This is a genomic window from Lysobacter sp. Soil_N_23 (assembly GCF_057656135.1).
Window position 1 is genome coordinate 1 of sequence record NZ_JBDGKY010000004.1, and the last position, 229,189, is coordinate 229,189.

The window sequence follows — 229,189 nt, forward strand, 5'->3', positions numbered from 1 at the left end:
GACGCTTCGGTGTTTCGTTGCACGGTCTTCGGTGGCCCTCACCCCAACCCCTCTCCCGCAAGCGGGAGAGGGGCTAAAGAGAACCGTCATCCCCGCGAAGGCGGGGACCCAGCGACGTTGCTCTGGTGCCCGTCATCCCCGCGAAGGCGGGAACCCAGCGACGTTGCTCTGGTGCCCGTCATCCCCGCGAAGGCGGGAACCCATGGACGTTGCTCCCGCACCCGGCCTTGCAACCAGGCGGTGAACGGCGGAACCAACAGTCAGTCAGCGCTCCAGCAGATCCAGCTTGCCCGGCTTGCCTTCCCATTCCTTGGCATCGGCCAGGGCATCCTTGCGCGTGGTGATGACCGGCCAGGCCTTGGACAGCTCGGCATTGAGGGCGACGAACGCCTCCTGTCCGGCCGGCACGTCGTCCTCGGGGTAGATCGCGTTGATCGGGCACTCCGGCTCGCACAGCGTGCAGTCGATGCACTCGTCCGGATCGATCACCAGGAAATTCGGGCCCTCGTGGAAGCAGTCGACCGGGCACACCTCGACGCAGTCGGTGTACTTGCACTTGATGCAGTTCTCGGTGACGACGAAGGGCATGGCGATGGTTCCGTGAAATGAAGGGCCCTGGCGGGCATTGCGTATTGTAGCGATTTGGGCGGAAACACCGCAGCTGCTCCAAATACTCTCCCTGTCCCTATCCCCATACCTTGCTGCCCCGTCATCCCGGCGAACGCCGGGATCCAGTCCGAAGGGTCACGCGGGAAGGGATGCTGCCGGTGAAGGCCTGGCAGGACACGTAGGCTCTGATGGGCTGCCAGCCTGGATCCCGGCGTTCGCCGGGATGACGTGCACCACAAAGAAAAAGCCCACGCATCGCTGCGCGGGCTTCGGAATTGGTACACCCTACGGGATTCGAACCCGTGTTGATGCCTTGAGAGGGCACCGTCCTAGGCCTCTAGACGAAGGGTGCAGATGAAGCGGGTTGAACGGGCCGTGTATCAGTCTGCCCCCCGGCGCGAGGCTCTCAACCCAGCGCGGCTTGCTAGTATATGCGGCGCCGCTGCCCCGGGCAATGGCCTCCCACACCCAAAATGGACTGCGGCAACGCCCGCTCGATGGAATCCGACAACCAAATCCAACTCAGGCTGCAAACCATTCCACGCGACCAGCACAATGTGTCGCGCCGGGATATCAGCCCCAATGCCCTGCGAGTGCTGTATCGCCTGCGCGAGGGTGGCTTCGACGCCTTCCTGGTCGGCGGCGCGGTCCGTGACCTGCTGATCGGCGGCCACCCCAAGGATTTCGACGTGGCCACCAACGCCACGCCGGAGGAGGTCAAGGGCCTGTTTCGCAACTGCCGGCTGATCGGCCGTCGCTTCCGGCTTGCCCACGTGGTCTACGGCCGCGAGATCATCGAGGTGGCGACGTTCCGCGCCAACACCGACGACGGCAGCGGCGACCGTGAGCTGCACGAGGGCGGACGCCTGCTGCGCGACAACGTCTACGGCACCATCGAGGACGACGCGGTCCGCCGCGACTTCACCGCCAACGCGCTGTATTACGCGATCGAGGATTTCTCGGTGCGCGACTACGTCGGTGGCTTCGAGGATGTGAGCAACCGCCTGATGCGCCTGATCGGCGACCCGGAGACGCGCTACCGCGAGGATCCGGTGCGGATGCTGCGCGCGGTGCGCCTGGCGGCCAAGCTCGATTTCGAGATCGAACCGGCAACTGCGGCGCCCATCCCGGTGCTGGCACCGCTGCTGCGCGAGTCCGCGCCGGCGCGCCTGTTCGAGGAGTGCCTGAAGCTGTTCCTGTCGGGCAATGCGGTCAAGAGTTTCCTCGGCCTGGAGCGCCACGGACTGTTGCCGGCGCTGCTGCCGGAGACCGCCGCGGCTCTGAAATCCAACCGCAGCGGCGCGCTGCGCAAGATGGTGCTGGAAGGGCTGAAGAACACCGACGCGCGCGTCGCCAACGACGAACCGGTCTCGCCTGCGTTCCTGTTCGCGCTGCTGCTGTGGCCGGCGTACTGCCGCGCGCTGATGGCGTTGCAGGCGCAGGGCATGCACACGGCCGAGGCGCAGCGCCGCGCCGCCGATCGCGTCACCGTGCACCAGCTCGAGACTATCGCGCTGCCGCGCCGCTTCTCGTTGCCGATGCAGGAGATCTGGCTGCTGCAGTCGCGTTTCTCGCTGCGCCAGCGCAAGCGCGTGTTCCGCACGCTCGCCCATCCGCGCTTCCGCGCCGCGTTCGATTTCCTCGGCCTGCGCCTGACCGCGTCGGACGAGCATGCCGAGGACGTCGCGTTCTGGCGCGAGGCGCAGGCGAATCCCGGCGATGCCGTGGCCATCGCCGAGCTGGAAACCGAGCGCGCCGCGCAGGCCGATGACGCGGAAGAGCCGCGCAAGCGTCGCCGCCGTCGCCGCAAGCCTGCCACCAATCAGGAATGAGGCGGGCAGGGCGGAGCCTCCGGCAATGACAGTCACGGCGTTCGTCGGCCTGGGCAGCAACCTGGGCGACAGCATTGCCGCCCTGCGCGCGGCCTTCGTCGCGCTGGCGGCGATCGACGGCACGCGCCTGTTGCAGGCCTCGCGCCTGTACCGCACGCCGGCGTGGGGCGTCACCGAGCAACCCGATTTCGTCAACGCCGTGGCGATGCTGGAAACGCAGCGCACGCCGCAGCAGCTGCTCGCCGACCTGCTCGCCATCGAGCGCGTGGCCGGTCGCGACCGCCGGGCCGATGGCAGCGATCGCTGGGGCCCGCGCACGCTAGACCTCGATCTGCTCCTGTACGGCGACGCGGTGATCAGCGAACCGGGCCTGCATGTCCCGCACCCGCACCTGCACGAGCGCGCCTTCGTGCTGGTGCCGCTGCTCGAAATCGCACCCGGCGCGGTCATCCCCGGCATCGGCCCGGCGCAGCAGGCGCTGGCGAAGATGGAACCGGAGGAGGTCGAGGCGGTAACGTATGCGGATTCTCTGAACGATCGCCCGTAGCCGCCCACTGGCTGGCTGCAGCCATTGCACCCCTCCCGGGTCCAACCCCGTGCCTCGCTAACCCGCGCCGACAACTGGTACCCCACGCCATGTACAGCGGAACCCCCAACGACAAGCCCTGGACCGTGCCGGCCCTGGCCGACGCCAAGCGCGACGGTCGCCGTCTGGTGATGCTGACCTGCTACGACGCCGGATTCGCCCGCACCATGGACGCCGCCGGCGTCGACCTGGTGCTGGTCGGCGATTCGCTCGGCATGGTGGTGCAGGGCCACGACAGCACGCTGCCGGTGACCACCGCCGACGTCGTCTACCACACCGCCTGCGTCGCCCGCGGCCTGGCTAGGGCGCTGCTGATTTCCGACCTGCCGTTCCAGTCCGACGCCACGCCCGAACGCGCGCTCGACGCCTCGGTGCAGCTGCTGCAGGCCGGCGCGGCGATGGTCAAGCTCGAGGGAGCCGGGCACAAGCTCGATGTCATCCGCTTCCTGGTCGAGCGCGAGATCCCGGTCTGCGCGCACCTGGGGCTGACGCCGCAGTCGGTGCTGCGCCTGGGCAGTTACAAGGTCCAGGGCCGCGACGAGGCCGCCGCGGCCCGCCTGCGCGCCGACGCGCGCGCCGTGGCCGAGGCCGGCGCCAGCCTGCTGGTGCTCGAATGCGTGCCTACGCCGGTGGCCGCGTCGATCACCGCCGACCTGACCATTCCCACCATCGGCATCGGTGCCGGCCCGCAATGCGATGGCCAGGTGCTGGTGCTGCACGATCTGCTTGGCGTCAACTCCGGCCATCGCCGGCCGCGCTTCGTCAAGGATTTCCTCGCCGAGGGCGGCTCGGTAGCGGGCGCTGTCCAATCTTTCGCCCAGGCCGTTCGCGACGGCAGCTTCCCGGATGCCGAACACTCCTATGCCTGACCGCCGCACTCCCGTCACTTCCGGCGCGCACGTCGCAAATCTTCGCAACGCAAGCTCCCGTAATGCGACCTCCCGCAAAGGCGCCATGATCGAGACCATCACCGACCTTGCCGCGCTGCGCGCGCGGGTGGCGCAGTGGCGACGCGAAGGATTGCGCGTCGCCCTGGTGCCGACCATGGGCAACCTGCACGAAGGCCACTACTCGCTGGTGCGACTGGCCCGCCAGCATGCCGATCGCGTCGTCACCAGTGTGTTCGTCAACCCGACCCAGTTCGGCCCGAACGAAGACTTCTCCCGCTACCCGCGCACGCCTGAAGCCGACGCGCTTGGGCTGGGAGTCGCAGGTTGCGATGCCATGTGGTTGCCGACGGTCGAGACGATGTATCCCTATGGCGTGGAGGCGACGGTTCGCGTGCAGGTGCCGGGCGTCAGCTCGACTCTGGAAGGCGCTCATCGCCCGGGGCATTTCGACGGCGTCGCCACCGTGGTCTCGCGCCTGTTCAACCAGGTCCAGCCGGACGTGGCCGTGTTCGGGCGCAAGGACTACCAGCAGCTGGCGGTGATCCGCTACATGGTCCGCGACCTGGCGTTCGCCATCGAGCTGGTCGGCGCCGACATCGTCCGCGAGGACAATGGCCTGGCGATGAGTTCGCGCAACCAGTACCTGTCTGTGGACGAGCGCCGCACTGCGGCGGCGATCCACCGCTGCCTGCTGGCCATGCGCGACGCAGTCGAGGCCGGCACGCCGCGCGCGGTGGTCGAGGCCGAGGCGGTCAAACGGTTGGAGGCGGACGGTTTCGTTCCTGACTACGCCGTGATCCGCCGCCCGGACCTGACCGAGCCGGCGGACGGTGAGGGCGGCGCCCGGGTCGCCCTGATCGCGGCCCGGCTGGGCCGGACGCGGCTGATCGACAACCTGGAGTGGTGAGTCCCTCGGGCCCAACCGTCGCCGGAACACTCCGTTCCCCGTTCCCGCCCCATCACGCCCCGTTCCCGCTTTCCGCTCTATGTTGCACCGCGCCATGCGCTGCTAGACTTGCGGTCTGACGCGTCCGCATGCCCGCGGCCGGAGCCACACACATGCAACTGAACGTACTCAAGGCCAAGATCCACCGCGCCACCGTGACCCACGCCGAGCTTCACTACGAAGGCTCGTGCGCGATCGACGGGCGCCTGCTCGACATCTCGGGTATCCGCGAGTACGAGCAGATCCACATCTACAACGTCAACAACGGCCAGCGCTTCGTCACCTACGCCATCCGCGGCGAAGAGGGCAGCGGGGTGATCTCGGTCAACGGTGCTGCCGCCCACTGTGCGCAGCCCGGCGACCTGGTGATCATCTGCGCCTACGGCGTGTGCGACGAAGCCGAGGCGGCCAAGTACAAGCCGACCCTGGTCTACGTCGACCGCCACAATGCGTTGACGCATACCAACCGCTCGATGCCGGCACAGGCAGCCTGACCTGCCCATGGATGCCGATGCCCGTCTGAGCCGTCTTCGCGCCCAGGCAGGGCGCGTCATCCAAACCCCGCTGAAGGACCTGGTCGCCGCAGACCCGGCGCGCGCGCAGCAGTTCGCCGTGCGCGTCGGTCCGGTCTACGCCAACTTCGCCCGCCAACACTACGACCGTGACGCGCTGGCGTCGCTGTTCGAACTGGCCGAGCAGGCCGGCGTGCGGCAGAAGCTGCAGGCGCAGTTCGATGGCGAGAAGATCAATGTCACCGAAGGCCGCAGCGTGCTGCACACCGCGCTGCGCGGCGACGTGTCGGCCGCGCCGGTGGCGCGCGCTGCGCACACGCAGGCGCTGGAAGCGCGCGCACGCATGCGTGCGCTGGTCGATGCACTGGCGGCCAGCGATGTCACCGACATCGTCAGCGTCGGCATCGGCGGCTCCGACCTCGGTCCGCGCCTGGCGGTCGATGCGCTGAGCGGCGCCGCGCCGGGGCGCTTTCGCGTCCACTTCCTGTCCAACGTCGACGGCCACGCCGCGCAGCGCGTGCTGGCGGGTCTCGATCCGCGTCGTACCGCCGCGGTGCTGATATCCAAGACCTTCGGCACCCAGGAGACGCTGCTCAACGGCGCGATCCTTCGTGACTGGCTGGGTGGAACCGAACGGCTGTATGCCGTGTCGGCCAACGTCGAGCGCGCCGCCGAAGCCTTCGCCATTCCGCCCGAGCGCATCCTGCCGATGTGGGACTGGGTGGGGGGTCGCTATTCGCTGTGGTCGGCGGTGGGTTTCCCGATCGCGCTGGCGATCGGCATGGACGCGTTCGAGGCGATGCTCGATGGCGCCTCGCAGATGGACGCGCACGTCCTGAACACGCCACTGCCGCAGAACCTGGCCGCGTGGCACGCGCTGACCGCGATCTGGAATCGCAATGGCCTGGGTTACGCCACGCAGGCCGTGCTCGCCTACGACGAGCGCCTCAAGCTGCTTTCGAACTACCTGCAGCAACTGGTGATGGAAAGCCTGGGCAAGTCGGTGCGCACCGACGGTTCCGCGGTCATGGTCGACACCGTGCCGGTGTGGTGGGGCGGTGCCGGCACCGACACCCAGCACAGCTTCTTCCAGGCATTGCACCAGGGCACCTCGATCGTGCCTTCGGATTTCATCGGCGTCGTCCGCTCGGATGCGCCGTACCCGGACAACCACCGCGCGCTGCAGGCCAACCTGCTGGCGCAGACCGAAGCCTTTGCCAATGGCCAGGCCAGCGACGATCCGGCGCGTGCCTATGCCGGCGGCCGGCCTAGCACGATGATCCTGCTCGACGCACTGACGCCGCAGGCCTTCGGCGCGCTGCTGGCGCTGTACGAGCACAGCGTTTACCTGCAGTCGGTGATCTGGGGCATCAACGCCTTCGATCAGTTCGGTGTGGAGCTGGGCAAGCAGGTGGCGAGCCGGTTGCTGCCGGCGCTGGCCGGCGAAGCGCAGGCGGACGATCAGGTGACGCGGGAGTTGCTGGCGCAACTGCGCTGACGCAACCCGTCATCCGCGCCATCACGTCGTCCCGGCGAACGCCGGGACCCAGGCCCGCAGCCTCTCCGCCTCGTCACCGTCATCCCGGCGAACGCCGGGACCCAGGCCCGCAGCCTCTCCGCCTTGTCACCGTCATCCCGGCGAACGCCGGGATCCATTTGCTGTTGCTTCTTCGCGGGCAAAGGCAACGTCACTGGGTCCCCGCCTTCGCGGGGATGACGGTGTGGGCGCGGGGATGACGGTGACGGGGCGGGGATAACGATAAGGCCGTTGCGGGACGACGGATCAACCTGCCTGATGCCGCCGCAACGCCCATTCGATATGTTCCCGCACCATCGGGCTGGCCGAGTCGCGTCGCGCCTTCAGCGCCGAGATCACCTCCGCGCTGCCGCGCGCATTCCCCAACGCAACGGCGATATTGCGCAGCCAGCGCTCATGCCCGCTGCGTCGTATCGCGGTGCCTTCGGTGCGCTGCAGAAACTCGGCCTCATCCCAGGCGAACAACTGCACCAGCGTCGCGTTGTCCAGATCGTTGCGGGCGCGGAAATCGGCCTCGTCGGTCCGCTTGGCGAATTTGTTCCAGGGACAGATCAGCTGGCAGTCGTCGCAGCCGAAGATCCGGTTGCCGATCGGCGCACGCAACTCTTCCGGTATCGAGCCTTCGTGCTCGATGGTGAGGTAGGCGATGCAGCGGCGCGCGTCGAGCCGGTAGGGTGCAACGATCGCCTGGGTCGGGCAGATGTCGATGCACTTGCGGCAGGTGCCGCAGTGCGCGCTGGCCGGGGTGTCGATCGGAAACGGCAGGTCGACGTAGATCTCGCCGATGAAAAAGAACGAGCCGCCATCCTTGTCGATCAGGCAGGTGTGCTTGCCGATCCAGCCCAGCCCGGCATTGCGCGCGAGCGCGCGTTCGAGCACCGGCGCCGAGTCGACGAAGACGCGGTGACCGAACGGGCCGACCTCCTCGGCGATGCGGTCGGCCAGGCGCTGCAGGCGCTGGCGCATCAGTTTGTGGTAATCGCGGCCGAGGGCGTAGCGGGCGACGTAGGCGCGCTCGCTGTCGTCCAGCGTCGCCCACGCTTCATCGCTGTCGCGGCCGTAGTCCAGTCCGACCGAGATCACCCGCACGGTGCCGGGATGCAGCTCGCCCGGGCGCGCGCGCAGTTCGCCGTGGCGGGCCATCCAGTCCATCGAGCCGTACAGGCCCTGCGCCAGCCAGTCGCGCAGGTGCGCTTCGTCCTGGCCCAGCTCGATATCGGTGATGCCGCAGCGCTGGAAGCCGAATTCGCGTGCCAACGAACGCACGCGCTGCGCCAGCGCGGCGTAGTCGGGCGTCGCGACGGGTGGGACGGTCGGCAGGGCGGTGCGGGGCTTCACGATGCACAAGTATAGAATCCCGTGATGCCGCACGATGACGCGCTCTTGGATAACGTGCCCTTCGCCGACGCGCTTTACGATGCCGCCGCGCTGCGCGCGGTCGAGGCGCGTGCGGCGCAGGCGCTGGGCGATCCCTTCGAGCTGATGCAGCGGGCCGGTCGGGCCGCCTGGCGCGAGTTGCTGGCGCACTGGCCGCAGGCGCAGCGGATCGTGATCGCCTGCGGGCCGGGCAACAACGGCGGCGACGGCTACGTGCTGGCGCGGCACGCGCGCCAGTCCGGTCGCCAGGTGCGGGTGGTGCATCTGCCCGGCCAGTCGCCGGGCGGCGAGCTGGCGCGGCGCGCGGCGCAGGATTACTTCGCTGTCGGCGGCGCGGTCGAACTGTTCGAAGGCACGCTGCCGCCGGCCGACGTGGCGGTCGACGCACTGTTCGGCATCGGACTGTCGCGTGAACCCGATGAAGCCACCCAGGCGCTGATCGTCGCGATCAACGCACACTCGGCGCCGGTGCTGGCGCTGGATGTTCCCAGTGGCATCGATGGCGACCGCGGTTGCGTGGTCGGCAGCGCGGTCATGGCCGCGCGCACCGTCGAGTTCATGGCAGGCAAGGCCGGACTGCGCACCGGTGCCGCGCTCGACCACGTCGGTGCACTGTCGCTGGCGACGCTGGACATGCCGGCCGAGTGGTTCGACGGGGTGGTTGCGCACGCGCAGCGACTGACGCCGATTGCCCTCGCGCGCTGGCTCGCGCCGCGCCGCCGCGACAGCCACAAGGGCAGCAACGGTCGCGTGCTGTGCGTGGGTGGCGAGCTCGGCAGTGGCGGCGCGATCATGCTGTGCGCGCACGCTGCGTTGCGCACCGGTGCCGGACTGGTCGAAGTGGCGACGCGCGCGCAGCATGTCGCGCCGTTGCTGGCACGCCTGCCGGAAGCAATGGTGCACGAAGTCACCGACGCGCAGTCGCTACAGTCGGCGCTCGATCGGGCCGATTCCATTGCACTGGGGCCGGGCCTCGGGCAACACGAGTGGGGACGCGGTCTCTACGAGCGTGCGGTTGCCAGCGCCAGGCCGTTGCTGCTCGATGCAGATGCGTTGAACCTGCTGGCGACGCATCCGTTCGCGCTGCCTGCCGATGCGGTGCTGACGCCGCATCCGGGCGAAGCCGCGCGCCTGCTCGGGATCAGCACCGCCGAGGTGCAACGCGATCGTTTCGCTGCTGCCAGGGCGTTGTGCGAACGCTATGCGTGCGTGGTTGTGCTCAAGGGCGCAGGCAGCATCGTGGCCGCCGCGCATGAATCGCCTCGCGTGATTGCCGCGGGTAATCCCGGAATGGCGGTCGGCGGCATGGGCGATGTGCTCAGTGGTGTCATCGCGGCCTTGCGTGCGCAAGGGCTTTCCGCGTTCGATGCGGCAAGCACGGGTGCGTTGTTGCATGCGGCGGCGGGCGATGCGGCCGCGCACGAAGGTGGCGAACGCGGACTGTTGCCAAGCGACCTCATGCCGTGGCTTCGCCACTTCGTCAATCCGGAACGTTGATGCATGTTGCAGGGGAGCGTGGCTGCGATGAATGAATTCCTGTTGGCCGATGCCGATGCGACCGACGCACTCGGCGCGATGCTTGCACACACGCGGCCAGCCGATGCAGTCGTGCACCTGCATGGCGATCTTGGCGCGGGCAAGTCGACGCTTGCGCGCGCAATGCTGCGCGCGTTGGGCGTGCACGGTGCGATTCGCAGCCCGACGTACACGCTGGTCGAGCGCTATCCACTCGCAGAAGGTGGAGAAGCGTGGCATCTGGACCTGTATCGCATCGCCGATGCAGGCGAACTCGAGTTCCTCGGTCTCGATGGTGCCGAGGTGCGCTTGTGGCTGGTCGAATGGCCCGAGCGCGGCGCAGGGGCGCTGCCGGCGGCGGACCTCACCGTGGACCTGGCCATGCACGGCACGGGCCGCCAGGCCCGCCTGCTGCCGGGTTCGGCGGTCGGGGAGGCGTGGCTGGGGCGCGTGGCCGTGGGCCATGAGGTTGCGTCCGACTCCTGAACGGTTTCACAGGAAAGTCCGGCAGGTCTTGGATTCGTAAGGGAAAAGTGCTTGCAAATTCATCGGCTCGGTGGTTGACTACCGGCCATGCGCGTAAAGGCCGCCACCGTCCAGAAGTTTCTGCTCGGCCTAGCGCTGCTCGCTGCCCTCGCCTGGAATCTGGCGCATGCCAGCGAAATCAAAGGTTTGGAGCTGAGCGCCGGAGCCACCGGCACCCGCGCCGAGATCGCCCTCGATGGCGCCGGCGAATTCAAGGTGATCAGCCTCAAGGGGCCCGACCGTCTGGTCGTGGACCTGCCGGCATCGACCCTGGCCCGCAATTTCCGGCTCCCCGCCAGCGCCGGCGTCGTCAAGTCCGTGCGCACTGGCGAGCCGGCCCCGGGCACCTCGCGCATCGTCTTCGACCTCTCGCAACCGGTGACGGTGCTCAAGCCGCGCATCGAGCAGGGCGGCAATGGTCCACGCCTGGTGCTGGAGTGGCCGGGAGATGGCGCCGAGCCGATCGAAGGCATTGCCACGGTCGCCGCGCCGGTTGCACCGGCGCCGTCGCCTGCCTCCACGTCCCCGATGCCGACCTCGCCGTCGCTGCCGGCTCCCACGGTGAGTGCGCCGTCCGGCGCCGTGACCACCGCGTCGGCCGTAGCGACCACGGCCGCGCAGGCGCCGTCGCCGGGCGAGGTCAGCGCTGCATCGTCCGAAGCCACGACCCGGTTGATCACGGCCATCGTTGCCGGTCGCGGCGGTGCCGCCGATGCGCCGGCCGCTGCAACGACCACCGCACCAGCGACCGCCGGCGTCGCAAAGGACCCTGAGCCGGCTCCGGTCGCTGCCGCGCCGTCGACGCAGGCAACCACGGTTGCCACCGGCGTGCCCACCCGGATCGCCACCGGCCAACCGACCCTGATGCCCGGAGCGTCGGCTGCGGCCAGCAACGCCCCGTCGGTGTCGACGATCGCACCCGCGCCCGGCCAGGCACCGGTCAAGACCATGAAGGACGTGATGCGTGGCCGCGGCATGCGTCCGCTGGTCATCGCCATCGATGCCGGTCACGGCGGCCAGGACCCCGGCGCGCTCGGCCCCTCGGGCAAGCGCGAGAAGGACGTCACCCTGGCCATCGCCCGCGAACTGGCGCGGCAGATCAACGCCACTCCGGGCCTGAAGGCGCACCTGGTGCGCGACACCGACGTGTTCATCCCGCTGCCGCGACGCGCGCAGTTGGCGCGCCAGGCCAAGGCCGACATGTTCATCTCGATCCACGCCGACGCCGCCGAAAACCGCTCTGCCAAGGGTTCGTCGGTGTACGTGCTCTCGCTCAAGGGCGCGTCCTCGCAACGTGCGCGCTGGCTGGCCGACAAGGAAAATGCCTCCGACCTGATCGGTGGCGTGCGCCTGGAGCAGACCAGCAACACCCTGGCCTCGGTGCTGCTCGACCTGACCCAGAGTGGCCACATGAAGGCCTCCGAAGATGCCGCCGGGCACGTCCTGGACGGCCTCAAGCGCGTCGGCAGCAACCACAAGCCGCATATCGAGCGCGCCAACTTCGCCGTGCTGCGCACCTCGGACATGCCGGCGATGCTGGTCGAGACCGCCTTCATCTCCAACCCGGACGAAGAGCGCCGGCTGACCGACCCGGCCCACCAGCGCAACCTGGCCCGCGCGGTGCTCGATGGCGTCAATACCTATTTCACCCGCCAGCCGCCGCCGGGAACGCTGTACGCCGCGCGCGCCGATGCCACCTACGTGTCTGCCGACGCGGGTGCCGGTGGCGGCAGCCCGTAGGAGCGAGCTTGCTCGCGATAGGCTGCCGGCTACGGTGGTCGCGAGCAAGCTCGCTCCTACGACGATGCACCCCCGGAAGTGTCGCCGCGTCGGCTATCATCACACCCGACTATTCCGACGACGCAGGACTGCGTCGCCCACGCCGTGACGATCCGCCAACTCCCCGACACCCTCATCAACCAGATCGCGGCCGGCGAGGTCATCGAGCGCCCGGCGTCCGTGGTCAAGGAGCTGGTGGAGAATGCGCTCGATGCCGGCGCGCGCCGCATCGACATCGACCTGGAAGAGGGCGGCGTCCGCCTGATCCGCATCCGCGATGACGGCGGCGGCATCGCCGCCGACGAGCTGCCGCTGGCGATCCAGCGCCATGCCACCAGCAAGATCGCCTCGCTCGACGACCTCGAAGGCGTCGCCACGCTCGGTTTCCGTGGCGAGGCGTTGCCGTCGATCGCCTCGGTGAGTCGCTTCGCCCTGACCTCGCGCCGCATCGGCAACGACCACGCGGCAACGCTGGACGTCGAAGGCGGGCGCATCGGCGCGATCGTGCCCAAGCCGCATCCGCAAGGCACCACGGTCGAGGTCCGCGACCTGTTCTTCAACGTGCCAGCGCGTCGCAAGTTCCTCAAGGCCGAGCGCACCGAGCTGGGCCACATCGAGGAATGGCTGCGGCAGCTGGCACTGGCGCGCCCGGATGTCGAACTGCGCGTCTCACACAACGGCAAGCCGTCGCGGCGCTGGAAGGGCGAGGGCGATCTGCTCTCGGAAGTGCGCCTGCACGAAGCGCTGGGCGAGGAGTTCGCGCGCAACGCGCTGCGCGTCGACCACGCCGGCGGTGCACACACGGAGGGCTCGGGCCACGGCCTGCGCCTGCACGGTTGGATCGCCCAGCCGGCCTACAACCGCGCCAGCGCCGACCAGCAGTACCTGTACGTCAACGGCCGCGCCGTGCGCGACCGCAGCATCGCCCATGCGATCAAGCAGGCGTATGCCGACGTGCTGTTCCATGGCCGCCAGCCGGCGTACGTGCTGTTCCTCGAACTCGACCCGCGCCGCGTCGACGTCAACGTGCATCCGGCCAAACACGAGGTCCGCTTCCGCGACGCGCGCCTGATCCACGATTTCGTCTATCGCACGCTGCAAAGCGCATTGGCCGAGACCCGTGCCGGCACGACCGCGATCGGGTCCGGCGCTCCGATGGGAGGGGCTCCAGCCCCGAACTGGGCGACGGCAATGCCTGTCGGGGCTGAAGCCCTTCCCACAGGTGCTTCGCCCGCCTTCTGGCGCCAGGAGCAGTCGCCGCTGCCGATGCAGGTCGCCGAGGCGCGCTCTGGCTATGCCGCGCTGTACGGCTCGGCGCAACAGGCATTCACCCCTTCCGCATCGATGCCGATGCCGCACAGTGGCGACGCCACGCTGCCGCCGCTGGGCTATGCGATCGCGCAGTTGCACGGCATCTACGTGCTGGCCGAAACCGCCGAAGGCCTGATCGTCGTCGACATGCACGCCGCCCACGAGCGCATCGGTTACGAGAAGCTCAAGAGCGCGCACGACGGCGAAGGCCTGCGCACCCAGCCGCTGCTGGTGCCGGCGACGCTGGCGGTGTCCGAGCGCGAGGCCGAGGTGGCCGAGCGCGAGGGCGAGACGCTGGCTGCACTCGGTTTCGAAGTGACCCGCAGTGGCCCGCAGTCGCTGACGCTGCGCAGCGTTCCTGCCTTGCTGGCCCATGGCGATGTCGAAGCGCTGTTGCGCGACGTCCTGGCCGACCTGCGCGAGCACGGCGAATCCAGGCGCGTGGCCGCCGCCCGCGACGAACTGCTGGCGACGATGGCCTGCCATGGCGCGGTGCGCGCCAACCGGCGCCTGAGCCTGCCGGAAATGAATGCCCTGCTGCGCGAGATGGAAGCCACCGAGCGCTCGGGCCAGTGCAACCATGGCCGCCCGACCTGGGCGCGCTTCACCCTTCCCGAAATCGATCGCTGGTTCCTGCGAGGACGTTGAATGTCGGCATTTGCGAAAGGCGTGACTACGAAAGGCGTGACGATGAGAAGCTTGCTGATCCTGGCCGTGCTTGCGGCCGCCACCGCCTGCAGCAAGCCGGCCGAAGACACCGGCAAGGCGGCGCAGGAGCAGGCCACCGAAGTAGCGTTCGCGCGCGACCTGGAATTGTGGCGCGGCCAGCGCGTGGCCGACCTGACCCGGCCCGATGGCTGGACCAGCGTCGTCGGCCTGCACTGGATCGACCCGGGTCCACACTACGTCGGCTCCTCGGCCGGCAACGGCATCACGCTGTCGGTAGGGCCTTCGCACCTGGGCATGATCGACCTGGGCAAGGGCGGGCTGCGCTTCGTGCCGGAGAAGGGCCTGGCGATGACCCTCGACGGCCAGCCGCTGCAGGGCGCCACCGAGTTGCGCGCCGACGATTCGCCGACCGGGCCGAGCGTGCTCGCGTTCGACGAGGGCAAGGGCCTGGTCACGGTGATCAAGCGTGGCGACCGTTATGCATTGCGGGTCAAGCACGCCGATGCCCCTGGTCGCACCGGTTTCCGCGGCCTGGAGTACTGGCCGGCCAGCACCGGCTGGAAGGTCGACGCGCGCTTCGTGCCGCATCCGCCGGGGAAGACCCTGCCGATCGTCAACATCATCGGCACCACCGAAGAAGTGCCCAACCCTGGCGCGCTCGAGTTCGAGCGCGACGGCAAGCAGTACCGGCTGGAAGCGCTCGACGAAGGCGAGGACACGCTGTTCCTGGTGTTCGCCGACCGCACCAGCGGCCATGGCAGCTATCCGGCCGGCCGTTTCCTCGACGCACCCAAGCCGGGCGCCGATGCGCGCGTGATGCTCGACTTCAACCAGGCCTACAACCCGCCGTGCGCGTTCACCGCGTTCGCGACCTGTCCGCTGCCGCCGACGGAGAATCGACTCGACCTGCTGGTCGACGCCGGCGAGAAGACCTACGCGCACGCTGCACCCTGATCTCATCCTCAACCCCTCAACCTCGCGCCCGAAAGCCGAAGGACACCGTTCCGATGCGTCGCCTGAAGATGTTCTGCCTGACCCTGCTGGCTGCCGCCGGACTGGCTTCGGTAGCGCTCGCCGTCGAACGCGTGGCCGTGCCCGAGCGCGCGCCGCAGCCGCCGGCAGGGGCGGTCAAGGCGCCACCGCTGCCGCTGCTGTGGAAGATCTCCGACGCCGACAACTCGGTGTACCTGCTTGGTTCGTTCCATCTGCTCAAGGGCGACGACTACCCGCTGTCGCCCGACATCGACGCCGTCTTCGCCGCCTCCGACAAGGTCGTGTTCGAAGTTCCGCCCGAGCAGATGCTCGATCCGGCGATGCCGCAGAAGTTCCTGACCGCTGCCGGCTACAGCGATGGCCGCACGCTCACCCAGGTGCTGCCGGCGGCGCTGCGCGAGAAGTTCGCCCGCATCCTCGCCCAGCGCGGTGCTTCGATTGCCCAGTTCGATGCCTACGAGCCGTGGTTCATCAACCTGTCGCTGATGCTGGGGATGTCGCAGCAGCTCGGTTTCAGTCCCGAGAAGGGCATGGACCAGTACCTGATGCAGCGCGCGGCGGCCGCCAACAAGCCGACCTCGGGCCTGGAGTCGATCGATACCCAGTTGCAGGTGCTCGACGCCTCGCCGATGGACGAGCAGATCGTCTCGCTGAAGGAGTTCCTCGACAAGCCGCTGGAGATGCCGGGCATGCTCGGCGACGTGCATTCGGCCTGGCGCGACGGCGACGTCGCCCGTCTCGACAAGCTCACCCGCGAGGAGATGCGCGACAAGACCCCGCAGACCTACCGGATGGTGAATGTCGAGCGCAACCAGGCGTGGCTGCCGCAGATCCAGGGGATGCTCGACAACGCGAAGAAGGGCGACACCCTGGTCGTGGTCGGCGCGCTGCACCTGCTCGGCGACGACGGCATCGTCGGCAAGCTGCGCGAGAAGGGCTACAAGGTCGAGCGCGTGTGCTCGGCATGCAGCGAGCAGCAACTGCAGGCGCAATAAGCCTTTCGTAGGAGCGAGCTTGCTCGCGAACAGGCGTTGCAGTTGCTGACGCGGCATTCGCGAGCAAGCTCGCTCCTACAGCGTTGCCGACGCCACCAGCTCGATGCAGTCCACCGGGCAGGCCGGCACGCACAGCTCGCAGCCGGTGCACAGCGGCTCGATGACGGTATGCATGTGCTTGGACGCGCCGATGATCGCGTCCACGGGGCAGGCCTGGATGCACTTGGTGCAGCCGATGCAGTCGGCCTCCACGATCACCGCGACCTGCGCCGGCTTGTGTTCGCCGCGCGTGCGGTCGTAGGGCCTCGCCGCCACGCCCAGCAACCGTGCCAACGCGTGTGCGCCAGCGTCGCCCCCGGGCGGGCAGCGATCGACATCGGCTTCGCCCGCGGCCATCGCTTCGGCGTAGGGGCGGCAGCCGGCGAACCCGCACTGACCGCATTGGGTCTGCGGCAGGATGCGGTCGAGACGCTCGGTCAGGTCGACGTTCATGGCGTTGTGTAGGAGCGAGCTTGCTCGCGAATAGCGTGTCACTGACTGTAACGCCTGTTCGCGAGCAAGCTCGCTCCTACACGAGGGGGCTTAGCGGACCGGCATTCCCGGTTCGGCGCCGCCGTCGGTGTCGAGCAGGAACAGCGAGCCGCCGTCGAAGCCGGCCGACAGGATCATGCCCTCGCTGATGCCGAAGCGCATCTTGCGCGGGGCGAGGTTGGCGATGAACACCACGCTGCGGCCGACCAGCTTCTCCGGTTCGCCATAGGAACCGCGGATGCCAGAGAAGATCTGGCGCTTGCCCAGCTCGCCGGCATCGAGTTCGAAGCGCAGCAGCTTGTCGGAGCCGTCGACGAACTCGCACGCCAGCACCTTGCCGACGCGCAGGTCGAGCCTGGCGAAGTCGTCGATGCCGATGTGTTCGCTCCCTCTCCCGCTTGCGGGAGAGGGCTGGGGTGAGGGCGCGGCGGCTGCAGCCTTCACCGGAGCCACAGGAGCCTGGGCAGCGTTGGCGTTCTCGGGGCTCTGCGATTCTTTGTTCAGCGATTCTTTCGAGGCGTCGATCATGTGTTCGATGTGCTTGGGGTCGATTCGGGTGAACAGCGGCGTGTAGTTGCCGATGCGGTGCGCGAGCAGCGGCGATTCGAGATCGTTCCACTGCGCGACGGGCGCGGCCAGAAACACCTCGGCCTGCGCGGTCACGCGCGGCAACACCGGCTTGAGCGCGGCGTTGAGGACGCGGAACAGGTTCAGGCCCTGCGTGCACACCGACTGCAACTGCGCGTCGGCGCCTTCCTGCTTGGCCAGTACCCACGGCTTGTGCTCGTCGATGTACTTGTTGGCTTCGTCGGCCAGGGCCATGGTCAGGCGCACGGCGGTGGCGGCCTCGTTGCGCGCGTAGGCCTCGGCGATCGGCGCCAGCTGCGCGACAAAATGCGCGTACATCGCCGGATCGGGCAGGGCCTCGGCCAGCCGGCCTTCGAACCGCTTCTCGATGAATCCGGCGCAACGGCTGGCGAGGTTGACGAACTTGCCGACCACGTCGGCATTCACGCGCGCGGTGAAATCGGCCAGGTTGAGGTCGAGGTCGTCGACGCCGCCGCTGGTCTTGGTCGCGTAGTAGTAGCGCAACGCCTCCGGATCCAGGCCGGCATCGAGGTAGGTGCGCGCCATCACGAACGTGCCGCGCGACTTCGACATCTTGGCGCCGTCGACCATCAGGTAGCCATTGACGTGCAGGCGGGTCGGCGCGCGGAAGCCGGCGCCGTGCAGCACCGCCGGCCAGAACAGGCCGTGGAAGTTGACGATGTCCTTGCCGATGAAATGGTGCAGCTCGGCCTTGCTGTCGCGCGTGAGGTACGACCAGAAATCCAGGCCCTCGCGCTCGCACAGCGCCTGGAAGCTCGACAGGTAACCGATCGGCGCGTCGAGCCAGACATACAGGAACTTGCCCGGGTGGCCGGGGATCTGGAAGCCGAAGTAGGGCGCGTCGCGGGAGATGTCCCATGCGCGCAGGCCGCCCTCTGCGTCCAGCCATTCCTGCAGCTTGGCCTTGACGCCGGGCATGGCGACATCGCCGGACAGCCACTCGCGCAGGAACGCATCGAACTGGCCGACCTCGAAGAAGAAGTGCTCGGATTCGCGCAGTTCCGGCGTCGCGCCGCTGACCACCGAACGCGGCTCCTTCAGCTCGCTCGGCGAATAGGTCGCCCCGCAGTTCTCGCAGTTGTCGCCGTACTGGTCCGGCGTGCCGCAGTTGGGGCAGATGCCCTTGACGTAGCGGTCGGGCAGGAACATGCCCTTGACCGGGTCGTACAACTGCTCGACCGAACGCCGGCTGATGTGGCCGTTGTTGTCGAGCTTGGCGTAGATCGCCTCGGTCAACGCGCGGTTGCGCGGCGAGTTGGTCGAGTCGTAGTGATCGAAGGCCACGCCGAACTCGGCGAAGTCACGCTCGTGGCTGGCCTGCATGCCGGCGATGAAGGCTTCCGGCGACTGCCCGGCCTTTTCGGCGGCGAGCATGATCGGCGTGCCGTGGGTGTCGTCGGCGCAGACATACCAGGCCTTGTGGCCGGCCATGCGCTGCGCGCGGCACCAGATATCGGCCTGTGTGTAGCCGACCAGATGGCCCAGGTGCAGGTGCCCGTTGGCATAGGGCAGGGCGCAGGAAACGACGAACTCGCGGGACATGGGGGGCCGGGACGCGTAAAGAGCGGGGGATTATCGCATGCGTCCACCGCCACTCCCTTCTCCCGCTTGCGGGAGAAGGTGCCCGAAGGGCGGATGAGGGTGCTCTTAATGCTCTGCGCGAAGCCAACCGTCACCCCAACCCCTCTCCGCCTGCGGGAGAGGGGCTACAGCAATTACTTGCGCACCCAGGTCTGCGTACGACCCAGCAGCGAGAAGCCCATGAAGCCGCGGACTTCCAGCTTCTGGCCGCCGTCGGTCGGCGTGACCTTCACCGAATAGATCTTGCCGCTGGCCGGGTCGAGGATCTGGCCGCCTTCCCAGGTCTCGCCGTCCTGCTTGATGCCCCAAAGGATCACCATGCCCTTGACCGGCTTGTCCTTGCGATCGCCCGAACACTTGTCGCACACGGGGTTCGGGCCGCGGTCGGACTGCAGGATCTCGGTGACGCGACCGGCAAGGCTGCCGTCCTTGGCCTGGTAGATCTCGACAATGGACTTGGGCTTCTGGGTCTTGTCGTCGATGGTGGTCCAATGGCCGACCGGCACCGGCGTCTGTGCAGACGCGGCGGTCGACAGCAGGCTCAACGGCAGTGCAGTCAGGAACAGCAGGGCAAGCAACTTCGTACGCATGAGTCCCCTCCCAGGGATGTATTCGGCAAGGCCCGCACCGGAGCGCGGTTGCGGACCTTTATACCGCATCCGCAGGCGTACGGACCGGACGTCGAGGGCGCTTTGGCAATGACCCGATGTGGCGGCATCGCGGCCATCGTGGACGGGTTCCGGTGTCCCTGACGCTGTCATTCCGGGGCGAGCTCGCAATAGCACGTAACATGGCGGCCCCGGGCAATGCCGCATCGAAGAAAGATCAAGGTCGCTGTCGTGAGTGAGTCCCTGCAAGCCGTTGTTCCCGTTCTCGCCGCCCTCCGCCTGCCCGACACCGAGGTCACGCTGGGCGAAACCGGCGCCCGCATCCGCGCCGTCGAGGCCGAAGGTCGGGTCGTCGTCGAAATCGCCGCCGGATTCCCCTGCCTCGCGCTGCGGCCGTGGCTGGAAGGCGAGGTCGCCGCGGCCGTCACCGCGGCAGGCCGCCAGCTGGCACGGCTGGAACTGCACTCGCGCATCGTCTCGCATGCCGTGCAGCCCAACGTCACGCCGATGCCGAGCGTGCGCAACCTGATCGCCATAGGTTCCGGCAAGGGCGGTGTCGGCAAGTCGACCACCGCCGTCAACCTGGCCCTGGCCCTGGCTGCCGAAGGTGCCCGCGTGGGCGTGCTCGATGCCGACATCTACGGTCCCAGCATCCCGACCATGCTCGGCCTGTCCGGGCGCCCTGACAGCCCCGACGGCAAGTCCATCGAACCGATGCGCGCGCACGGGGTGGAAGCGATGTCGATCGGCCTGCTGGTCGAGCAGGACACGCCGATGATCTGGCGCGGCCCGATGGCGACCTCGGCGCTGACGCAACTGCTCAATGAAACCCGCTGGGGCGAGCTCGACTACCTGATCGTCGACCTGCCGCCGGGCACAGGCGACATCCAGCTGACCCTGGCGCAGAAGATTCCGGTCGCCGGCGCGGTCATCGTCACCACGCCGCAGGACGTGGCCACGCTGGACGCGCGCAAGGCGCTGAAGATGTTCGAGAAGGTGCAGGTGCCGGTGCTGGGCCTGGTCGAGAACATGGCGGTGCATGTGTGCTCCAACTGCGGCCACGCCGAGCACGTATTCGGCGAGGGCGGCGGCCAGCGCATGGCGGCCCAGTACGGCGTACCGCTGCTGGGCAGCCTGCCGCTGGAGATCGCGATCCGCGAACAGGGCGACGCCGGCGTGCCGGTGGTTGCCGCGGCCCCGGACAGTGCCGCGGCCCACGCTTATCGCATCACCGCCCGTCGCATTGCAGTGGAGCTGGCCAGGCGCCCGCAGGTGGCCACGCCGCTGTCGGTGTCGCTGCTCTAGATCGTCTTCCCGGCGAATGCCGGGACCCAGGCTGGCTGCCCCTCAGGCCCCTCGCAGTCGTCCCGGCGTTCGCCGGGATGGCGGGGCCGGGGTAAGGCGCAGGATCGCCGGCGCGGGTCCTCTACAATCCCCTTTCCCTACCCACAGGCCCGCCCTCCCGCATGAGCATCAAGTCCGACCGTTGGATCCGTCGCATGGCCGAGCAGCACGGCATGATCGAGCCGTTCGAGCCGGGCCAGGTCAAGACCGCCGCCGACGGCCACCGCATCGTCAGCTACGGCACGTCCAGCTACGGCTACGACGTGCGCTGCTCGCGCGAGTTCAAGGTCTTCACCAACATCAACTCGACGATCGTCGACCCGAAGCATTTCGACAGCGGCAGCTTCGTCGACATCGAAAGCGACGTGTGCATCATTCCGCCGAACTCCTTCGCACTGGCGCGCACGGTCGAGTACTTCCGCATCCCGCGCGACACGCTGGTGGTGTGCCTGGGCAAGAGCACGTACGCGCGCTGCGGCATCATCGTCAACGTCACGCCGCTGGAGCCGGAATGGGAAGGCCACGTGACCCTGGAATTCAGCAACACCACGCCGCTGCCGGCGCGCATCTATGCCAACGAAGGCGTGGCGCAGATGCTGTTCTTCCAGTCCGACGAAGTCTGCGAGACCTCGTACAAGGACCGTGGCGGCAAGTACCAGGGCCAGGTCGGCGTCACGCTGCCGCGCACCTGAGGCTTGCCCTCACCACAAAGGCTTGCCCTCACCCCAACCCCTCTCCCGCAAGCGGGAGAGGGGCTAACGCATTGCCTTGAGCCCCTCTCCCGCTTGCGGGAGAGGGGTTGGGGTGAGGGCAGCCGTGGCCCTCAGCGCCGCACGTAGGTGACGAAAAACCCCTGCAGGTCGCCGTTCTCGGTGTAACCCACCACGCTTTGCACCTGGTAACCATTGCTGTTGAACGCGCGATGGGCCTGGTTGAGCTCGCTGGCCGAGCCGTTCTTGCGCGCGCCCAGGTCGACATCGACGTACAGGCTCACGGTCTGCTGGCCGTTCTGGGCGAATTCGGCCGCCTTCTTGTCGTATTGGGACTGCGTGGCGGCCAGCGCCAGGGCAGGGGTGATCAGGCACGCGGCCAGCAGGGCAGCGACAACGGTCTTGCGCATCAGGGTGTCCTTCAGTGGGTGGTGCCCGCGGCCAGGCGGACATCGTGTTCGACAGTCAACGCGGTGGCGACCGCCAGGCGCAGGGCCTGGCTCACCACCGACGGCGGCAGACTCGGCGCGCCCGGGTGTCGCGCAGCCTGCGCGGGAGCATACGGAATGTGGATGAAACCGCCACGGACGCCGTGCACAGTTCGCAACGCGTGCATCAGCCCGTAGAACACGTGGTTGCAGACGTAGGTTCCGGCCGTCTGCGAAACCTCGGCCGGGATGCCGGCCGCGCGCAGCGTCGACAGCATCGCCTTGATCGGCAGGTCGCTGAAGTACGCGGCCGGGCCGCCGGCGACCACCGCCTCGTCGATCGGCTGCGCGCCGGCGTTGTCGGCAATGCGGGCATCGTCGACGTTGATGGCCACGCGCTCGAGCGCGATCTGCGCGCGGCCGCCGGCCTGGCCGACGCAGATCGCCAGCACCGGTGCGGTCTCGTCGAGCGCGCGGCGCAAGGATTGCAGCGAAGCACCGAACTCCACGGGCAGGCAGCGCGTGGCGATGCGGTGGCCGAGGATCTGCTCGCCATCGAGCGCGGACACGGCCTCCCAGCTTGGATTGCTGTCTTCGCCGCCGAACGGGGCGAAGCCGGTGAGCAGGACGGTGGGGATCGAGGCTGTCATGGGGATACCGTCATTCCCGCGCAGGCGGGAACCCAGTGTCTTTCGGTTTGCGCCAAACCCGCAACAGGCAACGACGCTGGGTTCCCGCCTGCGCGGGAATGACGGGAGCAAGGTTCACTTGAATGCCAACCAGTACATCAGCACCAGATTGACCAGCATCAACGGCACCGCCGTCGCAATCTGCACCCGGATCACCGCATTGGGATCATCGAGTTCCAGCAGCGCCGCCGGCACCAGGTTGAAGTTGGCCGCCATCGGCGTCATCAGCGTCCCGCAATAGCCGGTCAGCATGCCCAGCGCGCCGAGGATCGCCGGTTCCGCGCCATGCTGCTGGATGAGCAGCGGCAGGCCGATGCCGGCGGTCATCACCGGGAACGCGGCGAAGGCATTGCCCATGATCATCGTGAACACCACCATGCCCAGCCCATAGGCCAGCACGCAGGCCACTCGGCTGTCGGAGGGAATCACCGCCGACACGATCGACGCCACCGCCTCGCCGACGCCGCTGGCGGCGAACACGCCACCGAGCGTGGCCAGCACCAGCGGCAGCAGCGCCGCCCAGCCCATCGTGTCGAGCAGGCGGCGGCCTTCGCTGGCGGCGCGGATCGGCCGCTCGCGCGTCACCACGACAGCGGCCAAGGCCGACAGCACGCAGGCAAGCGCCAGCCCGATCAGGGTGATGCTGCCCTCGCCGAACAACGGCGTGCCGAATATGACGATGTACTTGCCGAACAGCACGATCAGCACCGTGATCACAGGGATCAGCAGCGCCGGCACGAACAGGCGATGGCCCAGGCGCAACGCCGAGGCTTGGCGCTGCGCTTCGGGCGCTTCGGCGATGTGTTCGCGGCGCATCCGCGTGGCCAGCAGCGCCAGCACGATGACGGCTGCGCCGGCCAGCTGCGAGGGCAGGGGATTGCCAGCCTTGCTGGCCGTCAGCACCAGCTTGCCGCTGGCGAACAACACGCCCAGCAATGACCAGAACGCGGCATGGGCATAGCGACCCTCACGCAGGTTGCTGCCGCCCGCGAAGAACAGGAACAGCGCCAGCAAGATGTAGAAATGTTCAATCGACAGCATGGTTGCTTTCCGCGCGGCCGGCCGTCGAACCCATCCGGCGTGCAAGGCCGCGCTGGAAGAAGACGATGCGCACGGCGTGGATCACGAACGCGGCGATCGCGGTCGGGATCGCCCACAGTGCGATCTGCAGCGGCTCCAGGGTGATGCCGTGCTCGGCGTAGAAGCCCTGGATCAGCAGCACCGCGCCGAAGGCGAGGAACACGTCCTCGCCGAAGAAGCGGCCGACGTTGTCGGTCGCGGCAGCCAGGGCATGCACGCGCTGGATTTCCTCGCGCGGCAGCGTGCCATGCTCCTGCAGGCCGGGGGTGCGGTTGGCCGCCGATTCCGACATCGGTGCCAGCAGCGGGCGCACGGTCTGGGCGTGGCCGGCGATGTCGATCAGGCCGAGCGTGCTCAGCCCCTGGCGCACGCCGAGGTAAACGATCAGCAGTCGCGCCAGGGTCAGTCCGCGCCAGCGCGCGATCCACTGCAGGGCGTGTTCGCGGAGCCCGGCGCGTTCGAGCAGGCCGATGGTCGGCAATGTCATCGCGAACATCAGCAGGGCGCGATTGGAGATGAAGCTGTCGCCAATCACGGCCAGCAGCTCGGGCATCGACTTGCCTGCCGCCAGGCCGCTGACCAGTCCGGCACTGACGACCACGATCACCGGGTTGGCACGCAGGACGAAGCCGACGACGACCCAGGCGACGCCGAGGAGGGGCCAGTAGTTCATCGCGATTCCTTCATTCCGATCCTCTCAACCCGATCCTCTCAACTCGATCCCCGCCAACCCGTTCCCGCACCCCGTCCCGCACCCCGTTCCCGCACTCCGTCATTCCCGCACTCCGTCATTCCCGCGAAGGCGGGAACCCAGTGTCTTCGTGCTTTCCCGGGAGAGGCAAAGTCGCTGGGTTCCCGCCTTCGCGGGAATGACGGGGTGGAAGTGATTTGCAGGTCCACGGCGGTATCGGCCTTCATTGGCTCAGGGCCGTGACAGGCGCGACGACAATCCCATCCGCCTCCAGCGCATCGCGCACCGCCCGCGCGAACAATGCCGCATCGCTGCGGTCACCATGCAGGCAAAGCGTATCCGCGCGCAGCGCCACGATGCTGCCGTCATCGGCGACCACTTCGCCGCGCATCGCCAGCCGCTGCACCTGCACGATCGCCGCATCGAGCGATTCGATCACCGCGCCCTTGCTGCCGCGCGGAAGCAGGCGGCCGCGGCGGTCGTAGCCGCGTTCTGCGAACACTTCGTGTGCGACGCGCAGCCCTAGCGCGCTGCCGGCATCGGTCAGCGCCGAGCCGGACAGGCCGAACAGCACCAGCGCGGGGTCGAACGCCTTGACGGTTTCGGCAATCGCATCGGCGACACCACGATCGTCGGCTGCGACGTTGTAGAGTGCGCCGTGCGGCTTGACGTGGGTCAGGCGCACGCCTTCCTCGCGGGCAATCGCTGCCAGGCGCCCGATCTGCGCACGCACCGCCTGCGCGATGTCGGCAGGCGGCAGCGTCAGGGCGCGCCGGCCGAAATGCTCGCGATCGTCGAACGAGGGATGCGCGCCTGCCGCCACGCCGTGCGTGCGGCACAGGCGCAGCGTCGCGCGCATCGTCGCCTCGTCGCCGGCATGGCCGCCGCAGGCGATGTTGGCCGAACTGACCAGCGGCAGGATCGCCGCGTCGTCGCCGCAGCCTTCGCCGAGATCGCAGTTGAAGTCGATATGCCTGCTGCTCACGTCATGGCCGGATGCGACCTCAGCCGCGCTTGAACAGCATTCCCAGGCCGACCACGATCAGGATCGCCGGCCACCAGGTCATCAGCATCCGACCCAGGCTCATGTCGGTGTAGCCAAGGTTGTTGAGCAGGAAGAGGGTACCGATCACGACCAGCACCAGCGCGCCGACGACATTGGATTTCATGGGATTCCGGAAGGTAAGGAGTTGGAGGGGTCAGACCGCGGGCACGCGCGCGTCGATCATCACGCCGATTCTGGCGACCCGCGCCCGCGTCGCGCAAGCCAGGCGGTAGGCGGTGGTGGCATCGACTGCGGCGAAGTGCAGGGTCTGTCCCGGAACGCACTGCGCCAGGCGCGGCAGGTCGGCGGCGATGACATGGCCCAGTCGCGGGTAGCCGCCGACGGTCTGGGCATCGGCCAGCAGGATGATCGGCTGGCCGTCGGGCGGCAGCTGGATCGTGCCCGGCGCGACCGGTTCGGAGATGCCGTCGGCCTTGGGTGTCGGCAGGGCATCGCCCTGCAGCCGCAAGCCCTGGCGGTTGCTGCTGGCGCTGACCTTCCAGGTACGTCGCGCCAGCGGCGCCGACCAGGCATGCGTCGAAGGCAGGTAGCGGATCGGCGCGCGCGGGTCTTCGTCGTGGCCGGGGTCGATCCACCAGCGCACGCTTTGCAGCCGCTTGCAGTTCAACGGCGGAGCAGCGCCCAGTGCCAATCTGTCGCCATTGCGCAGGGCGCGTCCGTCCAGCCCGCCGAAGCCGCCACGCAGGTCGGTGCTGCGGCTTCCGAGCACCTCGGGTACGTCGATGCCGCCGGCGATCGCCAGCCATGCGCGGGCACCGCCGCGGACCGCGCCAAGTTCGAGCGTGCCGGCCGGTAGCAGCACCGGTCGACCGCAGGGAACCGGCTCGCCGTCGAATCGCGCCGATACGGCGGCGCCAGTGAGGGCGATGCGCAGCGGCGCTTCCAGTTGCAGCGTAGGGCCGTGCAGGGTCAGTTCCAGCACTGCGGCATCGGCGCGGTTGCCGACCAGGCGATTGCCCAGTCGCGCCGCATCGGGGTCGAGTGCGCCGGCATGGGCGACGCCGAGGTGTCGCCAGCCCGTGCGGCCGAGGTCCTGTACGGTCGTGAGCAATCCTGGGCGCAACACGCGCAGGCCGTACCGGGGCGCGCTCATTGGCCGGCGTCCGCAAAACGGTCCGCCTCGATGGCGACGAATCGCACGCGATCACCCGGCAGCAACAGCGACGGTGTCGACCGCGCCGGGTCGAACAGCACTTTCGGCGTGCGCCCGAGCAGGCGCCAGCCGCCGGGACTCTCGCGCGGATAGATGCCGGTCTGGGCGCCGCCGATGGCGACGCTGCCGGCCGCCACGCGTGCACGCGGAGTCGCCAGCCGCGGCAGCGCCAGCGCCGGATCCAGCCCGGCCAGGTATGGAAAGCCCGGTGCGAAGCCGATCATCGCCACGGTGTACACGCCGCTGGCGTGGCGCGCGATCAGCTGCTGCGGCGACAGCTGCAGCTCCGTCGCCGCGGTCTCCAGGTCCGGACCGAACTCGCCGCCATAGACGACGGGAATCTCCACCGTTCGCGCTGCCTGCGCACTTGCGTCAACCACCGGTGCCTCGTCCTTCGCGAGCAATGCCAGCAGCTCCTCGTGGATTCGCGCCGGATCGGCAGCCGGATCGAAGAACACACCCAGGCTGGCGAACGCGGGCACCAGCCCGCGCAGCCAGTGCGGCTTGTGCTCGCCCAGCCGACGCGCAACCGCATGCACTTGAGCATTGAGCTGCGGGTCGAGCCGGTCTCCGAAGCGGAGCAGCCAGGCGTCGTCTGCGAGCGCTTCGATGTCGCAGACCAGCGAACGGTTCACTTCGGCAGGGCGCCCTGCAGTTGCTGGATCCGTGTCACCAGCGCTTCGGGCGTATAGGCCTGCGCGCTGGCGGTGCCCCAGACCGGTCGCGGCCAGGCGATGTCGTCGTGAAAACGCGCGATGACATGGACGTGCAGTTGCGGCACGACGTTGCCCAGCGCGGCGACGTTGATCTTCTGCGGCTTGAACTCGGCCTGCAGTGCACGGCTGGCCGCGCTGATCTCCCGCATCAGCGTGGCCTGCTGCGCCTCATCGAGGTCGATCAGCTCGACCGCATCGGCCACGCGCGGGATCAGGATCAGCCAGGGGTGGTTGGCGTCGTCCATCAGCCGCAGCTCGCTCAAGGCGAGATGGGCGACCGGATGCGTGTCCTCGGCCAGCTGTGCATGCAGTTGCCAGGTGCCTGCACTATCGGAGCGATTACCGGAGCGATTCATCGCAGGTTCTCCGCCAGGAAATCGATGGTGCGGTGCCAGGCCAGTTCGGCGCTGGCGGGATGGTAGACGTGGTTGTCGACATCGCGATTGAAGGCATGGCCGGCGCCGGCATAGACGTGCACGGCCGCGGCGGGGTGCTTGCTGCGGTGCTGTTCGATCACCTCGGCCGGAATGCTGCTGTCGTTTTCGCCGAAGTGGAACATCATCCGTGCACGCAACGGTTCGTCGAGGAAGGGCGCGGTGCGCGCACCGTAGTAGGACACGGCCGGCAGTCCCAGGCGCGTGTTGGCCAGGAATGCCAGGCTGCCGCCCCAGCAGAATCCGACCACGCCAACGCGCAGGCCCTCCCGATGCAGTTCGTCGGCCGCCTCGCTGATGATGTCGACCGCGCGGTCGAATCCCAGGTCGTTGCGCAGGGCAACACCGCGTTGCGTGCTGGCCTCGTCGTAGCCAAGCTCGGCGCCGGGCGCCACCGGGTCGTACAGCGACGGCGCCAGGGCGACGAAACCGGCCGCGGCGAAGCGCTCGGCGACGCTGCGGATGTGGGCGTTGGCGCCGAAAATCTCCTGCAACACGATCACGGCGCCCTTCGAGGGGCCGGTCGGCTCGGCGCGCCAGGCCCTGACCGGGCCATGCGGGGTGTCCAGATCGATCCAGTGGGCCATGGGGGAGAGGTCCATTCAGTTATCGGCGGGCGCTGGCTGCCGGAAGTGTTCAGCTTCGCGGCAGCATCGGCCCGGTTGATTCTAGCGCCGGCGCTATAATCCGCAGCCATCCTGTCGTCCCGAGCGCAGCGAGGGACCTGCTGTAGCCGCCGAGCGCGTGGCCAGCAGGTCGCTCGCTGCGCTTGGCGCGACTGCAACTCGACAAGCCCGGTTCTCTCAATGTCCCTAGCCAATCCCAAAGTCGGTTTCGTCAGCCTCGGTTGCCCTTGGGATACTGTAGGTAGATTCGCGTAAGTCGAATGGCAGGGGTTGATGCATGGCAGCGGATGCGGTCAGTGGGAAGGTCGAAGGCGTCCATGAGTCCGCCGACCCGGACTTCAACTCGATCAATCGGTTTAACCGAGCCCTTTCAGCACATGATGAACGTGGGCTCGCTCTAGCGCTGGCTGCTTTCGCTGAAGACACTTTAGGTCGCCTCCTTCTGACCTATCTGATTGATTGCAAGCAATCCAAGGACTTGGTCGAGGGCTTCAATGCTCCGCTGGGAACCCTTGCGGCGAGGATGAAGGCAGCCTATGCAATTGGCCTTCTTACGAAGGAGCAATACGAGGATCTCGAGGTAGCGCGGAAGATTCGGAACCTGTTCGCACACGACTGGGAGGGTGTCTCGTTGGATCAGCCTGACATCAGGGCCATGATCGGCCAGTTGCACGGCTACAACTTCGATCAAACGCCCATGACGCAGGAACCGCGCGCGCGGCTTCAGCGGTCCATATCGAACGTGCTCACGGAACTCCGCATTCAAATTGCGCAACACAGGAAGCGCGGGAGACGGGCTCCGTTCGTAGGTTTTCGCCTCACCACAATTCGCCCTGGTTCGGACGATGGAGCTAGTGAGTGACCCAGATTTGTCGCATGTAGATTGGACGAGGTTGTTCTCGTCACCAAAGAAAAACCCCGGAAGTTCCGGGGTTTTTCTTTGGTGCGATGAGCGCTAACCTTGCTCGGATGTTTCAGGGGCGGTTAGCACTCGTGAAATACTTACTCTCTTTCGCCGATACTTGCTCTGGCCTGCGAAAAGTGGGACCGAAGGCACGGGCAAAGAAGCTCTCTTGAGTGTGTCGAAAACATGCTGGCGCCAGAATGGCCACACGTTGTGCACGCAGTTGAAGTCTACAAACTCTTGAAATGCCTCTTCACTTGGCGGAGTCAAAACGAAGTAATCCGCGCAAAAGGCTGCTTCCAAGGTGTAGATGGGGTCAGGATTTTCCTGTTCCGTTGGGACTAAGCGAACTCCAAGTCTAACCAAGGCCCGTAGCATTATCTGCTTTTGTTCTTCGCCCTCGACGTCCACTTCGAGAATTTCGGGTTCTACTATTCTGAAAGTCTGAGTGTCGCACTTGTCTGAGGTGTGTTCACCCCAGCGAAATTCGCGGTCACGCCGCAGGGAAGTCTCCCAAAGCGAAATATCGTTCAAGTAGAAGTAACGAGTTACCTCGCTAGCGTCGACCTTCTTTGGCGCCTTCCTCGACGCGATAGATTTCTTAGTTGCCATGGGTGACTTCGCACGTTTCCCAATGCTCATTTGCAGCAAGGTGCTTCACCGCTCCATAGCTGCGCATGACCGCGGTTGCACTAGCGTGCCTCCTTGGCGCAGGCGCGGGCCTAATCGTTTCCCATGCGGGAACACTCGGAAGTGTGACACCGGCGAATTCCGTTAGAAGCGCTCTTGCTTCTTCGCTTTGGTCAAATACGCGCATCAGCAAGTCCATTGCCTTGGTGTGTATGACCTCGCCTCGCTCATACTTTGAGAAGGCGTTAGTTCCGCCGCCGAAGAGTTGGGACGCAACGCTTTGCGTCAACTCCCATTGCCTGCGGAAAGACTCAATTTTCCCGGAACTCCACAGTCCGAGATGCGCCTTCTTGGCGTCAGCGTAGGCAACCTCATTACGCTTGGCTTGTGCAGGCAGTACAACCTTTTCGCCGCACACCGGGCATTCGGAATAGTGCAGATTTGGGACACGAAGTTGGTGGCCTTCGAAACGAATCGTCCGATCACTCACTCGTGCGGCAAGTGTGCCGGTTTCGCAGGCTGGGCAGATATGCGTCATGTGAAGGCATCCACGTCTTAATACGTTGATTCGTGAAACGACGTTACGTACAGCTGCTCTACGCAGCGTGGCGAAGGGATGCGAAATTTGATGTAGAGGCGGACAGGTCTAGGTTCCGCAGGTGCTTTTTGCGGGGCAGTAACGTAGTCATCGAAGGGCTGTTGTCCGTCGTAGGAAAGCGACTTGCGGTACTCGCTTGGCAGGAGCGCGTCGATGCACGCAAGTGCTTCTTCCTTTGAGAGGCCAAGTTGTTGGTAGTCCGCTTCTGCATCGAAGGAGAACGTCACCTTGTCGTTGGCGACGATCTCCCGGACCCGGGCTAGCGGGTATAGTGGGCCTGCGTGTTCCACTAATCAACCACCATGGTTAGTTCTTTCGGCCCCGTAGTGCGGTCGATACGAAGGATCAAACACTTACGCGCCCCCTAGGCGACTCGCGGTTCAGTTTGTGGGCTGAACGGCTGCTACGCAAGGCCGAGGCGGGTAGGCCACGCAGCTCGGCTAACAGAGTCGGAGGGCCTATCGGAAGGTAGAATGCCGCCCCGGCCTTTTTGGTACCTGCGGGTATCCGAAACGCACGAATCGACCAGTGCCTTGGGGGCGAATCAACCAGTGCCTTGGGCACATCCCAAGCCGCCTGTTGCGATATTTTCAATTAAATCAACAAGATATCATCTTGTTAATCAGTTTCGTCGCCTTGGGCGTGCCCAAGGAAAGTAGATTCGGGTCTTGTAAAAAACCTTATGAAACAACTAGATACGGGAAATCGTCAACCTAGGATAGGCATCGTAAGCCTCGGATGCCCCAAGGCGCTGGTCGACTCCGAACGCATCCTCACCCAGTTGCGCGTGGAGGGCTACGACATCGTCCAGACCTACGACGATGCCGACGTGGTCGTGGTCAACACCTGCGGCTTCATCGACTCGGCCGTGACCGAGTCGCTGGACGCGATCGGCGAGGCGATTGCCGAGAACGGCAAGGTCATCGTCACCGGCTGCCTGGGCAAGAAGCCCGAGCAGATCCGCGAGGCGCATCCGGGCGTGCTGTCGATCAGCGGCCCGCAGGACTACGGCAGCGTGATGAGCGCCGTGCATGCGGCGCTGCCGCCCAGGCACGATCCGTTCCTGGACCTGGTGCCCGACACCGGTATCAAGCTGACGCCCAAGCACTACGCCTACCTGAAGATTTCCGAAGGCTGCAATCACCGCTGCAGCTTCTGCATCATCCCGTCGATGCGCGGCGATCTGGTCAGCCGTCCGGTCGACCAGGTGCTGCGCGAGGCCGAGAAGCTGGCCATGGGCGGCGTCAAGGAACTGCTGGTGATCTCGCAGGACACCTCGGCCTACGGCGTCGACGTCAAGTATGCGCAGCACGAATGGCGCGGCAAGTCCTACCAGACGCGGATGAAGGCGCTGTGCGAGGGGCTGGGCGAGCTGGGCATCTGGACCCGCCTGCACTACGTGTATCCGTATCCGCACGTCGACGACATCATCCCGTTGATGGCCGAAACCGGCGCCAACGGCATGCCCAAGCTGCTGCCGTACCTGGACATCCCGTTCCAGCACGCCAGCCCGCGCGTGCTCAAGCTGATGAAGCGCCCGGGCGCGGTCGACAAGACGCTCGAGCGGATCCAGCGCTGGCGCGCGATCGCACCGGACATCACCATCCGCTCGACCTTCATCGTCGGTTTCCCCGGCGAGACCGAGGCCGAGTTCGAAGAGTTGCTGGACTTCCTCGACGAGGCCCAGCTCGACCGCGTCGGCGCCTTCGCCTATTCGCCGGTCGAGGGTGCCAGCGCCAATGCGTTGCCCGATCCGGTGCCGGAAGAGGTCAAGGCCGAGCGCCTTGCGCGTTTCATGGAGCGGCAGGCGGAGATTTCCGCGGCCAAGCTCGAAGCCAAGGTCGGCACCATCCAGCGCTGCCTGGTCGACGCGCTCGACGGCGAGCTGGCGATCGCGCGCTCGATGGCCGATGCGCCGGAGATCGACGGCCTGGTGCAGATCCAGAACGGCTTCATGGCCGGCCTCAAGCCGGGCGAGTTCGTCGACGTCGAGATCATGGGCAGCGACGAGCACGACCTGTTCGGCGAAGTCGCGTTCGACGACTGAGACGCGCAACGACAATGGCCACCCGAAGGTGGCCATTGCCGGGTTTGCGAGCTGTTGCCGGCGATCCGTGCAGAACGATTGGATCAGAACAATCTGTTCAGAACCGGTATTCGCCGCCGACCGTGAGCGTGTCGACACGCTCGTCACCGAAGAAGAACGGCACCGTACGCGTGTCCCAGTAGCCGGTCACGGCGAAGTTCTTGTTGACGTTATAGCCCATGCCCAGGCCGGCGTACGGGTTCTCTTCCTCTTCGGTGAGATCGATGCCGAAACCTTCATCGGTGAACTGGCTTTCGATGCGCTCCATGCCGGCGCGTCCGGCGACGTAGTAAGCACCGCCCGCAAACTCATGCTTCAGGCGCAGGCCGATGCCGGTTGCGTTCATCTCGATCGTCGAACCCTGGTCGCTGTCCTTGCCGAGCGAGCCGTAATGGGCCTCGACGCCGATCAGCGAGTTGAAGCTGTATCCCAGCCAGCCGTTCATCGCGGTGTCTACGGCGGAGTCGCCATCGACATGCAGCGTGGAATTGCCGACTTCACCGCGCACATAGACTCCCGACCCCTCGGCAGCCGATGCGGCAGTGCTTACACCGGCCATGGCAAGCGCCAGGACCAGAACGTTGAACTTCCCCATTTTTGAAACTCCCCTTGAGAGATGACCCGACGGCACTCCTGTGCCGCAGGGCGAGAGGACGGTATGAGAAATGTTAAAACGGCGTCAACGCGAAATAGTCGTGCGTGACCCGGTGGTGATAGGCATCACACTTCGTCGCCGGGGCGCCACACCATCGGCGTGGACACGATGCCGTGCTCGCTGGCTTCCGCAGCGGTCGCCTCGAAGCCGAACTTGCGGTAGACCGCCAGCGCATGCCGGGAAGCGTTGACCGTGATCGGTGCGGAGTCGTCCACCCAGGTCCGCACGGTTCGCCACAGCCGCCGCGCCAATCCTTGTCGCTGCGCCGCGTCGGCGACGAACAGATGGAACAAATGAGCAGGCGGGCGCAATGCCGCGACGCCGACGAGGACGTGGCCGCGCTGCGCGACAAGGTAGCGAAAGCCCTCGTCCATGCGCCTGGCCGTGGGGTCGGGCGCCAGCATCTGCAGCAGTCGCGTCGCGCCGTCGGGCGTGCAGTCCGGTGCTATCCAGCGAGTGGTCAATTCGCAGACGAGCGCACTGATCGCGGCCGCGTCGGTAACCATCGCCTCGCGCAGCACGACATCTGTCATGCCAGGCTCAGGCGTCAGCATCATCGTAGCTGACGTCGACGATCACGAAGCGCGCGGCGCCGCCGGGCAGCATCGCTTCGAACTCGTCGTCCAGGCGCTTCTTGAGCATCGCCCGTGCCAGCGGCGAATCGATGCTGATCCAGCCCGCGCGCGCATCGGTCTCGTCCGGGCCAACGATGCGATAGCGCTGGCTTTCACCGCTGGCGATGTTCTCGACTTCCACGCGCGCACCGAAGAACACCGCTTCCGGGTCGGTCGGCACGGTATCGACGATGCGCAGGGACGGCAGGCGCTTGCTGAGGTAACGCACGCGCCGGTCGATCTCGCCGAGCTGCTTCTTGCGATAGGTGTACTCGGCGTTTTCGGAGCGGTCGCCCTCGGCGGCCGCCGCGGCCAGTGCCTTGACCACTTCCGGGCGCTTGATGCGCCACAGCTCGTCGAGCTCGGACTTGAGGCGATCGTGCCCGCCGCGGGTGATCAGGGCGGTGCTTTTCTCGGCAGGGGGGCGCCAGCGGGACATCGTCGGGGGAGCGGGAATGGGGCCATCGTTATCGCAGAGCCGTCGACGCTGCTCAAGTACGACCCGGCCGCGGCGTGCACGCGACCCGAAGCGATGAACCTCCCGGCGGCGGCACTCACCGCCGCCGGGCACGGCTTCATCAGGGCTTGCTGACGCGTTCGACCAGCTGTGCCGCCGTCATCGGGCCGGCGGCGAGGGTGTCGGTGTGCGCGGCGACCATCGAGCGGAACTCCAGTCCGCCCTGTGGTCCGACCTTGAGTCCCTTCTTGCTCGCCAGCTCATCGAGCTTGTCGGAGGTGGCGTCATCGACGTCGGGCGAGATCGCAACGTAGTCCCAGCTGTCGCCGTTGAGGTGGGCATACCACTGCGTGGCGCCGACGCCGGCCTCGCGGTCGATGGCTTCGCGCGCGGACATCCATTTGAGGAATTCGAGCTGCTTGCCGGGAGCGACATGGTAGATCGCGACAATGGCGCGGTTGGCCTGCTGGGCGCGGACGGGAAACGCCAGTGCCATGGCCGACGCGCAGGCCAGCGTGAGCAGCAACAAGGGGGTGCGGGACATGGACATCTCCAGGCGCCTCGGGGGCGCAGTGGCCGGAGCGGGGGCGTGTCGGCGCCTCCGGCCGTGATGTCGACACGCACGGCACAGTTCCCCCGAAGCTGGCGCGCGCAGGGGACAACGTGGCGCGGCGGGGCGGGCGGACAAGGGGGCAGTCATTCGCCCGAAAACCCGTCATTCCCGCGAAGGCGGGCTCCCCACACTCGTCATTCCCGCGAAGGCGGGAATCCAAGGACGTGGGCTTTTGCCTCGCGGTTCGCCCAATCCCGTCATTCCCCAAGAACCCGTCATTCCCTAGAAACCCGTCATTAGAAACCCGTCATTCCCGCGAAGGCGGGAACCCAGCGACTTTGGCTTTGTCGTGCTTCGGGTCCTGCTGGCCGGATCGATCAACGGCGAAGGCACTGGGTTCCCGCCTTCGCGGGAATGACGGGTCAGAGGCAACGTCCATGGGTTCCCGCCTACGCGGGAACGACGGGATCACATGCGAATCAGCGCCGACCCTTGCCGCCAAAGATCCCACCCAGCAGGCCGCGCAGGATCTGCTGGCCGATCTGGTTGCCGACCGTTCGCGCGGTCTGCTTGGCCATGGTCTCGACCATCCCCTGGCGGCGCTTGGTGCCGAACACGGCATCCTTCACCGACTGGCTGAAACCGCCTTCGTCGGCATCGTCCTGCTCGCGCGTGCGCGCCGGCGGCGCCTTGGCCTGCTCGGTCGCGGCGGTTGCCTTCTGCGCCAGCGCCTCGGCGGCCGAGTCGCGGTCGATGCGGGTGTCGTACTTGTGCCCGACCGGGCTGCTGGCGCGGACCTGCGCGCGTTCGGCGTCGGTGATCGCGCCCATGCGGCAACGCGGCGGCGCCACCAGGGTCTTTTCCACGGGCATCGGCACGCCTTTCTCCTGCAGCGTCGATACCAATGCCTCGCCGGTGCCGAGCTGGGAGATGGTCTGCGCCACGTCCAGCGCCGGGTTGGCGACGAAGGTCTGCGCCGCGGTCTTCACCGCCTTCTGGTCGCGCGGCGTGAACGCCCGCAATGCATGCTGCACGCGATTGCCGAGCTGGCCGAGGATGTTGTCGGGCACGTCGTCGGGAAACTGCGAACAGAAGTAAACGCCCACGCCCTTGGAGCGAATCAGGCGCACCACCTGTTCGACACGCTGCTGCAGTGCCGGCGGAGCGTCGTCGAACAGCAGGTGGGCCTCGTCGAAGACGAACACCAGCTTGGGCTTGTCGAGGTCGCCGACCTCGGGCAGGTTCTCGAACAGCTCCGACAGCAGCCACAGCAGGAAACTCGAATACAGTCGCGGCTTCAGCACCAGCTGGTCGGAGGCGAGGACGTTGACCACGCCGCGACCGTCGGTGTGGGTGCGCATCAGGTCGGTCAGTTCCAGCGCCGGCTCGCCGAAGAACATCTCGCCGCCTTCCTGCTCCAGGCGCAGCAGCGAGCGCTGGATCGCGCCGATCGACTGCGCGCTGACCAGGCCGTAACTGGTGGAGATGTCCTTGCGCTCGGCCGCGACCAGGCCGAGCAGGGCACGCAGGTCCTCCAGGTCGAGCAGCAGCAGGCCGCGGTCGTCGGCGAGCTTGAAGACGATGTCGAGCACGCCCGACTGGGTGTCGTTGAGTTCGAGCACGCGCGCCAGCAGGGTCGGGCCCATCTCGCTGACGGTGGTCCGCACCGGGTGGCCGAGCTTGCCGAACAGGTCCCAGAACACGACCGGGCTGGCCTGGCTGGCGTAGTCGCCGATGCCGATCTCGGCAACGCGGGCCTGCAGCTTGTCGTTGCTGGTGCCGGCCATCGCCAGGCCGGCGACGTCGCCCTTCACGTCGGCCAGGAACACCGGCACGCCCAGGCGCGAGAAGCCTTCGGCCAGTGTCATCAGGGTCACGGTCTTGCCGGTGCCGGTGGCGCCGGCGACCAGTCCATGGCGGTTGCCGAACTTGGGCAGCAGGTACACCTGGCCGTGGCTGTCGGGCAGGGAGGTCGGGGTGGTGACGGCCTTGCCGATGAGGATCGTGCCTGTGGTCGTGCCTGTGGTGGTGACCATGTCCGGGTCCGTGCTCTCGGGTCAGTGGGGAAGTGCGGACGATTCTATGCGGCGCCGCCGAATGCTGCTCGGGCGCGCACGGACACCGGGAAAGTTTCCCGGCGGGGCGATGCCGGAGCCGAGGCGGGCCGCATTTGCCACGCCTATCCCCATTCACGCACTCCGGCTGCAACAGTGCTTGCCGGCGTTCACAAGGCAACGCTACCCTCCCAGTCCCCCGCTTGCAGTTGTCGTCCATGCCCGCACTGGTTCGTCCTTCCGTCGCGCTGCTCGCGCTCGGTTTCGCCACACTTGCGCCGAGCGCGCATGCCCTCTCAAAGCGTGACCAGGCTGCCGTGGAGGCACTCGACCAGCGCATGCAGGCCGCCGAGGCCCGCTATCGCCAGGCCATCGTCAAGGTCGGCAATGCCGATCCGTCGGGACGCACCGAGGTCGATGCGGCGCTGGAGGACATGGAAGACGTGATGGCCGCCTGCGTGAAGCAGAAGGGCTGCTCGCCCACGACCATGCTGACCGCCTACAAGCGCCTGCTGAAGCAGAACGCCGACCTGGCATCGGGCGACGACCTGCCCGAGGACAACGACGACGAAGGCGCAGGCAGCATCACCGCCGATGTGCCCGAGGCCGCCCGCGCCGCGGCGCTGCTCAGTGCCGACGGCGAGCGCTTCGTCAAGATGGTGCAGTACAACCCGGCCGTGCAGGCCGGCATCCGCCGCTGGCTGACCGACATGCGCCCGGCGCTGATCGACACCCACGAGAACTACCAGTACCTGCGCCAGGCGATGTGGCCGCAGTTCGAGCGCGCCGGCCTGCCCGAGGCGCTACTGTTCGGCGTGATGGCCAAGGAATCCAACGGACGCGTCCATTCGACCTCGCGCGCCGGCGCCGCCGGGCCGATGCAGTTCATGTACGGCACCGGCCGCCGCTTCGGCCTGGGTGAAGACGGTACCGGCTTCGATACCCGCTACGACGCCCGCGCATCGGCGCAGGCGGCGGCGTCCTATTTCAACGAGCGCCTGGGCGAGCTCAACCGCAGCATCGAGCTGTCGCTGGCCGCCTACAACGGCGGCGAAGGCCGCGCGCTGCGCGTCTACAACAGCTCGGGCGGGCGCAACTTCTGGGACGAGTCGGTCTACAACCAGTTCCCGGCCGAAACCCGCGACTACGTGCCGATGGTGATCGCCGCGGCGTGGCTGTTCCTGCATCCCAAGGAATATGGCCTGAGCTTCCCGAAGGTCGACGCACGCGCGGCCGGGCTGCGCCTGAGCAAGCCCAGCTCGATCTACGAGCTGACGATCTGCCTGGGCAGCAATGGTTCGCGTGACGGCTACATGCGCGCGTTGCGCAACCTCAATCCGCGTTACGAGGCCGACCGCTACCTGCCTGCCGGCACCACGCTCAATGCCACCACCAGGATCGTCGGCCTGTACAACCGCTGGTGCGTGCAGGGCCAGCGCGCCGACCTGGCGCATACGCTGGTGATGAGCGATGCCAGCTCGGCGATCGTGCGGACCGGGCCGGTCACGCCGGTGGATTCGAGCGAGGCGGTGTATGAGGCCGAGAGTGCGGGCACCGGTTCGGCCGGCGCGGTGGCAGCGGCCAAGCCGGCATCGAAGAAGGCGTCCAAGCCGGCGTCCTATACCGTCAAGCGCGGTGAAACACTGACCGCGATCGCGCAGAAGTTCCAGTGCGATACCGGCGACCTGGCCAAGGTCAACAAGCTCAAGGCGCCGCGCTATGCGATCAGGCCGGGGCAGAAGATCAAGCTGGACGGCTGCGAGGGTTGAGGCGCATGCGGGCGAGGGGGAGCGCTCACAGCATTTTGCCGTCATCCCCGCGAAGGCGGGGACCCAGCGGCTTCCAGTCGCGTCAGAAGCAACGACACGGGGTTCCCGCCTTCGCGGGAATGACGGGATACGGGGTGCGGGAATGAAGGACGCTTGCTATGCCGCGTCCGTTCGACGCGCCAGCACTTCACCCAGCCGCACCGGCGATTCACCCTTCAGCGCCGGGTCAAGCGCCGCCACGCCCGGCGGCAGCAGCACGATCACGGTCGAGCCGTAGTTGAAGCGCGCCATCTCGGCGAACCGCTCCAGGGTGATGTCGGCGCCGCGGTAGTCCTTGACGGTCACCGTGTCGCCGTAGCGCGGAATCTCCACGCCGCTCCACACCGTCTCCACGCCCGAGACCAGCAGCGCACCGACCATCACCATCGCCATCGGTCCGAAATCGGTGTCGAAGTGGCAGACCAGGCGTTCGTTGCGGGCGAACAGGCGCGGCACGTTCCGCACCGCGGCCGGGCCGACGCTGAAGAGACGACCAGGCACGTGCACGGTCTCGCGCAGCTTGCCGCCCCACGGCATGTGCACGCGGTGGTAATCCTTGGGCGACAGGTACACGGTGGCGAACAGACCGTTGTCGAACGGCTCGGCGGCATCGTCGTCACCGAGCAGCTCGGCGGCGGTGAACGATTGGCCCTTTGCCTGGAAGATGCGGCCGTTTTCGATCGGGCCGCACTGGCTGATGCGGCCATCGGCGGGCATCAGCAGCGAGCGCGGATCGGCGTCGGCAACGCGGGCGCCGGGCTTGAGCGCGCGGGTGAAGAAGGCATTGAAGGTCGGATACGCCTGCGGATCCGGCTCGGCCGCTTCGGCCAGGTTGACGCCAAACTTGCGCGTGACCGTGTCGATCAGCCACTGCTTGATCCACGGCGTGTCCGAGTAGGCCAGCGAGCGCGCCATCGACGACAGCAGGCGATGCGGCAGCACATAGGTGAGGGCAGTGACCAGACTCATTCGGCGCGCGCTCCTGCAGCCGCCTGCGTCAGCGCGGTCATGTCGGCGGCGATCGCCTTCGGGTCGAACGGGGGCTGGACGATGCCGGCCATGCGGCCCTGCGGGTCGAGGACCGCCATCGAGGCACTGTGGTCGACGCTGTACTGGTCGGCCGGCGCGCCATCCGCCGCCGGCACCTTGGCGAAGACCATGCTCAGCGACTTGGCGAAGCCTTCCAGTGCCGGGATGTCGGCGGTGGCGGCCAGGGTGTCGCGGTGGAAGGCGTGGGCGTACTCGCCGACGAGGTCCGGCGTGTCGCGCTCGGGATCGACTGATACGAACAGCACGCGCGGGCGGGTGGCTTCCGGCAGGGCCGCCCACTGCTTCTGCGCGCGGGCCATTTCCGCCAGGGTGGTCGGGCATACGTCCGGGCAATGGGTGAAACCGAGGAACACCAGCGTCCAGTGGCCCTTGAGCTCACCGGGTACCAGCGCGGTGCCGTCGGACTGGCGCAGCGAGAACGAGGGCAGCTCGCGGGCCGGCTCGAACAGGCGCACGGCCTGGGTCTGCGGCCACTTGGAGGCGGTGACCGGACCGAAATGGCGTTGCGCGGCCCACAGCCCCAGGGCGGCGGCGAGGGCGGCGATCAGGATGAGCACGGTGGTGCGGTTGAACATGATGTCTCTTGAACGGCCGCCCCGGCTGGGCGCGCGGGCATGATACCGGTCGCCCGGTATAATCGCCGACCCCCAATGCAAGGCCTCGCCATGTCCGGCTCCGCCACCTTCCAGGCCGTTCAGTTCGAACAGGTCTCGATCATCGACCTGATCCGCTACGGCGGCAGCCGCTTCAACGAGTCGGGCCTCACCTTCGGACACAGCTACGACAACGCCCTGGACGAAGCCACCCAGCTGGTGCTGCATGCGCTGCACCTGCCGCACGACCTGAGCCCGGTGTACGGCACCTCGCGCGTGACCGCGGACGAGAAGGCGCGGGTGCTGGCGCTGTTCGAGCGCCGCATCATTGAGCGCGTTCCGGCCGCCTACCTGACCGGTGAGGCCTGGTTCGCCGGGCTGAGTTTCAAGAGCGACCGCCGCGCCCTCGTGCCGCGCTCGCCGATCGCTGAACTGATCACCGCCGGCTTCGAACCGTGGCTGGGCGGTCGCGAAGTCGAGCGCGTGCTCGACCTGTGCACCGGTTCGGGTTGCATTGCCATCGCCACCGGCCACTACCACCCGTACTGGCAGGTCGACGGCGCCGACATCAACGACGATGCGCTGTCGCTGGCGCACGAGAACAAGGCGCGGCTGCATGCCGACAACGTCACGCTGCGCAAGTCGGACCTGTTCAAGGGCCTGCAGGGCGAGGTCTACGACCTGATCGTGACCAACCCGCCGTACGTGACCAACGACGAGACCGATGCGCTGCCGAAGGAGTACTCGTACGAGCCCGACCTGGGCCTGCGCGCCGGCGACGACGGCCTCGACCTGGCGCTGAAGATCCTGCGCGACGCCCCCGACCACCTCAGCGAGCAGGGCCTTTTGATCTGCGAAGTCGGCGAAGCCGAGCAGGCGCTGGTGGCTCTGCTGCCGGAACTGCCGATGGCGTGGGTGGAGTTCAAGGTCGGCCAGATGGGCATCTTCGTGGTCGAGCGCAGCGATCTGGTCGAGCACCACGCCAGGATCAAGGCGCTGGCGGACGCGCGCGGCTGAGGAGTCCCTTCTCCCGCTAGCGGGAGAAGGGGCCCGGAGGGCGGATGAGGGCGCTCTTGATCTTCGTGGCTGCGGCCACTTCCCACCCTCACCCCAACCTCTCTCCCGCAAGCGGGAGAGGGGCTCGAGTGGCGCTTGTTCCGGCAGCAACCATTTCCGATTGCTAGAGTGCACCGGTCCCGACAACAGGATCCCCCGTGTCCAGCAACACCTTCGGCAAGCTGCTCTCGGTAACCACCTTCGGCGAAAGCCACGGCCCGGCGATCGGCTGCGTCGTCGATGGCTGCCCACCCGGCATCGCGATCGCGCCGGAGGACTTCCGCCGCGACCTCGAACGGCGCGCCACCGGCCGCACCCGCCACACCTCGCAGCGTCACGAGGCCGACGAGGTCGAGATCCTCAGCGGTGTCTACGAAGGCGTCACCACCGGTACTCCCATAGCGCTGCTGATCCGCAACACCGACCAGCGCAGCAAGGACTACGCGAAGATTTCCGAGCAGTTCCGCCCGGGTCACGCCGACTACACCTACTGGCAGAAGTACGGCATCCGCGACCCGCGCGGCGGTGGTCGCTCCTCGGCGCGCGAGACGACGATGCGCGTGGCCGCCGCGGTGATCGCCAAGAAGTGGCTGGCCGACCGTCATGGCGTCGAGGTCCGCGGCTACCTGTCGCAGATCGGCGAGATCGTGCCCGACGGTTTCGACCTGGCGGCGGTGGAGGACAATCCGTTCTTCTGGCCCGACACCCGCCAAGTCACCGAGCTGGAGCTGTACATGGACGCGCTGCGCAAGTCCGGCGATTCGGTCGGCGCGCGCGTCGACGTGATCGCCACCGGCGTGCCGCCTGGCTGGGGCGAGCCGATCTACGGCAAGCTCGACGGCGAACTGGCCAGCGCGCTGATGAGCATCAATGCGGTCAAGGGCGTGGAGATCGGCGACGGCTTCGGCGTGGTCGCGCAGAAGGGCAGCGAGCACCGCGACCACATGACGCCGGGGGGCTTCGCCTCCAACCACGCCGGCGGCATCCTCGGTGGCATCAGCAGCGGCCAGCCCCTGCGCTGCTCGGTCGCCTTCAAGCCGACCTCGAGCCTGCGCCTGCCGGTCGACAGCCTCGATGTCCACGGCAACGTCGTCGAGGTGGTCACCACCGGTCGCCATGACCCCTGCGTCGGCATCCGCGCCACGCCCATCTGCGAAGCGATGGTGGCGCTGGTGCTGATGGACCAGGCGCTGCGCCACCGTGCCCAGTGCGGCGATGTCGAACTGCCGACGCCGCGCATCGCAGGCTCGATCGATGGCTGAAGCGCGGCCGCGGGTGTGGGTGTCGCAACCTCTGTTCGCCGATATCGTCGAACGCCTGCGTGAGCACTTCGATGTCATCGACACCGCGCAGGTGACCCAGCACGGGTCGGCGGCCATTGCCGCTGCGCTGGCCGGTAGCGACGGTGCCCTGGTCACGCTCAACGATCCGATTGGCGCGGCCGAAGTCGCGGCCGCCAGTCGCCTGCGCGCGATCGCCAACGTCGGCGTCGGCTACAACAACCTCGACGTGCCGGCGCTGACCCGTGCCGGCATCCTCGTCACCAACACGCCCGACGTGCTCACCCAGACCACCGCCGACTTCGGCTTCGCCCTGATGATGGCCGCGGCGCGGCGGATCACCGAGGGCGAACGCTGGCTGCGCGAGGGACAGTGGCGGCAGTGGAGCTTCGAGACCCTGCTGGGCGGTGACCTGCACGGCTCGACGCTGGCCATCCTCGGGATGGGCCGGATAGGGCAGGGCATCGCCCGCCGTGCCGCCGGATTCGACATGCGCGTGCTGTACCACAACCGCAGCCGCCTGCCGGAAGACATTGAGCGTGATTGCCGCGCGCAGTACGTGGATTTCGACACGCTGCTGGCGCAGGCCGACCACCTGGTGCTGGTGCTGCCGTATTCGCCGCAGGTGCATCATCTGGTCGATGCTGCGGCGCTGGCGAAGATGAAGCCGACCGCGACGCTGACCAACATCGCCCGCGGCGGCCTGGTCGACGAGGATGCACTGGCCGAGGCGCTGTCCGCCGGGCGCCTGGCCGCCGCCGGCCTGGACGTGTTCGAAGGCGAGCCGGCGGTGAATCCGCGCCTGCTTGCACTGCGCAATGTCGTGCTGACCCCGCATATCGCCAGCGCCAGCCTCGCCACGCGTCGGGCGATGGTCAGTCTGGCCGTCGACAACCTGATCGCCGCGCTGGGCTTCGGCCCCGACGCAGGTCACCCGCCGACACCCGTCAACATTGAATCACTGAAAACCTGAGCCCCTCTCCCGCTCGCGGGAGAGGGGTTGGGGTGAGGGCAGGGCCGCGGCTATCGTGCCTCCCCTCATCCGGCCTGCCGGCCACCTTCTCCCGCAAGCGGGAGAAGGGAGCTCCGTTAGTCGATAATGCAATCACCCCACCCGCCGGAAACATCCCGGCTGCTCCCACCCACCAGGACCACAAGGAACCAATGAACGCCAAGAACTCCTGCAACGTTGCCATTGTCGGTGCCACCGGCGCGGTCGGCGAGACCATGCTCAAGATCCTCGCCGAGCGTCAGTTCCCCATCGGCAAATTGCACGTGCTGGCGAGCGAACGCTCGGCCGGCGAGAAGATCGAGTTCGGTGCGAAGAAACTGGTGGTCGAGGACCTGGCCAAATTCGATCCGAGCGGTGTCGACATCGCGCTGTTCTCGGCCGGTGGCAGCATCTCCAAGGAATATGCGCCCAAGTTCGCCGCCGCCGGTGCGGTGGTGATCGACAACTCCTCGGCGTTCCGCTACGACGACGACGTGCCGCTGGTGGTGTCGGAGGTCAATCCCGAGCAGGTGGCCAACCGCCCGCGCGGCATCATCGCCAACCCGAACTGCTCGACCATGCAGATGCTGGTCGCGCTGGCGCCGATCCACCGCAAGGTCGGCATCGAGCGGATCAACGTGGCGACCTACCAGTCGGTGTCCGGCGGTGGCCGCTCGGCGCTGGAGGAGCTCGGCCGCCAGACCGGCGCGCTGCTGAACTTCCAGGACCCGCAGCCGGATCGTTTCCCGGTGCAGATCGCCTTCAACCTGATCCCGCACATCGACGACTTCCAGGACAACGGCTACACCAAGGAAGAGATGAAGCTGGTCTGGGAGACGCGCAAGATCCTCGGCGACGACTCGATCCAGGTGAACCCGACCGCGGTGCGCGTGCCGGTGTTCTATGGCCACTCGGAGGCGGTCAACGTCGAGACCCGCGAGAAGATCACGGCCGCGCAGGTGCGCGAGATGCTGCTGACCGCGCCGGGCGTGGAAGTGGTCGACGAGCCCAGGGCCGGCGGTTACCCGACGCCGGTGACCCACGCCTCGGGCAACGATCCGGTCTATGTCGGCCGCATCCGCGACGACTTCTCGCACCCGCGGGCGGTCAACCTGTGGATCGTCTCCGACAACATCCGCAAGGGTGCGGCGCTCAACGCGGTCCAGCTGGCCGAGCTGGTCTGGGCCGAGCGCGGCTGAGCATGCGCGACTGAGCACGGCCGGGGGCGGCAAGGCCGCTCACGGACTGCCCGCGGCCCTCAATCCGTCGCCGCGATCGCATTCGGCGACGGTTTCAATTGCCCCTGACCCCGGCGAAGGCTAGAGTCGCCGCCGGGGGACGGCATCGGGATCCGAAGTGAAACAACGTCAAGTGAAACAGCCGGCCAGGCGCGGCTCGCGCACGGTGCTGGCATTGGCGCTGGCCCTTGCCAGCGGCGCCGCGTCGGCGTTGGGGCTGGGCCAGATCGAGGTCAAGTCGCGAATCGGGCAGCCATTCCTGGCTGAAATTCCGATCGTCTCCAACGATCCGTCCGAACTGGAGAACCTGCAGGCGGAGCTGGCTTCGCCGCTGGTGTTCGCCCGCATCGGCCTGCAACCGCCCAGCGGCGTCGTGGCCGAGCTGCGCTTCGCCTCGGCGCTCGACTCGGCCGGCCGGCCGGTGATTCGCGTCACCAGCGACCAGCCGGTGAACGACTCGCTGCTCACCTTCCTGGTCTCGGTCGACTGGGGCCAGGGCAGGCTGGTGCGCGAGTACTCGGCGCTGCTGGACACCCCGCGTACGGTCTCGGCGCCGCTGCAGCCGCAGATCGAGGAGACCGTGGTCTCCGCACCCAACATCGTCGAGCGCCCGCTCGAACCGGAAGTGGCCGCCGCCCCGGCGGACGCGCCTGCCGAGGCCGCCCCGGCTGAAGAATCCGTCGCCGCCGGTCCCGACGGCGACAACAACGACGACACCAACGCAATTGCGCCGACTCCGACGCCAGCGGCGGAACCGGCGACCGCGCCGATGCAGGTCGCCAGCGCGGCGCCGGCAGCCATGCCCGCGGGCGATCTCGCCGGCGAATACTCCGTGCGTCGCGGCGACACCCTTTCGCAGATTGCCGATCGCATGCAGGGCGAGGGCTTCACCCTCGACCAGGCGATGATCGCGCTGCTGCGCGCCAACCCCGAAGCGTTCATCGGCGGCAACATCAACCGGCTCAAGGCCGGTGCGGTGCTGGCACTGCCGGCCGGCGAGCAGATGGCCAGCGTCGATGCGACGCAGGCGCGCCAGCTGGTCAGCAGCCAGGTGCGGCAGTGGCGCGACGCGCGTCGCGCGGTGCCGCAGCCGGCGCTCGAAGCCGGCATCGCCGCCTCTGCGGCAACGTCGCCGGTGGCGGCAAACGCAACGACTGCGACGGCCAACCCGCGCAGCGCCGATGCGCGTCTGGAAATCGTTCCGCCTGGCGCCAGCAGCGCTACCCAGGCGGGTACACAATCCGGCATCAACGCCGGTGGTGAGGGCGACATGCTGCGTCAGGAACTGCAACAGAACACCGAAACCCTCGCCGCGCGCGAGGCCGAGCTGCAGGAGCTCAAGGGCCGCGTCGCCGAGCTGGAGCAACTGCAGAGCAAGCAGCAGCAGCTGATCGCAATGAAGGACAGCGAGCTGGCCGCCGCCCAGCAACGCCTGGCGCAGAGCAACCAGAAGGACCAGGCGATGCAGGCCGGTTCGGCAATGCCATGGCTGATCGGCGGTGGCGTGCTGCTGCTGGTCATGGTCGGTGGCTGGTTCCTGCGCCGTCGTCCGGTCAAGCCGGTGTTCCGCGCGCCGCTGCCGGGCGATGCCGCCGCGGTGACGTCGATCGCTGACTCGTTCGCCGAATCCTCGTTCCCCGAATCGTCCAACCGCGGGCAGCAGCACGCTCCGGTCCAGGCCGAAGCGGATCTGCGCGTCGAGGAAGCGCCGGTGCCGGCATTCGAACTGCAAAGGGCGGCAGCCCCGGCACCCGCCGCAGCACCGGCTCCCGGCACGTCTTCACCCAGCGCGACGGCGCCGGCATGGCACGTCTCATCGGCCGACACCAAGGGCCGCGTCGAGCCGTCGATGGCGACGCAGCCGGGCCAGGAGCGTCTCGAACTTGCCCGCGCCTACCTGGACCTGGGCGACCGCGAAAGCGCCCGCCAGCTGCTCGCCGAAGTGGTGATCAATGGTGACCTGGTCGCACGCCAGCACGCCTCGCGGATGCTGCAGGAACTCGACTGACCCTGCCGGACCCCTCTTGCCGGACTGATCAACTGGACTGAAGCGTGGTCGAAACCGCAACCGCCGTCGACGCCCCCCCGTCGCGGCGCCATGCCCTCGGCGTCGAATACGACGGCAGCGGGTTCTCGGGCTGGCAACGGCTGAGCAAGCATGGCGAGCCGGAGCGGGAGGGCGAGCAGACCCTGCAGGCCGCGCTCGAGCAGGCGCTGACGTTCGTCGCCGGGCATCCGGTCGAGGTGGTCTGCGCCGGTCGCACCGACGCCGGCGTGCACGCCGCATGCCAGGTCGTCCACTTCGACAGCGCCGCGGTACGTGATCCGCGCGGCTGGATGCTCGGCGTCACCAGCCGCCTGCCGCCGCAGCTGTGCGTGCGCTGGTGCCAGCCGGTGCCGGACGACTTCCATGCACGATTCTCGGCACGCGCGCGCCGGTATCGCTACCGCATCCTCAATCGCCCGGTGCGCCCGGCGCTGGGTCGCCAGTACCTGAGCTGGGAACGGCGTCCGCTCGATGCCGATGCGATGGATCGTGCCGCGCAGGCGCTGCTGGGCGAGAACGACTTTTCCGCGTTCCGCACCGTGCATTGCCAGGCGCCGCACGCGATGCGCGAGATGCAGGCGATCAGTGTTCGCCGCGATGGCGAGGTCGTCGAGGTCGAGGTGCAGGCCAATGCGTTCCTGCATCACATGGTTCGCAACATCGTCGGCAGCCTGTTGATGATCGGCAGCGGCGAGCAGCCCGAGGCGTGGATCGCGCAACTGCTTGCCGGTCGCGATCGCACGGTGGCCGGTCCGACCGCGCCGTCGGCGGGGCTGGTGTTCCTCGGCCCGCGCTATCCGGCGCAATGGGGCCTGCCGGCGGAGGTCACGCTGTCAGATGGCTTGCCGTCCGAGGCGGCGCTGTGAGCCTGCGCCACACCCGCATCAAGTTCTGCGGCATGACCCGCGCCGAAGACATCCGCCTGGCCTGCTACCTGGGCGTGGATGCGATCGGGATGGTGTTCGCACAGCGCAGTCCGCGGCGCCTCGAAATCGCGCAGACCGCGGCGTTGAGGAAGGAAGTGGCCGCCGGCATCGAGGCCGTCGCGTTGTTCATGGACAACGCGGCCGAGGAAGTGCGCGGCGTCATCGCGCAGGTGCGCCCGACGCTGCTGCAGTTCCATGGTGTCGAGGACGAAGCGTTCTGTCGCAGCTTCGGCCTGCCGTACATGAAGGCCATTGCCATGGGCGATCAAGCCGGGCAGGGCATCGACTGGTCCGCCCGCTATCCCGATGCGACGGCGCTGCTGCTCGACAGCCACGCCGTCGGCGGTGCCGGCGGCAGCGGCCGCACGTTCGACTGGTCACGCATTCCGGCGCAATTGGGAAAACCCTTCCTGCTGGCAGGTGGCATCGTCCCCGAAAACGTGTTCGAGGCCGTCAGTGTCGTGCGGCCGTGGGGCGTGGATGTATCGAGCGGTATCGAGAGCGCGCCGGGGATCAAGGATGCCGCGCGCATGCGTCGCTTCGTAGAAGAAGTGCGCCGCGCCGACACGCTGTCGTAGGAGCGAGCTTGCTCGCGATCGTGCGTCGGCAGTGTGTTGGTCGCCCGTTCGCGAGCAAGCTCGCTCCTACACAGGCGGGGTAGTGGCCAGTTCGGCGCGCAGCCACCTGGCCAGCCGCGGCACGCGCGGATCGCTGCTGCGCTTGGGCGCGCACAGCGCCCAGCATCCGTCCGTCGCCACGAAGCCCCATGGCGCAAGCAACCTTCCTGCAGCGAGATCCTCGGCCACCAGCGGCTCCGGGCTGATCGCCGCGCCCAGTCCCGCCTGCGCGGCTTCGAGCAGGTAGTACAAGTGCTCGAACCCGGTGCCCAGCCGAAGCGCTGCCGGGTCCAGTCCCATGCGGACGGCCCAGTCCTGCCACGCTTGCGGTCGCGAGGTGGTGTGCAGCAGCGGCTCGCCCAGCAGCGAAGTCGCAGGCGACGTCAGCAGGCGCTCGTGACCTTCCAGTCGCGGGCTCAGTACCGGCCCGATGCGCTCGGCGGCAAGCTCGTGCACCTGCCAATCCGCCGGCCACGGCGCCTGCGAGATCAGCAGCGCCGCATCGAGCCCGCTCAGTTGCGCATCCGGGGCCGTCTCGCTTGCCGACAGGTGCAGCTTGAGATCCGGCAAGTCGCGCGCGAGGCGCTCAATCCGTGGAATCATCCAGCGCGCCAGCACGCTGCCGGGGCAGCCGAGCACCAGCGGTGCCTGCTGGGGCCGGCGACGCAATTCCGCCCAGGCGCCGCGCAGCGGCTCGAATGCCGCTTCGGCGGCTTCGTGCAGGCGCCGGCCCGCCGGTGTCAGTGCCAGGCCGCGACCCTGGCGCACGAACAGCGCCGTCCCGAGCGTCTCCTCCAGCGCCCGCAGGTGCCGGCTGACCGCGCCATGGGTGACGTGAAGTTCGTCGGCCGCGCGGCTGACGCTGTCCAGCCGGGCGACCGCCTCGAACGCGCGCAGGGCATTGAGCGGGGGCAGGTCGCGGCTCATGAGATGTGAGATTTCCTGACAGGTCAGGCCAATTTTATAGGTTTTTGTGGCCAGCACCGTGCGATAAGGTGGGAACCGTAGTTGCAGGCCCAGCTTGCTGGTGGCGCCCCCTCCCCAGTCGCCAGCAAGCTGGACTCCTGCCTGCCTTGCCGCATTGGTTCAAAGGAAATGACATGAGCGTCGTGGACTTCCACGCTTACCCGGACGCCTCCGGTCACTTCGGTCGCTACGGCGGCCGCTTCGTCGCCGAGACCCTGATCGGCCCGCTCGAGGAACTGGCCGCGGCCTATGACGCCGCGCGGGTCGATCCGGCCTTTGTCGCCGAGTTCGACCGCGACCTGGCCCATTACGTCGGCCGTCCCAGCCCGATCTACCACGCCCAGCGGCTGAGCGAGGAGGTCGGGGGTGCGCGCATCCTGCTCAAGCGCGAGGACCTCAATCACACCGGCGCGCACAAGATCAACAACACCATCGGCCAGGCGCTGCTCGCCAGCCGCATGGGCAAGACCCGGATCATCGCGGAGACCGGCGCCGGCCAGCACGGCGTCGCCAGCGCCACGGTGGCCGCGCGCCTGGGCCTGGACTGCGTGGTCTACATGGGCGCCACCGACATCGAGCGGCAGAAGATCAACGTCTACCGGATGCGCCTGCTCGGCGCGACCGTGGTGCCGGTGACCAGCGGTTCGGCCACGCTCAAGGACGCGCTCAACGAGGCCATGCGCGACTGGGTCAGCAATGTGCGCGACACGTTCTACATCATCGGCACGGTCGCCGGCCCGGACCCGTATCCGCGCATGGTCCGCGACTTCAACGCGATTGTCGGCCGCGAAGCGCGCGCGCAGATGCTGGCCGAATACGGCCGCCTGCCCGATGCCGTCACCGCCTGCGTCGGCGGCGGCAGCAATGCGATCGGCATCTTCCACGCCTTCCTCAACGACCGCGACGTGCGCCTGGTGGGCGCCGAGGCAGCGGGCGAGGGCATCGCCACCGGGCATCACGCCGCGTCGCTGGCCGCCGGCCGTCCGGGCGTGCTGCATGGCAACCGCACCTACGTGCTGTGCGACGACGACGGCCAGATCATCGAGACGCATTCGGTGTCGGCCGGCCTGGACTATCCCGGCGTCGGCCCGGAGCACGCATTCCTCAAGGATGCCGGTCGCGCGCAATACGTCGGCGTGAGCGACGACGAAGCGCTGGCAGCATTCCACCAGCTCGCGCGCTGCGAGGGCATCCTGCCGGCGCTGGAATCCAGCCATGCGATCGCGCAGGCGACGAAGCTGGCGCGGGAGCTGCCAAAGGACGCGATCGTGCTGTGCAACCTGTCCGGCCGCGGCGACAAGGACGTGCACACGATCGCCGCGCGCGAAGGGATGTCGCTGTGATCCGGGCTTGCCCTCACCCCAACCCCTCTCCCGCAGGCGGGAGAGGGGCTTTCAACGGAAGAGTCGCGTCGATCCCTTCTCCCGCGAGCGGGAGAAGGTGGCGCGCAGCGCCGGATGAGGGCAGACGGAGCGGCTGCGTGACAGCTATCGCCCACATTTCCACTTGCCCTCACCCCAACCCCTCTCCCGCAAGCGGGAGAGGGGCTTTCAACGGGCTGCTCGCATGAACCGCATAGACATCCGATTCGCTGCATTGAAGGCACAGCACCGCAAGGCGCTGATCCCCTTCATCACCGCCGGCGATCCCTCCCTCGAAGCCACCGTGCCGGTGATGCACGCGCTGGTCGCGGCCGGCGCCGACGTGATCGAACTGGGCGTGCCGTTCTCCGACCCGATGGCCGACGGCCCGACCATCCAGCGCAGTTCCGAGCGCGCATTGGCGCGCGGGGCGGGGCGGTCGTTCGTGTTCGACTGCGTGCGCCGCTTCCGTGAGCGCGACGCCGACACGCCGGTGGTGCTGATGGGCTACCTCAACCCGGTCGAGATCCCCGGCGCCGAGCGCTTCGCCGCCGAGGCGGTTGCGGCCGGCGTCGACGGCGTGTTGCTGGTCGACCTGCCGCCGGAGGAGTCCGCCGAGTTCCGGGTGGCCTTCTCGGCGCACGGCCTGGCCCTGATCCTGCTGGCCTCACCAACCACCACCGACGCCCGCATGGCGGTGCTGTGCGAGCAGGCGCAGGGCTACCTGTACTACGTCAGCTTCGCCGGCGTCACCGGCGCCGACCGGCTCGACACCGGCGCCGCCAACGCGCGCCTGCATGAAATCCGCAGCCGCAGCCGTGTCCCGGTCGTGGCCGGTTTCGGCATCAAGGATGCCGCCAGCGCGGCAGCCATGGCCGCCGAGGCCGAGGGCGTCGTCGTCGGCAGCGCCCTGGTGGCGACGCTGGCCGAAGCAGTCGATCCGGCCGGACAAGCCAAGGCCTTTCTCGAACCGCTACGGGCTGCCCTCGACGCCCTGCCGGCCTGAGCACGCCACTGCGCTAAACTGGCCCGCTCGGCCGGACCCCACTCCGGCACTCACCAAGCCTGAACGGGGAACACCCAACGCATGTCCTGGCTCAAGAAACTCATGCCTTCGGGCATCCGCACCGAGACGGGCGCTTCCAAGCGCCGCAGCGTGCCGGAAGGTCTGTGGGAAAAGTGCGACCGCTGCGGCGCCGTGCTCTACCGTCCCGAACTCGAGGAAAACCTCGAGGTCTGCCCGAAGTGCGGCTTCCACATGGCGATCCGGGCCCGCGTGCGCCTGACCGCCCTGCTGGATGCCGGCAGCACCACCGAGATCGCCGCCGAGCTCGGCCCGGTCGACGTGCTCAAGTTCAAGGACCAGAAGAAGTACGCCGACCGCATCAAGGCCGCGCAGAAGTCCACCGGCGAGCGCGACGCCCTGGTCGCCATGAGCGGCACCCTGAAGCAGCGGCCGCTGGTCGCCTGCGCTTTCGATTTCGCCTTCATGGGCGGCTCGATGGGCTCGGTGGTTGGCGAGCGCTTTGCCCGCGCCGCCGAAACCGCGGTCGAGCTGGGCTGCCCGATGGTCTGCTTCACCGCCACTGGCGGCGCGCGCATGCAGGAAAGCCTGTTCTCGCTGATGCAGATGGCCAAGACCTCGGCCGCGCTCGGCCGCATGCGCGCCAAGGGCCTGCCCTTCATCTCGGTGATGACCCACCCGACCACTGGCGGCGTGTCGGCCTCGTTCGCGATGCTGGGCGACCTCAACCTCGCCGAACCCGAGGCCCTGATCGGCTTCGCCGGCCCGCGCGTGATCGAGCAGACCGTGCGCGAGACGCTGCCGGAAGGCTTCCAGCGCTCGGAGTTCCTGCTCGAGCACGGCGCCATCGACCAGATCTGCGATCGCCGCGAGATGCGCGACCGCCTCGCCACGCTGTTCGCGTTGATGATGAAGCAGCCGCAGCCGGTGGACGAAGAGGTGGGGGCTTGAGCCGCAAGTACTTCGGCACCGACGGCATCCGCGGACGCGTCGGTGAGGGCCCGATCTCGGCCGACTTCGTGATGCGCCTGGGCAACGCCTACGGCCATGCGCTGCCGCGCCGCGACTGGCGCAACCCGGTGGTCATCATCGGCAAGGACACGCGCATCTCGAACTACATGTTCGAGGCCGCGCTCGAAGCCGGCCTGGTCGCCGCCGGCGTCGACGTGCAGCTGATGGGCCCGATGCCGACCCCGGCCGTCGCCCACCTGACCCACTCGATGCGCGCCGACGGCGGCATCGTGATCTCGGCCTCGCACAACCCGCACCACGACAACGGCATCAAGTTCTTCTCCGCGCAAGGCGAGAAGCTCGACGATGCCACCGAGCTGGCGATCGAGGCCGCACTGGAACAGCCGTTCCGCACCGTGCCGTCGGAGCAGCTCGGCAAGGCCGTGCGCACCCGCGACGCGCTCGGTCGTTATATCGAGGCCTGCAAGGGTTCGGTGCCCAAGGGCTTCGACCTGGGCGGCATGCGCATCGCCATGGACTGCGCCAACGGTGCCACCTACCAGCTCGGACCGCTGGTGCTGCGCGAGCTGGGTGCGCGCGTCGATCCCATCGGCATCGACCCCAACGGCATCAACATCAACGACGGCGTCGGCTCGACCCACCCGGAAACGCTGGCTGCACACGTCAAGGCCACCAACGCCGACCTGGGCATCGCCTTCGACGGCGACGGCGACCGCGTGCTGTTCGTCGACGGCGACGGCGTCGTCCGCGACGGCGACGACCTGATCTACGTGCTGGCCTGCGACTGGCAGCAGACCGGGCGGCTGCAGGGCCCCGTGGTCGGCACGCTGATGACCAACTACGCGCTCGAGCGCGCGCTGGCCGAGCGCGGCATCGGCTTCGTCCGCGCCAAGGTCGGTGACCGCTACGTCCACCAGCAGCTGCACGCCAACAACGCCGTGCTCGGCGGCGAGGCTTCGGGCCACTTGCTGTGCCTGGATCGCGCCAGCACCGGCGACGGCATCGTCAGCGCGCTGCAGGTGCTGGAAGTGCTCAGGCGCCGCGGCATGAGCCTGGCCCAGGCACTCGACGGCTTCAGCAAGCTGCCGCAGAAGACGGTGAACGTGCGTTTCCAGGGCGGTTCAAAGCCGGTGGAAGCGCCGTCGGTGCAGGCGGCGCTGGCACAGGCGCAGGCGGCCGTGGCCGGTCGTGGCCGTGCCTTCCTGCGTCCGTCCGGCACCGAACCGGTCGTTCGCGTGACCGTGGAAGCGGACGACGCGACCCTGATGCAGGACACGCTCGACCGCCTCGCCGAGGCAGTGCGCGCCGCGGCCTGAACGCCGCCGCGTCGCCCCTGGTAGGAGCGAGCTTGCTCGCGATTGCGCGAGAAAGTCGCTCCTGCAGCCGCCATCCGGCGGGCCTATCATTTCCCCTTGAACATCGACCCGCACAGGCACGCCCCGTGAACCGCATTCCGACCCTCGACATCCGCCGTTTCAGCCAGCCTTCCAGTGCCGGCGACCGTGACGCCTTCGTGGCCGAACTGGGCGCGGCCTATCGCGAATGGGGCTTCGCCGGAATCCGCGGCCACGGCATTCCGACCGGGCAGATCGACGCGTCCTACGACGTGTTCCAGCGTTTCTTCGACCTGCCCGAGGCGGTGAAGATGCAGTACCACATCGCCGGCAGCGGTGGCGCCCGCGGCTACACGCCGTTCGGCGTGGAGACGGCGAAGGACTCCAGGCATTTCGACCTGAAGGAGTTCTGGCACGTCGGCCGCGAGATCCCGCGCGATTCGAAGTACGCCGACGTGATGCCGCCGAACCTGTGGCCGCAGGAAATCCCGGAGTTCCGTGAGCAGGCCTATGGCCTGTACGAGTCGCTCGACCAGCTCGGTTCGCGCGTGCTCAGCGCGCTGGCCCTGCACATCGGCCTGGACGAGTCGTACTTCGCCGACAAGACCAATTCCGGCAACTCGATCCTGCGTCCGATCCATTACCCGCCGATCACGTCCGACGACGTTCCCAACGAACGCGCCGGCGCGCACGAGGACATCAACCTGATCACGCTGCTGGTCGGTGCCAGCGCCGAGGGTCTGGAAGTTCGCTCGCGCAAGGGCGAGTGGGTACCCTTCACCGCCGAGGCCGACACGATCGTGGTCAACATCGGCGACATGCTGCAGCGCCTGACCAACCACGTGTACCCGTCGACCACGCACCGCGTGGTCAACCCGCCGGGCGAGAAGGCGCGCCAACCGCGCTACTCCACGCCGTTCTTCCTGCACCCGAACCCGGATTTCCTGATCGACGTGCTGCCGTCGTGCGTGAGCGCGGACAACCCGAATCGCTACCCGGAAGCGATCACGGCTCACGGCTACCTCGAAGAACGCCTGCGCGAAATCAAGCTGAAGTGACGTTCTGGCCCGCGCGCAAGTGCGCGGCTTTGCCAGAACGTCATCCCGGCGAAAGCCGGGATCCATGCCCGCACCCCATCAGCAACATCTCGTCATCCCGGCGAAAGCCGGGATCCAGGCCCGCACCCCATCAGCAACGACTCGTCATCCCGGCGAACGCCGGGACCCATCTTGATCTTGCTCCGCGCGCTTGACCGGCAACAGCAAAGTCAAAATGGATCCCGGCATTCGCCGGGATGACGTGAGGGCCTGGATCCCGGCGTTCGCCGGGATGACGGTCATGGTGCGGCGATCACATCGGAATTCCGGCCGCCTCGAGGGCCTCCCGCCACGCCGCCAGCTTCACCGCCGGCGCGATCGACGCATTCGCCGGACTCGTCGATGGCAACCGCACACACTGCAACCCCAGCGCATCCGGTTGCACCCCGGCCAGCCGACGAAATCCACTCTCGGCCTTCGCGCCGTTGAACAGCACCGTCCTGATCCCGCGATGCCCGTCGAAGAAGGCGATGAAATCATTGGCCTGCGCCGTATCGTCGCGGATCGCCGAATCCAGGCTGCCATCGCGCTCGCAGCGATCGAACACGTCCCAAAGCGCAATACCGGATTGCTGCAAACGCAACAATCGTTGCGCATAGGGCAGGGCAGGGACGGCGCCGACCAGCTCGCCCATGATCGACCAGAAGCGATTGTGCGGATGCGCGTAGTACTGGTGGGCCTGCAACGAGGCGGCCCCGGGCATGCTGCCGAGGATCAGCACGCGCGCATCCTTTGCACTGACCGGCGGAAAGCCTTTCAACAGTCGCGAACGGGCGGAGGAGGGTGCTGCCATGGATCGATTCTCGCCGACGTGAGGTAAACTTTGCGCCCTTCGTTCAGAGCGCCGATGGCGCCTGGACCCAGCCAGGAATCAAGGAGTGGCCATGCGCCGCAGAATCGTCGCCGGAAACTGGAAGCTGCATGGCGATCGCCATTTCGCACTGGAGCTGCTCGACGCGCTGGTCGCCACGCCGGCCCCCGCCGGGGTCGAGCAGCTGATCCTGCCGCCGCTGCCTTACCTGGCCGGCCTGATCGCCCGTTACGGCGAGCAGGGCCTGACCTTCGGTGCGCAGGATGTCAGCGTCAACCAGAAGGGTGCCTACACCGGCGAAGTGTCGGCCGAGATGCTCAAGGACGTCGGTGCCCGCTACGGTCTCGTTGGCCACTCCGAGCGTCGCCAGTACCACGGCGAAAACAGCGAGCTGGTCGCGCGCAAGTTCCTGGCCTGCAAGGCCGCCGGCCTGACCCCGATCCTGTGCGTGGGCGAGAGCCTGCGCGAGCGCGAGGACGGCCAGACCGAATGGCGCATCCAGGAGCAGCTCGAGCCGGTGTTCAAGCTCGGTGGCGCGCAGGCGCTGGACGGCGCGATCCTCGCCTACGAGCCGGTCTGGGCGATCGGTACCGGCAAGACCGCGACGCCGGAACAGGCACAGGCCGTCCACGCATTCATCCGTAGCGAAATCTCCGCACACGATGCTAGAATCGCTGGCTCGCTACCGATCCTGTACGGCGGTAGCGTCAAGGCCGACAATGCCGCCGCGCTGTTTTCGCAGCCGGACGTCGATGGCGGCCTGGTCGGCGGGGCCTCCCTGGTCGCGGCCGATTTCCACGCCATCGCGGTAGCGGCGGCACCCTGACGAGTCGCGGACCCGGTCCCATGGGCCAGTCCAGGTTCGTTCCACGAGCTTCAGTGAACTAGCAGAATCCAACGATGCTGTTGTTACTCAACGTCATCTACGTGCTGATCGCGATCGCGATGGTTGCGCTGATCCTGATGCAGCGCGGCGCAGGTGCGCAGGCCGGCTCCGGTTTCGGTGGCGGCGCCTCGGCGACCGTGTTCGGCTCGCGTGGCTCGGCCAACTTCCTGACCAAGGCCACCAAGTGGCTGGCGATCTCGTTCTTCGCGATCAGCCTGTTCATGGCCTGGCAGGCGATGCACCGTGCCACCGGCGACACCAGCGCGGCCCCGGCCGGCGGTGTGATGGCCGAGCAGGTTCCGGCGGCTCCGGCCACAGGCAGCAACAACACGGCAGTGCCGACGGCCCCCGTGGCCCAGCCGGCGCCCGCCAGCAGCGTTCCGCAGGCTCCGGCCGCGACCGACGCTGCTCCGGCACCGGCTCCGCAGGCCCCGGCCGCGACCCAATCGCCCGAGCCGGCAAAGCCGCAGCCCCCGGCTGGCGGCTGAGCGAAGGGGTACCATTGGTTTTCATCGGCCCGGCACGGATCGCCGGGTACGGTCAGCGATGACCGGCAACGACCAGGCCTGCATCGGCCCGGTCGCGTCAGGACGGCACAAGGTTTGATTGCCCAGGTGGCGGAATTGGTAGACGCACTACCTTGAGGTGGTAGCGACGTAAGTCGTGGGGGTTCGAGTCCCCCCTTGGGCACCACACCTAATACAGACACGCAAAAACGTACTGCAGCAAACAGCACCACCGACGCGGGTGCGGCGCGCACGGCGTGCCGAATCTCGCGCGGGGATGACCAGGCGGCAACACGCCGAGCCAAGGTCGCAATGGCGACCAAGCTAAACGAAGCGAGAGAACAACTAGTGCTGGCCGAATACCTGCCGACCCTGCTGTTCCTGATCGTCGCCGGAGGTATCGGCGTCGCCCTGCTGGTGGTGGGCCAACTGCTCGGCCCCCAGCGCCCGACCCCCGAAAAACTCTCGCCGTACGAGTGCGGATTCGAGGCGTTCGAAAGTGCGCGCATGCAGTTCGACGTGCGCTACTACCTGATCGCGATCCAGTTCATCATTTTTGACCTGGAAATCATCTTCATCGTGCCCTGGGCCACCGTGTTCCGCGAACTCGGTGTGATCGGCCTGATCGAGATGGGCATCTTCGCCGGCATGCTCTTGCTCGGCTTCGTCTACGTCTGGAAGAAGGGAGCACTCGAATGGGAGTGATCCAGAATGTTTCCGAGCTGATGCACAACCCGCTGCCCGAAGGGCGGCTGGACGACATCCTGCGCCCGGAAGGTGACAACCCGCTGCTGCAGAACGGCTTCGTCACCACCTCGTTCGATGCGCTGTGGAACTGGGCGCGCACCGGCTCGATGTGGCCGATGACCTTCGGCCTGGCCTGCTGCGCGGTCGAGATGATGCACGCCGGCGCTGCGCGCCTGGACCTGGACCGTTACGGCGTGGTGTTCCGCCCGTCGCCGCGCCAGTCCGACGTGATGATCGTCGCCGGTACCCTGGTCAACAAGATGGCCCCGGCGCTGCGCAAGGTCTATGACCAGATGCCCGGCCCGAAGTGGGTGATCTCGATGGGCAGCTGCGCCAACGGCGGTGGTTACTACCACTACTCGTACTCGGTCGTTCGCGGCTGCGACCGCATCGTGCCGGTCGACGTCTACGTGCCGGGCTGCCCGCCGACGGCCGAAGCGCTGATCTACGGCATCCTGCAGCTGCAGAAGAAGATCCGCCGTGGCACCAACTTCGGCGAAAACATCCAGGGCGTGCGTTGACATGACAGAGACTGTGCAAGCCTTTGTCGATCGCCTCGCTGCCCGTTTCGAAGGCGCGCTGGTCGTCGTCGCCGAACCGCGTGGCGAAGTGACCATCGACGTCGCCGCCGCGCAATGGCTGTCCACCGCATTCGCGCTGCGCGACGAGTTCGGTTTCGAGCAGCTCGTCGACGTCAGCGGCGTCGACTACCTCAGCTATGGCAGCGACGAGTGGGACACCGACGTGTCCTCCGAGGGCTTCTCGCGTGGCGTGGAAGGCAAGAGTGCCGGCCGCTTCGCCTGGGGCGAGCAGGTCAACGGTGCCGCCGCTTCGCCGGAGCGCCGCTTCGCCGCGGTCGCGCACCTGCTGTCGTACCAGCACAATCGTCGCGTGCGCCTGCGCACCTTCGCCGAGAACGATGATTTGCCGGTGGTCGACTCGCTGACCTCGGTATGGCCGGGCAGCAACTGGTTCGAGCGCGAGGCGTTCGACCTGTTCGGCATCATTTTCGAAGGCCATCCGGACCTGCGCCGCATCCTCACCGACTACGGTTTCGTCGGTCATCCGTTCCGCAAGGACTTCCCGCTGATCGGCAACGTCGAAGTGCGCTACGACGCCGACAAGAAGCGCGTGGTCTACGAGCCCGTGTCGATCGAGCCGCGTGTCGGCGTGCCGCGCGTGATCCGCGATGACGCGCGCTACCAGACCGCTGCCGGCGAAGCCGCGCAGGGCGCGGAGGTGAAGAAGTGAGCGCCATTGTGTCCAGCACGAATACCTCGGGCCTCAACAACGCCGAGATCCGCAACTACACGCTGAACTTCGGCCCGCAGCATCCGGCCGCGCACGGCGTGCTGCGCCTGATCCTGGAAATGGACGGCGAAGTGATCCAGCGCGCCGACCCGCACGTCGGCCTGCTGCATCGCGGCACCGAGAAGCTGGCCGAGTCCAAGCCGTTCAACCAGTCGATCGGCTACATGGACCGCCTCGACTACGTGTCGATGATGTGCAACGAGCACGCCTACGTGCGCGCGATCGAGACCCTGATGGGAATCGAGGCGCCCGAGCGTGCCCAGTACATCCGCACGATGTTCGACGAGATCACCCGCATCCTGAACCACCTGATGTGGATCGGATCCAACGCGCTCGACCTGGGCGCGATGGCGGTGTTCCTGTACGCGTTCCGCGAGCGCGAAGAGCTGATGGACTGCTACGAAGCAGTCTCCGGCGCGCGCATGCATGCGACCTACTACCGTCCGGGCGGCGTCTACCGCGACCTGCCGGACCGCATGCCCAAGTACAAGGAATCGCCGTGGCGCAAGGGCGCCAAGCTCAAGCGCTTCAACGAATGGCGTGAAGGTTCGCTGCTGGATTATCTGGAAGCGTTCACCAAGGATTTCCCGGCACGCGTCGACGAGTACGAGACGCTGCTGACCGAGAACCGCATCTGGAAGCAGCGCACCGTCGGCATCGGCGTGGTCTCGCCCGAACAGGCCCTGGCCTGGGGCATGACCGGTGCGATGATCCGCGGCTCGGGCGTCGCCTGGGACCTGCGCAAGAAGCAGCCGTACGCCAAGTACGACGCGGTGGATTTCGACATCCCGGTCGGCACCAACGGCGACTGCTACGACCGCTACCTGGTGCGCGTGGCCGAGATGCGCCAGTCCAACCGCATCATCCAGCAGTGCGTGAAGTGGCTCAAGGCCAACCCCGGCCCGGTGATCGTCGACAACTTCAAGGTCGCGCCTCCCTCCCGCGAGGAGATGAAGGACGACATGGAAGCGCTGATCCACCACTTCAAGCTGTTCTCCGAAGGCTATTGCGTGCCGGCTGGCGAGACCTACTGCGCGGTCGAAGCACCCAAGGGCGAGTTCGGCTGCTACCTGGTGTCGGACGGTGCCAACAAGCCGTTCCGCGTGAAGCTGCGTGCGCCGGGTTTCGCGCACCTGTCTTCGATGGACGAAATCGTGAAGGGCCACATGCTGGCCGACGTCGTGGCGATGATCGGTACCTACGATCTCGTGTTCGGCGAGGTGGATCGTTAATGAAGGCGGGAATGGACAAGCGGGAACCGGGAACCGGGAATGATGCGCGGCGATCGGCTGGTGCGCGATCGGCCGAAGTCTGCTTCCTGTTCCCTGTTCCCTGTTCCCCGTTCCCGCTTCTGGAACAAGACCGATGAAAGCAACCGGAAACTTCGAGGCCTGCCAGCACGTCGACCCGATGGTCGCGTTGTCGGACAAGACCCGTGCCCATATCGACCACTGGCTGGCCAAGTTCCCGCCGGACCGCAAGCGTTCGGCCGTGCTGCAGGGCCTGCACGCGGCGCAGGAACAGAACAACGGCTGGCTCAGCGATGAGCTGATCGCCGCCGTGGCCAAGTACCTCGACCTGCCGCCGGTGTGGGCCTACGAGGTCGCCAGCTTCTATTCGATGTTCGAGACGCAGAAGGTCGGCCACAACAACGTCGCCTTCTGCACCAACATCAGCTGCTGGCTCAACGGCGCCGAGGATCTCGTGCGCCATGCCGAGAAGAAGCTGGGCTGCAAGCTGGGCGAGTCGACCGCCGACGGCCGCATCTTCCTCAAGCGCGAGGAAGAGTGCCTGGCCGCGTGCTGCGGCGCGCCGGTGGTGGTCATCAACGGGCATTACCACGAGAAGCTGGACACCGCTCAGGTGGACGAGCTGCTCGACGGTCTGAAGTGAGGCTAGGACGACCCATGGCGCACTCGCACCACGACTACTCGCAGGGCTACGGTCCGGTCGGCCCGGTTCCGCAGGAGCACAACGTCGTCTACACGACGCTGCACTACGACACCCCGTGGTCGTATGAGAACTACCTCAAGACCGGTGGCTACGCCGCCCTGCGCAAGATCCTGACCGAGAAGATGGATCCGGCCGCGGTGATCGACATGGTCAAGGCCTCGGGCCTTCGCGGCCGTGGCGGCGCCGGCTTCCCGACCGGCCTGAAGTGGAGCTTCATGCCCAAGGGCAGCGGCACCCAGAAGTACATCCTTTGCAACTCGGACGAGTCCGAGCCGGGCACCGCGAAGGACCGCGACATCCTGCGCTACAACCCGCATTCGGTGGTCGAGGGCATGGCGATCGCCTGCTACGCGACCGGTTCGACGGTGGCCTACAACTACCTGCGTGGCGAGTTCCATCACGAGCCGTTCGAGCATTTCGAGCAGGCGCTGAAGGAAGCCTACGAGAACGGCTGGCTGGGCAAGAACGTGCTCGGCAGCGGCGTCGACATCGACATCCATGGCGCGCTCGGCGCCGGCGCGTACATCTGCGGCGAAGAAACCGCACTGATGGAGTCGCTGGAAGGCAAGAAGGGCCAGCCGCGCTACAAGCCGCCGTTCCCGGCCAACTTCGGCCTGTTCGGCAAGCCGACGACGATCAACAACACCGAGACCTACGCGTCGGTGCCGGCGATCATCCGCAACGGCGCCGACTGGTTCCTCAACCTGGGCAAGCCGAACAACGGCGGGCCGAAGGTGTTCTCGGTGTCGGGCCACGTCGCCCGCCCGGGCAATTACGAAATCCGGCTGGGCACGTCGTTCGCCGACCTGCTGCAGATGGCCGGTGGCATGCGCTGCGGCCGCCAATTGAAAGCAGTGATTCCGGGTGGTTCCTCGATGCCGGTGCTGCCGGGCGAGACCATGATGGGCCTGACGATGGACTACGACTCGATCCAGAAGGCCGGTTCCGGCCTGGGGTCGGGCGCGGTGATCGTGATGGACGAGACCACCTGCATGGTTCGCGCCTGCCAGCGCATCGCCCGTTTCTACTTCAAGGAAAGCTGCGGCCAGTGCACGCCGTGCCGCGAAGGCACCGGCTGGATGTACCGCATGCTGACCCGCATCGTCGACAAGCAGGCGACGCTGGAAGACCTGCAGATGCTGCGCGCCGCTGCCGGCCAGATCGAAGGCCACACCATCTGCGCCTTCGGCGAAGCCGCGGCGTGGCCGGTGCAGGGCTTCCTGCGCCACTACTGGAACGAGTTCGAGTACGCGATCGTGAACAAGCGTTTCCTGGTCGACGACCAGCTCGCAGGCACCGTGGTCGAGAAGGTGGCCGCATGAGCGCGCAACCCGTGAACCCGAACGTACCGCCGGACCACGTCTCGATCGAGATCGACGGCATCGCGATGGTCGCGCCGAAGGGCTCGATGATCATCCATGCCGCCGACAAGGCCGGCATTCCGATCCCGCGCTTCTGCTACCACGACAAGCTGGCCGTCGCGGCGAACTGCCGCATGTGCCTGGTCGAAGTCGAGAAGATGCCCAAGCCGGCGCCGGCCTGCGCCACGCCGGTGATGGAAGGCATGAAGGTCGTCACGCGCAGCGAGAAGGCCCTCAAGTCGCAGCGCAACGTGATGGAGTTCCTGCTGATCAACCATCCGCTCGACTGCCCGATCTGCGATCAGGGCGGCGAGTGCGAGTTGCAGGACCTGTCGCTGGGCTACGGCCGTTCGGTCAGCCGCTTCTCCGAGCGCAAGCGCGTGGTGCCCGACGAGGACATCGGTCCGCTGGTCGCCACCGAGATGACCCGCTGCATCCAGTGCACGCGCTGCGTGCGCTTCACCGCGGAAATCGCCGGCACTTACGAGCTGGGCGGCATGTATCGCGGCGAGAACCTGCAGATCGGCACCTTCGACGGCAAGCCGCTGACCACCGAGCTGTCGGGCAACGTCATCGACGTCTGCCCGGTCGGCGCGCTGACCAACAAGGTGTTCCAGTTCAAGGCACGTCCGTGGGAACTGACCGCGCGCGAGTCGCTGGGCTACCACGACGCGCTGGGCAGCAACCTCTTCCTGCACGTGCGCCGCGGCGAAGTGCTGCGCACCGTGCCGCGCGACAACGAAGCGGTCAACGAATGCTGGCTGTCGGACCGCGACCGTTACTCGCACCAGGGCCTGTATGCGCAGGATCGCGCGACCGCGCCGATGGTCAAGGAAAATGGTGAGTGGCGTGACGCCTCGTGGGAAGAAGCGCTGGCTCGCGCCGCAAAAATCCTGCGTGACAATGGTGCCGACAGCCTCGGCATCCTCGCCCATCCGTCGACCTCGAACGAAGAGGGCGTGCTGCTGGCCCGCCTGGCCGAAGCCCTGGGCACCGGCAACATCGACCACCGCATCGGCCAGCACGACCTGAGCGATGCCGCCGTCGCCACGCCGTTCGCCACGCCGGTCAACGACATCGACCACGCCGACCTGATCGTCATCGTCGGCTCCAACCTGCGCCACGAGCTGCCGCTGGTGCACCAGCGCGTGCGCAAGGCCTGGAACCGCGGCGCCAAGGTGCACGTGGTCAACCCGGTCGATTTCGACTTCACCTTCGATATCGCCGGCAAGCACATCGTGGCGCCGTCGCAGATCGCCGCGACGCTGTCGGACACCGCGTTGACCGACGTCGCCAAGAACGCCACGCGTGCCGTCGTGATCGTCGGCGCGCTGGCCGAGAACGGTGCCCACGCTGCCGCGATCCGCAAGGCAGCCGTCGCCTTCGCCGCCAGCACCGGTGCCGCGCTCAACCGCATCCCGCAGGGCGCCAATGCCGTCGGCCTGTCCGACTACGGCGTGCTGCCGATCGCGCGCGATGCGCAGGCGATGCTGGCCGCCCCGCGCACCGCCTACATCCTGTACGGCATCGAGCCGGGCCTGGATTTCGCCGACACCGCGACTGCGTTGAAGGCGCTCAACCCGGCGCAGGTCGTGGCGTTCAGCACCTTTGCGTGCCGTTCGACCCGTGCCGTCGCCGACGTGATCCTGCCGATCGGCCTGTTGCCGGAAATCGACGCCACTCTGACCAACCTCGACGGTCGCCAGCAGGTCGCCGTGTCCGGCGCCAAGCTGCCGGGCCAGGCCCGTCCGGGCTGGCGCGTGCTGCGCGCACTCGGCGGCGAACTCGAGGCCAGGGGCTTCGGTTTCACCGATCTGGTCGGACTGCGCGCGAGCATGAAGATGCGCGACACCCAGGTCGTCGCCGGCAAGGCGCCGTCCACCGCGGGCGAAGGCCTCGAAGTCGCCGCCAGCATCGGCATCTACCGCAGCGATGCGGTGGTGCGTCGCGCCCCGGCACTGCAGTCGCATCCGCTCAACGTCGAGCCCAAGGCCGTGCTCAATCCGCATGACGCCTCCGCCCTCGGCCTGGCCGAGGGCGTCGTCGCCAAGTTCAACACCGCCGCAGGTACCGCGACGCTGCCGGTCGCCGTCAGCGACAAGGTCGCGCGCGGCACGGTGTGGGTCGAAAGCGGACACGGCGCGACCGCGCCGATGTCCGGTCGCGTGCAGGCGGGGAGGGCATAAGCATGCTTTCGACACATGTGATCGATCCGTTCCGCGACTGGATGCTGTCGTTCGGCAACATCGGCGCGCTGCTCTGGATCGTGCTGAAGATCCTGCTGATCGCCATGCCGGTGATCATCACGGTGGCGTTCTACGTGGTCTGGGAGCGCAAGCTGATCGGCTGGATGCACGTCCGCCACGGACCGATGTACGTGGGCCGCGGCATCCTCCAGGCCTTCGCCGACGTCTTCAAGCTGCTGTTCAAGGAAGTGATCCAGCCGACCAAGGCCGAGCCCTTCCTGTTCAAGTTCGCGCCGCTGATCGCGCTGGCCCCGGCCTTCGCGGCGTGGGCGGTGGTGCCGTTCGACTACCAGGTGGTGCTGTCGAACGCCAACGCCGGCCTGCTGTACCTGCTGGCGATGACCTCGCTGGGCGTGTACGGCATCATCCTCGCCGGCTGGGCCTCGAACTCGAAGTACGCCTTCCTCGGTGCCATGCGCGCCGCGGCGCAGGTGGTCTCGTACGAAATCGCCATGGGCTTTGCCATGGTCGGCGTGATGGTCGGCGCCGGCAGCCTCAACCTCACCGACATCGTGATGGCGCAGGCCGGCAACGCCGGCGCGCTGGAATGGTTCTGGCTGCCGATGCTGCCGCTGTTCGTCATCTACTTCATCTCGGGCGTGGCTGAAACCAACCGCGCGCCGTTCGACGTGGTCGAAGGCGAGTCGGAAATCGTCGCTGGCCACATGGTCGAATACTCGGGCTCGGCGTTCGCGCTGTTCTTCCTGGCCGAGTACGCGAACATGATCCTGATCAGCTTCCTGGTCTCGATCTTCTTCGTCGGCGGCTGGCTGAGCCCGTTCCAGGGCCTGGGCATCCCGCTGCTGTCGGCCAACGGCTGGTGGTGGCTGCTGGCCAAGGTGTTCTTCTTCGCCAGCTGCTTCATCTGGTTCCGCGCCTCGTTCCCGCGCTACCGCTACGACCAGATCATGCGCCTGGGCTGGAAGGTGTTCATTCCGCTCACCATCGCCTGGATCTGCGTGGTCGCGTTGATGGCCTACTTCAAAATCTTCGAGCCAGGCGTGTAAGGGACGGGCATGAATCGCATCACTTCCTACTTCAAGAGCCTGCTGCTAATCGAGCTCGCGCAGGGACTTGCCCTCACCGGCAAGTACCTGTTCAAGCCGAAGTACACGCTGATGTACCCGATGGAGAAGACGCCGCAGTCGCCGCGCTTCCGCGGCGTGCATGCGCTGCGCCGTTACCCCAACGGTGAAGAGCGCTGCATCGCCTGCAAGCTGTGCGAGGCGGTGTGCCCGGCGCTGGCGATCACCATCGATTCGGAGAAGCGCGAGGACGGCACCCGCCGCACCACGCGTTACGACATCGACCTGTTCAAGTGCATCTTCTGCGGGTTCTGCGAGGAGTCCTGCCCGGTCGACTCGATCGTGGAGACGCACATCCACGAGTACCACTTCGACAAGCGCGGACAGAACATCGTCACCAAGCCGCAGCTGTTGGCCATCGGCGACCGTCTCGAAGCCGAGATCGCCGAGCGCCGCGCTGCCGACGCACCTTTCCGCTGAGGCCTGAAGCATGGATCTCGCCCAGATCTCGTTTTTCGTATTCGCCGCCGTAGCCACCGCTGCCGCGGTCGGCGTCATCAGCGTGCGCAACCCGGTGCACGCGGTGCTGCTGCTGGTGCTGACCTTCTTCTCGGTCGCCTGCACCTGGATCATCGCCGGAGCCGAGTTCCTCGGCGTGGCCCTGATCCTGGTCTACGTCGGCGCGGTGATGGTGCTGCTGCTGTTCGTGGTGATGATGCTCGACATCGACGTCGCCCCGCTGCGCGAGGGCTACGTGCGCTACCTGCCTGTCGGCCTGGTGGTCGCGGTGGTGATGCTGGTCGAGATGCTGACCCTGATCGGGGTCAAGGCCAAGGTCGCCACGGCATTCACCGCCGACGCCACGACCGGCGGCAACACCGCCTGGCTGGCGCGCGCCTTGTTCACGCAGTTCCTGCTGCCGTTCGAGCTGGCCGCGGTGATCCTGACCGTGGCGGTGATCGCGGCGGTCATGCTGACCCTGCGCCGTCGCCCGGGTGCCAAGCACCAGAGCCCGTCGGCCCAGGCCCGCGTCCGCGCCGGCGACCGCCTGCGCATGGTCAAGATGGATGCGGTGCGGCCGGTCGTGCCCACCGCCGTCGATGCGCCTGCAGAGGAGAGCAAGCCGTGAGCGAATTCTTCGGCGCCGGCCTCGCGCTCGGCCACTATCTCGCCCTCGGCGCGGTGCTGTTCTGCATCAGCGTTGCCGGCATTTTCCTCAACCGCAAGAACGTGATCATGTTGCTGATGTCGCTGGAGCTGCTGCTGCTGGCGGTGAACATCAACTTCGTCGCCTTCTCGCGCGAGCTGTCCGATCCGGCCGGCCAGGTGTTCGTGTTCTTCATCCTGACCGTGGCCGCGGCCGAGGCCGCCATCGGCCTGGCCATCCTGGTCACGCTGTTCCGCAACCGGCGCACGATCAACGTCGCCGAAATCGATTCGATGAAGGGCTGACGCGGTGGACAACGCAATCGTGGGTCACGCACTCGCAGAGCAGCACGCACTCTCCAGGACGGTCCTGCTGGCGATCGTCCTCGCGCCGCTGCTCGGCGCGATCATCGCCGGTCTGTTCCGCCGCCAGGTCGGCCGTGCCGGCGCCCACTGGGTGACGATCATCGGCGTGGCCGTGAGCTGCCTGCTGTCGATCCAGGTGCTGTGGCAGCTGGTCGGGCAGGGCGCCGCACCGTTCAACGAGAACGTCTACACCTGGTTCCAGGTCGGCGGTTTCGAGGCGCACGTCGGCTTCATGGTCGACAAGCTGACCGCGATGATGATGGTGGTGGTCACCTTCGTCTCGCTGCTGGTGCACATCTACACCATCGGCTACATGGCCGAGGACGACGGCTACCAGCGCTTCTTCAGCTACATCTCGCTGTTCACCTTCTCGATGTTGATGCTCGTGATGAGCAACAACTTCCTGCAGCTGTTCTTCGGCTGGGAAGCGGTGGGCCTGGTCTCGTACCTGCTGATCGGCTTCTGGTTCAAGCGTCCGACCGCGGTGTTCGCCAACCTCAAGGCGTTCCTGGTCAACCGTGTCGGCGACTTCGGCTTCCTGCTCGGCATCGCCGGCGTGCTGATGATGTTCGGCACCCTCGACTACTCGGAAGTGTTCGCCAATGCCCCGCGTTTCGTCGGCGCGCAGATGCAGCACTTCTGGCCGACCCTGACCGCCAGCGGCTGGACCGCAGGCATGGCCGGCTGGTCGATGTTCACGCTGATCTGCGTGTGCCTGTTCATCGGCGCCATGGGCAAGTCGGCGCAGGTGCCGCTGCACGTGTGGCTGCCCGACTCGATGGAAGGCCCGACCCCGATCTCCGCGCTGATCCATGCCGCGACGATGGTCACCGCCGGCATCTTCATGGTTGCGCGCATGTCGCCGCTGTTCGAGCACTCGCAAACGGCGCTGAACTTCGTGCTGTTCATCGGTGCCACGACGGCCTTCTGGACCGGCCTGATCGGCATCGTGCAGAACGACATCAAGCGCGTGGTCGCGTACTCGACGCTGTCGCAGCTGGGCTACATGACCGTCGCCCTGGGCGTGTCGGCCTACAGCGCCGGCGTCTACCACCTGATGACCCACGCCTTCTTCAAGGCGCTGCTGTTCCTCGGCGCCGGCTCGGTGATCATCGGCATGCACCACGAGCAGGACATGCGTCGCATGGGTGGCCTGAAGAAGTACATGCCGATCACCTACTGGACGATGCTGATCGGCACGCTGGCCCTGGTCGGTACGCCGTTCTTCAGCGGCTTCTACTCGAAGGACACGATCATCGAGGCCGCCGCGCACAACGCCCACGAAGCGCACAACTGGATCGCCACCTACGCCTACTGGGCGGTGTTGCTGGGTGCGTTCGTGACCGCGTTCTACAGCTTCCGCCTGCTGTACCTGACCTTCCACGGCAAGGAACGTTTCCACGATCCGATTCCCGACCATTACGTCGCGCCGGAAGCGGATTCGAGCGAGCACGAGACCGCCCTGGCCGAAGAGCATGGTCACGGCGGACACGCCAAGCACGACGCCCACGATGACCACGGCCATGGTCACGACGACCATGCCCATACCCCGCACGAATCGCCGTGGGTAGTAACGGTGCCGCTGATCCTGCTGGCGATCCCGTCGATCCTGATCGGGTTCTTCAGCGTCGGGCCGATGCTGTTCGGCACCGATGTCATGGGTCACGCCAAGCAGTTGCCGTTCTTCCTCGGCTCGATCGACGTGCCCGAAGCGCATGACGTGATCGGCAAGCTGGCCGAGGAATTCCACGGTCCGGTCAAGTTCGCGCTGCACGGCTTCACCGCGCCGGCGTTCTGGCTGGCCTTCGCCGGCTTCGCCCTGGCCACGATCATGTACTGGTGGAAGCCGGAACTGCCGGCCAAGGCCCGCAAGCTGTTTGCCTGGCCGGTGCGCGTGCTCGAGAACAAGTACGGCATGGACAACCTGTGGATCGACGGCTTCGCCGGTGGCGGCCTCGGCCTGGGCAAGGCTTTGCGCGCGATCGACACCTACGTCATTGACGGTGCCGCCGTGAACGGCAGCGCCCGCGTCGTCGACCTGGTTGCACGCCTGACCCGCCGGATGCAGTCCGGTTACCTCTACCACTACGCCTTCGCGATGATCATCGGCCTGATTGCACTCCTGGCCATTCTCATCCGTTACTGGCGCTAACCCGACAAGGACCCGACGTGAGCTCCGAGCCCTTGCAGAGCACCTCTTTCCTGCTCAGCCTGCTGATCTGGCTGCCGATCCTTGGCGGCTTCGCCACCCTCGCGTTCGGCAACGAGCGCGGCAGTGCCGCACGCTGGTTCGCCACCGCCGTGGCGCTGGTCACGATGGCGGTGAACATCCCGCTGTTCACCGCGTTCGACATGACCACGCCGGCCATGCAGTTCGTCGAGAACGCGGCCTGGATCCCGGCCTACGACATCCGCTACCACCTCGGCGTGGACGGCATCTCGGTCGCGCTGATCGGCCTGACCACGCTGACCACGCTGCTGGCGATGGTCGGTGCCTGGACCTCGGTCGACAAGCGCGTCAGCCAGTACTACGCCGCCTTCCTGATCCTGGAAGGCCTGATGATCGGCGTGTTCTCGGCGCTGGACTCGATGCTGTTCTATGTCTTCTTCGAAGGCATGCTGATCCCGATGTTCATCATCATCGGTGTCTGGGGCGGCCCGCGTCGCGTCTACGCCTCGATCAAGTTCTTCCTGTACACCTTCCTCGGCTCGCTGTTCATGCTGCTGGGCCTGATCTACCTGTACCTCAAGGGCGGTAGCTGGCAGCTGGCGGACATGTACTCGCTGTCGTTGACCGCAACCGAGCAGATGTGGCTGTTCTTCGGCTTCCTGATCGCCTTCGCGGTCAAGGTGCCGATGTTCCCGGTGCACACCTGGTTGCCGGATGCGCACGTCGAGGCGCCGACCGCCGGTTCGGTGATCCTGGCGGCGATCATGCTGAAGATCGGTGGCTACGGCTTCATCCGTTTCGTCCTGCCGATCGTTCCCGACGCCGGTGCCGAGTGGGCCTGGCTGGTGATCGCGCTGAGCCTGATCGCGGTTGTCTACGTCGGCCTGGTCGCCCTGGCGCAGGACGACATGAAGAAGCTGATCGCCTATTCGTCCGTCTCGCACATGGGCTTCGTCACCCTGGGCATCTTCATCGCCTTTGCCCTGGTCCGCGAAGCCGGCAATACCGAAGGCGCACGCCTGGGCCTGCAGGGCGCCATGGTGCAGATGATCAGCCACGGCTTCGTCTCGGGCGCGATGTTCAGCTGCGTCGGCGTGCTCTACGACCGCATGCACACCCGCATGATCAAGGACTACGGCGGCGTCGCCAACGTGATGCCGTGGTTCGCGGCGTTCATCGTGCTGTTCGCCATGGCCAACTCGGGCCTGCCGGGTACGTCGGGTTTCGTCGGCGAGTTCATGGTGATCCTGGCGTCGTTCCAGCAGCACCCGCTGATCGGTTTCGTCGCGGCCACCACGCTGATCATCGGCGCGGCTTACACGCTGTGGCTGATCAAACGCACCATCTGGGGCGAGGTCGGTAACGCCCACGTCGCCGAGCTGGAGGACATCAACGCGCGTGAAGCCTTCGTGCTGGGCGTGTTCGCTGCCGGCGTGCTGATCCTGGGCCTGTGGCCGAAGCCGCTGACGGACCTGATGGAACCCGCGATTGCGAATCTGGCGACGCAGATCGCCTCGTCGAAGCTTTGAGGTTGTAGCGCATGATCATGCCTGTACGCACCGCCGCCGACCTGATGCCGCTGCTCCCGGAGCTGGTGGTGATCCTGGGCGCGTTCGCGCTGCTGATGCTCGACCTGTTCATCGACGAGCGCCGCCGCGTCATCAGCCACGTCTTCGCCATCGCCGTGCTGGCGGTCGCGACGACGCTGATCGCCTGTGGTGTCGGCGAGCACGGCACTGTCCTGGGCGGCATGTTCGTGCGCGACACGGCAGCCGACGTGATGAAAATCACGATAGGCATCGTCTCGATCCTGGCGATGATCTACACCTGGCCGTACCTGCGCGCCCGCGAGTTGTACAAGGGCGAGGTCTCGGTGCTTATGCTGTTCGCCACCGCCGGCATGATGTTCCTGGTGTCGTCGGGCAGCCTGGTGATGGTCTACCTCGGCCTGGAAATGCTGGCGCTGTGCTCCTACGCACTGGTCGCGATCGACCGCGACAGCCCGCTGGCCTCGGAAGCGGCGATCAAGTACTTCGTCCTCGGCGCGCTCGCCTCGGGCCTGCTGCTGTACGGCCTGTCGCTGATCTACGGCGCCACCGGTTCGCTGCAGCTCGACCAGATCGCCACCGCGGCCCAGGCGAAGATCGCCGACGGCTCGTCGCTGATGCTGATCACCGGTGTGGTCTTCGTCGTCGCCGGCATCGCCTTCAAGTTCGGCGCCGCGCCGTTCCACATGTGGCTGCCGGACGTCTACCACGGCGCGCCGACCCCGATCACGCTGTTCATCGGTTCGGCGCCCAAGCTGGCCGCGTTCGGCATGACCTACCGACTGCTCGAAGTCGGCGCGGCCCCGTTCGAGGACCAGTGGCGCCTGCTGCTGGCCGGCATCGCGGTGCTGTCGCTGGCGATCGGCAACCTCAGCGCGATGGTGCAGAGCAACCTCAAGCGACTGCTGGCGTACTCGACCGTGTCGCACGTGGGTTTCCTGTTCGTCGGCCTGGCCGGCGGCGGTCGCGAAGGGTTTGCCGCCGCACTGTTCTATGCGATCAGCTACGCGATCATGTCGGCGGCAGCCTTCGGCGCGATCGTCGTGCTGTCGCGTCGCGGTTTCGAGGCCGATCGCATCGACGACTACAAGGGCCTCAATGCCCGCAGCCCGTGGATGGCCGGCCTGGTGCTGTGCGTGATGGCCTCGCTGGCCGGCGTGCCGCCGTTCCTCGGCTTCTGGTCCAAGCTCGCCGTGCTGCGCGCAGCGCTGCAGGGCGACATGCTGTGGCTGACCCTGGTCGGCGTGGTGTTCGCCGTGGTCGGCGCGTTCTACTACCTGCGCGTGATCAAGGTGATGTACTTCGACGAGCCGGAAGGCCCGCCGATGGAGCCGAGCAGCGACCGTCCGCTGCGCATCGTGTTCGGCGTGAATGCACTGGCGCTGCTGGCGCTGGGCCTGGCGTGGAGCCCGATCATGGCGTGGTGCCAGCGCGCATTCGCAGGCTGATCCGAAGTTGATTTCGCAGGCCCTGAACAGAAAACTCTGAATCGGGCTTGCGAAGATTCGCGTCACACGTTAACATTGTCGTTCTGGTGCGGGGTGGAGCAGTCTGGCAGCTCGTCGGGCTCATAACCCGAAGGTCGCAGGTTCAAATCCTGCCCCCGCTACCACTATTTGAAGTCCTGCCTGCTCCGCAGGATTTCGCGAAAAAAGCAAAACGGTGATCTCGGTAACGAGGTCGCCGTTTTTGTTTGCCACGAGTACGGCGAGGACTTCTCCGCCCATCAACTCCAGCAGCGCGTCGCGCGCTCTGGCGAGTCTTCCTCGTCCAGGCTGCCGGTGATCCGGTGACATGCCGAGGGCCGGTGCTGCTTGGCCACGGACACGCGCGGCCTCAAGCGGGCATACTGTTCGGGTTGGTGTGTATAATACACACCATGACGAGCGCGGAACTGATCAAGGAAATCGTGAAGGCGGGTTGGGTGCTGGATCGAGTGAATGGCTCCCACCATGTTTTCCGTCACCTGTCGCGCTCCGGAATCGTTGTGGTCCCGCACCCGAAAAAGGATCTCGGCAAGGCCTGATCGCGGCGATTCGCCGTCAAGCTGGACTGTAGGAGGTACCCATGCGCTATCCCATCGCAATTGAACTCGGCGACGACGAGCACGCATTTGGCGTCGTTGTTCCGGACCTGCCGGGTTGCTTCTCGGCCGGTGACACCTTGGACGAAGCCATGACCAACGCCGAGGAAGCCGTTGTGCTCTGGATCGAAGCAGCCTTGGACCAGAACCGCGAGATTCCCGCTCCCTCGCTGGTGGCGCGCTGGGCCGACGATCCTGACTACTCCGGGTGGACGTTCGCCGTGATCACGGTGGACCCTTCAGCGTTGGACGAGACCATCGAGCGGGTGAACATCACGCTCCCGCGCCGCGTACTGCATCGCCTGGACCGGCGCGCCCAGGCCGAAGGCGAGTCGCGGTCGGGATTCATCGCGCGCCTGGCAATCGGGAACGCGGCGTGACTGCCCCATGATCAGGGAGTGGAGCGGCGAAGCGCGGGTTGGTACGGGTGTGCGTAGCCAGGTTGTATCGATGAACCGCCCTAACCTTTGCTGAAGCAAACGAAGCGGTGATCTCGGCAACGAGGTCGCCGTTTTTGTTTTTCGGGCCCGCGGCTTTAGGACGGTTCTCATGGTTGGGGCATCTCGTCGCGTGTTTCCATCGCCTTGACTCGGCAGGCGTCATGGAAGGTCCTGCTTCATTGCAGTCGGAGCCAAAGCTGACGTGCAGGCATCAAGTCAGGACGACGCCCGCCGCGCGACCAGTGCTGCGTGGACTTCGCCAGGATGGTCGCGAGGTGGGAAGGGTGATGGCGGAATTGAAAGTTGCTGCGACAGGCGGCCTGGAGACCGGATGCTGGGAACGGTCTCGCATGTCCTGCTGATGGGAGTGGTGGCGCTTGCCTTGGTGCCCGCGCCATCGCGGGCCACTTGCACCGCCACACCTGGCTCGTTCGCAACCGCCAGCTACGCCTTTCCGTCGACGATCATGGTGCCAAGGGATTTGCCAAACGGCACCCAGGTCGCGTCGCTCGAACGTGCCAATCCGTCCATGGTCACGATCACCTGCAGCGGGGATCCGTTTGGCGTGGTCAACAGCGTGGGACCCACGCCGGGCCCTGGGCAGACCAGGATGCCGATTGGAACTACCGGGCTGTCCTGGGAGTGGAGCTATCAGTTCAGGAACGTCTTCGAGACGAGCTACGGCACCAGCACGCTCAACGGTTCGCACAGTTCGAGGATGAGCTCGGTGCAGCGCCTGGTGCTGGTCAAGACCGGGCCGGTCGCGGCAGGTACGGTCGTCCCCGCCGGCGAGCTGGGCAGGCGCCGATACGGATTGCTGGACATCTGGGCGGTACGGCTGAGCACTGCGATCACCGTGGTCTCCCCGTCGTGCACGACGTCCGACGTGTCGGTGCCGATGGGCTCGCACAGGGCCTCGGAACTGTCTGGCCCCGGCAGTTCCGGCCGCGGGGTTTCCTTCTCGATATCCCTGGCGTGTTCCTCAGGCCTCAGTCGCATCCGCTATCGGGTGGATCCGGTGACCACGGTGATCAACAGCTCGCAGTCGGTGGTCGCCCTCGCTGCCGGTTCGACCGCTTCGGGCGTGGGACTGCAGTTGCTCGACGCAGGCGGGAACGGCCCGCACCCGTTGTCCGTTTTCCAGTTGCTCACGGGGGGCGCCGGGGCAGGTGCCCGCGAGATCCCGCTGCGTGCCGGCTATTACCAGACAGCAGCGCAGGTGGTCGGGGGAACGGCCAATACCGCGCTTACATTCACGCTGGCGTATGAGTAGTGGCTCGGGAGCTGATCCAGGCGGGGTTGCGGCGGGGCTGCGGCCCGGTTGCCGGTCCCGGACCCAACAAGCCCGTTGGCGCGCGCCAGGGTTTGCACCATCCCGGGGCAACCCGGTATCACGTGCGGCCTGGCGGTTTGGTGACCGGTCCCTCGGGATGCTGGCCCAACCCCCGCTACCAGCTTCGGCCAGGGCCCCGTGCCCTCGGACCATCCGGAATCCGGGTGGTCCCAAGGCCAAAGGCCGGGCTTTGTGGCCGCGCCCAGCGCGACCACGCCGACATCCAGCTGTACGGACAAGGGGCCCGCAAGGGCCCTTTTTCGTTGTTCGTGGCTTGGTTCGTGGTCGCACGTGCTTGTCGCAAGACCGGGTCAAAGGTTGCATGTAATTCAGTCCCTGGATCGGCTGGCAGTCGTTTTGGCCGGTCCCTGGAGCGTTTATCGCGATTGTTTCTCGCGGGGTCGTACGCGTGTGCCGTCACCAAGGGAGCACTCGACCTCAGATGGGTGAGTCGCACTGCCGGCTGGTCTGTGAGGCCGCCATTGCCCCGGATGATCTCCAGCACGCGCACCGGCATCTCGACACCAGGTCGATTGACTAACGAAGCTACGGCGGTTTCGGGAATTGCTGACGCGTCGATAGGTAAGAACCCGACGCCGCTTGTCCCGGCCAGTTGCCTATTCTCTCCCGGCCAGAAATTGGATTGCTGGCGTTCCAAGTACCACGCAAAGGAGAAACGGAATGCGTTTGCTGAATTCGAATGAACTCTCGCTGGTATCGGGTGGTGGATCACACGTTTCGCAACAAGCACGGCGAGTCTGCCAGGGGCTTCCCAACAGTGCCACCGTAACCATTACACACACCTCCAACGGAAATTTCGGCCCGTCCTGGGGAGGAACTGGTGCTGGTATGACTCAGGTTGTCACAGTCAACTGTGGGGACTTGAGGGGCGGTAGAAGGAGCTCAGGCGCTTCGGGAAGTTGGGGAGGGGCATCCGGCGGTTGGGATCCAAAGAGGCAAGAACTTGAGTGGCGCAAGAAGAATCCGTAACCGCTGACCGCGCCATGGGAAGAGTCAATCCCATGTTACTAGTAGCCCGTCGCGCCCTCTGGGGCGGGCTACTTTTTGGCATGGTCTGCATACGATGCTCCGCGGAAGCCCGGGTAGACGTCCAAATTGATCGGGATGTTTGGTCGAAAGCGGAGCAGGTCCAGTGGCCAAGCGACAACAGAACAGTGAGTGTTTTGTTCAATAGTCGGAAAAGCAGCCGAATCTGTGAGAAGTCGTTGGCAGAAGGCGTGGCCGATACGCTGGAGAGCCGGGGAATCGTCATCGGAAGAGCTTGTGGTCGACTATGGGTGCTTATGCCACCACTTCGCGGCCCATTGTCAGAAGTGGACTTGCGCAGGATTGCTGCGCATGAGGCGTTTCACGCTGCGATGCTGGCAACGATTCGTCGAGTTGGATTGGAAACGGGATTGTCGGACGAAGTGGCCTCAGGAGCTTCTCCTCGTCACGCGGATGCATTCTTCTCCGAGGTGATCACGGCGATTTCCTTCGCTGATGGGAAGCGCCTAGAGGAGGACGCATGCCTTCAACTGGCATCGTCATACTTCGGTCTAGATGAAGTTGGTCGTGCCTTCGCGAATCATGCGATGCAAACCGAATGGCCGGCAGAGTTCTACATGCGGAAGACAGATCTCCGCGACTCGGACGATAGCTATGACGAATTCCGGAGTCGCGCCGGAGACCTGCCTTACCGCGCAGGGGGGCACGCAATGATCTATATCGACCGGTCCCTGGGGAGGCGTCGTTGGCAGGATCAGTTCTTGGAAGGCGTTGCGATCGTAAATATTCTGTTCGATGCCATGGGATGCAGAAGATTGGATTTGCGTGAGCCCATTGTGACCGTCAAGGGGCAGCTAATGGAGCTGACGGCGGACTGAAGTCTTGATCGACCAAGGCATTGATTCCGCTGGTCAAGAATCAACCAAGCATGTCATCCGAGGCGGATCTCTTGTGCAGGATTGCAGTTGACAAAAGGAAGGTCGTGATTGACGGATTGCGCGTGGATTTTCGCAAACGTAGGGACGTGGACGTCGTCCTCCAATCCGAAACCGCTGAGTGCGGATTGGCGTGTCTGGCCATGATTGCCAGGTGGCATGGTTGCCACATTGACCTGTCCTGTCTGCGACGGAAGTACTCGGTTTCCCTTCGCGGTATGGATCTGGAGAGGCTTGTAGGCCTGGCCGAACGAGTGGGGCTTCAGTGCCGGGCACTCAAGCTTGAGCCTGCGGACATCCCGAAACTTGACTTGCCCTGCGTGCTTCACTGGGATCTGAACCACTTCATAGTGCTGGTTCGGGTGCTTCGAGATGGCTATGTAGTGAACGATCCCGCGCATGGGCGGCGAAAGATTCGGCCCCGCGAGATGTCGGATCATTTTACAGGGGTAGCGCTGGAGTTCTCTCCAGCCATGGATTTCAAGCCTCAGAAGAGAAGCAAGGGGCAAGAGGTATCCCTGGCTGAGTTGATTGGGCCTGTGTCTGGCGTTAGGAGGGGGCTGTTGCAGTTGCTGATGCTATCGGTGGGCCTGCAGGTCATCTCGATCTTCTCGCCGCTGCTCATCCAGGGGGTGATGGATCATGTTCTCGTTACCGCGGATCACAGCCTCCTTGCGCTGATCATTCTGGCATTGTCTGTTTCCATGGCTCTGCAAGTTGCAATCAGCATGGCTCGATCCTGGGCACTACTTCGCCTGTCTTCGACTGTCGGGGTTCAGTGGCTTGGAAATGTCGTCGGACATTTGCTTCGCCTGCCGATGCAGTTCTTCGAGAGGCGGCATCTGGGCGACATTGTTTCTCGCCTGGATTCGATTGGCGCATTGCAGCACGCCTTGACCGCAGGTTTGGTTGGCGCGGCCCTCGATGGCCTGATGGCGATACTCACGTTCGGCGTGATGATCTTCTACAGTGTCCCGGCAGCATGTGTGACGCTGCTGGCGGTGGTGGCTTATGGAGCTGTCCGCATTGTTTTGCACAGACCGCTGCGACTTGCGAGTGAGGATCAACTCCTGAGGGATGCGAAAGAAAGCACATACCTGATCGAGTCCATTCGCGGGGTTCAGTCGCTCAAACTGGCCGGAAGGCTCGGGGCGCGACATTCCGCTTGGCTCGGCCTGGCAGTCGCTTCGCTTAACCAGAATGTAGTGGTCACAAGAATCGGCCTGCTATTTGATGCATCGAGTCAGATCATATTCGGTGTCGAGCGAATTGCCCTTGTTGGTCTTGGAGCATGGCTGGTGCTTGAGAGGCACTTTTCCGTAGGCATGCTGATCGCCTATCTAGCTTACAAGGATCAGTTCATCGAACGCGTCAGTGCCCTGATCGATGCCGCCGCCCAGTTGCGCATGATGCGCGTCCATGGCGACCGACTTGGCGATATCGTGCTCTCGGCACCCGAATGCAAGGACCGATCAGGACTCCCCGACGTGCGGATGGATGGGTTCGGAATTCAGGTAGACAGGCTCGGGTTTCGCTATGGGGACGGAGAATCTTGGGTGCTTCGGGATTGCAACTTCAATATTGACTCGGGTGAAGTCGTTGCAATTGTCGGAACTTCAGGTTGCGGGAAGTCAACGCTGGTCAAGTTGATACTTGGCCTGGTCGATCCGACCGAGGGGTCGATCAAGATTGGCGGAGTGGATATTCGGCGCCTGGATCTGGACTGCTATCGCGAGATGATCGGAGTGGTGATGCAGGATGACCACCTTTTCGCGGGATCCATCTATGACAATATTGTCTTCTTCGATTCGCACGGGAGTATTGACCTGGCAGAGCGAGCAGCGCGCCTTGCAGGAGTCCACGACGAGATCGAGTCCATGAGCATGGGCTATCAGACGCTGATAGGTGAGCTGGGAAATAGTCTATCTGGCGGGCAGAGGCAGCGGTTGATACTTGCAAGGGCGCTGTACCGGAACCCAAGAATCCTCATTCTGGATGAGGCGACAAGTCACCTGGATGTTTCGTCCGAGCGTGTGGTGAACGATTCGATTCGAGGCATGAGTTTGACCAGGATCATCATCGCCCACCGTCCTGAGACAATTGAAAGCGCTGATCGGGTTTTGGCGGTCGAGAATGGACGTGTCGTTTCCGATGTGCGGCGTTGTGGAATAACTGTCTAAGGGCAATCCTGCTTTTGATTATGAGCGATCTGTTTCGCCCTGAAGTTGTGGAAGCAAAGCGTGTAGGTTGGCTTGGCGGTATTGTGTTGGTGCAGCCTCTGCGAGCCTGGTTGCTTCCGGTGGCGGTGGTGATGGTGTCGCTGGCCGCAATCACGTTGCTTTTCGTGGGAGAGGTTTCTCGCAGGTCGAGAGTGAAGGGTCTGCTTGTGCCTGATCTTGGCCTTTCGACGGTCATCACTCAGATTCCCGGTGTCGTCGAAAGTGTAGTGCCGGCAGAGGGAGAGCGCGTCAAGGCGGGGCAGCCGTTGATTGGTATCGATATCTCGCGGTCGATGTCTTCGGGAGAGAATTCGGTTCGCCGCCTGCTCAACGAGTTGAGCAAGCGGGATGCGGTTGCCAAAGCGTTGGCTTCTTCCCAGATTGAACAGATCGAAACCAAGCGATCATCGATCGGGGCGCAGTTGCAACTTGGGCGCATTGAGTTGGCTCACTTGCAAGAGTCGGTGGGAAATCGGCGTCGTCAATTGCGCTTGCGGGAGGCTACTGTCGATCGTTTCCGCCGAGTTGCAGAGGACGGCTTCTTGAGCCAAGTCCAGCTGGCTCAGGAGGAGCAGGTGCTCTTGGAGTTGGTTGACGGGCTCCATTCGCTTGAGCGTCAAAGAGTCACGCTTGAGCGTAGCTTGGTTCAGATGGAGTTGGCTCGCGACGAGTTGCGTGCGCAGCGGGCTGAGATCGAGGCAAGGGCACTTGGCGAGCGGGCCTTGCTGAGCCAGGAACGGGTCCTGGGGGAAATCAATGGCCAGGTACTGCTCAAGGCACCGATCTCCGGCATCGTTGCGAGTCGGCTGGTCGAGCCAGGCCAATTCGTTCAGGCCGGGCAGGCGTTGTTGAGCCTTGTGCCCGCGGGGTCAACGTTGCAAGCGCAGTTGCTGGTGTCGAACGAGGCGGTCGGCCAGGTGCGTCTGGGTGGTTTGGTGCTGTTGCGGTACCAAGCGTTTCCTTATCAGAAGTTCGGCCACCACAGGGGGCGCATCATCAGAATCAGTCGTAATGCCGTTAATCCGGGTGAGTTGGCCTCCGCAGTCAGTCTGGATCAGCCTGGTCAGCCGTATTACCGCGTGGTCGTCGCATTGGACTCGCAAGGGATGAATGCCTTCGGCGGACCTGAACATCTGCGGCCAGGAATGCTTTTGGAGGCGGACATCGTGGGTGAGCGCCGAAGATTGTATGAGTGGCTCTTTGAGCCGGTGCTTTCTTTGCGCGGGAGGCTGGCTGAATAGGTCGAGCCGCCTCCTCGTCAGTATCCAGGGTGCTCCAGAAGTGAGCTGATGCGTCTCGGGAGGCAGCTCGCTGCGCCGAGGCGCGGCGCGGATCCCCCGTCAGCTGGGCCTGCCTACAAGGGTTTGCACCATCCCGGGGCAACCCGGTATCATGTGCGGCCTAGCGGTTTGGTGACCGGTCCCTCGGGACGCTGGCCCAACCCCCGCTACCAGCTTCGGCCAGGGCCCCGTGCCCTCGGACCATCCGGAATCCGGGCGGTCCCAAGGCCAAAGGCCGGGCTTTGTGGCCGCGCCCAGCGCGACCACGCCGACATCCAGCTGTACGGACAAGGGGCCCGCAAGGGCCCTTTTTCGTTGTTCGTGGCTTGGTTCGTGGTCGCACGTGCTTGTCGCAAGACCGGGTCAAAGGTTGCATGTAATTCAGTCCCTGGATCGGCTGGCAGTCGTTTTGGCCGGTCCTTGGAGCATTTATCGCGGGAGTCGTACGCGTGTCTGATAAAGCTGTCGAAATCGCCAGGCTGCTCACCCCGACCGTCCAGTCGCTGGGGGTCGAGCTGCTGGGCGCCGAATACCTGCCGGCTCCGGGCAGCGCGGTGCTGCGTCTGTACATCGACGTGCCCGCCGGTCAGGAGACGGACGCGGACGGGCAGCCGCGCTCGGTCACGATCGAGGATTGCGAGGCGGTCAGCCGCGAGGTGTCCGCGCAGCTCGACGTCGAGGATCCGATCAGCGGGATGTACACGCTGGAAGTGTCGTCACCGGGTATCGATCGGCCGCTGTTCACGCTCGAGCATTACCAGCGCTTCCTCGGCGAGACCGCGAAGGTCGGCCTGAAGTTGCCGCAGGATGGACGTCGCCGCCTGACCGGGAAGATCGCCCGCGTCGATGGCGACACCGTGGTGTTCCAGATCGACTCGGTCGACGCGAACGAGTTCGCTGTCGCGGTCGGCAACATCGACAAGGCGCGCCTGGTCCCGGATTGGGCCGCCTTGGGATTCGCTCCGGTCAAGCCCGGAAAAGACAAGCCTGCACAGGGCGCGCCTGCAAAGCGCCGTCCTTTGAAAGGCAAGAAGTAATCAACCTTGGTAACCACCCAATTGCCGACGGCGCACCAGCGCCAACGTGCGGAGTAACGAGATGAGCAAGGAACTGTTGCTGGTCGTGGATGCAGTCGCCAACGAGAAGGGCGTGCCGCGTGAAGTCATCTTCGAGGCCATCGAGGCTGCGTTGGCTTCGGCCGCGAAGAAGCGCTATCACGACGAAGACGTGCTCGTGCGCGTCGCCATCGACCAGAAGGACGGCAGCTACGAGACCTTCCGCCGCATGGAAGTGGTCGCCGACGACGTCGTCATGGAATCGCCGGACCGCCAGATCCGCATGATGGACGCGATCGACGAAGTCGAGGGCGTCGAGGTCGGCGACTACATCGAAGAACAGATCGAGAATCCGGAGTTCGGCCGCATCGCCGCCCAGGCCGCCAAGCAGGTCATCGTCCAGCGCGTGCGCGAGGCCGAGCGCCAGCAGGTCGTCGACGGCTGGAAGGATCGCGTCGGCGAGCTGGTCACCGGCGTGGTCAAGCGCGTGGAACGCGGCAACATCTATGTCGACCTCGGCGGCAATGCCGAAGCGATCATCCCCAAGGACAAGGGCATCCCGCGCGACGTCCTGCGCACCGGCGACCGCGTCCGCGGTTACCTGTTCGACGTGCGCAGCGAGCCGCGCGGCCCGCAGCTGTTCATCAGCCGCGCCGCACCGGAGTTCATGATCGAGCTGTTCAAGCTCGAGGTGCCGGAAGTCGGCCAGGGCCTGGTTTCGATCAAGGCCTGCGCACGCGATCCGGGCGACCGCGCCAAGATCGCCGTGCTCGCCCACGACAACCGCACCGATCCGATCGGCGCCTGCATCGGCATGCGCGGTTCGCGCGTGCAGGCCGTGAGCAACGAGCTCAACGGCGAGCGCGTCGACATCGTGCTGTGGTCCGACAACCCGGCCCAGTTCGTCATCAACGCGATGGCGCCGGCCGAAGTGCAGTCGATCATCGTCGATGAAGAAAAGCATTCGATGGACCTGGCCGTGGCCGAGGACCGTCTGGCCCAGGCGATCGGCAAGGGCGGGCAGAACGTGCGCCTGGCCAGCCGCCTGTCGGGCTGGCAGCTCAACGTGATGACCCAGGACCAGGTCACCGCCAAGTCCGAGGCCGAGCAGACCGCCGCCAAGTCGCTGTTCCAGGAAAAGCTCGAGGTCGACGAAGAGATCGCCGGCATCCTGGTCTCGGAAGGCTTCAGCACGGTCGAGGAAATCGCCTACGTCCCGGTCGGCGAGCTGCTCGCCGTCGAGGGTTTCGACGAGGACATCGTCGAGGAGCTGCGTTCGCGTGCCCGCGACGCGCTGCTCAACGAGGCCCTGGCCGCGGAAGAGGAGCTCGACGAGCACCAGCCGGCGGCCGACCTGCTCGAACTGGAAGGAATGGACGAAGCCACCGCCTACGCGCTTGCCGCGCGTGGCGTGGTGACCCGTGACGACCTGGCCGATATGGCGACGGACGAGCTGACCGATATCGAAGGTATCGACGAAGCCCGTGCTGCCGCCCTGATCATGGAAGCGCGCAAGCACTGGTTTGAATGAATACCGCTTAGTTCTGACCGGCCCAGTGCCGCAGGTCTAGAATGACGCCCACACGCGCGGGACTCGTCCCGCGCAACGAGGACACGGAATCCGAATGTCGCAGCAAACCACCATCCGCAAGCTGGCCGAACTGGTGAACACGCCGGTCGAGAAGTTGCTGGAGCAGCTGGCCGAGGCCGGCATGACTTTCAGCGGCCCCGACCAGGTCGTGACCAGTATCGAGAAAGTCAAGCTGCTCGGCTTCCTCAAGCGCGCCCATGGCAAGACCGAAAAGGTCGAAGCCAGCGACGACGCTGCGAAGAAGATCACCCTCAACCGCAGCCGCAAGCAGGAAATCACTGTCGGCGGCGGCAAGAACAAGACCACGGTCGACGTCGTCGTGCGAAAGAAGGTCACGCTGGTCAAGCCCAGCGAAGGCCAGTCGCCGGGTGACGAGCGCGCCGAGATCCTGCGCAAGCTGGAGGAATCCAAGCAGCGCAACCTTGCCGAGCAGGAAAAGCTGGCGGCCGACGACAAGCGTCGTGCCGACGCCATCGCGGCCACCCGCCGCGAGGCGGAGGAAGCCGCGCGCCTGAAGGCCGAGGAAGAGGAGAAGGCGAAGCTCGCCGACGCCAGCGTTCTCGTCGCCGACGAGGATGCGCCGGCTGCCGTGCGCAAGCCGCCGAGCACGCACGGTCACGGCCATCCGCCGGCCAAGCCGGCCGCACCGCGCGCCGCCGAACCGGCACGCGGCGCTCCGGCGCACAAGACCCGCGGTTCGCATGCGATGGTTGCCGGCGTCGAGGACGACGACCGCACCAACCGCTTCGCCGGCCAGATGCACCTGAGTGCTTCCGATCGCGCGCGCCGCACTACCACCACGCGCGGCAAATCCAGGCCGACGCGCCGTCAGGCCGAGCAGAGCCGTTCCGGTAGCGGCTTCACCCGCCCGACCGCTCCGATCGTGCGCGACGTCGCCATCGGCGAGACGATCACCGTGGCCGACCTCGCGCAGAAGATGGCGCTCAAGGGCGGCGACGTGGTCAAGGCGCTGTTCAAGATGGGCGTGATGGCGACGATCAACATGTCGATCGACCATGACACCGCCGCGCTGGTGACCGAGGAACTCGGCCACAACGTGGTCAAGGCCGATGCCGGTTCCGCCGAGGACGCACTGCTGGCCCACGTCGAAGAGTCGCAGGGCGACAAGATCGCGCGTCCGCCGGTGGTCACCATCATGGGTCACGTCGATCACGGCAAGACCTCGCTGCTGGATTACATCCGCCGCACCAAGGTCGCCTCCGGCGAAGCCGGTGGCATCACCCAGCACATCGGTGCCTACCACGTCGAAACCGACAAGGGCGTCATCAGCTTCCTCGACACCCCGGGCCACGCCGCCTTCACCTCGATGCGTGCCCGCGGCGCCAAGCTGACCGACATCGTCGTGCTGGTGGTGGCCGCCGACGACGGCGTCATGCCGCAGACCAAGGAAGCCGTGCAGCACGCCAAGGCGGCCGGCGTGCCGCTGATCGTGGCGATCAACAAGATCGACAAGTCCGACGCCGATCCGCTGCGGGTCAAGAACGAACTGCTCAGCGAAGACGTCGTCGCCGAAGACTTCGGTGGCGAGACCCAGATGGTCGAGCTGTCCGCCAAGACCGGCCTGGGCGTCGACAACCTGCTCGATGCGATTTCGATCCAGGCCGAAGTGCTGGAACTGCGTGCGGTCGCCACCGGTCGCGCGACCGGCGTGGTGATCGAATCCTCGCTCGACAAGGGCCGTGGCCCGGTTGCGACCGTGCTGGTCCAGCAGGGCGAGCTGAAGAAGGGCGACTACCTCGTCTGCGGCGTGCAGTACGGCCGCGTGCGTGCGCTGTTCGACGAAACCGGTTCGCAGGTTCCGTCGGCCGGCCCGTCGATCCCGGTGCAGGTGCTCGGCCTGTCGGGCGTGCCCGATGCCGGCGACGACTTCGTCGTGGTCGAGGACGAGCGCCTGGCCAAGGACGTCGCCCAGCAGCGTGATGCCAAGCGTCGCGAGTCGCGCCTGGTCGCCGCCGCGGGCAACCGCATGGAAGACATCATGGCGCAGATGGGCAAGGGCGAGGGCCAGCTGAGCCTCAACCTGGTCATCAAGGCCGACGTGCAGGGTTCGGTCGAGGCACTGCGCCAGTCGCTGACGGCGCTGTCCAACGACCAGATCCGCATCAACGTGATCAGCTCCGGCGTGGGCGGCATCACCGAGTCCGACGCCAATGCCGCGGCGACCGCCAAGGCCACCGTGATCGGCTTCAACGTGCGCGCCGATGCTTCGGCACGCAAGGTGATCGACTCCTACGGCGTCGACCTGCGTTACTTCTCGATCATCTATGACGTGATCGACCAGGTGAAGCAGGTGGCCTCGGGCATCCTCGGCGTCGAGATCCGCGAAGAGATCATCGGCACCGCCGAAGTCCGCGACGTGTTCCGCAGCTCCAAGTTCGGCGCGGTTGCCGGCTGCATGGTGGTCGAGGGCGTGGTCAAGCGCCACAAGCCGATCCGCGTGCTGCGCGACAACGCCGTGGTCTTCGAGGGCGAGCTGGAATCGCTGCGCCGCTTCAAGGAGAACGTCGACGAGGTGCGCAACGGCACCGAGTGCGGCATCGGCGTGAAGGCGTACAACGACGTCAAGCCCGGCGACCAGATCGAGTGCTTCGAGCGCATCGAAGTCCAGCGCACGCTCTGATCAGGAGCCCGCAGACCATGCCGACCAAGTCGTTCCACCGCACCGATCGCGTTTCCGCCCAGCTCCGCAGGGAGCTGGGCACGATCGTGCACCAGGCCGTGCGCGAGCACGGCCTGCCGTCGGTCAGCGTGTCCGATGTCGAGATCACCCGCGACCTGGCCCATGCCAAGGTCTTCGTCACCGCGTTGCAGCAGGAGCGTTCGCGCGAGGCCGTCAAGGCGCTCAAGGAACTGGCTCCGCAATTGCGATTTCAGCTGGGCCGCGCGGTGAAGATGCGGCACGTGCCCGAGCTGCATTTCCACTACGATGACTCGGTCGATCGTGGTGAGCGCATCGACAACCTGCTGCGTGATGAGGCCGGCCCTGCGCCGGCGGATGACGACGCAGAGAGCTGAGATTCCTAAGCCCCTCTCCCGCTCGCGGGAGAGGGGTTGGGGTGAGGGCAAGAGCGAAAGCCTCCCCTCATCCGCCCTTCGGGCACCTTCTCCCGCAAGCGGGAGAAGGGATTGAGCCACGCCCCCCAGTTGCAGCCGTCCCGCATCCGCGGGAACTTACGCGCATCCCAGCGACCGATTCGCACGATTCCCGGACCTGATGAGAAAGAAGCCCCGTACCGTGTTCCGTGCGCTCGACGGCATCGTCCTGCTGGACAAGCCGCAGGGCCTGAGCTCGAACCAGGCCCTGCAGCAGGTGCGCCATCTGTTCCGCGCCGAGAAGGGTGGCCACACCGGCAGCCTCGATCCTTTGGCCACCGGCCTGCTGCCGATCTGCTTCGGCGAGGCGACCAAGATCGCCGGCCTGTTGCTCGGATCGAGCAAGGCCTACGAAACCACCGCGGTGCTGGGCCTGACCACCGACAGCGACGACGCCGACGGCGCGCCGCTGCTGCAGCGCCCCGTCCCCGAACTCGACGACGCCACCCTCGAGGCGGCACTGGCACCGATGCGCGGCGCCATCCGCCAGCGCGCACCGATCTACTCCGCGCTCAAGCAGGGCGGCGAACCGCTGTACGCCAAGGCTCGCCGCGGCGAAACGATCGAGGCCCCCGAGCGCGATGTCGTCGTGCACCGCTTCGACCTGCTTGGCCGCGAGCAGGGCGTTGACGGCGTCCGCCTGCGCCTGCATGTCGAATGCGGGTCCGGTACTTACGTGCGCAGCCTGGTCCGCGACCTCGGCGAGGCGCTGGGCTGCGGTGCCCATGTCGCCAGCCTGCGCCGGCTCTGGGTCGATCCGTTCAGCGAGCCGCGGATGTTCACGCTCGACTCACTGCGCGAGATCGCCGCCCAGGGCGAGGCCGTGCTCGACGGCTGCCTGCTGCCGATCGAGGCCGGCCTGAGCGCCTTCCCGCGGGCCGCGATCGACGCCGAGGCGGCGCTGCGTTTCGGCCACGGCCAGACGATCGACTGCGAAGCTGGCGATGACGGGCTGGTCGCTGTCTACTCGCTCACCGGGCGCTGCCTGGGCCTGGCCCAGCGCGAGGGCGGCAAGCTCTCGCCGCAGCGCCTGTTCCGCTGGGCGGCGGCCGCGACCCGCGAGCCTGAACAGCCGGTAGCGCCTTCGGCCTGAATGGCCAAACGCTTGTCGGTTGTCACAATTCAGGTCGCAATCGCCGGGGCGGGCTGATACAATTTCGCCGCTTTTCAAGCACTTCAGCATTCCCTTCAGCACCATTCCAGAAAACGGCGGGCCAAGCGGTGCTTTGGCGCGGATTCCACGCGACCGATTCGCTTCTGCAGGCCACGCATCTACGAGGCAATACAACGATGTCCATCGACACCAGCAAAGTTATTGAAGACAACAAGCGCGGCGCCAACGACACCGGTTCGCCGGAAGTCCAGGTCGCCCTGCTGACCGCACGCATCGAGCAGCTCACCGGCCACTTCAAGGTCCACAAGCAGGACCACCACAGCCGCCGCGGTCTGCTCCAGATGGTCAACCGCCGCCGCAGCCTGCTCGACTACCTCAAGCGCAAGGACAACGAGCGCTACAAGGCACTGATCGAGAAACTCGGCCTGCGTCGCTAAACGCACTACCCACCGCGGCGCAGCGATGCGCCGCGGTTTGTTTTTGAGGCCGCAAATCGGCCGACCGGAGCGGGGCAGGGGCCCCGACCGGACCGCATCGAAACGATAGGAACCCAACGTGGCAAAAATCACCAAGACCTTTCAGTACGGCAACCATCAGGTAACGCTGGAAACCGGCGAGATCGCCCGCCAGGCCGGCGGCGCCGTCCTCGTCAAGATGGACGACACCGTACTGCTGGTCACCGCCGTGGCTGCCAAGAGCGCGCGCGAAGGCCAGGACTTCTTCCCGCTGACCGTGGACTACCAGGAGAAGTTCTACGCTGGTGGCCGCATCCCGGGTGGCTTCTTCAAGCGTGAGGGCCGTGCGACCGAGAAGGAGACGCTGATCTCCCGCCTCATCGACCGCCCGATCCGTCCGCTGTTCCCGGAAGACTTCCGCAACGAAGTCCAGATCATCGCCACCGTGATGTCGATGAACCCGGAAATCGACGGTGACATCCCGGCGCTGATCGGCGCTTCGGCTGCCATGGCCCTGACCGGTGCACCGTTCGACGGCCCGATCGGCGCTGCCAAGGTCGGCTACAAGAACGGCCAGTACCTGCTGAACCCGACCGTGTCCGAGCTGGCCGACTCCGAGCTGGAGCTCGTCGTCGCCGGTACCTCCAACGCGGTGCTGATGGTCGAGTCCGAAGCCAAGGTGCTGTCGGAAGACGTGATGCTGGGCGCGGTGATGTTCGGTCATCGCGAGATGCAGAAGGTCATCAACATCATCAACGAACTGGTCGTCGAAGCCGGCACCAAGTCGTGGGACTGGAAGGCTCCGGCCAGGAACGACGCCCTGATCGGCGCGCTCAAGGAAGCCGTCGGCACCCAGCTCGAGCAGGCCTTCCAGGTCCGCGACAAGCTGCAGCGCCGCGACGCCATCAGCGCGATCAAGAAGGACGTGCTGCAGTCGCTGGCCGGCCGCGCCGAAGCCGATGGCTGGAGCACGGGCGAGCTGTCGAAGGAGTTCGGCGAGCTTGAGTACCAGACCATGCGCAACTCGGTGCTCAGCACCAAGGTCCGCATCGACGGTCGCGCCCTCGACACCGTCCGCCCGATCGCCTCGAAGGTGAGCGTGCTGCCGCGTACCCACGGCTCCTCGCTGTTCACCCGCGGCGAGACCCAGGCGATCGTGATTGCGACGCTGGGCACCGCGCGTGACGGCCAGATCATCGATGCCGTCTCGGGCGAGTACAAGGAACACTTCCTGTTCCATTACAACTTCCCTCCGTTCTCGGTCGGTGAAGCTGGCCGCATGATGGGCCCGAAGCGTCGCGAAATCGGCCACGGCCGTCTCGCCAAGCGCGGCGTGCTCGCCGTCATGCCGACGATGGAAGAGTTCCCGTACACCATCCGCGTCGTCTCGGAAATCACCGAGTCGAACGGTTCCTCGTCGATGGCATCGGTCTGCGGTTCGTCGCTGGCGCTGATGGACGCGGGCGTGCCGATCAAGGCACCGGTCGCCGGCATCGCGATGGGCCTGGTGAAGGAAGGCGACAACTTCGTCGTCCTGAGCGACATCCTGGGTGACGAGGACCATCTCGGCGACATGGACTTCAAGGTGGCCGGTACCTCGGAAGGTATCTCGGCGCTGCAGATGGACATCAAGATCCAGGGCATCACCGAAGAGATCATGAAGGCCGCTCTGGCCCAGGCCAAGGCCGGCCGCCTGCACATCCTCGGTGAGATGGCCAACGCCATCACCACGCCGCGCGGTGAGCTGAGCGAGTTCGCGCCGCGCCTGCTGACGATGAAGATCCATCCGGACAAGATCCGCGAAGTGATCGGCAAGGGTGGTTCGACCATCCAGGCCATCACCAAGGAGACCGGTACGCAGATCGACATCCAGGACGACGGCACCATCGTCATCGCTTCGGTCAATGCCGCCGCCGCCCAGGCTGCGAAGGCACGCATCGAGCAGATCACCTCCGACGTCGAGCCGGGCCGCATCTACGAGGGCAAGGTCGCCAAGATCATGGACTTCGGTGCGTTCGTGACGATCCTGCCGGGCAAGGACGGTCTCGTCCACGTGTCGCAGATCTCCAGCGAGCGCGTGGAGAAGGTCTCCGACAAGCTCAAGGAAGGCGACGTGGTGAAGGTCAAGGTGCTGGAAGTCGACAAGCAGGGCCGTATCCGCCTGTCGATCAAGGCCGTCGAGGAAGGCGAGGGCGTGCCGGCCGAGTAAGCCGCGCTGCCGCATCGCTGGAATCTGGAAAAGCGGGCTTCGGCCCGCTTTTTCTTTGTCACCGTCATCCCGGCGAACGCCGGGATCCAGGCCCGTAACCTCTCCGGTCCATCACGTCATTCGGCTTGTGTCTGCGGTATGGCGTCGTCCGCCGGGCCGGGGCTTGCTCCGCCCCTTCGTCGGACATCCTGTCCGAAGGCGGGGCGTGGGCCATCCATGGCCCACTGCTGCGCAATCCCCGGCCCGGCGGACGACGCTCTGCCGTGTCATTTCCCGGTCTTCGATGAGTGCTGAAAACCGTCATCCCCGCGAAGGCGGGGACCCCGCGTCGTTGCTCGTCATTCCCGCGAAGGCGGGAACCCATGGACGTTGCCCAGGATGACGGCGATTGGCCGTCAGGCCACGAACCGCAGCGTCGTCGTAGTCCCATGCCCCGCATCGGAGGCAATGTCGAGCTTCCACCCCAGGTGCTCGCACAGGCGCGAGATCAGATCCAGGCCGATGCCGCCGCCGTGGCGCTCGCCGCCGCCGCGCGCGACCTTGGCATAGATCTCGCTGATCTCCTCCGGCGTCATGCCGTGCCCCGGGTCGTCGATGACGACGGTCGCAGGTGCTTCGAGGCGGACGGAGATCTCGCCACGATCGCTGTGTTCGATGGCGTTGCGCAGCAGGTTGCCGATGGCCGCCTGCACGATCGGCAACGGTGCCAGGATCTCGCAGGGCCGCAGGGCCGCCACCGTCACGATGAGGTCCTTGTCCTGGGTCAGGTAGCGGTGGTCGTCGACGATCTCGGGTAGCAGCTGGTCCAGCTCGACGTGATCGCTGACGCGGGCCAGCCGCGCCGGATCCTTGGCCAGCACCAGCAGCAGCGAGATCAGCTGTTCGACGTCGCGGGCCGTGCGCTGGATGCGGTTTAGCTGGCCGCGCGTTCCGGCGGGGACGTCTGCCTGCTGCAAGGCAATCTCGCTGGCGCCGGCGATCACCGCGATGGGCGTGCGCAACTCATGGCTGGCGCTGTCGATGAAGGTGCGCTCGCGCTCGACGAAGCGGTCGTTGCGCTGCAGGTAGTCGTTCAGTGCATCGGCGATCACCACCAGTTCGGCGCTGGCCGACTCGGGCACGACGATGCGCTGCCCCGGTTGATCGGGTTGAAGGCGGGCGATGTCCTGGGCGACGTTGCTCAGCGGGCGGACCAGGCGGTTGACGCTCCAGGCGATGGCGATGCCGAGCAGCACGACCATGGTCACCGCCGAGCCGATCACCGTCAGGCTCATGTCGAATTCGCGCTGCTCCAGGTCGGTGATGTCCAGTGCCAGCATCATCGGCCGGCCGTCCTGCTCGCGCACCAGTACCACGCGCTCGACGCCGTCGAGCATCACGTCGTCATGCACACCCGGACCGAGCGAGCGCAGCGCCGGCGGGATGTCGGCGGGATTGCGGCCGTCGAACAGGGCGATGTTGGACGTATCGACCCAGCGGTAGTCGGGGTCCTTGTGGCTGAGTTCGCCGATGTGGTCGAGCTCGGCGTTGAGCAGGCTCTGCCAGACCAGTTGCTCGGCGTGCTCGTTGACCAGGAATCCATGCAGGATCACCGCCACGGTCAGCACGACCACATAGCCGAGCAGTCCCAGCAGGATGCGTCTGCGCAGGCCCGAACGTGGTGTGCTCATCGGTGCTCGTCCGGAGCGGGGTTGGACTCCGCGGCCGCGCCCTTGTCGGCTATGCGATAGCCCACGCGTGGCAGCGTCTGGATCAGCTTCACGTCGAACGGGCCATCGACGCTGCGGCGCAGTTCGTAGATATGCGAGCGCAGCATGTCGCCGTCGGGCGGCTCGTCACCCCACAGAGCGTGCTCGAGGCGATCGCGCGTGACCGCTGCAGGGCTGGCCAGCATCAGCACTTCCAGCAATTTGCGGCAAGCCGGGTACAGGTGCAGGGTCTTGCCGGCGCGTGTCACATCGAGCGTGGTGAGGTCCAGGCGCAGATCGGCGACCTTCAGGACGCGGCTACGTCCGCGACCACTCGCCCGCGCCACCAGCGCTTCGAGCCGCACTTCGAGTTCGGGCAGGTCGAACGGCTTGGTCAGGTAGTCGTCCGCACCGGCGCGGAACCCGGCGATCTTGTCGGGCAGTTCGTCGCGCGCGGTCAGCATCAGCACCGGCATGTCGCGACCGGCATCGCGCAACCGGCTCAGCACTTCGCGACCGTCCATGCGCGGCAGCCCCCAGTCCAGGACGATGGCGTCGAAGTCCTGGGTGATGGCCAAGTGGAGCCCGGTGGGGCCGTCGGGCGCTGCGTCCAGTGTGTAGCCGCGCGCTTCGAAGTAGTCGAAGAGGTTGGCGATCAGGTTGCGATTGTCTTCCACCACCAGCACGCGCATAGGCAATCGCCCTTTCCATCCACAGCGGTTCGTTCCACGAGCTGGCAGCGGGCATACCGCGGCCAGCCCTGCAGTGTGGGCTTGCGCCCGTCGGAAATACGTCAGAACGGCACGACGATACTCCGTGCCTGCGTCGACGGCGCGTCTTCGTAGTCGGCGTCGGCAGGCCTGGCGCCGCATCGGTTTGCGCGGACGCTGAACGAACACAAACAAACTTGCGCCTGGTGGCGGCAACTCCCACCGCTTTCCGACAACCCGCTGCCGATCATCGCCGCCGTTCCGTCCGGAACGCGTCCCGTCGATCGATCCCCAGCCTGATGAACAACTCACCTTCGATGAAGTCCAGCGCCGCCAGCGGCTCGCCCCGGTGGCTGCTGCCGCGCCCTTCGCTCCGACAGGGCGGCCCCGGCCCGCGCTTCTATCTGCTTCACGCCTGGCTGCCGTTGATCGCGTTCGCGGCGATGGTGCTGTGGACGATGGTGCTCGGTGGCGACCAGTGGCTGGCCGACCGCATGTACGCCTGGCAGGGCAATCACTGGCAGCTGCGCCACGACTTCGTTACCCAACAGCTCATCCACCGGCTGGGGCGCGACGTCAGCACCATGGCATGGCTGACGGTGCTGGCAGCGTGGATCGTCGCGCGCACGCGTCCGGGTTGGGGCTCGCTGCGGCGGCCGCTGGCTTACCTGCTGGTGTCGGTTGCGGTGTCGACGGCGCTGGTGGCCTGGGTGAAGTCCTGGTCGAACATGGACTGCCCGTGGGACCTGGTGCGCTACGGCGGCGCGCGCGAGTACGTCGGACTGTTCGCGATGCGTCCGCTGGGCCTGTCGCGCGGTGCCTGCTTTCCGGCCGGTCACGCCAGCGGTGGCTACGCCTGGTTGGCGCTGTACTTCTTCCTGTGGTCGGTGCGTCCGCGCTGGCGCTGGCTGGGGCTGGCCGTCGGCGGCGTTCTGGGGCTGATGTTCGGGTTCTCGCAGCAGCTTCGCGGCGCCCACTTCCTCTCGCATGACCTGTGGACCCTGGCGATCTGCTGGGGCACTGCGCTCGGCCTGTTCCTGTGGTTCCGACGCCGTCCGATGGTGACCGAAGCCGCGGCCGTGCCAGCCCGTGCATCGGTGGAGGCTGCGCGATGAGCTCGGTAGTCCGCAGTCGTCCGCAGTTCCTCGGCTCGCTCGCGCAGCAGTTCCGGCAGTTCCTTGCCGTCGGCCCCGAGATATCGGTGGAGACGCTGGCGCTGGCCGCAGCGTCGTTCTTCACCCTGTTCTGCAACACCGCGTTCTTCCGCGAGGTGATCGCTCTGGGCGCGCTGCATGGCGTACGCGGCATCGGCACCGGCGCCAGCCTGGTGGTGATGATCGGCGCGCTGAACATGCTGCTGCTGTGCGTGCTGCTCAATCGCTGGACCGCCAAGCCGGTACTGACCGTGTTGCTGCTGGTGACGGCGGCGGCATCGCACTTCATGAGCCAGTACACGGTCTACCTCGACGCCGACATGCTGCGCAACATCCTGCACACCGACGGCAAGGAGTCGGGCGAGCTGATCACGCTGGGCATGTTGCCGAGCCTGGTGGTGCTGGGTGTGCTGCCGTCGCTGTTGCTGTGGCGCGTGCGCCTGCGGCGGCGTCCATTCGGTCGCGCCATGCTGGTGCGCGCGGGCGTCATCGTGCTCGCGGGCGTGGTCGCCTCGGGTGCGGCGCTGGCATCGTTCCAGGACCTGTCGGCGCTGATGCGCAACCACCGCGAAGTGCGCCACCTGATCACGCCGGGCAACTACATCGTCTCGCTGGTGCGGGTGATGCGCGACGACCAGGCCGGTCGCAATCGGCCACGTACGCCCATCGGCACGAGCGCGAAGGTGGTCGGTCGCCCGGCCGGGGCCAGGCCGCGCCTGCTGGTGCTGGTCGTGGGCGAAACCGTGCGCGCCCAGAACTGGGGCCTCAACGGCTATGCCCGCGACACCACGCCGCAGCTGCGCCACATCGCCCCGATCAACTTCAGCAACATGACCTCCTGCGGTTCGGCGACCGAAGTCTCGGTGCCGTGCATGTTCTCGCCGTATGGGCGGGCGCACTACGACAAGGACAGGATCGAGCACTCCGAGAGCCTGCTGCACGTGCTCGATCACGCTGGCATCGGCACGCTGTGGCGCGACAACCAGACCGGTTGCAAGGGCGTCTGCGAGGGACTGGAGTTCGAGTCCTTCGAACACGCCACCGATCCGCAGAGCTGCACGGCCGAGGGCTGCATGGACGAGGTGATGCTCAAGGGACTCAGTGAGGCGGTGGCGAGCAGGAGCGGCGACATGGTCGTGGTGCTGCACCAATTGGGCAACCACGGTCCGAGCTACTACAAGCGCTACCCGGCGTCGCTGCGCCGGTTCACGCCGACCTGCGAGACCGCGGAGCTGGGCAAGTGCAGCCGCGACGAGATCGTCAACGCCTACGACAACGCGGTGCTGCACACCGACGACTTCCTGGCGCGGACAATCCGCCTGCTGGCCGAGCAGAGCGGCCGCGACACCGCGATGATCTACCTGTCCGACCACGGCGAATCCCTTGGCGAGAACGGCCTGTATCTGCATGGCGTCCCCTACGCGATCGCGCCCGACACGCAGACCCGGGTGCCGATGGTGATGTGGCTGTCGCCGGGCATGGCAGCTTCGCGCGGTATCGATCAGGGCTGCCTGAAGCGCGGGAGCGCCGCGCCGGTGAGCCAGGACAACCTGTTCCATTCGGTGCTCGGACTGATGCAGGTGAGCACGCCCGAGTACGATCCGGCGCTGGACCTGTTCCGCGGCTGCACTGCCAACGGCTGACCCATCGATTCACGTCCAAGTCGAATGTCATCCCGAGCGCAGCGAGGGATGACAGAACAAGGCTTGATCAGGGTTGCCTAGGCATGCTGTCCGGCGAACAGATCGCTCTGCGCATCGGCTTCGTCACGGTCGGCGAACCCCGACAGTCCGACGCCCACCAGCCGGTATTTGGTGCGCGCCGGCAGCGCCACTCGCGCGCGCAGGTCACAGGCGATGCGCGCCAGCTCCTGCAGCGACGACGGCGGCTCGGCGGGCGTCAGGCTCCGCGTTAGGATGCGGAAGTCCGACGTCTTGAGCTTCAGCACCACCGTGCGCGCGATGCGCGAGTCGTCGCGCGCCAGTTCGCGCTGGTAGCCCTCCCAGGTCTTGCTTGCCAGGCGCTCGATGTGCGGTTCCAGTTCATCGATCGGCAGGTCGCGTTCGAACGTGTCCTCCGACGAGATCTGCAGCGTCGGCCGTTCGGGCTGCACCGGGTTGTCATCGATGCCGAACGACAGCTCATGCAGGCGCCGGCCCCAGCGGCCGAAGTGCTGCTCCAGCACGGCCATGCCGAGCGTGCGCAGGTCGGCGACGTTGGCGATGCCGAGCTCGGCCAGGCGCTGCTCGCTGACCTTGCCCACGCCCGGAAGGCGCCCGACCGGCAAGGGCGCAAGGAAGCTCTCGACCTGGTGCGGGCGAACCACGAACAGGCCGTCGGGCTTGCGCCAGTCGGAAGCGATCTTGGCCACGAACTTGTTCGGGGCGACGCCGGCCGAGGCGGTGAGGTGGGTCTCTTCGCGGATGGCCGTGCGGATTGCTTCGGCGGTCTCGGTGGCCGTGGCCAGGCCGCTGCGGGTGCGGGTGACGTCGAGGTAGGCCTCGTCCAGCGACAGCGGCTCGATCAGGTCGGTATGACGGGCGAAGATCTCGCGCACCTGTCGCGAGACGGCCTTGTAGCGCACGAAGTCCGGCGGCACGAACACCGCCTGCGGACACAGGCGCTCGGCGCGTACCGCGGGCATGGCCGAGCGCACGCCGAACTTGCGCGCCTCGTAGCTGGCCGCACAGACCACCGAGCGCGCTCCACGCCAGGCCACGACCACCGGCCGCCCGCGCAGCGACGGGTCGTCGCGCTGCTCGACCGACGCGTAGAAGGCGTCCATGTCGACGTGGAGGATCTTGCGGGCGGGGGCGGACAAGGCTGGAGCGGCGGAAGCGCACGACGGCCGGATCAGGGTGGCCTGTTAGTCATAATACTAACGGCTTGCAACGGCTTCCGCCATCCGCGAAACGAGGGTTCAATCCGGTTGCGCCAACCCGGGCTGCGGGTGTTGCTTGACCGCGCCGCGGCGGACGCGGACGTGATCGTCCAGTTGCCGGCGCAGCGCGTTGAAGGCGTCGCGGACGGCGACGTAGGCGTCTTCGTGGCTGTGGTCCTTCGGAGGCGTGCGTCCGGCGTCGAACGTCGCCCCGGCCAGCAGCGCGTGGATACGAACCAGGTAGCGGTTGCCCTGCTGATGGCGCTGCTCGGCATGGCGCACCGCAACGTCGAATGATTGCAGGCGCGGTGCGAACTGCAGCAGTTTGTCAGCGTGGCGCTGGATGTCCTCGCTCAGCGCCTGTGATGGCGCCATTCCCTCGAATCGGATCGTGACGTCGGCTTGCATGATTGCCTCCATGGTCTGTCGGATGTGTTCGCGTCCGTATCGAACGCGCCTATATTGGGAGCCGCTGCCGCCCGCGCTGCTTTGACGCAGGTCAAGTCCGCACCGGCGCGTCGATGGAAGATGTTCGAAGGTTCACAACGACGATGAGCACTTACTCACTCGAATCCGTCTTCAGTCCCCGATCGGTCGCGGTCGTGGGCGGCAGTACGCGCGAGCAGTCGGCCGGCAGGGCGGTGTTGCGCAATCTGGTCGATGGCGGGTTCGCCGGCCAGATCGGACTGGTCAATCCGAACTTCGATGAGATCGAAGGCGTCGCGGCGGTGTCGCGGATCAAGGACCTGGCCTGGACGCCCGAACTGGTCGTGATTGCCGCGCCGCACTCGCTCGTGCCCAGGTTCGCCAGCGCCGCTGCCGCGAAGGGGGCCTCTGCAGCGGTCGTGCTCAATACCGGCATGGGGCAGGGCGCGCACTCGCCGGCAGCCGAACTTGCCAGCGTGGCGCGCGCGGATGGCCTGCGCATCGTCGGCCCCAACTCCCTGGGCATCCTGGCGCCGCATGCGCTCCTCAACGCCAGCTTTGCCGCGCATGCCGCGTTGCCCGGCGACCTCGCGGTGATCTCGCAGTCCGCCGCGATTGCCGCGGCGCTGGTGGAATGGGGTGCGCGTCGATCGGTGGGATTCTCGGCCGTTGCTTCGCTCGGCGATGCACTCGATGTCGACTTCGCCGACCTGCTCGATTTCTTCGCCCGTGATCGCTACACCCGCGCGATCCTGCTGTACGTCGAATCGATCCGCGACGCGCGCAAGTTCCTTTCGGCCGCACGCGCGGCGGCGCGATTGAAGCCGGTGGTCGTGGTGAAGTCCGACCGGCACTCACGGCGCGCGGTCGAGGTGCGCACGCACTCGGCGGCTTTGGCGACGCCCGACGCGGTCTACGCCGCGGCCTTCCACCGCGCCGGAATGCTGCGCGTGAGCGCGCTGGATGAGTTGTTTGCCGCTGCCGAGACGCTGGGCCGCACGCATACGTTTCCCGGCCGGCGCCTGGCGATCTTCGCCAATGGACGCGGCACCGGCATGCTCGCCGCCGATCGGCTGGTCGACATGGGGGGCACGCTCGCGGGATTGTCCGACCAGACCGTGCAGCAGCTCGACGCGGTCGCCTCGTCGGTATGGCCTCGCACCAACCCGGTCGACATCAACGGCGATGCCGACAATGCCGCTTACACGCAAGCCGTCAACGCGGTACTGGCCGACCCCGGCAACGATGCCGTGCTGGCACTGAACGTCCCCACCGCGCTGATCGGCGCCGACAGCCGCGCGCAGGCGTTGGCCGATGCGAAGGCGCAGGCGATGAAGGCAGGCGGCCGCAAGCCGGTGTTCGCCGTCTGGCTGGGCAAGGACGAAAGCGCCACTGCCCGCCTCAATGCCGCGCGGATCCCGACCTACGCGACCGAGGCCGATGCCGTGCGCGGCTTCATGTACCTGGTCCGCCATCGCGAGGCGCAGCAGGCCTTGATGGAGACGCCGCCGAGCATGCCCGACGATCTGGTGGTCGACACTGCGACCGCGCGAGCCGTCGTCGATGCGGCGCTGGAATCGGGCCGGGGCTGGCTCGATCCGATCGAGGTCGCGCGCGTGCTGGGCGCCTACGGGATCGACATCACCCCGACCTTGTCCGCACGTGACGCCGACGAAGCCGTGCGGGTCGCCGCGCCGCTGCTGGCGGACGGCACACCGGTCGCGGTCAAGATCCTGTCGCCCGACATCAGCCACAAGTCCGACGTCGATGGCGTGCGCCTGAACCTGTTCACCGCGCAGGCGGTACGCGAGGCCGCCGACGCGATCGTGCAGCGCGCACGCGATTGCCGGCCGGACGCGCGAATCGACGGCGTGACGGTCCAGCCGATGGTGGTACGGTCGCGTGCACGCGAGCTGATCATCGGCATGGTCGACGACGACACCTTCGGCCCGGTGATCGTCTTCGGTCGCGGCGGCACCGCGGTCGAGGTCATCGACGACAAGGCGCTGACGCTGCCGCCGCTGGACCTGCGCCTGGCCCACGAGATGATCGGCCGCACGCGCGTGTCGCGGATCCTCAAGAGTTACCGCGACGTGCCCGCCGCCGACGAGCGTGCGGTCGCGCTGGCGCTGGTCAAACTGGCGCAGCTGGTGGCCGACATTCCCGAGATTCGTGAAGTCGACATCAACCCGCTGCTGGCCGACCGCGAGGGCATCATCGCGGTCGACGCGCGCATCGGCGTGTCAACGTCGCGCACGCTGCACAAGGGGCCCGGACATCCGCGCCTTGCGATCCGCCCATATCCCAAAGAGTGGGAGCGCAAACTCGAGCTGTCCGACGGCAGTACCGCCTTCCTGCGACCGGTGCGACCGGAGGACGACGAGCTGTTCCGCCGCTTCTTCACCAAGGTCACCGACGAAGACCTGCGCCTGCGCTTCTTCCAGACGATCCGGCACTTCAGCCACGAATTCATCGCCCAGCTGACCCAGCTCGACTACGCACGCTCGATCGCGCTGGTGGCCATCGACCCGGACGACGGCGAGATGCTCGGCGCGGTGCGCCTGCACGCCGACGCCAACTACGACCATGGCGAGTACGGGATCCTGGTGCGCTCCGACCTCAAGGGGCACGGACTGGGCTGGCGGCTGATGCAGACCATCATCGAGTACGCCCGCTGGCTGGGCCTGCGCTCGATCGAGGGCGAGGTGTTGCAGGAGAACCGCACCATGCTCGACATGTGCCGGCGACTGGGCTTCGCCACGATCACCAATCCGGATGACCCGACGCTGGTGACGGTGTCGCTGCCGATCGAACAACCCGCGTCGTAGGAGCGAGCTTGCTCGCGATCAGGCCACCACGTGGCGGACACGGCTGATCGCGAGCAAGCTCGCTCCTACCAGGGTCAGACCAGTCCCGTCGCGTAGAACACCCCGATCACCACGAACACCGCCGCCGTCTTGATCAGCGTGATCGCGAAGATGTCCTTGTAGGCCTGGCGGTGGCTCAGGCCGGTGACCGCCAGCAGGGTGATCACCGCGCCGTTGTGGGGCAGGGTGTCCATGCCGCCGGACGCCATCGCGGCGACACGATGCAACACCTCCATCGGGATGCCGGCGGCATTGGCGTTGGCGATGAAGGTCTCGGCCATCGCCGCCAGGGCGATGCTCATGCCGCCCGACGCCGAGCCGGTGATCCCGGCCAGCGCGGTCACCGTGACGGCTTGGTTGACCAGTGGATCGGGAATTGCCGCCAGCGCATTGGCCACGACCAGGAAGCCGGGCAGGGCAGCAATCACCGCACCAAAGCCATACTCCGATGCGGTGTTCATCGCCGCCAGCAATGCACCGCCGATCGCCGGCTTGCTGCCTTCGGCGAAGGTGGCCATGACCGGCTTCCAGGCGAAGGCGAGCACGGCAAGGATGCCGACCAGCAGCGCACCCTGCACGGCCCATACCGCCGCAACCTTGGACACTTCCTGCACCACGGGTGCGGCGCTGCCGATCACCGCCGGGTCGAAGCTGTGTGCCTCGCCATAGAAGCGTGGGATGGCCACGGTCAGCAGCTTGTTGACCACGCCCACCAGTACCAGCGGCAGGATCGCGATCACCGGGTGCGCAAGGGTGCCGCCGGCGAACGGCGCCGGCTCGTTGAGCAGCTGGTCGCCGTAGCCTTCACCAGCAGCCAGCGCCGCGCGGCGCCGCCAGTCGAGGTAGAGCAGGCCGACGGCAAGGATGAACAAAGCGCCGATCGTACCCAGCCACGGCGCAGCCCAGGTGTTGGTCCCGAAGAACGTGGTCGGGATGATGTTCTGGATCTGCGGCGTGCCCGGCAGCGCGTCCATGGTGAAGGTGAAGGCGCCCAGCGCGATGGTGCCGGGGATCAGGCGCTTGGGGATGTCGCTCTGGCGAAATAGTTCCGCGGCGAACGGGTACACCGCGAACACCACCACGAACAGCGACACGCCGCCGTAGGTCAACAGCGCGCACACGACCACGATCGACAGCATCGCGCGGCCGGCGCCGAACAGGCGGATGGTCGCAGCCACTATCGCCTTGGAGAACCCCGACAGCTCAATCAGCTTGCCGAAGACCGCACCGAGCAGGAACACCGGGAAGTACAGCTTCAGGAAGCCGACCATCCTGTCCATGAACAAGCCGGTGAACATCGGCGCGACCAGGGACGGATCGGTCAACAGCACCGCGCCGAGTGCGGCCACCGGCGCGAACAGGATCACGCTGTAGCCGCGGTAGGCCACGAACATCAGAAAGCACAGTGCGGCCAGCACGATCAGAAATGCCATTCCCCGGTCCTTGTCGAAGCGTGTCGGGCGCCTGTCTTGCCGTCATTCCCGCGCAGGCGGGAACCCAGTGTCGTTGCGTGCGATACGTGCAGTCGCTGGGTCCCCCCTACGCGGGGATGGCGGAGTGCCGGCAGCCCGTGTAGGCGTGCAGTCTCCGCAACGGCGCGGCGGGCCGGCATTGTCCGAAGGTACAGCAGCGCCGGCAGGCGCCCGGACCTAGGCTTGCCACCATGACGGGGGAGGGCCCGTCGGTCATTTCGCTTCCGGCATCCGCCGGGCCGCGGCCAACGATCTGGGACTGGGGAGAGAGCGTCACCATGAATCGCAGCAACAGAAGCAGCCTGAGCATCGCCATTGCCTTCGCCTTGCTGGCGCCGGCCGCCTTCGCCCAGGACACCACGGCCGCTCCGGCCGACGAAGCGCAAGCCACCACGCTCAGCGGCGTCACGGTCACCGCGCGCAAGCGCGAGGAGACGCTGCAGGAGGTTCCTGTCGCGGTCACCGCATTCACCGCCGACGCCCTCGACAAGCTCAACATCGAGGACCTCAGCGACCTCGACGGCCAGGTGCCCAACCTGACCATCTACGCCGCGCGCGGTTCCAGCAGCACGATCACCGCCTACATCCGCGGCGTCGGCCAGTCCGATCCGCTGTGGGGCGTCGATCCGGGCGTGGGCATGTACATGGACGATGTCTACATCGCCCGTCCGCAGGGCGCGCTGCTGGACGTGTTCGACGTCGAGCGCATCGAAGTGCTGCGCGGTCCGCAGGGCACGCTGTACGGCAAGAACACCATTGGCGGCGCGATCAAGTACATCTCGCGCGGCCTGCCGGTTGCGCCGGAAGGCCAGGTTTCGGTCACTGTCGGCAACTACAACCAACTCGACGTGAAGGCTTCGCTGGGCGCCTCGGTCGGCGACGGCGCGCTGCGCGGCCGCATCGCGGTGGGCAGCTTCAACCGCGACGGCTATGGCGACAACCTGTTCAGTGGCCAGGAAGTCAGCGACAAGGAAATCCTCGCGCTGCGCGGCCAGCTCGGCGCCTACATCAGCGACGACCTCAACGTGCAGTTCGCCTACGACTGGATGGATGACCAGTCCGGCGTGCGCGGCGCCAAGATGCTGGCACCCAACCGCTTCGCCCCGGGCTTCCTGCCGCTGGACAGCCGCTACGACATCCGCAGTGGCATGCCCAACGTCAACGACACGACGATGAAGGGCGCCTCGGCCACCGTCAACTGGCACATCAACGAGGACTGGGGGTTCAAGTACATCCTCGCCAAGCGCGAGTCCGACACCGAGACCAACATCGACTTCGACACCTTGCCCAACAAGGTCGCCGACGTGAAGGCGTTCTACGCCGACGAGCAGATCACCAACGAGCTGCAGGTCAACTACGATGCCGGCGGTCGTTCACGTGGCGTGGTCGGCCTGTACTCCTTCGATGGCGAGGCCGGCGGCCAGGTCCTCAACAACTTCTTCAATCTCTCCTTCGGTGATACCCAGGGCACGGTCTATACCGATGCCTTGGCGCTGTACGCCGACTGGACGTTCGACCTGACCGAGAAGCTCAAGCTCGATCTTGGCGCGCGCTACACCGATGAGAAGAAACACGCGGTGGTGCTCAACCGCTGCTACACCGACGCGACCTTCACCACCCTGGCCCGTGCCTGCGCGGCCAACAACCCGACGCCGATCGCGGCCAACTTCGACAAGCGCATCGGCTTCGAGAACACCTCGCCGAAGATTTCGCTCGACTATCAGGTCACGCCGGACATCATGGTCTACGGCCTGGCTTCGCGCGGTTTCAAGTCGGGCGGCTTCAACATCCGTGCGCAGGCCACGGCGGTGCCGCGTTCGGCGGAGCCGTTCGACGACGAGTCGGTCGACAGCTACGAGATCGGCAGCAAGATGGCGTTCCTGGAGCAGACGCTGTTCCTGAACCTGGCGGCGTTCCACAACAAGTACGAGGACATCCAGTTGTCGGTGTTCACCTCCTACGACAGCAACGGCGACGGCACCAACGACGCGTTCTTCGGCGACTTCACCAACGCCGGCAAGGGCACGGTGGAGGGTGTGGAAATCGAGTACCAGTGGCTGCCGACGCAGAACTGGCTGATCAGCGGCAACCTGGCCTGGCTCGACGCGAAGTACGACGAGTTCATCTACGCCAACGTCAACATCGCCGACGAGCAGGAGTTCACCAATGCTCCGGACTTCTCTGGCGCGCTCAACGTCGAGTACCGCACCGATCTGTCCAACGGCGGCAACCTGTCGGCGCGCGTGGGTTACAGCTACCAGAGCGACGTGGTCGCCACTACCGAGATCGTCCGCACCGGCGCGCTACCGATCACGCAGGACGGTTACGGGCTGGTCAACGCCGGCGTGATCTGGCGCATCGACGATGCCTGGTCGCTGTCGCTGCAGGGCACCAACCTGGCCGACAAGGAGTACCGCACCACCGGTTACAACCTCAACGCCGCCCTGGGCGTGTTGACCGGCTTCTACGGCGCGCCGCGCCAGTACACGCTGGCGGCGCGGTACGACTTCTGACGCCGTTTTTGGGTGGTGGTCTCCGGCACGGCGTCGTCCGCTGCGCCGGGGATTGCTCCGCCCCTTCGTCGGACATCCTGTCCGAAGGCGGGGCGCGGGCCATCCATGGCCCGCTGCTGCGCAATCCCCGGCGCAGCGGACGACGCTCCGGCGCTTTGTCGCCCGGTCTTCGCCGGACGTAGTAAAACCCGGTCACGGTCTGCCCCCTCACCGTCATCCCGGCGAACGCCGGGATCCAGTGTCGAAGCGTCAACCTCCAAGGCGCCCTGAGTTCCGGGGGCTCGGCTATCCTCCCGTGATGCACCTCGCCACCACCCCATGCTGAGCTTCACCGCGGTCGCCCTGGCCAGCCTGGCCTGGCTGGCGCTGATGTTCGGCACGGCGCTCTACGCCGAGCGCCGTCCGACCGTGCTGGCGCGGCACTGGGGTCACGTCTACGCGCTGTCGCTGGCAGTGCACTGCACCTCCTGGACCTTCTACGGCACCGTCACCCAGGCCGCGCGCTACGGTTGGCCGCTGCCGCCGACCTTCCTCGGTGCGATCGTGCTGTACGCGGTCGCCATCGCGTTCATGATCCGGCTGGTGCAGTTGGCGCGCGAGACCAACGCGACTTCGCTGGCCGACCTGATCGCCACGCGCCTGGGCAAGGACGCGTGGCTGGCCGCCACCGTCACCCTGGTCGCCGCGCTGGGACTGATCCCCTACATCGCCCTGCAGCTCAAGGCCGTGGCGATGAGCTTCGCCATGCTCACCACCCACAGCGGCGAAGTCGCGCCGACGCCGGCGTGGCAGGACAGCGCGCTGTACGTGGCGCTGGCGATGGCGCTGTTTGCGATGCTGTTCGGCACCCGCCGCGCCAGTGCGGCCGAGCACAACCGCGGCCTGGTGCTGGCGATGGCGTTCGAGTCGGTGTTCAAGCTGGCGGCAATGCTGGCCTTGGGACTCTTCGTCTGGTGGGGACTGGGCGATCTGCCCGCGGCGCCGGCGATGGCACCGCCGCCGCGCTCGGCCGATGGCTTCGCCCCGCTGGTGCTGCTCGGCGCACTGGCGATGTTCATCCTGCCGCACCAGTTCCATGTCGGCGTGGTCGAGTGCCGCGATGAGCGCGACGTACGCACGGCGCGCTGGCAGTTCCCGCTGTACCTGGTGCTGATCGCGCTACCGGTTCTGCCGCTGGCGAAAGCTGGCCAGTCGCTGCTCGGCGGCAGCGGCGTGCCGTCGGACCTGTACGTGCTGGCGCTGCCACTGGCGCAGGGGCACGAAGGCCTGGCGCTGTTCGCCTTCCTCGGCGGCCTCAGCGCGGCGACCGGCATGGTCGTGGTCAGCACGCTCACGCTCAGCCTGATGATCGGCAACCACTGGTTTGCGCCCGGCCTGCTGCGCGGTTCGTGGTCGCGCAACGACGGCAGCGACCTGCGTGGCAGCGTGCTGGCGCTGCGCCGCGCCGGCATCGTCGTGATCATGCTGCTGGCCTGGGCCTACAGCCGCCTGATTGCCGGCAACGACGCGCTGGCCGACGTAGGTGCGGTGTCGTTCTCGGCGCTGGCGACGTTGGCGCCGGCGCTGTGCTTCGCCGTGTGGCGGCCGCAGACACCGGCGCGCGCGGCGGTCATAGGGATTGCCGCGGGCTTCGCGGCCTGGGCCTGGGTGCTGCTGTTGCCGATGACGCTGCAGGTGCGCGGAATCACCGCGCCCTGGCTCGACAACGGTCCGTTCGGCCTGCACTGGCTGGCGCCGGATGCGCTGTTCGGCCTGACCGGCTGGAGCCGTCTCGGCCGCGCCGTCGGTGCGAGCCTGTTCGTCGGCACGCTGGCCACGGTGCTGGCGGCACTGTGGCGCCGCGAGACACCGCACCGCGCCCATCGCGGCCTCGACGTCAGGACCCTGCGCAACGCCGGCCTGCGCTTCCTGCCGCGCGAACGCGTGACGCAGTTGCTGCAGGGCGTGCCCGCCGGCGAGCCGGTGGCCGCGCCGATCGAAGAGCGGATCGAGCGTGAACTGGCCGCCGTCCTGGGTTCGGCGTCCGCGCGGGTGCTGCTGGATGCAGCGCGACGGGCAGCGAGCGGGCACGAGCTCGACGCGGTCGCGGCGATCGTCGGCGAGGCCTCGGCCGACCTGCGTTTCAACCAGCGTGTGCTCGAGGCGGCGCTGCAGAACATGAGCCAGGGCATCAGCGTGGTCGACGCGCAGTTGCGGCTGGTGGCGTGGAACCGGCGCTATGTCGAGTTGTTCGGGTTCCCGCCGGAACTGCTGCAGGTCGGAAGGCCGATTGCCGAACTGTCGCGCTGGGCCCTGCAGCGGATGCCGCCGCAGGGCGATCTCGAACGCGCCCTCGAGCGGCGCCTGAGTTTCATGCGCGCCGGCACCGCGCACCTGTCCGAGCGCGTGCTGCCCGACGGCAGCATCATCGAGATCCGCGGCAACCCGATGCCCGGCGGCGGCTTCGTCGCGACCTTCACCGACGTCACCGCGTTCCGTCGCGCCGAGGCCGGCCTGATCATGGCCAACGAGACGCTGGAGCAACGCGTCGCCGAGCGCACCGCCGACCTGGAAGTGGCCAAGCGCGATGCCGAGCGCGCCAATGAGGCCAAGAGCCGATTCCTGGCCGCCATTGGCCATGACCTGATGCAGCCGCTGCATGCCGCGCAATTGTTCACCGATGCGCTGTCGCAGCAACTGCACGAGCCACGCCAGCGCGAAACCGTGGCGCAGATCGGCGGCGCGCTGGATTCGACCAGCGACCTGCTCACCGGCCTGCTCGACATGTCGCGCCTGGAGGCTGGCGGCTTGGTGCCGCAGCCGCGCCCGTTCCCGCTGTCGGAAGTGCTCGAACCGCTGGCCTCGGAATTCCGCGCGATCTCGGCCGCGCGCGGGCTCGACTTCGGCTTCGTGCCCAGTCGCGCCTGGGTGCACACCGACCCGCAGCTGCTGCGCCGGGTCCTGCAGAACTTCCTCGCCAACGCCGTGCGTTACACGCAATGCGGCGGCGTCGTGCTCGGTGTGCGCCGGGACGGCGGGAACCTGCGTATCGAAGTGCACGACAGCGGCCCGGGCATCGAGGCGAGCCAGCAGTCGGCGATCTTCGAGGAGTTCCGTCGCGGCGAGGATGCGCCGGGGCAGGGGCTCGGGCTGGGATTGTCGATCGCCGAACGCATCGCGCAATTGCTGGACGCACCGCTGAGCCTGCGCAGCCAGCTCGGTCGCGGCACCGTGTTCGCCGTACGCGTACGCAGTGCGCCGCGTCCGGTGTTGTCGACGTCATCGGTGCCGACTGTGGACTCCGCGTTGCGAGTGCTGGCGGTAGACAACGATCCGCAGGCGATGTCGGCGCTGGCCGCTGTGCTGCGGAACTGGGGCTTCGAAGTCGCCACCGCGCGCAACGCTGCCGAGGCCGAGGCGGCACTGGAGCGCACGCAGGCTTCGTTGTGGTTGTTCGACTATCACCTCGATGACGGCGACACCGGGGTCGCGCTGGCTGGGCGACTGGAGGCCTTGTTCGGTGCGCGACCGACGCTGATCCTCAGCGCCGACCGCGGCGAGGCCGTTCGCCGCGCCGTCGAGGAGGCGGGTCTGTCGCTGCTGGCCAAGCCGGTCAAGCCGCTGGCGCTGAAGTCGGTGCTCGACCGCGCTCTTGCGGCGCGGGAAGTGGCGTTGACGTAGCCGGCTGCACCGGTACATGGAGCAACGTCCATGAGGGCTTGGCTGTTTAACGGCCCGCCTGCGCGTGAACGACAGTTCAGGCGATCTGCCGTGCCGGGTCGGAGAGTTCCAGTTCGCGCAGCACCACGCTGGCCTGGGTGCGATTGCGCACGCCCAGGCGTTCGAAGATCGCCGACAGGTGCGCCTTCACCGTGCGCTCCTGCACGACCAGGCGGTCGGCGATCTGCTTGTTGAGCAATCCCTGCGCGACCAGCGTCAGAACGCGGAACTGCTGCGGCGACAGGCTCGCCAGGCGCGCGGCCAGGTCGGCATCGCCGCTGTCGCTCTGCGTGCGCGCCACGGCCGCCCGCAGTGCGTTGGGCAGCCATTGCTCGCAGGCCAGGACGGCACGGATGGCATCGCGCAGTTCGTCCAGGCCGGCGCTCTTGGGCAGGTAACCGGCGGCGCCATGGTCCAGGGCGCGCCGAACCACGCGCGGGTCGTCGTTGGCCGAGACCACCACGACCGCCACGCCCGGGTGCTGGGCGCGGATCGCGGCCAGTCCGGCCAGGCCGTGGTTGCCGGGCATGTGCAGGTCGAGCAGGACCAGGTCGACGCCGGAATCGGCATCGAGCGCGGCCAGCACGGCATCGAGATGGCCGGCTTCGAGGATCTCGGCGCCGGCCACGGCCTCCATCGCCGCCTGCCGCAGGGCAGCACGGAACAGCGGATGGTCGTCGGCGATCAGCAGGGTCGGCATCGTCGCTAGCCTAGCAAGTGCGCGCACCGGCGTGTCGGAACCGGCTTGGTACGAAAGTACGATGGGCGCCGCGGCTGGCCTTGCTAGTCTGCGACGATGACCAAGCGACCTGTCCGTACCGTCCTAGCCGGCGCCACGCTCGCCCTGGCCGCCGTTTCCCTCATGGCGTGTTCCACCTCCACGCCGCGCAGCAACACGGAGGCCGCGCCGATGTTCTCCGCCATGCGCCTGAGCGAGCACCGCGGCAGCGACGACCTGCTCAGCGCCGGCCTCGGCCTGTCCGGATTGCGCGCGATGACGCCGCCGGCGTTCGCCGACGCCGAGCATCCGACGCCATCGGAACTGCGCAAACGTGCACTGTGGAGCAACTGGCGCGGAATCGCCGACCTCGCGCCGGGCGGTGGTTACGGCGATCTCTACGGCAGCACCGCCAGCGTTCCGGGGCGCGAGTACAGCGCATTCGCCACGGTGCCCGGCGCGAGCCAGCCGCATCGCGTGCTGGTGCAGGTGCCCGATGGCTTCGACACCGGCAAGCGCTGCCTGGTGGTGACGGCATCCTCCGGTTCGCGCGGCATCTACGGTGCGATTGCGGTCGCCGGTGCCTGGGGCCTGCCCAAGGGATGCGCGGTGGCCTACACCGACAAGGGCGCGGGCACCGACTATTTCGATCTCGACTCAGGCCAGGGCGTTCGCGCCGATGGCACCGTGGGCATGCGAGGCGAGGGCCTGGCGTTCGAGAAGCTGACGTCGGCATCGTCCGGCGTGGCCTTCAAGCACGCGCATTCGGGCGACAACCCCGAGGCCGACTGGGGCCGGCACGTGAAGCAGGCGGCGCAGTTCGCGCTGCAGTCGCTCGACAGTGCCTTCCCGCAGCACGCGCCCTTCACCTTCGACAACACGCGCGTGATCGCGGTCGGCATCTCCAATGGCGGTGGCGCGGTGCTGCGCGCGGCCGAACTCGACGGTAACTGGCTCGACGCGGTCGTCGCCGGCGAACCCAACATCTACGCAGAAGGCGAGGGCAGTCGACCGCTCTACGACTTCACGACCGAGGCCGCGCTGCTGATGCCGTGCGCGCTGCTGCACATGCAGAACCTGCCGCAGCCGCCACTGACCGCACAGGCTGCGCCGTTGTGGACGCAGCGCTGCGCCGCGCTCAAGGCGACCGGCCTGATCGAGGGTGGCGATACCGCGGCGCAAGCCAAATCCGCGTATGACGCCCTCAAGGCCCATGGCTGGGCCGACGAAGCGCTGCGTGCCGGCGCATTGTCGGTCGGTTTCGACCTGTGGCGCGCGGTCGCAGTGACCTATGCGTCGTCCTATGGACGCTATGGCTTCGGCGCCATGCCGTGCGGCAACCGCTTCACCGCGCTGGGCCAGGACCTCAGCCCGCGCGACGCCACGGCAACCGAGCGTGCCGCATGGTGGTCCGACGCCAGCGGCATCCCGCCCGGTGCCGGTGTCAACATCCTCGAAGAGCATCCGACCTCGCCGCTGACGACGCTGCAATGCCTGCGCGCGTTGTGGACCGGCGACGACGCCCACGCCCAGCGCGTCCGCAAGGGCATCGCCGAAACCCGCGCCGCACTGCCGCGCAAGGGCTTGCCGGTGGTCGTCATCCACGGCAGCGACGACGGCCTGGTCCCGCCTGCATTCACCAGCGCGCCGTACGTCAAGCAGGCGCAGGCTGCCGGTCGTGACGTGCGCTACTGGCAGGTGCGCAATGCCCAGCACTTCGATGCCTTCCTCGGACTGCCCGGCTACGGCGCGCGCTACCTGCCGCTGTTGCCGTACGTGTACGCCGCGCTGGACCGGGTCAGCGCGACGCTGGACGGCAATGCCGTGCTGCCGGCCGATGCGGTGATCGCGACTACACCGCGCGCCGGCAAGCCGCTGCAGGCGTCGAACCTGGCAATGCCGCGCTGAGGCCTGAGCCCTTCTCCCGCTGAGGCCTGAGCCCTTCTCCCGCTTGCGGGAGAAGGGTTGGGATGAGGGCAGAGCGCCGATAGCCTGGGCAGAACTGTATGCCCTCACCCCAGCCCTCTCCCGCAAGCGGGAGAGGGAGCAAGGCACTGGGCTCTTGCCCCCTTGACCTCCTCTTTGGCACGCTGGCAGGCCTTGATGGAGCAGGAGCGCCGCCGCATGTCGCGCCACTTTTCGATGCTGCGCGAGTTCCACCTCGCCGACTGGTTCACGCTGGCCAACGCCTTCTGCGGCACCGGAGCGATCTTCGCTGCCATGCGCTTCCTGCAGGAAGGCGGGGTGCGCGACCTGCTGATCGGCATGGCGCTGATCCCGCTGGCCTTCATCTTCGATGCCGTCGATGGCCGCGTGGCGCGCTGGCGCAACTCCGCCTCGACCCTGGGCCGCGAACTGGACTCGCTGGCCGACGTGATCTCCTTCGGCGTCGCCCCGGCCGCGCTGGCCTATGCCTGCGGCCTGCAGGGCGGTTGGGACTGGGTCGTGCTGAGCTACTTCGTCGGCTGCGGCGTGAGCCGCCTGGCGCGCTACAACGTCACCGCCGAACAGTTGTCCGGCGGCGGCGACAAGGTCAAGTTCTTCGAAGGCACGCCGATCCCGACCAGCCTGGCGCTGGTGGTGGTGCTGGCCGTGGCCGCCTGGCAGGGCGCGATCGGCCCCGACCTGTGGCTGGGCATGATCAAGCTCGGGCCGTGGCAATTCCATCCGCTGGTGCTGATGTTCGCCCTGTCGGGGTCGCTGATGATCAGCAAGACCTTGCGGATTCCCAAGCCCTGAAAAGCGGTCGGCAATCGCGCCCGTCGCAGTCGCGCAACATGACGGTTGCTAACATGGCCGGGATGATGCGGAGGCGGTGATGAAGCAGGACGATTTCGAAGCGTGGACGCGGCAGTACTGGAATGCCTGGGGCGACAGCCTGCGTTCGGCGGCGACGCCCGAAACCCCGGGCGTGCCGGGCTGGAACGAAGCGATGAACTGGTGGTCGCAGCTGGCCAAGGGCGGCATGCCGCAGGGCGACGAAGCCGTGTCGCGCTTCAACGCCCAGGCGCAGGGATGGTTCGGGCAGATGCAGCAGCTGGCAGCGCAGTTCGCCGGCCGCACTGCCAACGCTGCCGACATCGCCGCGGCCTGGAAGCAGGCGCTCGGCGGCGATGGCGCCAACCCGTTCGCGCACATGCTCGGCACGATGCCGGGCAGTGCCAGCACCGATCCCTCGCAATGGTTCGACCAGGCCGCGCCATGGTTGCAGCAGTTGCAGCGTAATGGTCGCTCGTGGCTGGGCCTGCCGGCGTTTGGATTCGCCCGCGAACACCAGGAGCGCTGGCAGCACCTGATGCAGGCTCAGGTGGACCTGCAGCAACAGAGCCAGGCCTACCAGACCTTGCTGGCCGAAGCCGGCCAGGACGCCTTCGCGCGCTTCGAGCGCAAGCTCGGCGAGCGCAGTGCACCGGGTCGCCAGCTCGGCTCGGTTCGCGCACTGTTCGACCTGTGGATCGATGCGGCCGAGGAGGCCTACGCCGACATCGCACTGTCGCCACGCTTCCGCGATGCCTATGCCGCCCTCGTCAATGCACAGATGACGCTGCGCGGCCGCCAGCAGACGATCGTCGAACAGGCCAGCGCGCAGATGGGCATGCCGACCCGGACCGAGCTGGATTCGGCGCACCGCAAGATCGTCCAGCTCGAACGCGAACTGCGGCGCCTGCGAGATGCCGTCGAAGCCAATGCGGCCCGCTCCGGACGAAGCGAAGCGCCGGCGCCGAGGCAGGCAGCCGAACCGGCATCGAAGCCTGCGCCCAAGCCTGCACCCGGGGCGCGCAAGGCGATACGGGCCAGCAGCGCTGCCAAGCCCGCCCGCGGCGCGGCGAAACCGAGCACGAGGAAGCGTTGAAGATGGATGGATTCGGTAACGGCCCGCTCGGCTTCACGCCGCAGTCCCTGGCCGAAGAGTCGCTGCGCTTCCAGGCCAAGCTCCGCGCCGGCCTGGAGACACTCCATCAGGTCCATGACGTCGACTACGGCGCGACCGCCCGCGAGGAAGTCTGGCGCGACGGCAAGGTCGTGCTGTACCGCTTCCGCGGTGATCGGGCACCGACCGCCAGGGTGCCGCTGCTGATCGTCTACGCCCTGGTCAACCGCCCCTACATGGTCGACCTGCAGGACGACAAATCGCTCGTGCGCGGCCTGCTCGAGCGCGGCGAGGATGTCTACGTGCTGGACTGGGGCTACCCCGACCGGTCTGACCGCTACCTCGAGCTGGAGGATTACATCCAGCGTTACATCGGCGGCGCCATCGACCACCTGCGCGGCGAATACCGCCTCGACGCCGTCAACCTGCTCGGCATCTGCCAGGGCGGCGCATTCTCGCTGTGCCATGCCGCGCTCAATCCGCACAAGGTGCGCAACCTGATCACGATGGTCACGCCGGTGGATTTCCACACCAGCGACAACATGCTGGGCAACTGGACGCGCGGCCTCGACGTCGACCTGTTCGTCGACACGCTCGGCAATGTCCCGGCCGACGTCATGAACTGGTGCTACCTCACCCTCAAGCCGTGGCGGCTGTTCGTGCAGAAGTACGTCGGCCTGGTCGACGTGCTCGACGACCGCAAGGCGCTGGAAGACTTCCTGCGCATGGAGAAGTGGATTTTCGATTCGCCCGACCAGGCCGGCGAAGCGTTCCGCCAGTTCGTCAAGCAGTTCTACCAGGGCAACGGCTTCGTCAAGGGCGGCATCGACATCGGCGGCCGCCCGGTCGACCTGCGCAATGTCGACATGCCGGTCCTCAACATCTACGCCGAGCAGGACCATCTGGTGCCGCCGTCGTCGTCGAAAGTGCTGGCCGACCTGGTCGGCAGCGACGACTACAGCGAGCTGTCGTTCAAGGGTGGTCACATCGGCATCTATGTCTCCAGCCGCGCGCAGCGCGAAGTGCCGGCGGCGATCCACGAGTGGCTCGGCGCGCGATCGCGCTGAGCCTGGTTCGCGGGCCGGTTTTTGTAGAAGGGCGGACGAATCGACAGATCGCGGCAGCGGCCTCATGGCACAGTCAGCCACTCCACCTGACACTGCATCGATGCCCAAGTCCGTCCTGCTGCTCTGCCTCGCGCTGCTCACCGCCTGCGCATCCAATCCGACTCCGCCAGCCGGCGCGCCGCCCGCAGCGCAACTGCAGGACTCCACCCGGTTCGAGCCGGACATCGTCGCCTTCGAACAGGCCGACAGCGTCGTCCGTCGCCGGCCCGGCGGGGTGGTGTTCGTCGGCAGTTCGTCGATCCGCCTGTGGGACACCCTCGGCGACGACTTCCCCGGCGCCGCCCCGATCAACCGCGGCTTCGGCGGTTCGCGCCTGCGCGACACGACCTACTATGCGCAGCGCATCGTCGTCCCGTACCAGCCGCGCGCCGTGGTGGTGTACGCCGGCGACAACGACCTGGTCGAGGGCCGCACGCCGCAGCAGGTGCGCGACGATTTCGCCGCGCTGGTGACGCAGTTGCATGCCCAGCTGCCGCAGGCGCGGATCGCCTTCATCTCGATCAAGCCCAGCCCGGCGCGCGAGGCCCTGCTGGGTCAGATGCGCGAGGCCAACGAGCTGGTGCGCGAGTACGCACGCCACCAGCAGGGCGTTGCGTTCCTCGATGTCGCCACGCCGATGCTGGCCGCCGATGGCCAGCCTCGCGACGAGCTGTTCCTCGGCGATCGCCTGCACATGAACCCAAGTGGCTATGCCATCTGGACCGACGTCGTCGGCAAATGGCTGGATGCGCTGTAATGGCGCCATGAGTCGCCGCCTTCGCTCGCTGCTGATCGGCTTCCTTCTCGTCTGCGCCGCCGCCGCTGCGCAGGCGCAGGGGCCATTGCCGGCGAAGGCGCAGCAGGAAATCGAGCAGCTGATCACCGCACTGGGAGGTTCCGGCTGCCAGTTCCAGCGCAACGGCCGCTGGTACCCCGCCAGCGAAGCGCAGTCGCATCTGCGCCGCAAGTACGACTACCTGCGCAAACGCGACATGGTCGCCAGCGCCGAGCAGTTCATCGAGCGCGCCGGCAGCCAGAGCAGCATGAGCGGCAAGGCCTACCAGGTACGCTGCCCGGGCCAGCCGGCGGTGGCGTCCTCGACCTGGCTGACGAGGCAGTTGGGCGCCATTCGTCACGCTCCGCCCTGAGCGCCGGCGCTAGACTGGCGCCGTCGCCGCCAGGGAGTGCGCCGCCATGAACGCTACCCGCTCACTGTCCCGCTCGCGCCACGACCGGATGATCGCCGGCGTGTTGGGCGGAATCGCACGCAGGTTCGGATGGAACTCGACGCTGCTGCGCGTCGCCTACGTCCTGATTTCAATCGCCTCGGCGGCGTTCCCGGGCATCCTGGTCTACCTGATCCTGTGGCTGCTGGTTCCCGAAGGTGATTGATCGTGCCGTGGATTGGCGGGTCGCCGCCGCTGCACGCCCATGAGCCTGCGGCTGTTCCCGGGTGACGTGCTTTTCACCCAGCGCCTGCTGCGGGTGCAAGCGCTGTACAGCGGTCGACTCGACGGGCGCTGGGGACCGCTGACAGAAACGGCATCGGTCGAATTCGAAAACCAGTCCGCGTGGGTCCGCGGCCAGACCCGCGCCTTCGACGTGCGCAGCGAAACCCAGCTGGCCGGCCTGTTGCTGCAGGCACAGCGTGCGGCGCGCACAAGCCTGGCGCGAATACTCGACTCCGGACTGCGCGCGCGGATCCTCTCCGGCACGCGCAGCTATGCCGAGCAGAACGCGTTGTTTCGCCGTGGCCGCTATGGCAATCCCGGGCCGGTCGTGACCAAGGCGCGCGGCGGCCAGAGCCTGCACAACTTCGGCGTGGCATGGGACATCGGCCTGTTCGATGAGCAGGGTCGCTACCTGCAGACCGCTGCGCCCTATGACGCCGCTGCCGCCGCCGGCATGGCTGCCGGGCTGCAGTGGGGTGGCGACAACGCGCGGTTCGTCGATCGGCCGCACTTCCAGCTGCAGCTTGGCCTGACTGTCACCGAGGTGCGGCGACGGTTCGAGGCGGGGCGAAATTATCTTCCCGCCGGTGACCAGGCATTGGCGTGAGCTGCGCTAGGCTGCATCGATGTCGACGTTCCTCACCCGCGGGCTGGTCGCGCTCGGCGCGCTGTGGACCTTGCCCAACACCCTGATCGGACTCGCCCTTGGCGTGGCCGGGCTGGCCTTCGGTGCCCACGTGCACTGGCGTCGCCGCGAACTGGCGCTGGTGTTCCATCGCTGGCCGTGGGGGCCGGGCGGGGCGATCACCTTCGGCAACGTCATCCTGCACACCGGCGACAGCCTCGACTCGCCCTGCGTGACCTATGCGCACCGTGCCGGTCACGGCGACGAGCCGGCGATCGTCCTGGCCGATCACGAGCGGGCCCACGTCTATCAGTACCTTGCGCTTGGCCCGTTGTTCCTGCCGCTGTACCTGGTGTTCGGCGGTATCAGCGTGCGCAACCGTTTCGAACGCGCGGCCGACCGCTACGCACGCACTGGCCGTGGCTGGTGGCCGTGGGCGCGCTGAGGCCTACTCGAACGCCACCTGGTGGCCCTCGCTGCGCCAGCCCTCGAAGCCACCGGCCAGCGGCCGCACGCGCTTGAAGCCGTGCTTGTTGAGCTCGCGCGCTAGCACGGCCGCGGAGGCTTCGTTGGGGCAGTCGCAGTAGACGACGACCTCGTCGCGCGGCAGCAGCTCTGCCTCGCCCAGCGTGCGCACGAACACCGCACCCGGGATCCAGCCGGAGGCATTGCGCAGCGGTTCCGGGCGCACGTCCAGGATCAGCGGCGAGGTGCCCTGGTCGATCAGCTGGCGCAGCTCCATCGGCGTGATCCGCGCCATGCGCAACTGGCGCAGGAACATCTGCCGCCGCCACAGCTTCCACAGGACGAAGGCCGCGATCAGGAAGGCGATCGCCGGCAGGGCGAAGCGGCCCAGGTCTTCCAGCTGCTCCAGGACACTGTTTACCGCTTCATGGAAGATCGCGCCCAGTGCAACGGCCAGTCCGGACCAGAGCAGCGCGCCGATGCCGTCGTAAAGCAGGAAACGACCCGTGCGCGTACCGGTCTCGCCGGCCAGCGTGGTCGCCACCGCGGCGAAGCCGGGAATGAACTTGGCCACGATCAGCGAGGGTGCGCCCCAGCGCGAATACACACCGCGCGTCATCAGCACGCACGAGTCGGGCGACAACGACAGCCGGCACATCAACCGCAGCAGTTTCGCGCCCAGGCGCCTGCCGCCGATGAACCACAACCAGTCCGCCATCACCGCCGCGAGCGTCGACACGATGAGGATCGGCCAGACGCTGTCGCCGCGATCCACCGCCAGCGCCGCGGTCAGGATGATCGGCGGATAGGCCGGGACCGGAATGCCACCCTGGTCCAGGAACACGCTGACGAATACGACCAGCAGGCCGTACACGGCAATCAGGTGCAGCAGCGTTTCCATGGGGGATTGGGCCGGGAGCAGTATCGCCATCGTAGGCGCGACGTCGCGCTGGCGATAGCGCACCCGGTGCACCGGTGCGTTGCCGTGATCGCAATGGTGCCGGTGCCGGACTCAATCGATGGCGAAGCGCGCCCGTGTCCGGCCCAGGCGCAGGCCGTCCGGGCCGAAGCTCTGTTCGACGAAGGTGATGCCGTCGTCCTCGACCAGCACCACGCTGCTGCAGCGGGTGCCGTAGTTCGGCCCTCGCACGAACGGCGGCGACAGGCGGCGCTCCAGCTCCAGGCCGACGCCGGTGTCGGGCAGGGCGGCGTCTGGCGCCGGGGTGGTGTCGGCCAGGGCCTCGAACAGCGGCGCCAGCGCGGCGGCGTCGCTGGATTGCGAGGCCGGCGACTGCAGCCAGGAATCGAGCGCGGCCACGGCGTGGCCGCTCTTGGGCCAGCGTGCGTCGAAGGCGCCGTTGGACATGGCATGGAGGCCGGGGGACACCTCGCGCTGCTCGAAAGCAGGGTAGTTGCTGGCGAAGGCCAGGTCGGCGCCGTCCCAGGTCAGGAGATTGAACCGACCGTATTCAGCTGCGTGGCCGGCCAGGCCGGCGAGGAAGGTCCGGTTGCCGTGGTTGCCCGCGACGAAACCGTGCACCAGTGCGCCACGTGAGCGCGGCATCGCCCCTTCGGCGAGGCCGGCGCGGACGTTGGTCACAGCCGCCAGGCGCCCTCGCGTCGACGCCATCAGCCAACTGCCACCGGCGCGCAGGTCGCGGCCGCCGTAGACCGTGGGCTCGCTGGAATCGAACCCAGCCGGCGACGCCGGGCGGTCATGGGCTTCGTCGCGGTTGGCGATGAGCGCGAGACGGTAACGCGGGTGGGCACGCCAGGCGACGGCTATCAGGCACATGCGAAGGGCTTCGGCTGGGACAGGGGGAGTGTAGGGAAAGTCCTACATACCAGAGCGATGCCGCCCGACTGCGAACAGCGCCTGGTTTGTGGAGGCTATGACGATGACACAGGAACCGCCTGTTCGCAGGACGGCCGCCCGCTCCAACCGCGCACTGCAAACCGCCGGGAGGTGACCCATGTACCGAGTAGAACTCTCGCGACAGGATGGAAGCATCCTGGCCCAGCAGATCGCCGAAGCTTCGGTCGACTATTCCAGTGCCGAAGCCGCGCTGGCGGCCGTGCTGCCGCAGGCCAAGCGCTGTGCCGAGACCATGAGCCAGGCGCTGTGGTTGCGCATCTACGACGAGCGCGCCCGGGTCGTCTTCGGCACCCTGCTGCTCTGATTCGTCGCGCCTGGGCGTAGGCGGTCTTCGTCGCCGGCCCTGGGCAGAGCGCACCCTCATCCGCCCTTCGGGCACCTTCCCCCGCGAGCGGGAGAAGGGAGTGACTCCAGCGCTTCCATTGCATCCGACGCCTTGAGCCTGGCGGCTTTGCTCCCTCTCCCGCTTGCGGGAGAGGGCTGGGGTGAGGGCGAAACTTCAAGAGCGCAGAAGCGCCCTCATCCGACCTTCGGGACACCTTCTCCCGTCTGTCATCCCGAACGCTCTGCTTTGAAGCAGGTACCTCGCTGCACTCGGCACGACACTCTCAGGCTGCGCTTCGCGTCAGCCGCAAGCCGATGCCGGTATCGACGATCGCAAACGTGTCGTCGTCGAGCCGGTCTACCGGTCCGCCATCGTTGAGATGGTAGGTGCGCAGGCTTTCGACGCGGCGTCCGAGTCCGTCGGCGCCGCGCGTGTCGATGTATGTACGCCGTACATGGATGGTGTAGCGGTTTCCTGCATCGTCATAGGCGTGGAACGTGTCGATCGTCATGGCAATGCTCCCCTTGGGCCGGCCGGAAGGGTGAAGCGCAGCGGTCTCGCAGGCTGCGACGTTCGGCGGCGGCAACATCCATGCCATGGGCGGCGTCGTCGTCGCGTGAGTGCCCGGCGACGTGCGCGCGGAGGGGCCGGCGCTCCTCAGGCTGCTCAAGTGGCAAATGTAGTTGCCTGCGGATTCGTCCGGCGTCGATTGCGACCTTCGCGCACCCATTCCAGCGCGACGATCGCGCCCCAGGCGTAGAGCGTGACCAGCACGAACAGGGTAAAGCGCGCCACGAATTCGCCGTAGACATCATCGCCGGTGCTGTCCTGCACGGCAGGGCCGACCAGGATCAGCATCGTCACGAAAACGTTCACCCAGTACGACGGCGGGTGGCGACTGGCGACAACGCCATAAAGGCGACTGCCGATGTGGAGCCCGAACAGCAGCATCCACAGGAAGAACATCCACAGGTTCGGCAGCAGCTTCAGTGCAAACCAGAATGCCAGCGCGTAGATGCCGGCGAGGAACGTCGATCCGATCAGTTCGCGTCCGGCCGCGCGTGCGCTGATGGTCGAGCCCTGTTGGGCCAGCATCACCGACTTCATGATCGTCGGCATGTACATGCCCGGATTGGTAAAAGCCAGCATCACCGGCGGCAGCACGATCAGGACCGTGCGCAGGGCCAGCCAGGCCGCACGCTCGTTGCCGCCGGCTGCGGGCTTGTCTGGAGGTGAGGCAGGACGAGGCTCGGGAAACAGCGGCTGCACCAGCCACTGGCAGGCGACGGTCACGGCGATGCCGATCAGCAGCGCGTTGACCACCGCACTTGCCAGCGCGAAGTCCATCAACCCCGCGGCCGGGATCATGGTCAGGCCGACCGCAAGCAACGTACCGACCAGGCCCTTGCCCTTGCCGACACTGAGGTAGGTGCTCACGTAGAGGCCCGCGGCGATCATCATCACCGCCGACACCGGGTAGTTGCGCAGCAACGGGTTCAGCACCAGTCCGACGCCGAGGGTGAGTGCGACCAGCATCAGCAGCGCGAACAGGGCCTTCGGTCCCGGCGGCGGCGCCGGCGTGGCGGTCAGCAGCACCGCGAACAGCAGCGCCATGAACGGCAACGGCATCGCCAGTCCGTAGGCGAGCGCGACCGACAGCGCCACCACGGAGGCGAGCCGGAAGGTACGCCTGGCGGCAGGCGCGATCATCGCGTCAGTTCCGCTCAGTACGCATAGGTCAGCCAGCTGGCGACGCGGATGTAGATCTTGCCGAGCAGCTTCAGCACGCCGGCGCCTTCGCCGTAGGCGATGACCGAGGCCTGGCCGCCGATGCGCAATTTGGCGCGATCCTCCGGGTCCTGTCCCGGATCGATGCCTATGATCACCGGGAAGCGCTGCGATTGCCGCAGCCAGTCGCGGTCGTTGTCGACCGATGGCAGGTTGCCGGCGCTCGGCGTGCGGCCGGCGCTGACGCCCAGGCCGACGCTGCGCACCTTGCCCTTGAAGACACGGCCGGGCAACACGTCGAAGACGATGTCGACCGGCGTGCCGACCTTCATGTGGCCGAGGTTGTTCTCGGTGTATTCGGCACTGATCCAGATGTCGCGCACACCGATCAGGGTGAGCACCGGGCTGCCGGTGCCGGCGAACTGGCCGACCTCGGTTCGCAGGTCGGTGATGACGCCGTCCGTGGAGGCCTGGACCACCGTGTTGGCCATGTCAAGCTCGGCCTTGTCGACGGCGGTCAGGGCCGTCGCCAGCAACGTGTTCTGCTCGATGTCGTCGCCACCCATCGACTCGATGGCCCGGCGGATGTCGGCCTGCGCGGCCACGACCATGGCCTTGGCCTGTTCCAGGCTGGCGTCGGCGATTTCCTGGCGACGCACGGAGATGGTGCCCGGATCGGTTTCGCGCAGGCGACGCAGACGGGATGCGTCCTGCCGCGCTTTCACTTCGTTGGCGCGCGCGGCTTCCAGGTTGGCCCGCGCCGCATCGACGGCGGCGCCACCGGCGCCGACCTGCTTGCGGGCGTTCTCGAGATCCGAGTGCGCCTTGGCCAAGGCGATCCGGTACTGCGACTGGTCGATCTCGAACAACGTCTGCCCGTACTTCACGGTCTGGTTGTTGGCGACCGCCACCTTGGTCACTTCACCGGCAACCTTGGGCGCGACACCGACGATGTAGCCTTCGATCCGGGCCTGCGACGTGTAGGGCGTGTAGCGGTCGGCGAACAGGTACAGCAGCAGCGTGAGCACGATGGCGGCTGCGACCCAGCGACCGCCCTTGCGCACGGTCTTGCCGGCCTGGTCCTGTCCGCCCGCATCTGCACCGGTCGTCTTCTTGTCGTCGTTGCCTGCGCTCATTTCTGGTTCCCGCTATCGCTGTCGCTGGCCGGCCCCTCGGGGCGGGCAGGGAGGGGCGCCTCGAGCAGGCCGCCCCAGTTGGTCCTGGACTTCATGGTGTCGCGCGTCGCTTCGGGCAGAAGTTCCTGCGCGGGCATCTCGGTCCAGCCGCCGCCCGCCGCCTTGTACAGGGTGATGACCGCGCTGATGTGCGCGCTGTCATTGAGCAGTTCGCGCTCGGTCTGGGTGAACATCACGCGCTGCGCATCGAGCACCCGTTCGAAATCGGCATAGCCTTCCTGGTACTGTGAGTTGGCCAGTTCCAGCGAGCGTTCGGCGGCGCGTGCGGCACCGCCCAGTGGCGCCTTCTGCTCGGCGGTCTTGACCACGGTGATGGCGGCATCGTCCATCTCGCGCGCCGCCAGCAGCGCCGTGTTCTGGAACAGTTCGATGGTCTGCTGCAGTCGCGCATCCTGCAGGCGCACGTTGCTGGCGATGCGGCCGTAGTCGAGGATGTTCCAGGTGATGGCAGGACCCGCGGCTATGCTGCGGACCTGCGGGCTGCCGCCCAGCGAGGTGGTCGACCAGCCGACGCTGCCGAGCAGGGTGATCGCCGGGAAGTAATCGGCCTTGGCGATGCCGATCTGCGCCGATTGCGCTGCAACCTGCCATGCCGCCGTGCGCAGGTCGCGGCGGCGCAGCAGCAGGTTCGCCGGCAGTTCGCGCAACACGGCGCCGTCGACGATCGGCAGTGGACGCACCACCGTATCCAGCTCGGGGACGTCGCCGGGTTTGCGACCGAGCACGGCGGCGAGCGCGTTGCGAACCCGGACGAGTTGGCCTTCCAGGTCCGGGATGGTCGCCAGCGTGCCCAGGTACTGCGCCTTGGCCTGTTGCAGGTCCAGTTCCGATTCCTGTCCGCTGCTGAACAACTGCTCGGTGATCTCCAGGCTGCGCTTCTGGATCGCGGTGTTCTTGCGGGCGATGTCGATCCTGAGCAGGGTCGTGCGGTAGGCGAAATAGAGGTCGGCGACCTGCGCGGCCAGCAACACCTGCACGTCCTGCTGGTTGCTGACCGAGGCGAAGAATCCCGCTTCGGCCGATTCGATGCCGCGACGGAAGCGTCCCCAGAAATCCAGTTCCCAGGCCAGGTCGAAGCCGGCGCTGTAGGCGCCGTAACTGTCGTGGACGTCGGGTCCTGATCCGCCGCTGCTGCGACTGTCGATGTAGGTCGCCGCGCCGTTGATCTGCTGCAGCTGCGGATACAGGTTGGCGCTGGCGATACCCAGGACGGCGCGACTTTCCATGATCCGCAGGCCGGCGATGCGCAGCGAGGGATTGTGCTCGCGCGCGCTGTCGATCAGCGAATTGAGCGCCGGATCGTTGAAGGCATGCCACCAGAACTGCAGGTCGAGATCGCGCTGCTGCGCCGGCCCGACCGCCTGGCCGTACAGGTCGGTCTGCCATTCGTTGAGCCAGGTGACGTCGGGCTCTTCATAGTCCGGCCCCAGCGTGGTGCAGGCGCCCAGCCACAGCCCCGAGGCCAGGACTGCGGCGCCGGCAAGACACCGTGCCGCGTATTTGCCCCTGGTGGCCCGCATGATCGCCCGCATCACTGGCCGTGCGCTCCTGCGACTAATGGGCGGTGTCCGTGTCGATGGAGTCGGTGGTTGCCGCCGGCACGATGGACGCCGGCGCACGCGAATCGACCCATTCCATGAACAGCTTGTACCCCACGGCCAGCAGCACGGCGCCGACGAACAGACCGAGGATGCCGCCGGTGACCATGCCGCCGATGGCGCCGACCAGGATGACCAGCATCGGCGCATCCACGCCGCGTCCGAGCAGCAGCGGCTTGAGCACGTTGTCGGCCATGCCGGCGACGAGGAAGTAGATGGTGAAGATCACTTTCATCACCGTCGAGGAACCGTCGTCGGCCCACCACAGGTAACCGATCGCGGGCAAGGAGATGATCAGCGCCGGCAACTGCAGGATGCCCAGCAGCATCGTGATGGCCGCCCACACGCCCGCTGCCGGTATGCCTGCAAACAGGAAGCCCATGCCCAGCAGCAAGGCCTGGATGAAGGCGACGCCGACCACGCCGGCGGCCACCGAACGTACCGTGGCGACGGCAAGCTTCAGCAGGCTCGCGCCCTCGGCCGGATTGGTCAGCCGCACCAGGATGCGTTCAGTGGCGCGTTTTGCGCCTTCTGCATAGACCATCATCACGCCGGCGACGACTATCGCGGCCAGGAACATCAGGATCGCGCCGGCGGCATTGGCCGCCATCATCAACGCCTTGCGCAGCCAACCGCGGATGATCTCGGCATTCTTCTGCAGATAGGCCGGCAGGTTGTCGGCCGCTTCGGTCCAGGCGGCGTGAAGGCGCTCACCGACCACGGGCCACTGCGCGACCTTGGGGTTGGGGGTCGGGACCGCGAAGGAGCCTTTCTCGAACGACTGATGGACTTCACTGATCTGGCTGGCGAACGAACTGCCCAGGATCACCATGGGCACGCCCAGCAGAAGCAGCAGCGCCAGCACCAGTACCGTGGCGGACAGGCCGCGGCGGCCCCCCAGTCGGCGCACCAGCCCCTGGTACAGCGGGTAGATGGCGATGGCCAGGATCACGCCCAGGATCACCAGGTTCGCGAACGGCGCGAATATGCGCACACAGACGATCGCCAGGAACGCGATCAGGCCGACCTTGATCAGGGTCTCGGTCAGGTCGGCGGTGACGAGCTTGCGCAGCGTTTCTTGATCTACGTTCACGTGGAAATCCTCCTTGACGTCGACCGGCCCCTGCATGGGGTCGGACGCCTGCGGTGATGTGGGGGATGGATCCATCCGTCCCCGGTTGAGCGGTTGCGCCGGCGGGCCCTCAGGCCAGGCGCCGGTAGATCCTGACGATCACCTCTTCGGCGACCAGCATCACGACGATCACGGTGATCAGCACCAGCAGACCATGCCATCGCCCGTCGAAGCGGACGTCGGTTCCGAACGCGAACGAAATCGCTTCGAGGATCGCGAACTTCGAACCGAACAGGATCAGCCATGCCGAGAACCAGCGCATGAAGGTCATGAAACCGCCGGGGCGAGCCTTGAAGAACGCCGCGACGTAGTGCTCGAGGGCGAGGGTCAGCTTGAGCAGGATCTGCAGAAGCAATGCCACCATCAGCGACACGGTGAACGATTCGATGTGGACCTTTTCGGAGAACTCGTTGAAAAGGTTCAGCACCACCAGGTCGATGAGGATTGCGCTGTAGTAGCGAACGAACAGCCGTTGCCCGGTCGAGGGGACATCGGCCTGCAGCGGCATCAAGGAGTCCGCGGTCGTCATCGATTCCCCCGTTGATGTCGGTTGGTGACGGAGCGGTCGCCCTGTCGCGCAACCATGCCAACGTGGTTGTTAAGGCGACGTCACGTGGGATGCCGGCCGGACTGTCGCATTACCGTTCGTCGTGCGCAGGGAGGCGGCCGCAGGGACGAAAGACCGGTTGGCATACTTCAAGCCGCCAGCCGATGCTCGAAGTACGGCCGCTCGCGGTCATCGAGGATGGCGTACATCGCAGCCAGGTCGTCGGCGTCCGGGTTGAGCCAGGCGTCGATGTTGCGGCGCTTGATCGGGATGATGCAGCGATCATGGCCCACCGCGGCGATCTCGACCGGTGGCTCGTCGGTGATGGCGGCAAAGGAGAGCAACTCGGCACCGTGCGAGCCTTTCCACTTCGACCAGACGCAGGCGACCAGCATGTCCTGCTCCGGTTCCGGGCGGAACTCCAGCACGACGTTCTCCTCCTTATCGTCCGGCTGCAGCTCGCGATGCTCGACGGCATGGCGGCTGACGTTCTCGTAGAACGCATTGACCACGACGATGCCGTGCGTGTGGCCGAACTGTTCCTTCCAGAACCCTTCGAGGCTGTCGCGACGGGCGTTGTAGGCGCCCGGGAAGCGCTGGTCGAAGTTGGCCGGTTTGCTCTCGGGGCGACACTGGTAGCGCATCGGTTTGATCACGCGCTGGCCGTTCTCCCAGACCATCACCGGCGCGTAATGGCCAGGGAAGATCCGCGAATCGTCGGCGACCAGTGCGCTGCGATGCAGGTCGGCCAGCTTGCCGCGCGTCCATTCGATCTTGTCGGTGGCGATGCGCTTTTCCTCGAGCGCCTTCTTCGTGGTCTTGTCGAGCAGGATGCGCTCGGCGTCGAACAGGCGCTTGCGCTGCTTGAACAACTCCTGCTCGAAACGACCGGTCTGCGCCCGGTTGAACTCGTCGATCAGCCCCTTGATCTCGTGCTGCAGGTCGGTGAGCGGCTCGGCGAATGCGACGTCCATCGCCTTGGGGATTTTGGCCTTGCCACCGTTGCCGCGCTCCCAGTACAGGCGGACGAAATCCTGGATGCTGATGGTGGCGCCGAAGACCTTGGCGAATTTGCGGTAGTCGGCCCAGATCTGGGCGGAGTAGCACATGGCGGTGGCCCCCTGTCGCTGTGACCGTAGCCGGAATATACCCCCAGCCGCGTGGCGGCCTTGCGTACCCCGAGCTCCGCCTGGGATGCCTGTGGGGCGGTTCGGGTTTCGGGTGGCGCGGCCCACCTTGGGCGCAGTGGCCAATGCGGTGATTGCCGTAGAAGGCGCCACCGACAGCGGTCGATGCGCCAATGCGCCCAGTCGGCATTTCGCGCATGAGTGTCGGGCCCGCTCCGTCGATCTCGACGCAACGCAGCAACGGCGTCGCGCCACTTCCCGCGTGCCAAGAACGACTCCCTGCGCGCGCAACTGCAGCATCTGCGGTCCGTCGGCTGCCAGCGCGGTCGCATCGAGTCCGGTCTCCGCGGCCAGTGCCATCAGATGTCCTCGACCGGGCCAGGCGTTGGCTTGCAACGATGCCCACGCAACGGGTTGAGATGAGGGATTGCGGCTTTGTTAGCTTGCTGCTCCGAAAGAAGAGATACGCGGCGCAAACTGGCAACATCTACTACACCTACTTCCAGATGATGGCGGCAGGCGGGGGCTAATAAAGCTGGGCCCGAGATTCCCCGGGGCCGTGTAGCCGTCAGGCGTGCCGTGTGGTGCGCTTTGCCGCTACGACCTTCTTGACCGGAGCCTTCGCAGATTTGTAGGGCTTGGATGCCGCTTGGCCTACTGCCTTCACTTTCGCGGCCGGCCGCACCCGCTTGGCGGCGGGCGCGATCAACTGACGGCCAGCAGGTTCCACGGACACTTTGATTCCCAGCGCCGAGATGACCTTCAGGATCGTATCGAAGCGGGGCTTCGCATCCGGGCGGAGCGCCTTGTAGAGGCTTTCACGGCCAAGGCCGGAAGCGTCTGCAACCTGGGCCATGCCTCGTGCGCGGGCAGCGGTGCCAAGCGCATTCTGGATGACGACAGCGTCGCCGGACTCAAGAGCATCGCCAACGAAAGCCGCGATGCTTTCCTCGCTGCGAAGGTACTCAGCAGCGTCAAACGCGCGGGTCTTGATGGTGATCTTCATTTGTGGTGTTCCAAGTTGTGTGTTGCTTGTCGGTAGTGCTCCGCGGTTACAGCACCGCGGCGATCTCTCTTGCTTCCTTGATATCGATTTTCTGGGACAACTTGTCCCCGCCGCACAGCAGGATGAAGATCTGTTTGCCGCGCTTCGTGGGGTAGATGCGGTACCCGGGTCCATAGTCGATCCGCAGCTCGCTGACGCCACCGCCTACCGGCTTGACGTCGCCTGTCAGGCCGGCGCGCACGCGCTCGATGCGCGCAACGACAATGCCGCGAGTCTTCTCGTCGTCCAGATCGCCGAGCCACTCGTCAAGGACTTCCGTTGTCTGGATTTCGTTCACGCAGCCATTGTATCCGAATGGATACAAATTGCAAACTTGGAGGCACTTTCCGACGGTAGGCGTGCCATGGCCCAATCTGCGCTGCCTGGGCGCCAGCGGCATATTGGGATCGGCGTCCACCGGAGCGGCGATGATCGCGTGGCCGACCTGCGTAGGCGCCATTGAAGTTGGGTTCCAGAACAATCGCCGGCGTCACCAGCGGCAGCGGTCGGCTGGAGGCGTGGACTTCCTTCCAGGCGGTTGAGTGAGTCGCGTCCGCCAGACTTGCCCGAACAATTGCGCAGCGGACCAGGTAAGTGCGGAGCGGAGTTGCTAAAGCATAAGGGCCTGCGACTGCTCGCAAGCCCTTGATATGTCTTGGTGCCGGAAGTGGGAAACCCACACGCTTTTAAGGGCGGCGGATTTTGAGTCCGCCGCGTCTACCGATTCCGCCATTCCGGCGCCTGGGTTGCCTGTTGGCGGTTCTGGCTTCGAGTGGCGCGGCCCACCAAACCGCGCGACCGAAGGGGGCAAGCCCGGTAACGAAGGATGCAACAGTTTGTAGCATCCATTGGACTAGTGACGCCGGTTCGGGAGCGCAAGCTTTTTCGTACGGTCGTACGACCCGTGGGATGGTCCTGGTGGACGTAGCCCACTCCCTCCCGAGGCTATTCACAATGAAGATTCAAGAACTGCTGAAGTCCAAATCCGGCGACGTGGTCACCATCGATGCCGGCGACACGATCGGCGCGGCGGCCCAGAAGATGACGTCCCACAGGATTGCCGCGTTGGTCGTCACCCGCGGTGCGCAGCCGGTGGGCGTGGTTTCCGAACAGGACATCGTGACCGCCGTGGCCGAAGATGGTGCGCAAGCGGGCACGCGTCCATTGAGCAGGCTGCTCACGGGCGTCGTCGAGAGCATTGCACCGGACACCAGCGTCAAGCAGGCGATGTCGATGATGACGCACGCACGCCTGCGTCACCTGCCGGTGATCAGCAACGATGTGCTGGTGGGTATCGTCAGCCTGGGCGACATCGTCAAGAACCGGCTCGACGAACTCGCGCTCGAGCGGGATGTGCTGCGCGATATCTACATCGCCGCGCATTGATCGGCGCAGCATCGTGATCACAAGAATCAGGCGCCCCGCGAGAGCGGGGGCGCTCGTTTGGCCTGGTTTGCGGGCCGATCAGGCAAACGAACTGCACTCCCGCGTCGCAAGTGACCGACGACTGGGGGGCTGGGACGCTTCAAACAAAAAGCCCCGCAAGTTGCGGGGCTTTTTTGCGGGACGCTCTGAAACCGTCCAGTGGCGCCGGGAGTGGGGGCGGTGACTGCGGATGTTGTGATAGTCGATCAAATGCTGCGAGTTTTCGTGGAGACTGATGAACTCAAGTTGCAACTCTCGCTAATTGCCATATCTTCACAATCCATCTACGCATTCCAACGTAGGCTGAATGCGGGTTCATGACTGCGGTAGAAAGGCCGCTATATTCGCGATACCCCAGACGAAGGAGGATTGGTATGTTTCTGACCAAGCAACATTTGGCAATGGTGCGTACGCTCGGCGTGGCGATCGTCGCCACTTTGGGCCTTGCCGCCTGCGCTACCTATGATGACGACTTTGCACGTGTCAACTCACGCCTCGATCAACTCGACACGAAGGTGCAGAACGCGGCCCAGAGTGCCGAATCTGCCAATCAGTCCGCGCAGCAGGCCAACCAACGGCTGGATCAAATGGAAAGCCGCGTCCAGGCGCTCGAAGCGGCACCGACCCGCAAGCCGCGCGGTTAGTCGCTCTTGCACGATTCGCGACAAACGGCCTGAACCGGGACCCGGTGGCCTTTGCTGGCCACCGGTCTCCTTATAATCTTTACCCAGTCTTCGTTCCAAGGAACCGTCCCATCCGTACTTGCACACACCCTGCGATCCTGGCGCTGGCGCTGGCGTTCGCGAGCATCGGCGTGGCCAGCGCCGAGGATGCCGCCGCGCAACCGGTCGCCGCCGTCGACCAGCTTCCGCCAGGCCAAGATGTGTCCGGCACTGTGATTGAGCTCGCCGGCTGGGTTGTCTCAGCCAATGACAGCCTAGGCTATCCGTTCGCGGTCATAGACAAGGCCTCCGCACAAATCCTGGTATTCGGCGGCGACGGCCGGCTTCGCGGTGCGGCCCCTGGGCTGTTTGGCTCGGCGATCGGCGATCATACGGCCCCCGGCGTCGCCGGTCTTGCGCTTCGCGCGATTCCGGGCCGGGATCGCACGACGCCTGCTGGTCGCTTTGTGGGCGGTTTCGGTCCGTCAATCGACGCTGGGCGCGTGCTGTGGGTGGACTACGATTCCGCGGTCTCCATCCACCCTACCGCCACTGGCGTCCCGGCCGAGAGACGCGTCGAACGCCTCGCATCGCCTTCGCCGGACGACAACCGCATCACTCATGGCTGCATCAACGTCTCGCCCGAGTTTTACGAGCAGATCATCCGTCCGACATTCGAGCGGGGCGGGGTGTTCTACATCTTGCCGGATGCGGCGCCGATAGCGGAGACCTTCCCGGAGTTCGCGCAAAGTCGCGCGACTACGCAGGGCAACGATGGAAGAGGCGCACAGCCCGCCCCCTAGTGAAGGGCGCGTCGGCGTGTTGCCTTTGGTGTGCGAGGCAGCGCAGCGGATGACGCTGCGTGCTCACACGCCGATTCAAGAAACGCCAGGGAACCCCACAGATGCGCAAAACCCCGCCGTAGCGGGGTTTTGGTGTACTTCTGGGGCTTGGTGATGCCCCCTGAAACGTCGTGCTGGTGCCGGAAGTGGGACTCGAACCCACACGCTTTTAAGGGCGGCGGATTTTGAGTCCGCTGCGTCTACCGATTCCGCCATTCCGGCGCGGTCGCGCAGTATAGCCGACGCGGCCGCCCGGAAGCAGGGGGGCTATCTCAGAGTCCGCCGTAGCGGGCCATCGCTGCAGCGAAGACGAAGATGGCCGCGACCAGGATCAGCTCGAAGCGGACGATGCCGCGCAAGCGGGCGACCTCGTTGGTATCGGGCAGGTAGGACGGGTTGGCGGCCAGGGCCTTGCGCCAGCGCAGGAAGCGCACGGTCGGCAGGATCGAGAGCAGCCCGACCAGCACGAAGGCGCCCATCTTGGCGTGGAACCAGGGGTTGTGCAGGTAGAAGTCGTGGCCCTTCACGCCGTAGAGGATCCGGCAGATGCCGACCACGATCAGCAGCATCGCGCAGATGCCGTAGCCCCGGTCGATGCCGGCCAGTCGCTGCAAGGTCGAGCGGTCGACGCCTCCACGCAGGAGCACGGCTTCGGCAACGAGCATCGCAGTCAGTGCGTAGACGAGCAGGTGGTGCAGGGAGGCGAGGGTGAAGTCGGTCAGCATCGGGGGAGGCTCCGGCGGAAACGCTCACCCTAGGCGATCAGGTCTGGCGTTGTAGTGCCAGAGGTCAGGCGTTGTCGGGCGGCTGCCCTCACCCCAACCCCTCTCCCGCTCGCGGGAGAGGGGTTTTTCGGATTCTGAGGGGCTTACGCTGCTTCGTCGGTCTGCAGCGTCTTGGCGACGCGCGCGAACCACTCGCCTTCGTTCGGGACGAACATCGAGCACGCTTCCATCGGCGCCTTGTAGATGTGCAGCGAGACGGCGACCGACTCGTGGCTGGCGTTGCGGATGGTGTGGTACTCGTGCGGCGGGATCAGGCTGCCGGCACTGCCCGGGCCTGCATGCATTCCGCCGGCGGCGCGAAAACGGAAACGCTCACCCTCGCGTTCGAGCAGTTCGTACTGGGTGATCTCCAGTTCGCCGTCCCAGACGCCTTCCACGCACCACAGGCCGCAGTGGTCGTGCACCGGCGTGCCCTGGCCCGGTCCCCAGGTCATCGCGACGACGCTGTACCCCAGGTCCGGGCTGCGGTAGATCTCGCGGCGCGCGTAATGGTCTTCGATCGGGTCGTGCACGCACGAGGGCAGTTGCACGTCGCGGTCGCGGATCATGCTGCACAGCGTGGTGCGCAGCGCGGCGGTGACGGCATGTTCGTCGCCGGACGCAACCGCGGCGTCGATGGCGGCGACCAGCTTGTCGTGGCCGGGGAAATCGAGGTCGGGCAGTGCGTCGTTGATCGTCATGGCGCAATTCTATCGTGCGCCCGGCGCAGCGAATCTTGCGCCGCATCAATCTAGGGTGGTACGGCGGCGTGCGTGCCGTTCAGCCGCTCAGGCAAGGCCATTCAGGAAGTCGGCGACGGCGGGGCCGAAGCGGGCGATGTCGACCAGGAACGCATCGTGCCCCTGCGGCGACGGCAGCGGCAGGAATCGCGAGTCGGCACCGCCGGCGCGCAGGCCTTCGGCGATCTCCTCCTGCTGCTGCAGCGGGAACAGGATGTCGGTGTGGACGCCGATCGCCAACGCCTTGTCGACGCGCAGGCCGGCCAGGCCGGCACGGGTGTCGGCTTCGCCGTTGCCCCGGCGGTCGCTGCAGTACTCGCCCAGGTCGAACCAGTCCATCGATCGGCTCAGGTAGAGGTAGCAGTTGGGGTCGAAGCGGCGGACGAAACGGCGGGCGTGGCCTTCCAGATAGCTTTCGACCTCGAACTCGAGGCCGAACGGCTCGTCGTCGGTGCGGTCCGAATCCAGTCGCACGCGGCCGAATCGGCCGTCCCATTCCAGCGCCGAGCGGTAGGTGATTACGCCCAGCTTGCGCGCCATGCGCATGCCCGCTTCGGGGTAACGCGCGTCGTCGTATTGGCCGCTGTTCCAGTTCGGGTCGAGGCGGATCGCCTCGCGCTGCAGCGAGCGGATCGCGATCGAGAACGGCAGCGCCTTGGCCGCGCCGGAAATGTTGATGTGGCTGCGCGCCAGGCCGGGATGCAGTTGCAGGAACGCCAGCGCGGTCATGCCGCCCATCGAGTTGCCGATGATGCAGGCCAGGCTGGCGATGCCGAGCGCGCGCACGACATTCGCGGCCGCCTGCGCGCCGTCCTCGATCGCCAGGTCGGGGAAGGTCAGGCGGTACGGCGCGCCGGTGTCGGGATTGATCGAGGCCGGTCCCGTCGAGCCTTTGCAACTGCCGAGCGAATTGACGCAGACGACGAACCAGCGATCGCTGTCGATCGGCTTGCCCGGGCCGAGCATCTGTTCCCACCAGCCCGGTTCCGGGTTGCCGTCATTGCTGGCAGCGTGCGCGTCGGGCGACAGGCCGGTGACGATCAGGACGGCATTGTCGCGGGCAGCGTTGAGCGTGCCCCAGGTTTCGTAGGCGACGCGGGCGTTGTTCAGTGCGCCGCCGCGCTTCATCGGGAAAGGCGAGGGCAGGTCGAACCAGCGAGTGCCGGGGGGAATGAATTCGGTCATGGAGCAAGCTTAACGGGCGCGGTTCAATCGCGTCATCCCGGCCAATGCCAGGACCCAGGCTGACGGCACATGCCGCCCCCATACCGTCATCCGGCGAACGCCGGGATCCAGGCCCACATCCCGTCAGTAAATGTCACGTCATCCCGGCGAACGCCGGGATCCATTTTGACTGTGCCGTTGCGCTACGGCGCTCAAGTACGAAGCAACGTCCCTGGGTTCCCGCCTGCGCGGGAATGACGAGCAGCAGCAAACGGATCCCGGCGTTCGCCGGGATGAGGGCGTGGGGCGGATGTGCGTATTTCGTGCGGACTCGCGTTACGGCCGGACTTGGTCGATCAGCAGTTCGATCGTGCCGGCATCCTTGCCCGCAGGTTTCGCCACGGCTTCGAAGTCGCCCGCCTGCGGACTCGCGTTGCCACTGGCCGACACACGCGCCAGCACCTCGACGCTGTCGAGTTGCGAAAGCTTCATCGTCGGCATCGGGCTGTCGCCATCGTCGAGCGTGACCTCGACCGGGAAGTTCGCAGCCGCCAGTTTCTCGACCGCCACCGGCATCGGCGGGCCGCCGGGTTGGCGTGCGATCACGAACAGGCTGGCGTTGGCCGGCAGTTTCGCTGCAAGCGCGGGCGAAAGTGCGACCTTGACCTTCAGGCCCGGGCCAGCGGCAGGTGTCGATGCGGCGGCCGGCGGCAGCGGCGGCAGGCCGGCTTCGCCGCGCGCGGCGTTGATCTGCTCACGCAGGCTTTCGCCGGTGCGACCATCGACGACGGCCAGCAACGGTTCCCAGGTGCGGGCCGCTTCCGCCGGCTGTTTGGCCTGGCGCTGGGCGATGCCGAGGAACCAGCGGGCACGCTGGTGCATCGATTCCTGGTCGAGTGCGTGGCGCAGCATCGAGATGCCTTCGGCATCGAACTGGCGACCCGGCGCGGCGATGGCGCGCATCTCCGCGGCTTCGGCCAGCAGGTCCGGGTCGTCGGGCATCAACTTGAGCGCACGCATCAGCGCATCGCGTGCCTTGGCCGGTTCGCCTTCGGCGACGCGGGCGCGTGCGAGCAGGCGCCAGCCTTCGACCTGGTTGGGGTCGCGCCTGAGCTCGGCCTCCAGCTGGGTGATGGCGTCGTCCAGCGTCTCCGGTGCGCGCCGTTGCGCCGAATCCAGTGCGGCGGGTGTACCGATGGCGAAGTAGATCAGGCCGGTGGCCAGGGTCAGGCCGGCAATCACCGCGATCCCTGCAATCGGACGGGTTTGCCACAACGGACGCAGCACGTAGGCCAGCACCAGCATGGCCAGCACGAGGCCGGCAATCACGAAACCGACCATTACCACTCCTGCTCTTCGTTGCTGTCGCTGGTCTTTGCCGCGGCCGGTGCCTGACGGCGCTTGCGCACCGCGCCGGCGACGACGATGCCGCCGGCCAGCAGCACCAGCGCCGGGCCGAACCACAGCAACCACGTCTTGGATTCAACCTGCGGGCGGTACAACACGAACTCGCCGTAACGCTCGACCAGGAACTGCTTGATCTCGCGGTTGTCCTTGCCCTGGCGCATCAGTTCCAGCACTTCGCGGCGCAGGTCGACGGCGATCTGTGCGTTGGATTCGGCCAGCGACTGGTTCTGGCACATCACGCAGCGCAGTTCGGCGACGAGGGCGTGGAAGCGCTGCTCTTCGATCGGGGACTGGAACTGGAGCGGGGTGGGGTCGCTGGCGGGTTGGGCGAAGGTGGTGAAGGAGGCCACGAGCATCGCGATGGCCAGCAACAACGAATATCCCCTCAAACCGTCATTCCCGCGAAGGCGGGTCAAGCCGTCATTCCCGCGAAGGCGGGAACCCAGCGTCTTCGCACTTTCAATGGCCACAAGGCGCTGGGTTCCCTTCGCGGGAATGACGGGTGATCGTTGATCAGGTGATCGTTGATCGGGCGAGCATTGAACGAGTGATCGTTGAACGTGAGCGTCGCTCATCGCGAACCCCTCTGCATCTCATCAATCTTCGGCAGCAGATCGTCCCGGATCACTTCATCCGTCAACGGCCCGACGTACTTCCAGCGCACGATGCCCTTGCCGTCGACCAGGAACGTTTCCGGCGCCCCATAGATGCCCCAGTCGATCGCGACCTTGCCGTCGTAGTCGGCAATGACCATGAAGTACGGGTTGCCGAACTGCTCGAGCCAGCGCATCGCGTCGGCGTGCTCGTCCTTCCAGTTGAAGCCGATCACGCGCAGCCGTTTGCTCTCGGCGAAGCGCGTCAGCACCGGGTGCTCGTCGCGGCAGGCCGGGCACCAGCTGCCCCAGACGTTGAGCAGGTACGGTGCGCCGCGCAGGTCGTCGGACGTCACCATGCGGCCGGGCTCATGCAGCACCGGCAGGCGGAAGGCCGGCGCCGGCTTGCCGATCAGCGGCGACGGCAGTGCCTCGCGGTTGGGGTTGCGGCTGAGCATCACGCCGGCGAACAGCAACACGCCCAGCGCGGCGACGATCAGCAAGGGCACCCAGCGCATCGAAGACTTGCGCGGCTGCGGCGACGGATCGCTCATCGTGCCGGCTCCTGGCTGACGTTGGCGACCACCGGACTGGAGGCCGGGTTGGAGACAACCGGTTCGGGGACAACAGCGCTGGCGGCGACGGTGCTGGTGCGGCGGAAACGCTTGTCCATCGCCGCGACCAGGCCACCGAACATCATCAGCAGCGCGCCCGCCCAGATCCAGCGGACGAACGGCTTCACATGCACGCGCAGCGCCCAGGAGCCGCCACCGAGCGGTTCGCCCAGGGCAACGTAGAGGTCACGCGTGGCGCCGCCATCGATGGCAGCCTCCGTCATGACCTGGCCGCCGCTGGCGTAGGTGCGCTTTTCCGGATGCATCACGGTCAGCGGTCGCTCGTTGGCGAACACGGTGACGGTGCCGCGGTCGGCTTCGTAGTTCGGACCCTGCGAATGGGCCACGCCGTCGAAGCGGAAGGCATAGCGTCCCAGTTCGACGGTCTGGCCCGGCGCGACCGCCAGTTCGCGCTGCTGGCTCAGGCCTTCGACCAGCAGGGCGCCGACCAGGAACACGGCGACGCCGCAGTGGGCGAGGATCATGCCGAGCATCTCGGCGGTGAATCGCGAACCGCTGCTCTGGCTGCGCAGGCGCGCGACGACGAAGCGGACCGTGCCGAACAGCACCCACGCCGCGCCCAGTACACCGGCGGCGACCTTCCACGGCCCCTGCGGCGAGATGAAGTAAGCAAGGACGCCCAGGACCAGTGCGAGTGCGGCCCAGGGCAACAGCATCGCCAGCGGCCGGGATACCTGCTCACGCTGCCAGCGCGTGATCGGGCCGAACGGCAGCAGCGCCACCAGCGGTGACATCAACAGCATGAACATCAGGGCGAAGTAGGGCGGGCCGACCGAAATCTTGCCCAGATCCAGTGCGTCGGCCAGCAGCGGGTACAGCGTGCCGAGCAGGACCATCGCGCAGGCGGTGGACAGCAGCAGGTTGTTGGCCAGCAGCAGGGTCTCGCGCGAACTGACATCGAATGGTTTTCCGCCATCGTCTGCGGAGGGCGCGCGCAGCGCGTACAGCAGCAGCGAACCGCCGATGACGATGCCGAGGAAGATCAGGATGAACAAGCCGCGCGCCGGGTCGGCCGCGAACGCATGCACGCTGGTGAGCACGCCCGAACGAACCAGGAAGGTGCCCAGCAGCGACAGCGAGAACGTCGCGATCGCCAGCAGCAGCGTCCAGCCGCGGAAGCTGCCGCGCTTCTCCGTCACCGCCTGCGAATGCAGCAGCGCCGCACCGGCCAGCCACGGCATGAAGCTGGCGTTCTCGACCGGATCCCAGAACCACCAGCCGCCCCAGCCGAGCTCGTAGTAGGCCCACCACGAACCCAGCGCGATGCCGAAGGTCAGGAATGCCCAGGCGACATTGGTCCACGGCCGCGTCCAGCGCAGCCAGCGCGCATCGACGCGGCCGTCGAGCAGTGCCGCGATCGCGAACGCGAACGGCACGGCGAAACCCACGTAGCCGACGTACAGCATCGGCGGGTGGATGATCATGCCCGGGTCCTGCAGCAGCGGGTTGAGGTCGCGACCTTCGGCGGCGGCCGGCAACAGGCGCTGGAACGGATTGCTGGTGAAGATCAGGAAGGCGAGGAAGCCGGTGCTGACCAGGCCCATCACGCCGAGCACGCGGGCGATGACTTCATCGGGCAGGGCCCGCGAGAAGCGCGCGACCGCGCCGGTCCACAGCGCCAGGATCAGTGCCCACAGCAGCAGCGATCCTTCGTGCGCGCCCCATACCGCGGTGTAGCGGTACATCAGCGGCAGCAGCGAGTTGCTGTTCTCGGCGACGTAGCGCAGCGAGAAGTCCTGGGTGACGAAGGCGTGGCTGAGGATCACGAATGCGAAGGCGACCAGCGCCAGCTGCGCATACGCGGCCGGGCGCGCCACCGCCATCCAGCCGCCGATGCCACGCTGCGCGCCGGCCAGCGGCAATGCCGCCTGCAGCAGCGACACCAGCAGGGCGAGGATCAGGGTGACCTGGCCGATTTCACCGAGCATGCGACACCTCAGTCCCCCTCTCCCGCTTGCGGGAGAGGGCCGGGGTGAGGGCAAGCGAAGCAGATGGGTGAGCGGGGACAGCGGCGCTACCAGCGCTGTTTGCCCTCACCCCAACCCTCTCCCGCACGCGGGAGAGGGGGCAGGTTGCGCGAGTTGCGGTCATTGCGCCGAACCTGCCGCCGGGGCCGGCACGTCGTGCTTCTTGTGCGCCATGCCCATCTTGTCGGCCACTTCCTTGGGCATGTAGGTCTCGTCGTGCTTGGCGAGGATTTCCTCGGCGACGAAGGTGTCGCCTTCCATGCGGCCGGTGGCGACCACCGCCTGCTTCTCGCGGAACAGGTCGGGCAGGATGCCGGTATAGACCACCGGCATCAGCGCGTCGCCGTCGCTGACCTTGAAGTGCGCTTCCAGCGAGCCCGGTGCACGGGTGAAGGAATCGGCAGCGACCATGCCGCCGAGGCGGAACCTGGCGTGCCCGCCGGCTTCGCCACGCAGCACTTCGCTGGGCGTGTAGAGGTAGGCGATGTTGCGCTGCAGGGCCATGGCCACCAGGCTGGCGGCGATGCCGGCGGCCACGACCAGGGCGATGACCCAGAGCAGGCGGCGGCGACGTACGGGATTCATTGGCACGCTCTCATCAATTCTTATCTGATCAATTCATTTGCGGCCGCGCCCTTGCCAGGGCGAGCGGCTTCGCGTTCGGCGCGCAGGCGCGCGCCACGCAGTTCGCGGCGGATCTGCAGATGGGTGGCGACGAAATCCCAGCCGAGCACGATCACGAACACGGCGTAGGCGGCAATCACGTAGTTCAGGTAGCTCATTGCGCCTTCCCCCGTGCCAGCCCGGCCACCCAGCCCTTGCCGCTCTCACGGCGCAGGTTGTCGGCGCGCGCACGCGTGAGCAGCGCACCGATGAACCACAGTTTGGTGCCGACGATCATCCAGATCAGCGGCGGAATCATGCTCGAGTCCATGCTCGACTCGCCGAGCAGGCGGATGGTCTGGCCCTGGTGCAGCGAGTTCCACCACACCACCGAGTAGCGGATCACCGGCAGCAGCACCACGCCGACGATCGCCAACAGGCCGGCGGCGCGTGCGGCGGCGCGGCGGTCGTCGATCGCGTTGTACAGTCCGATCACGCCCAGATACAGGAACAGCAGGATCAGCTCGGTGGTCAGGCGCGGGTCCCAGTCCCACCACGTGCCCCACATCGGCTTGCCCCAGATCGAGCCGGTCAGCAGCGTGATCAGGGTAAACGCGGCGCCGATCGGCGCGCAGGCCATCGCCAGGATCTCGCACAGCTTGATGCGCCAGATCAGCGCGATCGCGGCGTAGATCGCCATCAGCGCGAACACCGCCATGCTCATCCAGGCGCTGGGCACGTGGATGTAGAGGATGCGGAAGCTGTCGCCCTGCTGGTAGTCCGCAGGCACCTGGAACAGGGCGCCGTACAGGCCCCAGGCCATGACCAGCAGGCCCAGGCCGTAGCCCCAAGGGGCCCAGCGCGCGGCGAAGCGGTCGAAATAGGGCGGTGAACCGAGTTTGTGGAACCAGCGGATGATCGGATTCATCGTTCTCTCGGCCTGTGGGGTCTTGCTTGCTTGCGCCTGCTTCCGGGCCCGGAGGCCAGGTGGCATGGGTGTCGACAGCGGGTCGCGGCGGACATTAAAGGTTGGGACCGGGCGCGGCGTTTGATCTGGCTCAACGCTCTGGTGACTAGCTCAGCGCAATCCGGATCGCGGCGGAGGCGGCCAGCGGTGCCAGCACCAATGAGACCACCAGGCCAGCGCCCAGCAACAGCAGCGCGCCCGTGGGATCCAGCCCCTGCGCGGCGGCGGCCACGCTGCCCGCACCGAACACCAGCACGGGCACGTACAGCGGCAGCGCCAACAACGCGACAAGTATACCGGAGCGTCGCATTCCGACCGTCAGCGCAGCCACGACCGCGCCGAGCAGGCTCAGCAGCGGCGTGCCCAGCGCCAGCGATGCCAGCAGCACGGGCAGCTGTTCGCGTGGCAGGTACAGCAGCTCGGCCAGGAACGGGGTCGCGATCAGCAGGGGCAGCGCGCTGGTGGTCCAGTGCATGAAGGTGCGCACCGCCACCAGCCATGCCAGCGGCACCGGTGCGAGCATCCACTGCTCCAGCGAACCGTCCTCGGCGTCGCCGCGGAACAGGGTGTCGAGTGCGAGCAAACCGGCCAGCAGCACCGCCAGCCACAGCACCGCGCCGGCGACCTTGGACAAGGCCTGCTTCTCGCCGCCCAGGCCGAGCGCGAACAGCACCACGACCAGCAGGGCGAACAGCGCCGGCTGCAGCGCGTCGCCGCGACGGCGCCAGAGCAGGCGCAGGTCGCGCACGAGCAGGGCGCGGGCGGCACCGGCGAGGGTGGCAGTCTGGGCGCTCATGCGTGCCCCCCGCAAACCGTCATTCCCGCGAAGGCGGGAACCCAGGGTCGTTGCTTTTCGGCCAGAGAAAGTCGCTGGGTCCCCGCCTTCGCGGGGATGACGGGTGGCAGGCTCATTGCGTGCCCCCCTTGGCCATCACCAGCATCCGCGTCCGCACTGGCGGCGCAGCATAGGCACCGTGGGTGGTGACCAGGGCGGCACCGCCTTCGCGCAGGTGCGCCTGGACCATGCGATTGACCAGCTCGATGCCTTCCAGATCGAGGTTGGCGTAGGGCTCGTCGAGCAGCCACAGCGGCGCCGGCGACATCCACAGGCGGGCCAGGGTCAGGCGCTTTTTCTGCCCGGCCGAGAGCTGGCGGGCGAGGGTGTCCTCGTACCCGGCCAGGCCGACGATGGCCAGTGCGTTCTCCGGCAGCTGCGCGCGCCGGCGGCCGTGCAGGCCGCACAGGAAGTCGAGGTTTTCGATCGCTGTCAGGTCCGCCTTCAGGCCGGGCAGGTGGCTCAGGTAGGCGATGGCGCGGGCGCGACGGGCGGTGCCGGCGGGCTGGCCGTCGAGGTCGATGTCGCCCTCGTCGGCCCGCAACAGCCCGGCCAGCACCCGCAGCAAGGTGGTCTTGCCGGCGCCGTTGTCGCCCTGGACCAGCAGCGCCTCGCCGGCGTCGACACTGAAGTCGAGCGGGCCGAACACGGGCTCGTCGTTGCGCGCAAAGCGTAAACCGCGGGCTGCGAGCAGCGGCGGAGCAGGTCGGTCGTCTGGCGTCATCGGCTGGAGGGCTGCGGCCCGGTGGCCGCGTGGCCGCCAGTTTATGCGAGTCGCCAGGAAACTAGCTTGTCCGGGCCGGTCGCGCCCGGGCGGCCGGCCCCGGAGCCGGCCCGGGGAGGTCCGCCGGAACCGTTCGGCGACCGATCAGCCGGCCACCCAGTCGGTATGTTCCACCGCCGCAACGGCCGGTACCGCCGGCGGACGGGGCATCAGCATCCGCAGCCGCACCGGTTCGCCGGGTTGCCAGGCCAGGACGGCGGCCTGGCCAAACTCGATCGCCAGCCGCAGCAGGTCGGTCTCCTCGATGCCGGCCAGCAGCCAGCCCGGTTCTCGCCATTGGCCGGTCGGGTCCTGCGCCCAGGCGGGGTGGCGCGTCGCGCCGACGGCGTCGAGCTGGGCCACCAGCAATGCATCGGCGGCCTGGTTGGCCGAGTCCGAACGCGGCTGCGAAGCCGGGTTCCAGGCCGTGATGAAGGCATAGCGCGACGCCGGCCAATAGGCTTCCAGGTCGCTGGCCGGCAGGCCGACCCGAAGCGGCAGGGCATCGCCGTCGAGCACGACCACGTACTCCGCGGCCGCATAGGCGGTGGCCAGTTCGACGGCATTGACGATCTGCAGCTCGCGCATGGCGCGGAGTGTGATTGCGGCCGTGCGACAGTGCAATCGCGCCGTCAAGCGCACCAGGCCGATGGCGTGATGACCACTCGTCATGACGCCCCGTCATGACGCCGTGAGGCGCACATCCTTACACTTGTCCGCCTCGACGGCCCCAGCCTCCAAGCCCCCCTGAGATGACCCTGCAAACCAAACTGCCGAAGGTCGGCACCACCATCTTCACCGTGATGTCGCAGCTCGCGGTCGAGCACAAGGCCGTGAATCTCGGTCAGGGCTTCCCCGACTTCGCCGTGCCCGACCGCCTGATCGAAGCGCTGGACCGCGCCATGCGCGACGGCCATAACCAGTACGCGCCGATGACCGGCATCCCGGCGCTGCGCCAGGCCATCGCGGCCAAGACCGAGCGCTGTTACGGCTATCGCCCCGATGCCGACGCCGAGGTCACCGTGGCCTCCGGCGCCAGCGAGGCGATCTTCGATGCGATCGCCGCAGTGGTGCGGCCGGGTGATGAAGTGATCGTGCTCGACCCCTGCTACGACTGCTACGAGCCGGCGATCGACCTGGCCGGCGGCCGCGCGGTCCATGTCCCGCTCGACCCGGCGACCTTCGCTCCGGACTGGAGCCTGGTTCGCGCCGCGATCACCGCCAAGACGCGGCTGCTGATGGTCAACTCGCCGCACAACCCGTCCGGCGCGATGTTCGACGCCGACGACATCGAGCAACTGACCGCGTTGCTGCGCGGCACCGACATCCTGCTGCTGTCGGACGAGGTCTATGAGCACATCGTGTTCGATGGTCGCATCCACGAATCGGTGCTGCGCCATCCCGAACTGCGCGAACGCGCCTTCGTCGTGTCGAGCTTCGGCAAGACCTACCACTGCACCGGCTGGAAGGTCGGCTACTGCATCGCGCCGCCGGCGCTGTCGGCCGAGTTGCGCAAGGTGCACCAGTACAACACCTTCTGCACGTTCGCCCCGGCGCAATGGGCGTTCGCCGAAATGATCGAGGCCGAACCCGAGCACTACGAGCAGCTCGGCGCGTTCTACCAGGCCAAGCGCGACCGTTTCCGCGAGCAGCTGCTGACCACGCGCCTCAAGCCGCTGCCGGTACCGGGCGGCTACTTCCAGCTGGTCGACTATTCGGCGGTGAGCGACCTCGACGATGCCGCGTTCTGCCGCTGGCTGACGATCGAGAAGGGCGTCGCCGCGATCCCGCTTTCGCCGTTCTACGAAACGCCTCCGCGGGGACAGCGCCTGGCGCGCCTGTGCTTTGCCAAGAACGAGGCAACGCTGGACGCCGCCATCGAGAGGCTGCTCAAGCTATGACGTCTGCTCCCATTCCCTCAGCGCCGATGCCTTCAGCACCGACGACCGACCTGCGGGTTTCGCTGATCCAGGGCGAGACCCGCTGGCATGACCCGGCCGGCAACCGCGAGTACTACGGTCGCCTGATCGCGCCGCTGCACGGCACGACCGACCTGGTGATCCTGCCGGAGACCTTCACCAGCGGTTTCTCCAACGAGGCCATCGGCAGCGCCGAAGGCATGGACGGGCCGACTGTGGCGTGGATTGGCGAACAGGCGCGCAAGCTCGACGCGGCGGTGATGGGCAGCGTGCAACTGCGCACCGACGAGGGCGTCTTCAACCGGCTGCTGTTTGCCACGCCCGACGGTGCGCTGCACACCTACGACAAGCGGCATCTGTTCCGCTATGCCCGCGAGCACGAGCGTTATGCCGCCGGTCGCGACCGGCTCGTACTGGAGTGGCGCGGATGGCGGATCTGCCCGCTGGTCTGCTACGACCTGCGCTTCCCGGTGTTCTCGCGCAACCGATTCGACGTCGAGCGTCCGGGTCAGCTCGACTACGACCTGCTGGTTTTCGTCGCCAACTGGCCGTCGGCGCGCAGCTATCCGTGGAGGACGCTGCTGCGCGCACGTGCGATCGAGAACCTGAGCTTCGTGGCCGCGGTCAATCGCGTCGGCACCGACGGCAACGGCCTGCACTATGCCGGCGACAGCGCCGTGATCGACTTCGTCGGTCATCCGGTCAGCGAATGCGCCGATGAGGAAGTGGTGGTCACCACGACCCTGCTCGCCGCTGAACTTGCGGCACACCGGGAACACTTCCCGGCCATGCTCGACGGCGATGCCTTCGAGCTGAAATGAACGGGCACCGGCGCGCCGTCGCGCGCGCCGACGAATGGCGAACTCCACAGGCACGCGCATGCTAGTTGCATGAATCGCGCTGATACGAGTGCCCGCAACGCAATATTGACATCGCTGAACTGTGCACGCGTTCGCGATTGACGGCAGCTCTCCGCCTGTTCAGGCAACGCCTCATTAACGTTGGCTATGACATTGATACGCCTCCACCAACAACGCTGACTGGCCACCACCGCGCGCCCCGCGCACAACAACTCAAAAATCGTTCCATTCCGGCTGCAGCGACTTCCCCCGGTCCTGTACGCATTCCCGTGCGCATGCTGCGCGCATGGACATTGAAGGAGACTTGTCATGGTTACCCGCACTTTCCGCAACGCCGGCCTTGTCGTCGCACTCAGCGCCGTCACCCTGGCCGGTTGCTCCAGCTACATCAAGCGCGACGAATTCGACAGCACCATCGCCGACCTTCGCGCCACGGACCAGAAGCTGCAGGCGCAGATCGATTCGCTCTCGCAGAAGCACGATGCCCTGGTCACCCAGCTCGCAGGACGCGTGCGTGTGGAAACCGGAGCACACTTCGCCACCGGCGATGCGACGCTCAGCGATCAGGACAAGCCGTTGCTCGACGACTTCGCCCGCGTGGTCAAGGAAAGCCATTCCGACGCGCTGATCACCGTCGAAGGCTTTACCGACCCGGCCGGTTCCGCGGTTACGAACCGTCGCCTCGGCCTGCAGCGTGCCCAGTCGGTGCGTGACTACCTGGTCAGCTCCGGCCTCGGTGCCGAGCAGGTTCGCGCAGTCAGCTACGGCGAAGACCAGAACCGCCAGGTGCGTGCAGGCGCCGTGGGCGAGGCTGGCCGCGACAACCGCCGTGTCTCGCTCGTGGTCGACTACGCCGGTGTGGCCCAGCAGAACGCCGCGCCCGCGCCGGAGACCAGCGGCGGCTGACGGAACTGCGCATTGGCCCCTCTCCCCGCAAGGGGAGAGGGGTGAGCGGTTGCGCATCGTATTACACTGGCCCGGCCGCACATTGCGGCGAATCGTGATCGACAAGGATGCCGGCGCGACGCGCCCGCCATCACCGGACCTGCCGCGCCGGCTCCGCCATCTGGGAGTCCAGGCCATGTCATCCCCACGCCTCGAAGAGTTCCTTCATTCCAATCGCGTCGTCTACGACACGATGACGCATCCGCATGCGTTCACCGCCCTGGCCACTGCGGCCAGCGCCCGGATCGACCAGCACGAGATGGCCAAGACGGTCATGGTCCGTCTCGACGGCAAACTGGCGATGGCGGTGATCCCGTCCAGCGAGTGGCTGGACCTTGCCAGCCTGCGCCAGGTCAGCGGGGCGCGCGAGGTGTCGCTTGCCAGCGAATCCGATTTCAAGGATCGCTTCCCCGAATGCGAGGTCGGTGCGATGCCGCCCTTCGGCAACCTCTACGGCATGGAGGTGTATGCCGCCGACAGCCTCTCCGAAGACGCGCGCATCGCCTTCAATGCCGGCAACCACCGCGAGTTGATGCGGATGGGCTGGGGCGATTTCGAGCGGCTGGTGCATCCGCGCGTGGTCCATCTCACCCGCCATTAGTGTCGTTGAGGGAGGGGCTTGCGCCCCTCCCGCCCGCAAGGCCCCGGCGTGATGCCGATTCTCACAATCCGTTGGCTAAGCTGCGCGCATGAACAGCGCCTCCTTGCACAGCCGGCTGCGGTCGTACTGGAATCGCCTTCCGCCGAACGTGCGCCCGTGGCTCAGGCGCATCGTCCTGGGGTTGCTGATCCTTTATGCGACCTACTTCCTCCTCGGCAATCTGTTCCTCAACACGCCGCTGGGACCGTGGGTCGCCAACCGCAAGCCGGAGAAGTTCCAGATCCAGTGGGGTCCTGGCATCACCCTGTGGCCCGGCCGCGTGACCGTCTGGGACGTGGACATGAAAGGGCAGGTCGGCCGCACCCGCTGGTCGGTGCAGGCCGGCAAGGCCAGGGGGCGGGTGGCGATCCTGCCGCTGCTGCACAAGGAAGTTCGCGTGCCCGACGTGGAGGCGTTCGACGTGTCCGGCGGTGCCGACCTGCTCGAGGTTCGCAGGCCGCCGCCGCAGCCGCGCCCCGGTGGATGGGTACTGCGCTTCGATCGCATCCATACCGGTTCGATCAAGGCTGGCCATTTCGCCGGGCTCGAACTGCAGGGTCCGGGCAGCGCCGAGGTCGGCTTCTACAAGCAGCTTCGCGGCGGCCCGCTCGAGCTGATGCCCTCGACCGCGCACTTCGACAAGGCACACCTGGCCTACAAGGGCGACACGATGCTGCACGATGCCCGCATCGACGCGCGCTTCGCGATTGCGCGCCATACCCGCGCGCAGGCACCCGGCATTCGCAAGTTGCTGATGACCGATGCCGAACTCAGCCTGGATGGCTTGTCGGCAGCGGTAAAGACCGTCGCCGACAAGCAGGGAAAGATCACGATTTCGACCGTGCCCGGCCAGGGGCGGGCACACGCAAAGCTGGCCTTCGCGCGCGGGTCGCTCAAACCCGGCAGCGAGCTGCGCTGGCACATGCCCGTGACCGGTACCGACATCGCCGGCAAGCCGCGTGAGGGCGCGCTGGACTTCGTGCTGGATGTCGATCGCGACATCGTGTTCAAGGCGAAAGCACCTGCGCAGGAAGGCAAGCCGCTGTTTCTCGACGCCGACCTGCGGCTTCGCGGCACCGACATTCCGTTGCAGGATTTCAAGGCAGCCGTGCCGCGCACTTCCGGCCACGTGGTGGGTCGTTGGGAGTTCTCGTCACTGCGCTGGCTGGGCAACCTGTTCAGTGCGCCCTGGCTGGCGCTGGACGGGTCCGGTGCGGTCGATGCCGACGTGCAGGTCGTCAATGGCAAGATCGCCGCCGGCAGCCGCTTCGGCATACCCGAGGTGGATGCCGTTGCCCACGTCATGGGCAGCCGCATCCAGGGCCGCGCGCGCGCCGCAGGTCGACTCGATGCAGGTCCCAACGACGAGCTGCTGCCCTATCTCGAGCTGGTGATGGACCGCTTCAACATCGCAGCAGAGGACGCGCCCGATCGACCGTACGTGGACGGACAGAACCTGCGACTGGACCTGCAGACCATCTCCGGCCTGGAGCGCGAGAAGCTCAAGAAGCCGGGCGCAATAAAGGAAGTCCGCGACGCGCTGCGGGCGCACCTGGTCTTCGCCGACGCGCGGGTTCCCGACCTGCGGGTCTACAACCGCTACCTGCCGGCTGCTCATATGCGCTTCGAAGGCGGCGCCGGCACGGTCAGCGGCGACGTGATCCTCGATGGCGCCGGCGCGGTCGGAACCGGCGTGGTGCGGGTCAAGGGCAGCGGCACGCAGCTTCATTTCGCCGGCATCGCCCTGCGCGGCAACGTCGACGTCAACACGCAGCTGCGACGTGCGGACCTGACCGGCCACAGCTTCAACATCGACGGCACCCGGGTAGCGTTGAACAACATGAGCTTCACCGAGCCCGGGGGCGAGTCGCGCGGTGGCTGGTGGGCGCGGATCGAGCTGCAACGGGCGCGGATGGACTGGGACAAGCCGGCCACGGTCAACGGTCGCGCCAACATCGCCATGAAGGATGTCGGCTTCCTGCTGGCGCTGTTCTCGCGCAAGCGCGACTACCCCAAATGGGTGTTCAAGATGATCGACTCCGGCCAGGCCCAGGTCAGCGCCAACGTGCAGTGGCGGGACGACGTGCTGGTGCTCGACCGGGTCGAGGCCAGCAACCAGCGCTACGACCTCAAGGCCCGGCTGCGCCTGAAGGGCAAAAGCCGCGTCGGCAGCCTGTATGCGAACTGGGGCGTGCTCAGTTGTGCAGTGGCCGTCAACAATGGCCAGCGCGACTTCCACATGGTCCACGCCAAACAGTGGTACGAGTCGCAACCCAACCTGCTGCGCTGATGCGGTGATCCCGCCGCTTCCGTTTCCTTAACGGGTAGTGGTGTTAACTCGTACTGCGGCGAGTGCTCTGCGCGCTCGTCGTCGCACCGATGAACGTGCACTTCCGATCGTGGATGGTTGCCTGCGCGCTGCTGGTGGCGGCGTTGCCGGTGAGTGCGCAGTCATCATCGGCACCGCCGCCATCTGCGCCGCCGTCGGGCGCGGTCCTGCTGCTCGACATCAAGGGTGGCATCGGTCCGGCCACGCGCGACTACCTGCGCAGCGGGCTCAAGCGCGCCAGCGATGAAGGTGCCCGCGCGGTGGTGCTGCGTATCGACACACCCGGTGGCCTGGATGCTGCCACGCGCGACATCAACCAGGCGATCCTCGCTTCTCCCGTTCCGGTCATTGCCTGGGTCGCGCCGGAAGGCGCGCGCGCCGCCAGCGCCGGAACCTACATCCTGTATGCCTGCCACCTGGCGGCGATGGCACCGGCGACGTCGCTCGGTGCCGCCACGCCTGTATCGATGGGCGGGCCCGGTGCCGGTCCGGAGCGGGAACCGGATGAGCCGCGCGGGCAACGCGAACCATCCGCCGGGAATGCGCCAGCCACCACACCTTCGCCGCGCCACGAACCGCGTGACGCGATGTCGCGCAAGGCGATCAACGATGCCGTCGGCTATCTGCGCAGCCTGGCCGAACTACGCGGACGCAACGGCGATTTCGCCGAGGCCGCCGTGCGCGACGCGGCGACACTGACGGCGACGCAGGCGCTGTCGCAGGGCGTGATCGAGATCGTTGCAGGCAACACCGACCAGTTGCTGCGCCAGGCGCACGGCCGCAAGGTACGGCTCGCGCAGCGCGAGGCGACGCTCGATCTCGTCGGCCAGGCGGTGACCGTGGTGACGCCGGACTGGCGCGCGCGCCTGCTGGCCGTGCTCACCGAGCCGACGGTGGCGTACCTGCTGTTGCTGATCGGCCTGTACGGGCTGGTGTTCGAAGGCTACAGCCCCGGCGCGATCCTGCCCGGCATGGTGGGCGCGATCTGCCTGCTGCTGGCGGCCTATGGGTTGCAGGTGCTACCCGTGAACTACGCCGGAGTCGCGTTGATCGTGCTGGGCGTGGCGTTGATCGCGATCGAGTTTGCGATGCCGAGCGTTGGCGCGGCCGGAGTCGGCGGCGTGGTCGCCCTGGTGGCCGGCTCGCTGATCCTGTTCGACACGCAGGTTCCCGGGTTCGGCGTGCCCGGCGGATTGATCGCCGGCATTGGCGCTGCCAGCGCATTGGTCTTCATGGGCATGGTCTGGCTGGCTTCGCGGGCGCGCCGGCAACCGGTGGTCAGCGGCCAGGAAGAACTGATCGGCCAACTGGCGGTGGTCACGCGCGACTTCGACGGAGCCGGCCAGGTGCACATCCGCGGCGAGCACTGGCAGGCGCATTCGATGGTGCCGGTGAAACGCGGGCAGGCGGTGCGCGTGCTGGCGCTGGACGGTCTGGTGCTGCGCGTGGCGCCCGACGAGGAAACGACGCCACCCCACTGAACGCGTTCCACTGAAGGAGAGCTTCCATGTACCTGGCGATGTACTTCCCGGCGATCGTGCTGCTGGCAGTGATCCTGATCAGCGCGATCAAGGTGCTGCGCGAGTACGAACGCGGTGTCGTGTTCCAGCTTGGCCGCTTCTGGAAGGTCAAGGGGCCCGGTCTGATCCTGCTGATACCGGTGGTGCAGCAGATGGTGCGTGTCGACCTGCGCACGGTGGTGATGGACGTACCGCCGCAGGACGTGATCTCGCGCGACAACGTCTCGGTGCAGGTCAACGCGGTGGTGTACTTCCGCGTGGTCGACCCGCAGAAGGCGATCATCAACGTCGAGCACTTCTATGAAGCCACCAGCCAGCTGGCGCAGACCACGCTGCGTTCGGTGCTGGGGCAGCACGAACTCGACGAGATGCTGGCCGAGCGGGAGAAGCTCAACGACGACATCCGCAACATCCTCGACAGCCAGACCGACGCCTGGGGCATCAAGGTCGCCAACGTCGAGATCAAGCGGGTCGACCTCAACGAGACGATGGTCCGTGCGATCGCGCGCCAGGCCGAGGCCGAGCGCGTGCGCCGGGCCAAGGTGATCCACGCCGAAGGCGAACGCCAGGCCGCCGAGATGCTGGTCGAGGCCGGGCGCTTGCTCGGCGGCGATCCGCGCGCGATCCAGTTGCGCTACCTGCAGACGCTGACCGAGATCGCCGGCGAGAAGAGCTCGACGATCGTGTTCCCGCTGCCGATCGAACTGATCGAGTCGGTCTTGTCGCGTCCGCGTGGAGGGCCCGGGGCGTGACCGCCGCCGCCGTCATGGCGTGGTCGATGCGGTGGATGCCTCACCGACGCGGACGGCACCGGACTCCGGCTGGTAGACGGTCGTGCAGAGATCTGCCGTGCTGCGGGCGCAGCGATTGCTTTTCGCCCGCTTGAACCGTGCCGGCACCTGCGCCGGCCGGTAGGTCAGGCGCAGATCGTGGCCGACGCGTTCAAGGGCCACGTTCTCGCTGGCCAGTCGCCGGGTCGCACGGGTGAAGTCGTATTCGGCACGGGCCTCGAGCGTCAATCCCGATGGAGTGCCGAGGATGGTGCGCAGGCTTTCGGTCGGCATCCCGAGCAGGCCTGCCAGACTTCCAACGGATATTTCCTGCGGTTCGGCCGCGGGCGCGGGGGCGGCGACGACCAGGGTCAACGCCATGGCAAGGGACGCGAGTTTCATGGGAGCCTCCATAGCCAGACGCGTGGACCGATGCACCGGCGAGGCGGCATGCGACGCGGCTCGGAACACCACGGGGATGTGCTGGCATGGAGGGGTACGCATGGATCGCGGCGCGATTACATGCAAGCCGATCGTCTTCCCGGCGAACGCCGGGATCCAGGCCCGCACCGCACCAGTTCCCTCACCGTCATCCCGGCGAACGCCGGGATCCATTTTGCTGTTGCCTTGCTGGTACTCGCCAATGGCAGAGCAACGTCACTGGGTTCCCGCCTTCGCGGGAATGGCGGCGAACGGCGGGATCCATTTTGCCGTTGCCGTTGCTACTGCACTTCACTGCAGAGCTACGTCCCTGGGTTCCCGCCTTCGCGGGAATGAGGGTGTCAAAACAAAGGGCGCCGAAGCGCCCTTTGTCATTTCACGTTTCAGTCGGCGATCAAGCGCCGCCGCGCGGACCGCGACCGCCACCGGGGCGTCCGCCACCGCGCGGACCACCCGGGCGCGGGCCGCCGGCCGGACGACCGGCGCCGCCCGGACGTGCGCCGCCGCCGGGACGACCACCCGGACCACCCGGACCGCCGCCACCCGGACGACCGCCGCCACCGGGGCGACCGCCAGCCGGACGCGGGGCGCGCGGCTTGTCGCCGTACGGATTGAAGCTGCCCGGATTGGCGTGGTCGGACGGGAAGCTCGGCGCGTTGCCCGGATGCCCGTAAGGACGCGAGCTGCGCTGCCCTTGGCTTTGGCCACCACCACCGCCGCCTTCACGACGCGGACCGCGCTCGCCGAAGCCGCCGCGGCCTTCGCCGCCGAAGCCACCGGAACGCTCGCCGCCGTAGCCACCGCCACCGGGGCGACCACCGCCACCGCCGCCCGGACGACCCGGACCCTTGCCGCCCTGCGGACGACCCTGGCCCGGACCCTTGCCGCGACCATCCGGATTGCGATGGCCGCTCGGACCGGTGCTGACACCGTCCGGCACGTACCAGGTGCGGAACGCCGCCGGATTGCCATCCGGCAACGGCTTGGGACCCTTTTCCTTGCGCTGCTTGAACGGCTTCTGCGACTGGTTGGCGGCGGCTTCGCCGCTGACCGTCAGGCCGCCGTGCTTGCGCGGGCCGCCACGGCCACGACCGCCGCGGTCTTCGCGCACGTGGTCGAAGCGACGCAGCTCACGGCCTTCGTCGGCGGTGTTGTGGCCGCCGACGTAACCATTGGAACGGGCACGACCGGTGAGGTCGATGGTGGCCTTGGTGGCCTTGCGCTGGCCGATCACCGGCTGCAGCGTCAGCGACGACGGTGCACCGTCCTCGAGGCCGAGCTTGTTGCGCAGGGCTTCGACCGCATCGGAGGCCAGCTCGCGCGATTGGCCACGCAGCAGCTCGCGCGGCAGCGCGACGTCGCCGTAGCGCACGCGCTTGAGGCGGCTGACCTGGCAACCCTGCGATTCCCACAGGCGGCGCACTTCGCGATTGCGGCCTTCCTTGACCACGACGCGGAACCAGTCGTGCGAATCGGTGCCGCCGATGCGTTCGATCTCGTCGAACTTGGCCGGGCCGTCTTCCAGCGCGACGCCACGGGCGAGGCGGTCGACGATGTTCTCGGGGACCACGTCCTGGCCTTCCGGCGCGCGCACGCGGCAGACGTACTCGCGTTCGACTTCGAACGACGGGTGCATAAGCGCGTTGGCCAGTTCACCGTCGGTGCTCAGCAGCAGCAGGCCGGTGGTGTTGATGTCGAGGCGGCCGATCGCGATCCAGCGCGCGCCCTTGAGCGCGGGCAGGGACTCGAACACGGTCGGGCGACCTTCTGGGTCTTCGCGCGTGGTCACTTCGCCTTCGGGCTTGTTGTACATCAGCACGCGCGAGGGGTCGGTCAGCGCGCTGGCGACGAACGAACGTCCGTCGAGCTCGACCTTGTCGCCGCTCTTGACGCTCATGCCGACCTGCGCGACCTCGCCGTTGACCTTGACCAGGCCGTCGGCGATGCGCTGCTCCAGCGCCCGGCGCGAGCCCAGGCCGGCCTGGGCCAGGACCTTGTGCAGGCGCTCTTCCAGCCGCGGCGCTTCGCCCGTGGTGTCGGTGATGCGCTTGAGGGTGAGCTTGCGGCTCTTTTCTTCAGTCATGTTTGTATTGCTCCGACTCGGCCATTTCGGCCTCGTCTGTGTCTTCCGGAACGGTCGTCGTCTCGACGGCGTGTATGTCTTGCTCGGGATCGTTCACGTCCGCCGCGCGCATTCCCGGCGCGGCATCGGGTGTGCCCTGTGGGGCGGTGTCTTGTTCGTCGGACTCGTGGTAGTCGGCATCGATCTGTTCGTCGCCGGCTTCCATGTCTTCGGTGTCGCTGATGTCGGTCTCGGCCAGCGCGTCGTCTTCGACTTCAATGCTGGCTTCGGCGGTGGTTTCGCTTTCGGCTTCGATATCGGCGATCAACTCGTCGCCGTCCTGCGCTGCATCGCTGTCCAGATCGGAGTTCGAGGCCTCATCCGCGCCAACGCCTTCGGCGATGCCGCCGGCGGCGATCGGCGGTGCGCCGTCGAACTGCAGTTGCGGTTCCAGCTCGCCGATGTCCTTGAGTTCCGACAGCGGCGGCAGCTCGTCCAGGCGCTTGAGGCCGAAGTAGTCGAGGAAGCCGCGCGTGGTGCCGAACAGTGCCGGCTTGCCCGGCACGTCGCGGTGACCGACCACGCGGATCCACTCGCGCTCTTCCAGGGCCTTGATGATGTTGCTGTTGACCGCGACGCCGCGGACCTGCTCGATCTCACCGCGCGTGATCGGCTGGCGGTAGGCGATCAACGCCAGGGTCTCGAGGGTGGCGCGGGTGTAGCGGGTCTGGCGCTCGGTCCACAGCCGGGCCACCCAGGGGTGGACGTCGGCCTTGACCTGGAAGCGGAAGCCGGAGGCGACCTCGACCAGTTCCACGCCGCGATTCTCGTCGCCTGCGCGCAGCGCTTCGAGCGCCTGTTCGATGCTGTCGGCCGGCGCCGGCTGGTCGTCGGGGAACAGCGCCTGCAGCTGTGCCAGCGTCAACGGCTGGTTGGAGGCCAGCAGGGCGGCTTCGACGATGCGGATGACTAGCTGTTGATCCATGCGGAGTGATTGCTCTGTGGGCCCTTGTTACCCGTCATTCCCGCGAAGGCGGGAACCCAGTGTCTTTGCTTGCAGCGCTTGAAGGCGCTGGGTCCCCGCCTTCGCGGGGATGACGATCGAAACCTAAAATCCGGCCGTCAGTCGTCATTCGCAGCCGGTTCGTCGAACTCGCTGCTCAGCTCGATCTCTTCCCCATCCTTCAGCAGTGCCAGCGACTTGACGTAGATCGGAGCGAACGGCGCGTCCTGCACGATCTCTACCAGTTGCTCCTTGGCCAGCGTCAGCAGACCCAGGAAGGTCACCACCACGCCGAGCTTTCCTTCCTCGGCGGTGAACAGCGATTCGAAGCGGTAGAAACTGCCGTCCTTCAGTCGCTCCAGCAGCTCACCCATGCGCTGGCGGACGCTCAGTGCATCGCGCTTGATCGCGTGCTGGGTGTACAGCTCGGCGCGCTTGAACACGTCGTGCAGCGCCAGCAGCATCTCCTTGAGCTCCACCGGTGGCGGCAGGCGGACCGAGGCGCGGTCGGGCACGAATGCCTGTACCGGTGCCGTGTCGCGATCCTGCCGGGGCAGGGTGTCGATGTCTTCGGCGGCCTTCTTGAAGCGTTCGTACTCCTGCAGCCTGCGCACCAGCTCGGCGCGCGGGTCGTCTTCCTCGCCTTCCTCGGCGGCCGAACGCGGCAGCAGCATGCGCGACTTGATCTCGGCCAGCATCGCGGCCATGACCAGGTAGTCGGCCGCCAGCTCGAAGCGCATCTCGTGCATGGCCTGGATGTAATCGACGTACTGGCGGGTGATGTCCGCCACCGGTATGTCGAGGATGTCCAGGTTCTGTCGGCGGATCAGGTAGAGCAGCAGGTCGAGCGGCCCTTCGAACGCCTCCAGGATGATTTCCAGGGCGTCCGGCGGGATGTACAGGTCCTGCGGGATCTGCAGCACCGGCTGGCCATGCACTACCGCCAGCGGCATTTCCTGCTGCTGCGGGTGCGTGGGAGCCTGGGACTGGGCGACCACGATCTGCGGGTCGCTCGCGTCGGCTGCGCGTTCTTCGGTCATTCGGAACCGGCCCCTCCGGGCCGTGGGCACTGCTATCGCTTCGGTGCTGGCGGCCTGATGAGGCCACCATATGGGTGCAACGGACTGCTTAAGTCGGTGCTGAGCCCGAACGCCTACGACCTGCGCACCATGCGGGGGCGTGGCGGCGAAAGACGATCTGGGTTACGGGCGCAGGCCGTTGGGGGCAGCGGCGCACCACCTGGGTGCGTGCATGGCGACGGTGTGGGGAGCCAGTCGCGACGGCCGCTGCATCCGGCCTTGGGCTGTGGAAGCTAGGTTACGGCCTCGTTCTGGCCGTGTCCAGCGGCGGCTGCGCGGGCAATGGCTACAATTCATCCAGACCAGACAGGAAGCACGCAACGCATGTGGTACGTGATCGAAGGATATGACGGCAACGAAGTGCTGGCCCAGCGCCTGCAGGCCCGGCCCGAGCACCTGGCGCGGCTGACCGCGCTGCGCGACCAGGGGCGTCTGCTGCTGGCAGGGCCGTGCCCGGCCATCGACGCCGAGGATCCGGGCCCGGCCGGCTTCAGTGGCAGCGTCGTCATCGCCGAGTTCGAATCGCTGGCCGCCGCCCGCGCCTGGGCCGACGCCGACCCCTATGTCGCGGCCGGGGTCTACCAGCGGGTCGAAGTCCGGCCCTTCCGCAAGGTCCTGCCGTGAACACCGGCCCGCTGCCCCGCGAGCAGCGGGTCGCGGCGATTCGCGCCGCCCTGGAGACGGCGCTGTCGCCGCAGGCGCTCCAGGTCCAGGACGACAGCCACCGCCACGCCGGTCATGCCGGCGCCGCCGATGGCCGTGGCCACTTCAGCGTCGATATCGTCAGCCAGGCCTTTGCCGGGCTCAGTCCGATTGCCCGGCACCGGATGGTGTATGCCGCTGTCGGCACTTTGATGGAAACCGACATCCATGCCCTGGCGATCCGTGCCAGGACGCCTGGCGAGGTCGGCTGAGGCTGCCCCGCGGTGTGCGCGCATGTCGCGCCGCAGCATATTCCTGAGCCCTGAGAGGCGTGTGGCGCGGTGTTCTGAGAGCTTGTCTCAAGTCACATAACAATCGCTTTACACTTGCGCTTGTAAACGATTACAGTCGGCCCGCATCAAGCCGCGGAGCCGACCAGCCTTGGCCAGCGTAACCATCAAAGATGTCGCACGCGTGGCCCAGGTATCGGTCGCCACCGTGTCCCGGGCACTCAACGGCCATGGCAACGTCGCCGAGGAGGTCCGCAACCGGGTACTGGCTGCGGCCCACGAGCTGCGTTACACGCCGCATGCCGCCGCCCGCAGCCTGAGCAGTCGCCGCACCCAGACCCTGGGCGTAGTCCTGCCGGACCTGCACGGCGAATTTTTCTCGGAGCTGATGCGCGGCATCGACCAGGTGGCGCGGGCTTCGCGCCTGCACCTGCTGGTGTCGAGCTACCACGGCAATCCGGAGGAGCAGGGTGCGGCACTGCGCGCGATGCGCGGTCGCGTCGATGGCCTGCTGGTGATGTCGCCCTATGTGGCGACCCCTACCGTGCTGAGCGAGCACCTGGAGCCGTCGCTGCCGGCGGTGCTGATCAACAGCCAGGCCGGACTGGATGGTGCGGCCGTGATCGGCGTCGACAACCACGGCGGCGCGGTCGCGATGGTCCGGCACCTGTTCGACAGCGGACATCGCCGCATCGCCTTCATTGCCGGACCGGAAGACAACTTCGACGCGCACGAGCGCCTGCGCGGTTACCGCGATGCGCTGGCGGAGCTGTTGCCCGATGCCAGGCCGTGGGTGGTGCGGGGCGAGTTCGACGAAGCGTCCGGCCATCGTGCCGGTCGCGAACTGCTGGCCGCGTCGCCGCGACCCGATGCGGTCTTCGCCGCCAACGACATGATGGCGCTGGGCTGCCTGTTCGCGTTCGCCCAGTCCGGCGTGCGCGTGCCGCAGGACATCGCCTTGTCCGGGTTCGATGACATTCCACTGGCGCGTTACGTCCACCCGAGCCTGACCACGATGCGGGTCAACATCGCCGAGCTGGGCGCGCGTGCCGCGCGCCAGCTGTTGGCGCGCGTTGCCGGTGAAAGCCTTCCGGACCCCATCGCCGGTTCCGCCTCCGCTACCAGCTCGATAGCGCTGCCGACCGAACTGATCGTGCGCGAATCGAGCGTCGCCAATGGCATCCCCGGTAATCCGACAGGTTGATTCGTTCTGGGCCTTCCCCCGACAGGTCCAGTCCAAGTGCGACAGCAAGTGACCCAACGTTCGAATGGAATTAGAGAGAGGAAGCAGATGAAGCCCCATCCGTGCTCCGAACATCGCCCAACCCCCAGACTGCTGGCCTGTGCATTGGCTTCGTGTCTCGCCCTGGCGGCCCCCGTCGCCCTGGCCCAGAGCACCGCAGCCACCATCCGTGGACAGATCACCGTCGATTCGGCCCCCGCCGGCGACGCCCAGGTCACTGCGACCAACCTGGCCACCGGTCTCACCCGCAAGGTCCAGGCGGCCAACGGCAACTACAACGTCGGCGGCCTGCCGCCGGGCACCTATCGCATCGACGTGTCGGCACAGGGACAGACCAGCTCCAGGACCGTGGTGCTCCAGGTCGGTCAGACCGCGACCGTGAACCTGGCCGCCGGCGGCGTCGCCGAGACCGGCCCGGTCCCCGACGCCACCACGGTCGATACCGTCACGGTCACCGGCGAGGCGGTGCCGGAGGTCAAGACCTCGGAGATCGCGACCTACGTGACGAGCAAGCAGATCGAGTCGCTGCCCCAGGGCAATCGCAACTTCCTCGCCTTCGCCGATCTTGCCCCGGGCGTGGAGTTCCAGGTCGGCAACGAAGGCTCCACCAGGATCCGTTCCGGCGCGCAGAACGCCAACGGCATCAACGTCTACATCGATGGCGTGGGGCAGAAGGACTACGTGCTGCGCGGCGGCATCAGCGGCCAGGACTCCACCCGCGGCAATCCGTTCCCGCAGTCGGCGATCGGCGAGTACAAGGTCATCACCCAGAACTACAAGGCCGAATACGACCAGCTCAACAGCGCGGCGATCGTCGCCACCACGCGCTCGGGCGGCAATGAGCTCGAAGGCAGTTTCTTCTGGGACCACACTGCGACCGACTGGCGCACGCCGACCGTGTTCGAAGAGCGCGCCGACGAGAAGGTGCAGACCCAGGAGACCCAGTACGGCGCGACCTTCGGCGGTCCGATCCTGCGCGACCAGGCGCATTTCTTCCTCGCCTATGAAGGCAAGGAGATCCAATCGCCGCGCACCTTCACGCCCGGGAGGGGCTTCACCATCGATGAGCTGCCGCCGGCGATCCGGGCGGAGGCGGGCGCGGGCCTGTTCTCGGCGCCGTTCAAGGAGGACCTGTACTTCGGCAAGGTCGACTGGCTGATCGGCGAGAATCATTACTTCGAGCTGAGCGGCAAGTACCGCGACGAGAGCGAGATCACCAACGTCGGAGGGCAGAACCTGCCCAGCTACGCGACCGACAAGCTCAACGAGGAAACCCGTGCCGACCTGCGCTACCAGTTCACCAGCGGCGCCTGGCTCAATGACGCCCACCTGACCTACGAGGACGCCAGCTTCAATCCGAGCCCGTCGACCTCCGGCATTGCCTACATCCTCAGCGACGGCACCAACATCAACGACGTGGTGGTGCGCAGTGGTGCGGGTTCCGACTTCCAGGACAAGGGTCAGGAGGGCTGGGGCATACAGGACGACCTCACCTTCACCGGCTGGCAGGGCCACACCTTGAAGATGGGCATCAAGTTCAAGGACGTCGACGTCAACGCCATCGAGCGGCAGCCGTTCTTCCCGCAGTTCACCTACGACATCCGGCGCGACGTGGTGCAGCCGATCGCGGTCCGCTTCGGTACCGCGCTGCCGGGCATCGGCGACGGCAGTGCAACGTCCAGCAACAAGCAGTACGGCATCTACTTCCAGGATGACTGGGAGGTCAACGACAGGTTGATCCTCAACCTTGGCCTGCGCTACGACTACGAGGAAAGCTCCACCTACCTCGATTACGTGACGCCATCGGATGTGGTCACGGCGTTGCGCGGCTCGCCGCAGATCAACGCCGCCGGCTCGGGGGTCAACATCAACGACTACATCAGCACCGGCAACAACCGCGACTCGTTCAAGGACGGCTGGCAGCCGCGCGTGGGCTTCTCCTACGATCTCAACGCCGACCAGCGCCATGTGATCTACGGCGGCGCCGGCCGCGCCTACGACCGCAACCTGTTCGACTGGCTGCAACTGGAAGTGACCAAGGCGACGTTCCCGACCACCGAGTTGTTCTTCCGTCGCACCGACGGCACCTGTCCGACCGGCGCTGCGTGTCGCGACTGGGATCCGGCCTTCTTCGATCCCGCCGTGCTCGCTTCGCTGGCGTCGCAGACCGGCGCCGGGCGCGAGGTGTTCGTGCTCGACAACGATCTGAAGGTGCCGTACTCGGATCAGTTCAGCCTTGGCATGCGCAATACCGTCGGCCAGTGGCTGACCGATGCAACGATCTCGTACGTCGAGGGCCACGACGGCTTCGCGTTCCTGCTCGGCAACCGCCGCGACGGCGGTGCATTCTTCAATCCGGGCTTCCAGTGGGGCGCCCCGTTCGGGCAAGGCCTGGAAGGCTTCAGCAACCTGATCCTGGGCACCAACGGCCTCAAGACCCGCACGTCCGCGCTGTACCTGAAGGCCGAAAAGCCGTACACGGTCGAGTCAGGCTGGGGTGTGACCTTTGCGTACACCTACCTGGACGCGAAGGAGATGCGCGAGTCGCCGGAGGTGTTCTCGCTGGATTACCCGACGCTGGCGCAGTACGGCTGGAACAAGGCCGAAGTGCCGGAGCATCGCCTGGTTGTCAGCGGCATCTACGACGGCCCGGCCGGACTGACGTTCTCCAGCAAGATCACCCTCGCCTCGCAGCCGCCGCGCTATATCGTCAATTGCCTGCAGGTCGACCGGCCCGACAACTGCTTCATCGACCAGTACGAGCCTGACGGCGACTACGGCTACAAGCAGGTCGACGTGGCCGTGATCAAGGAATTCGATACCGGCGCCGGCCTCAAGTTCTGGCTGCGCGGCGACATCCTCAACCTGTTCGACTGGGCCAACTACAACGCTTACGAGGACTTCCCCGGCAGCTTCAGTGCGACTGTGGGCCAGCAGCCCAACGAAAACTTCGGCAATCCGATCTCGCAGGCGTTGCCGACGCGCACGTTCAAGCTGTCGATGGGCTTCAACTTCTGACCCGGGTCGCCGGCCGCCTACCTCGTCGGGGCGGCCGGCGGTTCCGGCCAACGTTTCCAACGGATCACATCTTGAGCTGGACTGGCGCGGTGACAAACTCGTTTCGACGCAACTGGGGGGTGGCATCGCTGATGGCGTTGCTGGTGTTCGTGGCCGGTTGCAAGCAGAGCGAACCGACGTCGCAGACGTATCCGGTGTCCTCGGCGCCGCCGGTGCAGGTGGAACCGCTGAAGCCGGCCAAGCTGGAACTGCCGCCGCTGTTCGCCGACATCGAGAAGCGCACGTTCCAGTTCTTCTGGGACACCACCAACGAGAACAACGGTCTCACGCCGGATCGCTACCCCTCACGCCCGTTCGCCAGCATCGCTTCGGTCGGCTTCGCCCTGACCGCCTATCCAATCGGCGTCGAGAACGGCTGGATCAATCGCAGCCAGGCGGTCGACCGCACCCTGGTGACGCTGAAGTTCTTCCGCGACATGCAGTCCGGCCCGCAGGACACCGGCAAGGGCGCGTACCAGGGCTTCTATTACCACTTCCTCGACATGGACACCGGTCATCGTTACCAGAGCTGGGTCGAGCTCTCCAGCGTCGACACCGCGTTGCTGATGATGGGAGTGCTGTTCGCGCAGAGCTACTACGACCGCGACGACGAGCGCGAGAAGCAGATCCGCGAGATCGCCGACCAGCTCTACCGCAAGGTCGACTGGACCTGGCTGCAGCAGAACAAGCCGCTGATCTCGATGGGCTGGTTCCCGGAAAGCGGCTTCATCAAGCACGATTGGACCGGCTACAACGAGGCGATGATGCTGTACGTGCTGGCGATGGCATCGCCGACGCATCCGGTCGACGCCAATGCCTGGACGGTGTGGACGCGCACCTACAACGACGTCTGGGGCGTATACCAGGGTGAGGAGTTCCTCGCCTTCGGCCCGATGTTCGGGCACCAGTACAGCCATGTCTGGATCGATTTCCGCGGCATCCAGGACGACTACATGCGCGAGCGCGGCATCGATTATTTCGAGAACAGCCGCCGCGCCGCCTACGCCCAGCGCGCCTACGCCATCGCCAACCCGATGAAGTGGGAGGACTACGGCCATGAGACCTGGGGCCTGACCGCCAGCGATGGCCCGCAGCAGACCCTGCAGGAATACCGCGGCGAGCAGCGCCAGTTCCGCCACTATTCCGCCCGCGGCGCCGGCCTGCGCGACACCTTCGACGACGGTACGCTGGCGCCGACGGCGGTGATCGGCTCGCTGCCGTTCGCGCCGGAGATCGTCATCCCGACCACCGTGGCGCTGCACGAGCGCTATGGCGATTACCTGTATTCCAGCTATGGGTTCCTCGATTCGTTCAACCCGAGCTTCGACTTCGATATCCCGCTCAAGACCGGACGCCTGGTACCGGACAAGGGCTGGGTCGCCAGCGACTACATCGGCATCGACCAGGGGCCGATCCTTGCGATGATCGCCAATTACCGCAACGAGTTCGTCTGGAACGTGATGAAGCGCAACCCCTACATCCGTGCCGGACTGGAAAAGGCCGGGTTCAAGGGCGGCTGGTTGCAGCCGCAGGGCGAAACGGTAAGCACGCAGCCGCTGCCGCAGACCAAGGCCGAGAAGGACGCCGCGACGGCGCGGGCACTGGGCGAGGCCGAATCGCGCGCGGCGCAGGCCAACGATGCGCAGCCTGCCGCCAAGCCGGACGCAGCGGCGCCGAAGCCGTCCAGGCCGCAGCAGCAATGAGCATGCCGTGACCGGCCGACTGCGCCCGCAAGTGCAGGAGCTATGGCAATCGCTCGCGGCTACGGCGGTGCTCGCGGTCATCGTGCTGGTGTCGGCGTGCTCGCGCGACGGCGACAAGCGCGAGGTGGTGCGCTTCTGGGCGATGGGTTACGAAGGCGAGGTGGTCGCCCAGCTCATCCCGGAGTTCGAACGACGCAATCCCGGCATCCGCGTCGAGCTGCAGCAACTGCCGATCATTTCCGCGCACGAGAAGCTGCTGACCGCGTTCGCAGGCGATGCCTTGCCGGATGTCGGTGCGATCGGCAACACCTGGGTATCGGAGTTCTCGCTGCTCAACGCACTGACGCCGCTCGATGCGCGCCTGGCCGACACGCCAAGCCTGCAGGCACGGGACTACTTCCAGGGCGCCTGGGATACCGGCGTGATCGGAACGACCGTGTACGCCGTGCCCTGGTACGTCGAAACCCGTTTGCCGTTCTACCGACGCGACATCCTGGAGAAGGCTGGCATCACCCGGCCACCGCGCACGTGGGCGGAATGGAAAGTGGCGATGGCGGCCATCAAGCGTGAGGTCGGCCCCAACCGCTACGCCGCGTTGTTCCCGTTGAACGAAGCCGAGCCGCTGTTGAACCTGGGCATCCAGTCGCCCGAACCGCTGTTGCGCGACGACGGCCGCTACGGCAACTTCCGTAGCCCCGGATTCAAGCGGGCGCTGGGCTTCTATCGCGATGTCTTCGTCAACAAGTGGGCACCGGTCGCCAGCAACACCCAGATCGCCAATGTCTGGAACGAGTTCGGTCGCGGCTATTTCAGTTTCTACGTCAACGGTCCGTGGAATATCGCCGAGTTCCGCAACCGGCTGCCGCCACAGTTGCAGTCGACCTGGATGACTATGCCGCTGCCCGGAGAGAACGGACCCGGCGCCTCGGTCGCCGGCGGCGCCAGCTTCGTCGTGTTCCGCAAGTCCATGCACCAGGACGCGGCGTGGAAGCTGGTGGCCTTTCTGTCGCAGCCGGAAATGCAGGTGCGCTTCCACGCCCTGACCGGCAACCTGCCGCCGCGACGCAGCGCCTGGGAAGCGCCGACATTGAAAGACGACGTCTACGCCCGGGCATTCCGCGACCAGCTCGAGCGCGCGCGGCCGACGCCGAAGGTGCCGGAGTGGGAGCGCATCGCCAACGAGATCAAGCTGGTCGGCGAGCAACTGGCCAACGGCCGGCTCAGCGTCGACGAGGCCGCGGCCGAGCTCGACCGCCGCGCCGACAACATTCTCGAGAAGCGGCGCTGGATGCTCGACCACCGCACGCCAGGAGCGGCGCCATGATGCGCGCGACCACCGCCGGCTGGATCTTCGCCGGACCGGCACTTGCAGTGATCGCGGTGTTCTTCGGCCTGCCGGTGCTGGCCGCGCTCGCGCTGAGCCTGACCGACTTCGACATCTACTCCCTGTCCGACATCGCCAACCTGCGATTCGTCGGTCTGGGCAATTACCTGGGCCTGCTGCAGAACCCGCTGTTCTGGAAGGCGCTGGGCAATACGCTGTACTTCGTCGTGGTCGGTGTGCCGCTGTCGATCGCGGTATCGCTCGCTGCAGCCCTGTTGCTGCATTCGAAGGTGGCGCGGTTCAAGCCGCTGTTCCGCACGGCCTACTTTGCCCCGGTGGTGACCACGGTTGTGGCGATGGCAGTGATCTGGCGCTATCTGTTCCATACCGGTTACGGCCTGGTGAACTGGGCGCTGTCGTGGGTCGGTATCGATGCGGTCGACTGGCTCGGCGACCCGAAGTGGGCGATGCCGACGATCATCCTGTTCGCGGTGTGGAAGAACTTCGGCTACAACATGATCATCTTCCTGGCCGGACTGCAGTCCATCCCGGAAGACCTGTACGAGGCGGCGCGCATCGACGGCGCATCGCCGCTGCGCCAGTTCCGGCATGTCACCCTGCCATTGCTCGGTCCGGTGCTGCTGCTGGTGTCGATCCTGACCCTGTCAGGTTATTTCCAATTGTTCGCCGAGCCGTACGTGATGACCCAGGGCGGACCGCTGCAGAGCACGGTGAGCGTGCTGTACCTGATGTACGACGAGGGCTTCAAGTGGTGGAACCTGGGCAACGCGTCGGCGGTGGCGTTCATGCTGTTCGCGCTTATGACGGCGGTGACCAGCGGCTTGTTCTGGTTTGCGCGGCGCAAGGGGGCGGAGTGATGACCCCGCGCCTGGCCAAAGCCATCATCAACGGCCTGCTGATCGCGCTGGGCGTGATCAGCGTGGCGCCGCTGCTGTGGATGCTCTCGGTGTCGTTCATGCAGCCCGGCGAGGCCAGCCAGTTCCCGCCGCCGCTGCTGCCTGCCAGTGCGACGCTGCACAACTACCACGAGCTGTTCGCGCGCGCCGGCATGGGCCGCTACCTGCTCAATAGTTTCCTGATCGCGACGCTGGCCACGCTGATCGGCGTGCTGCTCAACACCATGGCCGGCTATGCCTTCGCCAAGCTGCGCTTCGCCGGGCGCGAACAGATCTTCCGGGTGCTGCTGGCGGCGCTGGTGATCCCGGCGCAGGTGACGATGATGCCGCTGTTCCTGATGCTCAAGCAGCTGGGGCTGGTCAACAGCTATGCCGGCGCGATCGTGCCGTCGATGGCGACGGTGTTCGGCATCTTCCTGGTGCGCCAGTACGCGCGCTCGATTCCCGACGAGCTGCTCGAAGCGGCGCGGATCGACGGGGCAGGGGAGGTGCGCATCTTCTTCCAGATCGTGCTGCCGGTGCTCAAGCCGATCCTGGTGACGCTGGCGATCTTCGTGTTCCTGGCGTCGTGGAACGACTTCATGTGGCCGCTGATCGTGCTCAGCGACAAGAGCCTGCAGACGCTGCCGGTCGCGCTGGCGACGCTGTCGCGCGAGCATGTGCAGGACAACGAGATGATGATGGCCGGCTCGGTGGTAACCGTGCTGCCGGTGCTGCTGCTGTTCCTGGCGTTGCAGCGGTACTACCTGCAGGGGCTGTTGGTGGGGAGCGTTAAGGGGTGACTGGACGCACACAGCCCGTCATCCCGGCGAAAGCCGGGATCCATCTTCAGCCCGTCGCCCCGGCGAAAGCCGGGATCCATCTTGCATTGGCTCTTGCGACGGCCAGAGCAAGGTCAAGGTGGATCCCGGCTTTCGCCGGGATGACGGGATGGTTTGTCGCAGTTGTCGTCGCAAGCATGAGCGTCGTACCGGCTGCCGCAGCCGCGCAGGGCGCCGCCAGGCGGCTCGATGGCTTCGAGTCAGTGAAGGCATGGACGGTGGTCACCTCCGACCAGGTCAGCGGCAAGCTGCGCAGCGTCGCCGGCACGCATGGCAAGGCGCTGTGCCTGGACTACGACTTCAACGGCGTCTCCGGCTACGCCGGCGTCACCCGCGAGTTGCCGCTGGACTATCCGGACAACTACGCGTTCTCGTTCCAGTTGCGCGGCGACTCGCCGGCCAACGACCTGCAGTTCAAGCTGGTCGACGACAGCGGTGACAACGTCTGGTGGGTGAACCGTCCGCGCTATGATTTTCCCGCGCAGTGGACGCAGGTGCAGTACAAGCGCCGGCACATCAGCCGTGCCTGGGGCCCGGCGCCGGATCCGACCCTGCGTCACAGTCGCAGGATCGAGTTCACCATCTACAACAGCGCCGGCGGCAAGGGTTCGGTCTGCTTCGATGACTTGGCAATGCGGACGTTGCCGCCGCAGGACGACTCGCCGCTGCGCGGCCGCGCCAGTGCGACAGCGGGCGGCGGACTCGCCGGAAATGCGGTCGACGGAAAACCCGACACCGCGTGGCGGGCAGCGATCGACCCGGCGCGACCACCGCAATTCCGGCTCGATCTGGAGCGCATGCGCGAGTTTGGTGGACTGGTCCTGCGCTGGCTGCCAGGTCTGCAGGCATCGGACTACCGTATCGAGCTGTCCGACGACGATCGCCATTGGCGCCTCGCGCGTGAGGTCAGCGGTGCCGACGGCGGCAGCGACTACCTGGCACTGCCGGAGTCCGAAGCACGCTATCTGCGACTGACCCCACTGAAGGCGCCGACCGCGGAGATTGCGCTGGCGGAGTTCAGTGTGCAGCCGCTGGCATTCGCCGCCACGCCCAACGACTTCGTGCGATCGGTTGCCGCGGAGGCGACACGGGGCGCGTGGCCACGAGGCTTCAGCGGCGAGCAGACCTACTGGACGATCCTGGGCATCGACGGCGGCCTCGAGCAAGGACTGATCGGCGAGGACGGCGCAATCGAGATCGGCAAGGGCGGCTTCAGCATCGAGCCGCAAGTCACCACCGCGCGGGGTGTCGTCAACTGGGCCGGCGTGGAGATCACGCAGTCGATGCAGGACGGTTACCTGCCCATCCCGACCGTGCAGTGGCAACACGCCGATTTCCGCCTCGACGTCACGGCCTTCGCGCAGGGCACGCAGCCGCAGTCGCAACTGGTCGGCCGCTATCGCCTGACCAACACCTCGAAGGTCGCGCAGGACTACGTGCTGGGCCTGCGGGTACGGCCGTTGCAGGTCAACCCGCCGACGCAGTTCCTCAACACTGTCGGCGGCGTCAGCCCGATCCACGCGCTGGCACTCGACAGCGACCTGGTGATCGTGGACGGCCGGCCACGACTCAGGCTGTCGGTGCCGGCGACGCAGGTGCGCGCCACGACGTTCGATGCACAGGACGCGCCTGCAACCTCCACGTCGCCGGACCAGGTCGATGACCCCACCGGACTGGCCAGCGGCGTCCTCGACCATGCCGTGCGCCTGGCGCCGGGCGAGACCTGGCAGCTTGACTGGGTCGCGCCGCTGACTGGCCAGCTCGCCTCGTCGCTGACCGGCGCCGACGCCGAAGCCATGCAGCAACGGGCCGCGGCACAGTGGCGCGACAAACTCGACCGCGTGCAGCTGCGCGTGCCGGCGCAGGGCCAGCATGTCGTCGACACCCTGCGCACCGCGCTGGCGCACATGCTGATCAGCCGCATCGGTCCGCGCCTGCAGCCGGGTACGCGTTCGTACTCGCGGGCGTGGATCCGCGACGGCGCCATGATCGGCGAGGGTTTGCTGCGGATGGGGCGCGAGGACGTCGCCGCAGAGTTCCTGCGCTGGTATGCGCCGTACCAGTTCGACAACGGCAAGGTACCGTGCTGTGTCGACGACCGCGGCAGCGATCCGGTGCCGGAGAACGACAGCCATGGCGAGCTGGTCTTCACCGTGGCCGAGGTCTTCCGCTACACCCGCGACCGTGAGCTGCTGGCGTCGATGTGGCCGCACGTGCAGGGCGCGGTGCGCTACATGGACCAGCTGCGCCTGAGCGAACGCACCGAGGCCAACCGCAGTCGAAATGCGGCGTTCTACGGAATGATGCCGGCCTCGATCAGCCACGAGGGCTACTCGGCCAAGCCGATGCACTCGTACTGGGACAACTTCTGGACGCTGCGCGGCTACAAGGATGCAGTCGAGATCGCGCAATGGCTCGGTCACGACGACGAGGCCGCACGCTTTGCCGCCTCGCGCGACCAGTTCCGCGACGATCTGTACGCCTCGTTGCGCGCGGCCACCGCGCAGCACGGCATCGACTTCCTGCCCGGTGCGGCCGAGCTGGGAGATTTCGATGCGACCTCGACCACCATCGCGCTGGCGCCCGGCGGCGAGCAGGCCAACCTGCCGCAGGACCAGCTGCACAACACCTTCGAGCGCTACTGGCGCGAGTTCGTCGCACGCCGAGATGGCACGCGAGAGTGGAAGGACTACACGCCCTATGAGCTGCGCACGATCGGCAGTTTCGTGCGGCTGGGCTGGCGCGAACGCGCCCACGAGGCGCTGGCGTTCTTCTTCGCCGACCAGCAGCCGCGGGCATGGAACCAATGGGCCGAAGTTGTCTCTCGCACGCCGCGCAAGCCGTTCTTCCTCGGCGACCTGCCGCACGCCTGGGTCGCTTCGGACTACGTGCGCTCCGCGCTCGACATGTTCGCCTACAGCCGCGACGACGATGCGCTGGTGGTCGCCGCCGGCATTCCGGCCGACTGGCTGGCGGGCGAGGGCGTCAGTGTGGCGAACCTGCGCACGCCGCAGGGGCCGTTGGGGTATTCGCTGAAACAGACCGGCGACCGTGTCGTATTCAAGCTCGCGCCGGGACTCACGCCGCCGCCGGGCGGGGTCGTCCTGACCTGGCCCTGGCCGCAGCCGCCCGGGCACACGCGCATCGATGGCCGGGCGGCGACCTGGCAGGGCAGCGAGCTGCGGATCGACCGAGCCGGAGCAACGGTCGAGATCCAACTCGCTCGGGGCCAACGCTGAAAACGGCATCAACGTCGCGTGACGGCGCGATGCTGCGTGGTGCGGTATCCAGGCGCGGTGTAACCACATCCAAGGAGAGCAAATGGAAACGCAGGAGTTGCATCGTGGCCGCCTGATCGACCACATCCAGCTGGTCGTGCGCGACCTCGGCGCCAGCCGGGCCTTCTACTCGGCGATATTCGATGTCCTCCAGGTTCCCATGGGCGGGACGGCCGATGATTACTTCTGGGCCGACGAACTGTTTGTCTCCACCGCCGACAGCGAAGCGGCACAGGGAGAACTGACCGGGCGCCATCATCTTGCGTTCCAGGCCCAGGACCGTGCGATGGTCGATGCGTTCCACAAGGCCGCCCTTGCCAACGGTGGCAAGGACAACGGCGGTCCTGGCGAACGCGAATATCACCCTGGCTACTACGGCGCGTTCGTGCTCGATCCGGACGGCAACAACATCGAAGCGGTCTACCACGGCGAAGCCAAGCGCAGTGCCGCGTCGGTCAAGGTGACGTTCTGAGACAACCCGGGTCCTGTCGTCCCGAGCGCAGCGAGGGACCTGCTTGTGCTTCTGCGCTTCTGCGCTTCGGTGCTTTGTTGCCCGGTCTTCGGCGGCCCTCACCCCAACCCCTCTCCCGCAAGCGGGAGAGGGGCTCCAAGGCGGAGGTTCGCAGGGTGCGGGAAGAACGCTACTTTTTCTCCGCTGCCATCTCGCGTGCCTTGACCCGGGCGCCGGGTGTCAGCAGCGCATTCGGGGCCACCACCACGACATCGTTGGCGGCGACGCCCGACAGCACTTCGATCTCGTTGCCGAGATTGCGGCCGAGGGTGACGTCGCGGTAATCCAGTGCCGAGTCGCGCAGCGTCGCGACCTGGGCACCGCTGCCGCGCTGGATCACCGCCGACAGCGGCAGGATCGTGGCGGGCGCTGCACGCGACAGGTGCAGTCGCACGCTGCCGACCATGCCGGCGGGAATGCGGCTGTCGGGGTTGGGCAGGCGCAGCTCGGTGCGCATCACGCCCGAATCGCGCGACAGCGACTGCGCGCTGCGCACGACCTGGGCCCTGAACGTCTGCCCCGGCAGTTCCGGGAAACCGACGTCGGCTTCCACGCCGGGCTGGATCTGCAGCGCCACGTTCTGCGGCACGTCGATCACCACGCGCAGCGGGTCGAGCGAGCTGACTTCGAACAGCGGCGTGGCGGTGGTGGAATCGCCGACGACGCGGTCGCCGCGTTCGATGTTGCGGGCGACGACCACACCGGAAAACGGCGCGCGTACGGTCTGGAATCCCTGGCGCTCGCGCGCCGAGGTCAGGCGTGCCTCGGCCGCTGCTTCGGCCGCCACGGCGACGTCATGGTTGGCCTTGCGGTCGCTGTACAGCTCTTTCGAGATCGCACCGGAACCGACCAGTACGTTGGCTCGATCGAAATTGACCTTGGCCAGGGTCTCGTCGGCGCGTGCGCGTGCCAGCTCGGCCTGTGCCTCGCGCACGGCCTGGTCGGCCTCGGGCGCGGCAATCACCGCCAGCATCTGGCCGGTCACGACCTTGTCGCCAAGGTCGGCGCGGCGCTCGCTGATGAAGCCGGTGGCGCGCGCGTAGATCTGCGCCGACTCCCCGGCCACCGCGCGTGCGGGCAGGCTCAGGTCGTAGGTGCTGTCGGCGGCTTTGGCCCGGACCGTCAATACCTCGGGCACTGCAGTGGCTGGCGTGGGTTCGGCCGCGCCGTTGCTGCAGGCCGCCAGCACGGTGAGGATGGCGATCGCCATCGCCGCGCGTGCGATGTTGCTGTAGGAAGTCATCATGGGGTGGCTCCTGCTTCGGCGCCGCCGAGGTTGGGGGCGGTGGGGCCGGTGGGGTCGGCACTGCTGGAATCGTTGCTGTCGATGTCGGGCATTGCAGCGTGTCGCGCCGCTGCCGGCATGCGCCGTCCGAGCACCGCGAGAATGGAGGGGACCAGGACCAGCGTGGCCGGCGTGCCGAACAGCAGGCCGCCGATGACCGCGCGACCGAGCGGCGCGTTCTGCTCGCCGCCTTCGCCCAGGCCAATGGCCATCGGGATGATGCCCAGGATCATCGCGCTGGCGGTCATCAGCACCGGGCGCAGGCGCACCGCCGCCGATTCGTACGCGGCCAGTTCCGGGTCGTGGCCGGCGGCGACGAGGCCGCGGGCGAAGCTGGTGACGAGCACGCTGTTGGCGGTGGACACGCCGATCACCATCATCACGCCCATCAGTGCCGGCACGCTCAACGGCGTGCCGGTGACGAACAGGCCGAACGCGGCGCCGGCGATGGCCAACGGCAGACCCGACATCGCCACCAGCGGCTGGATCCACGACTGGAAGTTGACCACCAGCACCAGGAACACCAGCGCCGCCGACATCAACAATCCGGCCGCCAGTTCGCTGTAGGCACTGCTCATCTCGCCGGCCTGGCCGGCGATCTCGATTCGGTTGCCGGGCTTGAGCTTGCCCTGCAATTCGGTGGTGATCGCGGTGAGACGGTCCTGCACCGAGCCCAGGTCGGTGCCTTCGACGTTGGCCAGTACGCTGATGGTCGGCGCCAGCGTGGTGCGTGCCAGGCTCGCCGGCACGCTGCGCGGCGTGACGGTGGCGATGTTGCGCAGCAGGACGGCCTGGCCGTCGTTGCCTATGCGCAATGGCGCGTTGAGCAGGGTGTCTACACTGGTCATGTTCACCGGCGGCGCCTGCACCTGTACGGTGTAGGCGATCGCGTTGACCGTGTCGGTCCAGTAGACCGGGGTGACCGTGCCCGACGAGCCCAGCACCGCCAGCACCGCGCGGCTGGCCTGCTGCGCGTCCAGGCCGAGCTGGGCGGCGCGGGTGCGATCGATGCGCACCTGGTATTCGGGCAGGTCGAGCACCTGGCGCAGGGCGACGTCGACCGCGCCGGGTACCTGCTTGAGGCGCTGCTCGATTTCGCGGGCGAGGGCGAGGTTGCCGGCCGCGTCGCGGCCGATCACGCGCACTTCGAATGCGGCCGCAGCCGAACCGGCAAGTGTCCGGCTGGTGGCATCGGGCGGTCGCTCGAACACCTTCGCGTCGGGGAAGCGCTCGGCGATGCGGCGGCGGATCTGCACCAGGTAGTCATGGCTGGAGTGGTGCGGCGTGCGCAGCTGCAGCATCACTTCGGCTTCGAACGAGCCGACCACGGCACTGTCGACCAGCGACAGGTTCACCGCGTCGGGCATGCCGATCTGCTCGTAGACGGTCTGCAGTTCCGCGGCCGGGATGATCCTGCGGATCTCGCGCTGGATGTCGGTCAGGCGCGCGGCGGTTTCTTCCAGGCGGGTGCCGCTGGGCAGCCGCACCTGCAGGCGCAGCTGGCCGGCATCGACCTGGGGGAAGTACTCGCGGCCGAGCGAGACCGCCGACACCGCGCCGATCGCGATCACCGCCAACGCGGTCAGCGCCAGCACGCCGCCATGGTGGCCCAGTCGCACCAGCAGGGCGTGGTGGCGGTCGCGCAGCGAATCGAGCGTGTGCTCGACCTTGTGGTTGACCTTGAGCAAGGCACGTTCGGCCTGCCAGCGCGGCTTCTCGCGGCTGCGGATGTCGGCCGGCAGCATCAGGTAGCACAGCACCGGGATGAGCGTGCGCGACAACAGGAACGAGGCCAGCATGGCGAAGATCACCGCCAGCGCCAGGGGTGTGAACACCCACGCCGACAGGCCCGTCATCAGCAGGATGGGCGTGAGCACGATGCAGATCGAGATGGTCGACACCATCTCCGGGAACACCACCTCGCGGGCGCTGTCGAGGATCGCCGTGCGCACGTCCTTGCCCATGGCGATGTTGCGGTTGGTGTTCTCGACGTCGACCACCGCGTTGTCGACCAGGATGCCGATCGCCAGCGCCAGGCCGCCGAGCGTCATCACGTTGAAGGTGTAGCCGAGCAGGCTGAGCATCGTCACCGAGGCCAGCAGTGCCAGCGGAATCGCCGACAGCACGATCAGGCTCGAGCGCCAGGAGCCAATGAAGACCAGCACCACCAGCGCGACCAGCAGACCGACCAGCAGTACTTCATGGCGGATCGAGTCGATGGCGTGGTCGACGAACACCGACTGGTCGAAGATCGGCTGGATGCGGGTACCGGTGGGCGCAGACGCTTCGATCTCGGGCAGGCGCTCGCGTACCGCTCGGACGATCTCCACCGCCGACGCGCCGCCGAGCTTGATCAGCGCCACCGCGACCGCGCTGGAACCGTCCATGCGCGCGACGTTGGTCTGCAGCGCACCGCCGTCGCGGACCGAGGCGATGTCGCGGATATAGATGACCGTGCCGTTGCGCGCGGCCACCGGGATTTCCAGGAACTCGGCCGCGCTGGCCGGGCTGGTGTCGAGCGAGATCTGCATCTCGCGCGCGTTCTCGCGGATCGAACCGGAGGGTAGGGTAGGGCTACCGCGTTCGAGCGCGGTGGTGACGTCGGCCGGAGTCAGGCCGTAGGTCTGCAGCGCCGCCGGATTGAGGTCGACCATGATCTGCCGCGCGGCGCCGCCGTAGGGCAGGGTCATGCGGATGCCGGGGATGGTCTGGATCTGCGAGCGCAGTTGCAGGCGCGCGTAATCGTAGAGCTGGGCCTCGGTCAGCGAGTCCGACGACAGCACCAGCATCAACACCGGCGTGCTGGAGACGTTGTTGCGGATCACCAGCGGCGGCGAGGTGCCCGGCGGCATGCGTCGCAGGATGGTCTGCGAGACCGCGGTGATCTGCCCCAGTGCACGGTCCAGGCTCACCGTCGGCTGGAAGTCGATGCGCACGATGCTGGCGCCGGTGAGCGACTCGGAGCGGACCTCCTTGAGGTCGTCGACGGTGTTCATGATCGCCGCCTCGGAGAACGAGGTCAGCTTGGCCGCCATGTCCGCCGCCGGCAGGCCGTTGTACGTCCACACCAGATTGACCGAGGGGATCCCGACTTCAGGCAGGATGTCGGTCGGCATGCGCCGCGTCGCCAGCGTGCCGAACAGCAGGATCAGGATCGCGAGCACGCCGATGGTGTATCGGCGGCTCAGGGCGTATTGGACAATCCACATCGCGTGCGTCCGGTGGGGGTGGGGGCGGCTCGGGCAGCCACGCCGACGGGGCCGGCAGGCCTCGTCCGACGCCGCCGACGGGGCCGGTAGGCCTCGTCCCAAGACACTGGATCCGTCCGCTTACGTTAGGGGGTCATGGCTTCCCAGCGGTAGTACATTGCTGCTTGAAAATTGCCTGATCCTGCAAATCGACCAGATCGGCACATTCCTGAGCCGGATTGCGCCGATAATTCCCCGGTCAGGTGGGAAGGCGGGAAAACCATGAATCTCATTGCTTCCATGACAGAAGTCACGCCTCGGGCCGGTTGTCCGAAGCTGGCCGAACTGGCGGACCGGATTGCCCGATCGACGCCGGACGACGGCATCCATGCGACCGCCATCGACGCCCTGAGCCTGGTCCGGATCAGCACGCCCACGGCCTGTACGCCGGTGGTCTACGAACCGCGCCTGTGCATCGTCGCCCAGGGTAGCAAGGTCGCCACGCTCGACGGCCAGACCTATCACTACAACCCGCTCAATTACCTGGTCGTGTCAGTGACGTTGCCGGTATTCGGGCAGGTGGTGGAGGCCACGCCCGAGCAGCCGTACCTGTGCCTGCGCCTGGACATCGATCCGGACGAAGTCGCCGGGCTGATCGCCGACACCGCCGACCATGAGTCGACGCATGCGGGCGTGGATCCCGGCCTCTACGCCGCGCGCGTCAACACGCCGCTGATGGACGCAGTGCTGCGCCTGATGAGTCTGCTCGACACGCCCCAGGACCTGCCGGTGCTGGCGCCGATGGTGCGGCGCGAGATCCTTTACCGCGTGTTGACCGGCGACCTCGGCCATCGCCTGCGCGCGATCGCCGCCACCGATGGTCGCTCAAGCCGCATCGCCCGCGCCGTGTCGACGCTGCGGCAACGCTACCTGCAGCCGTTGAGCATCGACGAACTGGCCAGCAGCGTGCACATGAGCACGTCGTCGTTCCACCACCAGTTCAAGGCGGTGACGACGATGTCGCCGTTGCAGTTCCAGAAGCACCTGCGCCTGCATGAGGCCCGCCGCCTGATGATGGCCGTTGGCATGGAGGCGATGAGTGCTGCGCGGCACGTGGGCTACGAAAGCCCGTCGCAGTTCAGTCGTGAGTACAAGCGACTGTTTGGTGCGCCGCCGCGCTTCGAGGCCGGACGGGCGAGGGCGGTGCCGCAGGTGTGATGACCTGGGATTGACTCACACGACCGGCTTACACGTGCATCGAGACCAGCGATGCGCGCAATCCGGTTTCGTCGAACAGGCGCCGCAGGCGGCGCTCGACCTGGGACAGATCCTCCAGGCCCGGTTGTGCATACAGCGAGTAGATCGGCCGGTTGTTGTCGGGATAACCGCCGGCCTTGCGACCCACGCTCACGTCCGGCGACTGGCACGCCCTGACCCAGATCGACTGCAGGGCCGTGGGACTGATGCTCTGCCCGTTGCCGAGGGTGAAGCGGAAGATTGCAACCTGATGCTTCATGGGGTCCGCCTCGATGGGGGTTGGCTGAGTATGCGCCGTATGGCGAAGCCTGGGCGTGAACTTCGTCGATTTGTGCCGAGAACCAATCTCGGCGGCAATCGGGTTCGCCGCCGTTCAAGCGCCGGGTGTTGAAGGCGCGTACCATGGCGCTGCACACCGTTCCGCTCACGCGTCCCGCTCGACCGCTCTCCAGTCGCCCGCTGCGCTCCCGCCATGCGACATCGCCCGCCGACACGACGACCGGCGCCCGCCGAGAGTTCCTCTTGTCCTTCAGCACCCGCAATCTCACGGCCAACGTGGGCCCGCGCCATTGCCGCCTGCGCGCACTTCCCGACAGCCAGCAACGCGCTGCCGTCGCGGCAGGCCGTGCCTGATGGGCGAGAAGCGCTCGGAGGTTTCGTGCAGTCGATGCGATGCCGTGTGCTGTCGGCTGACGGTGGTGCTGATGCCCGAGGACGACGTGCCCAGGCACATGGTGGAGCGCCTTGCCGACGGCCCCGAGGTGATGGCGCGCGACGAGGAGGGCTGGTGCGTTGCGGTCGACCACAGCCGCATGTGCTGCAGCATCTACGATCAGCGTCCCGGGGTCTGCCGCAAGTTCGCCATGGGCAGCGCCTACTGCCGCTCCGAGCGCGCGGCCTATCGCGAGATGCAGGCCCAGGCGATTCCGCTGGCGTTGATCGACGAACCACGGCGCTGAGCGTGGCGTTGGTGTCGCGCATGACGCGAAGTCGACGCGGCTTGTTGTAGTTTCCCGGCCATTGCCAGGGAGGCAGCATGGCCATCGAACTCGATCACATCCTGGTGCCGTCGCGCGACCGCGTGGCGGCGGCGAAGCTGCTGGCGCATCTGCTCGGCGTGCCCTGGTCGCAGACGGGCATCGGGCCGTTCGCCCCGGTGTACCTCAACGGTGGGCTGACCTTCGACTTCGACCAGTGGAGCGAGCCGTTCCCGCTGATCCACTATTGCTTCCGCGTCGGCGAGGACGAGTTCGATGCGATCCTGCAGCGGATCCGCGCTGCCGGCATCGCCTACCGCAGCGCCGTCCATGGTCCGGTCGACCATCAGGTCGATACCGCGCACGGCGGCCGCATCGTCTACTGGAACGAGCCCGATGGCCACCAGTGGGAAATGCTGACGGTCAGCTACGCTCGCGCGCCATGAAACCGATCGATTCCCGGCACGCGCTCATGCGCACCAGTGCACCTGCAGCGGAGTGCCATGGATGCTGTCCAATGCGGTCAGCACCGGCCAGCGGACTGGATCGCCATCGGTCAGCGCGCGCATGAACACATCGCGCTTGCGTGCGCCCTGGATCAGCAGCATGCGCACGGGAACCCTGGACATGCCGCGTGGCGTCAGGCTGATCCGACGCGGCCACTGGCGCGCGCCCGGGCAGCCGGTGGCATCGACGGCAGCGTAGTCGTTGCGATTGGCGAATACCCGATCCAGTTCACCCATGCCGGGGAACAGCGACGCGACGTGGCCGTCTTCGCCCATGCCGAGCACCGTGACGCAGGCCTGGACCTTGGCGAAGGCATTGGCGCCGGCGACCACTTCCTCGATTGACTTGCCGGCGCGGGTCATCGGCTCGAAATGCGCGGCCGCTGCCTGGTGCTGCAGCAACTGCGTGCGCACCAGATGGGCATTGCTGTCGAGGTCCTGCGGCTGCAGCCAACGTTCGTCGACCAGGCCGACGTTGACCCGGTCCCAGTCCAGTGGTGCTTTCGACAGGGCGCGATATACCGGCGCGGGCGTGGTCCCGCCCGATAGCAGCAGGCGCGCCCGCGGCTGCGTGGTCAGCTCACGCCGCAGTTCCGCGGCGATGGCCACCGCGACCGCCCAGGTCCAGACGTCCTCGTTGGCATGGACGTGCAGGTCGTGGTGCGGTTGCGGATGCGTCGCCGTGGCGGGTTCGTGCGAGCGTTCGGCAGCCATCGTTCGATACTGGCACAGCCGGCTTCAAGGACGCGTGTGCTGTGCCAGCGCCGCGGCACCGAGCAGGCCGGGTTGCGGATGGATCACCGCCAGCGTCGGGATGCGCGCCATCACGGCCGAGAACCGGCCCTTGTGCTCGAAGCGCTGGCGGAAGCCCGAATGCGCGATCGCCGACAACATCTTCGGCACCAGGCCGCCGGTCAGGAAGACGCCGTCCCATGCCCCCAGCGTCAGCACCAGGTCGCCGGCAGCGGCGCCGAACACGGCGCAGAAGATGTCGATGGTGCGCAGGCTGCGCGGGTCGCCTTCACGGGCACGGGCGGTGATGTCGGCCGGCTTGAGCGGGCCGGGGTCTTCGCCGGCGATGGCGCTCAGCGCCCGATGCAGATTGACCAGGCCCATGCCGCTGACCAGGCGCTCGTTGGAGACCCGGCCGAACTCGCCCGACAGGTGTTGCAGGATCTCGATTTCTTCCGGCGTGTTGGGCGCGAAGCTGACGTGGCCGCCTTCGGTCTGCAGCGGGTAGTAGCGGCCGTCGCGGCGCAACAGGCCGCCCACGCCCAGGCCGGTACCGGCACCGATCACGGCGAAGGTACGGTCGGCATCGTCGTGGCCGTCCCAGCCGGCAGCACCCAGGGCAACCACGTCCTCGACCTGGAGCAGGGACGCGCCCATCGCCTGCGCGGCGAAATCATTGACCAGCTCGACCGATTCCAGGCCCAGCGCATCGCGCGTGCGCGCCGCCGAGATCACCCACGGATGGTTGGTGATACGGGCTTCATCGCCGTCGACCCGGCCGGCCACGGCGAACACGCCGGTGCGCGGATTGGCACCGGTGGTGTCGAGGTAGTGGCGGGCGGCATCGGCCAGCGACGGGAACTGGGTGACGGAAAATTCGCGCACGCTCTCGGTCAGCAGCGGCGTGCGGCTGTCCTGGCGGGCCAGGGCGAAGCGGGCATTGGTACCGCCGATATCGGCGAGCAGGGCATCGGCTGCCGGGTCAATTGCTGCCGGAGACTGGGAAACACTCAAGGATCACCACCGCACGATCGGATTGCAGACGAACCGGCGCACTGTCGAGCCCGGGCTGCCGGCAGCGTAATGCAGTCCCGGGGCGATGTCTTGCGCGTGGGGTCGGCGGTGGATGATTTGTCCGGATGTAAACGAAATCAGTGCCGCCGATGCGGGACAGTACGATTCAGTAGGGCAGTGGCTCGGCCAGCTTGCGCCCGTGCGAGGCGATCACCTGCGAGTACCACAGCGCGCTGTCCTTCGGCGTGCGTTCCTGGGTGCCGTAGTTGACATGGATCATGCCGAAACGCTTGGAGTAGCCCAGAGACCATTCCAGGTTGTCCATCAGCGACCACAGCATGTAGCCGCGGATGTCGACACCGGCCTGGATCGCATCGTGGATGGCGCCGATGTGCTTGCGCAGGTAGTCCATGCGCAGCGGGTCGCGCACGCGACGCTCGCCCGACACCGGATCGACGTCGGCCGTGGGCGGATCGAAGAACGCCGCGCCGTTTTCGGTGATGTAGACCGGCAGGTCGCCATAGGTCTGCTTGAACCACAGCAGTAGGTCGGTCAGGCCCTGCGGGAACACTTCCCAGCCGGTCTCGGTGTAGGTGCCCAGCGGCTGCCTGACCACGGCGGTGTTGAGCGGGTAGCTCTTCGCGTCCTGGGTGACGCTGCGGGTGTAGTAGTTGATGCCGACGAAATCGAGCGGCTGCTTGATCAGCTCGAAGTCCTCCGCCGGCCAGTCCGGCCACGCCTCGCCGAAGATCTCCTTGAGCTCGGGCGGGTAGTGGCCGAGCAGGGCGGGGTGCAGGTACTGCTCGTTCATGTAGGCGTGGGCGCGGCGCACCGCGGCCTGGTCCGCCGCCGAATCGCTGGCGGCGTACTTGGGCTCGATGTTCACCACCAGGCCGATCTCGTGCTTGCCGATCTCGCGGTAGGCCTTGACCGCCGCGCCATGCGCGCGCATCAGGTTGTGCGAGGCGATCGGGGCTTCGAACTTGCTGCGGTGGCCCGGCGCGAGCGCGCCGTGCAGGTAGCCGCCGTCGGTGACGACCCACGGCTCGTTGTGGGTCACCCACTTCTTCACCCGGCCGTCGAGCGCGCGGTACATGACGGAGGCGTATTCGGCGAACCAGTCCGCGATCTCGCGGTTGAGCCAGCCGCCGCGGTCGTCGAGCGCCGCCGGCAGGTCCCAATGGAACAGCGTCAGCAGCGGTTCGATGTCGTTGGCGAGCAGCTCGTCGACCAGGTTCGAATAGAAATCCAGGCCCTTCTGGTTCACCCGGCCGGTGCCTTCGGGCAGGATCCGCGACCACGACACGCTGAAGCGGTAGGCCTGCAGGCCGAGGCTGCGCATCAGCTTCACGTCGTCGCGCCAGCGGTTGTAATGGTCGCAGGCAACGTCGCCGGTATCACCGTTGAGCATCATCCCCGGGGTATGGGCGAAGCGCGTCCAGATGCTCGGGCCGGCACCGTCGGCCATGGGCGAGCCTTCGATCTGGTGGGCAGCGGTGGCGGCGCCCCACAGGAAGCCTTCGGGGAATACGAACTGGTCGGCGCCTGGTGCTCGGCTCATCGGCTCTGTCTCGGGGGACGTTAGAACTATGGATAGGCGTGAAAACGGTTACATGGCAGGATAGCCGACGGCGGTGCCCATTGGGAACCATCGGCCGCGCTCAATCAACATTCCCATCAACTGGCAAAGCGGCCGGCGAAAGTGAAACGATCCCCCATGCACGGGGACGGCTCTGGAGAATTCATGGCGAAGGTCACGCTGGATCGTCTGCGCAAGGTCTATCCCAACGGCTTTGTCGGCGTTGACGATGCCAGCTTCGAAATTGCCGACGGCGAGTTGCTGGTGCTGGTAGGCCCGTCGGGCTGCGGCAAGTCGACGCTGTTGCGGATGATCGCCGGCCTCGAGCAGATCAGCAGCGGCGAACTACGCATCGGCGAGCGCCTGGTCAACAACGTGGCGCCGAAGGATCGCGACATCGCGATGGTGTTCCAGAGCTATGCGCTGTACCCGCACATGAGCGTGGCCGAAAACCTGGGTTTCGGCTTGAAGCTGCGCGGCACCGGCAAGGCCGAGATCGAACGGCGCGTGCGCGAGGCCGCGGGCATGCTCGAGCTGGAGTCGCTGCTCGATCGCAAGCCGGCGGCACTGTCGGGCGGCCAGCGCCAGCGCGTCGCGCTGGGGCGCGCACTGGTGCGGCAACCGCAGGTGTTCCTGCTCGACGAACCGCTGTCGAACCTCGACGCCAAGCTGCGTGCCTCCACGCGCGTGGAGATCTCGCGACTGCACCGGCAGTTGGGCACGACAATGGTCTACGTCACCCACGACCAGATCGAGGCGATGACCCTGGGCCAGCGCATCGTCGTGCTCGACAAGGGGCGCATCCAGCAGATCGACACGCCGATGGGCCTGTACAACCGGCCGGCCAACCTGTTCGTGGCGACGTTCCTTGGCAGCCCGAAGATGAACCTGCTGTGGGGCGAGGTCGTCGAGAGCGACGGCCTGAAGCTGCGCATGGGCGACGGCGTGGAGCTGCCGCTGCGGCCGCCGGCCGACCTGGTCGAGCCCGTGCGCGGGTTCCTGGGCCGGCAGCTGACGGTCGGCCTGCGTCCCGAGGACATGTATCTGGGCGAGCCCGGCCCCGGGCATCTGGCGGCAACGGTCGAGGCGGTCGAGCCGGTCGGCAACGAGGCCTTCATCGACCTGGGGTGCGGCGGCTGCGAACTGATCCTGCGGGTGGCGCCGCGCGACCTGCCCAAGGTGGGCGATACGGTCCACCTGGGGTATGTGGCGGAGCAGATGCATTACTTCGATCAGGAAAGCGGGGCCAGCCTGCGGGCCTGAGCCCCTCTCCCTGGCGCGTTGCGCCTGTCCCTCTCCCACAAGGGGAGAGGGCAACGCGGCCCCCAGACCGCACCCTCTCCCCGGCAACGCAGACCCCGGACCGCCCCTCTCCCCTTGTGGGAGAGGGACAGGCCGCGAACGCGGCCAGGGAGAGGGGGTTGCGACGTTCCGGGCCCGCTATACTCCCCGTGAAGACACGGCTCACGAGCCGTGCGCCTCCTATGGGAATCAATGGATTAGGAGGCGAATCTAATCCCAGTCGGTAATCACGGCCGCGTTCCGCCACGCCGCCAAGAGGCAACCCAGCCGCATGCGTCTGTCCACGATCAAGCTGTCCGGTTTCAAATCCTTCGTCGATCCGACCACGCTGCACCTGCCGAACAACATGACCGGCATCGTCGGTCCCAACGGCTGCGGCAAGTCCAACATCATCGATGCCGTGCGCTGGGTGATGGGCGAAAGCTCGGCCAGCCGCCTGCGCGGCGATTCGCTCACCGACGTGATCTTCGCCGGTTCCTCGGCACGCAAGCCGGTGTCGCAGGCGATGGTCGAGCTGATCTTCGACAACTCCGACCACACCATCACCGGTGAGTACGCGGCGTTCAACGAGATCTCGGTCAAGCGCACCGTCAACCGCGACGGCAGCAGCCAGTACTACCTCAACGGCGCCAAGTGCCGCCGCCGCGACATCACCGACCTGTTCCTCGGCACCGGCCTGGGCCCGCGCAGCTACTCGATCATCGAGCAGGGCATGATCAGCAACATCATCGAGGCCAAGCCCGAAGAGTTGCGCGTCTACCTGGAAGAGGCCGCCGGCATCTCCAAGTACAAGGAGCGCCGCAAGGAAACCGAGACCCGCATCCGCCACACCCGCGAAAACCTCGATCGCCTCAGCGACCTGCGCGAGGAAGTCGGCAAGCAGCTCGAACACCTCAAGCGCCAGGCACGCCAGGCCGAGCAGTACCAGACGATCCAGGCCGAGCGCCGGGTCAAGGACGCCGAGTGGAAGGCGCTGGAACACCGCGCCCTCGACCAGAAACTTCAGGGCCAGCGCGAGAAGCTGAGCCAGCTCGAAACCCGCCTGCAGCAGCTGATCGCCGAACAGCGCGAAGCCGAGCGCGAGCTGGAGGTGGGCCGCGTGCGTCGCGAGGAGTCCGCCGAGGCCTTGAACAAGGCCCAGGCCGCCAGCTACGAGGTCGGTGGCACGCTGGCCCGCATCGAACAGCAGATCCAGCACCAGCGCGAGATGTCCACGCGCCTGCAGAAAGCACGCGACGAGGCACTGTCGGCGTTGGCCGAGCTGGGCCAGCACATCGGCAGCGACCAGTCGCGCCTGGACGTGCTGCGCGCCGCCGTGGCCGAATCCGAGCCGCGCCTGGAGCAGTTGCGCGACGAAGACGGCATGCGCCAGGAAGCTCTGCGCGATGCCGAGACCCGGCTCACCGAATGGCAGCAGCGCTGGGACGAGCACAGCCGCGCCCAGTCCGAGGCCGCCCGCGCCGCCGACGTCGAACGCACCCGCATCGAGCACCTCGACCGCCAGGTGCTCGACGCCGACCGCCGTCGCGAGGCACTCAACAACGAACGCGCCGGGCTCGACCTGGGCGCGCTGTCGGAATCGTTCGCTGCGTTGCAGGAGCAGCACGAAACCCAGAAGTTCTCGATCGACAGCCTCAGCGAGGAGCTGGAGACGCGCAAGGCCGCGCTGGGCGAGCTGCAGGACCAGCAGCGCGGCACCCAGACCGAACTGGCCGAGGCGCGCAAGCAGGTGCAGGGCGCACGCGGTCGCCTGTCGTCGCTGGAGACGCTGCAGCATGCCGCGCTGGGTCAGGAGCAGGGCGCCGCACTGAGCTGGCTCAAGGCCCGTGGTCTCGATTCCGCGACGCGTGTCGGTGAAGCGCTGCAGGTGGAAGCCGGCTGGGAAAACGCCGTCGAAGGCGCGCTCGGTCAGATGATCGAGGGCGTGCTGGTCGAATCGCCGGAAGTGCTGGTCGATGCGCTCGGCGAGCTCGGTGAGGGCCGCCTGGTCCTGGTCGATCCGCACAATGACTCTGTCGAATTCGCGCCGACTTCGCTGGCCTCGAAGGTGCGCGGGCCGATCGCGATCCGCCGCATCCTCGCCAAGCTGCATGCCGCCGAAGACCTTGGCGAAGCGCACACGATGCTGCCGATGCTGGGCGAGGGCGAATCCATCATCACCCGCAACGGCGAGCGCCTCGGCGCCGGCTGGGTGCGGATCCTGCGCTCGGGCGCGGCCAAGCAGGGCGCATTGCTGCGCGAGCGCGAGATCCAGTCGCTGCGTGCGGAGATCGACACCCTGCAGGCGCGCGAGCGCGAGCTCGAATCGCTGCTGGTGCAGTTGCGCGACCGCCTGCTCGCCGCCGAGCAGCAGCGCGAGGATGCGCAGCGCACGTTGTACATGGCGCACCGCAGCGTCTCCGAACTGGCCGGCCAATTGCAGAGCCAGCAGGGCCGCCTGGATTCGGCGCGCGGCCGCATCGAGAAGATCGACGCCGAACTGGCGCAACTGGCCGAAACCCTGGAGAGCGCCCGCGAGCAGTCCCGCGATTCGCGCAACGTCCAGGAAGAGGCGGTCATGCGCATGGGCGAGCTGGAGGACACGCGCCAGGCGCTGGAGTCCGAGCGCCGCGCCCTCGGCGAAGCCCGCGACCAGGCCCGCAACATCGCCCGCGAATCGCGCGACACCGCGCATGCGCTGGCACTGACGCTGGAATCCCAGCGCACGCAGATCACCGCACTGGCGCAAGCGCTCGATCGCATGGGTGGCCAGCGTGGACAGCTCGATTCGCGCCTGGGCGAACTGTCGGCGCAGCTGGCCGACGGCGACGAGCCGGTCACTACGCTGGAAGAACAGCGTCAGGTCGCGCTTGAGCAGCGCGTGATCACCGAGCAGGCATTGACCGCCGCGCGCACCACGGTCGACGGCATCGACCACGACCTGCGCCGCTTCGAACAGGTCCGCCACCAGCGCGACGAGCAGGCCATCCAGCAGCGCGAGGCCATCGGCCAGCGTCGCCTCGAGCAACAGGCACTGGTGCTGAAGGCCGAGCAGCTGTCGGCGGCGATAGTGGAGGCCGGCTTCGTGCTGGAGGACGTGGTCAACACCCTCACCGACGACATGCAGCCGCAGGTCTGGGAGCGCACGGTCAACGAGCTCGACGGCAAGCTGCGCCGGCTCGAGCCGGTCAACCTGGCCGCGATCGCCGAGCACGCCGAGGCCGCGCAGCGCAAGGAATACCTGGACGCGCAGGACGCCGACCTCACCACCGCACTGGAAACGCTGGAAGACGCGATCCGCAAGATCGATCGCGAGACCCGCGGCCGCTTCAAGGACACCTTCGACCGTGTCAACAGCGGCGTGCAGGAGCTGTATCCGCGCCTGTTCGGCGGCGGCCATGCCTATCTGGAACTGACCGGCGAAGACCTGCTCGACACCGGCGTGTCGATCATGGCGCGTCCGCCCGGCAAGCGCGTGTCGAACATCTCGCTGCTGTCCGGCGGCGAGAAGGCGATGACCGCGGTGGCGCTGGTGTTCGCGATCTTCCGCCTCAACCCGGCACCGTTCTGCCTGCTCGACGAGGTCGATGCTCCGCTCGACGAAGCCAACGTCGGCCGCCTGGCATCGATGGTCAGCGAGATGAGTGAACAGGTACAGTTCCTGTTCGTGACCCACAACAAGGCGACGATGGAAGCGGCGCAACAGCTTTCCGGCGTCACCATGCGCGAACCCGGCGTCAGTCGACTGGTCTCGGTCGACCTGGCGGAGGCTTCGCGTTTGGCTGGTGTGGCCTGAGTCCACACGCTCTTTCCCCCGACCATCCCGCCTGCCGTAAGGAAGCCCCTCAATGTCAGACGTGACCCTGCTGCGTATCGGCATCCTGATCGCCGGCCTGATCCTGATCGCCGCGATCGTGTTCATTGGTCGCCCGCGCAAGCCTGGCCAGGGCAAGCGCGTGCCGCGCGAGGCGTCTGCTGCCGACGGCAGCCGTCGCGAACCGACGCTGGGCGAGCAACTGGAACGTGAGCTGGGAGGCGAGGGCAGCTCCGTGGTGGCAGGAGAAACCACCGCCCAGGCCGAACTGGAACTGTTCGACCGCACTCTCGAGGGCGCCGCCAGCAGCGAACTGGGCCGTCGCGCGACCGAAGAGTTCGACAAGATCGTCACGCTCTATCTGGCCGCACGCGCCGGGCAGAAGCTGCACGGCCCGGATATCGTCGTTGCCGCCGAGAAGGCCGGCCTGGTCTATGGCCACATGGGCGTGTTCCATCGCCTGGTCGAGAACCACCCCGAGCGCGGCCCGGTGTTCAGCGTCGCCAACATCATGAAACCCGGCAGTTTCGACATGGCGCAGATCCAGGCGCTGGAGACCCCGGCGATTGCCTTCTTCCTGACCCTGCCGGCGCCGGTCAACGCGCTCGACGCCTGGGAAACCATGCTGCCGACCGCGCAGCGGATGGCCGAACTGCTCGACGGCGTGGTCCTGGACGAGCAGCGCAACGCCCTCGGCCGCCAGCGCATCGCCCATATCCGCGACGAGCTGCGCGCCTACGACCGCCAGCGCGAAGCACCGCCGCTTACCAAGCCGGCGCGCTGGTGATTTGTCACCCCGGCAATCGCCGGGATCAGGGTCGTCAGCTCTTCCTGCCCGTCATTCCGTCAGCTCTTTCTACCCGTCATTCCGTCAGCTCTTTCTACCCGTCATTCCGTCAGCTCTCTCTACCCGTCATTCCCGCGCAGGCGGGAACCCAGCGACTTGCTCTTCGAGCCAAGACAACGGCAACGCCACTGGGTCCCCGCCTGCGCGGGGATGACGGGTTGATGGGTCTTCAGGCACCTGAGGCAGAATGGCGGCATAACCGGGACGGCAGCCTCAGGATCAGTTCGTGGTCAAACCTTCTTCCAGCATCGGCACCCGCATCGCCGAACTGCGCGCCCAGCTCGATGACGCCAACTACCGCTATCACGTCCTCGACGATCCGGCGATTCCGGACGCCGACTACGACCGCATGCTGCGCGAGCTCGACGAACTCGAAGACGCGCACCCCGAGCTGATCACGCCCGACTCGCCTACCCAGCGCGTCGGCAGCGTGCCGACCGGCAGCTTTGCCCCGGTCCGCCATGCCATCCCGATGCTGTCGCTGGGCAACGCCTTCAGCGACGAGGAAGTGGCGGTGTTCGTGCGCAAGATCGAAGAACGCCTGGGCCGCGATGCGCTGGCGTTTTCGGTCGAACCCAAGCTCGACGGACTGGCCATCAGCCTGCGCTACGAGGACGGCCGTTTCGTCCAGGGCGCCACCCGTGGCGACGGTGCCACCGGTGAGGACGTCACCGCCAACCTGCGCACGATCAAGGCGATTCCACTGCAGCTGCGCGGCAGGGACTGGCCGCGCGTGCTGGAAGTGCGTGGCGAGGTCTACATGCCGCTGGCCGCCTTCAAGGCGTACAACGAGCGCGCGCTGGCCGAAGGCGGCAAGGTCCTGGCCAATCCGCGCAATGGCGCGGCCGGATCGCTGCGCCAGCTCGATCCGCGCATGACCGCGCAGCGGCCGCTGGCGTTCTACGCCTACGGCATCGGTCTGGTCGAAGGCAGCGAACTGCCCGAGACCCATTCGCAGACCCTGGCCCGCCTGCGCGAGTGGGGGTTCCCTGTAAGCGGCGAAAGCGGCGTGGTCGAAGGCCTGCAGGGACTGCTCGATTACTACCGCACGATCGGCGACAAGCGCGAGCGCCTGCCGTTCGACATCGACGGCGTGGTCTACAAGCTCGACGACTACGAAGGCCAGGCCGAGATGGGATTCGTCTCCCGCGCGCCGCGCTGGGCGATTGCGCACAAGTTCCCGGCGCAGGAACAGATGACTGTCGTCGAGTCGATCGAGGTCAACGTTGGCCGTACCGGCGCGGTCACGCCTTGGGTGCTGATGCAGCCGGTGCAGGTTGGCGGCGTTACCGTCACCCGGGCGACGCTGCACAACGCCGACCAGGTCGCGCGCCTGGACGTGCGCAACGGCGACACGGTGATCGTCCGCCGCGCCGGCGACGTGATTCCGGAAGTGGTGCGCGTGGTCGTCGAGCGTCGCCCCGACGGGACCAAGCCATGGACGATGCCCAGCCATTGCCCGGTATGCGGATCGGAGCTGGTGCGCGAGGAAGGCGAAGCGGTTTGGCGCTGCTCGGGCGAGCTGACCTGCGCGGCGCAGCGCAAGGAGGCCATCGGCCACTTCGCCTCGCGCCGGGCGATGGACATCGAAGGCCTGGGCGAGCGCTTCATCGAGAGCCTGTCCGACCTGGGTTACGTGCAGTCGGTCGCCGACCTGTACAAGCTCACGCTCGACGACCTGCTGGAAATGAAGCGCCGCGCGGACGAGCGCGACGACACCACGCCCGAGACCGTGAAGTCCGGCAAGGTCGCCACGCGCTGGGCCGAGAACCTGCTCGAAGCCATCGACCACAGCCGCAACACCACGCTGGAACGATTCCTCTACGCGCTAGGCATCCAGCACGTCGGCGAGAGTACCGCCAAGGCGCTGGCGACCTGGCTCGGCGACCTGGAACTGATCCGCCACCTGCCATGGCCGCTGTTCAAGCGCGTACCGGATGTCGGCGGTGAAGTCGCCCGTTCGATTGGCCATTTCCTCGACCAGGCCGGCAACCAGCAGGTCATCGACGACCTGCTCGCGCGCGGCGTCACCATCACCGATGCGCATCCGCCGACGCCGAAACTGCGTGACGGACTCAACCTCGTCACGCTGCTGGTGGATCTGGAGATCCCCAAGGTCACCCGCGTGCGCGCCGAGCAGTTGGCCAGCGCCTTCCCGAGCGTGCAGGCACTGCTCGACGCGCCGAAGCACAACTACGTCAGTGCCGGGTTGCCCGCGGATACCGCGCAGGCGCTGGCGGACTGGCTCGAGGATGAAGCGCACGCCGGCCAGCTCGTGGCCGGCGGCGAGGCGCTCGCGCGCCTGGATGCGATCACGCCGGCCGCGGCCGAGGTGGCACAAGGCCCGCTCGATGGCCAGACGGCCGTGCTGACCGGAACGCTGACCGCACTCAGTCGCGATGAGGCCAAGGCGAAACTCGAGTCGCTCGGCGCCAAGGTATCCGGTAGCGTCTCCAAGAAGACCACCTTCGTCGTCGCCGGCGAAGCGGCCGGCTCCAAGCTCGACAAGGCGCAGGAGCTGGGCGTGGAGATCTGGGACGAAGCAAAGCTGCTGGCATTCCTGGCCGCGCATGTTCTGGAAGAGCACGGACAATGACTGACTGGCGTCCGTCGGCGAGCTTCGAAACGCTGCACCTGCGAGCGCGGCTCAATGCCTGCATCCGCGCATTCTTCGCCGAGCACGACGTCACGGAGGTGGAAACGCCGGTGATGTCGGTGGCGGGCAACACCGACCCCAACATCGCCTCGTTCCAGCTTCAATTCAGTGGTCGTACCGACGGTGCGCCGCGGACGCGCTGGCTTCGCACTTCGCCCGAATACCCGCTCAAGCGCCTGCTGGCGGCGGGGTTCGGCGACTGCTACGAGCTCGGCCGCGTGTTCCGCGACGGCGAAGCCGGCGGACGCCACAACCCCGAGTTCACCATGCTCGAGTGGTATCGCCTGGGTTGGGACCACCAGCGCCTGATCGACGAAACCGCGCAGCTGGTGCTGGCGGCGCTGGCACTGCTGGGTCGCACCGCCACGTTGAAGCGTGTCGCCTATCACGACCTGTATCGCCAGCAGCTGGGCATCGATCCGCACAGCGAACCACTGGACCACCTGCAGGCCGCGCTGGGCGATGTCGTGATCGATCCGGAAGGGTTGACCCGCGACGACTGGCTGGACCTGTTGATGACCCATCGCCTGCAGCCGGCGTTCGCACCGGAGCAGTTGCTGGCGGTGTACGACTATCCGGCTTCGCAGTGCGCATTGGCGCGACTGGGCCAGCGCGATGGCCTGGCCGTGGCCGAGCGCTTCGAGCTTTACCTTGGGCCGCTGGAACTGGCCAATGGCTACCACGAGCTGGCCGACGCGGACGAACAGGGGCAGCGCTTCGATCGCGACCTCGACCTGCGCCGCCAGCGCGGCGACGCGTTGCCTCCACGTGACGAGCGCCTGCTGGAGGCCCTGCACGCGGGGTTCCCGCACTGTGCCGGCGTGGCGATGGGGATCGACCGGCTGTTGATGGCCATGCTCGGCAGCCCGCGAATTTCGGATGTAGTCGCCTTCGACTTCGGCCGTGCCTGACCGTTCGCACACTACGAAAATTTAAGGAAGTTCCGGATGTCGGTTTTCATCTGGACGGTTTAGAGTGGTTGCGTGAACTCAGGGGTGCACGATGCGCGGCTGGTCGCCTTCGACTTGCTTCTTCGCACTATTGGTACTGCTGGCCGGGCCTGAAACGAAGGCACAGGACACGGGCGACCGTTTCTATGGCGATCGCGTCGTGCGCTGCGAATCCAAGGGCGGACAGGCGCACCTGTGTCCGGTCGACATCAGGGGCGGCGTGCGGATGTTGCGATCGCTGTCGAAGTCCGCATGCGACGAAGGCCGCACCTGGGGCCTGATCGATGCGGGCATCTGGGTCCGGGACGGGTGTCGTGCGGAATTTGTCCTGGGCTATGGCGGCAGCGTCGGCAGCGCCTACGGCAGCCGCACCATTCGATGCGAATCGCGCGGCAACCGCTGGCAGCACTGCGACGCCGACATCAGTGCCGGCGCGGAGCTGGTGCGGCAACTGTCGAAGAACCCGTGCATCCGCGGCGACAACTGGGGCATCGACAATCGTGGCGTCTGGGTCTCCGGTGGCTGTCGCGCCGAATTCCGGATGATGGCGGTCGTCTCGCCCGAGACGACGCCTGGAAAGATCGTCCGATGCGATTCGACCGACAAGCTGCCGCGACATTGCCCGGCCGTCACCGAGGGCGGGGTGGTGCGCCTGTTCCGGCAGCTGTCACGTGCGGCCTGCATCGAGGGTCGCAGCTGGGGCGTGGACAAGAACGGAATCTGGGTCGAGGACGGCTGCCGTGCGGAATTCGAGGTCCGTCACAAGGACGACCTCAGCGGCGGCTGAATGGCCGCCAGCGGCGGCCACGGGGTGAAGCATTCGTTAAGCTGCCCTCGCTAGAGTGAGAACCATCTCAACGAGGAGCTGTTTCATGACCCCGTACTTGCCCATGTACTCGTCCACGCACTCGTGGAGGGGCCTCGGGATTCTGGTTGTGCTTGCAGCTTCAACGGTGGCCATGCCGGTCGCGGCGCAATACAACGGCGGCAACACGCCGACGGTCCGCTGCGATTCCAACGACAACCGCTACCGGCAGTGCGCTGCCGATACCCGTAACGGCGCCCAGTTGTTGCGGCAGTACTCCAAGAACGCATGCGTCGAGGGGCGTACCTGGGGGTACGACCGCAACGGCGTGTGGGTCAATGGTGGCTGCCGTGCCGAGTTCGCGCTGGTCCGTGCCGGCCAAGGTGGCGGGTGGGGCGGCGGCAATGGCGGGAGTGGCGGCAATGGCGGCGGCCGCAGCGTGCGCTGCGATTCCAACGACAACCGCTATGTGCAGTGCCAGATCGACGGCCGCAGCGCCTATCTGCTGCGCCAGTACTCGAAGTCGCCGTGCATCGAGGGCCGTTCGTGGGGCACCGGCCGAGGGTTCGTCTGGGTCGACGAGGGCTGTCGCGCCGAGTTCGCCAGTGGTTATGGCGGCGGCCACGGAGGCGGCAATGGCGGTGGCAACGGCGGCGGCTGGAACGGCGCACAGGCGCAGAAGCTGTACTGCGGCTCCGATGATCGCCGCCAGCGCCGTTGCAACGTGACGATCCGTCGCGATGCCCGCCTGGTCCGGCAAGCGTCCAAGGCGCCCTGCATCGAAGGCCAGAGCTGGGGCTGGGACCGCAATGGCGTCTGGGTGAGCAACGGCTGCCGCGGCGACTTCAGCGTCCTGTAAGGCAATCGCGGCGTCCCTCCCTTTCGCCGGCGGTGAAGGGGAGGGCGAGCACCGGGCAAGCCCGCCGCCGATAGTCCTGGGGTCGGACGTGCAGTTCGCTAAACTGCACGGCATGAACACCACCATCGATTTCGACCGCTACGACCGCATCCGCCCGATCCGCTGGACCGGGCAGGCCCTGGAACTGCTCGACCAGCGCAAGCTGCCGTTCGTGGTCGAGTACGTGACCTGCAACGACAGCGCTGCCGTGGCCGAAGCCATCCATGCCCTGACCGTGCGCGGCGCGCCGGCGATCGGCATTGCCGCTGCCTGGGGCGTGGTGCTGGCCGCGCGCGAGGTCGACGCCGCCGATGGCGCCGAGGCCGCAGGCAAGCTCGAGCCGGCCATGCAGCAGCTCAATGCCGCACGGCCGACGGCGGTGAACCTGGCTTGGGCACTGGCGCGGATGCGCCGCACGCTTGCCGCCGCCGGCACCGACTGGCGCGAAGTGCTCGAGCGCGAAGCGCACGCGATCGCCGATGAAGACCTCGCCGCGAACCGCCGCATGGGCGCGCTGGGCGCGGCCCTGATCGAGCCGGGCAGTGGCGTCCTGACCCATTGCAACACCGGCTCCCTTGCGACCGCGGGCTTTGGCACCGCATTGGGCGTGATCCGCGCCGGCGTGGCCGAAGGCCGCATCGACAAGGTCTTTGCCGGCGAGACCCGTCCGTGGTTGCAGGGCGCGCGCCTGACGGTGTGGGAGCTGCAGCAGGACGGCATCGCCCCGACCCTGATCGCCGACTCCGCCGCATCGCACCTGATGAAGACCGGCGACGTGCAATGGGTCGTGGTCGGTGCCGACCGCATCTGCGCCAACGGCGACACGGCCAACAAGATCGGCACCTACCAGCTGGCGATCGCCGCGCGCCATCACGGCCTGAAGTTCATGGTCGTGGCGCCGTCCTCGACGGTCGACATGGACACGCCTTCGGGCGATGCGATCCATATCGAAGAACGCGATCCGGGCGAGCTGTTCGGCGTCGGCGGCGTTCGCACAGCGGCCGAGGACGTGGGCGCCTGGAACCCGGTGTTCGACGTCACCCCGCACGAGTTGATCGATGCGATCGTGACCGAGCGTGGAGTGATCGAGCGCCCCGACGCAACCGCCATGAAGGCCGCCTTCGGCTGAGCCTGGGCATCCAGTCGTTCGCGGGGAGACGTCGGGCAGAAGCCACGTCCATGGGTTCCCGCCTTCGCGGGGATGACGATCCTGGAAGCAACGACGCTGGGTCCCCGCCTTCGCGGGGATGACGGGGTTTCAGTGACGGCGAAAAGCCCCTCTCCCGCTTGCGGGAGAGGGGTTGGGGTGAGGGCCGCCGAAGACCATGCAACGAAACTCTGAAGCGTCGTCCACCGCGCCCCGCATTCGGACAGGATGTCCGACTAAGGGGCGGAGCAATCCCCGGCGTGGTGGACGACGCCGTTCCGTAGGCAGCAGGCTTGTTCGGCAGCCAGGATCAAGATGGATCCCGACGTTCGCCGGGATGACGGTGGAGGATATCCCCACGTCCCGCCCGCACGCCATTGCACGCTGCCGATAAATCCACTTTAAAAACCCCCGCAACTGCTTGTTTCTGCGTGGGAATCAGGCAGCAGACGGACCCCGTTCCGTGCTATGATTTCGTGTCCTTTTGAAGCCGTCGACGACGGGCTGTCAATGGCCCCCCGGCGGGGTCGGCGACGCAGGCCCGGCGGGCAGTTCCCGCGGCGGATTTTCAGACGTGATGCTCTTCAGACGTGATGCCCGACCGCAGTCGTCGCTGCGGACAACCAACGAACGGAAACCTGATGGCCGAACTCGCCAAGGAAATCATCCCGGTCAATCTCGAAGACGAGATGCGCCGCAGCTACCTCGATTACGCCATGAGCGTCATCGTCGGGCGCGCGCTCCCGGACGCGCGCGACGGACTCAAGCCAGTCCACCGCCGCGTGCTCTACGCGATGAACGAGCTCGGTGCCCACAGCAACAAGCCGTACTACAAGTCGGCGCGTATCGTCGGCGACGTCATCGGTAAGTACCACCCGCACGGCGACACCGCGGTGTACGACACCCTGGTGCGCATGGCCCAGCCGTTCTCGCTGCGCTACATGCTGGTCGACGGCCAGGGCAACTTCGGTTCGATCGACGGCGACAACGCCGCGGCGATGCGATACACCGAAGCGCGCATGTCGCGCATCGCCCACGAGCTGATGGCCGACATCGACAAGGAAACTGTCGACTTCCAGCCCAACTACGACGAAAAGGAACTCGAGCCCACGGTCATGCCGACCCGTGTGCCGAACCTGCTGGTCAACGGTTCGGCCGGTATCGCAGTCGGCATGGCGACCAACATCCCGCCGCACAACCTGTCGGAAGTGATCGACGCCACGATCGCCCTGATCGACGACCCGACCATCGACGTCGACGGCCTGATCCAGTACATCCCCGGCCCGGACTTCCCGACCGCAGGCATCATCAACGGCACCGCCGGCATCGTGAATGCCTACCGCACCGGCCGCGGCCGCGTGCGCATGCGCGCGCGCGCCGAGGTCGAAGTGGCCGACAACGGCCGAGAAGCGATCGTCGTCACCGAGATCCCGTACCAGGTCAACAAGGCGCGGCTGATCGAAAAGATCGCCGAGCTGGTCAAGGAAAAGAAGCTCGAAGGCATCAGCGAGCTGCGCGACGAGTCCGACAAGGACGGCATGCGCATCTTCATCGAGGTCAAGCGCGGCGAGTCGGCCGAGGTCGTGCTAAACAACCTCTATCAGCAGACGCAGATGGAGTCGGTGTTCGGCATCAACATGGTCGCCATTGTCGACGGCCGACCGAAGCTGCTGAACCTGAAGGACCTGCTGGAAGTGTTCGTGCGCCACCGCCGCGAGGTGGTGACCCGCCGCACCATCTTCGAGCTGCGCAAGGCCCGCCAGCGCGCCCACATCCTCGAAGGCCTGACGGTTGCGCTGGCCAACATCGACGAGATGATCGAGCTGATCAAGACCTCGGCCAACCCCAACGAGGCGCGCGACCGCATGCTCGCCCGCAAGTGGGAAGCCGGTCTGGTCGGCGCGCTGCTGTCGGCGGCCGGTTCCGACGCCTCGCGTCCGGAAGACCTGCCGGCCGGCGTCGGCCTGGTCGATGGCTTCTACCAGCTCACCGAGACCCAGGCCCAGCAGATCCTCGAGATGCGCCTGCACCGCCTGACCGGGCTGGAGCAGGACAAGCTGACCGAAGAGTACAAGCTGCTGCTGGAGACCATCCGCGGCCTGATCGAGATCCTCGAGGATCCGAACGTGCTGCTGGAAGTGATCCGCACCGAGCTGCGCAACGTCAAGGAAGAGTTCGGCGACGCGCGCCGCAGCGAGATCCGTGCCAGCGAGGAAGACCTCGACATCCTCGACCTGATCGCGCCGGAAGACGTCGTGGTGACCCTGTCGCATTCGGGCTACGCCAAGCGCCAGCCGGTCAGCACCTACCGCGCGCAGAAGCGCGGCGGCAAGGGCCGCAATGCGGCGGCGACCAAGGACGAGGACTTCATCGACCACCTGTGGCTGGTCAACACGCACGACACGCTGCTGACCTTCACCAGCGCCGGTCGCGTGTTCTGGCTGCCGGTGCACCAGCTGCCCGATGCCGGTCCGAACGCGCGCGGTCGCCCGATCATCAACTGGATCCCGCTGGAAGCCGGCGAGCAGGTGCAGGCGGTGTTGCCCGTGCGCGAGTATGTCGAAGACCAGTTCGTCTTCTTCGCCACCCGCAACGGCACCGTCAAGAAGACCCCGCTGACCGAGTTCGCCTTCCGCCTGCAGCGCGGCAAGATCGCGATCAACCTTGACGACGGCGATGCCCTGGTCGATGTCTCGCTGACCGACGGCACCCGCGACATCATGCTGTTCGCCAGCAACGGCAAGGCCGTGCGCTTTGCCGAGGACGCGGTGCGCTCGATGGGCCGCACCGCCACCGGCGTGCGCGGCATCCGCCTGGCCGAAGGCGAGGAAGGCGAGGACGGCGCGGAGAACACCGGTGGCGCCCACGTGGTCAGCCTGATCGTGGTCGAAGGCGACGGCGACATCCTCACCGCCAGCGAGCGCGGCTACGGCAAGCGCACCCCGCTGGAGGAATACCCGCGCAAGGGTCGCGGCACGCAGGGCGTGATCGCGCTCAAGACCACCGAGCGCAACGGCATGCTGGTCGGTGCGGTGCAGCTGTCCGATCACCACGACGTGCTGTTGATCTCCGACGGCGGCACGCTGGTGCGTACGCGCGCGGCGGAGATCTCGCAGGTCGGCCGCAACACCCAGGGCGTGACCCTGATGCGCCTGGCTTCCGATGAGAGCCTGCAGACCATCGAGCGCGTGGATGCCTCGCTGGACGAGGACGAGGAAGCCGGTGAAGCGGTGATCAACCCGGGTGCTGCCGACGGCGCCGTCGAGACGACCCCGGTTGCGGATTGATCGAACGCAGTAGCGAAAATGCCGCCGAAAGGCGGCGTTTTCGTTTCCGGCCCCGACATCCCGGCTATGGGCGCGGCGGTACGCGCTCGATCACTGCATCCACCGACAGGCGCTGCAGGTCCGCCACTTCGATCGCGTCGAACGAGCGCACGCGGATTCCGGTTCGCTGCACGCTGGTGTGCGTGCCGAACAGCGCCAGGCCCGGCGTCCCCAGGCAGGCGGCGAGATGGGTGGGGCCGGTGTCGTTGCCGACGACGAACGCGGCGTTGGCCAGCACGCCGGCGAGGGCGAACCAGTCCAGGAATCCCGACGGCCCCAGCAGCACCCGGCAAGGCAGCGTGCGGACCAGCTCCAGTTCGTCCGGACCGGGCGCGACCACGACCTGGCGCCCATCCGCGACGAGGCGCCGGGCCAGTTCCGCGAAGTGGGGCCAGCGCTTTTGTGGGTGACGGGCCGAACTCCCCGGAATCAGCGCGACGTAGCCTGCTTCGACGCCGGACTCAGCGAGCAGGGCAGACACGTCGTCGGCCATCCAGCCCACGTCCGGTGCACCCGTATGCGTCCCGGGCACGCCGGCCTTTGCCAGCAGGCGGGCATACGCGATCCGGTCCGGCACTGTGCTGGAACCTGGGTTGTCCCTGCCGTGCCACGCCAGTCCGGGGGCCAGCAAGCGCCGGTAAAGACGTGTGCGCTGGCTGCCCTGGAGGTCGTAGACGCGGTCGAAGCGGCGTCCGCGCAACTCGCGGATCAGCTCCAGGTTGTGGTCGATTCGAAGCCATGGCGCGCGCGGGTCGACGATCAGCGCGTCCACGTGCGGGCACCGAGCCATCAGCCGGCGGAACTGCGGCGCGACCAACAGGGTGATGTGAGCGTCAGGGTGGTGCGCGCGGATGTCGCGCAGGGCGCCGTCGGCCTGGACCAGGTCGCCGAACGCGCCCTGGCGGATCACCAGGATGGAAGGGCGTGGCCTCGCACCCGGCACGGGCATGCCGGCGACTGGTTCGCTGGCCAGGGAGGGCATGTGTTCGCGCAACATCGTGGTCCGGGGAAAGGCAGGCGGGCCATCGGCCCGACGCGCGGATGATGGCATAGACGATCGCGTTTTCGTGTGGCGACCGCTGCAGGGCAACGGCAGGCAACGGCGAGAAATTGGCGTTAGCGACTGCCGTCGGGATCCTCCTATACTTCGCGAAAATCAGGGGAGGCCGCATGAAGCGCGTATCCGTCACGGAAGGAGCCGTCCGTATCCCTCTGCGCGTACCGTCGCCGTCGAGCCGACAGGCGCGAAGCAGGCTGGTGCGAAGCCTGATCGCCGTCATCGTGGCGGCGACACTGCTGTGCGGGGGCTGCAAGCGCGATGCCGATGGACAGCTGCCTGCGGTCAGCGGCAAGGCGGTGCAGGGCAATCGCGAAGCGGTGCAGGGGTTCGCGCTGGTCGCGGCTTATCCCGATCAGAAAGCCGACGAGCAGATGGCGATCGCCCTGGAGTTCAGCCGGCCGCTGGTGGGCAGCCAGGACTTCGACGAACTGATTTCCGTCACCGATGCCAAGGGCGCGGTGATCAAGGGCAGCTGGGTGTTGTCGGACGACGCCAAGGTGCTGCGTTTCCCGCACGTCGACGCCAGTCGCGACTATGTCGTCGCGATCAAGGGGGGACTGACCGCGGCCGCCGGCGATCGCCTCGGCCAGCAGTTGCGCAAGCAGGTGCACACCGGGCCACTGGACCCGGTGGTCGGATTCGCCTCGCAGGGGAGCGTGCTGCCGGCGCGCGAAAGCCGTGGCCTGCCGGTGGTGTCGGTGAATGTCGCCGAGGTCGATGTCGAGTTCCTGCGCGTGCGCGACAAGGAGCTGCCGCGGTTCTTCGCCCAGTACCAGCGCGGCGGCCGTCGCGGCAGTTGGGAGCTGGGCAGCGATTACAGCGACAAGGCGCCGCTGGAACGTCTCGCCGAACCGGTCTACGTGAATCGCTTCGTGCTCGGCGGGAAGACCAACGAACGCGTGCTGACCTACCTGCCTTTGCAGGACATCAGGGAGTTGCAGCAGCCCGGCCTGTACTTCGCCGTGATGAAGCGCGCGGGCGAGTTCCAGGACCGCTACGAGACCGCGTTCTTCACCGTCAGCGACCTGGGCCTGCACGCACGCGCCTACAAGGACAAGCTGTTCGCCCACGCCGCCTCGCTGCAAAAGGGATCGGCGGTCGGCGGCGTCGAGCTGAAGGTGCTCGACGACAAGGGCGAGACGGTGATGAAGGGCGAGACCGACGGTAACGGCAACGTGATGCTCGGCTACACGCTCGACGCCGCGCATGTGCTGGTGGCATCGCACGGCAAGGACGTGTCGATGCTGCCGTTCAACCAGCCGGCACTGGACCTGTCGGAGTTCGCCGTCAGCGGTCGCGAGCAGGCCTGGTTCGACGTGTTCGCCTGGTCGGGACGCGACCTGTACCGTCCTGGCGAGACCGTGCGGGTGTCAGCGCTGCTGCGCGACCAGGACGGGCAGCCGGTCGCCACCAAGGGCAAGCCGCTGCAGCCGCTGTTCCTGCGCTACGTCCAGCCTGACGGCAAGACCTTCCTGGAAACCCGCCTGCAACCGGACCCGCAGGGTTACGTGCGGCACGCGCAGGTGATCCCGGTGGATGCCGCGACCGGGCGTTGGCGCATCGAGTTCCGAACCGATCCCGGCAGCAAGGAGGCGGTGCAGGGCATGACGCTGCGGGTCGAGGAATTCCTGCCCGAACGGCTCAAACTCGATCTGCAGGCACAGCCCGTGCTCAAGCCGGGCGAACCGGTGCACCTGGCGGTGGAGGGCGCCTATCTCTATGGCGCGCCCGCGGCAGGCAACCGCTTCACCGCCAAGCTGGCGGTGGCGGTCGAACAGCACCCGCTCGAGCAGATGCCGGGCTACTTCTTCGGCGACCCGACACTGTCGCTGCCGAAGGAAGCCAAGGACGCCATCGATGCGAAGCTCGACGCCAACGGCCGGCTGCGGCAGGATATCGCCTTGCCGGCCGAGGCCAAACCGGTCAGCACGATCGCCGCGATAGTGACCGGCAGCGTGTTCGAGAGCGGTGGTCGCAGCGTCAACCGCAGCGTCAAGCGCGTGCTGTGGCCGGCCGACGCCATTGTTGGCGTGCGCCCGCTGTTCGACGACAAGGAAGGCAGCGATGCCAATGCCAACGCCGGCTTCGAGCTGGCCCGCGTCGGCAGCGACGGCAAGCCGCGTGCCGGCAAGGGCCTGCGCGTCACGCTGGTCCGCGAGCATCGCGACTACCACTGGAACTACCAGGACGATGGCGGCTGGGACTACGACTTCACCCGCCGCTACGAGGACATCCAGACACGCACGCTCGACGTCGGCGATGCGGCGCAGCGGATCGACTTCCCGGTCGAGTGGGGCGATTACCGTGTCGACGTGTTCGATCCGGCGACGAAGCTGACCACGCGCTACCCGTTCACCGCCGGCTGGAGCTGGGACGACGACAACCGCGGCCTCGACGCGCGCCCCGACAAGGTCAAGCTTGCCCTCGACAAGACTGCCTACCGCGCCGGCGACACGCTCAAGGTGACGTTGACGCCACCGCACGAGGGCAAGGGCCTGCTGATGGTCGAGAGCGACCGCATGCTCTACGTGCAGGGCGTCGACGTGAAGGCCGGCAGCACGTTCGAGATCCCGGTGACGAAGGACTGGGAACGGCACGACGTGTATGTCACCGCACTGGTGTTCCGTGGCGGCAGCGCGCCGAGCAGGATCACGCCCGCGCGCGCGGTCGGCGTCGCCCACGTGTCGATGGACCGGCGCGATCGCAAGGTCGCCGTCGGCCTGTCCGCGCCGGCGCTGATGCAGCCCGAGCGCGATCTGCCGGTGACGGTGGGCGTGCCGCAGCTGGCGGGCGAGGATGCGTTCGTGACGGTGTCGGCGGTGGACGTCGGCATCCTCAACATCACCCGCTTCCCGGTGCCCGATGCTGCCGCGCATTTCTTCGCCCAGCGCCGGCTCGGTGTCGATGCCTATGACATCTATGGTCGCGTGATCGAAAGCTTCGAAGGCGGGATCGCCAAGCTGCGCTTCGGCGGCGACATGGCATTGGCGGCGTTGCCGCAGGCACGCCGCCCGACGGCTCGCGTGCAGACAGTCGATCTGTTCGCCGGCCCGGTCAAGCTCGATGCGCGCGGCAATGCGCGCATCAACCTGGCCGTTCCCGACTTCAACGGCACGCTGCGCGTGTCGGCACTGGTGTACTCGGGCAACCGCTACGGTAGCCGCGATCGCGAGACGATCGTGCGTGCGCCGATCCTCGCCGAAGCCAGCCTGCCACGCGTGCTCGCACCCGGCGACCGCAGCAACGTCACCCTGGATGTCCAGAATTTCACCGGCCGTGCCGGTGAGTTCAAGGTCGAAGTCAACGGCGAAGGGCCGCTGTCGCTGGCAGACGGTGCACGTACTGCCAGCCTCGGTGTGGAAGCGAAGTCCACCTACACCTTCCCGTTGCAGGCCAGGGAGGGTTATAGCACCGCGCAGGTACGCGTGCGCGTGCAGGGCAACGGCTACAAGGTCGACCGCCGCTACGAAGTGCCGGTGCGACCGGCCTGGCCGGCGATGCTCCGCGCCCGTACCCGTGTCCTCGATGCTGCAGGCCCCGTGCCGCTGGCTGCCGATCTGGCCGAGGGCCTGATGCCCGATTCGGTCAACGCGCGACTGTCGGTCAGCGCACTGCCGCCGATCCCGTTCGCGAGCGCCCTGAAAGGCGCGCTGGAGTACCCGTACGGCTGCGCCGAGCAGACCACCAGCAAGGGCTTTGCCGCGCTCGAGCTGGACGATGCGACCGCGCGGATGCTCGGCGTCACCGGACTGGATGCGAAGGTGCGCCGCACGCGGATGGAAGGCGCGTTCGGGCGCCTTGCGGCGATGCAGATCGGCTCCGGCCACTTCTCGATGTGGGGCAGTGGCGACTACGTCAATCCGCTGATCACGCCTTACGTCGTCGAGTTCCTGCTGGACGCGCGCGAGGCCGGGTTCGCAGTGCCCGACACCGTGCTGCAGAAGGCGTTGAAGGTCCTCAACGAGGATCTGCTGTCCGGTGGCCAGGCGTTCTTCGGCTACGACCGGCGCGAGCACCTGAAGTTCGCCTACCAGGCCCATGCCGGCTACGTCCTGGCGCGGGTGAACCGTGCACCGCTGGGCACGCTGCGCGCGCTCTACGACAACGACCGCAAGCAAAGCCTGACCGGGTTGCCGCTGGTGCACCTGGGCCTGGCCTTGGCGTTGCAGGGCGACAAGGCGCGCGGCGGCAAGGCGATCGCGGAAGGCTTCGCGCGCGACCCGGCTGACCGGCCGGACTACCTCGGCGACTACGGCAGTCGTGTGCGTGACGACGCCCTGATGATCGCGCTCGTCCACGAGCATGATCTGGCCACGCCGGCGTTCGACGCGAGGGCAGTAGATCTGGGCCGCGAGCTCGACGCACGCCGCAACAGCGGCTGGATGTGGCTGAGCACGCAGGAACAGGTGGCGCTGGCGCGGCTGGGCAAGGCACTGATGGCCGAGAACGGCAAACAGGTTTCCGGCCAGTGGAAGGTTGGCGAGGTCGTGGCCGATGCGCCGTCGGCGCGCATCATCGGCCGCGCGTTCGATCACGCCTCCTTGCTGCGCGGCGTGTCCTTCAATGCCAAGGGCGAGCCACCGTTGTTTGCCAGTTTCGAAGTCGCCGGCGTCCCACGCCGCGCACCGGAACCGGACGAGTCGCTGATCAAGGTGTCGCGCAAGTACTTCGCCACCGATGGCACGGAGTGGAAGGGTGGCGTTCTGGAAGAGGGCGAGGCGCTGATCGTGCAGGTCGCCATCACCCCCAGTCGCGACATGCCCGATGCGCTGCTGACCGACCTGCTGCCGGCCGGCCTGGAGATCGAGAACTTCAACCTCGGCGACGGCAAGCAGTGGGCCGGCGTGGTCATAGACGGCACAGAGATCGCCGATCGCGACGAAGCAGCAGAAGTGCGCCACGAGGAGTTCCGCGACGATCGCTACGTGGCCGCGCTCAAACTCAATACCGGTAACACCGCGCGCGTGTTCTACCTGTTGCGGGCGGTGACGCCGGGTACCTACACCGTACCGCCGCCGCTGGTGGAGGACATGTACCGGCCGCAGCTGCGTGGCGTCGGCAGGTCGGTGCCGGCAACGTTGACGGTGAAGCAGCCGGGAGGCGGGTGAGGCGTATCGACTCGAACACCCCGGTACCGTCATCCCGGCGAATGCCGGGATCCAGGCCGAGGACCCTTCCGCCTCGTCACCGTCATCCCGGCGTACGCCGGGATCCATTTGCCTTTGTTGTTGCAGCAACGACTTTGCAGCAGTGACCCGTGAAGACTGAAAGCAGGATCAAGGTGGGTCCCGGCGTACGCCGGGATGACGGCCGGGCGCCGGGACGGTCGAGGCATCGTCGTGCGCTGATGACGTTGCTGACGGCGCTGTCGTCATTGGTTGTTGCCATGCTCCTCGACCTCGCATTCCCCTTGCCCTTGCCCGACCGCAACGACGACGGCGCCGTCGTGGTCGCCGCCGACGGAACCCCGCTGCGCGCATTTGCCGATCGCCATGGAATCTGGCGCTATCCGGTCACCCTCGAACAGGTTTCGCCGCTCTACCTGCAGGCCCTGCTGAACTACGAAGACCGCTGGTTCTGGGAACACCCCGGCATCAACCCGGTGGCGATGCTGCGCGCAGGCGGACAGTGGCTGCGCAGCGGGCGGGTGGTCTCGGGCGGGTCGACGCTGACCATGCAGGTCGCACGCATCCTCGATCCGGGCATCCGCACCGGCACGCGCACGCCATGGGCCAAGCTGCGCCAGCTGCTGCGCGCGGTACAGCTGGAAGTGCACCTGTCCAAGCGCGAGATCCTCGCCCTGTACCTGCAACGCGCGCCATTCGGCGGCACGGTCGAAGGCGTCGAGGCGGCCAGCTGGGCCTACCTGGGCAAGCCGGCGTCGCGCCTGTCGCACGCCGAGGCGGCGCTGCTGACGGTGCTGCCGCAAGCCCCCAGCCGCCTTCGTCCGGACCGGGAGCCCGAGCGCGCACGCATCGCCCGCGACAAGGTGCTGTCGCGCATGCAGACCCTGGGTGTGTGGTCGCGCGAACAGGTTGCCGATGCGCGCATCGAACCGGTAGTGGCGCGATCGCTGCAACCGCCGCTGCTGGCGCCGCTGCTTGCACAGCGGCTTCGCTTTGAACGCCCGCAGGCGTCGCGGCTGGTATCGACCCTCGATGCGGATCTGCAACGCACGCTGGAAGAGCGCGTCGCCCGCTATTTCTCCGACTTGCCCGCGCGCACGTCCGCGGCCCTGCTGGTGGTCGACAACGCCACGCTGGAAGCGCGTGCCTACGTCGGTTCGGTTGCGTTCGCCGATGCCAGCCGCCTTGGCCACGTCGACATGGTCAAGGCCTGGCGTTCGCCGGGCTCGACGCTCAAGCCCTTCCTGTATGGACTGGCACTCGATGACGGCCTGATCCATTCCGAAAGCCTGCTGGTCGACGCGCCGCAGTCCTTCGGTGGTTACCGGCCGGGCAACTTCGATGCAGCATTCAACGGCCCGGTCAGCGCCGCCCAGGCCCTGCGCCTGTCGTTGAACGTGCCCGCCGTCGACCTGCTCGACCGGATCGGCCCGGCCCGCTTCTCCGCGCGGCTGGCGCACGCCGGCATCCGCCTGCAGTGGCCGCGTGGTGCCTCGCCAAACCTGGCGATGATCCTCGGCGGCACCGGGGCAAAGCTCGAAGACCTGGTCGGTGCCTACGCCGCGCTCAACCGCGACGGTGTCGCTGGCAAGGTGCGCTACACCACCGATGCCCCGCATCTGGACCGGCGCCTGATGTCGCCGGGAGCGGCGTGGATCGTGCGCGAGATTCTCCAGGCCAATCCGCGTCCGGGCAGCGCTGCCGATACGTTCGACGCGAGTGGCCGACCACGCGTCGCCTGGAAGACGGGCACCAGCTACGGCTTCCGCGATGCCTGGGCGCTTGGCAGCACGCGCCGCTACACGGTCGGTGTTTGGGTGGGTCGACCAGACGGGACGCCATTGCCGGGGCAGTACGGCGCGGTGACGGCCTTGCCGCTGCTGTTCGAAGTGATCGACACGCTGCCGCGCCAACGCGGCGATGCATCGCCGCGGACACCGCCGTCCACAGTCGAGGATGTGGAAGTGTGCTGGCCCCTGGGCCTGCCACCGGACCCGCAGGCACCGCAGCTGTGCCAGCGCCGCCTGCAGGCATGGGCGCTGGAGGGTTCGTTGCCGCCGACGATGGCAGAGCGCGACGCGCGGTTGTGGAATACCGGTGTCGAGCGCTTCGAGGTAGATGCACACAGTGGCCTTCGCCTGTCCGGCGAATGCGCCGCGCCACATGTGCGAGCGCCGCGCCTGCTGGCGCGCTGGCCGGTGCTGGCCTCACCATGGCTGCCCGCACAAACCCGCCAGGCGGCTCGGCTGCCGCCACTGGCAGCCGATTGCGTGGCCGACGGCCGCGACGCGGTCGAAGAGCTGAGAATAGACGGGCTGGCCGATCGCGCGACGCTGGCGCGCGCACCCGGCAGCGAACATCCGGTGCGACTGTCGCTGCGCGCACTGGGCAGCGACGTGCGCATCCGCTGGTTGCTCGACGGCCGCCTGATCGGCGAGTCGAGCGGCGCCGGTGCGTTCGTGCACGACTTCGGCGAGCCTGGCGCGCACACGCTGACGGCATTGGCCGACAGCGGTGCGTGGTCGCGAATACAGTTCAGCGTGCTGCGCTAGCGTGCGCAGCGAACGCTCAGACGTCCTGCTTGAGCTGGGCCAGCATGTGCTCCGCCGATGACACCCGGAACTCGCCCGGCGCCTCGACATTGAGCAGCTTCACCACGCCGTCCTCGGCGTACAGCGAGAAGCGGCGGGCGCGGCGGCCCATGCCGTAGGCGCTGGCGTCCAGCTCCAGGCCGAGGGCACGGGAGAAATCGCCGTTGCCGTCGGCCAGCATCATCAGTCCGTCCGGGACGTGCTGGCTCTGGCCCCAGGCCTGCATCACGAACGGGTCGTTGACCGACATGCACGCCACTTCGATGCCCTGGCTGCGGAACTCGTCGAAGTGCTGCACGAAGCCGGGCAGGTGCTTTTCCGAGCACGTCGGCGTGAAGGCACCGGGCACCGCGAACAGGACGATGTTGCGACCGTCGAACAGGGCATTGGTGTCGAGCGTCTCGACGCCTTCGCGAATGCGCTGCAGGGTAACCTCGGGGATGTGATCGCCGATCTGGATGGTCATGGGGGACTCCGGTGAGAATGGGCAGCATACTGGCAGCGCCAGGAATGCCGCGTCAAAGTCACTTGAAATCGACTGCGCGGCTGCCATTGTCTGCTCGGACCGGCCACGCCGGGTCCGAAGCCATGGCCAATGCATTGATGGAGCCAGAGCATGCAGTTCAAGGACTATTACGAGACCCTGGGCGTGGAGCCCAGCGCCGGCGAAGCCGAGATCAAGACGGCCTATCGCCGGCTCGCCCGCAAGTACCACCCGGACGTCAGCAAGGAAGCCGGTGCCGAGGAAAAGTTCAAGGCGATCAACGAGGCCTACGAAGCACTGCGCGACCCGCAGAAACGTGCGGCATACGACCAGCTGCGCGCGCGCGGCTATCGCCCCGGCGACGAAGTGCAGCCACCGCCTGGCGGGTTCGGTGGCGGCGGCCATGGCGGCGGTGTCGACTTCGACGAGATCTTTGCAGGCGGCGGTGCCGGCGGTGGTTTCAGCGACTTCTTCGAGAGCATGTTCGGACGCGGCCGTGCCGGCGATTTCGGCCAGCGCGGTCCGCAGCCGCGCGGCGACACGCGCGCCAAGCTCGCCGTGTCGCTGGAAACCGTGTATGACGGCGGCAGCGTGCGCATCTCGGTCAACGATCGCACGCTGGATGTGCGCATTCCCAAGGGCATCCGTCCGGGTCAGGTGATAAGGCTGGGTGGGCAGGGCGCGCAAGGGGATTTGTTGCTGGAGATCGAATACGCCGCCCATCCGCAGTTCGAAGTCGACGGCCGCAACGTGATCTACGTGCTGCCGGTGGCGCCGTGGGAAGCGGCGCTGGGCGCAGCGGTCAGCGTGCCGACGCTGGGTGGCGCGGTGGAGCTGAAGATTCCCGCCAACTCCGAGGCCGGCCGCAAGTTGCGCCTGCGCGGGCGCGGATTGCCGGGCGATGCATCGGGCAAGGTCGCAGCGGGCGACCAGCTGGTCGAGCTGGAAGTGCTCGCGCCGCGCGCCCAGGACGACGCGCAGCGGCAAGCGTATGAAACGATGCGTGAGGCGTTCGGCGACGACTGGCGTCGCGCCTGAGCGTGCTGGCGACCCTGCTGCACGGGGTCGCCAGGGGCCCGGTCAAACCGGAGCCGTCAGGCCGGAATCATCTGGGCGATGATGTCGGCCAGGTCGCTCTCGCTGAAGGGCTTGGTGATGTAGGCCTTGGCGCCCTGGCGCATGCCCCAGACGCGGTCGGTGTCCTGGTCCTTGGTGGTGACCAGCACGACCGGGATGTGCGACGTGCTTGGGTCGCGGCAGATCGAACGCGTTGCCTGGAACCCGTTGAGGTTGGGCATGACGACGTCCATCAACACCATGTCCGGAAGCTCGCGCTTGGCCGCTTCCACCCCTGCGGCGCCGTCCTCGGCCGTCAATGCTTCGTGGCCAAGCTTCTCGACGATGCGACGGATGCCCATCAACTGCGACGGCGAGTCGTCGACGATCAGAATGCGCGCCATATGTTTCCCCCTGAACCTGACGCGATTGTAGCGGCCGGCGGTGGGGCCGCAATAGCGGGGTGAAGTCGCAACGGGTTCCCGGATCCGGAACCGGGAACCAGGTGCCGATATGCGTCCGCAGTCAGGCCAACGCCACCAGGGTCCGGCCGAGCGAACCGCCCGCCAGCATCGAGGCGAATACCTCCGGCAGTTGTTCCAGGCGCACTTCGCGCATGCAGATGCGGTCGAGGTGACGCGGCTTCCAGTCGCTTGCCAAGTGTTGCCAGACGGCTTCGCGAATGTCACGGGCGGTGCCGGCGGAGGCGACGCCGAGCAGTGAAACGCCGCGAATGATGAACGGCATCACGGTTGCGTCGAGATCGGCCGAGGCGGCGAGTCCGGCACTGGCGACGTTGCCGTACGGCGTGGTCTGCGCCAGCAGGCTGGCCAGCATCGGTCCGCCGACGTTGTCGAGCCCGCCGCCGAAACGCGCGGTTTCCATGGGCCGCGTGGTGGCGAGGGCATCGCGCCCGAGCACCTGGCTCGCGCCGATGGCCCTGAGGTAATCGGCGTGCCCGGCCTTGCCGCTGACCGCATGCACTTCGAATCCGGCACGGCTGAAGATGTCCAGCGCCAGCGAACCGACGCCGCCACTGGCACCGGTGACGGCGAGCGGGCCGAGCTCGGGCGTCTGCCGGTTCTCGGTCATGCGCAACAGCGCCAGCGCGGCAGTGAAGCCGGCCGTGCCCAGGATCATGCTCTCGCGCAGGCTCAGGCCCTTGGGCAACGGGATCACCCACTTCGATTCCAGTCGCGCGTACTCGGAGTAGCCGCCGTCGCGGGTCTCGCTGAGCCCGCAGCCGGTGACCAGCACTTCATCGCCTTCGCGGAACGCGGGATCGGAAGAGGACACGACATGGCCGGCGACATCGATGCCGCCGACCAGCGGAAAGCGGCGCAGGATCTTGCCCTGCCCGGTTCCGGCGAGGGCGTCCTTGAAGTTGACCGAGGAGTAGGCGGCCTTGATGACGACTTCGCCGGGGGCCAGGTCGTCGATCGATACCTGCTCGATGCCGCTGCGGTAACCGGCTTCGTCGTTGTGGATACGGAAGGCGTTGAAGGAAGTCGGCATCGTCATCGTCTTGATTCCGTCATCCCGGCGAACGCCGGGATCCAGTGGGGTACTTCAATCCATGATATCCGCGAAAAGGTCGCGCCATCCCGGGTTCGATTGCTCGATCAGCTCGAGTTTCCAAGCGCGGCGCCATTCCTTCAGCGCCTTCTCGCGGGAGATCGCCGATTCCATGGATTCGTGGAGTTCGTACCAGACGAGGGTGTGGACGTTGTACCGCCTGGTGAACCCGTCGACCGCGTCGGTGCGATGTTCAAAGAGGCGCTTGACCAGATTCGACGTGACGCCGATGTAGAGCGTGCCGTTTCGTGCGCTGGCCAGAATGTAGACACATGGCTGCTTCACCTGCGACTCCTCCGTGAGTCCGGGTGCCGATGCTACGACGGCAACAAATGATCCGTCATCCCGGCGAACGCCGGGATCCAGGCCCGCAACCTGTCAGTTCGTGATCTCGTCCCGCTTGCCGCTCCGGCACTGGATCCCGGCGTGCGACGGGATGACGGTGACGGTGGGGTGTGTGGGTACTGACCGCGAGACCGGCTGTGCCACAGATCGCTCGCGCAAGCACAACGGCCCATGGGAAGCGAACGTCATCCCGGCGAACGCCGGGATCCAGGCCCGCAACCTGTCAGTTGGTGATGTCGTCCCGCTTGCCGCTCCGGCACTGGATCCCGGCGTGCGCCGGGATGACGGTGAGGGTGGTGTGTGTGGGTACTGACCGCGAGACCGGCTGTGCCACAGGTCGCTCGCGGCAAGCACAACGACCCATGGGAAGCGAACGTCATCCCGGCGAACGCCGGGATCCAGGCCCGGAACCTGTCAGTTTGCGATGTCGTCCCGCTTGCCGCTCCGGCACTGGATCCCGGCGTGCGCCGGGATGACGATGATGGCGGGATGACGGTAAGGGCGGGATGACGGTGAGGGCAGGGCGGCTGCGCGGGCAGGAACGGTCGGGTGGCGAGTGTCTTACCGCAGCGCCTTGCGCCGCTTCTCATCCATCCACTTCGAAGCAGCCGCCGGCTCGTATGCCTCCATCCACGTCAGCATCGCGCCAAGATCATCGCCGTGCCACAGATCCTCGCGCTGGTCCGGATGCAGGAAACGCTCGGCGACCATGCGGTCCATCATCGCCACCAGCGGCTCATAGAAGCCATCCACGTCCAGGAACGCACACGGCTTGTCGCCGATGCCCAACTGTCGCCACGTCAGCATCTCGAACATCTCGTCGAGCGTGCCGAAGCCGCCGGGCAGGGCAATGAAGCCGTCCGACAGGTCGAACATGCGCGCCTTGCGCTCGTGCATCGAGCCGACCACTTCGAGCTTTGTCACACCCTTGTGCGCGACTTCCCAGTTGACCAGCTGCTCGGGAATCACGCCGATGACTTCGCCACCCGCGGCAAGCACGGCGTCGGCGACCACGCCCATCAGGCCGACATTGCCGCCGCCGTAGACCAGCCCCAGCCCGCGCTTGGCCAGCTCGGTGCCCAGCGCGATCGCGCGCTCGGCGTAGATCGGCCGGGAGCCGGCATTGGAGCCGCAGTAGACACAGACATTCTTCATTTCATTGAACCCGTATTGCCTGGATTGAACAGGACGTCACAAACGCAAAAGGCCGCCAGCACCGGGGTGATGGCGGCCTTTCGGCTCGATCATCGCGATGAGATCGGCGAGGCGATCAGTTCGCCTTGTGGATCGAGCGCTTGTCGACCGCCATGGCGGCATCGTGGATCGCCTCCGACAGGGTCGGGTGGGCGTGGCAGATGCGCGCCAGGTCGTCGGCCGAACCCTTGAACTCCATCGTCAGCACGCCTTCGTGCACCAGCTCGGAGACGCCGACGCCAACCAGGTGCAGGCCCAGGACGAGGTCGGTCTCGGCATGCGCGATGACCTTGACGAAGCCGGCCGGCTCGCCCATCGCCACGGCGCGGCCGATGGCGGCGAACGGGAAGCTGCCGGTCTTGAACGGCGTGCCCTCGGCCTTGAGCTGCTGCTCGGTCTTGCCGACCCAGGCAATTTCCGGCTCGGTGTAGATGACCCACGGCACCGTGTCGAGGTTGACGTGGCCCGGCAGGCCGGCGATCAGCTCGGCAACGGCAATGCCTTCCTCGAAGCCCTTGTGCGCCAGCATCGGGCCGCGCACGCAGTCGCCGACCGCCCAGACGCCGTTGACGCCGGTGTGGCAGTGCTCGTCGACTTCGATCATGCCGCGCGCATCGAGCTTGACGCCGGTGCCGTCGGCCAGCAGGCCCTTGCTGGCGGCGCGACGGCCGACCGAGACCAGCAGCTTGTCGACGACGATCGTCTTCTCGCCTTCGGCGTCGGAATAGGTGACTTCGACTTCCTTGGCCTTGCCCTTGGTCTTGACCTCGGCCTTGCTCACCTTCGCGCCGAGCTTGATGTCCAGGCCCTGCTTCTTGAACTCGCGGGAAGCGGTCTTGGCCACTTCGGCATCGGCGGCGGCGAGGAAGTCGGGCAGGGCTTCGAGGATCGTGACCTCGGCGCCCAGGCGCTTCCACACGCTGCCCAGCTCCAGGCCGATCACGCCGGCGCCGATCACGCCAAGGCGCTTGGGCACGGCGGTGAAGTCGAGCGCGCCGACGTTGTCGACGATGGTGTCGTTGTCGAACTTGGCGAACGGCAGCTCGATCGAATCCGAACCGGCGGCGAGGATGACGTTGGTGGCCTTGAGCTCGACTTCGGAACCGTCGTGCTGCTTGACCTTCACCACGTTGCCCGGCTGCAGCTGGCCGAAGCCGTAGAACGGCGTGATCTTGTTGGCCTTGAACAGCATCGCGATGCCGCCGGTGAACTGCTTCACGATCTTGTCCTTGCGGGCGATCATGGTGCCGACGTCTATCCTGGCGTCCTTGGTGGTGATGCCGTGCTCACCGAACAGGTGCTGCAGGTTGTAGAACTGGCGCGAGCTGTCGAGCAGCGCCTTGGACGGAATGCAGCCCACGCGCAGGCAGGTGCCGCCGAGGGCGGGCTTGCCGTCCTTGCCGAGCGCGGCGTCGATGCACGCGGTCTTCAGGCCAAGCTGGGCGGCGCGGATGGCGGCGTGGTAACCGGCCGGGCCGGCACCGATGACGACTACGTCGAAGGTCTGCTGTTCGCTCACGTCTTTGATCCTTAACTTTTCATGGCCTTCCCCTTGAAGGGGAAGGAGCAGATCACATGCCCAGCAGCATCCGGTGCGGATTCTCGAGCTGGTTCTTGATGTCGACCAGGAACAGCACCGCTTCCTTGCCGTCGATGATGCGGTGGTCGTACGACAGCGCGATGTACATCATCGGCGCGGCGATGACCTGGCCGTTCTCGACGATCGCGCGCTCCTTGATGGCGTGCATGCCCAGGATCGCCGACTGCGGCGGGTTGACGATCGGCGTCGACATCAGCGAGCCGAAGGTGCCGCCGTTGGTGATGGTGAAGGTGCCGCCCTGCAGGTCGTCGAGGCCGAGCTTGCCGTCGCGCGCCTTCCTGGCGTAGTCGGCGATGCCCTTCTCGATGTCGGCGAAGCCCATGCGCTCGACATTGCGCAACACCGGCGTGACCAGACCCTTGTCGGTCGACACCGCGATCGAGATGTCGGCGTAGCCGTGGTAGATCACGTCGTTGCCGTCGACCGAGGCGTTGACCACCGGGTACTTCTGCAGCGCGTTGGCGGCGGCCTTGGCGAAGAAGCTCATGAAGCCGAGCTTGATGCCGTTGGCCTTCTCGAACTGCTCGCCCAGCTCCTTGCGCATGGCCATGACCTTGCCCAGGTTGACCTCGTTGAACGAGGTCAGCATGGCGATCGAGTTCTTCGACTGCATCAGGCGCTCGGCGATGCGGGCGCGGATGCGGGTCATCGGCACGCGCTCTTCCGGACGCGCGCCGCCGGCAGCGCCGACGCCCTTGCCCGAGGCGTAATTGACCAGGTCTTCCTTGGTCACCGCGCCGCGACGGCCGGTGCCTTCGACCTGTGCCGGATCGATGCCCTGGGTGACGGCGGTGAAGCGCGCGCCCGGCGGCAGATCGGCAGCAGGAGCGGCCTTGGCCGCGACAGAGGCGGACGCAGCTGCAGCCGGTGCTGCAGCAGGTGCCGCCGGCGCGGGGGCCGAAGCCGCCGGCGCTGCAGGTGCAGCGGCAACCGCGCCAGCCTCGACGATCGCGATCAGCTGCTCGCTGTTGACCGTGGTGCCTTCCGGAAACTTGATTTCCTTGAGCACGCCGTCGACCGGCGAGGGAACTTCCAGGACGACCTTGTCGGTTTCCAGGTCAACCAGGTTCTCGTCGCGCTTGACCGCGTCGCCGACTTTCTTGTGCCAGGTCGCGATGGTGGCGTCGGAGACGGATTCGGGCAGAACGGGAACTTTGATCTCGGTGCTCATGGGGTGCGTCCTAATGTCATTCCGAACGTAATGAGGAATCTTGATGCCCGGGCGGCGACGGCGCAGCCCGGGGCGACACGGTGATTCAATCGGCGATGTCTACTCTGCGGTGGCCTCACCGCGCAGCGGGTTGCGCAGCGCGTCGGCGACCAGCGCGGTCTGCTCGGCGACATGGTCGGCGAGGTGACCGGCCGCCGGCGACGGCGAGCGCGCACGACCTGCGTAGTGCAGCGTCTGCCCGGACTGCAGGCAGGCCGCCAGGTGGTGGCGGATCTGGTACCACGCGCCCTGGTTCTGCGGCTCTTCCTGGCACCAGACCACGTCGGTGGCCTTGGCAAAGCGCTTGAGCTCGGCCACCAGCTGCGGACGCGGGAACGGGTACAGCTGCTCGATGCGGAGAATGGCGACGTCGGTCAGGCCCTGCTTGGCCTGTTCCTCGATCAGGTCGTAATAGACCTTGCCGCCGCAGACCACGACGCGCTTGACCTTCTTGGCGTCGGCCGAGGCATCGGGGATCAGTTGCTGGAACTCGCCCTTGGCCAGTTCGTCCAGCGTCGACACCGCCAGCTTGTGGCGCAGCAGCGACTTGGGCGTCATCACCACCAGCGGCTTGCGCGTGGTCATGCGCATCTGCCGGCGGATCATGTGGTAGGCCTGCGCCGGCGTGGTCGGCGTGCAGACGATCATGTTCTCCAGCGCGCACAGCTGCAGGAAGCGCTCCAGGCGCGCGGAGCTGTGCTCCGGGCCCTGGCCTTCGTAGCCGTGCGGCAGGAACAGCGCCAGGCCGCACAGGCGACCCCACTTGGCCTCGCCCGAGGACAGGAACTGGTCGATCACGACCTGCGCGCCGTTGGCGAAATCGCCGAACTGCGCTTCCCAGATGTCCAGCGTCATCGGGTCGGCGGTGGTGTAGCCGTACTCGAACGCCATCACGGCCTCCTCGCTGAGCAGCGAGTCGATGATGGTCACGTCCGACGGATTCTTGACCAGGCGACGCAGCGGCAGCACGTACTCGTCGTTGGTCTGCTCGTGCAGGATCGCGTGGCGGTGGAAGAACGTGCCTCGACCGCAGTCCTGGCCGACCAGGCGCAGCTTGTAGCCTTCGTCGACGAGGGTGGCGTAGGCCAGGTTCTCGGCGAAACCCCAGTCGCCGCCGAGCTCGCCGGCGGACATCTTGCGGCGGTCCTCGTAGATCTTGGCCACGCGCGGATGCAGCTTGAGGTCGGCCGGGACGTCGTTGATGGTGACGGCGAGCTTGTCGAGCTTCTTGCGGTCGAAGGTGGTGTCGACCTTGTCGGACAGCTTGCCCGACAGATACTTCGACCAGTCGATGGTGAACTCGTCCGGCTTGACCTCGACCACCTCGGTGGTGACCGCGCCGTCATCGAGCTTCTGGCGATAACCGTCGACCAGCGCCTGCGCCTCGTCGGCGCTCAGCGTGCCTTCGGCGACCAGCCTGGCTGCGTACAGCTCGCGCGGCGTCTTGTGCTTGCGGATGACCTGGTACATCACCGGCTGCGTCGCGGCCGGTTCGTCGGCCTCGTTGTGGCCGTGGCGGCGGTAGCAGACCAGGTCGATGACCACGTCCTTGCCGAAGCGGTTGCGGAAGTCCAGCGCCAGCTCGGCGCAGAACACCACCGCTTCCGGGTCGTCACCGTTCACGTGCAGCACCGGCGCATCGACCATCTTGGCCACGTCGGTGCAGTACAGGGTCGAGCGCGCGTCCTGGACGGCGCTGGTGGTGAAGCCGACCTGGTTGTTGATGACGATGTGGACCGTGCCGCCGACGCGGAAACCGCGTGCCTGCGACATCTGGAACAGCTCCATCACCACGCCCTGGCCGGCAAACGCGGCGTCGCCGTGGATCAGGATCGGCAGCACCTGGTGGTGGCCCTTGTCGCCGCGACGGGTCTGGCGCGAACGCACGCTGCCGACCACGACCGGGTCGACGATTTCCAGGTGCGACGGATTGAACGCCAGCGCCAGGTGGACCGGGCCGCCCGGGGTGGCGACGTCGGCCGAGAAGCCCATGTGGTACTTCACGTCGCCCTGGTGGGCCAGGTCGCTGTGGACGTGCTCGAACTTGCCTTCGAACTCGTCGAACAGGTGGCGCGGCGGCTTGCCCAGGGTGTTGATCAGCACGTTGAGGCGGCCGCGGTGGGCCATGCCGATGACCACGTCCTTGGCGCCCTGTTCGCCGGCGCGGCGCACGGTGGTGTCCATCAGCGGGATCAGCGCGTCGCCGCCTTCCAGCGAGAAGCGCTTCTGGCCGACGTACTTGGTGCCCAGGTAGCGCTCGAGGCCATCGGCGGCGGTGAGCCGCTCGAGGATGCGCTTCTTGTCTTCGGCGGTGCGGCCGAACTTGCCACCGGCCTTTTCCAGGCGCTCATAGATCCAGCGCCGCTGTTCGGCGTCGGAGATATGCATGAACTCGGCGCCGATCGGGCCGGTATAGGTGGCCTTGAGCAGCGCGAGCAGGTCGCCCAGCTTCATGCGCTCGTTGCCACCGACGCCGCCGGTGCTGAACTCGGCCTTGAGGTCGTTGGCGGTCAGGTGATGGAAACCCAGCTCGAGGTCCGGCGCCTCCGGCTTCGTCAGCAGGCCAAGCGGGTCGATGTCGGCACCCAGGTGGCCGCGCGACCGGTACGCCGTGATCAGGCGGCCGACTTCGCGCTCGCGCTCGTCGCCGGCACCGGCGGCCACGGAGACCACCCCGCGGGCAGCCATGCGACCGGCCAGGGCGATGTTGTCGATGACGGCCGAATGCGGCACGTCACCGGCTTCGCGGCCCTTGAAGCCGTCGAAGTACGCCTTCCATTTGGGGTCGACACTGTCGGGGGAAACCAGGTACTGCTCGTACAGGTCCTCGACGAAAGCGGCATTGGCGCCGAGCTGGGAGGACTGGGAGAACTGCTTCAGGAGACTGTCCACGATGTTGATCGGGAAACTCGGTGGGAGAAGGCGGAGGAGGCCTGGATTGCACGCTTGTGCGGCTATTCAGGCGCCAAGATTCGGAATTATAGCCCTTGGCTGGAGCTAAACGGCTAACACTTATGTCGAATCAGCCACTGCAGCCAAGCCCTGGTCACATAGCGTTGGGTCGCCGGAGCCCGCTTCAAGGCCGAGAGCCACGCATTTCGTAGGAGCGAGCTTGCTCGCGATGGGGTGCCGGATGCCCATCGCGAGCAAGCTCGCTCCTACCCATCACAGGCCCAGGGCGCGGTACTCGCTGCAGGGCCGGGCCCGTTCCCAGACGGGATCGAAGTGGGCGCGCAGCTGGCGGCCGCGGGCCGGGTCGTCGAGGCGGGTCTCGCCGTCGAAGCGATGGCCGAGCGGGCGGAAGTACCAGCCACCGTCGTCGTTGGCGACGTAGGCACTGGGATAGTCCCGGTCCACCGGTTCCTCGATCGCGCGCAGGCCGAACGCGCTGGTCAGGCGCTGTGCGAGCCCGAGCAGTGGCGCGATGGCGCGTTGCGGCGCGGCCGGGTCCTGCAGCAGGATCCGCACCTCGCCGCCGGCCACGGCGAAGCGGCGCAATTCGGCCAGTACCTCGGGCTGGTCGAACAGGCCGGGGTCGAGTTCGCGGCTGTAGATGCACAGACGCCGGCGGGCGTTGGCAATCACACCCACCGTGGCCGCGATGCCGGCATCGCGGCGTTCCACGGCATTGACCGCGTCCAGCGCCAGCTGCATCGACTGGTGGTCCAGGCCCGCCTCGACGAAACGATCGCCGTAAGGCAGGAACCCCTGGCGGGCGTAGAACACGATCGCGGGCACCTGCGCATGCAGGCTCACCATCGGCCAGCGCAGTTGTCGGGCCTGCGTCAGCAGGGCGCGCAACAGCGCCTCGCCAACGCCCTGGCCGCGCCAGGAGGGCAGCACCGCCATGCGGCCGATGCGGTGGTCGGGCGTGAGGCGGCCGGTGCCGATCGGTTCGCCCTGACCGTCGCGGGCGATGACATGGACGCAGAGCGGGTCCAGCGCGTCGCGCTCGATCTCAACCGGCACGCCCTGTTCCTGGACAAACACCGCGTCGCGCACCAGGCGCAGCTCGGCCATGGCCTGCTGATATGCGACGGCCTCGACCCGGAACGCGCGGCCGGCCTGGCTCATGTCGTTCATTCTTCCTCGTCCGCCAGGACCAGTTGGTAGTGGCCGGCCTGGAGCAGGCCATACACGCAGTCGCGCCCAGCCTCGCTCAGTCCGGCATAGGTCGCGCCGTCGAGGACGGCGGCATTGGCAATCGCCGAGGCATCGGCGGCCGGCAACTCGTGCGACTGGCCGGCGACAAACAGTTGCGAGGGCGCGCCCTTGCCATGGGCACGGCGCCAGGCCATGCGCGACCACGGGTGGCGGTGCAGAGCTGCGTCATGCTGGAGGTCCCATTCGATCTCGATGCGCGAGCGCGGATCGGCACCGGGCTGGACCTCGCCGGCGGCGCGGTACACGGTCATGAACCGGCCGAACCACTCGCCGAGGCGGTCAGGGTCGTTCATGCGCAGCATGTTCAGTGCCTCGACGGCACGGTTCATCGCCGCCATGTCTATTTCGGCCGGATCGGTTGCAGGCGCCAGGTCCGCGTCGGCGTAGCGCAGGGCCTCGTCGGCATCGGCTGCGAGCGTGTCGACGAAGTCACCCAGCAGTTCCGCCGCCGACGGTGCGCGCATGCCGACCGAGAAGGTCAGGCAGGCATCCTCGGCAACGCCGTTGTGCGGCACGCCCGGCGGCAGGTACAGCATGTCGCCCGGGCCGAGCACCCACTCGTGGCTGGCGGTGAACTCGCTCAGCAGCTTGAGCTCGACGTCGTTGCGGAATCCCAGCGGCGGATGGTCGCTCGCGTCGATCTGCCAGCGCCGATGGCCCTGCGCCTGCAGCAGGAACACGTCGTACTGGTCGACGTGCGCGCCGACCGAACCGCCCGGTGCGGCGAACGAGACCATGACGTCGTCGATGCGCCAGCGCGGCAGGAACGAAAACGCCGGCAGCAGTGCGGCGATGTCGCTGTCCCACTTGTCCATGTCCTGCACCAGCAAGGTCCAGTCCTGGTGCGGCATGGCGGGGAACTCGGCCTCCTCGAACGGGCCGTGGCGCAGCGTCCAGCGGTCGTTGGCGCGATCGTGCATGACGATCCGCGACAGCGCGGATTCTTCGCAGGCCAGGCCGGCGAGGTCCTCCGGTTGCAGGGGCGACTGGTAACCGGGGAACGCGTTGCGGATCAGCACTGGCTTCTTCTGCCAGTAGTCGCGCAGGAAGCGTTCGGGCGTCATGCCCAGCGGCGGCATCGCCGTCGCATCGATCTCAATGGGAACTTGCTGTTGCGGGGCCGGCTTCTTCGCCGCCACGGTCTTCTTGCTCATGTCGTTATCTCGTCGTAGCCGCGGCCACGGAACTGCAACAGGCACCAACCATGCCCGAACGGGTCGGCGATGGTGGCGATGCGGCCCCAGTCGGCTTCGCGGGTGGCGCCTTCCTGTTGCGCGCCGGCGGCGACGGCCTGGGCCAGTGCGGCATCCAGGTCGTCGACCACCACGTCGCAATGGACGGGCGTCCAGTGTCGGTCGTAAGTGCGTGGGTGGCCGCCGGCACCGGTGCTGCCGTCGGCCTTGTGCAACAGATAGACGGGAACCTCGGCGCCGAGCATCTCCACTACGGCATCACCGAAGCGGCGCGCCGGCTCCAGGCCGAAGGCGGCGATGTAGAACGCCTCGGCCGAGGGCAGGTCATCGACGTCGATGTTGAGCAGCAGCTTCATGATGTCGATCCCGGAGTCCATTCCCTTCTCCCGCGAGCGGGAGAAGGGGCCCGAAGGGCGGATGAGGGCGCTCTTGCTCGCCTGCGCTCTTGCCCTCACACCAGCCCTCTCCCGCCAGCGGGAGAGGGAGCAAACGCTCAGATCTCGCGCGCGAGCTTCTCGGCCAGGCCGGTGTAGCTGCCGGGCGTCATTTCGAGCAGCCGCTGCTTGTCCGCCGCCGGCAGTTCCAGCGTGGAAATGAACTCGCGCATCGACGCTTCGTTGATGCCTTGGCCACGGGTCAGCGCCTTGAGTTGTTCGTACGGATTGGGCAGGCCATGGCGGCGCATCACCGTCTGCACGGCTTCGGCCAGCACTTCCCACGAGGCATCCAGGTCGGCGGCCAGGCGTTCGGGATTGACGCTGAGCTTGCCCAGGCCGCGTTGCAACGCATCGAAACCGATCAGGGCATGGCCGAACGCGGTGCCCAGCGCGCGCAGCACCGTGGAGTCGGTCAGGTCGCGCTGCCAGCGGCTGATCGGCAGCTTGGCGGCGAAATGCTCGAACAGCGCGTTGGCGACGCCGAAGTTGCCCTCGGCGTTCTCGAAGTCGATCGGGTTGACCTTGTGCGGCATCGTCGAGCTGCCGACTTCGCCGGCCTTGACGGCCTGCTTGAAGTACCCCAGCGAGATGTAGCCCCAGATGTCGCGGCACAGATCGACTGCGATGGTGTCGATGCGGCGCTGCGCGTCGCAGATCTCGGCGATGCCGTCGTGCGGCTCGATCTGGGTGGTGTAGGGCTGCCAGTTCAGGCCGAGCGAATGGACGAAGTGCTCGGAGAACTTCGGCCAGTCGACATCCGGATAGGAGGCGACGTGGGCGTTGTAGTTGCCGACCGCGCCATTGATCTTGCCGGGCATGCGCGCGGCGGCGAGGGTCTCGCCCTGGCGCTGCAGGCGCGCGACCACGTTGGCCAGTTCCTTGCCGACCGTGGTCGGCGAGGCGGTCTGGCCGTGCGTGCGCGAGAGCATCGGCAGTGCGGCGTGCTCGTGCGCCATCGTGCGCAGGGTCTGGATCAGTTCATCCAGCTTGGGCAGCAGCACGAACTGGCGCGCCTGGTTGAGCATCAGCGCGTAGCTGAGGTTGTTGATGTCCTCGGAGGTGCAGGCGAAATGCACGAACTCCAGCGCCGGGCCCAGCTCGGCATCGTCCTTGAGGCGCTCCTTGATGAAGTACTCGACCGCCTTGACGTCGTGGTTGGTGGTGCGCTCGATCTCCTTGACCCGGGCCGCATCGGCCGGCGACAGGTTGTCGGCGAGCGCGCGCAGGCGCGCGGCCGCGGCTGCGGAAAACGGCGACAGCTCGACGATGCCCGGCTCGTCGGCCAGCGCCAGCAGCCACTCCACTTCGACCTTGACCCGCGCCTTGATCAGGCCGTACTCGGAGAAGATCGGGCGCAACGCATCGACCTTGCCGGCATAGCGGCCATCGAGCGGGGACAGGGCGAGCAGTTGGGATTCGACGGACATGGCGGGCCGGGGGGCGAGAAAACCGCGATTCTACTACTCCTGCCCATCCGCATCCCCGGCCCGTGATCCCGGCGGACGCCGGGATCCAGGCCCGTAGCCCATCTGCCTTGTCACTTCCAAGCCGCGCCTGGCGTGGTCGTCGCCGCAGCGAGCGGCGTAAGCTGATCCCATCGATCCCCCGGAGAGTCGGCAATGGCCAGGCAGCGAGGCAGCGGCGCGCAATTCCGCACCGAACGCGACAGCATGGGCGAGCTGCAGGTGCCTGCAGCGGCGCTGTGGGGCGCACAGACCCAACGCGCGGTACAGAATTTCCCCATTTCCGGCCAGCCGATGCCGCGCGAGTTCATCCGTGCACTGGGCCTGATCAAAGCCGCCGCGGCCCAGGTCAACGGAGGCTACGGGTTGCTCGGAAAAGGGGCGGCACAGGCGATCCAGACCGCCGCGCTGGCCGTTGCCCAGGGCGAACACGATGCGCAGTTCCCGATCGACGTCTACCAGACCGGCTCGGGCACTTCCAGCAACATGAATGCCAACGAGGTCATCGCCACCCTGGCCACGGCCGGCGGCCGGCAAAAGATCCACCCCAACGACCACGTCAACCTGGGCCAGAGCTCCAACGATGTGATTCCCACGGCGATCCGCGTGTCGGCGCAACTGGCCACCGTCGAACACCTGCTGCCGGCGCTCAAGCACCTGCGTCGCACCATCGAGCGACGCGGCAAGGCGCTGGGCAAGGTGACCAAGACCGGTCGCACCCATCTGATGGATGCGATGCCGCTGACGTTCGCCCAGGAGTTCGGTGCCTGGGCGTCACAGCTCGCCTCGGCGCAGGAGCGAATCGACGACGCGCTCAAGCGCCTTCGACGCCTGCCGATCGGCGGCACGGCAATCGGCACGGGTATCAATGCCGATCCGCGTTTCGGCCGGGCGGTGGCAAAGGCGTTGTCGACGCTGGCCGGCACGCGCTTTGAATCAGCGCAGGACAAGTTCGAGGGAATCGCCTCGCAGGACGACGCCGTCGAATTGTCGGGGCAGTTGAGCACGCTGGCCGTGGCGCTGATGAAGATCGCCAACGACCTTCGCTGGATGAATTCCGGTCCGCTGGCGGGGCTGGGCGAGATCGAACTGCCGGCGTTGCAGCCGGGCAGTTCGATCATGCCGGGCAAGGTCAACCCCGTGATCCCCGAGGCGACCTGCATGGTCTGCGCGCAGGTGATCGGCCATCACGCCGCGATTACGGTTGCCGGGCAAAGCGGCAACTTCCAGCTCAACGTGATGCTTCCGCTGATTGCCTACGACCTGCTCGATTCGATCCGGCTGCTGGGTAACGTGATGCGGCTGCTCGCCGACGATGCGATTGCCGGCTTGAAAGCGCGCCCGGAACGCATCCGCGAAGCGCTGGACCGTAACCCGATCCTGGTCACCGCGCTCAATCCGATCATCGGTTACGAGAAAGCCGCGGCAATCGCCAAGCAGGCCTACAAGGAGGGGCGGCCGGTGCTGGACGTTGCGATCGAGTCGAGCGGTCTGACCGAAAAGGATCTGCGCCAACTGCTGGACCCGGCGGCGTTGACGCGCGGCGGGATCCACGAGGGAGCGGGCGGGGGAGGCTGACTGCAGGAGCGGAAGTCGCTTCCGTTCCTTCGCGTCATCTGCTCATGCAATCGGAGGACAAGCGCTTCCTCCGAGTGTTTCACCCAGCCGAGCCATCGCACGCGGGCATCGCTGCGATGTGGGCTGTCACCTGCGCGCACCTGTAACGCTGAACGCAACTCGGAGCCTGCTTGGCTTCGCACCTGTGCCGTGGCCTGTCATCAGGCAAAAAAGCTCCCGATGTTCGGAGTGACTGCGCGCCGTGCGGATCTGTCCGGTGTGGCTAAGTCTTTTTCTCGTTGAGTCCGTTCTTATGTGAACAGGGGTTCTCGCTGCGTAAAGTCACCGCGGTCTGCAGCAGGGGCGAAGCGAAAGGCATCACGCCTGTCGATGAGCAATCACGCTCGACACCGCCGGATGTGGCCGACCTTCAACCATCGACTTGGGAACTCAGCGACATGAGCAAGAAACTGATCAACGTTATGGCATTGACCGGCATCGCGATGGCCTCGCAGGCCGCCTTCGCATCCGATGGCACCATCACCGTCACCGGCAAGGTCATGGACTCGACCTGCACTGTCGCCAGCACCGCCGGCGGCAAGGATTTCACCGTCGCCCTGCCGACCGTCTCGAAGACCACGCTGGCCGCTGCCGGCAACACCGCCGGTGCCACCGGCTTCGGCATCAAGCTCAGCGGCTGCTCGCCTGACAGCGGCAATGTGCACACGCACTTCGACGCAGGCGCGACGGTCGATCCGAACACGGGCCGACTGACGCTCAATGCCGGCGGTGCCACCAATGTCCAGATCCAGATCAAGAATGCCGACGGTTCGATGATCAAGGCCGGCGCCGATTCGACTTCGCAGAACTCCAAGGCGGTCGCCCTGACCGCGGGTGCCGCCCAGCTGAACTACATCATGGAGTACTACGCCACCGGTGCCGCCACTTCGGGCGCGGCCGATTCGAGCGTCACCTACACCATCGCTTACCAGTAACCGCAACCGCCCGGGCAGAAGCGGGGCACCCGCTTCTGCCCGCGGCGAACCTATCGACAGGACAACCTCCGCATGAAGCATGCAATCAGGGCCGTGGCAGCCGCTGTGCTGCTGGCGATGGGTCTTGGCCACGCACAGGCTTCCGTCGTCATCGCCGGTACGCGCGTCGTCTATCCCGCGCAGGAACCGGAAGTGACCGTCAAGCTCAGCAACGTCGGACAGTCGCCAGCACTCACGCAGGTCTGGCTGGACGACGGCGACGCCGCGGCCGACCCGGCGATGATCGACGTTCCCTTCACGCTGACGCCGCCGATGTCGCGCATCGATGCGGGCAAGGGCCAGACCCTGCGCATCATCCATACCCGGGAACCGTTGCCCCAGGACAAGGAGTCGGTGTTCTGGCTCAACGTGCTGGAAGTGCCGCCCAAGCCCGGCGCCGACATGGCCGCTTCCAACAAGGTGCAGCTGGCATTCCGCTCGCGGATCAAGCTGTTCTTCCGGCCGCAGGGACTCAAGGGCAGTGCCGATCAGGCGCCTGCGCAGATCACCTGGCGCGTCGGTCGCGATGGCGACCATGTCGCGCTCCAGGCGAGCAATCCCACGCCGTATCACGTGTCCTTCAGTGCGCTGGAACTGGTGGCCGGCGGCAGGAGTGTCAGCGCGGTCGACGGCGGCATGATCGGTCCAGGGCAAACCATGGCCTTCCCACTCAAGGGCGAAGCCATCGCGAACCAGGGTGCTGAAGTGCATTACCACGCCATCAACGATTTCGGCGGGCCCATCGACGGCAAGACACCGCTGTAACCGCGGTTGCGGTAACGCGGCATTCCATCGCCGGGAAAACCGCCAAGCGCGGGTCCGGTCTTCATCACCATCCAACGAATTCCCTTTCAGGACGCCGCGCGGTGCGGCAGGGGCGAGGCTTGCCCAGGATCCGGAGTCGAACCGCAATGCAAAAAACGCAAGATCACCTTCCCGGCCTTCGGATCAGCCCGATCAGCCTGGCCATAACGACGCTGTTGCTCAGTGGCGGCGCCTGCGCCGATCCCGCGGCGATCGGCGATGACGCCGGCGGGTCGGTCGAGTTCAACGAAACCTTCCTGCGCCCGACGGGCGGCGGCACGCACGCCGATATCAGCCGCTTCAGCAAGGGCAATCAGGCGCCGCCTGGCACCTATCGTGCCGACCTCATCCTCAACCAGGATCTGGTGGGAACCGTCGATGTGACCCTGCAGGCGGTCGATGCCGAGATGCGCGACGTGCAGCCGTGCTTCGACCGGACACTGCTGGCGCGCATTGGTGTCGACCTGGGCAAGCTGACCCCGCAGGCAGCGGCACTGATGCAGGCAGATGGCGGACATTGCGCCGCCATGCCTGAGCTGATCGACGGAGCGACCGCTTCGTTCGACAACGGCGAGCAGCGCCTGTTCGTGAGCGTGCCGCAGGCCAGCCTGAGCCGGCAGCCGCGCGGCTACGTCGATCCGCAGTTCTGGGACGATGGCGTGACCGGTGCGCGCCTGCAGTACGACGCCAATGCCTATCGCTCCGAAATAGGCGGCATCGGTGCGACGCAGAGTTACCTGGGTGTCGACGCCGGCTTCAATGCCGGGCCGTGGCGACTGCGCCACACCGGCAACCTGACCCATGACAGCGGTGCGGACTCCAGGTATCAGTCGGTCCGGAGCTACGCCCAGCGCAGCATCCCCGCGCTGAAGAGCCAGTTGACCCTGGGCGACGCCTACACCGACGGCGCCGTGTTCGACAGCTACGGTTTCCGCGGCGTGCAACTGACCAGCGACGACCGCATGTTCCCGGAGTCGCAGCGCGGTTACGCGCCGACCGTTCGCGGCATCGCCAACAGCAATGCACGCGTGCAGATCCGCCAGGACGGCAACGTCATCTACGAGACCACCGTGGCGGCGGGTGCCTTCGCCATCGACGACCTGTATCCGACCGGTTACGGCGGCGATCTGGAGGTGGTGGTCACCGAGGCCGACGGCAGCGTGCACGTGTCGAGAGTGCCCTTCGCATCGGCCGTGAACGCCCTGCGCCCGGGCGTCACCCGCCACGCCATCACCGCCGGCAAGTACCGCAACGCCGTTCTGCGCGCCACGCCCTATGTGTTCCAGGGAACCCTGCAGCACGGCTTCAACAATCTGCTCACCGGCTACGGCGGCGTGGTCGCGTCCGACAACTACTCGGCGGCGGCACTGGGCGCGGCGCTCAACACCCCCATCGGCGCGTTCGGCGCGGACATCACCCATGCCCGTACCAGCCTGCGCAACCAGCCCGACCGCGAGGGCCAGAGCCTGCGCGTGAGCTTCAGCAAGCTGCTGGCGCCGACCAACACCAACATCACCGTGGCCGCGTATCGCTACAACAGCCGCGGCTTCCTGGGCCTGCCCGATGCGATCGCCCTGCGCGAGCTGGATGACCGGTTCTCCAACGCGGGCGATCCGGCGATCCAGCGCGGCAAGCTGCAGTTGAACATCAGCCAGCAGTTGCCGGGGAATGGAGGATCGTTCTACCTGTCGGGTTTCCGCCAGGACTACTGGAACCGCCACGACGCCGATACCCAGTACCAGGCCGGCTACAACAACACCTTCCGGCGGGTCAATCTGGGCCTCTCCGCCAGCCGCCAGTTCGAACTGAACCTGGGCAGGTGGGACAACCAGGTCATGCTGACCGTTGGCGTGCCGCTGGGCAGCAGCCCGCGTGCGTCGTACTCGACCACCGGCGTGCAGCGCCTGGCCTCCGGCGCGACCGCGCTGCAGCAGTCGCTGACCGGCTCGCTGGGCGAAGACAGTGCTTTCAGTTATGGCATCAACGCCGGTCACACCCGCGGTGGCGGCCAGGACAGCATCAGCACGGTCGGCGCCAATGCCGCCTACGCCTCGCCGGTGGCCACCCTGAGCGCCAGTGCCAGCCGCAGCGGCGAATACCGCCAGGCCAGCGCCGGTATCTCCGGTGGCATGGTGGCCTACCGCCACGGACTGGTGTTCTCGCCGAGCCTGGGCGATACCACGGCGATAGTGGAGGCCAAGGGCGCCGGCGGCGCACGCGTGGTCAGCGGTACCGGCGTGCGCGTGGACCGATGGGGCCACGCGGTGGCATCAAGCCTGCAGCCGTTCTCCAACAACCCGATCGAGATCGATCCGAAGGGCCTGCCGCTCAACGTCGAGTTGAAGTCGACCGTGCAGCAGGCCACACCGACGGCCGGCGCGATCTCGCTGATCAAGTTCGAGACCACCAACGCAGGTCGCGCGGCCATCCTGCGCGCCCGCAGGGAGAACGGCGCGCCCGTGCCGTTCGGCGCGGAAGTCCTCGACAGCGCCGGCCAGAGCATCGGCACCGTGGCGCAGGCCGGACGCATTATCGCCCGCCGCCTGTCGAGCGATAACGGCGAACTCACGGTGCGATGGGGTGACGAGTCGATGGATGCGTGCAGGCTGTCCTACGCGTTGCCACCAGCCGACGCCGCCACGCTGCATGCGACAGACGACGTCACCTGCCGATGATGAAGACACCCGGATCAGGAAACACCATGACCAGAGCAAACAACGGACTTCGCAATTACGCGGCGATTGCCCTCATCGCCGCGCTTGGCGTGCTGCCTGGCGTCGGCAGGGCCGCCTGCTCCGTCACGGGGGGGAGTGCACCGACAGACGTGTATTTCACGTTCACGCCCTCGATCGTGTCGTTCCCGCGCAACGTGCCGATGAGCACGGAAGTCAAGTACACCGATCTCGTCGTCAGGCCGCCGTTCTCCGCGGTCACCTGCAACGGAGACAGTTACGGAATCATCAATCAGGCCGGTTCGCAGCCGGCGATTGGAGGCATCGATTTTCCCGTCGGCAATACCGGCGTGGCGATCCAATGGCGTCTGTTCGCTCGCGGTGACTCGGTGCCCGCCTATGGCACGCTGAGCCTCAACGGTTCGAAGGACTTCCCTGCGGCCAGGCGCGGGCTTTCCATGGTCAAGGTCGGGCCGATTCCGGGCGGCACGGTCGTGCCTGCAGGCCTGGTGGGAAAGCTGAGGTACGGCTCGGTCGATGTGTTCAACCTGTGGTTGGCCAACTCGCTGACGATCGTGACGCCCACTTGCACGACAGCCGACGTCACCGTGTCGCTGGGCACGCAGCAGGCAACCGATTTCAAAGGCCCGGGCAGCGGCGGCACAACGGCCGCGCTGAGCATTCCGCTCAATTGCGAGGCCTACATCAATACCATCAACTACCGGATCGACCCGGCTACCGCGGTCTTGAACTCTGCCCAGTCGGTGGTCGCGCTGGATGCGGAGTCCAGCGCCAGCGGTATCGGTGTGCAGGTGCTCAATGACGCGGGTACCGCCCCGGTTCCCTTGGGCGCGCTGCAGGCATTCAACAACTACCAGGGCGCAGCCGGCAGCTATTCCGTGCCGCTGCGCGTTCGCTACTACCAGACCGGAGCGACGGTGAAGGGCGGCACCGCGAACACTTCGATGACGTTCACCATGGACTACAGGTAGCCAGAACGCCGCGAAGCCCGCGGTCTTGGAGGTCGCGGGCAGGCACGGAAAGCGGACGCTGGTCCTATTGCTTCGACGCCTTGTTCTCCGCCGCGGTAGTCTCCGCATGCTCGCTGGTCTCCCGCCAGCAGTCGTCCACATCCGACGCATCCATCGTCGCGTACGGCTTGAACTCCGGCAGCGCGGCGGCCAGCTTCTGCTGCGAGTCCAGCATGGCCGGCAGGTGCGTGCACAGCTGCTTGGCGGCAGTGCGGACCTTGTCGGCTTCGGCCTGGACGCGTTTTTCGACGTCGTCGGTGTTGCCGGTAAACACGCCCTTGAGCGATTCGGCCACGGCCTTGGTGGCCAGGTCGGCGCTCTCCATGCCGATGTGCATGCCGGCGGTGGCGACGGCGACGACGTGGCTGCGGTACTCCAGCAGCAGCGCACGCTGCGCGGGCGTCACCGCCACGGCGCGGCCATCGATCAGCAGGTCGCCCTTGGGCGTGATCTCGGCCTTCTTGCCACCGTTGTGCTCGTCCTTGGAGACGGTGATGTTGCCTTCCGAGATCTCCTTCTGCGCCTCGCCGATGGCTTCCTGGATGGCGGACGAGATGGCCCCGGTGTCCTGCTTTCCGGCGGTCGGCGCGTTGCCCGGTGCGGGATTGGCGCCACAGGCAGCCAGGAGCGAGATGCCGCCGAGCACGGCGGCGAACAGTACGGTGCGGCTTGCGGCAATCATGTGGAGCTCCTGGCTGGTGAGGGGGACGCGAGTGCGCCCCCCGCTTGTCTTGGAATCAGTTGTCTTGCGGAACGTCCGTGCGACCGGACACGCCGCTATGGTCGACCGAACCGCTGCCGACATGGCGCACGCTCAGGTTGCCGCGCACGTCGCGCACGTCGAGGTCGCCCGAGCCGATCCGGTCGACGTTGACGTCGCCGCCGACATCGATCAGTTCGACGTCGCCCGAGCCGATGCTGCCGACCGTGGCGCCGCGTCCGATGCGACGGGCGCTGAAGTCGCCGGAACCGACGCTGAGCACCTGCAGCGATCCGATCGTGTCGAGTTCGATATCGCCCGAGTTGAGGTCGGCGGTGACCAGGCCGCGGATGTCGCGTGCCTCCACATCACCCGAACCCAGGTCGATGCTCAGCGACGTGGCGCCGGTGACTCGGGCATCGCCGGAACCGACCTTGAGCTGCACCGGCACGTTGTCCGGGATCGAAGCCTTGATATCGAGGTAGGCGTAATGGTTGCCGCCAAAGTTGAAAGTCATGCCGTCACTGCGCTCGGCCGTCACAATCAGCTTGTCGCCGACACGCTGCTGGGTCAGCTGGAGGTCCTTCAGGCGGCCGGCGTCGGAGGCGCAAGCCTTGCCGTCGATGGCGGAGCGGGCATTGGGGGAGGCGGTGACGATGAGGTCGTGCGGGCCGATATCGAACACCACGGCCTTCACCCCGACCAGGTCGAGCTGCAGGTTGCGCGCTTCGGAGTGCTCGCAATAAGGGGCGGCGGCGTGGGCGGCGGGCACCAGGGCAGCGCTGAGGGTCAGGGCGACGGCAATTGCGGACTTGTGAATCATGTTGGTCTGGCTCCGTGGGTCAGTGCGACTGGGATGCGGGACAGTGGCCGAAGGTTGCGTGCCACCGTCCCGCAAACCCGACGAGCGGGGCTCAGCCGTCGTCGCGCCAGCGACGCATGCGGATCGCGCCGTAGAGCATCGCCGCACCCGCCACCGCGCCGACCCACAGCTGCGGCGTGAGCAGGACCGAGTACATCGTGCGCAGGTTGATCACCGAGTGGATCGCCTGCGGGCCATCGACACTGATGTCGCCGATGTTGGCCGCATCGAACCAGGCGCCGGGGACGATGCTGGTCAGGCTGCGGGCGACGATGTTCTTCCAGAACCAGGCCGTATCCAGGTCGAAGGCATGCATCAGGTCGAACCAGCCGACCAGGATGCCGGCGAAGATCGGGATGATCAGCGCCCACAGGAACGGCTTGCTCTTGGCCCAGGACGAGCACAGCATCAGCCAGCCCACGGTGGGCAGCGCCCACAGGGCATACACCGGGATCGAAGCGAGCAGGTGCGCGCAGACTTTCAGCGGGCTCGCCGGCACCCACAGCAGGGTGTACGGATTGCCGCCGTGCAGCAGCACGACCAGGCTGTAGATCAGCATCGAGCCGAAGACGGTGAGGATGGCCGCGATCGCGGCGATCACCGGTGCCATCAGCGTGGCGCTGAGCACCTTCGACAGCACGGTGTCGCGGTCGGAGATCGGCAACGACTTCCAGAACAGCACGCTGCGGTCCTTGCGGTCGTCGTACAGGCTGCCCAGGCAGTAGAAGAACACGACGAAGGCGAGGACGACGAAGGGCCAGGTCGCGGCCATGTAGAGGCTGGCGTCGATCGCACCGCCGAACTCGCGCAGCTCGTCCGGGCTGATCTTCTCGGTCAGGCGCGCCAGGTCGAGTCCGTTGACCTGGAAGCTGCCGCCTTCGACGTTGATCGTGGCGTGGTCGGGAACCTTGCGCAGCAATACTTCGCCGGCACCGACGCCCATCAGCGTGAGCAGCAGGAGGATTCCGCCGGCCACCAGCGGGGCCCAGAAGAAACCGCCCTTGTGCTCCCAGAACTCGCGCTTGAGCAGCATCTTGTAGGTGTGGGTCGGGTGCGGCGCGGCCACCACGGCTGCACGGCCACCGTGGGATTCCTGGATTGCGTTCATGCGTAGGTCCCCTTCATGGTGGCGACGAACAGGTCGGCCAGGCCCGGCGTGCGGGTTTCACCGAGGCCGGCCAGGTGTTCGTGCGGCACGGAATCGAACAGCATCACGGTCTTGCCGAAGGGCAGGGCGCGTTCGTCGATCGGCTTGAGCGCACGCGCCTGATCGGTCTTCTCGCCGTTGACCAGCACTTCGATGAAGCGCTCGCCGAGCGATTCCATGTCGTTGTCGAGCACGATCTTGCCGTCGCGGATGAACATCACGTCGGTGAGGATGTGCTCGATCTCCTCGACCTGGTGGGTGGTGACCAGGATGGTCTTCTCCTCGTCGAAGTAGTCCTCCAGCAGGCGCTGGTAGAACTGCTTGCGGTAGAGGATGTCCAGGCCCAGGGTCGGCTCGTCGAGGACCAGGAGCTTGGCGTCGATCGCCATCACCAGCGCCAGGTGCAGTTGCACGATCATGCCCTTGGACAGTTCGCGCACCCGCATGTTCGGCGTGAGCTTGGTGTGGGCGAGGAAGCGTTCGCACTTGGCGCGGTCGAAACGCGGATGCACGCCGGCGACGAACTCGATCGCCTCCTTGACCCGGATCCAGCGCGGCAGCACCGCCACGTCGGCGATGAAGCAGACGTCGCGCATGAGCTCGTCGCGCTCGGTGCGCGGGTCGCGACCCAGCACTTTCAGCGTGCCTTCGAACGGGATCAGCCCGAGGATGGCCTTGAGCGCGGTGGTCTTGCCGGCGCCGTTGGGACCGATCAGCCCGACGATGCGGCCGGCCGGGATCTCGAACGCGGTCTCGTCCAGCGCCAGCTTGTTCTTGTAGGCCTTGCGCAGGCCGTGGGCGCTGACCACGGAAGCGGAAGTGGTGACGGGGGCGTTCATTGCGCGCCTGCCTTGACGTCGGTGGCCAGCAGTTCCTGTGCGGTCAGGCCCAGGCGCATGATGCGTTCGAGCACCAGCGGCCATTCCTCGCGCAGGAAGCGTTCGCGCTCATTGAACAGCAGTTTCTTTGCGGCCTCTTCGGTCACGTACATGCCCAGACCCCTGCGTTTTTCGACGAGAGCCTCGTCCGCCAGTTCCTGATAGGCGCGCGAGACAGTGATTGGATTGAGCTGGTATTCGGCAGCGACCTGGCGCACCGAGGGGAGAGCGTCTCCGGGCTTGAGCACCCCGTCGAGCATCATCGCAATGACGCGCTCCTTCAGCTGGCGATAGATCGGAGCGCCGTCGCTCCATTGAATTGCGGTCATGGGTTTCAGCCCCGCGGTGCGAATGAGAAATAAGGCATGACTAGGGTTTGCCGGCGGTGCCGGGCGGCAGTCCTTGCCTGTTTCTTTTCGGTATCGATGGTGGCGCTCTCGAAAGACCTGGAACTGTTCACCGCTTCGGCCAGGGCCGCGGCGGTTGCGATTTCAGCGGTCAGGGCGGCGGCACCGGCCAGGCTGTCGACCTGGTCGGCGCGACGCTCGATGCTGCGTGCGAGGGCTTCGATCTGGTCGCCATGGCTGGCGCTCGGATCGGAAGGCGTGAAGGTGAATTCGACCGGACCTACATGCAGGGCGATCGGGCGAGCTTGCGGTTGCTGCGGCGCCGGAAGCGCCATCGCCAGGCACAGCACCAGGGTCGAAGCCGAGGCGAGCAGGGCGAGGAAGGAGTTGTGGAGCCTGCGGTTCATGGTGGCGTCCTGCTCTTTGGTCAACCGGTGTTGTAGGCAACTATAACACCTAAATACTCCCGGTCAAGTCCGGCCTACCCAACTGATGGCATAGGCCGATGAACGGGGGGCGTGACGGGGACGGGGCGGAGCAAGCATCTATCCGTGCCCCAGGGGCTGTCCTTGCTGCTGGTGTCGGCTTTCGCTTCGGCCGCTGGCGGTCCGCACGATCTCCGCTACCGGCCATTGGCCGGCAGGCGCCGGTTCCGGCATCGACCCTATGCCGGGGCGAAGTGGTGCTCATGGTCAACGCTACCAGCAAGCGCGGTAACACGCCGTACTTCGAAGCGCTGGAAGCGGACGCCGGAACAACCGGACCGGACAGCGGTCACACCGTGCTGCGCGCACGGTCATTGCCCATGCGATCCTGTGCCGCGACAATGCACCGCTTGCGTGGCGATGGCGGCAGCCGATGCCGTCCAGACGCAATCTGGCCATTCAGGCCGACGACCATACCCATACGGAGCAGGTACCCGATGAAGGCTTTTGTGCGCGGCGCCGCCGTGTTGATCACCACTGCGGCCACGCTGATCGGCGCGGCAGCCTCTGCCCAGGACAAGACCGTGCTTACTACCGAACGCGACAAGGCCAGCTACATGGTCGGCAGCGATATCGCCCAGTCCATCGCCCCGGTGGCGCCGGACATCGATCTGGCCGCTTTCGAGCGCGCCATCAAGAACGCCTTCGACGGCGGCAAGCCGCTGATCACCGAGGACGAGGCGCAGGTCGTCGGTCCGGCGCTGATGCAGCGCATTGCCTCGCGCGCCGGCCAGGCACCGGCCGGTGCCAAGGTGCCCGACGTGGCCAAGGACAAGGTGGCCTATCTGGTGGGCGCCGACGTCGGCC

The 229,189-nt window shown here is 67.0% G+C and carries 198 protein-coding genes, 5 tRNA genes and 2 pseudogenes (1 of these 205 cut by a window edge); 118 read left to right on the forward strand and 87 right to left on the reverse strand.

Translation table 11 applies throughout. The features are described 5' to 3' along the window. Window positions 1–264: 264 nt before the first annotated feature. Window positions 265–588 (reverse strand): ferredoxin FdxA, encoded by a 324-nt coding sequence (gene fdxA, locus AC3A3X_RS04315; RefSeq protein ID WP_487581821.1) that lies wholly within the window; start codon window positions 586–588, stop codon window positions 265–267. Between the two features lie 297 nt (window positions 589–885). Next, window positions 886–961 (reverse strand) — tRNA-Glu (locus AC3A3X_RS04320). Window positions 962–1,082: 121 nt separating this feature from the next. On the opposite strand from AC3A3X_RS04320, the gene pcnB reads away from it, so the two are divergent. From pcnB to pgi, 6 genes are all read left to right on the forward strand, one after another. Next, window positions 1,083–2,441 carry a polynucleotide adenylyltransferase PcnB gene (gene pcnB, locus AC3A3X_RS04325; RefSeq protein ID WP_487581822.1) on the forward strand — a complete coding sequence of 453 codons (1,359 nt, stop codon included), beginning with the start codon at window positions 1,083–1,085 and terminating at the stop codon, window positions 2,439–2,441. 25 nt (window positions 2,442–2,466) lie between these two features. Continuing rightward, window positions 2,467–2,988 carry a 2-amino-4-hydroxy-6-hydroxymethyldihydropteridine diphosphokinase gene (gene folK / locus AC3A3X_RS04330; RefSeq protein WP_487581823.1) on the forward strand — a complete coding sequence of 174 codons (522 nt, stop codon included), beginning with the start codon at window positions 2,467–2,469 and terminating at the stop codon, window positions 2,986–2,988. An 89-nt stretch (window positions 2,989–3,077) separates the two neighbouring features. Beyond that, window positions 3,078–3,896, forward strand: a complete 819-nt coding sequence (panB, locus tag AC3A3X_RS04335; RefSeq protein ID WP_487581824.1) for a 3-methyl-2-oxobutanoate hydroxymethyltransferase — start codon at window positions 3,078–3,080, stop codon at window positions 3,894–3,896. Between the two features lie 85 nt (window positions 3,897–3,981). Next, window positions 3,982–4,824 carry a pantoate--beta-alanine ligase gene (gene panC, locus AC3A3X_RS04340; protein WP_487581825.1) on the forward strand — a complete coding sequence of 281 codons (843 nt, stop codon included), beginning with the start codon at window positions 3,982–3,984 and terminating at the stop codon, window positions 4,822–4,824. Between the two features lie 152 nt (window positions 4,825–4,976). Then, the gene (gene panD / locus AC3A3X_RS04345; RefSeq protein WP_158730628.1) at window positions 4,977–5,357 is read left to right on the forward strand and encodes an aspartate 1-decarboxylase; all 381 of its coding nucleotides are present in this window, start codon (window positions 4,977–4,979) and stop codon (window positions 5,355–5,357) included. Between the two features lie 7 nt (window positions 5,358–5,364). Then, window positions 5,365–6,873, forward strand: a complete 1,509-nt coding sequence (gene pgi / locus AC3A3X_RS04350; RefSeq protein ID WP_487581826.1) for a glucose-6-phosphate isomerase — start codon at window positions 5,365–5,367, stop codon at window positions 6,871–6,873. A 285-nt stretch (window positions 6,874–7,158) separates the two neighbouring features. Here the strand turns inward: pgi and queG are convergent, their stop codons facing one another. Beyond that, window positions 7,159–8,232 carry a tRNA epoxyqueuosine(34) reductase QueG gene (gene queG / locus AC3A3X_RS04355; RefSeq protein WP_487581996.1) on the reverse strand — a complete coding sequence of 358 codons (1,074 nt, stop codon included), beginning with the start codon at window positions 8,230–8,232 and terminating at the stop codon, window positions 7,159–7,161. 42 nt (window positions 8,233–8,274) lie between these two features. On the opposite strand from queG, the gene AC3A3X_RS04360 reads away from it, so the two are divergent. From AC3A3X_RS04360 to AC3A3X_RS04385, 6 genes are all read left to right on the forward strand, one after another. After that, complete coding sequence (locus AC3A3X_RS04360) at window positions 8,275–9,786, forward strand: NAD(P)H-hydrate dehydratase (RefSeq protein WP_487581827.1); 1,512 nt, start codon at window positions 8,275–8,277, stop codon at window positions 9,784–9,786. 27 nt (window positions 9,787–9,813) lie between these two features. Further along, entirely contained in the window at window positions 9,814–10,290 is a 477-nt protein-coding gene (gene tsaE / locus AC3A3X_RS04365) for a tRNA (adenosine(37)-N6)-threonylcarbamoyltransferase complex ATPase subunit type 1 TsaE (RefSeq protein ID WP_487581828.1), read from the forward strand. 87 nt (window positions 10,291–10,377) lie between these two features. Continuing rightward, complete coding sequence (locus tag AC3A3X_RS04370; protein WP_487581829.1) at window positions 10,378–12,069, forward strand: N-acetylmuramoyl-L-alanine amidase; 1,692 nt, start codon at window positions 10,378–10,380, stop codon at window positions 12,067–12,069. Between the two features lie 144 nt (window positions 12,070–12,213). Next, window positions 12,214–14,067, forward strand: coding sequence for a DNA mismatch repair endonuclease MutL (gene mutL / locus AC3A3X_RS04375; protein ID WP_487581830.1), 1,854 nt, complete (start codon window positions 12,214–12,216; stop codon window positions 14,065–14,067). Window positions 14,068–14,109: 42 nt separating this feature from the next. Next, window positions 14,110–15,042, forward strand: a complete 933-nt coding sequence (locus AC3A3X_RS04380) for a DUF1684 domain-containing protein (protein WP_487581831.1) — start codon at window positions 14,110–14,112, stop codon at window positions 15,040–15,042. 53 nt (window positions 15,043–15,095) lie between these two features. Beyond that, on the forward strand, window positions 15,096–16,076 hold the full coding sequence (locus AC3A3X_RS04385) for a TraB/GumN family protein (protein WP_487581832.1): 981 nt from the start codon (window positions 15,096–15,098) through the stop codon (window positions 16,074–16,076). 75 nt (window positions 16,077–16,151) lie between these two features. On the opposite strand, the gene rnfB is transcribed toward AC3A3X_RS04385, so the two are convergent. The 3 genes from rnfB to AC3A3X_RS04400 all read right to left on the reverse strand — a co-directional run bounded on the left by rnfB (window position 16,152) and on the right by AC3A3X_RS04400 (window position 19,387). After that, on the reverse strand, window positions 16,152–16,568 hold the full coding sequence (rnfB, locus tag AC3A3X_RS04390; RefSeq protein WP_487581833.1) for an Rnf electron transport complex subunit RnfB: 417 nt from the start codon (window positions 16,566–16,568) through the stop codon (window positions 16,152–16,154). Between the two features lie 90 nt (window positions 16,569–16,658). After that, entirely contained in the window at window positions 16,659–18,758 is a 2,100-nt protein-coding gene (metG, locus tag AC3A3X_RS04395) for a methionine--tRNA ligase (RefSeq protein WP_487581834.1), read from the reverse strand. Window positions 18,759–18,931: 173 nt separating this feature from the next. Further along, window positions 18,932–19,387, reverse strand: a complete 456-nt coding sequence (locus tag AC3A3X_RS04400) for a DUF2147 domain-containing protein (protein ID WP_487581835.1) — start codon at window positions 19,385–19,387, stop codon at window positions 18,932–18,934. 249 nt (window positions 19,388–19,636) lie between these two features. Here AC3A3X_RS04400 and apbC point away from each other — a divergent pair, with 249 nt between their 5' ends. After that, window positions 19,637–20,710 (forward strand): iron-sulfur cluster carrier protein ApbC, encoded by a 1,074-nt coding sequence (gene apbC, locus AC3A3X_RS04405; protein WP_487581836.1) that lies wholly within the window; start codon window positions 19,637–19,639, stop codon window positions 20,708–20,710. 161 nt (window positions 20,711–20,871) lie between these two features. Then, on the forward strand, window positions 20,872–21,441 hold the full coding sequence (gene dcd, locus AC3A3X_RS04410) for a dCTP deaminase (protein ID WP_158730638.1): 570 nt from the start codon (window positions 20,872–20,874) through the stop codon (window positions 21,439–21,441). A 131-nt stretch (window positions 21,442–21,572) separates the two neighbouring features. Here the strand turns inward: dcd and AC3A3X_RS04415 are convergent, their stop codons facing one another. The 10 genes from AC3A3X_RS04415 to AC3A3X_RS04460 form a co-directional block, all read right to left on the reverse strand. Further along, window positions 21,573–21,869, reverse strand: coding sequence for a hypothetical protein (locus AC3A3X_RS04415; RefSeq protein WP_487581837.1), 297 nt, complete (start codon window positions 21,867–21,869; stop codon window positions 21,573–21,575). Window positions 21,870–21,880: 11 nt separating this feature from the next. Continuing rightward, complete coding sequence (gene pcp / locus AC3A3X_RS04420; RefSeq protein ID WP_487581838.1) at window positions 21,881–22,537, reverse strand: pyroglutamyl-peptidase I; 657 nt, start codon at window positions 22,535–22,537, stop codon at window positions 21,881–21,883. A gap of 114 nt (window positions 22,538–22,651) precedes the next feature. After that, the gene (locus AC3A3X_RS04425; RefSeq protein ID WP_487581839.1) at window positions 22,652–23,617 is read right to left on the reverse strand and encodes a DUF979 domain-containing protein; all 966 of its coding nucleotides are present in this window, start codon (window positions 23,615–23,617) and stop codon (window positions 22,652–22,654) included. After that, complete coding sequence (locus AC3A3X_RS04430; RefSeq protein ID WP_487581840.1) at window positions 23,604–24,329, reverse strand: DUF969 domain-containing protein; 726 nt, start codon at window positions 24,327–24,329, stop codon at window positions 23,604–23,606. The genes AC3A3X_RS04425 and AC3A3X_RS04430 overlap by 14 nt, the downstream gene beginning before the upstream one ends. Window positions 24,330–24,570: 241 nt before the next feature. After that, window positions 24,571–25,332, reverse strand: coding sequence for a 5-oxoprolinase subunit PxpA (locus AC3A3X_RS04435; RefSeq protein ID WP_487581841.1), 762 nt, complete (start codon window positions 25,330–25,332; stop codon window positions 24,571–24,573). A 19-nt stretch (window positions 25,333–25,351) separates the two neighbouring features. Beyond that, the gene (locus tag AC3A3X_RS04440) at window positions 25,352–25,516 is read right to left on the reverse strand and encodes a LiaI-LiaF-like domain-containing protein (RefSeq protein ID WP_199253068.1); all 165 of its coding nucleotides are present in this window, start codon (window positions 25,514–25,516) and stop codon (window positions 25,352–25,354) included. A 30-nt stretch (window positions 25,517–25,546) separates the two neighbouring features. Beyond that, the gene (locus AC3A3X_RS04445) at window positions 25,547–26,506 is read right to left on the reverse strand and encodes a 5-oxoprolinase subunit C family protein (protein ID WP_487581842.1); all 960 of its coding nucleotides are present in this window, start codon (window positions 26,504–26,506) and stop codon (window positions 25,547–25,549) included. Beyond that, window positions 26,503–27,201 carry a 5-oxoprolinase subunit PxpB gene (pxpB, locus tag AC3A3X_RS04450; protein WP_487581843.1) on the reverse strand — a complete coding sequence of 233 codons (699 nt, stop codon included), beginning with the start codon at window positions 27,199–27,201 and terminating at the stop codon, window positions 26,503–26,505. The genes AC3A3X_RS04445 and pxpB overlap by 4 nt, the downstream gene beginning before the upstream one ends. Next, window positions 27,198–27,638, reverse strand: coding sequence for an HIT family protein (locus AC3A3X_RS04455; protein WP_487581844.1), 441 nt, complete (start codon window positions 27,636–27,638; stop codon window positions 27,198–27,200). The genes pxpB and AC3A3X_RS04455 overlap by 4 nt, the downstream gene beginning before the upstream one ends. Beyond that, window positions 27,635–28,303 (reverse strand): dienelactone hydrolase family protein, encoded by a 669-nt coding sequence (locus AC3A3X_RS04460; protein ID WP_487581997.1) that lies wholly within the window; start codon window positions 28,301–28,303, stop codon window positions 27,635–27,637. Before AC3A3X_RS04460 ends, AC3A3X_RS04455 begins: the two co-directional genes overlap by 4 nt. Before the next feature lie 316 nt (window positions 28,304–28,619). Between AC3A3X_RS04460 and AC3A3X_RS04465 the strand changes: the two genes are divergently transcribed. Beyond that, on the forward strand, window positions 28,620–29,204 hold the full coding sequence (locus AC3A3X_RS04465; RefSeq protein WP_487581845.1) for an MltR family transcriptional regulator: 585 nt from the start codon (window positions 28,620–28,622) through the stop codon (window positions 29,202–29,204). Between the two features lie 643 nt (window positions 29,205–29,847). Here AC3A3X_RS04465 and AC3A3X_RS04470 read toward each other — a convergent pair. Then, window positions 29,848–30,414 carry a type II toxin-antitoxin system MqsA family antitoxin gene (locus AC3A3X_RS04470; protein ID WP_487581846.1) on the reverse strand — a complete coding sequence of 189 codons (567 nt, stop codon included), beginning with the start codon at window positions 30,412–30,414 and terminating at the stop codon, window positions 29,848–29,850. Between the two features lie 742 nt (window positions 30,415–31,156). Here AC3A3X_RS04470 and rimO point away from each other — a divergent pair. After that, window positions 31,157–32,521 (forward strand): 30S ribosomal protein S12 methylthiotransferase RimO, encoded by a 1,365-nt coding sequence (rimO, locus tag AC3A3X_RS04475; RefSeq protein WP_487581847.1) that lies wholly within the window; start codon window positions 31,157–31,159, stop codon window positions 32,519–32,521. A 97-nt stretch (window positions 32,522–32,618) separates the two neighbouring features. Here rimO and AC3A3X_RS04480 read toward each other — a convergent pair whose 3' ends face one another. The 5 genes from AC3A3X_RS04480 to AC3A3X_RS04500 form a co-directional block, all read right to left on the reverse strand. Next, complete coding sequence (locus AC3A3X_RS04480; RefSeq protein ID WP_487581848.1) at window positions 32,619–33,155, reverse strand: porin family protein; 537 nt, start codon at window positions 33,153–33,155, stop codon at window positions 32,619–32,621. A 125-nt stretch (window positions 33,156–33,280) separates the two neighbouring features. Continuing rightward, window positions 33,281–33,748: a GNAT family N-acetyltransferase gene (locus tag AC3A3X_RS04485; protein ID WP_487581849.1), complete on the reverse strand. Its 468-nt coding sequence runs from the start codon at window positions 33,746–33,748 to the stop codon at window positions 33,281–33,283. A 7-nt stretch (window positions 33,749–33,755) separates the two neighbouring features. Further along, complete coding sequence (gene greB / locus AC3A3X_RS04490; protein ID WP_487581850.1) at window positions 33,756–34,268, reverse strand: transcription elongation factor GreB; 513 nt, start codon at window positions 34,266–34,268, stop codon at window positions 33,756–33,758. 139 nt (window positions 34,269–34,407) lie between these two features. Next, window positions 34,408–34,830 carry a hypothetical protein gene (locus tag AC3A3X_RS04495; protein ID WP_487581851.1) on the reverse strand — a complete coding sequence of 141 codons (423 nt, stop codon included), beginning with the start codon at window positions 34,828–34,830 and terminating at the stop codon, window positions 34,408–34,410. Between the two features lie 488 nt (window positions 34,831–35,318). Then, window positions 35,319–36,875 carry a helicase HerA-like domain-containing protein gene (locus AC3A3X_RS04500; RefSeq protein ID WP_487581852.1) on the reverse strand — a complete coding sequence of 519 codons (1,557 nt, stop codon included), beginning with the start codon at window positions 36,873–36,875 and terminating at the stop codon, window positions 35,319–35,321. A 236-nt stretch (window positions 36,876–37,111) separates the two neighbouring features. On the opposite strand from AC3A3X_RS04500, the gene AC3A3X_RS04505 reads away from it, so the two are divergent. Beyond that, window positions 37,112–38,662: a transglycosylase SLT domain-containing protein gene (locus tag AC3A3X_RS04505; protein WP_487581853.1), complete on the forward strand. Its 1,551-nt coding sequence runs from the start codon at window positions 37,112–37,114 to the stop codon at window positions 38,660–38,662. A gap of 156 nt (window positions 38,663–38,818) precedes the next feature. Here AC3A3X_RS04505 and asd read toward each other — a convergent pair whose 3' ends face one another. Both asd and AC3A3X_RS04515 read right to left on the reverse strand, forming a co-directional pair. Next, window positions 38,819–39,670: an archaetidylserine decarboxylase gene (gene asd / locus AC3A3X_RS04510; RefSeq protein ID WP_487581854.1), complete on the reverse strand. Its 852-nt coding sequence runs from the start codon at window positions 39,668–39,670 to the stop codon at window positions 38,819–38,821. Continuing rightward, window positions 39,667–40,326, reverse strand: coding sequence for an SCO family protein (locus tag AC3A3X_RS04515; RefSeq protein WP_487581855.1), 660 nt, complete (start codon window positions 40,324–40,326; stop codon window positions 39,667–39,669). The genes asd and AC3A3X_RS04515 overlap by 4 nt, the downstream gene beginning before the upstream one ends. A 90-nt stretch (window positions 40,327–40,416) precedes the next feature. Here AC3A3X_RS04515 and prmB point away from each other — a divergent pair, with 90 nt between their 5' ends. From prmB to AC3A3X_RS04550, 7 genes are all read left to right on the forward strand, one after another. Continuing rightward, window positions 40,417–41,361 carry a 50S ribosomal protein L3 N(5)-glutamine methyltransferase gene (gene prmB / locus AC3A3X_RS04520; RefSeq protein WP_487581856.1) on the forward strand — a complete coding sequence of 315 codons (945 nt, stop codon included), beginning with the start codon at window positions 40,417–40,419 and terminating at the stop codon, window positions 41,359–41,361. A gap of 197 nt (window positions 41,362–41,558) precedes the next feature. Beyond that, window positions 41,559–42,662, forward strand: a complete 1,104-nt coding sequence (aroC, locus tag AC3A3X_RS04525; RefSeq protein ID WP_487581857.1) for a chorismate synthase — start codon at window positions 41,559–41,561, stop codon at window positions 42,660–42,662. Further along, complete coding sequence (locus tag AC3A3X_RS04530) at window positions 42,655–43,653, forward strand: 2-hydroxyacid dehydrogenase (protein WP_487581858.1); 999 nt, start codon at window positions 42,655–42,657, stop codon at window positions 43,651–43,653. The genes aroC and AC3A3X_RS04530 overlap by 8 nt, the downstream gene beginning before the upstream one ends. Before the next feature lie 191 nt (window positions 43,654–43,844). After that, window positions 43,845–44,870, forward strand: a complete 1,026-nt coding sequence (locus tag AC3A3X_RS04535) for an aspartate-semialdehyde dehydrogenase (protein ID WP_487581859.1) — start codon at window positions 43,845–43,847, stop codon at window positions 44,868–44,870. A 157-nt stretch (window positions 44,871–45,027) separates the two neighbouring features. After that, window positions 45,028–46,917: a type IV pilus assembly protein FimV gene (locus tag AC3A3X_RS04540; protein ID WP_487581860.1), complete on the forward strand. Its 1,890-nt coding sequence runs from the start codon at window positions 45,028–45,030 to the stop codon at window positions 46,915–46,917. A gap of 44 nt (window positions 46,918–46,961) precedes the next feature. Next, a complete protein-coding gene (truA, locus tag AC3A3X_RS04545) occupies window positions 46,962–47,822 on the forward strand; it encodes a tRNA pseudouridine(38-40) synthase TruA (protein WP_487581861.1) in 861 nt (286 codons plus the stop codon). After that, entirely contained in the window at window positions 47,819–48,460 is a 642-nt protein-coding gene (locus AC3A3X_RS04550) for a phosphoribosylanthranilate isomerase (protein WP_487581862.1), read from the forward strand. The genes truA and AC3A3X_RS04550 overlap by 4 nt, the downstream gene beginning before the upstream one ends. A 66-nt stretch (window positions 48,461–48,526) precedes the next feature. Here AC3A3X_RS04550 and AC3A3X_RS04555 read toward each other — a convergent pair whose 3' ends face one another. Then, window positions 48,527–49,426 (reverse strand): LysR family transcriptional regulator, encoded by a 900-nt coding sequence (locus AC3A3X_RS04555; RefSeq protein WP_487581863.1) that lies wholly within the window; start codon window positions 49,424–49,426, stop codon window positions 48,527–48,529. A gap of 173 nt (window positions 49,427–49,599) precedes the next feature. On the opposite strand from AC3A3X_RS04555, the gene trpB reads away from it, so the two are divergent. The 5 genes from trpB to AC3A3X_RS04580 all read left to right on the forward strand — a co-directional run bounded on the left by trpB (window position 49,600) and on the right by AC3A3X_RS04580 (window position 55,214). Beyond that, the gene (gene trpB / locus AC3A3X_RS04560) at window positions 49,600–50,808 is read left to right on the forward strand and encodes a tryptophan synthase subunit beta (RefSeq protein WP_487581864.1); all 1,209 of its coding nucleotides are present in this window, start codon (window positions 49,600–49,602) and stop codon (window positions 50,806–50,808) included. Window positions 50,809–51,031: 223 nt separating this feature from the next. Continuing rightward, window positions 51,032–51,832, forward strand: coding sequence for a tryptophan synthase subunit alpha (gene trpA / locus AC3A3X_RS04565; protein WP_487581865.1), 801 nt, complete (start codon window positions 51,032–51,034; stop codon window positions 51,830–51,832). A gap of 81 nt (window positions 51,833–51,913) precedes the next feature. Beyond that, window positions 51,914–52,801 carry an acetyl-CoA carboxylase, carboxyltransferase subunit beta gene (gene accD / locus AC3A3X_RS04570; RefSeq protein ID WP_487581866.1) on the forward strand — a complete coding sequence of 296 codons (888 nt, stop codon included), beginning with the start codon at window positions 51,914–51,916 and terminating at the stop codon, window positions 52,799–52,801. Then, on the forward strand, window positions 52,798–54,138 hold the full coding sequence (gene glmM / locus AC3A3X_RS04575; protein ID WP_487581867.1) for a phosphoglucosamine mutase: 1,341 nt from the start codon (window positions 52,798–52,800) through the stop codon (window positions 54,136–54,138). Before accD ends, glmM begins: the two co-directional genes overlap by 4 nt. A 125-nt stretch (window positions 54,139–54,263) precedes the next feature. Continuing rightward, entirely contained in the window at window positions 54,264–55,214 is a 951-nt protein-coding gene (locus AC3A3X_RS04580) for an isopenicillin N synthase family dioxygenase (RefSeq protein WP_487581868.1), read from the forward strand. A gap of 292 nt (window positions 55,215–55,506) precedes the next feature. On the opposite strand, the gene AC3A3X_RS04585 is transcribed toward AC3A3X_RS04580, so the two are convergent. Then, window positions 55,507–56,046: a DNA-deoxyinosine glycosylase gene (locus tag AC3A3X_RS04585; protein WP_487581869.1), complete on the reverse strand. Its 540-nt coding sequence runs from the start codon at window positions 56,044–56,046 to the stop codon at window positions 55,507–55,509. A 91-nt stretch (window positions 56,047–56,137) separates the two neighbouring features. Here AC3A3X_RS04585 and tpiA point away from each other — a divergent pair, with 91 nt between their 5' ends. From tpiA to pnp, 31 genes are all read left to right on the forward strand, one after another. After that, a complete protein-coding gene (gene tpiA / locus AC3A3X_RS04590; RefSeq protein WP_487581870.1) occupies window positions 56,138–56,890 on the forward strand; it encodes a triose-phosphate isomerase in 753 nt (250 codons plus the stop codon). A gap of 74 nt (window positions 56,891–56,964) precedes the next feature. Beyond that, window positions 56,965–57,438 carry a preprotein translocase subunit SecG gene (gene secG / locus AC3A3X_RS04595; RefSeq protein ID WP_487581871.1) on the forward strand — a complete coding sequence of 158 codons (474 nt, stop codon included), beginning with the start codon at window positions 56,965–56,967 and terminating at the stop codon, window positions 57,436–57,438. Between the two features lie 120 nt (window positions 57,439–57,558). Then, window positions 57,559–57,643 (forward strand) — tRNA-Leu (locus tag AC3A3X_RS04600). 161 nt (window positions 57,644–57,804) lie between these two features. Continuing rightward, a complete protein-coding gene (locus tag AC3A3X_RS04605; protein WP_241920521.1) occupies window positions 57,805–58,161 on the forward strand; it encodes an NADH-quinone oxidoreductase subunit A in 357 nt (118 codons plus the stop codon). Beyond that, window positions 58,152–58,724 (forward strand): NuoB/complex I 20 kDa subunit family protein, encoded by a 573-nt coding sequence (locus AC3A3X_RS04610; protein ID WP_158730667.1) that lies wholly within the window; start codon window positions 58,152–58,154, stop codon window positions 58,722–58,724. Before AC3A3X_RS04605 ends, AC3A3X_RS04610 begins: the two co-directional genes overlap by 10 nt. Before the next feature lies 1 nt (window position 58,725). Beyond that, complete coding sequence (locus tag AC3A3X_RS04615) at window positions 58,726–59,454, forward strand: NADH-quinone oxidoreductase subunit C (RefSeq protein ID WP_487581872.1); 729 nt, start codon at window positions 58,726–58,728, stop codon at window positions 59,452–59,454. Further along, window positions 59,451–60,746, forward strand: coding sequence for an NADH-quinone oxidoreductase subunit D (locus AC3A3X_RS04620; protein ID WP_487581873.1), 1,296 nt, complete (start codon window positions 59,451–59,453; stop codon window positions 60,744–60,746). Before AC3A3X_RS04615 ends, AC3A3X_RS04620 begins: the two co-directional genes overlap by 4 nt. A gap of 133 nt (window positions 60,747–60,879) precedes the next feature. Continuing rightward, window positions 60,880–61,407, forward strand: coding sequence for an NADH-quinone oxidoreductase subunit NuoE (nuoE, locus tag AC3A3X_RS04625; RefSeq protein ID WP_487581874.1), 528 nt, complete (start codon window positions 60,880–60,882; stop codon window positions 61,405–61,407). Window positions 61,408–61,421: 14 nt separating this feature from the next. After that, a complete protein-coding gene (gene nuoF, locus AC3A3X_RS04630; protein ID WP_487581875.1) occupies window positions 61,422–62,789 on the forward strand; it encodes an NADH-quinone oxidoreductase subunit NuoF in 1,368 nt (455 codons plus the stop codon). Continuing rightward, window positions 62,786–65,014 carry an NADH-quinone oxidoreductase subunit NuoG gene (nuoG, locus tag AC3A3X_RS04635; RefSeq protein WP_487581876.1) on the forward strand — a complete coding sequence of 743 codons (2,229 nt, stop codon included), beginning with the start codon at window positions 62,786–62,788 and terminating at the stop codon, window positions 65,012–65,014. The genes nuoF and nuoG overlap by 4 nt, the downstream gene beginning before the upstream one ends. After that, window positions 65,011–66,081 carry an NADH-quinone oxidoreductase subunit NuoH gene (gene nuoH, locus AC3A3X_RS04640; protein ID WP_487581998.1) on the forward strand — a complete coding sequence of 357 codons (1,071 nt, stop codon included), beginning with the start codon at window positions 65,011–65,013 and terminating at the stop codon, window positions 66,079–66,081. The genes nuoG and nuoH overlap by 4 nt, the downstream gene beginning before the upstream one ends. Before the next feature lie 9 nt (window positions 66,082–66,090). Next, window positions 66,091–66,579: an NADH-quinone oxidoreductase subunit NuoI gene (gene nuoI, locus AC3A3X_RS04645; protein WP_487581877.1), complete on the forward strand. Its 489-nt coding sequence runs from the start codon at window positions 66,091–66,093 to the stop codon at window positions 66,577–66,579. A gap of 10 nt (window positions 66,580–66,589) precedes the next feature. Then, entirely contained in the window at window positions 66,590–67,228 is a 639-nt protein-coding gene (locus tag AC3A3X_RS04650; protein WP_487581878.1) for an NADH-quinone oxidoreductase subunit J, read from the forward strand. Further along, window positions 67,225–67,551, forward strand: a complete 327-nt coding sequence (gene nuoK / locus AC3A3X_RS04655; protein ID WP_200604915.1) for an NADH-quinone oxidoreductase subunit NuoK — start codon at window positions 67,225–67,227, stop codon at window positions 67,549–67,551. The genes AC3A3X_RS04650 and nuoK overlap by 4 nt, the downstream gene beginning before the upstream one ends. A gap of 19 nt (window positions 67,552–67,570) precedes the next feature. Then, on the forward strand, window positions 67,571–69,763 hold the full coding sequence (gene nuoL, locus AC3A3X_RS04660; RefSeq protein WP_487581879.1) for an NADH-quinone oxidoreductase subunit L: 2,193 nt from the start codon (window positions 67,571–67,573) through the stop codon (window positions 69,761–69,763). A gap of 50 nt (window positions 69,764–69,813) precedes the next feature. Continuing rightward, the gene (locus AC3A3X_RS04665; RefSeq protein WP_487581999.1) at window positions 69,814–71,310 is read left to right on the forward strand and encodes an NADH-quinone oxidoreductase subunit M; all 1,497 of its coding nucleotides are present in this window, start codon (window positions 69,814–69,816) and stop codon (window positions 71,308–71,310) included. Between the two features lie 11 nt (window positions 71,311–71,321). Continuing rightward, on the forward strand, window positions 71,322–72,776 hold the full coding sequence (gene nuoN / locus AC3A3X_RS04670; protein ID WP_487581880.1) for an NADH-quinone oxidoreductase subunit NuoN: 1,455 nt from the start codon (window positions 71,322–71,324) through the stop codon (window positions 72,774–72,776). Window positions 72,777–72,863: 87 nt separating this feature from the next. Further along, window positions 72,864–72,940, forward strand: a tRNA-Met gene (locus tag AC3A3X_RS04675). Between the two features lie 267 nt (window positions 72,941–73,207). Next, window positions 73,208–73,354 carry a type II toxin-antitoxin system HicA family toxin gene (locus AC3A3X_RS04680; protein WP_487581881.1) on the forward strand — a complete coding sequence of 49 codons (147 nt, stop codon included), beginning with the start codon at window positions 73,208–73,210 and terminating at the stop codon, window positions 73,352–73,354. A 41-nt stretch (window positions 73,355–73,395) separates the two neighbouring features. After that, window positions 73,396–73,791 carry a type II toxin-antitoxin system HicB family antitoxin gene (locus AC3A3X_RS04685; RefSeq protein ID WP_487581882.1) on the forward strand — a complete coding sequence of 132 codons (396 nt, stop codon included), beginning with the start codon at window positions 73,396–73,398 and terminating at the stop codon, window positions 73,789–73,791. A 391-nt stretch (window positions 73,792–74,182) separates the two neighbouring features. Then, window positions 74,183–75,124, forward strand: coding sequence for a fimbrial protein (locus tag AC3A3X_RS04690; protein ID WP_487581883.1), 942 nt, complete (start codon window positions 74,183–74,185; stop codon window positions 75,122–75,124). Between the two features lie 1,235 nt (window positions 75,125–76,359). Next, window positions 76,360–77,070, forward strand: coding sequence for a hypothetical protein (locus tag AC3A3X_RS04695; RefSeq protein ID WP_487581884.1), 711 nt, complete (start codon window positions 76,360–76,362; stop codon window positions 77,068–77,070). A 146-nt stretch (window positions 77,071–77,216) separates the two neighbouring features. Next, a complete protein-coding gene (locus AC3A3X_RS04700; RefSeq protein ID WP_487582000.1) occupies window positions 77,217–79,307 on the forward strand; it encodes a peptidase domain-containing ABC transporter in 2,091 nt (696 codons plus the stop codon). Between the two features lie 20 nt (window positions 79,308–79,327). Then, entirely contained in the window at window positions 79,328–80,587 is a 1,260-nt protein-coding gene (locus AC3A3X_RS04705) for a beta-barrel domain-containing protein (protein ID WP_487581885.1), read from the forward strand. Window positions 80,588–81,075: 488 nt separating this feature from the next. Continuing rightward, window positions 81,076–81,663, forward strand: a complete 588-nt coding sequence (gene rimP / locus AC3A3X_RS04710) for a ribosome maturation factor RimP (RefSeq protein ID WP_487581886.1) — start codon at window positions 81,076–81,078, stop codon at window positions 81,661–81,663. A 61-nt stretch (window positions 81,664–81,724) separates the two neighbouring features. Further along, window positions 81,725–83,212, forward strand: a complete 1,488-nt coding sequence (nusA, locus tag AC3A3X_RS04715; protein WP_200604918.1) for a transcription termination factor NusA — start codon at window positions 81,725–81,727, stop codon at window positions 83,210–83,212. Window positions 83,213–83,306: 94 nt separating this feature from the next. Beyond that, on the forward strand, window positions 83,307–85,913 hold the full coding sequence (gene infB, locus AC3A3X_RS04720; protein ID WP_487581887.1) for a translation initiation factor IF-2: 2,607 nt from the start codon (window positions 83,307–83,309) through the stop codon (window positions 85,911–85,913). Window positions 85,914–85,930: 17 nt separating this feature from the next. Next, a complete protein-coding gene (gene rbfA, locus AC3A3X_RS04725) occupies window positions 85,931–86,308 on the forward strand; it encodes a 30S ribosome-binding factor RbfA (protein ID WP_487581888.1) in 378 nt (125 codons plus the stop codon). 199 nt (window positions 86,309–86,507) lie between these two features. Next, the gene (gene truB, locus AC3A3X_RS04730; protein WP_487581889.1) at window positions 86,508–87,479 is read left to right on the forward strand and encodes a tRNA pseudouridine(55) synthase TruB; all 972 of its coding nucleotides are present in this window, start codon (window positions 86,508–86,510) and stop codon (window positions 87,477–87,479) included. 197 nt (window positions 87,480–87,676) lie between these two features. Beyond that, a complete protein-coding gene (gene rpsO, locus AC3A3X_RS04735; protein WP_115858221.1) occupies window positions 87,677–87,937 on the forward strand; it encodes a 30S ribosomal protein S15 in 261 nt (86 codons plus the stop codon). A 118-nt stretch (window positions 87,938–88,055) separates the two neighbouring features. After that, window positions 88,056–90,164: a polyribonucleotide nucleotidyltransferase gene (gene pnp, locus AC3A3X_RS04740; RefSeq protein WP_487581890.1), complete on the forward strand. Its 2,109-nt coding sequence runs from the start codon at window positions 88,056–88,058 to the stop codon at window positions 90,162–90,164. Between the two features lie 395 nt (window positions 90,165–90,559). On the opposite strand, the gene AC3A3X_RS04745 is transcribed toward pnp, so the two are convergent. Together AC3A3X_RS04745 and AC3A3X_RS04750 are read right to left on the reverse strand one after the other, a co-directional pair. Continuing rightward, window positions 90,560–91,834, reverse strand: a complete 1,275-nt coding sequence (locus AC3A3X_RS04745) for a sensor histidine kinase (RefSeq protein WP_487581891.1) — start codon at window positions 91,832–91,834, stop codon at window positions 90,560–90,562. Beyond that, window positions 91,831–92,544, reverse strand: a complete 714-nt coding sequence (locus tag AC3A3X_RS04750; protein WP_487582001.1) for a response regulator transcription factor — start codon at window positions 92,542–92,544, stop codon at window positions 91,831–91,833. Before AC3A3X_RS04750 ends, AC3A3X_RS04745 begins: the two co-directional genes overlap by 4 nt. A gap of 461 nt (window positions 92,545–93,005) precedes the next feature. Between AC3A3X_RS04750 and AC3A3X_RS04755 the strand changes: the two genes are divergently transcribed. Then, the gene (locus AC3A3X_RS04755) at window positions 93,006–93,677 is read left to right on the forward strand and encodes a phosphatase PAP2 family protein (RefSeq protein WP_487582002.1); all 672 of its coding nucleotides are present in this window, start codon (window positions 93,006–93,008) and stop codon (window positions 93,675–93,677) included. Then, window positions 93,674–95,359 (forward strand): phosphoethanolamine transferase, encoded by a 1,686-nt coding sequence (locus AC3A3X_RS04760; protein ID WP_487581892.1) that lies wholly within the window; start codon window positions 93,674–93,676, stop codon window positions 95,357–95,359. Before AC3A3X_RS04755 ends, AC3A3X_RS04760 begins: the two co-directional genes overlap by 4 nt. Window positions 95,360–95,436: 77 nt before the next feature. Here the strand turns inward: AC3A3X_RS04760 and dinB are convergent, their stop codons facing one another. Beyond that, window positions 95,437–96,537, reverse strand: coding sequence for a DNA polymerase IV (gene dinB / locus AC3A3X_RS04765; protein WP_487581893.1), 1,101 nt, complete (start codon window positions 96,535–96,537; stop codon window positions 95,437–95,439). 99 nt (window positions 96,538–96,636) lie between these two features. Further along, window positions 96,637–97,005 (reverse strand): HPF/RaiA family ribosome-associated protein, encoded by a 369-nt coding sequence (locus AC3A3X_RS04770; RefSeq protein WP_487581894.1) that lies wholly within the window; start codon window positions 97,003–97,005, stop codon window positions 96,637–96,639. 143 nt (window positions 97,006–97,148) lie between these two features. Between AC3A3X_RS04770 and AC3A3X_RS04775 the strand changes: the two genes are divergently transcribed. Further along, window positions 97,149–99,851 carry a bifunctional acetate--CoA ligase family protein/GNAT family N-acetyltransferase gene (locus AC3A3X_RS04775; RefSeq protein WP_487581895.1) on the forward strand — a complete coding sequence of 901 codons (2,703 nt, stop codon included), beginning with the start codon at window positions 97,149–97,151 and terminating at the stop codon, window positions 99,849–99,851. 74 nt (window positions 99,852–99,925) lie between these two features. On the opposite strand, the gene AC3A3X_RS04780 is transcribed toward AC3A3X_RS04775, so the two are convergent. Beyond that, window positions 99,926–101,323 carry a GntP family permease gene (locus AC3A3X_RS04780; protein WP_487581896.1) on the reverse strand — a complete coding sequence of 466 codons (1,398 nt, stop codon included), beginning with the start codon at window positions 101,321–101,323 and terminating at the stop codon, window positions 99,926–99,928. Between the two features lie 317 nt (window positions 101,324–101,640). Here AC3A3X_RS04780 and AC3A3X_RS04785 point away from each other — a divergent pair, with 317 nt between their 5' ends. Further along, entirely contained in the window at window positions 101,641–103,875 is a 2,235-nt protein-coding gene (locus AC3A3X_RS04785) for a TonB-dependent receptor (protein WP_487581897.1), read from the forward strand. Between the two features lie 318 nt (window positions 103,876–104,193). After that, window positions 104,194–107,535, forward strand: coding sequence for a hybrid sensor histidine kinase/response regulator (locus tag AC3A3X_RS04790; protein WP_487581898.1), 3,342 nt, complete (start codon window positions 104,194–104,196; stop codon window positions 107,533–107,535). Window positions 107,536–107,611: 76 nt separating this feature from the next. Here AC3A3X_RS04790 and AC3A3X_RS04795 read toward each other — a convergent pair whose 3' ends face one another. Beyond that, entirely contained in the window at window positions 107,612–108,274 is a 663-nt protein-coding gene (locus tag AC3A3X_RS04795) for a response regulator transcription factor (protein ID WP_487581899.1), read from the reverse strand. Window positions 108,275–108,370: 96 nt separating this feature from the next. Here AC3A3X_RS04795 and AC3A3X_RS04800 point away from each other — a divergent pair, with 96 nt between their 5' ends. The 9 genes from AC3A3X_RS04800 to AC3A3X_RS04840 all read left to right on the forward strand — a co-directional run bounded on the left by AC3A3X_RS04800 (window position 108,371) and on the right by AC3A3X_RS04840 (window position 115,790). After that, on the forward strand, window positions 108,371–110,200 hold the full coding sequence (locus AC3A3X_RS04800; RefSeq protein WP_487581900.1) for a 3-hydroxybutyrate oligomer hydrolase family protein: 1,830 nt from the start codon (window positions 108,371–108,373) through the stop codon (window positions 110,198–110,200). A gap of 216 nt (window positions 110,201–110,416) precedes the next feature. Then, window positions 110,417–111,031 (forward strand): CDP-alcohol phosphatidyltransferase family protein, encoded by a 615-nt coding sequence (locus AC3A3X_RS04805; RefSeq protein ID WP_487581901.1) that lies wholly within the window; start codon window positions 110,417–110,419, stop codon window positions 111,029–111,031. Window positions 111,032–111,110: 79 nt separating this feature from the next. Then, window positions 111,111–112,145, forward strand: a complete 1,035-nt coding sequence (gene phaE / locus AC3A3X_RS04810; protein WP_487581902.1) for a class III poly(R)-hydroxyalkanoic acid synthase subunit PhaE — start codon at window positions 111,111–111,113, stop codon at window positions 112,143–112,145. Between the two features lie 2 nt (window positions 112,146–112,147). Then, window positions 112,148–113,230 carry a class III poly(R)-hydroxyalkanoic acid synthase subunit PhaC gene (locus AC3A3X_RS04815; protein ID WP_487581903.1) on the forward strand — a complete coding sequence of 361 codons (1,083 nt, stop codon included), beginning with the start codon at window positions 112,148–112,150 and terminating at the stop codon, window positions 113,228–113,230. Window positions 113,231–113,330: 100 nt separating this feature from the next. After that, window positions 113,331–114,026: an SGNH/GDSL hydrolase family protein gene (locus tag AC3A3X_RS04820; RefSeq protein WP_487581904.1), complete on the forward strand. Its 696-nt coding sequence runs from the start codon at window positions 113,331–113,333 to the stop codon at window positions 114,024–114,026. Between the two features lie 7 nt (window positions 114,027–114,033). After that, window positions 114,034–114,417 carry a YfeK family protein gene (locus AC3A3X_RS04825; protein ID WP_487581905.1) on the forward strand — a complete coding sequence of 128 codons (384 nt, stop codon included), beginning with the start codon at window positions 114,034–114,036 and terminating at the stop codon, window positions 114,415–114,417. Between the two features lie 46 nt (window positions 114,418–114,463). Continuing rightward, the gene (locus tag AC3A3X_RS04830; protein ID WP_200604939.1) at window positions 114,464–114,661 is read left to right on the forward strand and encodes a PspC domain-containing protein; all 198 of its coding nucleotides are present in this window, start codon (window positions 114,464–114,466) and stop codon (window positions 114,659–114,661) included. 39 nt (window positions 114,662–114,700) lie between these two features. Next, window positions 114,701–115,327 carry a M15 family metallopeptidase gene (locus AC3A3X_RS04835; RefSeq protein WP_487581906.1) on the forward strand — a complete coding sequence of 209 codons (627 nt, stop codon included), beginning with the start codon at window positions 114,701–114,703 and terminating at the stop codon, window positions 115,325–115,327. A gap of 19 nt (window positions 115,328–115,346) precedes the next feature. Continuing rightward, on the forward strand, window positions 115,347–115,790 hold the full coding sequence (locus AC3A3X_RS04840; RefSeq protein ID WP_487581907.1) for a hypothetical protein: 444 nt from the start codon (window positions 115,347–115,349) through the stop codon (window positions 115,788–115,790). Window positions 115,791–115,793: 3 nt separating this feature from the next. Here the strand turns inward: AC3A3X_RS04840 and AC3A3X_RS04845 are convergent, their stop codons facing one another. Beyond that, a complete protein-coding gene (locus tag AC3A3X_RS04845) occupies window positions 115,794–116,711 on the reverse strand; it encodes a DedA family protein/thiosulfate sulfurtransferase GlpE (protein ID WP_487581908.1) in 918 nt (305 codons plus the stop codon). Between the two features lie 111 nt (window positions 116,712–116,822). Continuing rightward, window positions 116,823–117,605: an NRDE family protein gene (locus AC3A3X_RS04850; RefSeq protein WP_487581909.1), complete on the reverse strand. Its 783-nt coding sequence runs from the start codon at window positions 117,603–117,605 to the stop codon at window positions 116,823–116,825. 178 nt (window positions 117,606–117,783) lie between these two features. Between AC3A3X_RS04850 and AC3A3X_RS04855 the strand changes: the two genes are divergently transcribed. Next, window positions 117,784–117,990, forward strand: coding sequence for a hypothetical protein (locus tag AC3A3X_RS04855; protein ID WP_487581910.1), 207 nt, complete (start codon window positions 117,784–117,786; stop codon window positions 117,988–117,990). Between the two features lie 304 nt (window positions 117,991–118,294). Here the strand turns inward: AC3A3X_RS04855 and AC3A3X_RS04860 are convergent, their stop codons facing one another. From AC3A3X_RS04860 to AC3A3X_RS04905, 10 genes are all read right to left on the reverse strand, one after another. Next, the gene (locus AC3A3X_RS04860; RefSeq protein ID WP_487581911.1) at window positions 118,295–118,522 is read right to left on the reverse strand and encodes a hypothetical protein; all 228 of its coding nucleotides are present in this window, start codon (window positions 118,520–118,522) and stop codon (window positions 118,295–118,297) included. A gap of 155 nt (window positions 118,523–118,677) precedes the next feature. Further along, window positions 118,678–119,721 (reverse strand): DUF2955 domain-containing protein, encoded by a 1,044-nt coding sequence (locus tag AC3A3X_RS04865; RefSeq protein WP_487581912.1) that lies wholly within the window; start codon window positions 119,719–119,721, stop codon window positions 118,678–118,680. A gap of 14 nt (window positions 119,722–119,735) precedes the next feature. Then, on the reverse strand, window positions 119,736–120,875 hold the full coding sequence (locus AC3A3X_RS04870; protein ID WP_487581913.1) for an HlyD family secretion protein: 1,140 nt from the start codon (window positions 120,873–120,875) through the stop codon (window positions 119,736–119,738). After that, window positions 120,872–122,455 carry an efflux transporter outer membrane subunit gene (locus AC3A3X_RS04875; protein ID WP_487581914.1) on the reverse strand — a complete coding sequence of 528 codons (1,584 nt, stop codon included), beginning with the start codon at window positions 122,453–122,455 and terminating at the stop codon, window positions 120,872–120,874. The genes AC3A3X_RS04870 and AC3A3X_RS04875 overlap by 4 nt, the downstream gene beginning before the upstream one ends. 34 nt (window positions 122,456–122,489) lie before the next feature. After that, window positions 122,490–123,626 (reverse strand): AI-2E family transporter, encoded by a 1,137-nt coding sequence (locus tag AC3A3X_RS04880; protein ID WP_487581915.1) that lies wholly within the window; start codon window positions 123,624–123,626, stop codon window positions 122,490–122,492. A gap of 109 nt (window positions 123,627–123,735) precedes the next feature. Further along, window positions 123,736–124,194: a hypothetical protein gene (locus AC3A3X_RS04885; RefSeq protein WP_487581916.1), complete on the reverse strand. Its 459-nt coding sequence runs from the start codon at window positions 124,192–124,194 to the stop codon at window positions 123,736–123,738. A gap of 167 nt (window positions 124,195–124,361) precedes the next feature. Then, complete coding sequence (locus AC3A3X_RS04890) at window positions 124,362–125,321, reverse strand: SOS response-associated peptidase family protein (protein ID WP_487581917.1); 960 nt, start codon at window positions 125,319–125,321, stop codon at window positions 124,362–124,364. A 586-nt stretch (window positions 125,322–125,907) separates the two neighbouring features. Then, window positions 125,908–126,345, reverse strand: coding sequence for an addiction module antidote protein (locus AC3A3X_RS04895; RefSeq protein WP_487581918.1), 438 nt, complete (start codon window positions 126,343–126,345; stop codon window positions 125,908–125,910). A 46-nt stretch (window positions 126,346–126,391) separates the two neighbouring features. Further along, window positions 126,392–126,682 (reverse strand): type II toxin-antitoxin system RelE/ParE family toxin, encoded by a 291-nt coding sequence (locus AC3A3X_RS04900; protein ID WP_487581919.1) that lies wholly within the window; start codon window positions 126,680–126,682, stop codon window positions 126,392–126,394. Window positions 126,683–127,040: 358 nt separating this feature from the next. Next, a tRNA-Leu gene (locus AC3A3X_RS04905) sits at window positions 127,041–127,123 on the reverse strand. Window positions 127,124–127,338: 215 nt separating this feature from the next. Between AC3A3X_RS04905 and AC3A3X_RS04910 the strand changes: the two genes are divergently transcribed. The 3 genes from AC3A3X_RS04910 to AC3A3X_RS04920 all read left to right on the forward strand — a co-directional run bounded on the left by AC3A3X_RS04910 (window position 127,339) and on the right by AC3A3X_RS04920 (window position 129,274). Next, window positions 127,339–127,770, forward strand: a complete 432-nt coding sequence (locus AC3A3X_RS04910; RefSeq protein WP_487581920.1) for a CBS domain-containing protein — start codon at window positions 127,339–127,341, stop codon at window positions 127,768–127,770. 413 nt (window positions 127,771–128,183) lie between these two features. Continuing rightward, the gene (locus AC3A3X_RS04915) at window positions 128,184–128,453 is read left to right on the forward strand and encodes a hypothetical protein (protein ID WP_487581921.1); all 270 of its coding nucleotides are present in this window, start codon (window positions 128,184–128,186) and stop codon (window positions 128,451–128,453) included. A 143-nt stretch (window positions 128,454–128,596) separates the two neighbouring features. After that, window positions 128,597–129,274 (forward strand): hypothetical protein, encoded by a 678-nt coding sequence (locus tag AC3A3X_RS04920; RefSeq protein WP_487582003.1) that lies wholly within the window; start codon window positions 128,597–128,599, stop codon window positions 129,272–129,274. A gap of 174 nt (window positions 129,275–129,448) precedes the next feature. Here AC3A3X_RS04920 and AC3A3X_RS04925 read toward each other — a convergent pair. The 14 genes from AC3A3X_RS04925 to AC3A3X_RS04990 all read right to left on the reverse strand — a co-directional run bounded on the left by AC3A3X_RS04925 (window position 129,449) and on the right by AC3A3X_RS04990 (window position 140,339). Next, window positions 129,449–129,535: transfer RNA gene (locus tag AC3A3X_RS04925), tRNA-Leu, on the reverse strand. A 50-nt stretch (window positions 129,536–129,585) separates the two neighbouring features. Continuing rightward, window positions 129,586–130,038: a DUF2214 family protein gene (locus AC3A3X_RS04930; RefSeq protein ID WP_487581922.1), complete on the reverse strand. Its 453-nt coding sequence runs from the start codon at window positions 130,036–130,038 to the stop codon at window positions 129,586–129,588. A gap of 143 nt (window positions 130,039–130,181) precedes the next feature. After that, on the reverse strand, window positions 130,182–130,778 hold the full coding sequence (locus AC3A3X_RS04935) for a cysteine dioxygenase family protein (RefSeq protein ID WP_487581923.1): 597 nt from the start codon (window positions 130,776–130,778) through the stop codon (window positions 130,182–130,184). Between the two features lie 87 nt (window positions 130,779–130,865). Next, window positions 130,866–132,002 (reverse strand): homoserine O-acetyltransferase MetX, encoded by a 1,137-nt coding sequence (metX, locus tag AC3A3X_RS04940; RefSeq protein WP_487581924.1) that lies wholly within the window; start codon window positions 132,000–132,002, stop codon window positions 130,866–130,868. Between the two features lie 315 nt (window positions 132,003–132,317). Next, window positions 132,318–133,322, reverse strand: a complete 1,005-nt coding sequence (locus AC3A3X_RS04945) for a tetratricopeptide repeat protein (RefSeq protein ID WP_487581925.1) — start codon at window positions 133,320–133,322, stop codon at window positions 132,318–132,320. Next, complete coding sequence (locus tag AC3A3X_RS04950) at window positions 133,322–133,744, reverse strand: cytochrome c-type biogenesis protein (protein ID WP_487582004.1); 423 nt, start codon at window positions 133,742–133,744, stop codon at window positions 133,322–133,324. Before AC3A3X_RS04950 ends, AC3A3X_RS04945 begins: the two co-directional genes overlap by 1 nt. 215 nt (window positions 133,745–133,959) lie before the next feature. Then, entirely contained in the window at window positions 133,960–134,535 is a 576-nt protein-coding gene (locus AC3A3X_RS04955) for a DsbE family thiol:disulfide interchange protein (protein ID WP_487581926.1), read from the reverse strand. Then, complete coding sequence (locus AC3A3X_RS04960) at window positions 134,532–136,544, reverse strand: heme lyase CcmF/NrfE family subunit (protein ID WP_487581927.1); 2,013 nt, start codon at window positions 136,542–136,544, stop codon at window positions 134,532–134,534. Before AC3A3X_RS04960 ends, AC3A3X_RS04955 begins: the two co-directional genes overlap by 4 nt. 159 nt (window positions 136,545–136,703) lie before the next feature. After that, a complete protein-coding gene (ccmE, locus tag AC3A3X_RS04965) occupies window positions 136,704–137,168 on the reverse strand; it encodes a cytochrome c maturation protein CcmE (protein ID WP_487581928.1) in 465 nt (154 codons plus the stop codon). A gap of 20 nt (window positions 137,169–137,188) precedes the next feature. Next, complete coding sequence (locus AC3A3X_RS04970; protein ID WP_158730724.1) at window positions 137,189–137,365, reverse strand: heme exporter protein CcmD; 177 nt, start codon at window positions 137,363–137,365, stop codon at window positions 137,189–137,191. After that, window positions 137,362–138,114, reverse strand: a complete 753-nt coding sequence (gene ccmC, locus AC3A3X_RS04975) for a heme ABC transporter permease CcmC (protein WP_487581929.1) — start codon at window positions 138,112–138,114, stop codon at window positions 137,362–137,364. The genes AC3A3X_RS04970 and ccmC overlap by 4 nt, the downstream gene beginning before the upstream one ends. Window positions 138,115–138,259: 145 nt before the next feature. Continuing rightward, window positions 138,260–138,949, reverse strand: a complete 690-nt coding sequence (gene ccmB / locus AC3A3X_RS04980; protein ID WP_487581930.1) for a heme exporter protein CcmB — start codon at window positions 138,947–138,949, stop codon at window positions 138,260–138,262. A 112-nt stretch (window positions 138,950–139,061) separates the two neighbouring features. Further along, the gene (ccmA, locus tag AC3A3X_RS04985) at window positions 139,062–139,712 is read right to left on the reverse strand and encodes a heme ABC exporter ATP-binding protein CcmA (RefSeq protein ID WP_487581931.1); all 651 of its coding nucleotides are present in this window, start codon (window positions 139,710–139,712) and stop codon (window positions 139,062–139,064) included. Between the two features lie 144 nt (window positions 139,713–139,856). Beyond that, a complete protein-coding gene (locus AC3A3X_RS04990) occupies window positions 139,857–140,339 on the reverse strand; it encodes a DUF3293 domain-containing protein (RefSeq protein ID WP_487581932.1) in 483 nt (160 codons plus the stop codon). Window positions 140,340–140,503: 164 nt separating this feature from the next. On the opposite strand from AC3A3X_RS04990, the gene AC3A3X_RS04995 reads away from it, so the two are divergent. The 7 genes from AC3A3X_RS04995 to AC3A3X_RS05025 all read left to right on the forward strand — a co-directional run bounded on the left by AC3A3X_RS04995 (window position 140,504) and on the right by AC3A3X_RS05025 (window position 148,716). Next, window positions 140,504–141,652: a pyridoxal phosphate-dependent aminotransferase gene (locus AC3A3X_RS04995; protein WP_487581933.1), complete on the forward strand. Its 1,149-nt coding sequence runs from the start codon at window positions 140,504–140,506 to the stop codon at window positions 141,650–141,652. Between the two features lie 26 nt (window positions 141,653–141,678). Next, complete coding sequence (locus AC3A3X_RS05000) at window positions 141,679–142,491, forward strand: amidohydrolase (protein WP_487581934.1); 813 nt, start codon at window positions 141,679–141,681, stop codon at window positions 142,489–142,491. Between the two features lie 348 nt (window positions 142,492–142,839). Then, the gene (locus tag AC3A3X_RS05005) at window positions 142,840–143,436 is read left to right on the forward strand and encodes an OmpA family protein (RefSeq protein WP_487581935.1); all 597 of its coding nucleotides are present in this window, start codon (window positions 142,840–142,842) and stop codon (window positions 143,434–143,436) included. Between the two features lie 175 nt (window positions 143,437–143,611). Further along, window positions 143,612–144,076 carry an aminoacyl-tRNA deacylase gene (locus tag AC3A3X_RS05010; protein WP_487581936.1) on the forward strand — a complete coding sequence of 155 codons (465 nt, stop codon included), beginning with the start codon at window positions 143,612–143,614 and terminating at the stop codon, window positions 144,074–144,076. Window positions 144,077–144,164: 88 nt separating this feature from the next. Beyond that, on the forward strand, window positions 144,165–146,405 hold the full coding sequence (locus tag AC3A3X_RS05015; protein ID WP_487581937.1) for an AsmA family protein: 2,241 nt from the start codon (window positions 144,165–144,167) through the stop codon (window positions 146,403–146,405). Window positions 146,406–146,494: 89 nt separating this feature from the next. Next, window positions 146,495–147,925 (forward strand): NfeD family protein, encoded by a 1,431-nt coding sequence (locus AC3A3X_RS05020; RefSeq protein ID WP_487581938.1) that lies wholly within the window; start codon window positions 146,495–146,497, stop codon window positions 147,923–147,925. Window positions 147,926–147,951: 26 nt separating this feature from the next. Then, the gene (locus AC3A3X_RS05025; protein ID WP_487581939.1) at window positions 147,952–148,716 is read left to right on the forward strand and encodes a slipin family protein; all 765 of its coding nucleotides are present in this window, start codon (window positions 147,952–147,954) and stop codon (window positions 148,714–148,716) included. Between the two features lie 12 nt (window positions 148,717–148,728). On the opposite strand, the gene AC3A3X_RS05030 is transcribed toward AC3A3X_RS05025, so the two are convergent. The 4 genes from AC3A3X_RS05030 to AC3A3X_RS05045 form a co-directional block, all read right to left on the reverse strand. After that, window positions 148,729–149,136 (reverse strand): hypothetical protein, encoded by a 408-nt coding sequence (locus AC3A3X_RS05030; protein WP_487581940.1) that lies wholly within the window; start codon window positions 149,134–149,136, stop codon window positions 148,729–148,731. Between the two features lie 433 nt (window positions 149,137–149,569). Next, the gene (locus tag AC3A3X_RS05035; RefSeq protein ID WP_487581941.1) at window positions 149,570–151,258 is read right to left on the reverse strand and encodes a pseudouridine synthase; all 1,689 of its coding nucleotides are present in this window, start codon (window positions 151,256–151,258) and stop codon (window positions 149,570–149,572) included. After that, window positions 151,251–152,222: an SMC-Scp complex subunit ScpB gene (gene scpB, locus AC3A3X_RS05040; protein WP_487581942.1), complete on the reverse strand. Its 972-nt coding sequence runs from the start codon at window positions 152,220–152,222 to the stop codon at window positions 151,251–151,253. Before scpB ends, AC3A3X_RS05035 begins: the two co-directional genes overlap by 8 nt. A 137-nt stretch (window positions 152,223–152,359) precedes the next feature. Continuing rightward, the gene (locus tag AC3A3X_RS05045) at window positions 152,360–153,280 is read right to left on the reverse strand and encodes a segregation and condensation protein A (RefSeq protein WP_487581943.1); all 921 of its coding nucleotides are present in this window, start codon (window positions 153,278–153,280) and stop codon (window positions 152,360–152,362) included. 363 nt (window positions 153,281–153,643) lie between these two features. On the opposite strand from AC3A3X_RS05045, the gene AC3A3X_RS05050 reads away from it, so the two are divergent. From AC3A3X_RS05050 to AC3A3X_RS05095, 10 genes are all read left to right on the forward strand, one after another. Continuing rightward, complete coding sequence (locus AC3A3X_RS05050) at window positions 153,644–153,943, forward strand: YciI family protein (RefSeq protein ID WP_487581944.1); 300 nt, start codon at window positions 153,644–153,646, stop codon at window positions 153,941–153,943. Next, window positions 153,940–154,233, forward strand: a complete 294-nt coding sequence (locus tag AC3A3X_RS05055) for a BolA family protein (protein ID WP_487581945.1) — start codon at window positions 153,940–153,942, stop codon at window positions 154,231–154,233. The genes AC3A3X_RS05050 and AC3A3X_RS05055 overlap by 4 nt, the downstream gene beginning before the upstream one ends. A gap of 169 nt (window positions 154,234–154,402) precedes the next feature. Beyond that, window positions 154,403–155,455, forward strand: coding sequence for a LacI family DNA-binding transcriptional regulator (locus AC3A3X_RS05060; RefSeq protein ID WP_487581946.1), 1,053 nt, complete (start codon window positions 154,403–154,405; stop codon window positions 155,453–155,455). An 87-nt stretch (window positions 155,456–155,542) separates the two neighbouring features. Beyond that, window positions 155,543–158,512 (forward strand): TonB-dependent receptor, encoded by a 2,970-nt coding sequence (locus AC3A3X_RS05065; protein WP_487581947.1) that lies wholly within the window; start codon window positions 155,543–155,545, stop codon window positions 158,510–158,512. A gap of 131 nt (window positions 158,513–158,643) precedes the next feature. Then, window positions 158,644–160,254: a glucoamylase family protein gene (locus tag AC3A3X_RS05070; protein ID WP_487582005.1), complete on the forward strand. Its 1,611-nt coding sequence runs from the start codon at window positions 158,644–158,646 to the stop codon at window positions 160,252–160,254. A 7-nt stretch (window positions 160,255–160,261) separates the two neighbouring features. Beyond that, window positions 160,262–161,578 carry a sugar ABC transporter substrate-binding protein gene (locus AC3A3X_RS05075; RefSeq protein WP_487581948.1) on the forward strand — a complete coding sequence of 439 codons (1,317 nt, stop codon included), beginning with the start codon at window positions 160,262–160,264 and terminating at the stop codon, window positions 161,576–161,578. After that, entirely contained in the window at window positions 161,575–162,456 is an 882-nt protein-coding gene (locus tag AC3A3X_RS05080) for a carbohydrate ABC transporter permease (RefSeq protein ID WP_487581949.1), read from the forward strand. Before AC3A3X_RS05075 ends, AC3A3X_RS05080 begins: the two co-directional genes overlap by 4 nt. Then, complete coding sequence (locus AC3A3X_RS05085; protein ID WP_487581950.1) at window positions 162,456–163,277, forward strand: carbohydrate ABC transporter permease; 822 nt, start codon at window positions 162,456–162,458, stop codon at window positions 163,275–163,277. Before AC3A3X_RS05080 ends, AC3A3X_RS05085 begins: the two co-directional genes overlap by 1 nt. Window positions 163,278–163,453: 176 nt before the next feature. Further along, window positions 163,454–166,555: a discoidin domain-containing protein gene (locus AC3A3X_RS05090; RefSeq protein WP_487581951.1), complete on the forward strand. Its 3,102-nt coding sequence runs from the start codon at window positions 163,454–163,456 to the stop codon at window positions 166,553–166,555. 82 nt (window positions 166,556–166,637) lie between these two features. Continuing rightward, entirely contained in the window at window positions 166,638–167,066 is a 429-nt protein-coding gene (locus AC3A3X_RS05095; RefSeq protein ID WP_487581952.1) for a VOC family protein, read from the forward strand. Between the two features lie 169 nt (window positions 167,067–167,235). Here AC3A3X_RS05095 and AC3A3X_RS05100 read toward each other — a convergent pair whose 3' ends face one another. Further along, the gene (locus tag AC3A3X_RS05100) at window positions 167,236–168,351 is read right to left on the reverse strand and encodes an efflux RND transporter periplasmic adaptor subunit (protein WP_487581953.1); all 1,116 of its coding nucleotides are present in this window, start codon (window positions 168,349–168,351) and stop codon (window positions 167,236–167,238) included. Further along, window positions 168,348–171,599: an efflux RND transporter permease subunit gene (locus tag AC3A3X_RS05105; protein ID WP_487581954.1), complete on the reverse strand. Its 3,252-nt coding sequence runs from the start codon at window positions 171,597–171,599 to the stop codon at window positions 168,348–168,350. Before AC3A3X_RS05105 ends, AC3A3X_RS05100 begins: the two co-directional genes overlap by 4 nt. A 279-nt stretch (window positions 171,600–171,878) precedes the next feature. Here AC3A3X_RS05105 and AC3A3X_RS05110 point away from each other — a divergent pair, with 279 nt between their 5' ends. Further along, the gene (locus tag AC3A3X_RS05110) at window positions 171,879–172,796 is read left to right on the forward strand and encodes an AraC family transcriptional regulator (RefSeq protein WP_487581955.1); all 918 of its coding nucleotides are present in this window, start codon (window positions 171,879–171,881) and stop codon (window positions 172,794–172,796) included. Between the two features lie 28 nt (window positions 172,797–172,824). Here AC3A3X_RS05110 and AC3A3X_RS05115 read toward each other — a convergent pair whose 3' ends face one another. Further along, entirely contained in the window at window positions 172,825–173,094 is a 270-nt protein-coding gene (locus AC3A3X_RS05115) for a hypothetical protein (protein ID WP_158730749.1), read from the reverse strand. A 143-nt stretch (window positions 173,095–173,237) separates the two neighbouring features. Here AC3A3X_RS05115 and AC3A3X_RS05120 point away from each other — a divergent pair, with 143 nt between their 5' ends. The 3 genes from AC3A3X_RS05120 to AC3A3X_RS05130 all read left to right on the forward strand — a co-directional run bounded on the left by AC3A3X_RS05120 (window position 173,238) and on the right by AC3A3X_RS05130 (window position 174,258). Then, window positions 173,238–173,468, forward strand: a complete 231-nt coding sequence (locus AC3A3X_RS05120) for a hypothetical protein (protein WP_487581956.1) — start codon at window positions 173,238–173,240, stop codon at window positions 173,466–173,468. After that, window positions 173,468–173,794: a YkgJ family cysteine cluster protein gene (locus AC3A3X_RS05125; RefSeq protein WP_158730750.1), complete on the forward strand. Its 327-nt coding sequence runs from the start codon at window positions 173,468–173,470 to the stop codon at window positions 173,792–173,794. The genes AC3A3X_RS05120 and AC3A3X_RS05125 overlap by 1 nt, the downstream gene beginning before the upstream one ends. Before the next feature lie 77 nt (window positions 173,795–173,871). Beyond that, the gene (locus tag AC3A3X_RS05130; protein WP_487581957.1) at window positions 173,872–174,258 is read left to right on the forward strand and encodes a VOC family protein; all 387 of its coding nucleotides are present in this window, start codon (window positions 173,872–173,874) and stop codon (window positions 174,256–174,258) included. Window positions 174,259–174,282: 24 nt separating this feature from the next. Here the strand turns inward: AC3A3X_RS05130 and pgl are convergent, their stop codons facing one another. From pgl to AC3A3X_RS05145, 3 genes are all read right to left on the reverse strand, one after another. After that, window positions 174,283–175,032, reverse strand: a complete 750-nt coding sequence (gene pgl / locus AC3A3X_RS05135) for a 6-phosphogluconolactonase (RefSeq protein ID WP_487581958.1) — start codon at window positions 175,030–175,032, stop codon at window positions 174,283–174,285. 24 nt (window positions 175,033–175,056) lie between these two features. Beyond that, complete coding sequence (glk, locus tag AC3A3X_RS05140; protein WP_487581959.1) at window positions 175,057–176,064, reverse strand: glucokinase; 1,008 nt, start codon at window positions 176,062–176,064, stop codon at window positions 175,057–175,059. Window positions 176,065–176,230: 166 nt separating this feature from the next. Further along, window positions 176,231–177,625: a GH1 family beta-glucosidase gene (locus AC3A3X_RS05145; protein ID WP_487581960.1), complete on the reverse strand. Its 1,395-nt coding sequence runs from the start codon at window positions 177,623–177,625 to the stop codon at window positions 176,231–176,233. Between the two features lie 183 nt (window positions 177,626–177,808). On the opposite strand from AC3A3X_RS05145, the gene AC3A3X_RS05150 reads away from it, so the two are divergent. From AC3A3X_RS05150 to gyrA, 10 genes and pseudogenes are all read left to right on the forward strand, one after another. Beyond that, on the forward strand, window positions 177,809–178,906 hold the full coding sequence (locus AC3A3X_RS05150) for an ABC transporter ATP-binding protein (protein ID WP_487581961.1): 1,098 nt from the start codon (window positions 177,809–177,811) through the stop codon (window positions 178,904–178,906). A 310-nt stretch (window positions 178,907–179,216) separates the two neighbouring features. After that, the gene (smc, locus tag AC3A3X_RS05155; RefSeq protein WP_487581962.1) at window positions 179,217–182,720 is read left to right on the forward strand and encodes a chromosome segregation protein SMC; all 3,504 of its coding nucleotides are present in this window, start codon (window positions 179,217–179,219) and stop codon (window positions 182,718–182,720) included. A gap of 52 nt (window positions 182,721–182,772) precedes the next feature. Beyond that, a complete protein-coding gene (zipA, locus tag AC3A3X_RS05160) occupies window positions 182,773–183,525 on the forward strand; it encodes a cell division protein ZipA (RefSeq protein ID WP_487581963.1) in 753 nt (250 codons plus the stop codon). Window positions 183,526–183,832: 307 nt separating this feature from the next. After that, window positions 183,833–185,741 (forward strand): annotated as a pseudogene (gene ligA / locus AC3A3X_RS05165) (NAD-dependent DNA ligase LigA); the annotation flags it as partial. 176 nt (window positions 185,742–185,917) lie between these two features. Next, window positions 185,918–186,181 (forward strand): annotated as a pseudogene (locus AC3A3X_RS05170) (BRCT domain-containing protein); the annotation flags it as partial. Next, window positions 186,178–187,152, forward strand: a complete 975-nt coding sequence (gene epmA / locus AC3A3X_RS05175; RefSeq protein WP_487581964.1) for an EF-P lysine aminoacylase EpmA — start codon at window positions 186,178–186,180, stop codon at window positions 187,150–187,152. The pseudogene AC3A3X_RS05170 and the gene epmA, both read left to right, overlap by 4 nt. A 91-nt stretch (window positions 187,153–187,243) precedes the next feature. Beyond that, window positions 187,244–187,978: a DUF3011 domain-containing protein gene (locus AC3A3X_RS05180; RefSeq protein WP_487581965.1), complete on the forward strand. Its 735-nt coding sequence runs from the start codon at window positions 187,244–187,246 to the stop codon at window positions 187,976–187,978. 148 nt (window positions 187,979–188,126) lie between these two features. Next, window positions 188,127–188,855 (forward strand): DUF3011 domain-containing protein, encoded by a 729-nt coding sequence (locus tag AC3A3X_RS05185; RefSeq protein WP_487581966.1) that lies wholly within the window; start codon window positions 188,127–188,129, stop codon window positions 188,853–188,855. Window positions 188,856–188,967: 112 nt separating this feature from the next. Next, window positions 188,968–190,023: an S-methyl-5-thioribose-1-phosphate isomerase gene (mtnA, locus tag AC3A3X_RS05190; RefSeq protein ID WP_487581967.1), complete on the forward strand. Its 1,056-nt coding sequence runs from the start codon at window positions 188,968–188,970 to the stop codon at window positions 190,021–190,023. A gap of 659 nt (window positions 190,024–190,682) precedes the next feature. Next, window positions 190,683–193,328, forward strand: a complete 2,646-nt coding sequence (gene gyrA / locus AC3A3X_RS05195) for a DNA gyrase subunit A (protein WP_487581968.1) — start codon at window positions 190,683–190,685, stop codon at window positions 193,326–193,328. A 64-nt stretch (window positions 193,329–193,392) separates the two neighbouring features. Here gyrA and AC3A3X_RS05200 read toward each other — a convergent pair whose 3' ends face one another. Beyond that, entirely contained in the window at window positions 193,393–194,364 is a 972-nt protein-coding gene (locus tag AC3A3X_RS05200; protein ID WP_487581969.1) for a glycosyltransferase family 9 protein, read from the reverse strand. Between the two features lie 173 nt (window positions 194,365–194,537). Between AC3A3X_RS05200 and AC3A3X_RS05205 the strand changes: the two genes are divergently transcribed. Together AC3A3X_RS05205 and pbpC are read left to right on the forward strand one after the other, a co-directional pair. Next, window positions 194,538–199,535 carry an alpha-2-macroglobulin family protein gene (locus AC3A3X_RS05205; protein ID WP_487581970.1) on the forward strand — a complete coding sequence of 1,666 codons (4,998 nt, stop codon included), beginning with the start codon at window positions 194,538–194,540 and terminating at the stop codon, window positions 199,533–199,535. A 239-nt stretch (window positions 199,536–199,774) separates the two neighbouring features. Further along, window positions 199,775–202,105 (forward strand): penicillin-binding protein 1C, encoded by a 2,331-nt coding sequence (gene pbpC / locus AC3A3X_RS05210; RefSeq protein WP_487581971.1) that lies wholly within the window; start codon window positions 199,775–199,777, stop codon window positions 202,103–202,105. A gap of 16 nt (window positions 202,106–202,121) precedes the next feature. Here pbpC and AC3A3X_RS05215 read toward each other — a convergent pair whose 3' ends face one another. Continuing rightward, window positions 202,122–202,610, reverse strand: a complete 489-nt coding sequence (locus tag AC3A3X_RS05215) for a redoxin family protein (RefSeq protein WP_487581972.1) — start codon at window positions 202,608–202,610, stop codon at window positions 202,122–202,124. Between the two features lie 150 nt (window positions 202,611–202,760). Here AC3A3X_RS05215 and AC3A3X_RS05220 point away from each other — a divergent pair, with 150 nt between their 5' ends. Then, complete coding sequence (locus tag AC3A3X_RS05220) at window positions 202,761–203,666, forward strand: DnaJ C-terminal domain-containing protein (protein WP_487581973.1); 906 nt, start codon at window positions 202,761–202,763, stop codon at window positions 203,664–203,666. A gap of 56 nt (window positions 203,667–203,722) precedes the next feature. Here AC3A3X_RS05220 and pilH read toward each other — a convergent pair whose 3' ends face one another. The 11 genes from pilH to purB form a co-directional block, all read right to left on the reverse strand. Then, window positions 203,723–204,088: a twitching motility response regulator PilH gene (gene pilH, locus AC3A3X_RS05225; protein ID WP_200605021.1), complete on the reverse strand. Its 366-nt coding sequence runs from the start codon at window positions 204,086–204,088 to the stop codon at window positions 203,723–203,725. A gap of 121 nt (window positions 204,089–204,209) precedes the next feature. Continuing rightward, window positions 204,210–205,205 (reverse strand): oxidoreductase, encoded by a 996-nt coding sequence (locus tag AC3A3X_RS05230; protein ID WP_487581974.1) that lies wholly within the window; start codon window positions 205,203–205,205, stop codon window positions 204,210–204,212. A gap of 48 nt (window positions 205,206–205,253) precedes the next feature. Beyond that, the gene (locus AC3A3X_RS05235) at window positions 205,254–205,544 is read right to left on the reverse strand and encodes a GIY-YIG nuclease family protein (protein WP_487581975.1); all 291 of its coding nucleotides are present in this window, start codon (window positions 205,542–205,544) and stop codon (window positions 205,254–205,256) included. Between the two features lie 621 nt (window positions 205,545–206,165). Next, a complete protein-coding gene (locus AC3A3X_RS05240) occupies window positions 206,166–206,759 on the reverse strand; it encodes an LOG family protein (RefSeq protein WP_487581976.1) in 594 nt (197 codons plus the stop codon). Between the two features lie 115 nt (window positions 206,760–206,874). Next, window positions 206,875–208,317 carry a dihydrolipoyl dehydrogenase gene (lpdA, locus tag AC3A3X_RS05245; RefSeq protein WP_487581977.1) on the reverse strand — a complete coding sequence of 481 codons (1,443 nt, stop codon included), beginning with the start codon at window positions 208,315–208,317 and terminating at the stop codon, window positions 206,875–206,877. Window positions 208,318–208,369: 52 nt separating this feature from the next. Further along, window positions 208,370–209,569: a dihydrolipoyllysine-residue succinyltransferase gene (gene sucB / locus AC3A3X_RS05250; protein WP_487581978.1), complete on the reverse strand. Its 1,200-nt coding sequence runs from the start codon at window positions 209,567–209,569 to the stop codon at window positions 208,370–208,372. A 99-nt stretch (window positions 209,570–209,668) separates the two neighbouring features. Next, window positions 209,669–212,500 (reverse strand): 2-oxoglutarate dehydrogenase E1 component, encoded by a 2,832-nt coding sequence (locus tag AC3A3X_RS05255; RefSeq protein WP_487581979.1) that lies wholly within the window; start codon window positions 212,498–212,500, stop codon window positions 209,669–209,671. Window positions 212,501–212,773: 273 nt separating this feature from the next. Further along, window positions 212,774–213,682 carry a GNAT family N-acetyltransferase gene (locus AC3A3X_RS05260; RefSeq protein ID WP_487581980.1) on the reverse strand — a complete coding sequence of 303 codons (909 nt, stop codon included), beginning with the start codon at window positions 213,680–213,682 and terminating at the stop codon, window positions 212,774–212,776. A 5-nt stretch (window positions 213,683–213,687) separates the two neighbouring features. Beyond that, on the reverse strand, window positions 213,688–214,926 hold the full coding sequence (locus tag AC3A3X_RS05265; protein WP_487581981.1) for a JmjC domain-containing protein: 1,239 nt from the start codon (window positions 214,924–214,926) through the stop codon (window positions 213,688–213,690). After that, window positions 214,923–215,342 (reverse strand): VOC family protein, encoded by a 420-nt coding sequence (locus AC3A3X_RS05270; RefSeq protein ID WP_487581982.1) that lies wholly within the window; start codon window positions 215,340–215,342, stop codon window positions 214,923–214,925. Before AC3A3X_RS05270 ends, AC3A3X_RS05265 begins: the two co-directional genes overlap by 4 nt. Window positions 215,343–215,458: 116 nt before the next feature. Then, the gene (purB, locus tag AC3A3X_RS05275; protein ID WP_487581983.1) at window positions 215,459–216,829 is read right to left on the reverse strand and encodes an adenylosuccinate lyase; all 1,371 of its coding nucleotides are present in this window, start codon (window positions 216,827–216,829) and stop codon (window positions 215,459–215,461) included. 192 nt (window positions 216,830–217,021) lie between these two features. On the opposite strand from purB, the gene AC3A3X_RS05280 reads away from it, so the two are divergent. From AC3A3X_RS05280 to AC3A3X_RS05300, 5 genes are all read left to right on the forward strand, one after another. Next, window positions 217,022–218,443: a class II fumarate hydratase gene (locus AC3A3X_RS05280; protein ID WP_487581984.1), complete on the forward strand. Its 1,422-nt coding sequence runs from the start codon at window positions 217,022–217,024 to the stop codon at window positions 218,441–218,443. Between the two features lie 437 nt (window positions 218,444–218,880). Next, window positions 218,881–219,417 carry a fimbrial protein gene (locus AC3A3X_RS05285; protein ID WP_487581985.1) on the forward strand — a complete coding sequence of 179 codons (537 nt, stop codon included), beginning with the start codon at window positions 218,881–218,883 and terminating at the stop codon, window positions 219,415–219,417. A 72-nt stretch (window positions 219,418–219,489) separates the two neighbouring features. Further along, entirely contained in the window at window positions 219,490–220,221 is a 732-nt protein-coding gene (locus tag AC3A3X_RS05290) for a fimbria/pilus periplasmic chaperone (protein WP_487581986.1), read from the forward strand. Window positions 220,222–220,367: 146 nt separating this feature from the next. After that, entirely contained in the window at window positions 220,368–222,935 is a 2,568-nt protein-coding gene (locus AC3A3X_RS05295) for a fimbria/pilus outer membrane usher protein (protein WP_487581987.1), read from the forward strand. Between the two features lie 26 nt (window positions 222,936–222,961). Further along, window positions 222,962–223,924 carry a fimbrial protein gene (locus AC3A3X_RS05300; protein ID WP_487581988.1) on the forward strand — a complete coding sequence of 321 codons (963 nt, stop codon included), beginning with the start codon at window positions 222,962–222,964 and terminating at the stop codon, window positions 223,922–223,924. Window positions 223,925–223,988: 64 nt separating this feature from the next. Here the strand turns inward: AC3A3X_RS05300 and AC3A3X_RS05305 are convergent, their stop codons facing one another. From AC3A3X_RS05305 to AC3A3X_RS05330, 6 genes are all read right to left on the reverse strand, one after another. Further along, window positions 223,989–224,645 carry a YggN family protein gene (locus AC3A3X_RS05305; RefSeq protein ID WP_487581989.1) on the reverse strand — a complete coding sequence of 219 codons (657 nt, stop codon included), beginning with the start codon at window positions 224,643–224,645 and terminating at the stop codon, window positions 223,989–223,991. 55 nt (window positions 224,646–224,700) lie between these two features. Then, window positions 224,701–225,486 (reverse strand): DUF4097 family beta strand repeat-containing protein, encoded by a 786-nt coding sequence (locus AC3A3X_RS05310; RefSeq protein ID WP_487581990.1) that lies wholly within the window; start codon window positions 225,484–225,486, stop codon window positions 224,701–224,703. 91 nt (window positions 225,487–225,577) lie between these two features. Continuing rightward, a complete protein-coding gene (locus tag AC3A3X_RS05315; protein WP_487582006.1) occupies window positions 225,578–226,594 on the reverse strand; it encodes a hypothetical protein in 1,017 nt (338 codons plus the stop codon). Window positions 226,595–226,629: 35 nt separating this feature from the next. Beyond that, window positions 226,630–227,511: an ABC transporter ATP-binding protein gene (locus AC3A3X_RS05320; RefSeq protein WP_487581991.1), complete on the reverse strand. Its 882-nt coding sequence runs from the start codon at window positions 227,509–227,511 to the stop codon at window positions 226,630–226,632. Further along, window positions 227,508–227,879: a GntR family transcriptional regulator gene (locus AC3A3X_RS05325; RefSeq protein ID WP_487581992.1), complete on the reverse strand. Its 372-nt coding sequence runs from the start codon at window positions 227,877–227,879 to the stop codon at window positions 227,508–227,510. Before AC3A3X_RS05325 ends, AC3A3X_RS05320 begins: the two co-directional genes overlap by 4 nt. 5 nt (window positions 227,880–227,884) lie before the next feature. Beyond that, window positions 227,885–228,304, reverse strand: coding sequence for a hypothetical protein (locus tag AC3A3X_RS05330; protein ID WP_487581993.1), 420 nt, complete (start codon window positions 228,302–228,304; stop codon window positions 227,885–227,887). A 515-nt stretch (window positions 228,305–228,819) separates the two neighbouring features. On the opposite strand from AC3A3X_RS05330, the gene AC3A3X_RS05335 reads away from it, so the two are divergent. Then, window positions 228,820–229,189, forward strand: the 5' end (the start) of a protein-coding gene (locus AC3A3X_RS05335) for an FKBP-type peptidyl-prolyl cis-trans isomerase N-terminal domain-containing protein (RefSeq protein WP_487581994.1). It continues 566 nt past the right edge of the window; the window shows 370 of its 936 coding nt (coding positions 1–370); it begins with the start codon at window positions 228,820–228,822; the stop codon falls past the right edge of the window.

What these genes read in the sequence shown, in the direction of transcription:
- AC3A3X_RS04785 (WP_487581897.1), top strand. Translation starts at nt 101,641, where the DNA reads ATGAATCGCAGCAACAGAAGCAGCCTGAGCATCGCCATTGCCTTCGCC.
- purB (WP_487581983.1), bottom strand. Translation starts at nt 216,829, where the DNA reads ATGTCCGTCGAATCCCAACTGCTCGCCCTGTCCCCGCTCGATGGCCGC.
- AC3A3X_RS05325 (WP_487581992.1), bottom strand. Translation starts at nt 227,879, where the DNA reads ATGACCGCAATTCAATGGAGCGACGGCGCTCCGATCTATCGCCAGCTG.
- smc (WP_487581962.1), top strand. Translation starts at nt 179,217, where the DNA reads ATGCGTCTGTCCACGATCAAGCTGTCCGGTTTCAAATCCTTCGTCGAT.
- ccmB (WP_487581930.1), bottom strand. Translation starts at nt 138,949, where the DNA reads ATGAGCGCCCAGACTGCCACCCTCGCCGGTGCCGCCCGCGCCCTGCTC.
- nuoI (WP_487581877.1), top strand. Translation starts at nt 66,091, where the DNA reads ATGAATCGCATCACTTCCTACTTCAAGAGCCTGCTGCTAATCGAGCTC.
- fdxA (WP_487581821.1), bottom strand. Translation starts at nt 588, where the DNA reads ATGCCCTTCGTCGTCACCGAGAACTGCATCAAGTGCAAGTACACCGAC.
- sucB (WP_487581978.1), bottom strand. Translation starts at nt 209,569, where the DNA reads ATGAGCACCGAGATCAAAGTTCCCGTTCTGCCCGAATCCGTCTCCGAC.
- AC3A3X_RS04835 (WP_487581906.1), top strand. Translation starts at nt 114,701, where the DNA reads ATGAGCCTGCGGCTGTTCCCGGGTGACGTGCTTTTCACCCAGCGCCTG.
- panB (WP_487581824.1), top strand. Translation starts at nt 3,078, where the DNA reads ATGTACAGCGGAACCCCCAACGACAAGCCCTGGACCGTGCCGGCCCTG.
- AC3A3X_RS04895 (WP_487581918.1), bottom strand. Translation starts at nt 126,345, where the DNA reads ATGAAGATCACCATCAAGACCCGCGCGTTTGACGCTGCTGAGTACCTT.
- AC3A3X_RS04385 (WP_487581832.1), top strand. Translation starts at nt 15,096, where the DNA reads ATGCGTCGCCTGAAGATGTTCTGCCTGACCCTGCTGGCTGCCGCCGGA.
- tsaE (WP_487581828.1), top strand. Translation starts at nt 9,814, where the DNA reads ATGAATGAATTCCTGTTGGCCGATGCCGATGCGACCGACGCACTCGGC.
- AC3A3X_RS05300 (WP_487581988.1), top strand. Translation starts at nt 222,962, where the DNA reads ATGACCAGAGCAAACAACGGACTTCGCAATTACGCGGCGATTGCCCTC.
- AC3A3X_RS05270 (WP_487581982.1), bottom strand. Translation starts at nt 215,342, where the DNA reads ATGGACTCCGGGATCGACATCATGAAGCTGCTGCTCAACATCGACGTC.
- AC3A3X_RS04515 (WP_487581855.1), bottom strand. Translation starts at nt 40,326, where the DNA reads ATGTTCAACCGCACCACCGTGCTCATCCTGATCGCCGCCCTCGCCGCC.
- pilH (WP_200605021.1), bottom strand. Translation starts at nt 204,088, where the DNA reads ATGGCGCGCATTCTGATCGTCGACGACTCGCCGTCGCAGTTGATGGGC.
- panC (WP_487581825.1), top strand. Translation starts at nt 3,982, where the DNA reads ATGATCGAGACCATCACCGACCTTGCCGCGCTGCGCGCGCGGGTGGCG.
- AC3A3X_RS05090 (WP_487581951.1), top strand. Translation starts at nt 163,454, where the DNA reads ATGAGCGTCGTACCGGCTGCCGCAGCCGCGCAGGGCGCCGCCAGGCGG.
- AC3A3X_RS05180 (WP_487581965.1), top strand. Translation starts at nt 187,244, where the DNA reads ATGCGCGGCTGGTCGCCTTCGACTTGCTTCTTCGCACTATTGGTACTG.
- AC3A3X_RS04795 (WP_487581899.1), bottom strand. Translation starts at nt 108,274, where the DNA reads ATGCCGACCCTGCTGATCGCCGACGACCATCCGCTGTTCCGTGCTGCC.
- ccmA (WP_487581931.1), bottom strand. Translation starts at nt 139,712, where the DNA reads ATGACGCCAGACGACCGACCTGCTCCGCCGCTGCTCGCAGCCCGCGGT.
- AC3A3X_RS05120 (WP_487581956.1), top strand. Translation starts at nt 173,238, where the DNA reads ATGGCGCTGCACACCGTTCCGCTCACGCGTCCCGCTCGACCGCTCTCC.
- AC3A3X_RS04870 (WP_487581913.1), bottom strand. Translation starts at nt 120,875, where the DNA reads ATGAGCGCAGGCAACGACGACAAGAAGACGACCGGTGCAGATGCGGGC.
- AC3A3X_RS04555 (WP_487581863.1), bottom strand. Translation starts at nt 49,426, where the DNA reads ATGAGCCGCGACCTGCCCCCGCTCAATGCCCTGCGCGCGTTCGAGGCG.
- trpA (WP_487581865.1), top strand. Translation starts at nt 51,032, where the DNA reads ATGAACCGCATAGACATCCGATTCGCTGCATTGAAGGCACAGCACCGC.
- AC3A3X_RS05310 (WP_487581990.1), bottom strand. Translation starts at nt 225,486, where the DNA reads ATGATTCACAAGTCCGCAATTGCCGTCGCCCTGACCCTCAGCGCTGCC.
- metX (WP_487581924.1), bottom strand. Translation starts at nt 132,002, where the DNA reads ATGACCGAATTCATTCCCCCCGGCACTCGCTGGTTCGACCTGCCCTCG.
- AC3A3X_RS04815 (WP_487581903.1), top strand. Translation starts at nt 112,148, where the DNA reads ATGGATGGATTCGGTAACGGCCCGCTCGGCTTCACGCCGCAGTCCCTG.
- nuoF (WP_487581875.1), top strand. Translation starts at nt 61,422, where the DNA reads ATGGCGCACTCGCACCACGACTACTCGCAGGGCTACGGTCCGGTCGGC.
- AC3A3X_RS04860 (WP_487581911.1), bottom strand. Translation starts at nt 118,522, where the DNA reads ATGACGATCGACACGTTCCACGCCTATGACGATGCAGGAAACCGCTAC.
- secG (WP_487581871.1), top strand. Translation starts at nt 56,965, where the DNA reads ATGCTGTTGTTACTCAACGTCATCTACGTGCTGATCGCGATCGCGATG.
- prmB (WP_487581856.1), top strand. Translation starts at nt 40,417, where the DNA reads ATGTCCGGCTCCGCCACCTTCCAGGCCGTTCAGTTCGAACAGGTCTCG.
- AC3A3X_RS04890 (WP_487581917.1), bottom strand. Translation starts at nt 125,321, where the DNA reads ATGTGCTACTCCGCCCAGATCTGGGCCGACTACCGCAAATTCGCCAAG.
- rbfA (WP_487581888.1), top strand. Translation starts at nt 85,931, where the DNA reads ATGCCGACCAAGTCGTTCCACCGCACCGATCGCGTTTCCGCCCAGCTC.
- AC3A3X_RS04360 (WP_487581827.1), top strand. Translation starts at nt 8,275, where the DNA reads ATGCCGCACGATGACGCGCTCTTGGATAACGTGCCCTTCGCCGACGCG.
- AC3A3X_RS04465 (WP_487581845.1), top strand. Translation starts at nt 28,620, where the DNA reads ATGGCAGCGGATGCGGTCAGTGGGAAGGTCGAAGGCGTCCATGAGTCC.
- AC3A3X_RS04485 (WP_487581849.1), bottom strand. Translation starts at nt 33,748, where the DNA reads ATGACAGATGTCGTGCTGCGCGAGGCGATGGTTACCGACGCGGCCGCG.
- AC3A3X_RS05080 (WP_487581949.1), top strand. Translation starts at nt 161,575, where the DNA reads ATGATGCGCGCGACCACCGCCGGCTGGATCTTCGCCGGACCGGCACTT.
- AC3A3X_RS05265 (WP_487581981.1), bottom strand. Translation starts at nt 214,926, where the DNA reads ATGAGCAAGAAGACCGTGGCGGCGAAGAAGCCGGCCCCGCAACAGCAA.
- metG (WP_487581834.1), bottom strand. Translation starts at nt 18,758, where the DNA reads ATGTCCCGCGAGTTCGTCGTTTCCTGCGCCCTGCCCTATGCCAACGGG.
- rimO (WP_487581847.1), top strand. Translation starts at nt 31,157, where the DNA reads ATGAAACAACTAGATACGGGAAATCGTCAACCTAGGATAGGCATCGTA.
- AC3A3X_RS05290 (WP_487581986.1), top strand. Translation starts at nt 219,490, where the DNA reads ATGAAGCATGCAATCAGGGCCGTGGCAGCCGCTGTGCTGCTGGCGATG.
- AC3A3X_RS04380 (WP_487581831.1), top strand. Translation starts at nt 14,110, where the DNA reads ATGAGAAGCTTGCTGATCCTGGCCGTGCTTGCGGCCGCCACCGCCTGC.
- AC3A3X_RS05305 (WP_487581989.1), bottom strand. Translation starts at nt 224,645, where the DNA reads ATGATTGCCGCAAGCCGCACCGTACTGTTCGCCGCCGTGCTCGGCGGC.
- tpiA (WP_487581870.1), top strand. Translation starts at nt 56,138, where the DNA reads ATGCGCCGCAGAATCGTCGCCGGAAACTGGAAGCTGCATGGCGATCGC.
- AC3A3X_RS05110 (WP_487581955.1), top strand. Translation starts at nt 171,879, where the DNA reads ATGACAGAAGTCACGCCTCGGGCCGGTTGTCCGAAGCTGGCCGAACTG.
- pcp (WP_487581838.1), bottom strand. Translation starts at nt 22,537, where the DNA reads ATGACAGCCTCGATCCCCACCGTCCTGCTCACCGGCTTCGCCCCGTTC.
- scpB (WP_487581942.1), bottom strand. Translation starts at nt 152,222, where the DNA reads ATGGATCAACAGCTAGTCATCCGCATCGTCGAAGCCGCCCTGCTGGCC.
- AC3A3X_RS04805 (WP_487581901.1), top strand. Translation starts at nt 110,417, where the DNA reads ATGTCGCGCCACTTTTCGATGCTGCGCGAGTTCCACCTCGCCGACTGG.
- asd (WP_487581854.1), bottom strand. Translation starts at nt 39,670, where the DNA reads ATGAGTCTGGTCACTGCCCTCACCTATGTGCTGCCGCATCGCCTGCTG.
- AC3A3X_RS04945 (WP_487581925.1), bottom strand. Translation starts at nt 133,322, where the DNA reads ATGGTCGGTTTCGTGATTGCCGGCCTCGTGCTGGCCATGCTGGTGCTG.
- epmA (WP_487581964.1), top strand. Translation starts at nt 186,178, where the DNA reads ATGACTGACTGGCGTCCGTCGGCGAGCTTCGAAACGCTGCACCTGCGA.
- AC3A3X_RS05025 (WP_487581939.1), top strand. Translation starts at nt 147,952, where the DNA reads ATGTACCTGGCGATGTACTTCCCGGCGATCGTGCTGCTGGCAGTGATC.
- AC3A3X_RS04760 (WP_487581892.1), top strand. Translation starts at nt 93,674, where the DNA reads ATGAGCTCGGTAGTCCGCAGTCGTCCGCAGTTCCTCGGCTCGCTCGCG.
- AC3A3X_RS04685 (WP_487581882.1), top strand. Translation starts at nt 73,396, where the DNA reads ATGCGCTATCCCATCGCAATTGAACTCGGCGACGACGAGCACGCATTT.
- AC3A3X_RS05020 (WP_487581938.1), top strand. Translation starts at nt 146,495, where the DNA reads ATGAACGTGCACTTCCGATCGTGGATGGTTGCCTGCGCGCTGCTGGTG.
- AC3A3X_RS05150 (WP_487581961.1), top strand. Translation starts at nt 177,809, where the DNA reads ATGGCGAAGGTCACGCTGGATCGTCTGCGCAAGGTCTATCCCAACGGC.
- rpsO (WP_115858221.1), top strand. Translation starts at nt 87,677, where the DNA reads ATGTCCATCGACACCAGCAAAGTTATTGAAGACAACAAGCGCGGCGCC.
- AC3A3X_RS04970 (WP_158730724.1), bottom strand. Translation starts at nt 137,365, where the DNA reads ATGAGCTACCTGAACTACGTGATTGCCGCCTACGCCGTGTTCGTGATC.
- AC3A3X_RS04535 (WP_487581859.1), top strand. Translation starts at nt 43,845, where the DNA reads ATGAACGCCAAGAACTCCTGCAACGTTGCCATTGTCGGTGCCACCGGC.
- AC3A3X_RS05295 (WP_487581987.1), top strand. Translation starts at nt 220,368, where the DNA reads ATGCAAAAAACGCAAGATCACCTTCCCGGCCTTCGGATCAGCCCGATC.
- AC3A3X_RS04830 (WP_200604939.1), top strand. Translation starts at nt 114,464, where the DNA reads ATGAACGCTACCCGCTCACTGTCCCGCTCGCGCCACGACCGGATGATC.
- folK (WP_487581823.1), top strand. Translation starts at nt 2,467, where the DNA reads ATGACAGTCACGGCGTTCGTCGGCCTGGGCAGCAACCTGGGCGACAGC.
- AC3A3X_RS05095 (WP_487581952.1), top strand. Translation starts at nt 166,638, where the DNA reads ATGGAAACGCAGGAGTTGCATCGTGGCCGCCTGATCGACCACATCCAG.
- AC3A3X_RS04800 (WP_487581900.1), top strand. Translation starts at nt 108,371, where the DNA reads ATGACCAAGCGACCTGTCCGTACCGTCCTAGCCGGCGCCACGCTCGCC.
- nuoE (WP_487581874.1), top strand. Translation starts at nt 60,880, where the DNA reads ATGAAAGCAACCGGAAACTTCGAGGCCTGCCAGCACGTCGACCCGATG.
- AC3A3X_RS04370 (WP_487581829.1), top strand. Translation starts at nt 10,378, where the DNA reads ATGCGCGTAAAGGCCGCCACCGTCCAGAAGTTTCTGCTCGGCCTAGCG.
- AC3A3X_RS04440 (WP_199253068.1), bottom strand. Translation starts at nt 25,516, where the DNA reads ATGAAATCCAATGTCGTCGGCGCGCTGGTGCTGGTCGTGATCGGTACC.
- AC3A3X_RS04480 (WP_487581848.1), bottom strand. Translation starts at nt 33,155, where the DNA reads ATGGGGAAGTTCAACGTTCTGGTCCTGGCGCTTGCCATGGCCGGTGTA.
- AC3A3X_RS04915 (WP_487581921.1), top strand. Translation starts at nt 128,184, where the DNA reads ATGTTTCTGACCAAGCAACATTTGGCAATGGTGCGTACGCTCGGCGTG.
- infB (WP_487581887.1), top strand. Translation starts at nt 83,307, where the DNA reads ATGTCGCAGCAAACCACCATCCGCAAGCTGGCCGAACTGGTGAACACG.
- AC3A3X_RS04650 (WP_487581878.1), top strand. Translation starts at nt 66,590, where the DNA reads ATGGATCTCGCCCAGATCTCGTTTTTCGTATTCGCCGCCGTAGCCACC.
- AC3A3X_RS05035 (WP_487581941.1), bottom strand. Translation starts at nt 151,258, where the DNA reads ATGACTGAAGAAAAGAGCCGCAAGCTCACCCTCAAGCGCATCACCGAC.
- AC3A3X_RS05125 (WP_158730750.1), top strand. Translation starts at nt 173,468, where the DNA reads ATGGGCGAGAAGCGCTCGGAGGTTTCGTGCAGTCGATGCGATGCCGTG.
- AC3A3X_RS04825 (WP_487581905.1), top strand. Translation starts at nt 114,034, where the DNA reads ATGAGTCGCCGCCTTCGCTCGCTGCTGATCGGCTTCCTTCTCGTCTGC.
- AC3A3X_RS04500 (WP_487581852.1), bottom strand. Translation starts at nt 36,875, where the DNA reads ATGGTCACCACCACAGGCACGACCACAGGCACGATCCTCATCGGCAAG.
- accD (WP_487581866.1), top strand. Translation starts at nt 51,914, where the DNA reads ATGTCCTGGCTCAAGAAACTCATGCCTTCGGGCATCCGCACCGAGACG.
- AC3A3X_RS04680 (WP_487581881.1), top strand. Translation starts at nt 73,208, where the DNA reads ATGACGAGCGCGGAACTGATCAAGGAAATCGTGAAGGCGGGTTGGGTG.
- AC3A3X_RS04425 (WP_487581839.1), bottom strand. Translation starts at nt 23,617, where the DNA reads ATGCTGTCGATTGAACATTTCTACATCTTGCTGGCGCTGTTCCTGTTC.
- AC3A3X_RS04850 (WP_487581909.1), bottom strand. Translation starts at nt 117,605, where the DNA reads ATGTGCCTGATAGCCGTCGCCTGGCGTGCCCACCCGCGTTACCGTCTC.
- AC3A3X_RS04950 (WP_487582004.1), bottom strand. Translation starts at nt 133,744, where the DNA reads ATGCTCGTGGCCTCCTTCACCACCTTCGCCCAACCCGCCAGCGACCCC.
- AC3A3X_RS05130 (WP_487581957.1), top strand. Translation starts at nt 173,872, where the DNA reads ATGGCCATCGAACTCGATCACATCCTGGTGCCGTCGCGCGACCGCGTG.
- AC3A3X_RS05230 (WP_487581974.1), bottom strand. Translation starts at nt 205,205, where the DNA reads ATGACGATGCCGACTTCCTTCAACGCCTTCCGTATCCACAACGACGAA.
- AC3A3X_RS05085 (WP_487581950.1), top strand. Translation starts at nt 162,456, where the DNA reads ATGACCCCGCGCCTGGCCAAAGCCATCATCAACGGCCTGCTGATCGCG.
- pgi (WP_487581826.1), top strand. Translation starts at nt 5,365, where the DNA reads ATGGATGCCGATGCCCGTCTGAGCCGTCTTCGCGCCCAGGCAGGGCGC.
- AC3A3X_RS04530 (WP_487581858.1), top strand. Translation starts at nt 42,655, where the DNA reads ATGGCTGAAGCGCGGCCGCGGGTGTGGGTGTCGCAACCTCTGTTCGCC.
- AC3A3X_RS05045 (WP_487581943.1), bottom strand. Translation starts at nt 153,280, where the DNA reads ATGACCGAAGAACGCGCAGCCGACGCGAGCGACCCGCAGATCGTGGTC.
- AC3A3X_RS05070 (WP_487582005.1), top strand. Translation starts at nt 158,644, where the DNA reads ATGGCGTTGCTGGTGTTCGTGGCCGGTTGCAAGCAGAGCGAACCGACG.
- AC3A3X_RS04865 (WP_487581912.1), bottom strand. Translation starts at nt 119,721, where the DNA reads ATGATCGCGCCTGCCGCCAGGCGTACCTTCCGGCTCGCCTCCGTGGTG.
- AC3A3X_RS05205 (WP_487581970.1), top strand. Translation starts at nt 194,538, where the DNA reads ATGAAGCGCGTATCCGTCACGGAAGGAGCCGTCCGTATCCCTCTGCGC.
- AC3A3X_RS04960 (WP_487581927.1), bottom strand. Translation starts at nt 136,544, where the DNA reads ATGCTCGGTGAAATCGGCCAGGTCACCCTGATCCTCGCCCTGCTGGTG.
- AC3A3X_RS05320 (WP_487581991.1), bottom strand. Translation starts at nt 227,511, where the DNA reads ATGAACGCCCCCGTCACCACTTCCGCTTCCGTGGTCAGCGCCCACGGC.
- AC3A3X_RS04910 (WP_487581920.1), top strand. Translation starts at nt 127,339, where the DNA reads ATGAAGATTCAAGAACTGCTGAAGTCCAAATCCGGCGACGTGGTCACC.
- AC3A3X_RS05065 (WP_487581947.1), top strand. Translation starts at nt 155,543, where the DNA reads ATGAAGCCCCATCCGTGCTCCGAACATCGCCCAACCCCCAGACTGCTG.
- AC3A3X_RS05005 (WP_487581935.1), top strand. Translation starts at nt 142,840, where the DNA reads ATGGTTACCCGCACTTTCCGCAACGCCGGCCTTGTCGTCGCACTCAGC.
- AC3A3X_RS05260 (WP_487581980.1), bottom strand. Translation starts at nt 213,682, where the DNA reads ATGAGCCAGGCCGGCCGCGCGTTCCGGGTCGAGGCCGTCGCATATCAG.
- AC3A3X_RS05200 (WP_487581969.1), bottom strand. Translation starts at nt 194,364, where the DNA reads ATGTTGCGCGAACACATGCCCTCCCTGGCCAGCGAACCAGTCGCCGGC.
- pgl (WP_487581958.1), bottom strand. Translation starts at nt 175,032, where the DNA reads ATGGCTGCCGAACGCTCGCACGAACCCGCCACGGCGACGCATCCGCAA.
- AC3A3X_RS05030 (WP_487581940.1), bottom strand. Translation starts at nt 149,136, where the DNA reads ATGAAACTCGCGTCCCTTGCCATGGCGTTGACCCTGGTCGTCGCCGCC.
- AC3A3X_RS04775 (WP_487581895.1), top strand. Translation starts at nt 97,149, where the DNA reads ATGAGCACTTACTCACTCGAATCCGTCTTCAGTCCCCGATCGGTCGCG.
- AC3A3X_RS04955 (WP_487581926.1), bottom strand. Translation starts at nt 134,535, where the DNA reads ATGAGCGATCCGTCGCCGCAGCCGCGCAAGTCTTCGATGCGCTGGGTG.
- greB (WP_487581850.1), bottom strand. Translation starts at nt 34,268, where the DNA reads ATGTCCCGCTGGCGCCCCCCTGCCGAGAAAAGCACCGCCCTGATCACC.
- AC3A3X_RS04820 (WP_487581904.1), top strand. Translation starts at nt 113,331, where the DNA reads ATGCCCAAGTCCGTCCTGCTGCTCTGCCTCGCGCTGCTCACCGCCTGC.
- AC3A3X_RS04790 (WP_487581898.1), top strand. Translation starts at nt 104,194, where the DNA reads ATGCTGAGCTTCACCGCGGTCGCCCTGGCCAGCCTGGCCTGGCTGGCG.
- AC3A3X_RS04415 (WP_487581837.1), bottom strand. Translation starts at nt 21,869, where the DNA reads ATGCGCAAGACCGTTGTCGCTGCCCTGCTGGCCGCGTGCCTGATCACC.
- AC3A3X_RS04990 (WP_487581932.1), bottom strand. Translation starts at nt 140,339, where the DNA reads ATGCGCGAGCTGCAGATCGTCAATGCCGTCGAACTGGCCACCGCCTAT.
- AC3A3X_RS04445 (WP_487581842.1), bottom strand. Translation starts at nt 26,506, where the DNA reads ATGAGCGCGCCCCGGTACGGCCTGCGCGTGTTGCGCCCAGGATTGCTC.
- AC3A3X_RS04585 (WP_487581869.1), bottom strand. Translation starts at nt 56,046, where the DNA reads ATGGCAGCACCCTCCTCCGCCCGTTCGCGACTGTTGAAAGGCTTTCCG.
- nusA (WP_200604918.1), top strand. Translation starts at nt 81,725, where the DNA reads ATGAGCAAGGAACTGTTGCTGGTCGTGGATGCAGTCGCCAACGAGAAG.
- AC3A3X_RS05285 (WP_487581985.1), top strand. Translation starts at nt 218,881, where the DNA reads ATGAGCAAGAAACTGATCAACGTTATGGCATTGACCGGCATCGCGATG.
- zipA (WP_487581963.1), top strand. Translation starts at nt 182,773, where the DNA reads ATGTCAGACGTGACCCTGCTGCGTATCGGCATCCTGATCGCCGGCCTG.
- ccmC (WP_487581929.1), bottom strand. Translation starts at nt 138,114, where the DNA reads ATGAATCCGATCATCCGCTGGTTCCACAAACTCGGTTCACCGCCCTAT.
- AC3A3X_RS05010 (WP_487581936.1), top strand. Translation starts at nt 143,612, where the DNA reads ATGTCATCCCCACGCCTCGAAGAGTTCCTTCATTCCAATCGCGTCGTC.
- ccmE (WP_487581928.1), bottom strand. Translation starts at nt 137,168, where the DNA reads ATGAATCCCGTACGTCGCCGCCGCCTGCTCTGGGTCATCGCCCTGGTC.
- panD (WP_158730628.1), top strand. Translation starts at nt 4,977, where the DNA reads ATGCAACTGAACGTACTCAAGGCCAAGATCCACCGCGCCACCGTGACC.
- AC3A3X_RS04455 (WP_487581844.1), bottom strand. Translation starts at nt 27,638, where the DNA reads ATGAATCGCTCCGGTAATCGCTCCGATAGTGCAGGCACCTGGCAACTG.
- AC3A3X_RS04430 (WP_487581840.1), bottom strand. Translation starts at nt 24,329, where the DNA reads ATGAACTACTGGCCCCTCCTCGGCGTCGCCTGGGTCGTCGTCGGCTTC.
- nuoN (WP_487581880.1), top strand. Translation starts at nt 71,322, where the DNA reads ATGATCATGCCTGTACGCACCGCCGCCGACCTGATGCCGCTGCTCCCG.
- AC3A3X_RS04770 (WP_487581894.1), bottom strand. Translation starts at nt 97,005, where the DNA reads ATGCAAGCCGACGTCACGATCCGATTCGAGGGAATGGCGCCATCACAG.
- pbpC (WP_487581971.1), top strand. Translation starts at nt 199,775, where the DNA reads ATGACGTTGCTGACGGCGCTGTCGTCATTGGTTGTTGCCATGCTCCTC.
- AC3A3X_RS04885 (WP_487581916.1), bottom strand. Translation starts at nt 124,194, where the DNA reads ATGACGACCGCGGACTCCTTGATGCCGCTGCAGGCCGATGTCCCCTCG.
- AC3A3X_RS04705 (WP_487581885.1), top strand. Translation starts at nt 79,328, where the DNA reads ATGAGCGATCTGTTTCGCCCTGAAGTTGTGGAAGCAAAGCGTGTAGGT.
- AC3A3X_RS04495 (WP_487581851.1), bottom strand. Translation starts at nt 34,830, where the DNA reads ATGTCCCGCACCCCCTTGTTGCTGCTCACGCTGGCCTGCGCGTCGGCC.
- AC3A3X_RS05145 (WP_487581960.1), bottom strand. Translation starts at nt 177,625, where the DNA reads ATGAGCCGAGCACCAGGCGCCGACCAGTTCGTATTCCCCGAAGGCTTC.
- dcd (WP_158730638.1), top strand. Translation starts at nt 20,872, where the DNA reads ATGAGCATCAAGTCCGACCGTTGGATCCGTCGCATGGCCGAGCAGCAC.
- truB (WP_487581889.1), top strand. Translation starts at nt 86,508, where the DNA reads ATGAGAAAGAAGCCCCGTACCGTGTTCCGTGCGCTCGACGGCATCGTC.
- AC3A3X_RS04855 (WP_487581910.1), top strand. Translation starts at nt 117,784, where the DNA reads ATGTACCGAGTAGAACTCTCGCGACAGGATGGAAGCATCCTGGCCCAG.
- AC3A3X_RS05280 (WP_487581984.1), top strand. Translation starts at nt 217,022, where the DNA reads ATGGCCAGGCAGCGAGGCAGCGGCGCGCAATTCCGCACCGAACGCGAC.
- mtnA (WP_487581967.1), top strand. Translation starts at nt 188,968, where the DNA reads ATGAACACCACCATCGATTTCGACCGCTACGACCGCATCCGCCCGATC.
- AC3A3X_RS05330 (WP_487581993.1), bottom strand. Translation starts at nt 228,304, where the DNA reads ATGAACCGCAGGCTCCACAACTCCTTCCTCGCCCTGCTCGCCTCGGCT.
- nuoG (WP_487581876.1), top strand. Translation starts at nt 62,786, where the DNA reads ATGAGCGCGCAACCCGTGAACCCGAACGTACCGCCGGACCACGTCTCG.
- AC3A3X_RS05115 (WP_158730749.1), bottom strand. Translation starts at nt 173,094, where the DNA reads ATGAAGCATCAGGTTGCAATCTTCCGCTTCACCCTCGGCAACGGGCAG.
- AC3A3X_RS04505 (WP_487581853.1), top strand. Translation starts at nt 37,112, where the DNA reads ATGCCCGCACTGGTTCGTCCTTCCGTCGCGCTGCTCGCGCTCGGTTTC.
- AC3A3X_RS04755 (WP_487582002.1), top strand. Translation starts at nt 93,006, where the DNA reads ATGGTGCTGTGGACGATGGTGCTCGGTGGCGACCAGTGGCTGGCCGAC.
- trpB (WP_487581864.1), top strand. Translation starts at nt 49,600, where the DNA reads ATGAGCGTCGTGGACTTCCACGCTTACCCGGACGCCTCCGGTCACTTC.
- AC3A3X_RS04875 (WP_487581914.1), bottom strand. Translation starts at nt 122,455, where the DNA reads ATGCGGGCCACCAGGGGCAAATACGCGGCACGGTGTCTTGCCGGCGCC.
- AC3A3X_RS04610 (WP_158730667.1), top strand. Translation starts at nt 58,152, where the DNA reads ATGGGAGTGATCCAGAATGTTTCCGAGCTGATGCACAACCCGCTGCCC.
- AC3A3X_RS04845 (WP_487581908.1), bottom strand. Translation starts at nt 116,711, where the DNA reads ATGGAAACGCTGCTGCACCTGATTGCCGTGTACGGCCTGCTGGTCGTA.
- phaE (WP_487581902.1), top strand. Translation starts at nt 111,111, where the DNA reads ATGAAGCAGGACGATTTCGAAGCGTGGACGCGGCAGTACTGGAATGCC.
- AC3A3X_RS05215 (WP_487581972.1), bottom strand. Translation starts at nt 202,610, where the DNA reads ATGACCATCCAGATCGGCGATCACATCCCCGAGGTTACCCTGCAGCGC.
- AC3A3X_RS04780 (WP_487581896.1), bottom strand. Translation starts at nt 101,323, where the DNA reads ATGGCATTTCTGATCGTGCTGGCCGCACTGTGCTTTCTGATGTTCGTG.
- AC3A3X_RS04745 (WP_487581891.1), bottom strand. Translation starts at nt 91,834, where the DNA reads ATGAGCACACCACGTTCGGGCCTGCGCAGACGCATCCTGCTGGGACTG.
- AC3A3X_RS05105 (WP_487581954.1), bottom strand. Translation starts at nt 171,599, where the DNA reads ATGTGGATTGTCCAATACGCCCTGAGCCGCCGATACACCATCGGCGTG.
- AC3A3X_RS04930 (WP_487581922.1), bottom strand. Translation starts at nt 130,038, where the DNA reads ATGCTGACCGACTTCACCCTCGCCTCCCTGCACCACCTGCTCGTCTAC.
- gyrA (WP_487581968.1), top strand. Translation starts at nt 190,683, where the DNA reads ATGGCCGAACTCGCCAAGGAAATCATCCCGGTCAATCTCGAAGACGAG.
- pcnB (WP_487581822.1), top strand. Translation starts at nt 1,083, where the DNA reads ATGGACTGCGGCAACGCCCGCTCGATGGAATCCGACAACCAAATCCAA.
- AC3A3X_RS04470 (WP_487581846.1), bottom strand. Translation starts at nt 30,414, where the DNA reads ATGACGCATATCTGCCCAGCCTGCGAAACCGGCACACTTGCCGCACGA.
- AC3A3X_RS04840 (WP_487581907.1), top strand. Translation starts at nt 115,347, where the DNA reads ATGTCGACGTTCCTCACCCGCGGGCTGGTCGCGCTCGGCGCGCTGTGG.
- AC3A3X_RS04460 (WP_487581997.1), bottom strand. Translation starts at nt 28,303, where the DNA reads ATGGCCCACTGGATCGATCTGGACACCCCGCATGGCCCGGTCAGGGCC.
- rnfB (WP_487581833.1), bottom strand. Translation starts at nt 16,568, where the DNA reads ATGAACGTCGACCTGACCGAGCGTCTCGACCGCATCCTGCCGCAGACC.
- AC3A3X_RS05050 (WP_487581944.1), top strand. Translation starts at nt 153,644, where the DNA reads ATGTGGTACGTGATCGAAGGATATGACGGCAACGAAGTGCTGGCCCAG.
- AC3A3X_RS04690 (WP_487581883.1), top strand. Translation starts at nt 74,183, where the DNA reads ATGCTGGGAACGGTCTCGCATGTCCTGCTGATGGGAGTGGTGGCGCTT.
- AC3A3X_RS04400 (WP_487581835.1), bottom strand. Translation starts at nt 19,387, where the DNA reads ATGCGTACGAAGTTGCTTGCCCTGCTGTTCCTGACTGCACTGCCGTTG.
- AC3A3X_RS05220 (WP_487581973.1), top strand. Translation starts at nt 202,761, where the DNA reads ATGCAGTTCAAGGACTATTACGAGACCCTGGGCGTGGAGCCCAGCGCC.
- AC3A3X_RS05240 (WP_487581976.1), bottom strand. Translation starts at nt 206,759, where the DNA reads ATGAAGAATGTCTGTGTCTACTGCGGCTCCAATGCCGGCTCCCGGCCG.
- AC3A3X_RS04615 (WP_487581872.1), top strand. Translation starts at nt 58,726, where the DNA reads ATGACAGAGACTGTGCAAGCCTTTGTCGATCGCCTCGCTGCCCGTTTC.
- AC3A3X_RS05000 (WP_487581934.1), top strand. Translation starts at nt 141,679, where the DNA reads ATGCCTTCAGCACCGACGACCGACCTGCGGGTTTCGCTGATCCAGGGC.
- AC3A3X_RS04750 (WP_487582001.1), bottom strand. Translation starts at nt 92,544, where the DNA reads ATGCGCGTGCTGGTGGTGGAAGACAATCGCAACCTGATCGCCAACCTC.
- AC3A3X_RS04995 (WP_487581933.1), top strand. Translation starts at nt 140,504, where the DNA reads ATGACCCTGCAAACCAAACTGCCGAAGGTCGGCACCACCATCTTCACC.
- AC3A3X_RS05100 (WP_487581953.1), bottom strand. Translation starts at nt 168,351, where the DNA reads ATGATGACTTCCTACAGCAACATCGCACGCGCGGCGATGGCGATCGCC.
- AC3A3X_RS04935 (WP_487581923.1), bottom strand. Translation starts at nt 130,778, where the DNA reads ATGACGATCAACGACGCACTGCCCGACCTCGATTTCCCCGGCCACGAC.
- AC3A3X_RS05015 (WP_487581937.1), top strand. Translation starts at nt 144,165, where the DNA reads ATGAACAGCGCCTCCTTGCACAGCCGGCTGCGGTCGTACTGGAATCGC.